Raw genomic sequence first — 226255 nt, 5'->3', positions numbered from 1 at the left:
CAGCAGACCGGTGACGAAGGTCGGGATGGAGATCACGATCAGCGTGAGGATCAGCACGGCGGTGTCGACGGGCCGGCCGCGGCGCAGCCCGGTGACGACGCCGAGGCTGATGCCGATGACGATCTCGAAGACGATCGCGACGAGGGTGAGGCGGATGGTGATGGGGAACGCGGTGCCCATCAGCTCGGTGACCTCCTGCCCGTTGAACGCGGTGCCGAAGTCGCCGGTGAAGACGTTGCCCATGTAGGTGAGGTATTGCTGCCACACCGGCTTGTCGAGGCCGAATTCCGTGCGGAGTTGGGCGGCGGTCGCCGGGTCGCACTGGCGGTCGCCGCAGAGACCCGCGATGGGGTCGCCCATCACGTTCACCATCAGGAAGATCAACAGCGTGGTGCCGAAGAAGACCGGGATCATCTGCAGCAGCCGCCGGATCACATAACGTCCCATGAAGGGCTCCGGGGGTCGCGGGGGGACGGAGGCTCAGGAGTCGGGGGACGGGGAAGCCGGGCGGCCGGTGCGTCACCGCACGGTCACCCGGCTCGGTCCCCTACTTGACCTTGATCTGCTCGTACACCGGGACGCTGAACTGGTTCAGCGAGACGTTGGTGACGTTCTCCGAGTAGCCGGCGCTGCCGTTCTGGTACCAGAGCGGGATGACGGGCATCTGCTGGACCATGACCTTCTCGGCGTCCTGGAACGTCGAGACGGCCTTGGCCTTGTCGGATTCGGCGTTGGCCTTGTCGACGAGGTCGTCGAACTGCTTGTTGCTCCACTTGCCGTCGTTGGACGAGGCGTTGGTGTAGTACACGGGCTGCAGGAAGTTCTGGATGAGCGGGTAGTCCATCTGCCAGCCCGCGCGCCAGGCGCCGTTCAGCTTCTGCTGGGAGACCTGGCTGCGGAAGTCGGCGAAGGTGCCGACGGGGGCGCCCACGCACGCCTTGTTGTTGCCCATGACCTTGTTGATGCTGTTGCAGACGGCGTCGACCCACTCCTTGTGCGAGCCGGTATCGCCGTTGTACGAGATCTTGAGCTGGCCGCCGGGGATGCCGCCGCCGTCCTCGATCATCTTCTTGGCCTCGGCGGCGTTGTACGTGCACTCCTTGCCGCAGAGGCCCTTCTTGAAGCCGCCGTCCGCGCCGAGGACCGGGGAGGTCCAGTCGGACGCGGGGGTGCGGGTCTTCTGGAAGATCTGGTCGGTGATCTGCTGCCGGTTGATCGCCATCGACAGGCCCTGGCGGACCTTGGCCCCGTCGGGGGTGTCCCACTTCTTGTCGTAGAAGGGGAAGGCGAGGGTCTGGATGATGCCGGCCGGGGTGTTGATGTAGCGGTCGCCGAGGTCCGACTTGACGTTCTTGAGCTGGGAGGCGGGCACGTCGTCGACGAGGTCGAGGTTGCCGGCCGTCAGGTCGGTGTAGGCGGTGTTGTTGTCGGTGTAGACCTTGAGGTCGATGCCGCCGTTCTGCGCCTTGTCGTCCCCGGGGTAGTCGTCCCACTTGCGCAGGCTCATCGAGGAGCCCTTGGTGTACTTGTCGATGGTGTACGGGCCGTTGCCGACGGGCTTGGAGAGCCAGCCGGCGTGGTCGGTGAAGAAGGCCTTGGGGAGCGGGGCGAAGGCCGGGTAGCCGAGGGTGTCGGGCCACAGCGAGAACTTCTGCGACAGCTTGACCGTGAACGTCTTGTCATTGACGGTCTTGAGGCCGGAGAGCGTGGTGGCGCTCGCCTTCCCGGACTCGGGGTGGACCTTGTCGTAGCCGTCGATGTAGCCGAAGAAGTAGGCGTTCTTCTGGTTGTTCTTGAGGAGGGCGCCGTAGTTCCAGGCGTCCACGAAGGACTTGGCGGTGATCTTCTCGCCGTTGCTGAAGGTCCAGCCGTCCTTCACCGTGACGGTGAAGTTCTGGTTGTCCTTGGTCTCGATCTTCTCGGCGAGCATGTTGGTGGCCTCGCCGGTCTTCGGGTCGTACCTCTTCAGGCCCCGGAAGATCATGTCGAGCACCTTGCCGCCCTGCACCTCGTTGGTGTTGGCGGGCTCCAGCGGGTTCTGCGGGTCACCCCAGGACGAGCTGACGATCCCGTCGGCGCCACCTCCGCCACCGCCGCTGCCGCCCCCGCCGCAGGCCGTCGCCGCCAGGGCGACGGCCGCCGCGCATGCGGCCCACTTGACGTGTGTGGCTCCGCGCATGGAGTGCCTCCTCATAGTGCCTCGGCTTACGTGAGGTCAAATATCACCTCATAACGGCACTCATGCATGCACACACCCGCCATCCGGGGCAATCGGGGCCGCACCACGCGTATGCCCGGCCCTGACGCGACGGACCCCTCGGGTGCCTGAGGCAGGCTCCCAAGGGGTCCGTCGTCGTGCGGGCGGCGGGCGGCTCCTACGAGGCCGCGTGCACCACGTCCTTCTCCTCCGCGAAGTGGCAGGCCGACTCGTGGGCGGCCGGCGTCTTCGAGGCCTTGAAGCGCTCGGGGACCGCGAGGAGCGGCACCTCGGTGGCGCACTTGTCCTGGGCCTTCCAGCAGCGGGTGCGGAAGCGGCAGCCCGACGGCGGGTTGGCCGGGGACGGGACGTCACCGGTGAGGATGATCCGCTCGCGGCCCTCGCGGGCCTCCGGGTCGGGGACCGGGACCGCCGACAGCAGCGCCTGGGTGTAGGGGTGCGTCGGGTGGTCGTAGATCTCCGTGTCCGTACCGATCTCGGCCATCTTGCCGAGGTACATGACGCCGACCCGGTCCGAGATGTGCCGGACGATCGACAGGTCGTGCGCGATGAAGAGGTAGGACAGGTTGAACTCGTCCTGGAGCTTCGCCATCAGGTTGACGACCTGCGCCTGCACCGACACGTCGAGCGCGGAGACCGGCTCGTCGCAGATGATGATCTCCGGGTTGAGCGCGAGGCCCCGGGCGATGCCGATGCGCTGGCGCTGACCGCCGGAGAACTGGTGCGGGTAGCGGTTGATGTACTCCGGGTTGAGGCCGACGACGTCCAGGAGCTCCTGGACCCGGCGCCGCCGGTCGCCCTTGGGGGCCACCTCGGGGTGGATCTCGTACGTCTCGCCGATGATGTCGCCCACCGTCATGCGGGGGTTCAGCGAGGTGTACGGGTCCTGGAACACCATCTGGATGTTGCGGCGCACGGCCTTCAGCGCGCGGCCGGACAGCTTGGTGATGTCCTGGCCCTTGTAGAAGACCTCGCCGGCGGTGGCCCGCTCCAGCGTCATCAGCAACTTGGCGACGGTGGACTTGCCGCAGCCGGACTCGCCCACGATGCCGAGCGTCTCGCCCGCGTACAGGTCGAACGAGATGCCGTCCACGGCCTTGACCGCGCCGACCTGCTTCTTGAACAGGATGCCCTGCGTCAGCGGGAAGTGCTTGACGAGGTTGCGCACCTGGAGGATCGGCTCCCCCTGCGACACGGGCGCGTCGATGGCGGCTACGGCCTCCGCCTCGCTCGCCGCGTCGACGGTCTCCACGTCGGAGACGTTGGGGGTGGCCTCCACGGTCTCCTTCGAGATGTCAGCCATGGATCGTCTCCTTCCAGAAGTGACAGGCGCTGCGACGGCCGGCCAGCTCGGTGCCGTCCTGCTCGGTCACCGCGTGGAGCGGCGGGATGTCCGAACGGCAGATGTCCTGCGCCATGGTGCAGCGCGGGTTGAAGGCGCAGCCCGACGGCACGTGGAGCAGGTTGGGCGGCAGACCCTTGATCGCGAAGAGCTCCTGGCCCTTCTGGTCCAGGCGCGGGATCGAGGCCAGCAGACCCTTGGTGTACGGGTGCGCGGGGCGCTTGTAGATCTCGTGCACCGGGGCGGTCTCGACGATCCGGCCCGCGTACATGACCGCGATCTTGTCGGCGACGTCCGCCACCACCCCGAGGTCGTGGGTGATGAGGATCAGGCCCATGTTGTACTCGCGCTGGAGCTCCGCGAGGAGGTCCATCACCTGGGCCTGGACGGTCACGTCGAGCGCGGTGGTCGGCTCGTCCGCGATGATCAGGTCCGGTTCCAGGGCGAGCGCCATCGCGATCATGATGCGCTGGCGCATACCGCCGGAGAACTGGTGCGGGTAGTCCGAGACCCGGGCCGCGGCGGCCGGGATCTTCACCTGGTCCATCAGCTCGATGGCCTTGGCGCGGGCTTCCTTCTTGGACAGGCCCTGGTGGACCCGGAACATCTCGCCGAGCTGGTAGCCGACGGTGAGGACCGGGTTCAGCGAGGACAGCGCGTCCTGGAAGATCATGGCGATCTTCTGGCCGCGGATCTGCCGGCGCTCCTCGTTGGACATCTTGAGCATGTCCTGGCCGCGGAAGAGGATCTCGCCCTTGGGGATCTTCCCGGGCGGCATGTCGAGGATGCCCATGATGGCCTGCGCCGTCACGGACTTGCCGGAGCCGGACTCACCGAGGACGGCGAGGGTCTCGCCGGCGTCCACGCTGTAGTTGACCCCGTTGACCGCCTTGGCCACACCGTCGCGGGTGTGGAACTCCACGTGCAGGTCACGGACTTCGAGCAGGGGACCGACGTGGTCGTCACCCCGGCGTGCGGACGGGACTTCGGCGGTCTTGTTGATGGTGGCCACGTTCGCCCTCCTATCGCGACTTCGGATCGAGGGCGTTGCGGACGGCTTCGCCGAGCATGATGAACGCCAGAACGGTGATGCTGAGCATGATCGACGGGTAGATCAGGATGTGCTGTGCCACCCGGATCTGGTTCGAACCGGTCGAGATGTCGATGCCCCACGAGATGGTCGGGCTGGCGAGACCGAGGCCCAGGTACGACAGGGTCGCCTCGGCCGAGATGTACACACCCAGCGAGATGGTGGCGACGACGATCACCGGCGCCATCACGTTCGGCAGGATGTGCCGGAACATGATCCGGGTGGTGCTCGCGCCGAGCGCCCGGGCCGCCTGTACGTAGTCGGCCTGCTTCGCGGTGATCACCGCACCACGCATGACACGGGCGATCTGCGTCCAGCCGAGGAACGCCAGGGCGAGGACGACGACCCACACCTTGCGCTCGCTGAAGGACTGGAGCACGACCATCGCGCCGAGCAGGAAGGGCAGTCCCAGGAAGATGTTGGTGAAGCCGGAGAGGACCGCGTCCACCCAGCCGCCGAAGAAGCCGGACAGCATGCCGATCAGCCCGCCGAAGAGGGTCACCAGCGCGGTGACGCAGACGCCGACGGTGATCGAGGCGCGGGTGCCGTAGATGACGCGGGCGTAGACGCTGCGGCCCTGCCCGTCGTAGCCGAGCCAGCCCTCGGAGCCGATCTTGCCCAGCTCGGGCTTCTTCAGGAAGTGCTTCCCGAGGTCCGCGTGGGTCGCCGAGGCCCCGGTGAACAGGCCGGGGAAGACGGCTATCACCAGGAGGATGACGATCAGGACGGACGACACCAGGAAGTACGGGTTGCGACGCAGGTCGGCCCAGGCGTCGCCCCACAGGCTGCGCGCCTTTGCGGCCTTCACGACGGAGGTCGGGTCCGTGACGGGGCCGTGGATGTCCTCGGGCGCGGGTGCGGTCTTGGTCACGTCAGGCATAACGGATCCTCGGGTCCAGGACCGCGTACAGCAGGTCGACGATCAGGGTCATGAACAGGTAGACGAGCACCAGGATGGTGACGAGGCCTACCAGGGTGGTGCCTTCACGCCGGGTGATCGACTCGACGATGGTGCCGCCGATGCCCTTGACGTTGAAGACGGACTCGGTGACGACCGCACCGCCCATCAGGGCGCCCAGGTCGGTGCCGAGGAAGGTGATGACGGGGATCATCGAGTTGCGCATGAGGTGCACACCGATGATGCGGCGCTTGGGAAGTCCCTTGGCGACGGCCGTACGCATGTAGTCGGACCGCAGGTTCTCCGCCATCGTCGTACGGGTCAGCCGGGCCACGTACGCGAGGGAGAGCGAACCGAGCACGATGGCCGGCGTCAGCAGTTCGCTCCAGGTCGCCGCGTTGGAGACGTTGGGCTCGATGATCCCCATCTGGTCGGCGAAGACCGACTTCACGATGTGCGCCAGCACGAAGACCGGGATCGAGATGATCAGCAGCGTCAGGATCAGGACCACGTTGTCGGCCAGCCGGCCGGCGCGCAGACCCGCGACCATGCCCAGGCCGATGCCGAGGATGATCTCGATGACGAACGCCATGCCCGCCAGACGCAGCGTCACCGGGAAGGCGTCGCCGAGCACGTCGGTGACGGGGCGCCCGCTGGCTATCTGGTCGCCGAAGTCGAAGTGAAGGATCATGCCCTTCATGTAGTCCCAGTACTGCACCAGAATCGGCTGGTCCAGTCCGAGCTTGTGCCGCATCGCTTCCAGCGTGGCCGGGTCGGCACCCTTGTCCCCGAAGAGCCCGCGCACGGGGTCGCCGGGCAGCGTGTAGACCATCAGGAAGATCAGCAGCGTTGTCCCGAGGAAGACCGGGATCATCTGGAGCAGTCGTCGTGCGACATAGCGCCCCATCATGCCTCCATGTAATAGGCGGCGGCAGCCGACGGGCCCTCCCCCGCTCCGACTGCCCCTGTGGGTGGGTCGGTTGCGTGGAAGGGCCCCCCGGCCACTGCGTGCGGCAGGCGCGGGACCGTCCTTCTGTTGCGGTCCCGCGCGTGCGCGCGGACTACGTCGGTGTGGTTACTTCTTGACTTCGATCTGCGTCAGGATCGGGTCGCCGTCCTGGGCGTAGTCGACGTTCTGGACCTTCTCCGAGTAGCCGGCGTTGACCTTGTAGTACCAGAGCGGGATGGAGGGCATGAAGTTCACCAGCTCCTTCTCGATCTTCTGGTACGCGGCGACGGACTCGTCGAGCGAAGCGGCGGAGTCGGCCTTCTTGATCTCCGCGTCCAGGCCCTTGTCCGAGAAGTCGCCCTGGTTGCCCGCGGCGCCGGTACGGAACAGGTCCGAGATGAAGTTGGCGTTCACCGGGTAGTCGAGCACCCAGCCGGAGCGGTACAGGGACTTGACCTGCTTGTCGTCACGCGCGTTGGTGTCGGCCTGGAAGTCGGCCTTCGAGTCACCGGTGCACTTGACGCCGGTCGACTGCGTGATGCTGTTGCAGACCGCCTCGACCCATTCCTTGTGGCCGCCGTCGGCGTTGAACTGGATCGAGATCTTGTTGCCCGGGACGCCGCCGCCGTCCTTGATGAGCTTCTTGGCCTTCGCCGGGTCGTACTTGGTGACGTCGCCCGAGGCGTTCGGCTGGTAGCCGAGCACGCCCTTGGCGACCCAGCCGGTGGCCGGCTCGCGGGTGCCCTGCAGCACGGTCTTGGTGATCGTGTCGCGGTCGATGCCCATCGACAGGCCCTGGAGGACCTTCGGGTCGATGTCCTTCCACTGGTCGGTGTAGAAGGCGACGGCGATCGTCTGGATGGCGGAGTACGCCTTGTCCACGGCGCGGTCACCGAGGTCGGACCGGTAGACCGGGAGGTCCTTCGGGCCGATCTGGCGCAGCACGTCGACGTTGCCGGACTTCAGGTCCTCGTAGGCGGTTTCGAGGGTGGTGTAGTTCTTGAAGATCACACCACCGTTCTTCGCCTTGTCGGCACCCTTGTAGTCGTCGTTGCGGACGACCTTGATCTGCTTCTTGTGGTCCCAGCTGACGAACTTGTACGCGCCGTTGCCGACCGGCTTCTCACCGGCGGCCTTCGGGTCGGCGTAGAAGGACTCGGGCAGCGGGGAGAAGACCGTGTAGCCGAGCTTGTACGAGAAGTACGGCAGCGGGGCGTTGAGCTCGATGGTGAACGTGTAGTCGTCCACCTTCTTCAGACCGGACATGACGTCCGACTTCGGCTTGGCCTTCGCGTCCTCCGGGTGGACGTCCGCGTAGCCCTTGATGTCGCCGAACCAGGACGCGTTGGTCTGGTCGTTCTTGATGTTGGCGGCCCAGTTCCAGGCCTTGATGTAGGACTCGGCCGTGACGGGGGTGCCGTCGTGGAACTTCCAGTCCTTCTTGAGCTTGACCGTCCAGAGCTTGGAGTCCTTGGTCTCCACGGACTCGGCGTTGATCATCTCAAGCTTGCCGGAGGCGTCGTAGTCGACCAGCTGCGAGAAGACCGCGTCGGTGACGATGCTGCCGTTCGACTCCATCGTGTTGGCCGGCTGCAGCGGGTTCTGCGGCTCACCGACCTCGACGGAGAAGATGCCGTCCGGGTTCACAGCACCCTTGGCGCTGTTCTTGCTGCCCTTGTCGGCATCGTCGTCGCCGCCGCCACAGGCAGTCGCAGCCAGGGCGATGATGGCCGCTCCCGCGACCCACTTGGCGCTCTTGGCACCACGCATGGGTTTCCTCCTCATGAGTCCACTTTTGACTACAAGAAGGGCACTGGGTTGATACACCGACACCCCTGACGGTGATCGTTTCAGTGCCCTTAGTGTGCTCGTGAGTCGGCGCACTCCCCACGGTGCGTGACCCATTGACCCGAGCTCAACGGAGCCAACTATTAAGTACGTCTGGGCCTTAAACCACACTTATAGGGTCTCGTTTTGACAACATCCGTCACTCGCGCGGACCAAAATCCGGACAAAGTGATCCCAGACAGACACTCCCGAAACGGACTGTTAACACATGTTTCGGAGAGCAACCTCCGATAACCGGACGTTTTCATCTCACATGCTGGACGAGCGGCCGGAAAAACGCTTGACCAAGGCCCAGGGCCCCCACAGTGTCTGTGAGGGCCCTGGGCTTCGGCAATGCCTGGGTACTGACGGATCGTCGGCCGAAAACGGCCTACCGGATACGGCTCAGCCGTGCTTGGCGCGCGAGGCGGAGCGGCCGCGCTCCTTCTGGTCCAGGACGACCTTGCGGATGCGGACGGTCTCCGGGGTGACCTCGATGCACTCGTCGTCGCGGCAGAACTCCAGGGACTGCTCCAGCGACAGCTTGCGGGCCGGCACCACGTTCTCCGTGGTGTCGGCGGAGGCCGCGCGCATGTTGGTGAGCTTCTTCTCCTTGGTGATGTTCACGTCCATGTCGTCGGCGCGCGAGTTCTCGCCGATGATCATGCCCTCGTAGACCTCGGTGCCGGCCTCGGTGAAGATGACACCGCGCTCCTGGAGGTTGACCATCGCGAACGGCGTCACGGTGCCCGCGCGGTCCGCGACCAGCGAGCCGTTGTGACGGGTGCGCAGCTCGCCGAACCACGGCTCGTGGCCCTCGAAGATCGAGTGCGCGATGCCCGTGCCGCGGGTCTGGGTCAGGAACTCCGTACGGAAGCCGATGAGGCCGCGGGACGGAACGATCCACTCCATGCGGACCCATCCCGAACCGTGGTTCGTCATCGTCTCCATGCGGCCCTTGCGGGTCGCCATGAGCTGCGTGATGGCGCCGAGGTGCTCCTCCGGCGAGTCGATCGTCATGCGCTCGATCGGCTCGTGCGTCTTGCCGTCGATCTGCTTGGTGACGACCTCCGGCTTGCCGACGGTCAGCTCGAAGCCCTCACGGCGCATCTGCTCGACGAGGATGGCGAGCGCGAGCTCACCACGGCCCTGGACCTCCCAGGCGTCCGGGCGCTCGGTGTCCAGGACGCGCAGCGAGACGTTACCGATCAGCTCGCGGTCGAGGCGGTCCTTGATCTGGCGCGCGGTGACCTTGTGGCCCTTACCGCCCTTGCCGACGAGCGGCGAGGTGTTGGCGCCGATGGTCATCGAGATGGCCGGCTCGTCGACCGTGATCAGCGGCAGCGCGATCGGGTTCTCGGTGTCGGCCAGGGTCTCGCCGATCATGATGTCCGGGATACCGGCGATGGCGCAGATGTCGCCCGGGCCCGCCTTCTCGGCCGGCTTGCGGGTGAGCGCCTCGGTCATCAGGAGCTCGGTGATCCGGACGTTGGACTGCGTGCCGTCACGCTTGATCCAGGTGACCGTCTGGCCCTTGCGCAGCTCGCCCTGCTCGACGCGGCAGAGCGCGATACGGCCGAGGAAGTTGTCGGCGTCCAGGTTGGTGACGTGCGCCTGGAGCGGGGCGTCGTCGTCGTACTCCGGGGCCGGGACCGTGGAGAGGATGGTGCTGAAGAACGGCTCGAGGCTGGAGCTGTCCTGCGGGACCGTGCCGTCCTCCGGCTTGGTCAGCGAGGCGACACCGTCACGGGCGCAGGCGTAGACGATCGGGAACTCGATCTGCTCCTCGTCGGCGTCCAGGTCCAGGAAGAGGTCGTACGTCTCGTCGATGACCTCGGCGATCCGGGAGTCCGGACGGTCCGTCTTGTTGATGCAGAGGATGACGGGCAGCTTCGCCGTCAGTGCTTTGCGGAGCACGAAGCGGGTCTGCGGCAGCGGGCCCTCGGAGGCGTCGACCAGCAGCACGACCGCGTCCACCATCGACAGGCCGCGCTCGACCTCACCACCGAAGTCGGCGTGGCCGGGGGTGTCGATGATGTTGATCGTGATGACGTCGCCGCCATCCTTGGGGTGGTACTTCACGGCCGTGTTCTTGGCCAGGATCGTGATGCCCTTCTCACGCTCCAGGTCGTTCGAGTCCATCATGCGTTCGTCGAGGGACTCGGCAGCGTGCGCGGCGAAGGAGCCGGCCTGCTTGAGCATGGCGTCGACCAGCGTGGTCTTGCCGTGGTCGACGTGGGCGACGATGGCTACGTTACGGATGTCGTGGCGCGTGGGCATGGGTGGCTTGCGCTTCTCTCGGATCGGGGATTCAGGCGTCTTAGTCGGTCTTGAGTCCTCGTACGCCCGCCGGGCGGACGCGCCACGGCTAGCCCCCATGGTACGGGCCGCCCGCGACTGCGGCTTCCCGGGCGGTTTCCAGCGGCCGCAGAGAGCTTGACGGCCTCGTGCTCGGCGGCGGGCTCGGGGCTGACTCCGAGGGCCGATGCCCGCTACCTCTTCGGGTGGGCCGGGGTGCCCGCCGCCTGCGGGGTCTTGTAGCCGATGTCCTGGTAGTGCGGGACGCCGAAGCCGAAGGCGCCGACGTTCACGAGGGTCCTGGCGGTGGCGACGAGCTGGGGGCGCTGGAAGAGGGGAATCGATCCTGCGGCGGCCCAGATACGGGCGTCCGCCTGCCGCATGAGGTCCTGGGCGGCCTTCTCGTCCAGCTCCGAGACCGCCTGGTCGAAGAGCTGGTCGATGTGGTCCGAGCCGACGCGGGTGTAGTTCTGCTCGACGAGCAGGGAGCCGTCGGTCGCCGGGACCGGCTTGGCGTAGATCGGGCGGTCGTCGGTGGCCGGGTAGGCGGAGGCGGGCCAGGAGTACAGGGCCATGTCGTAGTCGCCGGAGGCCACGTGGTCGCGGAAGTAGCTGTCGTCGGAGACCTTGGTGATCACCGTGCGGATGCCGATCGTGTCGAGCATCGCGGCGATCTTCTCGCCCACGCTGCGCAGGCCGGCCGAGCCGGGCCCGGACGGCAGGACGAAGCGCAGGCTCAGCGGCTTGCCGTTCTTGCCGAGCGGACCGCGGGCCGCGTCGGCGCCCTCGGCCGGGGCCGCGGTGCCGGCCGGGGCGTAGGCTCCGGCGGCTCCCCCTGGCTGCCGGTCCTGGGCCCGGACGTCCCGGGCGTCCTCGGAGACGCCCGTGGCGCCGAGGCGGCCGGCCTGGCGCAGCAGGGCGTCGCTCTGGGCCGCGGCGACGGGGGCGGGGGCGAGGACCCGGGTGGCGCCGTCACCGGGCTTGTCGTCGCCGACGACGTATAGGCCGTCGGCGGCGGAGGGCTCGCCGGCGGCGCGGTTCGCCTTGCCGTCGTCGCCCTCGGACTCCTTCCCGGCGCCCCCCTTCTTCTCCTCGGCCTTCGTGTCCGCGTCCTTCTTCTTCTCGCCCTCGCTGCCGGCCTTGGTGCCGTCGTTCCGCGCGAGGGCGCCCTCGCGCGTCCAGCCGGCGTCGGCCAGCAGTGCCTGGGCCTTCTCGGTGTCCTGCTTGCCGAGCGCCTCGCTGCTGTCCTTGTACGCGGGCTGCCCGGCGACGGCCAGGTGGCTGCCGAGCGGCTGCGCGGGCAGGCCGAGCGGCTTCAGTACGGTGTCGGCGAGCTCCTGGCGGTCCAGGGCGCGGGCGACGGCCCGGCGCACCCGGTCGTCGGCGAGCGGCCCGGTCTCGCCGTTCAGCGCGAGCTGGGTGTAGGCGGGTTCCAGCGCCTTGCGGACCGTGTAGGCGCGCAGCCCGCTCTGCTCGGTGGCGTACGCCTCGGCCGCCTCGGCCTTGTCGTCCCGGACCGCCTGCTCCTCCTCGGCCGCCTCCTCGTCGGTCCCGTGCGCCACCGCCCAGGAACGCAGGGCCTGGGCCGGGGTGAGCGCGGCGCCGGGGCCGTGGGCGCCGGGTGCGCCGGCGGCGCCCTCGCGGGCGGCCTGGGCGATGCGGTGGGCGGTGGTGGAGTCGACGTCGGCCACGTCGACCGTGCCCTCGGCCAGCGCGTCGGTGCGGTCCTCGGGCTTGACGGCCTTGAAGACCAGCGAGTCCAGCTTGGCGGGGCTGCCCCACCAGCGGGGGTTGCGGGTCAGCGTGACGGACCCGGTCTTCTTGTCCACCTCGCGCAGCCGGAACGGCCCGGCCGTCTCCTTGACGGTGGTGCGCGCGCCGTCGTTGAAGGCGTCCGGGGAGCCCGTCACCTGCTTCGGGTACAGCGGGGAGAACAGCGAGCGCCAGTCCGCGTACGGCTTGGCGAAGGTGACCTTGACCTCCAGGTCGTCGGAGCCGCGCTCGATCTTCTCGATGCGTTCGTAGCCGGCGTTGCGGGCGGTCCAGAACGCGGAGTCCTTGCCGCTCAGCGCCCGCCACTGGGCGACGAAGTCCGGGGCCCCGATCTCGCGGCCGTCGCTCCAGACGGCCTGCTGGTTGAGGCGGTAGACGACGACCTGGCGGGGCTCGGTCTCGGTGACCTTCGCGGATTCCAGGTAGTCCGGGTTGAGCTGCGGCCGGCCCTTGTCGTCCAGCGGGAAGAGCGTCGGCAGCAGAGCTCCGGTGATCCGGGTGGTGGCGCTGTCGGCGTCCGCCTGGAAGGCGTTGAGCGTGGCGGGCAGCGCGTCGATCGCCCAGGTGACCTTGCCGCCGTCGGCGACCTGGGCCCGCGCGGCACGCGCCACGTCCTGCGGCACGACGGCGACGGCCGCCGTCTCGTCCCCGTCCGAGCTGCATCCGGCCAGGGCGGGGAGGGTGAGGACGCCTGCGGTGAGGAGGGCGGGCAGGCGGCGCTTTCGGGCCGTCCCGCGCGGGACGCCGACGTGGGACATGGCTGAAACCTCCGGGGACGGCCCGGCCCGCACCGGAATGGGCCGGATTGCATGTGTTTTGGTGGAATTTGCAGTTGATCACACTGATTCCGCCCCACTACTGAAAACGCCCTCGCGCGGGAAGGCGGCGCCGACACGGCGCGGCGCCCCGGAAGCTCACCCACGTGGCGGAGCGCCGCAGCCCGGCGGGCTACGGCGCTCCTTGTCGTCGGGATCCGCTCAGCCCAGCAGCTTGACGATCTCGTCGGTCGTGCCGGTCTCGCCGAGGCGCGGGAAGATCCGCCGCACGCTGTTGTCGTGGGCCTCGCCGCTCATGTCGGTCATGGCGTCCGTGGCGAGGGTGACGTGGTAGCCGTGCTCGTGCGCCGAGCGGGCGGTGGATTCGACCCCGATGCTGGTCGCGATGCCGGCCACCACGACCTGGGTGACGCCCCGGCGGCGCAGCTGGAGGTCGAGGTCGGTGCCGTAGAAGGCGCCCCACTGCTGCTTGGTGACGACGATGTCGCCCTCGCGCGGGCCCATCTCGGACACGATCTCCGCCCAGTCGGCGGCGGGCTTCCCGGACCGGGCCGGACCCTCGTTGCGGCCGGGGGCGCCGCCGGTGACGCGGACGAGGACGACCGGGAGGCCCTTGGCCCGGAAGGCGTCGGCGAGGGTCGCGGCGTTCGCGATGACGTCGGCCGAGGGGTGGACGGTGGGCAGGGCGGTGATGCCCTTCTGGAGGTCGACGACGATCAGCGCGGTGTTCGGGTCGAGGACGGTGGCGGTCATGGTGGTGCTCTCCTTGGGGGGCGGTGCTTGGGGTACTGGGCGCTTGAGGCAATGGGTGGCGAGGTGGGCGCCGGCCCCCGGCGCGGGTGCGGCGCGAGCGGTCAGGAACCGACCAGGCGTTCGATGAGGGCGACGGCCTCGGCGACCGTGCGCCGCTCGTGACCGTCGAGTTCGGCGCCGACGGCCTCGGCGAGCCAGTTCCGCTTGGCGGCCCTGACCTCGGCGAGGGCGGTGCGCCCGGTGTCCGTGATCGACATGACGGACTTGCGCCCGTCGGCCGGGTCCGGTGCCCGCCCGACGAGCCCCTGCCCCTCCAGCGCGCCCAGGGTCAGCCGCATGGACTGGGGGCGTACGAACTCGGCGCGCGCCAGGTCCGCGGTGGTCGCGGCGCCCCCGTCGTCGAGCCGGGCGAGCACCGAGCGCTGGGTCGGGGTCAGCAGCGACTCCGACGAGGAGGAGCGCAGCCGCCGCAGCAGCCGGCCGACCACGGAGGCCAGCTGGTCCGCCACCTCCTCGGCCGTGGGGCCGGGGGCCGCCCCAGATACTTGCGTCATGCATTCACCGTACGAGAACGACAGGCGGACTTGCAAGGAAACCTGTCGTTCTCCGGCGGCCACCAAAGGCAGGGGCGGCCACCGCCGCGCAGCGCCTCGTGTCGCGGCCTCCCGAAGCGGGACATAGCCTCGCAAACGTGACGCCGCCCGTGAGTCGAACCCGGATCCTCATACCGGGCCGGGCCCTGCTCGCCGTGCTGTTGACGGCGTGCTGGCTGGCCCTGGCCCCCGCGCCCGCAGCCCGCGCCGACGACCCGGTCACGCTGTCCGGAGACGGGCAGATCACCGACAAGGTGGGCGCCCTCGGCGACCGCGGGCCCCAGGTGGTCGCGGCCCTCGACCGGCTCTACGACGAGCACCGGCTCCAGCTCTTCGTGGCGTACGTACGCGACTTCTCCGGGCGCTCCCCGCAGGACTGGGCCGACGAGACGGCCGACCGCAACGGTCTCGGGCGCGACGACGTCCTGCTGGCCGTCGCCACCCACGCCCGGCAGTACGCCTACTCCGTCGACCAGGACGCCCCGCTCACCGACGCCCAGCTCCGGGACGTGGCGAGCACCGCGATCGAACCGGCGCTGAAGGAGAACGACTGGGCGGGCGCGGCGATCGGTGCCGCCGACGGCTACACCGCCGTCCTGGCCGGCGAGCCCGTCCCCACCCCGGCGATCACCCCGGGCGCCTCCGACCCCGGCTCCGGCTCCGGCTCCGGCGGCACGAGCACCGGGGACCTCCTGCTGCCGCTCGTCCTGCTCTGCGCGGTGGCGGCCGTCGCCGCGTACGCGTTCCTGCGGCGCAAGCGGCGCGCCACCACCCGTACGACACCCGGCGCGACCGGCTGGGGCGGGGCAGCGCCGCCGCCCACCCCGCTGCCGGAGCTCGACGCCCGGGCCAAGGAGACGCTCGTCGCCACCGACGACGCGGTCCGCACCAGCGAGGAGGAACTGGGCTTCGCCACCGCCCAGTTCGGGGAGGAGGCCGCAGCGCCGTTCGCCGAGGCGGTGACGTACGCCAAGGGCGAGCTCACGGCCGCGTTCCGGCTGCGCCAGCAGCTCGACGACGCCTTCCCGGAGGACGACGCGACCCGCCGGCGGATGCTGGACGAGATCATCGGCCGCTGCGCGGACGCGGACGGCCGGCTCGACGCGGTCTCCGAGGACTTCGACCGGCTGCGCGAGCTGGAGCGCGAGGCGCCGCAGGCCCTGGCCGCCGCCGAGACCGCGTTCCGCGAGCTGACCGGCCGCGTCCCGGTCGCCGAGTCCGCGCTCGCCTCGATGCGCGAGCGGTACGCGGAGCAGGCGTCGGCCCCCGTCGCCGGTGACGCCGAACAGGCCAAGGACCGGCTGGTCTTCGCCACCTCCTCGCTCAACCGGGCCCGCCAGGCGGTGGACGGCGGCGACCACGCGGCGGCAGCCGTCTACGTGCGGGCCGCCGAGGGCGCGATCGGCCAGGCGGGCACCCTCGTCGACGGCGTGGAGCGGCGCGCCCGGGAACTCGACGAGGCGGCGGACCAGCTGCCGGCCGCGCTCACCGAGATGGAGACGGACCTCGCGGACGCGGGCGGGCTGCTCGAAGGCACCGCACAGGGCGCGTCCACCGCCGACCTGCGCGGCCGGATCGCCCGCGCCCGGTCGGTGGCCGGCGACGTGCGCGCGGAGCAGGGCGCCGGCCGGTACGACCCGATCGACGCGCTGCGCCGGGTGGAGGAGGCGGACGCGGCCCTCGACGAGGCGCTGGCCGGTGCGCGCGAGCGGGAACAGGGCGACGCACGGGCCCGCTCACTGCTCGACGGGGCGATGCTCACCGCGCGCTCGTCCGTCGCCGCCGCGGCCGACTTCGTCACCACGAACCGGGGCGCGGTGGGCAGCCAGGCCCGGACCCGGCTGGCCGAGGCGCAGCGCCGCCTGGAGCGGGCCGCCGCACTGGCGGGCACCGGCGACGCGCAGGCCGCGCTGACCGAGGCGCACCGGGCGGACGCCCTGGCCGGCGAGGCGCGCGCGCTGGCCGAGCAGGACGTGCGCGGGTACGGCTACGGGGGGCGGGGCGGCCCCGGCGGCATGGCGGGCGGGGGCGGCGGGGGCATGGGCGGCGCGGTCCTCGGCGGCATCATCCTCGGCGGCCTGCTGGGCGGGGGCGGCGGCCGGGGCGGCGGCGGGTTCGGGGGCGGCGGCTTCGGCGGGGGCGGCGGGCCCGGCAGCTTCGGCGGCGGAGGCACGCGGGGCCGCCGCGGCGGTGGCGGCCGGTTCTGACGTATCGCCCACAAACAGCACAACCCCATCCAGGAGAGGTGCCATGAGCAAGCAGACCGTTCTCGGACGCGTCACCCAGCTGGCGAAGGCCAACATCAACGCCCTGCTCGACCAGGCCGAGGACCCGCAGAAGATGCTGGACCAGCTGATCCGCGACTACACGGCCAACATTTCGGAGGCCGAGCAGGCGGTGGCCGCCACCATCGGCAATCTGCGTCTGATGGAGCAGGACCACGTGGAGGACGTGGGGGCGGCACGTGAGTGGGGCGGCAAGGCGCTCGCCGCCAGCCGCAAGGCCGATGAGCTGCGGGCGGGCGGTTCGGGCCCCGAGGCCGACAAGTTCGACAACCTGGCCAAGGTCGCGCTCGGCCGCCAGCTCCAGTCGGAGAAGGAGGCCAGGACCGCCGAGCCGGCCATCGCCGCGCAGACCGAGGTGGTCGACAAGCTCAAGGCGGGCCTGGACCAGATGAAGGCCAAGCTGTCGGAGCTGAAGGCCAAGCGGGACGAGCTGGTGGCGCGCGCCAAGTCGGCGCAGGCGCAGAACCAGATGATGGACTCGGTGAAGAGCATCGACGTCCTGGACCCGACCAGCGAGCTGAGCCGGTTCGAGGACAAGGTGCGGCGCGAGGAGGCGCGGGCCCTGGGCAAGCAGGAGCTGGCCGCCTCCTCGCTGGACGCGCAGTTCGAGCAGCTGGACGCGCTGGGCGACAGCGCCGAGGTGGAGGCCCGGCTCGCCGCGCTGAAGACGACGAAGTGAGCCGGGCCGCGGGGCGTGTCCGGCGGCTCAGAACATGCTGAGCAGTTCCTCCACCGAGCGCTCGGCGGCCGGCCGGCCGTCGGGCAGCGCCAGCTCGAACCAGACGGTCTTGCCGCGCGGCGTCCGCCTCGCCCCCCAGGCCGCACTGAGCAGCCCGACCAGCTGGAGGCCGCGGCCGCCCTCGTCCGTGTCCCGGGCGCGCCGGCGCCGCGGCTGGACGAGACCGGCGTCCCAGACCTCACAGACCAGGGTGCGGTCGCGCAGCAGCCTGAGCCGGATCTCGCCCTCGCCGTAGCGCAGGGCGTTGGTGACCAGCTCGCTGACCAGGAGTTCGGTGGTGTCCACCAGGTCGTCCAGGCCCCAGGCGGTCAGCTGGTCGCGGGCCAGTTCGCGGGCGCGGCCGACCGAGCGGGGCTCGCGGGGCAGCCGCCAGTCGCCGACCGCCTCGGTGGGCAGCCCCTGGATCCGGGCCATGAGCAGCGCGATGTCGTCCTCGCCGTGCCGGGTGTGGAGCGAGCCGAGGACCCGGTCGCAGACGTCCTCCAGCGGCCGGGCCGGTTCGACGAGGGCGTCGCGGAGCGCGGCCAGGCCCTCGTCCAGCGGGTGGTCGCGCGATTCGACGAGCCCGTCGGTGTAGAGGGCGAGGAGGGCGCCCTCCTTCAGCTCGACCTCGACCTCTTCGAAGGGCTCGCCGCCGACGCCGAGCGGCATGCCCGGCGGTACGTCGAGGAGCAGCGCGGCCTCGCCCGGCTCGACCACGACGGGCGGAAGATGGCCCGCGTTGGCGAAGGTGCAGCGCCGGGTGACCGGGTCGTAGACCGCGTAGACGCAGGTCGCGAGGTACACCTCGGAGAGGTCCGCCTCGCGGGACTTGCGCGCGGCGCGGGCGGGCCACTGGGCTCCCCCGCCGCCGGAAGCGGAGGCCGCGCCGGGGGTGCCGAGGCCGCGGGCGATCTCGTCGAGCGCGGAGAGCACCTCGGCGGGTTCCAGGTCGAGCAGGGCCAGCGTGCGCACGGCGGTGCGCAGTTCGCCCATGGCCACGGCGGCGCGCAGGCCGCGTCCCATCACGTCGCCGACGACGAGGGCGGTGCGGTGGCCGGGCAGCTCGATCACGTCGAACCAGTCGCCGCCGACCTCGTTGGCGGTGTTGCCCGGGAGGTAGCGGCAGGCGATGTCGAGCCCGGCGGCCTCCGGGTCGCCCGGGGGCAGCAGGCTGCGCTGGAGGATCAGGGCGCGTTCGTGCTCGCGGCGGTAGAGGCGGGCGTTGTCGATGCAGACGGCGGCGCGGGCGGCCAGCTCGGTGGCCAGCGCCCGGTCCCGGTCGTCGAACGGTTCGCTGCCCTTCGTACGGGAGAAGCGGACGAGACCGACCACGGTGTCGTGGGCGACCATCGGCACGGCCAGCGTGGACTGCACGAAGCCCCGGTCGTCGCCCGGCACGTCCTTCACATGGCCGGTGCGCAGCGCGACGGCGCTGGGCGAGCCGAAGGGGTAGCGGTGGACGGCGCCGAGCTCGGGGGGTGCGGCGGTCCCGCCCGGCGGGCCGGAGTCAGAGGCGCCGGGGGCGGGGCGGGGCGGGGCGTCGGACACGGCGCTGGCGAAGGCGACGCGGCGCAGTTCGGCGGAGCCGCCGCCGGCTTCCCGGGGCAGGGCGCTCCAGCTGCCGGGCGCCGCCTCCTCGCCGGTGAGCAGGGCCTGGTAGAGGTCGACGGACGCCAGGTCGCAGAAGACCGGGACGGCGACGTCGAGGAGTTCTCGGGCGGTGGTCTCCAGGTCCAGGGAGTTGCCGATGCGGGCGCTCGCCTCGTTGAGCAGGGCGAGGTTGCGGCGGGCGCTGGCGGCCTCGCGGGCGGCGGTGTGGCGTCGGGTCACGTCGGTGGCGAGGCCGGCGATGCCGATGGGGCGGCCCGATCCGCTGTGCACCCGGTAGAGGTTCATGGACCAGTGGCGCCGCTCGGTGTCGCCGGGGGCCGTGCCGACGAGCTGGAGGTCGGTGACGGAGCTGCCCGTCTCCAGTACCCGTTCGAGGGTGGCGGTCAGGCGGTCGGCCTCGGCGCCGGTGAGGTAGTCGTCGACGGTGCGGCCGCGGTGGTCGTCGGCCCGGCCGCCGAAGACGGTGGCGAAGCGCTCGTTGGCGCGGACGACGGTGAGGTCGGTGCCGAACAGGACGAAGCCGAAGGGAGATTGGCCGAATATCGCCTGTGAGGCGGCGAGATCCGTCTCGATGCGGCGCAGGGCGCGGACGTCCACGACGATGCAGACCGCGGCCCGCTCGCCGGTGGCCGTCTCACTGGGCATCACATAGATCTCGGCGAGCCCGTGCGTGCCGTCCTCGCCGGGTATCCGGAAGGGGACGAGGCCCGTCCACTCCTTGCCGTCGAGCACCTCGCCGACCCTGCGGTGGCCCTCGCGCCGGACCTCGCCGGGCAGGAACGCCTCGACCGGGTCCTTACCCACCGCCTCGTGCGCGGCCACGCCGAAGAGACCGGCGGCCCGGCGGCTCCACTGCTCGATCAGCCCGTCGGGCCCGATCGAGAAGGAGGCGACTCTGATGTAGTCGTAGATCGAGCCGGGCGGACTGCTCTGCCACACGACGTCGCCCGCTGTCCCAGGTATTTCGCTCACGCGACCGTCCCCTCCAGCTCACACACCGGACCGGTCATGCCCGCAGTATTCAGCACTACGGCCCCGTCCGGCACGGCGTTCACGATCACAGCACGGTCTCAGTCCCTTTCAGCCAGGTTCTTCCCGACCTCCGGTGATCGCTGTGCGTCCCACCTCACTCCTAACCAGGCAGAGCCAGCTCGAACCACACCGTCTTGCCGCTCTTTCCCCGCCTGGTCCCCCAGCGGCGGGCCGCACAGGCCACGAGCTGGAGTCCTCTGCCGCTCTCGTCGTCGGGTCCCGCCGTACGTTCGGTGGGCGCATCCGGAACCGGATCGGAGACCTCCACCAGCAGTCCGGGGCCGGCGCACGGGTGGTCGCCGTCGGAGTGGGAACGCAGCAGCCGCACCCCGATGGGGCCCGGTGTGTAGCGCATGGAGTTGGTGACCAGCTCGCTGACCAGCAGAACGGCCTCGTCGCCGACGGCCGAGTCGAGCCCCCAGTCGCGCAGCGCGTCGTGGACGGCGTGCCGGGCGGTGCGCACGGCACCGGGGACGGCCGGGAAGCTCCACTCGGCGCGGTCGCCTTCGGTATCGGTCACGCCGATCACTCCCAAGAGCCGGCAATGGTGACGTCCTGTGCGCGGGGACTAAACATCACATACCCGATATTCAGGTCAAAATACCGCCGGGCTCGACACGCGGGGCGTACGGGTGTACGGCCGTGCGCACGTACGGGTGCCCGGGAAGCGGGGGCGCACACACCGGGCGCCGCGCGCCGCACCACGATCACTCCGCCCCGAAGGCGTGCGCCTCACCACGACATGGCCGGGCGTCAGGCCAGGTCGCCCGACGCCTTGAGGTCGTCGAAGAGCAGCTGGTCGACGGGCGGCACCCGGTCCCGGTCGGCGTACGAGAACCACGCCACGTCCTCGATCTCGCTGCTGGCCCTCAGCTCACCGGTGAACTCGGCGGTGTAGCAGGCCATCCGGACCACCGCGCCGTCCGGGAGGCCGGGCCCGCCGGCCTCGTAGGTCCCCGCGTGGGCGACGGATTCCGGGTCGATGCGGACCGTCAGCTCCTCCTCGATCTCGCGCACAAGGGTTTCGAGGTCGCTCTCGGCGCCCTCCCGCTTGCCGCCCGGGATGTAGAAGACGTCCTTGCCACGCGGGCGCGCGCACAGAATGCGGCCGCCCTCAATGCGCACCCACGCCACCGTGTCGATCAGTACCGGCACCGTCCCGCCCTCCAGTTCGCCGATCGCCTCGGCCAGCCACTTCTTCTCCTCGGTGCCGGTGGCCCGGGCGACGCGCAGCATGCCCTGCCGGAAGAGTCCGGGCGCCTGCTCGGCCCGCACCGGCTCGCCCTCCCGGTAGAAGAAGCTCGCCGGGACGTCGAGGAAAGCCCGCCTCCGGCGCAGGACGGCCGCCTGCCCGGCGCGGTCCGGAAGGTGGTGGAGGAACGCGAGCAGCGTGAAGAAGCGCTGCGCGTCGGTGATTTCGGCCTCCTTGGGGTGCCCGAGCCGGGCGTACAGCTCGTCGCGCCCCGCCTCGGTGAGAGACAGGACCCGGCGGGGGGCCGCCCCTGTGCCGGGCTCGGTGCGCTGATCGACGAGGCCCGCCTTCACCAGCCGGGAAATGGCCGGATAGAGCGCCCCGTCGCTGACCGGGCGGATGTGGCCGCTGAGGGCCTGGATGCGGGCCTTCAGCTCGTATCCGTGCAGGGGCTCCTCGTGGAGGAATCCCAGAATCGACAGTTCCAGCACGCGCCGAGCTCCTTACCGCGTCCATCATCCTGCTTGCCCACCCGTCGCCCGCATGTTATCTCTTTCCGCTGTACCTCGATTCGAGGTACAGCGGAAAGAGGGGGCGCCCATGGAGACGGCGGAACACCGGCGCACGCTGGTGACACTCGCGTATCCGGTCTACTTCGAGCTGCTCGCGGGGGTCACGGCCGGGATCATCAACATGGTCTGGGTGGCGCGGCTCGGCGGAGCGGCGGTCGCCGCGGTGGCCGCCGCCACCAACGTCGAGAACCTGCTGCTCGGGGTGATCCTGGTGGCCGGCTCGGGTACGACGGTGCTCGTCGCGCGGGCCAGCGGCGCGGGCGATCCGGCGGCGCTGCGCTCGGCGGTACGCGGCGGCTGGGCGCTGTGGGCCGTGGTCACCCCCGTGGTGGCCGTGGGGGGTTACCTCTGCCGCGCCCCGCTGGCCCGGCTGGTCCTCGGGGCCGGCGACGGCGGCGCACACGCGCTGGCCACCGGCTACTTCGCGGTCGCGCTGCCGGGCATCGCGGTGTTCTTCGCGACCAACGTCGTCGACGGCATCCTGAAGGGCGCGGGCGACACCCGTACCCCGATGAAGCTCGCGGCCCTCGCGAACGGGCTGATCCTGGGTCTGGACCCGCTGCTCGTCCTGGGGTTCGGGCTCGGGGTGCGCGGCGCGGCGATCGCCACCGTGCTGGGCCGGACGGCCGCGCTCGTCTGCGGTCTCGTGGCGCTGCGCCGCAACGGCGTGCTGCGGCGGGCCGCCTCGGCGGAGCCCGGGCCCGGCCTGGCCGCCGACGCGCGGAGGACCGCCGCCACGGGCCTGCCGATGTCGGCCGATTTCGTCGCACGGATGGCGGGGGCACTCGCGCTCGTCGCGGTCGTCGCCCGCATCGGCGTCGACGAGGTCGCCGCCTACGGGATCGCGACGAAGGCGATGTACGTCGCGACGATGGCCTTCTACGCGGTGCGCCAGGCCGCTTCCATCCGCACCGCCCATCTGCTCGGCGCCGGGTGCGACGCACGGCGGGCCATCGGGCGGCAGGCCCTGCTGGTGGCCGCGGCGCTCGGTCTGACCGCCGCGGCAGCGCTGCTCACCGCAGCGCCCTGGATCATGCGGGCGTTCGGCAGCGAGGGGGCGGTGGCCGGGGCCGGGGCGCTCTATCTGCGCTGCGTGGGCCCGTATCTACTGCTGCTGGCCTGCTTCATCGCGCTGGGCGGCGTCTTCGAGGGCAGCGGTGGCAGCCCAATCCTCGCCCGCGTCACCGCCTGCGGGGTCGTCGTCCAACTCGCGCTCGCGTACGGCCTGTCGGGGTGGGGCCTGCCGGGCATCTGCCTGGCCATGGGGCTCTCGATGGCGCTGCAGTGCGCCGCCGTCGCCGCGCTGTACCGGCGCACGGCGCACCCGGGACACCCCCGGACCCCCGCCCCGGCGCCCGGCAAATCCCCACCCCCGAGCAACTCCGATGGCGCACCGGCGCACTAGCCCCGTGCGCCGCACCCCTCAAGGCCGGGCGGTCTGCTCGATACGCTCCACCCAGTACAGCTGCTTGTGTCCCCGGTCCTGCAATTTGTCGGCGGCCCGCTGGGCCTCGCCCTGCGTGGCGTACCTGCCCACGCGGTAGCGGTTGCCGTTGTCGTCCTGCCGTATCACCAGCCAGGAAAGCACCGCACCGCTGTCGCTGCTCATCGCGTTTCTCCCGAGCATCGCGCCCCTCCCCTGAACGACGTGCACGCTTCTAAGGAACTCCAGGAAACTCCAGTCCGCATATGCCCGAGCGTACGCCTGACCTTCACGCAACGGATACGCCTTTACACAAAGAGGTACCGATCCGGCCAGGAACGGACCAACGCCCTGGGGGCGCATTCATGTGAATGCGCCCCCAGGGCGTCGCAGGGGTTCCGTCACCGCCGGGACCGGAGCCCTGCCCCTCGGACGAGCGCCCGGCCGGCCCGGGTCACCTCACCGGAAGCCGGTAGCCGACCCGGTAGCGGTCGGCGGGCACCACCACGTCGGCGGTCTCGACGGGCCGCCCCGACGCGTAGAAGGTCCGCTCGATCACCATCACCACATGGCCCGGCACCCCGCCGAGCGCCAGGAGCTCCTCCGCCAGCCCCGGGCGCGCACCGACCTGCTCGGCCACGTTGTCCACGACCACGTCGATCGCGGCCATCCGCTCGACCACCCCGCAGCCGCCCAGCGGGCCCTCCTCCGGCAGCATCACCGGCGTGCGCCCCGTGACCGCGAGGGGCTCCCAGGAGGTGGAGAGCATCACCGGCTCGCCCGCCTCCCGGAACACGTAGTGCGTACGCATCACGCGGTCGCCCGGTTCGATCCCCAGCCGGGCGGCGATCTCCTCGCTCGAATCCTCCTGCTCGCTGCGCGACTCCCAGGTGCCGCGCACGCCGTCCGCCGCCTGCTCCTGGCGGAACGGGCCGGCACCCGCCTCGGGCCGGAAGCCGGAGCGCTCGATCATGCGGGGGACCGGCCGCTCGCGCACATACGTACCGGAGCCGGAGCGGCCCTCGACCAGGCCCTCGGCCATGAGGACCTTGCGCGCCTCCAGCGCGACGGTGTCCGAGACTCCGTACTCCTCGCGGATGCGCGCCTGCGAGGGCAGGCGCGTATGCGGCGGCAGCGAACCGTTGACGATCTTCTCTCTCAGATCGCTCGCCACGCGCAGATAGGCGGGCTGCTCACCGAAAGCCACAGGCCACTCCCCAAGAGGTTGACGGACTGCGACAGCGTCGCAACCGTGGGTTCCGTACCGCAAGCGCAGGCCACGGTTTCACTCGAAGTGATGACATTGAGCGGGCCTGCGCATAGTCCGCCCCGGGTCGGCCGGAACGCCTTTAAACCGCCTTTGCCAAAGCCTTGACCGCGTTTGGTCCAGACCAATACCTTCTGGCGTCATGCGTCGAAGAACACTGTCTTCACTCGCCATCGCCGCCTGCGCCTTCACGCTCGCGGCCTCCTTCTCCCCCGCCGCCAACGCCTCGGCCGGACACGGCAAGCACGGCGGCGGCCACGGCCACCACGGCTCCGCGCCCGACTACAAGCGCGTCGGCTACTTCACCCAATGGGGCGTCTACGGGCGCGACTTCCAGGTCAAGGACCTGGAGACGAGCGGCACCGCGGCCAAACTCACCCACGTCAACTACTCGTTCGGCAACGTGAGCGCGGACGGCAAGTGCTTCACGGGCAATGTCCCCGGCGAGGCCGACGCCTGGGCGGACTACGTCCGTCCGCTCGACGCCGCCGGTTCCGTGGACGGGGTCGCCGACACCGACGACCAGGCGCTCGCGGGCAACTTCAACCAGTTGCGGGAGCTCAAGGCCGAGCACCCGGGCCTCAAGGTGATGATCTCGCTCGGCGGCTGGAGCTGGTCCACCCACTTCTCCGACGCGGCCCGCACCGCCGCCTCCCGCAAGGCGCTCGTGGCTTCCTGCATCGACCTGTACATCAAGGGCAACCTGCCGGTGGACGGGACGCGCGGCGGCGAGGGTGCGGCGGCCGGTCTCTTCGACGGCATCGACATCGACTGGGAATGGCCGGGATCCGCCGGTGACACCGACACGGTGTACCGCCCGGAGGACAAGCGGAACTTCACCGCCCTGGTCCACGAGTTCCGCACCCAGCTCGACGCGTACGCGAAGCAGGCGGCCAAGGCCCAGAGGGGCCGGCACCACGGCGCGAAGCCCAAGCACTACGAACTCTCGGCGTTCGTCCCGGCGTCCCCCGAGAAGATCGACGCGGGCTTCGACGTGCCGCGCATCATGCGGGACTTCGACTTCGTCAACCTCCAGGGCTACGACTTCCACGTCTCCGGCGAGGCGAAGACCGCCCAGCAGTCCGCGCTGTACGCGAAGGGCGACTACAGCGTCGACCGGACCGTGCGGGACTGGCTGAAGCGGGGCGCCCCGGCGCGCAAGCTGGTGATGGGCATGCCCTTCTACGGCCAGGGCTGGACGGGTGTGACCGGCGGCGGCGACGGTCTGGGCCAGCCGGCGGCGGGCCCCGCCCCGGCGACCTGGGCGGCCGGCTACGAGGACTACAAGGCCCTGAAGCAGCTGGCCGAATCCGGTACGTACAAGGTCCACCGCAACACCCGCGACGGCAGCGCCTGGCTGTTCGACGGCACCACGCTGTGGACGTACGACGACCCCCAGGTGCTGCGCACCAAGACCGCGTACATCCGCGACCACCGGCTGGGCGGCGCGATGTTCTGGTCGCTGGACGGTGACACCGAGGACGGCGAGCTGATCACGGCCGTCGACCGCGGGCTCTCCCACCGGTAGGAACACCCCGAACACACCCCCCGGGGGCGGCTGCGTACCGGCAGCCGCCCCCAGGTCGTGCGTACGGTCACCAGTCGACGGTCTCCGTCCAGACGGACTGGATGTAGCCCGAGCCCCACGGGTTGGTGGCCACGGACGCCTGGCCGACCGGTGCCCAGTCGCCGAGGACGATCCGCTGCGGAAGGCGCGGGTCCAGGGCGTTGAGCACCGCGTGGACGCGGTGGTGGCCGGTGCCGCCCGTGCACAGGCTGGAGATCGTGCTGCCGGCACCGCCCCCGTAGGAGACCGTGCAGTTGGCCGGCGCCGCCTGGGCGGAGGGGGCCGCGGTCAGCATCGCGCCGACCGCGGTCATGGCAAGGGCCGCGGTACCAATCACACTGCGCTTCCCGAACATGTGACTCCTTGGGTCCAGTGAGTGGGTCCAGTGATGAGGAGCTCGCCGCGATCCGCCCAACTCCCCGCATGTGCAGGTTTCCTGACACACCAGGAGATCGCGTGAAGGATCCTGCACACATCCGGCCACGCTGACAAGAGCGTTGCCCATATTTGGTCCAGTCCAATCGGGGGCGCGGAGTCCGCATAGGGAAACCCCTCGGCATTCGCCCGGTGCCTGGCAGCCCCGACGGCCGGCTCCCCACACTCGTGCGTCGGCACCGCCCTCACCACCCCACGGGACGGTGGCCGGATTCCGCCTGTACGAGGTGAAAGGACACCCCCGTTCCTATGTACATACGAAGAGCCGCGAGGCTTCTGACGGCCACTCTGGCCTGTGCGTGTGCTTCGGCCATCGCACTCCCCTCCGCGTCGGCCTCCTCCCCCGCACCGCCCGCCCCCTCCCCCGCCGCCGGCCCCCATGCCTTCGCCCCGGCCCCGTACACGACGAACCCGTCGGCCGCCGTCCGCCGCGACGTCGAGGCCGACGCGAAGAAGGCCCTGTCGGCGCACGGGCGGGCCGCGCACCGCGGCGCCTCGGACGCCTTCACGGTCCGGAACCTGGTCGTCGACCGCGACGGCTCCGCGTCCGTGCGCTTCGACCGCACGTACAAGGGGCTGCCGGCGTACGGCGGCGATGTCGTCGTGCACCTGAAGAACGACGGCAGCTACGAGTCGCTGACCAGCGCCGCCGAGGCCGCGCCCGCGCTGTCCACCGACCCCGGGCTGACCGCGTCGCGCGCCGCGAAGCTCTCGGAGAAGGCGTTCACCGGCTCGGCCGACACGGTCTCGAAGCCGCACCTCGCCGTGCAGCTGGACGGCGACGGCTCCGCCCTGGTCTGGGAGACCGTGGTCAGCGGGGTCCGCGCGGACCAGACGCCGAGCCGGCTGCACGTCCTGGTGGACGCGCACTCCGGCAAGGTCCTGCGCACCAGGGACGAGGTGAGCACCTTCGCGCCGGCGGGCCCGGCCGGGCCCGCCCGTACCGCCACCGCGGCGAAGTCCGCCGCGCCCGCGCCGTCCGCGGCCGCCACCGCGGTCACCGGCCGCTCGATCTACAGCGGCCAGGTGTCGCTGGACGCCACCCGGTCCGGCAGCGGCTACTCCCTCCAGGACCCCTCGCACGGCAACGGCTACACGACCAACCTCAACCACGCGACCAGCGGCACCGGCTCCCTCTTCACCAGCTCCACCGGCACCTTCGGCACCGGCTCCCCCAGTGACCCCGCGTCGGCCGGAGTCGACGCCCACTACGGGGCGGCGAAGACGTACGACTACTTCAAGACGGCCCACGGCCGCAGCGGCATCTTCGGCGACGGCCGGGGCGTGCCCTCCCGGACCCACTACGGCAACGCGTACGTGAACGCCTTCTGGGACGGCAGTCAGATGACGTACGGGGACGGCCAGGGCAACCAGCGCCCGCTGGTCGAACTCGACGTCGCCGGGCACGAGATGGCGCACGGCGTGAGCGGTGCGCTCACCGGGTGGGACGAGACCGGCGAGACCGGCGGCATGAACGAGGGCACCAGCGACATCTTCGGCACGCTGGTCGAGTTCTACGCGAACAACCCCGTCGACCAGCCCGACTACACCATGGGCGAGCTGATCAACATCAGCGGCGACAACCAGCCGCTGCGCTGGATGAACCAGCCCTCGCTGGACGGCTCCTCGCCCGACTGCTGGAACAGCAACAACGGCAGCCTGGACCCGCACTACTCGATGGGCCCGCTCAACCACTGGTTCTTCCTCGCCGCCGTCGGCAGCGGCAACCACGGCTACGGGAACAGCCCGACCTGCAACAACTCCACGGTCACCGGCATCGGCAACGACAAGGTCGGCAAGATCTGGTACAAGGCGCTGGCCACGTACGCCAACAGCCGGGAGAACTACCACCAGGCGCGCATCGACTCGCTGAAGGCGGCGGCCGACCTCTACGGCGCCCACTGCACCGAGTACAACGCGATCGAGGCCGCCTGGGCGGCGGTCAGCGTCACCGGTGCGGACCCGGTCCCCGGGAACTGCGGCAGCCAGCCCGGCTCGCCCTCGGTGACCAACCCCGGCAACCAGACGACCGCCGTGGGCACCGCCGTCTCGCTCCAGATCCAGGCGAGCGACCCGGACGGCTCGACGCTCACCTACAGCGCGAGCGGCCTGCCCGCCGGCCTGTCGGTCAACTCCTCGACCGGCCGCATCACCGGCACCGCGACCACCGCGGGCACCTCGTCGGTGACCGTCACCGCGAAGAACACCGCCGGCGCGACGGGCACCGCCGCCTTCACCTGGACCGTCAACGGCGCCGGCAACCCGCCCGAGGGCTGCGGCGACCTGCCGGCCTGGAGCGCGACCACCCCGTACGCCCCGGGCGACCAGGTCTCGTACAACGGCCACACCTACACCTCGCAGTGGTACTCCACCGGTGCGGAGCCGGGCGCCCCGGGCTCCTGGGCGGTCTGGACGGACGGGGGCGCCTGCTAGTCGCTGAGCCCCTGATACGGGCGACCGGCCACGGCGCGGTGGGCCGTGACCGGTCGACGCCCCGGCCAGAAGGTCCCGTTGACCTCTCCCCCACCCGGTCCTACAGTCGGCTCGTCCTGGGCGGGGCCCGGCTGCGCGGGCAGCAGGGCGCACGGCTGCGCGCGAAGGGGCCCCGATGACCCGCTCAGGAACCGACCGTCCCGCCGCCCCCGGCCGGACCGCGCCGACCGACGCGGTCCGCGCCCACCTGGAGGGCGGCGGCGGCATCCTCCTCACCGGCCCGGAGGGCATCGGCAGGAGCACGGTGGCCGCGCGCCTCGCGGACGACTTCGCGGCGCGCGGCCACCGCGTCCTGCGCTGTTCGCCGTCGCCGTCCGACCGGGACAGCCCCTTCCTCGGGCTCATCGACCTGCTGGCCACGGCCGGCGACGAGGCCCTGGCCTGCCTGAACGCCCATGAACGCGCCGTGCTCGAAGGCGCGTTGCTGCGCCGCACCCCGCCCGCCGGCGCCGACCCCACCACCGGCCGCGACGCGCTGGTCCTGCGCCTCGCCGTACTCAAGGTGCTGGCCGCGCTCGACACCGGCCCCGTGCTGCTCGTCGTCGACGACGTGCAGTGGCTGGACGAGCCGACGGCCCGGGTGCTGGTGTTCCTCGCCCGGCGCGCCGGCCCCCGCCACACCGTGCTCGCCACACTGCGCACCTCGCCCCACGACGGCCGCCGGCCGGACGCCGCACCGGCCCGCGCGCTGTGCCCGCAGCCGGTGCGCACGCTGCCGCTGCCGCCGATGACCGCGCGCGAGATCGCGGACGTGCTCGACGCGCACGGCCTGCACGGCGGCCCGTCCTGGCCCCGGCAGCTGGTCGCCCGTCTGCACGAGGCCGCGTCCGGCAACCCCCGTACCGCCCTCGAACTCGCCGCCGGCCTCCACGAATCGGCCGCCGCCGGAGCACCGCTCCCCGACTCGTCGGAGCCGCTGCCGGTCCCCGAGTCCCTGAGCCGCCCCGTGCTCGACCGGCTGGAGGCCCTGCCGGCGCGGGCCCGGAAGCTGCTGCTCACGGCCGGCGCTGCGGTCCGCCCGACGGTGGAGCTGCTGCGCCGGGCGGGCTGCCGGCAGGCGGCGGCGGACGTCGACGTCTGCGTACGGCACGGGCTGCTGGCCCCGCCGGACCGGGGCGCGCTCCGGTTCGCCGACCCCCTCACGGCGATGGTGCTGGAGACGCGGGCCCCCTACGCCCTGCGGATGGACGCGCACCGCGCCCTGGCCGAGGCGGCCGACGACCCCGTGGAGCGCGCCCACCACCTCGCCCGGCTGGCGGCGGGCCCGGACCCGGTGGTCGCGAACCGGCTGGTGGAGGCGGCGTCGGCGGCCAGGCGCCGGGGCGCGCCGGGCACCGCGGCCCGGCTCGGGCGGCTGGCGGCGCGGCACACCCCGGCCGACGCCGCGCAGACCGGGACGGCCCGCCGGCTGACCGCCGCCGAGGACGGGCTGGACGCGGGCGACCTCGACTTCGCCCGGGAGCTGGCGTACGAGGTGCTGGGGGACGCGGACCGGCCCGCCGACCGGGTGCGCGCCTGGACGGTGGTCGTGGACGCGTCGGGCCAGGCGATGTCGGAGATCGCGGACGTCTTTCCCCGGGCGGTCCGGGACGCGGGCGACGCCCCCGGGCTGCTGGCCCCGCTCCACTACCGGATGAGCTGGCACGCGTGGATGGTGGGCGGCTCGGCGGAGCGGGCGCGCGACTACGCGGCGCGGGCCGCCGGTCTCGCCGCGCGGGCGGGCGACCGGCGCACCGAGGTGCTGGCGCTGACCCAGCAGGCGGCCCTCGAACTCTTCCTCGGGCGGCCCGCCGCGGAGTCCACGCTCGCCGCCGCCCTGGCCGCGCCGCACGACGCGTACGCGATGAGCCACCACAACGGGCCGATCTATCTGAAGCACCGCTTCCACCTGGTGCACGACCAGCTGGACGAGGCCAGGGCGGAGCTGCGGACGCTGGTGTACACGCTGCGGCAGCGGGGTTCGGCGGACTGCCTGAGCCAGTGCCTGATCGGCCTCGCCCAGCTGGAGATCCAGCGCGGCCGCTGCCGCCAGGCGCTGTCCATGGCCCGGCAGAGCCTGCGGATCGCGGAGCGGGCGGGGCTGAGTCAGGGGCCCGCCTGGTACGCGGTCGCGCTGGCCGAGACGGCGGGCGGCAGCCTGAGCCAGGCCCTGGCGGCGGCGGAGGCGGCCAGGCGCCACAGCGAGGACGACGACGACCGGCTGTTCCTGCCCAGGGCGCTGCACGCGGAGGGCCGGATCAGGCTGTTCAGCGGCCAGTACGCCCGAGCGGCCGGGCTGCTGCGGCGTACGGCGGAGCTGGAGAGCGCGCAGGGTCAGGGCGACCCGGCGACCCGCCGCTGGCACGCCGACCTCGCGGAGGCCCTGGCCCGCAGCGGGGCGGTGGACGAGGCGGAGTCGGTCCTCTACCGGGCCCGCGCCCAGGCCGTCCGGCTGGGCCGCGCCGGTGTCCTGGCCACCCTGGACCGGGCGGCGGCGACGGTCTGCGAGGAGCGCGGCGGGCTGGCGGCGGCGGCCCTGGGGTACGAGGACGCCGCGGTGCGCCTGCGGGCGGCGGGGTACGCCCTGGAGGAGGCCCGTACCCGGGTGGCGCTGGGCAGGGTCCGCCGCCGTCTGGGCGACGAGGACGGGTCGCACGCCGCGTTCGCCCGGGCGCTGCGCGTCTTCACGGCGGCGGGGGCGCGGGCCTGGGTCGCGGGGGTACGGGCGGAGCGGGACCGGGCCGGGAAGGCGACGCTGCCGCGGCCGGACGACGGTGCGTGGCCGGAGCGGCTGAGCTCGACCGAGCGGAGCGTGGTGACGCGGGTGGCCCAGGGCGCCACCAACCGGGAGATCGCGGTGGGCCTGGCGCTCAGCGTGAAGACCGTGGAGGCGGCCCTGACCCGCGCCTACCGCAAGCTGGGCGCGCGGTCGCGGGTGGAGATCACGCGGATCGTGATGACCCACCCGGCGATGTGATACGCCGTCAAGATCCTTGTGTGCAAGCCCTATTGACGAGTACACACCCATGAGTATGGTCTAGACCTAAGGTGAGCCGCGGTCGCCCTGAGCGTCCGACGGCGTGCGAGAGGACTGCGGGCGGCACCCCCTCGCCACCGGCCGTACCCCTGCCCCCACCGCGCCGGCACCCCCCTGACAAGGCCGCTGCCCGGTGCGGGCATGTCCGACCGCTGCCGTCACCCCGCGGCAGTCCTCAGCGAAGGAGTTGGCATGAACGCGAAGCGAAAACTGGCCCTCGTACTCGGTGCGGGAGTCGCCCCCCTGCTCGCGGTGGTCCTGCCGGCCACCACGGCCAGTGCGCACGGATACGTCTCCTCGCCGCCGAGCCGCCAGGCCCAGTGCGCGTCGGGCGTCGTCGACTGCGGCCAGATCAAGTACGAGCCGCAGAGCGTCGAGGGCCCCAAGGGCCTCAGGAGCTGCAGCGGCGGCAACGCGCAGTTCGCAGAGCTGGACAACGACAGCAAGGGCTGGAGGGCCACCCCGGTCGGCAGCTCCGCCGACTTCTCCTGGACGCTGACGGCCCGGCACGCGACGAGCACCTGGCAGTACTACATCGGCGGCTCGAAGATCGCGGAGTTCAACGACAACGGCGCCCAGCCCGGCGCCACCAAGACCCACCACGTGAACTTCGGCAGCTACTCCGGCCGCCAGAAGGTACTCGCCGTCTGGAACATCTCGGACACGGCCAACGCGTTCTACGCCTGCATCGACGTCCAGATCGGCGGGGGCGGCACCCCCGGCGGCGGCGACGGCGGCGACCCGGGCGACTGTGCCGCGTCGGCCTGGGAGGCCGGCCGCGTCTACAACGGCGGCGACACGGTCTCGTACAACGGCCACACCTGGCGCGCCAAGTGGTGGGTCCAGGGCGACCAGCCGGGGACGACCGGCGAGTGGGGCGTATGGGAGGACCTGGGCGCCTGCTGACGCGTAACGGACACGGCCTCTCCGCGGCGGCCCCGCGCCGCGGAGAGGCCGCCGTCCGGGTGGTACGCGCGGAAGGCATCGCCCGTACGTGACGCCGGGCCGGCGGGCGCACTCACGCCGCGGACCGCTCGGCGCGCGAGGCGTCCGCCGCACCCCCCGAGGAGGCCAGGACCTTACGGGTGACGCGCTCGGCGAAGGCCGCGACCAGGGCACGCGGCCGGCGCGGCGGCAGGTGCGCGGCCAGCGCGTTGCCGAACCCGGGCGTGACGTAGGCGCGGTCGCGGTCGAGCGCGGCCAGCGCGGCCCGCACCACCGGCTCCGGCGTGCTCATCGAACCGTTGACGGCCGCGTCGCGGGTCCCGATGGCCTCGAAGAACGGGGTGTCGACGGGTCCGGGGCACACGGTGAGCACGCGCACGCCCCGACCCCGGCACTCCTGCCGCAGGGAGAGCCCGAAGTTCAGCACGAAGGCCTTGGCCGAGCTGTAGACCGCGAAGTACGGGGCGGGCTGGAAGGCGGCGGTGGAGGCCACGTTCACGACCGCGCCCGCCCCGCGCTCCAGCATGCCGGGGAGCAACGCGTGGGTGAGGCCGACGAGCGCGACGACGTTGACCATCAGCTGGTCGTGGTCCCGGCCGGCGTCGATGTCCTCGAAGCGGCCGCAGGTGCCGAATCCGGCGTTGTTGACCAGCAGTCCGATCCGCAGGCCGAGCGCGTCCAGCCGGTCCGCCACCGCGCGCGCCGCGCCGGGTACGGCGAGGTCCTGGACCAGGACGTGGGCCCGCACGCCGTGCGCGGCCTCCAGACGCTCGGCGAGGGCGGTGAGCCGGTCCTCGGAGCGGGCCACCAGGACGAGGTCGTGCCCGCGGGCGGCGAGCTGGGCGGCGAACTCCGCGCCGAGCCCGGACGAGGCACCGGTGACGAGGGCGGTGGTGTGCATGGAAGGACCCTTCGCTGGGTTGGACTGACGAGCAACTGAGACATCACCGTACAGCTTCTTGGGTTATGTGCAACAGCATCATCTCACTTAGACCAGAGATGACGCACCCCTGTATCGTTTCGGAGTCAAGGGCCGACACGGGAGGCAGCATGGAAGAGACGGCGGCGAAGCCGTTGCGGGCGGACGCGGAGCGCAGCGTGCGCGTGATCCTGGAGGCGGCCGAGCGCCTGCTCTCCCAGGACCCCGGCGCCTCGATGGAGCAGATCGCGGCCGAGGCGGGGGTGTCCCGGACGACGATCCACCGCCGCTTCGCGCACCGCCGGGCCCTGACCGACGCGCTGGCCCTGTCGGCCGCCCGCCGGCTCGCCCAGGCCGTGGACGACGGCCGTCCCGCCACCGCCCCGCCCCTGGTGGCCCTGCACCGGATCACCGCCAACGTCCTGGAGGTCAAGGGCGCATGGACCTTCGCCCTGAGCCTCCCGGCCACCCCCGGCAGCGAGGCGGCCACCCTCCACGAGACCATGGCCCAGCACTGCGTCGCCGTCCTGGAACGCGCCCGCGCGGACCACCTCATCGACCCCTCGGCCGACCTCCACTGGCTCCAGCGCGTCTACTACGCCCTGCTCGGCGAGACCCTCCACGGCACCCCGGCCGACACCGGGACCGACCCGGACGCACTGGCGGCGCGGGTGGTGGACACCTTCCTGCACGGGGCGGGGCCACGGGCCTGAGCTTCCCGTCCGGAGCCGCGCGGACCGTCGTGCCCCGGCCCCTGCCGCCCCGACCCGGACGCTGGTAGCTTGGGCCGACACTGCAGGCGCGAACGGAGGTTCGAGGGAGCAGGTCCGGCCCCGGCCCGGTTCGGGAGCACCCCTGGCACCCTCAGATCGCAATGCTCCAACTACACACACTCGACCGCTACAAAGACGATCAAGGCAACGAGATCGTCTACGACGGCGAGGTACGACACGAGAACATCGACATCCGGTTCAAGGGGTCGAACAACACACTTGTCATCGACGCCCGGGCGGACATCAAGGACCTGGTCGTCAACTTCACCGGGAACAACGGCCGGGTCGAGATCGCGCCGACCTCGGAGAAGCGCGTGGGTCTCCGCTTCCAGATGCGCTGCGGGCACGAGTCCCTGATCAGGATCGGCGAGAACGTGGGCTGCGCCGGCCGCACCTTCATATCCGCCGTCGAGGGCGTGTCGGTGACGCTCGGTACCGACGTGATGCTCTCCAGGAACATCGAGATACGCGCCGACGACAGCCACCCCATCTACGACGTCCGCACCGAGAAGCGCCTGAACCCGTCCCGGTCCATCGTCGTGGGCGACCACGTCTGGATCGCCAAGCACGCGGTCCTGTTGGGCGGCGCCACCATCGGCGACGGCTCCGTGATCGGCTACCGCTCCATCGTCACGTCGTCCGTCCCCAACAACTGCGTCGCCGTGGGCTCACCGGCACGGGTGGTACGGCGGAACATCGCCTGGCAACGCCCCGTGCTCGCGCCGCGCCGCCCGGGCGAGCAGTACCCGCGCAAGGGCGAGAAGACCGAGCAGTACTGGAACCTCACGGTCGACGAAGACGTCGTTCCGGCGAGCCCGGTGGTACGGAAGAAGCCCGGGCCGGCACGGCGGTTGTTCCGACGGCTCCCGGCCCCGGTGCGGCGGCTGGCCAGGAAGCTCAGGTCCTCCTGAAGCGGGCACGGCTGTCCGGCGGACCCTGACGGGCCCGCCGGACAGCTCGCCTCTAGAGGCCCGGTTCCACCGACTCCAGGTGGGTCACCATGCGGTCGAGCCCAGCCGGCAGGCCGACCACCGGGCTCCAGCCGAGCGCGGCGAGGCGCGCGCTGTCCAGCCCCTGCTTCTTGGTCATGCTGTAAGCGCGCGCGTCGGCCTCGTTCGTGAACCGCAGCCGCAGCCCCCGCTCGGGGCGCACCTCGGTGAACAGCTCCGCCAGCCGCCGGATCGACACCAGACCGGCCGGGTCCGCGACGTTGTACGCCACCTGGTCACCACGGAGCAGTGCGTAGAACATCCCGGCGACCGCGTCGGCCACATAGGTGTAGGTCCGCACTCCGGAACCGTCGCTGTTGAGCACGATGTCCTTGCCGGTCACCACGTTCGCCGCGAAGTCGGCCTGCACACGCCCGTCGTCGAGCGCCATCCCCGGCCCGTAGACGTGCCCGAACCTGACGACCCGGCTGTCGATGCCGTACTGCGCCCGGTAGGTCGCGCAGATGGTCTCCGCGGCGCGCTTCCCCTCGGCGTAGCAGGCCCGCGGGTTGAGGATGTCGAAGCCGCCGTAGCTCTGCTCGTCGATGAGCTCGGTCTCCGGGGGCTGGGCGCCGTACACCTCCGCCGACGACATCAGGACGAAGCCGCGGGCGGCCTTCGCCACGCAGAGGTCGAGCAGGTGGAAGGTGCCCATCAGGTTCGCCCGGATCGTCGTGACCGGGTGGCTCCCGTGCAGGGCGGGCCGCGCGGCGCTCGCCCCGTGGATCACGTAGTCGAGCGGACCGGACAGTTCGAGCGGAGCCGACACGTCCTGGACCACCAGCCGGAAGTCCGGACGGTCGACCACGTCCGCGAGCAGCCGCCTGGCCTTCGCCTCGTCCCGCACCAGGCCGTGCACGGTGATGCCCGCGCCGTTCCGGTCGTTCAGGGCGAGCAGGGTGCGGACGGCGTACGACGGCAGCATGCCGCTCGCACCCGTGACCAGCACGGTGCGGCCGGAGAGCTCGCCCCAGGGCAGGTCACGGTCGAGGATCTCAGCGAGGTCGTGCGCGACGACGGGGCTGGAAACGATGGTCACTGGATCAGATACCTCCGATCTGCTTGTTCTCGAGGATCTCGAAGAACGTCCGGCACAGGTAGAAGTCCTCGGCCGTCGTGATCTTGATGTTCGAGCGGGGGCCGACCACCCGGTAGATCTTGCGGCCGTACCGGTGCATGAGCGAGCACGAGTCGATGCTGTCGTGCTCGCCCTCCTCGACGGCCTGGTCGTACAGCGAGAGGATCTCCCCGAGCCGGAAGCTCTGCGGGGCCTGGGCGGCGTAGATGTGGTCGCGGGGGATCACGTCGTCGATGTGCTCGTACTCGCTCGACACCACGGTCTCGTTGAACTTGGTGCAGGTGATGGCCGAGCCGTGCTCCAGGACCGTCTCGATGTTGGAGCTGATCAGCTGCGCGTCGATCAGCGGCCGCACACCGTCGTGGACCAGCACCACGGTGTCGGCGGGGCAGTCCTCGGCGACCGTGGTGAGGGCCTTGTGCCGCGACTCCTGGCCGGTCCGGCCGCCGTCGATGATCCACTTGACCTTCTGGATCTCGTACCGCTGGAGCAGCTTGCTCATGTGCTCGCGGTACTCGGGGAGTATCGCGACGGCGATGGCGTCTATCTCCGGGTGCGCCTCGAAGTGCTCAAGGGTGTGGATGATGATCGGCTTGCCGTGGATCTCCAGGAACTGCTTCGGGAGGGCACGGGAGTTCATCCTCGACCCGATACCGCCGGCGAACAGCAGGGCAACGTTCATGTCTCATTCCTCCGACTGGTCACTGAGCGGCTCGTCGACCGCTGTCGTGTTGTCCGGTACGGGAGCGAGCCACGGGCGCCCACCGCCCGTCTCCCTGTCACCGTGGTCCCCGACCACCAGCCAGTCGATGACGCGGTCGGTGGAGTTGGTGTCGACGTAGTCGAAGTTCTCCCGCCGGAACTCCGCGACCTTCGAGAGGTCGAAGTCCTCGTCCTGCAGCGCCTTCAGCAGGTCGTCGAAGGTCACGCAGATCTTGCCGGGGGCCACGGAGTCGTAGTCGCGGTGGAATCCGCGGATCACCGAGTACGTGTCCTTGTCGTACGCGTAGAACAGGATCGGCCTGTCGAGCAGCGTGTACTCGTAGATGATCGACGAATAGTCCGTGACGAGTACGTCGGTCACGTGCAGCAGGTCGTTGGTGTCGGGGAACGACGCGAAGTCGATCAGCCGGTCCGCGTACTCGGCGGGGATCGGCGGGGCCTCCGTGATGAAGTGGTGCATCCGGAAGAGCACGACGTACTTGTCGCCGCAGACCTCGTGGAGCTTCGCGAAGTCGATGCGGTCGTAGTCGTAGTGCGCGTCCCCGATGCTCTTCCCGCGGAAGGTCGGTGCGAACAGCACGATCTTCTTGCCCCGGAGCTGCGGGTGGGCCTCGAAGAAGTCGTCGTTGACCTTACGGGCGTGCTCCTCGTCGAGGAACGTGTCGATACGGGGCAGACCGGTCGGCACGACCGCCGACTCCTCGATGCCGAACGCCTCGGCGTACACCGGCACCAGGTGCTGGGACCCGGTGATGACGTAGGTGTACTTCCGGTGCGCGTTGGACAGCTTCGGCGAACCGTACTTCCCGAACCGGCTGTAGCCGACCGCCTTGAACCCGCTTCCGGCGTGCCAGAGCTGGATGATCTTCGTCTCCGGCGCGATGCTCAGGTTCCCGAGGAGCCCGAAGTAGTCGTCCATCAGGACGGTGTCCGACGTCGCGAGCAGGTAGATCAGCCGAAGCGTGCTCCACTTGTTCGCCGTCGCCGGGATCCGGAACGAGCGGCGGAACGTGTACTTCTCGTCGAGGCCCCGCTCGATCATCCGGTCGTGGACCCGGGCCAGGTTGCCGCCGAGCCCGGTACGCATCTCCGAGGCGAACAGGATCCTGTTGCCCCGCGGCGGGTTCAGACGGCGCGAGAGCCGGTAGAAGCGGTTGGCGAGCTTGCGGCGCCGGGGCCGCGGCAGCACCTTCAGCGCCAGGCGCTTGCCGAGCGGCTTCTTCGCCGCGTTCTTGGCCGGCCCCGTACCGCGGTTCAGCTGGTACGTCCGCATGAGGAACTCGGGGTTCTCGTCGTCGTCCGACAGCCCGAACGCGGTCACGTAGACGGAACGGTTGCGGTCGTAGAGAAAGACCCGGGAAGCATCCTCGAGCCGGTCAGTGGCCTTGAGGTCGAAGGTGGCGCCCGGCAGTCGCTCCTCGTCGAGAACGGGAACGATCCGCCACGTGCCGTTGGGTATCTGGCGCCGGTCCGTGAAATTCGTGACGTTGAATTCCAGGAGATACTGTTCGGCATCGATACGCTTGACGTTCACCGGGAAGTCACGCCCGCCGTCAACAATGATGAAGCGGAGATCGTCAGGGTCCCCGCTGAAGCCCGAGATCGTCACCACCAGGCTGAGATGAACGCGCTCCCAAGAAATCGTTGCTACTGAGCAACGCACCATCTTCGTCCTTCCGATCGTGAACCGTTGCGCCTCCTGCGAGGCATGCGCGACGGCCACGGAGCCTGCCAGCGCGAGGTGAGACGGTTGCGGGAGCATAGCCCATCAGGTTTCAAGCATCCCAAAGCGGGTAGAAGCGGCAGCGGAGAAGCGCGGCCGTGCACACCCGCTCGAACCCCCCCGTCATGGGCGTCACCGCACCCTGGAGACCCTCTCCCCGGCCGGGGAGAGGGTCTCCATAACCACACCGACCACTGAGTCGGCGGTTTGGTTGTACGACCCAGGGAAATCTCACATCCTGAGCCCGGCCGGTCCTTGATCCGCCCGGACGAACGCCGCACTTCGCATTCGCACAGTAGCGACTCGGACACTCTTCACAGTTCTTCCTCACTCTGCGTCCGGGGTCGAGTGGCGCATGGTGACCTGGAGAAGCTCGCTCCACCCTGCCGCGGCTGAGTCAGCACCAAGTCGGCACGGACATGCGGTAGGGCAGGGCTCACCCGAGTCCGACCCGTCTGACCAGCGATGTCGGCTTGCAGTAACCGACCTGCTACACGTTGAAGCGGAGCTCCACCACAGCCACGCTGACCGGCGGTTATATGGGCGCATCCCAGCACCATGCCGGCACGGGATTCACTGCAGGTTGCAAGAGATCCGGAAGCGCCAAGACGACGCGTCAAACCCCGCCCTGGGTCCAGGCCGCACAGCACTCCAGACGCTGTAATAGTTTCTGTACTAGGCTTGCAGTCATGAAGTCACCCCGCCCCGGAGGCACGGAGAACATCTCCGTCTCGATGCCCGCGGAACTCCTAGGTGCTCTGCGCACACGTACCGGCAAGCGCGGCGTGTCCGCGTACGTGACAGCGGCGGTCCGGCATCAGCTCGCCATGGACGGCCTCGCCGAGATCGTGGCCGCCTACGAAGCCGAGCACGAGCCGCTGAGCGAGGCCGAAGTCCAGGCCGCGCAGAGCGAACTGTTCGGTGACACACCGGCGGCCTACGCGTCGAACGACAGCGCCGCATGAAGGAGCCCGCGGCCAGGACCCTGGTCCTGGACTCCCAGGCACTGTCGCTGCTCCTGCGCAACGACCGTCAGATGGTGACCCGAATCGAGGCCGCTCGTCGCGTGGGCGTGCCCATCCTCGTGTCGGCCCTGACGGTGGTGGAGGCCGTCCACGGGAAGACGGACGCCGCCCGACTGCGCTGGCTTCTCTCCCGCCTTCAGGTCCAGGACGTCACCCAGGCGGACAGCCTCACGGCGGTGCAGCTGCTGAGCGACGCCGACGGCCTACACGGCCACAAGTACGCCATCGACGCCCTCGTCGCCGCGATGGCGCTCCGTTCCCCGGCACCCGTCCTTGTACTGACCTCAGACCGCGACGACTGGTCGAAACTGTGCGGTGACCGCGTGCAGATCAAGGAGGTCTGACCTCGGCATCCGCTCAGGTGTCGACCTACAGAATTTCGATATCGGACGTCGACATGACCACGGGGCGGTGCTGACGCAGCGCGGCCTCGGCGACGGCCGCATCGACCGCGTACTCATGTCCGTGCAAACCAGCATCCATCAGCAACTCCGAAGCCGCACGCGCCCACGTCGGGCCCGGCGGTTTCTCCTCCAGTTGTGTACACATGGCACACTTGGTACCTTTGAAGTATGACTCAGCCGCTACCCATAGAGTCCATCCGCGACGTACGCTCCCACCTGGCCGAAGTCGTCGAGCGGGCCGACCGCGACGACGTGCCCACGGTCATCACCCGTCGTGGCAAGCAGGTCGCCGCAGTGGTCTCGATCGAGGTGCTGCGCAAGTACCAGGAGTGGGAAGAGCGCGAGATCAACCGCATCATCGACGAGCGCATGGCGAGCCCGGCCGCCGGCGTCCCGATCGAGGACGTGATGAGGGAGACGCTGGCACGCAGTGAGTGACTATCGCACGGTGTTCCGGCCCGAGGCCCAGGCCGAGCTGCGCAAGATCCCGCGCGACATGGCGCTTCGTATCCTGGCCAAACTGACACAGCTTGAAAGCGACCCCTTCGGCTTCAACACCACCGCCCTCGTATCCCAGCCTGAGCGCCGCCGCCTACGGGTCGGCGACTACCGTGTCGTCTACACGATCGACAACGGAGAGCTGGTGGTGTGGGTCGTACACGTCGGACACCGCTCCACGGTCTACGACACGTAGCTGCTCCCGGTTCTGCGGACTGTTGCGGACAGCAGAAGGGCCTGGCCTGCATCCTCGCAGGTCAGGCCCTTCTGAATACGCGATCACACGTTGAAGCGGAACGTTTGGTGCAGAGCTCCCACCTGCGAAAACGTGGTTTCTGGGGTGGCCATCCCAGCACCATCCCAGCACGGAAGTCCTATCCCAGCACCGTGCAGCTCAGTCGCCTCACCGGCAGCCCTTCGACCCTTCACCTGCGTGCTAACACCGGATCCGGTCAGCATCTCAGCCGGGCCCGCCTCGATGAGGGGTGCCGGCCGCATCGCGTTCTGCAGGACCGTACGACAGCGGCCCCAGGCGCTCGGCAGCAGATGCCCGTAGATGTCGATCGTGGTCTTGACCGACCGGTGGCCCAGCCAGCGTGAGACCTCGTGGATCGGGACTCCGTGGGCCAAGGCGGTCGAGGCGAAGAAGTGCCGCAGGCTGCCAGGTGTGTAGGTCGCCTTGCCGTCCGGGCCGACCAGGCCCGCCGACTGGCACGCTTTCTTGAAGTGGTAGCCGTAGGTGGACGCGGTGGGCATCGTGCTCTTGCCGTGGGAACGCGGGGAGAAGAAGGCTTCAAGCCTGCGCCGCTTGCCCCTCTGCCCAGTGAAGATCACGGGCACCGGCTTCCATGTCGACAGATGAGCGTCCATCTCCTGATCAACAAAGGGGGCAGTAGGGACGTCGCGATATTCACCCTCCGTCCGATTCTTAAGCGGCACGAAGACCGTGCGGCAGTCCGCACGGTGGGCCATGGCGCTGACCTGCCAACGGATCCTGACGAATCCGGACCGTCGACATTCGGTGGAGAAGGCGAGGGCCTCGCTTGGACGCTGGCCAGTACACGCCTGCAGGTAGACCGCGAGCCGGTATTGCGGCGATATATGCGCCGCAATGAGGTCGACCTCGGTCGGCGTCGGGATCTCGTCTTCATCCGCTGCTGCCGGCCTCGCTCGGGATATCCGAACCCCTCGTGCGGGGTTGTCCGGGATCTGTTTGTCGACTACGGCTGCCTCCAGCATGGCGGCCACCACGAGCATGCGATCGTTGACCGTGGAAGCCGCCAGGCCCGCACCCGATCCGTGCAGGCTCTTGGCGAACTGTTCGAAGTCGCGTCGCGCCAGACTGGCCAGAGTCCTATGTCCCAGGCGCGGCACGAGGTGGTTGCGAATGAAGCCCTCGTAGTTGCGGCGAGTCGTGTCACCGATGGCTCGCCTCTCGACCCAGTCCTGTGCCCAGATCTGCAGGCGCACGGTTCCCCGAGCTAGGTCCAGGAAGGTGCCCGACTTCTTGTCGTTCTCGACGTGGACGACAAAGGCGTCCGCACCATCCGGGCCCACCCTCCGAGAGAACGACTTCTCCCGTTGCCGACCCCGCCTGCCGCCCGGCTCCCTATATCGCACCGTCCACCTGTGGCCACATCTTGGACGCTCGCAGGGATAGCTCGGGTCCCGGACATCCCGCTTGCACTTCTGGAAAACGCTGGCCACCCACGCCTCCTCTGCTCGTGCCGAGAGCGAGGCAGGCCGCTGCATCGCCCCCCTGCGGCGCACCAGCCCACAGCCATCCGCGTCAGCGACCCGTCCTGCTCAAAGCGTGCTCCGCTCAAGGACCTCACCACTGCGGCCACCGCCCGCCGAGCGCAGTCATCCCTGATTCACCCAGCACCCGAAACCGTGCTCCCTCTCCTCAAGACAAGCAAGGAGCAATTGACCAAACCACTCCTTGCGGTGAACATGCAGTCCCACTCGTGCACACCCCGGGGCCAAGGGGAAAGATCGGCGTGCCCTTCACCCAGCCTTGGAGGGGCCAACCACCTCCCGCCCCACCTGACGGGCAGCGGCGGGTGGCAAAGCGCCCCGGCCGGGCGGAACGGGATCTTCGTAGCGAGCGCTCGCTTCTCGCTACGAAGATCCTCGATCCGGAAGCAGACTGCGGGACTGAAGGGACGCGGGTCCTGAGAGGGGCGTCGAGCGCGCAGGTTTCCTGCGCTCGGCCCTCGATCGGCATGCATGATTCGGACATCACCGGCAGACGGCCCTGCCGCGGCCTGGGTGAGAGACAGGTCCCAGGCCAGCAGGCCATACCGGGTTCTCGCGCTGCGATCCACTCATTCGGACATCCGGGCCAGTGGTGGATCCGGGCAGCAGCCTGGAGCCCAGGGCCGTACGATGCAGGCGCAGGGGCCCGCTGATTTGGGTATACCTCTTCTTACAGGCAGTCCACATCGGAGGGTGACAGGCGTATGGCGGCGAACGCCGATCACCTGAAAGCTCTTGTGCGGGCGCACTCAGAAGCCAACGACGATCTCTTTTACAGCGTCGCTCTGCAAGTTGCAGCGAAGTCCGCCCGCCAGGGGCAGGGAAAGTTCGCCGTAGAGCTGCGCGAGCTGGTCGAGGCCGCCCAACAGAGGCAGGGAAAGCCAGACACCCAGCGTGCCGCTACCCCGGTGGTACAGCCCCGTGGTGAGCTGACCAGTCTCCTGACTGCAGGCTATCCGGACACTCAGCTCGACGACATGACTCTGGACGCCGGACTGCGTGCCTCACTGGATCGCGTGCTGCACGAACAGCGACAGCGTGCGCGGCTGGAGCGTTTCGGCTTTACCTCGGTGCACCGCATTCTGCTGTCCGGGCCTCCTGGGACGGGCAAGAGCATGACGGCAGCGGCCCTGGCCGGAGAGCTGAAACTGCCCCTGTTCACCATTCGCCTGGACGGTCTGATCAGCCGGTTCATGGGCGAGACCGCCGCCAAACTGCGTCTGGTCTTCGACGCCGTGGCTCAGACCCGTGCGGTCTACCTGTTTGACGAGTTCGACGCTCTGGGAGCCGAACGGGCGGCCGGCAACGACGTCGGCGAAGCCCGCAGGATCCTCAACTCATTCCTGCTGTTTCTTGATGAGGCGCCCTCCGAGAGCCTCGTGGTGGCCGGCACCAACCACCACCAGCTTCTGGACCAGGCTCTGTTCCGCCGCTTCGACATGATCGCCACCTACGGCCCTCCCACCGGGAAGGAAGCTGTACAGGTGCTACAGCGACGTCTAGCCGGAATGGACACAAGCACACTACGGTGGGGCCTCGTGACAGAACGTGCATCGGGCCTGAGTCACGCCGAGCTGGTCAAAGCGGCGGAAGCAGCAGCCAAACGAGCCATCCTGGCCGACCGGGACGTGGTGGACGAGCAGCTGCTGCTGGAAGCCCTGAGCGAGCGGCACGCCTCCCACCATGCCTGAGCCCGACTCTTCCGCACGGCTCAGTCCGCACCTGATCGTGCCCTGGGAGGCCGCCACCCTCACGCCGCGCTCCGAGCCTGCGGGCGGAAACGGCCCCGCCCTGGTCCAGCACACAGACCGGCAGGGGCACGCCGATGCTTTGGTGGGTGGGCTGGAGAAGGCCCGCCGTGAGGCAACCCAGTCCATGCAACAGGTTCCCGAGGACCGTCAGCCTGACGGTTTCGCGGTGCGTATCGAGGCGGCTCGCGACCATCCGCTGAGCCTGGAGCGCCTGGACGCATCCGGCCTGACGCTCATGAGCAGCCACCCGCAGACCGAGGACAGTCAGCAGGACGCACTGGTCTGGATCCCGTTCGACAAAGTCGCCTCGTTCACCCAGCGGATCGCCGACTTCACGGATGACACCCCCGGCGGCAACCCCAAGCAGGCCGTGCTGGTGGCCAATATGGAACAGGTCCAGCGGGCTCTGCTGGAGCACCTCTGGCAGGAGCGGCAGGATCTGCCGCCGCTGGATGAGGAGCGGTGGTGGGAGTTGTGGTTCGATCCGCGGATCTCGCCGACGGCGGTTGCCATCTTGCGTTCCCTGGCCGAAGAGCGTCGCTGGCGGGTCAGTGAACGGGCGATCCATGTCGGAGAACGCCTGGTGGCACACGTCGCGACGACCGGTAACGAGCTGGCGTTCCTGTTGGCCACGAACGCCTGCCCTGCTGAGATCCGCAGCCCTACCTTCGCCGAGGGCCTCTACGCCGTCGACCGCGAGTTCCGCGTGGACCTCGTCAAGGATCTCGCCGCGCGCATCGAGCCAGCCGCACCGGAGTCCCCGGCGGTATGCATCCTGGACACAGGGATAGCCCAGGAGCACGCCCTGCTGAAGCCCGCGTTGCACGAGCGCGCCTACAGTGTGCTCCCCGGCGGCACGCCGGCCGACCGGATCGGGCACGGCACGCAGATGGCCGGGCTCGCCCTCTTCGGGGACTTCGCCGCAGCCCTTGAATCGCAAGGTCCCGTCGTCCTCGGTCACGGCCTTGAGTCCGTGAAGATCCTCAACGACGCTCACACACCCGACGTGTCCCCGCGGACCTGTGCGGAGACCACTGCGAACGCGGTCGCGACCGCTGAGATCGGCAACGGAGGCCCCGCACCCTCGGGACGGGTCTTCTCGATGGCTGTCACCCGGGAGTCCGGGGAAGGGGAGAACGGCGTAGACGGCACAGCGACCCTGTGGTCGGCCACGCTGGACGCCCTGGCGGCAGGCACGGACGTCGCCGTCCGGGACGACCGGATCGAACTGGTCGGAGCGCCCGATCCTGAAGCCTCACGTCTGATCATCGTCAGTGCTGGCAACATCCGCGGTGCTGTCCCCCACCAGATGCGTCGCGACGACGGCACGCTCGATCCGCTGCTCCTCTCCGACCTGTCGCGCATCGAGGAACCCGCCCAGGCACACAACGTACTCACCGTCGGGGCGTGCACGCATATGGACGCCGTCCCCGACTCCGCCCTGTTCAGCGGATTCCGTCCGCTGGCGGCTCCCGGTGCCCTGTCCCCCTTCAGCCGGACATCGGTAGCGCTGACCAACGGCTCCATCACCAAGCCCGACATCGTTCTGGAGGGCGGCAACATGCTCGTCGCCCCTGACGACAGCATCCTGGACACCCACGAACTGGTGAGCGTGGCGACTACCCACCACGACCCGGCGCGCCAGCTGACCTGGACGAACGCCACGAGCGCAGCTACAGCTCAGGCGGCTGCACTTGCTGCCACGGCGATGAGTACCTACCCCGGACTGCGACCGGAGACTGTCCGCGCCCTTCTCGTGCACGAAGCCCAGTGGACCCCGGCCATGGTCGAGCAGGGCCTGTTCAAGAAGACCGGCGCTCCCAAACTCGCCAAGGGCGACGTGATGCGACAGGTGATCCGCCGGTACGGGTGGGGCATGCCCACCGCCGGCCGTATCCGCAGCAGCGCCTCGAACGCCGTCACCATGATCATCCAGAACACCCTGGTGCCGTACAAGGTCAAGGGCGGGCAGGTTCGCCTGGCCGAACTCAAGCTGCACGAGCTGCCCTGGCCCCTGGAACAACTGCGCGACCTGGCCGAGACCACCGTCGACCTGCGCGTAACGCTCGCCTACATGATCGAGCCCAATCCCGGCCGACGCGGCATGCTCGGCCGCTACAGCTACGCCTCACACGGCCTTCGCTTCGCCATCAAAGGCCCCACCGAATCCAGCGACTCCTTCCAGAGACGACTGGCCGAACAAGCCGAACACGAGAGCGACGGCCTCGGCAACCCCAAGGCATTCGAGTCCAACAACAAGTGGCTGGTCGGCCCCCGGGCCCGCAACCTCGGCTCCCTGCACGCCGACATCTGGCGCGGATCGGCGACCGAACTCGCCGACTGCGGCACACTTGCCGTCTACCCCGTCGGAGGCTGGTGGAAAGCGAACAGGCGCAACGACCGCATCGGCCTGCCCGTCAGCTACGCCCTCCTGATCTCCCTGCGCACACCAGAGGTCTCCACCGACCTGTACACGCCAATCGCCACCCAGCTCGGTGTGTCGATCGGAGTGGCCCCACACGCCCAGTCCGGAATCGTGGACGGCATCCCCATTCAGATGGAATTCGGCTGGTAGCTTGCCGGGCGAGTTCGGTCGAGGCCGAGCTTGATCCGACCGCGCCTACGTGGGGCTCCCCTGTCGGCAGCCAAGCGCACGCCCAGGCCGGGTGAGATCGCAGCGCAGGAAGCCCACGAACGCTGCTGAGCCGCGTCTCTACCGTCGCGCGAGCCTCGCAAGAAATGTGTCTACGAACTTCTCGACTTCAGCTTTCGAGTGCACATCACGAACGTCGAGGCGGCTGACCCACTCAACCCCAGCGTTGATCATTAGGCTGTCCCGGCTGCTATCACTTGACGCTCTGCCTGGCTTTCCGTGATGGGGGCCATCCACCTCGATGACCCCCGCACGCCCTCTATAAGTGACCAAGAAGTCTGGCTCTCGTGTAGACCCGAGCAGCCGCATCCTGCCCAGGGGCATGATGCCGATCGTCTCGCTGTCCGCCAGAGTGGCTTGCCGTTCCTTCAGCACTTGGTAGACCCTGTGCTCCCACTCGTTGGTGAAGTGCAGGTCATCCTCGATCGGGTGCTGATCCTCGGGCTCAAGGCGGACCTTCCGAGCCTGGTTCGTCGGCATGGGCCCGTTAGCCGTGCGAAGTTGCTTCCGCCAGTCCGCGCTAGGAACCGGGACAACCGGGCTGACCTCGATCGAATCGATGCGCATGCTGGCCCGCCTGGGCACGACGGCGTGCATGCCACCTTCGATGCGGCCCAGCACCGCTTCCGTGAACTGATTAACCAGGTTCGGTTCCACCGTGAAGTACACCATGTACTCGTCCGGTTCGTACTCGTTTGAGTTCCAGAGAGTCAAATCGACCGCAAGCACGTCGGTGGCGGCAATCGCAGCCTCAGTATCACCCTGCTGATAGAGCAGAGTGGCAGCAGCGGCCAACCACTGCTCCCCCACTTGGTCGATCGGGTTCTTCTCCATGATGTCGGCCAGCGACAGCGCTTCACCCATACAGAGCATTCTGACAGCCAGCACTGACAACGCCGTTGCTCTCCGGGCGCGTTGGAACGGCCGACCGGATCAGCCCGGAGGCGCCAGCTACACTCTGTCGCGACTCAAACACGGGGACAGGGGGCACAATGCTGGTCGAGCTGCTGGCAGGGGCTGCGTTCGGGTTTCTCGGCGGGCTGATGACAGCCTGGCGCATCGCAGCCAAGGGGGCTGTACTGGCATGGCTGGAGGATCTTCGCGACGTCGTCAAGGTACGCAAGACTGACCGTCGCAAGAAGCAGGCAATCCGCCACGCGAAGCTTGACCAGCAGGTTGCGGCAGACGCTACAGCCAAGGAGGCGGAACGAAAGAGGGTCCGCCGCGCACACGCCGAGCTCAAAAAGGCGCTACCAATCGCGAATGAGGCCGTACGGACCCACACGAGTCAGAGCTTCCTCGACACACTGGCATACGCAAGCCGGACATTCCCCACGCTGACACACCAATCCGAAGTCGACATCGAGCGTGCGAAACTCGTCCGCTACCTAGCAGCCATCGACCAGCTGAGCAGCCAGGTCGAAACACTCTCGGGGTTGGGAGTCGATATCACGCGACGCTTCAGCGACTGGAGCGAAGTGAGCTATGTCGACCTTGAAGTACTAGCTGCCAAGATCGACAAGGCCACCAAGGAGTACGCTCTCAAGCTGTGATTGCCCCCCAGGTTGTTCCCATCAGTGAGGGCCACCCGCAGGGCCCCATCTCCCTGCGCCTCCGCACGGCGGCCGGTCAGCGCCGGACGTCCGGTGCGGGTCGGCGGCCTCCGTCATGCTCGCCGGACTCGGCGGCGGCTCGAAGGCGCACAACGACGCCGCCGACTTTGGCCGCAACCCGCACGGCGCCGAGTACGGCCGCTGCCAGGTCCGGTTCGGCAAGGCCAAGAAGGGCTCGCCGCCCAAACGCCGTGGGGTGCTGACCGTCTTCGACTGGACCCCGGACGTTCTGGACGAGCGGTTCACCGAGGTCCGCCCGCTGTTCGGCACCCACAACAAACCAACGGCCGGCCTTCTGAACGCGACCTGCGCATCGACTGCCAGCGGCTCAACTCACGCTTCATCGACCACCGCGAGGTCCTGGGCCTAGACGACGGGATCGACTTCCACTCGTTCCGCATGTCCTACGCTACCCACTTGGTCGAGAACGGCTGGGACCCGCGCTTCGTCCAAGGGCAAGTCGGCCACGAACACGCCAGCACCACTCGCTCTACACCTGCGTGTCCTCAGACTTCCGCACCCGAACCCTGCGGCGACACCTGGACACCACCATCGCCGCCGCTCTCTAGACCCAGCCCGGCAGGCAAGCATGAAACGTAAGGTCGGCTACACCTGACGACTGCGCGAGGTCATGGCCCAGCACCAGATCTTCACGGCCACCGAACTGGTGCCGCTCCTACGCAAACGCGGCATCGATCTCTCCGCCTCGCAGGCCCACCGCCCGGTCTCCGGCACCTCCGAACGCCTGTCGTTGCAGGGCATGGCCGCGTTCTGCGACATCCTGTCGTGCACCCCAGCCGCCCTGGTGACCACAACATGACCACCAGCCGCCTCCTCTACGAGACCGGCGGGACTTGAAGCCGATACGCCGCTGGCAATCACACTCGGTCACCAACCGGCTGGGCTCCTCGGGGAACCCCCGACAGTTGAATACGCGAGCCCCCAGTATTGCCCCCCCCTTCCCTCGAAAAGCCTCAACGCGAAGTTCCGGTGGGTGCGATGCTGCGCCTATGCACAGCCTCTTCCACATGCCGGCCGACCAGATCACCTTCGCGATGGTTCAGGACTTCGTGGGCCTCCGGATCCCCGAGAACCTGCGCATCGAGTACAAGACCAGCGGTGACAAGAGCCTGGAAGGCATTGCTGCCATGGCCAACACCAACGGCGGGATCTTGTTCTACGGTGTCTCCGAGGGGAAGACCGGTGTCCCTGAGAAGATCGTCGGTGCTCCTCACGGGACACGAGAGGCGCTGGTCAATAAGATGGCCACGATCTTCGACCCGCCGTGGACTCCCGAAGTGATCGAGATCCCGATAGACGGCTCCAGTGACAAGGTTGTGTTGCTCGTCCGGATCGATCCTGTTCAGGTGCCAAGGCCGCTGCTGCACCAAGGGACGGTCTACGTTCGGTTGGAGGGCCGCAACGAGAGGGCAACTCGTCTCCTCCTGCTGGCGATGCTGACCGAGCCGGCCAAGTTCGAGAATCCGCTGCCGCAACTCGTCCTGCACCTGCCGCGGCAGTACGAGGTTCCGCCGCAAGGAGACTTGGTGCTGCGGGCGGTGGCAAACATCAACCTGCACATGCTTAGGGGGCGGCACCGTCTGCCTCGGGGTACCTCCCGGACCGTTGTTGAGGCACTTGAGCAGTCACCGATCAATGAAGCGGTGTATCAATTGATGTTCGGCAGGACCGACGTGGAGCCAGCTACCTCTCCGTGGGTTCCGATTCAGGCCACAGCGACACGTGTGCGCTTGGCCAAGGAGTATTACCCCACAAGTCCGGATGATGTGAACGTTGATGAACGAATCAACGTATACTGCACGGTGAAGCTGCATGGTGCGCAGCCCCTGCTCGAAGTCGTTCTGGATGTCGTGGCCGATCTTGCACAGGGAGACACGGCTGTGTTCAGCGATATTGAGAAGGCCCTGCCGAGCGTTGCTCGTAGCGCTGCAGCGTACGTGCTTCCACGTATTGCACAGGCAGCGACTGGTCTGAGCGGAGGCCCGGATCCCACGACATCCGTATTCGTCTCCGGCCCACCGGCTGATCTTGCGAGCGAGCACCAGAAGACGCGATATCAGAGAAGTAGCCTCCTTCACAGGAACGCGCGCGACCTGGCCCTGTACGTCGATTTCACAAGTCTGGGCGAAAGGGTCGGTCGAGACAGCATTTCGCATGGGGCCGCCGAGGTGCTGCCGTATGAGATCAACGAACTCGGCTGGGGCGGCGCAGTCCGCGAGGCTCTGATCACCATGGCGATGGACTGGGGGTTCACCGAGCCCCGACTGCTGCAGCACGCAAAGCCCTGAGCTCAGGAATCCTGGCATAGAGGGTGGGCCGGGAGATGTGGCAGGCGGCCGCGACAGCGTTGGAGGCCATGCCCTGGGCAAGGAGGTGCCGGGCGTACGCGATCAGTTCGTCAGGGATCTCGACGGGCGCCCCCGGCGCGGCGTCGGCCGGTCCTCGGCGGGCTGTTGGGCGGCCTGGAGGTCGAGGCGGGCGGTGCGGGCGAGGCGCTCCATGGAGGTGGGCCAGGGCTCCCAGCCGGGTTGGCCGGCCACCACGAAGTTCAGCTCCGCGGTGCCCTTGGCGTAGGAGCGCTGGATGCCGCGGGCCTGGAGGCGCGCATCGGCGATCGGCACGCCGGGCAAGAGATTGAGGGACAGCCACATTGCCTTCTTCTCCCCCTGATCGCCGCGAGTTCGGCGCGGTAGGGGAACCATCGGCGCAGGCTCGCTGCGGTGCCGTCGCGCAGGAGCCGCATCACCGGTTCGTTCGGGTCGGTGTCCTCGCGCTCCTGCGCGAGATCGACATCCCGCTCGCAGCGGCCCACGGCGCCGCCATCCGACAACAACTCATCGAACTGCCCGCCCCCGTCATCTCGAACGCCCTCGGCTACCACAACATGACCACCAGCCGCCTCCTCCACGAGACCGGCGGGACTTGGAGCCGATACGCCGCTGGCAATCACACCCGGTCATCAGCCGGCTGGGCTCCTCGGGGAACCCTCGACAGTTGAATACGCGAGCCCCCAGTACGCTGGGTAGCTATTCGCTCACTACAAGAGTCGGTCCGTACGGGAGCTATCGGCAGGTTACCCGCTCCGGGTGTCGCCAGCGGCTGGAGTTTCCGTTGTAGCGTCATACGCCGTTTCGGCAGCGGCAGCGGCGCGGCGTTTACTCCACTTGTCGTAGGCAACGGTCCCCGCGATGGAGGCGCTGGTGATGGCGCCGCCGATGATGATGCCCCGCCCGGTGTAGAAGGCGCGCAGCGCGGTGGGACCGCCGCGCTTGGCTGCTTCCTTGGCCAGTTCCGCGTAGGCCCACGCCATGGTGCTCCTCGATTCGTGTCGCTCACTCAAGATGACTCAATGATCGCAGGGCGACACGTCGTGGGTGGGGCGTTCACGGACGTACGTCATAAGGTGCGGGAGCCTCCGCCGCCGATGGTGCGGCCGTGGCAAGGCACTGCGGGCAACCTGTCCGCTGCTCGACGGTCCTGGCAGTGGTCGGTGAAGGAGACTAACCGGCCTCAAACCGGACGCCGTTCGCGATCACGCATCCTCACGAGCCGGTTGGAGTCCCCGGCGAACTCGCGACAGTTGCATACGAGAGCCCGCCAGCACAAGGCCGTTGTAAGAAGCGGGACGGCCGAGGCACGGGGAAGGGAAATCTTCACCCTCGCATTCGAGGCCCTCGTCAAGGACCGCGGGGACACCTGATGGGGCCGGGACGAGTTCGTCCCGGCCCCATCAGGCACTTGTACTTTCGAACTGAACTCCCCCACGTCAGCGACGTGGCGGAGTTCACAAACTGAAGCGGAACTCCACCACGTCGCCGTCCTGCATCACGTAGTCCTTGCCCTCCATGCGGGCCTTGCCGGCCGCGCGGGCTTCGGCCACCGAGCCGGTTTCGACCAGGTCGTCGAAGGAGATGATCTCCGCCTTGATGAAGCCCTTCTGGAAGTCGGTGTGGATGACACCGGCCGCCTCGGGGGCCGTGGCGCCCTTCTTGATGGTCCAGGCGCGGGTTTCCTTCGGGCCGGCCGTGAGGTACGTCTGGAGGCCCAGGGTGTCGAAGCCGACGCGGCCCAGGGTGGCGAGGCCGGGTTCTTCCTGGCCCATGGACTGGAGGAGTTCCAGGGCCTCGTCGTCGTCCAGCTCGATCAGCTCGGACTCGATCTTGGCGTTCAGGAAGATCGCCTCGGCGGGGGCGACCAGGGCGCGCTGTTCGTTCTTGAAGTCCTCGTCGACCAGCTCGTCCTCGTCGACGTTGAACACGTAGATGAAGGGCTTGGTGGTGAGGAGGTGGAGTTCGTGGAGGAGGCGGCCCTTCTCCGTGGAGGCCGTGATGCCCGCGTGGAAGAGGGTGTCGCCGGCTTCGAGGATCTTCTGGGCCTCCTCGACCGCGGCCAGCACCGCGACCTTCTCCTTCTGGAGGCGGGACTCCTTCTGGAGGCGCGGGACCGCCTTCTCGACGGACTGGAGGTCCGCGAGGATCAGCTCCGTGTTGATCGTCTCGATGTCGTCCTTCGGCGAGACCTTGCCGTCGACGTGGACGACGTTCTCGTCCTTGAACGCGCGGATGACCTGGCAGATCGCGTCCGACTCGCGGATGTTCGCGAGGAACTTGTTGCCGAGGCCCTCGCCCTCGCTCGCGCCGCGCACGATCCCCGCGATGTCGACGAAGTCCACCGTCGCGGGCAAGAGCTTCTGCGAGCCGAAGATCTTCGCCAGGACGTCCAGACGGCGGTCCGGGACGCCGACCACGCCGACGTTCGGCTCGATCGTGGCGAACGGGTAGTTGGCCGCCAGCACGTCGTTCTTGGTCAGGGCGTTGAACAGGGTCGACTTGCCGACATTCGGCAGACCGACGATTCCGATACTAGTACTCATGCCACAAACGTCCGCTCAGGATCAAGAAGGGTGGGGTCGGCCGCGACGGCAGCCCAGGCGCGCCGTCGTCCACGTGCGCGTATCACGGTACAGGGACCAGGGCGAGCAGATCTCCTTCGTACTCCCGATCGACTCCCCCGGCCCCTGACGCCGACCCGGCCGGACGCGGTCAGAACCAGTGCAGGCAGTGCGGGGAGAGGTCGCTCCCGAACAGCGCGTCCGCGCGGGCAGCGGCGGACGGGTCGTGCGCGCGGATGTGTCCCGCCCGTACGAGCGTGCTCGGGCGGTTGCCGCCGAGGTAGACCGACCCGAGGTCCCGTACGTCCAGGGACAGGTCGGGCCGCCGGTCCGTGGGCACGCACTCCGCCCTGCCGTCGCGGACGGTCAGCAGGTAGCGGCCGTGCTCGCCCAGGAACGGGTCGTCCACGTCCAGCACCAGCTCCCCGTCCGTGAACCAGCCGCGCGCCGTCAGCGCACGCGGTACGTCGAGCAGGCGCACCCAGAGCCAGTCGGTGTGGCCGCCGACCTCGCCGGCCCGAGGGTCCTCGAGCTGCCAGCGCAGCGGGTGCTCGGGCGGGAGGTGCCGGAACACGACCTGGGAGACCAGGTCGTGCCCGAGGGCGTACCGGGCCAGGGCGGTGAAGGCCGCGTCGCCGAGCGCGATGGTCTCGTCCACCGTCAGGGTGCCGGACTCGGTCGAGTAGCTGGCGTACCCGTCCGGCGTGCCGTCGGCGTCCCGGTGGACGGCGACATAACGAGGTGCCCGGGAGACCGGCGGCTGGCCCGCGCCCAGGTCCCACCAGCGGTGCGGCCGGGACAGCGCGCCGGGCTGCGCGCGGCGGTACCGGTCGTAGACCGCTTCGAGGATCTCGCCGCACCCGGCCCGTCGCAGCACCTCGACGGAACCGGCGCCGCCCTCGACGCCGGCCCCCCGGGCCGCGGCCCACCCCGCCCTGTGCCGCGGCACCGTCAGCCGTGCCGTGGACGTCGCCGGTCCGTACCCGAACCGGCCGTAGATCCGCGCCTCCGAGGCCAGCAGCACCGACAGGAACTCGCCCCGCTCCCGTACCTCGGCGAGCTGGTGGCGCATCATCGCGCTGAGCACGCCGCGTCGCCGGTGCGAGGGCAGGACGCCGACGGCGGTCACTCCGGCGGCCGGGACAAGCTTCCCGCCGGGCAGCGTGAGCTCGAAGGAGTGCGCGGCCGCGGTGCCCACGGGCTTGCCGTCCGGTGCAACGGCGAGCAGGCCGCGGTCCATCTCCAGCGCCGACCACCAGCGTCCGCCGTCCGCGATCGGGGTCTCCGGAAACTGCCCGAAGGCCGTGTGGACGGTCTCGACGAAGACCTCCAGGTCCTCATCGGTGGTGGGACGGATCTCCATCACTGCCGCTTTCTCATCGGGACTCGGGGTCCGGGGTCCGGGGTTCGGAACGGGGGCACAGCGTACGGGGAGTGGAGCACACGGTCACGGCCCCGCGGAAGCCCCCCGGCTCCATCGTCGACATCGCGTCGAGCGACGCGTCCGGCACCGGCAGCAGATGGGCGTCGACCCAGGTGTCTCCGGTCGCCGCGTTGGCCCAGGGGTCGTCGATCACCACGGCGCCGGGCACGACGCCGTGGCAGAGCACCCAGTGCGGCACCTCGAACCCCTGCATCGCGGCGAGCGAGAGCAGCAGGAGTACGTGCTCCTGCCGGCCGATCGCGTCCCGGACCGCGCTCAGGGGGAGGTGGCCCGGGTCGACCTGGACGCCGATGCGCTCGGCCTCCGTACGGGAGGCGCTCTGCAGCAGCGCACGCCACTCCTGGTCGCCCGGGGCGAGGTGGTCGAGCATGACGGGCCGGTCGGTGTCGAGGTGGACCGTGACCTCGGACGACGGCCGGGACCGGCGCAGGGCGACGCCCAGGCCGACCGGCTCGCAGGCCATGAAGTTGGTCGCGTCCCGCCACAGCGTCAGCTCCGCCCGGCGGTCGAGCGCCTCCCGGGGCAGGACGCCCGCGTGCACCTGCGCGACGAGGGCGGTGACGGCGCCGCAGGTGAAGTGGGTGGTCTGCCCGTAGTACGGGGGCGCGGTCACCGCGTCGCCGTCCAGCCAGCGGACGTAACCGGCGGCGGGTCCGGCCGCGCCCTCCGACTGCGAGAGCGGCGGGTCCAGGGCGGTGAAGCCCGCGGCGGCGGCCTCCTCCGGGGTGACCGTCCACCCTTCCCACTTCAGCTGGACGAGCCCCCGTTCCCGCGCGTGGGCGACGACGGCCTCGACGACGGCCGGTACGTCGCCGACGGCGTCGACGATCTTCAGGTACGCCGTGTCCGGGCGGGCGGTCACGAGCGCGGCGCCCGTCCACTCCTCGCCGTCACCGGGAACGGCGACGATGTGCGGGGCGTGGGCGGTGCGGTCCACCGCGCCCCAGCGCTCAACCACCCCGGAGCGCCCGAGCCGGGCCGACGCGGTGCCGGGTTCGTACGGCACGACGATGCTGTTCACGGGCGTTTGTCGCTGGGACGGCATTGCGGCTGCTCCTGACGGGGCGCGATGGGATACGGGACGGAGAAGGTCACGCGCGGGACCGCCGGAGCACCCACACGAAGTACGGGGCGCCGACCAGCGCGATCATCAGCCCCGCCGGCACCTGGGCGGGGGCGACGACGGTGCGGCCCAGCGCGTCCGCCACGCACACCAGCAGCCCGCCGAGCAGCATCGCGACCGGGATGGCGCGGGCCTGCCGGGCGCCCACCAGGGAACGGGCGAGGTGCGGGGCGACGAGCCCCACGAAGCCGACGACGCCGACGGCGATCACGCTGAGCGCGGCGAGCACCGCGGCGATCGCCAGGGCGGCGAAGCGGGTGCGCTCCACCCTGACGCCGACGATGCGCGGGGTGTCCTCGTCGACGGCGAGCAGGTCGAGCCGCTCGCGCATGGACAGCAGTACGGGCAGCGCGAGCGCCAGGGCCACGGCGACCGGGACGACGTCGGAGAACGTACGGCCGTACGTGGTGCCGGAGAGCCAGGTGAAGATGCGGGGCGTGTTGTACGGGTCGGCGCGCAGCAGGAGGAAGGTGGTCACGGCGCTGAGGCCGTACCCCATGCCGATGCCGATCAGGACGAACCGGTCGGGCAGGAAGCCCCCGCGCCAGGCCAGCAGGGCGATCACCGCGAAGGTGGCGAGCCCGGCCGCGACGGCGACCGCGACGAGCACCGTCTGTCCGCCGCCGAGCCCCGAGGTGACGACGCCCGCGGCGCCCAGCCCGGCGCCCGCCGTGATGCCGAGGATGCCCGGCTCCGCGAGCGGGTTGCGTACGGTGCTCTGCACCACGCATCCGGCGAGTCCGAGCGCCATGCCGGCGAGGACCGCGGCGGTGACCCGGGGCACCCGGTCGTCGAGGGCCGCCCCGATCAGGTCGGGGGCGGTGCCCTGGATCCAGAGGGCGATGTCCCCGGTCTTCAGCCAGAGGCTCCCCGCCAGGGTGCCGACGACGGCCGCCGCGACCAGCAGGGCCGCCGCGCCGGTCACGACGATGAGGTAGGCGCGCCGGGACCGTGCGGCGACCCGTGTCCGCGGGGGCTGCTGGAGCCGGCCCGTGTCGCGCAGCCGCAGCGCGAGGACCACGATCACGACGGAGCCGAGCAGGGTGGTCGGTACGCCGGTGGGGATGGAGGCCGCCCCGTCCGCCCCCTGCACCGCGCGCAGGACCGCGTCCGCGAGCAGGATGAGCAGCGCGCCGAGCAGGCCGGCCGCGGGGATCAGGAGCAGGTGGCGGCGCAGCGCGCGGACCCGGCCCGCGATCAGGCGGGCGAGGACGGGGGCGCCGAGTCCGACGAAGGCCATCGGGCCCGCGAGGGTCACCGAGGTACTGGTCAGGATGACCGCGCAGACCACGGCGAACACCCGGGTGCTCCGGATCGGCACGCCGAGGGTGGCCGCGGTGTCGTCGCCCAGGTTCATCACGTCCAGCCGCCGCGACAGCGCCAGGGCGGCGCAGAGCACGAGGACGACGAGGGGGATGGCCCGCAGCGACGCGTCGATGTTCAGCTGCGAGAGCGAGCCGCTCCCCCAGGCGTAGAGGCCGGTCGTGTTCTGCTTGAACAGGATGAGGAGCATGCCGGTCGCGGAGTCCAGGGCCATCGCCATCGCCGATCCGGCGAGGATGAGGCGGGTGCCCGAGGTGCCCGCCGCCCGGCCCGCGAGGAGCAGCACGAGCGCCGCCGCGGCCAGGCCGCCGGCGAAGGCGACGACGCCCGAGGCCCACAGCGGTACGGCGAGGCCGAGGGCGGCGACGAGCGAGACGGCGAAGTAGGACCCGGCCGAGACCGAGAGGGTGTCGGGCGAGGCCAGCGCGTTGTGCGTGACGGACTGGAGCAGGGTGCCGGCGCAGCCGAGGGCGAAGCCCACCGCCACTCCCGCGAAGAGGCGTGGCAGGCGGGAGCCGGTGAGGATCTCGCCGACCGGCGCGCCGTCGGCGCTGTCGCGTTCCCCGGCGAGGTGGCGCACCAGGTCGCCGACGCCGACGCCCGATGTGCCCTGGGTCAGGTGCCACAGGCCCACCAGGGCGGTCGCGACGAGGAGGACCGCCAGGACGGCCGCCCCGGCGGGGCCGCCGCCGCGTTCCTTGACCGGACGCGGCGGCGCTCCCGCTGTGCGTACGGCGCTCACCTTGATTTTCCCAGGATGCCCCGTCCTTCAGGGCAAGGAGGAATGGGTCCTTGGGGCGGAGCCGCGAAGCGGCGGAGTGCGCTGCGCATTGGTTGTGACCTGCGCTCTCTTCCGTTGTCAGTGGGGGCTGTTAGGTTGCGGATCATGGCGGCGACAGCAGCGGTTGAGCAGGGTTCCGGGCTTGCCCGGTACTCCTATCGGCTGCGTGTGTCGTCGGCCGCGCGTGCGGGTCTTGAGGCGGAGTGGGCGCGGTGTCGGTGGGTGTGGAACGAGTGCGTGGCGATGTCCCGCAAGGTCCATGGCCTGAACCGCGATGCCGTTGAGAAGAAGACATGTGGTCCGGCGCAGCTCGACAAGTTGCTGACCGAGGCCCGGGCGTCGATGTCGTGGCTGCGGGAGGGGGCGAGCGTTCCGCAGCAGCAGACCATCCGTGACTTCGCCACGTCCCGTGCCAAGGCGGTCAAGGACATCAAGGCGAGGGTGCCGGTGCGGCGGCGGGCCGGGGTGCCCCGGATGAAGCGCAAGCGGGGGGGGCGCTGCCCACGCTGAACTACACCCGGCGCGGATTCCGCCTGAAGGACGGCCGCCTGCACCTCGCGGGCGGCATCGTCCTGACGGTCATCTGGTCCCGCGAGCTGCCGTCCGCGCCTTCCTCGGTGCGGGTGTACCGGGACAGTCTGGGGCACTGGTACGCGTCGTTCGTCGTGGCCACCGAACCCCAGCCGCTGCCCGCCACGGGGCGTGTGCTGGGGGTGGACTGGGGCGTCAGGGAGACCGCCACCACCACGTCCGACGCCCACGACCTGCCCCACCCCGGCCATGGGAAGAGCGCGGCGCGGAAGCTGGGGCGTTATCAGCGGATGGTGGCCCGCCGTCGCCCCGCTCAGGGCAAGGCCGCGTCCAAGGGCTACCGCACAGCCCGACGGCAGGCGGCGAAGCTGCACAAGAAGGTGGCGCGGCAGCGGCAGGACACGGCCCGCAAGTGGGCCATGGCGGTGGTCCGCGACCACGATGCGATCGCGGTTGAGGACTTCCGCCCGAAGTTCCTGGCGAAGACCAGCATGGCTCGCAAGGCCGCCGACGCCGCGATCGGCGCCACCAAGACCGCCCTCATCGAAATGGGGCGCAAGCACGCACGGGACATCCGTCCCGTGCATCCCGCGCACACCACCATGGACTGCGCGTCGTGCGGAGCGAGAACCAAGCACGCACTTCCCCTTTTGGAACGTACCTACACCTGCACCGCGTGCGGAGCCGTGTCCCCCAGGGACAAGAACTCCGCCCGCGTGATGCTGGTCCGGGCTGGTCTCAACCCGGCTGGTGCCGATCGTGTAAGAGCCGACGGACCGCAGGTCCCCGGCCAACGTGAGCCAGGAATCCCCGCCCTTCTGTAGGGCGGGGAGGATGTCAATTCTTGTCGAGTACGTCGACGTAGGCGTCGATCGCCTGCTCGTTGGAGCGCGGGCCGCCGGCGCCCCATACCCGCGCGGGGAACGCGTGGGCGCGGTCTTCCTTGACGGCCGGGAGCGTCTTCCAGATCGGGTTCTTCTGGAGCGCCGTGACGTAGCCGCCGGCGCCCTCGTCGTTGGCGTAGAAGAGGTTGGCGTCGCCCACCGCGACGAGTCCTTCGACGTCCGTCTGCGCGAGGCCGTAGGCGGGGTCGACTCCGCCGTCACCGTGCTCCTTGTTGACGCTGCTGGTCCACGCGGGCTTCAGGCCGAGCTCCTTGCCCAGCTCGGTGAAGAGGGCGCCGTCGCTGTAGGGGCGGACGGTGAGGTTGCTGCCCTCCAGCCACCCGTCGAAGAACACGAAGTCCTTCGTCGGCAGGTCGGCGTCCGTGACCTGCTGCTTCGCCTTCGCGAGGTGGTCGTCGAACTCCTTGAGCACCTGGTCGGCGCGCTCGGTGCGTCCCGTGGCCTGGCCGATCATGCTGAAGACCTGGCGCATGTTCCCGATCGGGTCCTTCGGGTTCGCGCCGCGCGTGGCCAGGACGGGGACGCCGCGCTTCTCCAGCTTCTTGATCATCTCGTCCTTGGCGTCGAACGCCTCCACGACGATGAGGTCCGGCTCGGCCGCGTAGAGGGTGTCGAGGTCGGGCTCCTCACGGGTGCCGATGTCCGTCACACCGCTGGGCAGCTTCTCCGCGCTGACCCAGGTGCTGTACCCCTTCGCGTCGGAGACGGCGGCGGGGGTGACGCACAGGGTCAGGGCGTCCTCGACCTGCTGCCATTCCAGGACGGCGATGCGCTTGGCGGGCTTGTCGAGCTTCACCTGCCGGCCGACGCCGTCCGTGAGGGAGACCGGCTTCGTCGACGTGGTCGTGGTGTCGTCGGCGCAGCTCTTGGAGGCGGGGGCGGCCTTGGCGCTGCTCTTGGACGTGACGTCGTCGGCGTCGGTCGTGCCGCAGGCGGCGAGGGCGAACAGGGCGAGCCCGGTCGAGGCTGCGGCCGTCAGGCGGCTGGCGCGGTTCATGAAGGGTCCTCTTCCTCAGATTCTCGAACGATGCGTCGGAGCGCCGCACGGCTGCTCCGGAAGGAGTGGCGTCCTCGTCAGGAGAGGTGGCGCCCGAGTGGGTCGATGCGCAGCCGGCCCGTACGCGGGTCGAGGGCGACGTCGACGCGGATGTCGTAGACCCGGCCGATGTTCTCGGCGGTGAGCACGTCGGTGGGGGCGCCCGCCGCGTGGATACGGCCGGCGTGCATGAGGACCAGCGTGTCCGCGACCCGGGACGCCTGGTCGAGGTCGTGCAGCACGATCCCGACGGCGAGGCCGTGCCGCTCCACCAGGTCCCGCACCAGGTCGAGCGTCTCGAACTGGTAGCGGAGGTCGAGGTGGTTGGTCGGTTCGTCCAGCAGCACGACGCCGGTGTCCTGGGCGAGGCAGGCCGCGAGCCAGACGCGCTGCATCTCCCCGCCGGAGAGCTCCCCGACCTGCCGGTCCGCCATGCCTCGTACGCCGGTGACGCCCATGGCGCGGTCGACGGCGGCACCGTCCTCGGGGGTGGGGCCGGCGAAGCCGCGCCGGTAGGGGTGGCGCCCGAAGCCCACGACCTCCGCGACCGTCAGCCCCTGGGGCGCGGGCCGCGACTGCGAGAACAGCGTGACTTCGCGGGCGAACGTGCGGGGGCTGAGCAGGGCCGCGTCCCGCTCGTCCGCTCCGTCGGGGGCGCCGAGGGTCACCCGGCCGCCGTCCACCTGGTGCAGCCGGGACAGCGCGCGCAGCAGCGTGGACTTCCCGCTGCCGTTCGGCCCCACGAGGGCGGTCGCGCGGCCGGGTTCCAGGGTGACCGAGACCCCGTGGACGACCGGCTCGCCGCCGTAGCGCAGCACCAGGTCTCGCCCGTGGAGCGCGGCCGCCGGTGCGGCGGGGCCGTCCGGGAGTCTTCCGGCACGGCGGAAGGGGCTTGTGAACATGAGGAGGTCCGGGTGATCGGAGGGGCGCGGAGTGGGGCACCCCCCGCCCGGCCTTCACGGGCCGGGCCGCACGCTCTCCCGCACGCGGGCAGCATCGCGCACGGCGAGCAACAACTAAGGGTTACCTAACTCGAAGAACACTATATTCCGCTTGTCAGGCAGACAATCCGGCGTTCTCGCCACCCGATACGGAATTCCGGACATCCCCGGAGGCCGCCACCGCCCCGAAGAACGCGCCGGGCGTGGTTCCCATGACGCGCCGGAAGGCGACGATGAAGGAGCTGGGCTGCGCGTAGCCGAGGTGCTCGGAGACGGACATCACATCGAAGCCGTCGGAAAGGAGCATCAGCGCCCGGTGCACCCGCAGCATCTGCCGCCACTGCGCGAAGGAGAGCCCGGTCGACCGGCGGAACGCGCGGGTGATCGTGCGGTCGCTGATCCCCAGCACCTGCGCCCACTCCTCCAGTGAACGGCCGTCGGCGGGATCGTCCAGCAGGGCTTCGGCGATCGCGTCGATCCGCGGGTCGCCGGGCAGCCGCAGCGCCAGCTGGTGCTCCGAGGGCTCGATCACGTCGAACACGACGGCCTCCGCCCGCAGCCGGGCCGCCTCGTCGAGGTCCGTGCGCGACAGGTGGGTCAGCAGCGATACGAGCAGCGGGGTCATCGCGATCGCCTTCGGCTCCCCGAACGCGAACGGCGTGCGGTCGGGCGCGAAGAACGTGCTGTGGAAGCGCGCGCCCTGCGTGGCCCGGCCCGCGTGGACCACCCCGGCGGGCATCCACAGCCCGTGCCCCTCGAACACGGTGAAGACGCGGTCCCCCACCCGGGAGGTCAGCGTCCCGCCGCGCACCCAGACGAGCTCGTGCAGCCGGTGCGCGTGCTGCGCCCACTCCGTGGGAGCGGGGACGATCCGGAACTCCGCGACGACGGCACCGGAGGCCGACGCCCGCTCCGGGAGCGCCCCGGCCCGGCGCAGCACCGTGCCCGCCTCGCGCCGCCACAGCCCCGGGCTCAGCTCACCACGGGACGACCGGACCATGCGGCCGAGTCTAAGCGGCCGTCCCGATCCGGTTCCCGTTGCGCCGTGTGGCATCGAACTCATCGCCAAGGTCGGCCAAAGCGCGTGTCCCGCACCTGATTCCGCCCTTCCGGCGACCTACGTTGTCCCGGTGGAGCAGCACAGGACACGTCCCCCGCAGCGCAGGCAGACCCGGCAGACCCCGTTGTCCCCGCTCGGGGCGGCCGAGGGAGCCAGGAAGGCCGACGGGGCCCTCGGTTACCGGGTGATGAGCGCGCCCTCCGGGCGGCCGGCGTCGCCCGCCCTGCTCGCCCTGCGCCGACTGCCCAACCCCCGGCTCACCGGGATCGGCGCCGGGCTCTTCGCGGCGGCCGCGATGTTCCTGATCGGGTGCGCGGACTGGCTGCTGTTCGACGAGTCCCCGGTCGTGTTCGGCCTGCTGTTCCTGCCGGTCAGCGCGCTGACCGCGCTCTGGGTGCGGCCGGCGGACCTGGTGACGGCGCCGATCGGCGTACCGATCGCCTTCGCCGTCGGCATCGCGCCCATCTCCGGCGGCACCGGCGGCCTCGGCGGCCGGACCATGGCCGTCGTCACCGCACTCGCCGTCCACGCCGGCTGGCTGTACGGCGGCACCCTCGTCGCCGGCGTCATCGCCTCCGTACGCAAGGTGCGGCTGATGCGGGCCCGGCAGCGGCGGCTGATGCAGGCCGCGCACACCGCCCGGCCGGTCGCCGCCGCGCCGGCGCCAGCGGGCCGCACGGCGGAGCGGGCACCCCGCCGCCCCTCCCAGCGCTGAGCCGGCCCTCCCAGCCCTGAGCCGGGCCCCCGGCGCCGAGCCGGACCTCCTCGCGCGTCAGTCCGAGGCGGCCGCCTTCGCGGCCATCGCCGCCCCCACGATCCCCGCGTTGTTCTGCAGCTCCGCCGGGACCATCTCCGCCCGTACGTGCTCGATCAGCGGCAGGAACTTGTCGGCCTTACGGCTGATTCCGCCGCCGATGATGAACAGCTCGGGCGAGAACAGCATCTCCACGTGCGCCAGGTACTTCTGCACCCGGCGGGCCCAGTGGTGCCAGCCGAGGTCCTCGTCCTCCTTGGCCTTCGTGGAGGCGTGCTTCTCGGCGTCGTGGCCGTTCAGCTCCAGGTGGCCGAGCTCCGTGTTCGGTACGAGCCTGCCGTCGACGAAGAGCGCGCTGCCGATCCCCGTACCGAAGGTCAGCATGATCACCGTGCCCTTGCGGCCCCGGCCCGCGCCGAACGTCATCTCGGCGATGCCCGCCGCGTCCGCGTCGTTGAGCACGGTGACCGGGAGGCCCAGCCTGCCGCCGAGCAGGGCGCGGGCATCCTGGTCGATCCAGCCCTTGTCGACGTTGGCCGCGGTGCGGGTGAGGCCGTCCGTGACGACGCCCGGGAAGGTGATCCCCACCGGGCCCTTCCAGTCGAAGTGGCCGACGACCTCGGCCACGCACCCGGCCACGTCCTCGGGCGTCGCCGGGTGCGGTGTCAGTACCTTGTGGCGCTCCTGCGCCAGGTCTCCGCGGTCCAGGTCCACGGGAGCACCCTTGATCCCGGATCCGCCGATGTCCACGCCGAAGATCTCCATGTGATCCACCGTACGGGCAGCCGCGCCCGATCACTCCCGGAACGGCACCCGAAAGCGCCGGTTACTCGCCCTTCAGGGCCGCCGCCTCCGCGCGCAGGTCGCGGCGCAGCTCCTTGGGGAGCGAGAAGACGATCGACTCCTCGGCCGCCTTCACGATCTCGACGTCCTCGAAACCCCGCTCGGCCAGCCATGCCAGCACGCCGTCGACCAGCACCTCGGGCACGGACGCGCCGGAGGTGACGCCGACCGTGGAGACGCCGTCGAGCCAGGCCTCGTCGATCTCGTCGGCGCCGTCGACCAGGTGGGAGGCACCGGCGCCCGCGCCGAGGGCGACCTCGACCAGGCGGACGGAGTTGGAGGAGTTCTTCGAGCCGACGACGATCACCAGGTCCGCGTCGGCGCCCATCTGCTTCACGGCGATCTGGCGGTTCTGCGTGGCGTAGCAGATGTCGTCGCTCGGCGGCGAGATGAGCAGCGGGAACTTCTCCTTGAGGGCGCCGACCGTCTCCATGGTCTCGTCGACCGAGAGCGTGGTCTGGGAGAGCCAGACGACCTTGGACGGGTCGCGCACCTCGACGTTCCCGACGTCGTCGGGGCCGTCGACCAGGGTGATGTGGTCAGGGGCCTCGCCGGAGGTGCCGATGACCTCCTCGTGGCCCTCGTGACCGATCAGGAGGATGTCGAAGTCGTCCTGCGCGAAGCGGACGGCCTCCTTGTGGACCTTGGTGACCAGCGGGCAGGTCGCGTCGATCGTGGCGAGCTTCCGCTCGGCCGCCTCCTGGTGCACGGTCGGGGCGACGCCGTGCGCGGAGAACATGACGATCGAGCCCTCGGGGACCTCCGCCGTCTCCTCGACGAAGATCGCGCCCTTCTTCTCCAGGGTCTGTACGACGTACTTGTTGTGGACGATCTCGTGGCGCACGTAGACCGGGGAGCCGTACTGCTCCAGGGCCTTCTCCACGGCGATCACGGCACGGTCCACGCCCGCGCAGTAGCCACGGGGAGCGGCGAGGAGGACGCGTCGGGGGGTCGTAGCAGTCATGCGTCCCATCGTAACGGCCTCCCCTGCGGCAGGGGGCGGACAGCGAGCGGCGTCCTGCGGCTTCGGTTGCAAGGCGGAGGAGGGAATCGACGCAGTGGGGTCTCCCCTGTTCGAGCGCAGCCGAGAGCTCGGGGAAGTCGTTGACTGACGACAACGCCGCAAGCGGAGTCGCAGGACGTCGGGAGCCCGCCCCCTGCCGCAGGGGAGGCCGTTAGGCCGTACCGGACGGGCGGGGGGAGCGGCAGGTCGGGAGACTGGGGGGGCGACGCCGACTACGGAGGGCTCATGACCGACAGCGGTACGGATTCCGGCTCCACGGAGAGGGCGCGGCTGCGGCGGACGCTCGGGTTCCGGGACCTGGTGGTCTACGGGCTGCTGTTCATCGCCCCGATGGCGCCCGTCGGTGTGTTCGGGACGCTCGACGCGAAGTCGGACGGGGCGGTGGCGCTGGTGTACGTCGCCGCGACCGTCGTGATGGCGTTCACCGCGTTCAGTTACGCCCAGATGGTGCGGGTCGCCCCGATGGCCGGTTCGGTGTTCGCGTACGCCCGCAAGGGGCTCGGCGAGGGGCCGGGGTTCATCGCCGGGTGGATGGCGATGCTGGACTACCTGCTGATCCCGGCCGTGGCGTACCTCTTCTCCGGGATCGCGATGAACTCGCTGGTGCCCGGGGTCTCGCGGTGGGTGTGGACGGCGCTCGCGGTGGTGCTGACGACGCTGCTCAACCTGTGGGGTGTGCGCGCCGCCGCCCGGGTCGGCTTCGCGGTGCTGGCGATGGAGATCGTGGTGCTGCTGGTGTTCGTGGTGTCGGCCGTGGTGGTGCTCGTACGGGACGGGGCGCAGCGCGGCTGGCTGACGCCGCTCACCGGGGATTCCGGGTTCTCCACGACGGCGGTGCTGGGTGCGGTGTCCGTGGCGGTGCTCTCGTACCTGGGGTTCGACGCCATCGCCTCGTTCGCGGAGGAGGTGACGGGGGGTTCGGCGCAGGTGGCGCGGGCGGTGCTGTTCTGCCTGGTGCTCGCGGGGACGCTGTTCGTGGCGCAGGCGTATCTCGCCGCCCTGCTGGAGCCGATGACGTCGGCGGAGCTGACCGCGGATCCGGGGGCGCAGGGCTCGGCGTTCTACGACACGGTGGACGCCGCGGTGGGGGCCTGGCTGCACGATCTGGTGGCCGTGAGCAAGGCGATCGGGGCGGCGTTCGCCGCGCTGGCGGGGCAGGCGGCGGCGGGGCGGCTGCTGTTCGCGATGGCCCGTGAGCGGCGGCTGCCCGGGCTGCTGTCCCGGGTCGACGCACGCTCCGGGGTGCCGCGGACGGCGATCCTGATCGCCGCCGTGGTGACGCTGGTGGCGGCGGTGTGGGCGGCGCGGCGCGACGACGGGCTCGACCATCTGGTGTCGGTCGTGGACATCGGGGCGCTGACGGCGTTCGTGCTGCTGCACGCGTCGGTGGTCGGCTGGTTCGTGGTGCGGCGGATGGAGGGCGAGCCGGGCTGGTGGCGTCATCTGGTAGTGCCGGTGGTCGGTGCCGGGGTGCTGGTGGCGGTGATCGTGGAGGCGTCGGGGAGCGCCCAGGTGGTGGGTGCCTGCTGGCTGGTGGTGGGGCTCGTGGTGGTGCTGGTGCAGCGGGGGCGGCGGGGCGTGGCCCGCTGAACGGGGAAGGGCCTGTTGTCCGTCCCGGCCGTTACGCTCGCTCGCATGGCTCTGAACACTTCTCCGGAAGCCCCGCTGCCCGTCGGTGACGTGTCGCGGCTCATCGGCGGCTGGATCGACCGGCTCGGTGCGGTCTGGGTCGAGGGCCAGATCACCCAGCTGTCCCGGCGGCCGGGCGCCGGTGTGGTGTTCCTGACGCTGCGCGACCCGTCGCACGACATCTCGGTGAGCGTGACGTGCTTCCGGCAGGTCTTCGACCGGATCGCCGATGTCGTCTCGGAGGGCGCGCGGGTCGTCGTGCTGGCCAAGCCGGAGTGGTACGCGCCCCGGGGGCAGCTCTCGCTGCGGGCGACGGAGATACGGCCGGTCGGCATCGGCGAGCTGCTGGTGCGGCTGGAGCAGCTGAAGAAGTCCCTGGCGTCCGAGGGCCTCTTCGCCCTCGACCGGAAGAAGCCGCTGCCCTTCCTGCCCCAGCTGATCGGCCTGGTCTGCGGCCGGGCGTCGGCGGCCGAGCGCGATGTGCTGGAGAACGCCCGCCGCCGCTGGCCGGCCGTCCGCTTCGAGGTCCGCAACGCCGCCGTGCAGGGGGTGCACGCGGTGAACCAGGTCGTGCGGGCGGTCAAGGAGCTGGACGGCATCCCGGACGTCGACGTGATCGTCGTGGCGCGCGGCGGCGGCAGCGTCGAGGACCTGCTGCCGTTCTCGGACGAGGAGCTGATCCGTACGGTCGCGGCCTGCCGTACGCCGGTGGTCTCGGCGATCGGGCACGAGCCGGACTCCCCCTTGCTCGACCTGGTCGCGGATGTACGGGCGTCCACGCCGACGGACGCGGCGAAGAAGGTCGTGCCGGACGTGGGCGAGGAGCTGGACCGGGTCCGGCAGCTGCGGGACCGGTCCCTGCGGACGGTACGGGGGCTGCTCGACCGGGAGGAGCGGGGCCTGGCCCATGCGCTGGGGCGGCCCTGCATGGAGCACCCGCAGCGGATGGTCGACGAGCGCGAGGCGGACGTCGACGCGCTGGCCGGGCGCGCCCGCCGGGTGCTGGGCCATCTGCTGGACCGGGCGGACTCGGAGCTGGCCCACACCCGGGCCCGGGTCCTCGCGCTGTCCCCGGCCGCGACCCTGGAGCGCGGGTACGCGGTGCTCCAGCGCGCCGACGGGCACGTGGTCCGGGACCCCGGGGACGCGGGCGGCGCCGGGGAGACGCTGCGGGCCCGGGTGTCGGGGGGCGAGTTCGCGGTGCGGGTCGCGGAGTAGGGGCACACGCCCGGACCGGGGCGGCGGTAGGGGCCGGCGCGCAACGGCGTGCAGGCCGAACACTTACGGAAACCTAGGGTGGAGCACATGACGGACGACGGGACGGCGGCCTCCGCCGCGACGGGCACACTCGGCTACGAGCAGGCGCGCGACGAGCTGATCGAGGTCGTACGCCGGCTGGAGGCGGGCGGGACCTCGCTGGAGGACTCCCTCGCGCTCTGGGAGCGCGGCGAGGAGCTGGGGAAGGTGTGCCGGCACTGGCTGGAGGGCGCCCGGGCCCGCCTGGACGCCGCGCTGGCGGACCCGGCGCAGGACGAGGCGTGACGGCTTATTCCGGGTCTCCGGCGTGAGTCTCCCCACTCCAGATTTAGTTGAACGTTAACGCACTTCCGCCGTACGGTGATCGTCGTGGCCCGATCCCCCGTGTTCGCGGCCCGCTCCCCCCGTGTACGTCCGGAAGGTAATACGCCCGATGTCCCTCGTTCTTGACCCCGCCGCCCAGGACCTGCTTTTCCGCGAGGCCCGTACCGCCAACACGTTCACCGACGAGCCGGTGACCGACGAGCAGGTCCAGGCCATCTACGACCTGGTCAAGTTCGGCCCGACCGCCTTCAACCAGTCGCCGCTGCGCGTCGTCCTGGTGCGTTCGGAGGACGCTCGCGCGCGCCTCGTCAAGCACATGGCCGAGGGCAACCAGCCGAAGACCTCGACCGCCCCGCTGGTCGCGATCCTGGCCGCGGACAACGAGTTCCACGAGGAGCTCCCGGCCCTGCTGCCGCACTTCCCGCAGGCCAAGGACATGTTCTTCTCGGAGCGCCCGGTCCGTGAGTCGGCCGCCTCGCTGAACGCCGCCCTGCAGGCCGCGTACTTCATCATCGGCGTCCGCGCCGCCGGCCTGGCCGCCGGCCCGATGACCGGCTACGACGCCGCGGGCATCGAGAAGGAGTTCCTGGACGGCGACCACAGCGTCCTGATGGTCGTCAACATCGGCAAGCCCGGCGAGGACGCCTGGTTCCCGCGCTCGCCGCGCCTCGCCTTCGACGAGGTCATCAAGACCGTCTGAGCCACCGCCTTCTGAACGGCGGACACGGGAAAGGCCCCGGAGCACTCGCTCCGGGGCCTTTCCCGTGTCCGTACGCGAAGTCGGTACGCGGCCGTCAGGACGTCTTGAGCGCCGCCGCCATCTCCGCCAGCCGCTCCGCCGGGGCCGAGCCGGTCACGACCGTCGTCGCGCCCTTCTCCTCGCGCACCAGCGCGTCGTACTTCGGGCCCTCCCAGCGCTGCCAGGTCTGCCCGCCGACCTCCTGCGTGCGCCCGGTGTTCTCGGCCTGCTGGCTCACCTGGCCGATGTAGAGCTTCGCCGGGGCCGTGGACTGCTCCACCGCGACGTACCTGCCGTCCGGGTCGAGGAAGCCCAGGTGCCAGCTGTTGCCCTTGTCCCGGTCGTACGTGACCGAGGTGGGCTTCCAGCCCGCGGGCAGGCCGTCGGGGGCCGCCACCGGGTACGGGGCGGCGCGCCGCGCGGTCAGGAGTTCGACGCGGTAGTCGACCGCCTTGACCGGATCGGCCTTGTCGTCGTGCGGGATGAAGATGTAGACGACACCCGCCACGGCGGCGATCGCCAACAACGACAGGATCATGTCCCGGACGGTCTGCTTGCCTCGCTTGCTTGCCACGGGTCCATCGTCGCATCAGTCCCTGAGCGACCGGATCGGGGGCCGCCCCGCTCAAACGTGACCCGGTCTGCTCATTTTATCGACCTGGCGATAGAGTCAGATCACCCTCATCCGGTCGTCGCCGTACAGAAAGGTGCGCTCCGATGTCCGAGCATCATCTGCCGTCCCAGCTGGAGGTCTCCCCGGAGGCCCCCGACCGCAACCTCGCCCTGGAGCTGGTCCGGGTCACCGAGGCCGCCGCCATGGCCGCCGGGCGCTGGGTCGGCCGCGGGGACAAGATCGGGGCCGACGGTGCCGCCGTGAACGCCATGCGGACCCTCGTCTCGACCGTCTCCATGAACGGCGTCGTCGTCATCGGTGAGGGCGAGAAGGACGAGGCGCCCATGCTGTTCAACGGCGAGCACGTGGGCGACGGGACCGGGCCCGAGGTCGACATCGCCGTCGACCCGATCGACGGCACGACCCTCAACGCCAAGGGCATGCCGAACGCGATCGCCGTCCTGGCCGCCGCCGACCGGGGCGCGATGTTCGACCCGTCCGCGGTTTTCTACATGGACAAGCTGGTCACCGGCCCGGAGGCGGCCGACTTCGTGGACATCAACGCCCCCGTCTCGGCGAACATCCGCCGCGTCGCCCGGGCGAAGAACTCCGCGCCCGAGGACGTCACCGTCGTCGTCCTGGACCGCCCCCGCCACGAGGGCATCGTCAAGGAGATCCGGGAGACCGGCGCCCGCATCAAGTTCATCTCCGACGGCGACGTGGCCGGGTCGATCATGGCCGCCCGCGAGGGCACCGGCGTGGACCTGCTCATGGGCATCGGCGGCACGCCGGAGGGCATCATCTCGGCCTGCGCCATAAAGTGCCTCGGCGGTGTCATCCAGGGCAAGCTCTGGCCGAAGGACGAGGCCGAGCGGCGGCGCGCCCTGGACGCCGGGCACGACCTGGACCGGGTGCTGTCCACGGACGACCTGGTCAGCGGGGACAACGTGTTCTTCGTGGCGACCGGGATCACCGACGGCGAGCTGATGCGCGGGGTGCGCTACCGCTCGGAGACGGCGACCACCGAGTCCATCGTCATGCGGTCCAAGTCCGGCACGATCCGGACGATCAGCTCCACCCACCGGCTGTCGAAGCTGCGCGCCTACAGCGCCGTCGACTTCGACCGGGCGAAGTAGCACCCGGACCCCACCCCCACGGCCCGCGTCCGCGCGTCCGCCCGAAGAGGCGCCCCCCATGTGCGGTGGGGGCGCCTCTTCGTACGTACGGGTACGGGACCGGGTCAGCCCGCGGCCTTCAGCTCGACGTCGCGCCGTCTGCGCCGGGCGAGCGCGACACGGCGCTCGGCAGCCGTGAGGCCGCCCCACACCCCGTACGGCTCGGGCTGCATCAGGGCGTGCTCGCGGCACTCCACCATCACGGGACAGCGCGCGCAGACCCGTTTCGCGGACTCCTCGCGCGAGAGGCGGGCGGCAGTCGGCTCCTTCGACGGGGCGAAGAACAGCCCGGCTTCGTCCCGGCGGCACACCGCCTCCGAGTGCCAGGGGCCGGCCTGGTCCTCCCGAGCGGGGACCCGCTGCGGGGGAACGGCGGCGACCTGCAGGGGCTGATGCGGCAGTTGCAGCACGGTCCACTCCTGACGACGGCTTCGCGAGCGAGAGGCGATGCAGCAGTCCCTACCCGCTGTGCGCGCGCCTATGCACTGAGTGGTACTCAGGTCCGTTCCACGCAATTGCGGTCGAGTGCCTTTTCGGCCGGAAAGAATCCCCGCCGAAGCGCGCCGCCGGACGCTCTCAGCGGTCGAGGTGCTTGTCGAGGTGCTTGCGCAGCCGGTCCTGCAGATCGGTGATGAACTTGCCGCGCTTCGGCTTCGCCTCGACGCTGCCGAACACCGAATATCCGTTGACGACGACCACGGGCGCCTCGGGATCGGCGGATTCCAGGGTGCGCACTTCGAAACTGCCGAAGACACCCGTGCCGCTGCCGCGCAGCGAGATGTTCTCGGGCACCCGGATCTCCACGCTGCCGAAGACGGAGGTCGCGTTGATCACGGTGAGACGCTGTCCGAAAAGCGCCTCCGTCAGGTCGATTTCCACACTGCCGAACAGTGAGAAGGCGTTCGTACGGGCGCCCACCCGCCAACGGCCCTTGCGGGTCGAGCTGCTGAAGATCGCCACCAGGTTCTCGGCGGGGCCCGCGGCCTGGTCGGGGCCATAGGCGTACGGCGCTCCGGTGGCCGCCCCGGGCTCGCCGCCCGGCGTCGGCAGGTCCCGTACGAGCGGTTCGAGCTCGCCGACGGTCTTGGCGCGGTAGACGGAGTCGATCCGCTCCGCGTGCTCGTCGGCGGTCAGCCGGCCCTCGGCCAGCGCTTCCCGCAGGATGTCCGCGATCCGGTCGCGGTCCGCGTCGGAGGCGCGGATGACGTCGGTGTCCGCCGGTGCGGTGGGCTGCTGGGGCTGCTTCTCGAGGTCCACCGCCCCAGCGTACCGAAACGCGATAGATCGCGACAGGGGCCGGGCGGTGCGCCGCACGGCGGATCGCGGACCCGAGAGGGCCGCCCTTGGTGAGCCCTACCTCACAAGCCCGGTGCTCCCGGCGCGTCCTACCCTGGTGGGTGCGCTGTCCAAGGGTGGCCAGCCGCTGTCTGCCGAGTGAGGAATGGCCGTAATGCCAGAGTTTGCGTACTCCGATCTGCTCCCCCTGGGAGAGGACACCACGCCGTACCGTCTGGTCACCGCCGAGGGTGTGTCCACCTTCGAGGCCGACGGACGTACGTTCCTCAAGGTCGAGCCGGATGCGCTGCGCACCCTGGCCGCCGAGGCCATGCACGACATCTCGCACTACCTGCGGCCCGCGCACCTGGCGCAGCTGAGGCGGATCGTGGACGACCCGGAGGCCTCGTCCAACGACAAGTTCGTCGCGCTGGACCTGCTGAAGAACGCGAACATCGCGGCCGCGGGTGTCCTGCCGATGTGCCAGGACACCGGCACGGCGATCGTCATGGGCAAGCGCGGGCAGAACGTGCTGACCGAGGGCGGTGACGAGGAGGCCCTGTCGCACGGCATCTTCGACGCGTACACCAAGCTCAACCTGCGTTACTCGCAGATGGCCCCGCTGAACATGTGGGAGGAGAAGAACACCGGCTCGAACCTCCCGGCCCAGATCGAGCTGTACGCCACCGACGGCGGCGCGTACAAGTTCCTCTTCATGGCCAAGGGCGGCGGCTCGGCCAACAAGTCGTTCCTCTTCCAGGAGACCAAGGCGGTCCTCAACGAGGCCTCCATGATGAAGTTCCTGGAGGAGAAGATCCGTTCACTGGGCACCGCGGCCTGCCCGCCGTACCACCTGGCGATCGTCGTCGGCGGTACGTCCGCCGAGTTCGCGCTGAAGACCGCGAAGTACGCCTCCGCGCACTACCTGGACGAGCTGCCCGCCGAGGGCTCCCCGACCGGTCACGGCTTCCGCGACAAGGAGCTGGAGGAGAAGGTCTTCGAGCTGACGCAGAAGATCGGCATCGGCGCGCAGTTCGGCGGCAAGTACTTCTGCCACGACGTGCGCGTGGTGCGCCTGCCCCGGCACGGCGCCTCGCTGCCCGTCGCCATCGCCGTGTCCTGCTCGGCGGACCGCCAGGCCACCGCGAAGATCACCGCCGAGGGCGTCTTCCTGGAGCAGCTGGAGAAGGACCCGGCCCGCTTCCTGCCGGACACCACCGACGAGCACCTCGACACCGAGGGCGACGTCGTCCGGATCGACCTGAACCGGCCCATGGACGAGATCCTCGCGGAGCTGACCAGGTACCCGGTCAAGACCCGGCTCTCGCTGACCGGTCCGCTGGTCGTGGCGCGCGACATCGCGCACGCCAAGATCAAGGAACGCCTCGACGCGGGCGAGGAGATGCCGCAGTACCTGAAGGACCACCCGGTGTACTACGCGGGCCCGGCGAAGACCCCGGAGGGGTACGCCTCCGGCTCCTTCGGCCCGACGACGGCCGGCCGGATGGACAGCTACGTCGCGCAGTTCCAGGCGGCGGGCGGCTCCAAGGTGATGCTGGCGAAGGGCAACCGCTCCAAGCAGGTCACCGACGCGTGCGGCGAGCACGGCGGCTTCTACCTCGGCTCGATCGGCGGCCCGGCGGCCCGCCTCGCGCAGGACTGCATCAAGAAGGTCGAGGTCGTCGAGTACGAGGAGCTCGGCATGGAGGCGGTCTGGAGGATCGAGGTGGAGGACTTCCCGGCGTTCGTCGTGGTCGACGACAAGGGCAACGACTTCTTCACCGAGCCCGCCCCGGCGCCCACGTTCACCAGCATCCCGGTGCGCGGGCCGGGCCTGGGCTGAGTCCGGGCCGCGCGTCCTACGGCGGTTTCCAGCCAATCTCTCGCGTGCGCCGCGGCGGCCGTCCCGCCGCGCCGGCCGGGTCCGGGGCCACCCGGAGGGGACCGGGGCGGGCCGCGGGCCCCCGTCCGGGCTCCGGCGCCGCCCGCAGCGCACCGCCGCTTTCGCGCACCGGGCCGTCCGCCGGGCTTGCGGGGGGCCGTTGGTGTGCGGTGGGTTGTCCGGCGTTGCCGGAAAACTCCGCACCGCCGGGCGAACCTGTGCGGCCGCCCCACCCTCACCGTCCCGTTTCCGGAAAGGCGGACACCGCATGACGCCGGTCCCCCACCGCAGCCACGCCGACGACCTGCTCTCGTTCATCGCCGCGAGCCCCTCGCCGTACCACGCCGTGGCGAGCGCCGCCCAGCGGCTGGAGAAGGCGGGCTTTCGTGAACTGCGCGGCACCGACGACTGGACGGGCACCACGGGCGGCGGCTTCGTCGCCCGAGGGGGCGCCCTGATCGCCTGGTACGTTCCCGAGTCGCTGCCCGCCCACACCCCCTTCCGGATCATCGGCACGCACACCGACTCGCCGAACCTGCGGGTCAAGCCCACCCCGGACACGGCTTCGGCGGGGTGGCGGCAGGTCGCGGTGGAGATCTACGGCGGGGTGCCGCTCAACACCTGGCTCGACCGCGACCTGGGCGTCTCCGGGCGGCTCGCGCTGCGCGGCCCCGGCGGCGGGACCGAGTCCCGGCTCGTGCAGATCGACGAGCCCCTGCTGCGGGTGCCGCAGCTGGCGATCCACCTGGACCGCACCGTCAACGACGGCCTCGCCCTGGACCGGCAGCGCCACATCGCCCCCGTCTGGTCGCTCGGCGCGGCCGACGAGGGCGCGCTGCTGCGCCGGGTCGCGGCGGCGGCCGAGACGGAGCCGGGCGACGTGCTGGGCTGGGACCTGATGCTGCACGACGTGCAGCCGCCCGGATACCTGGGCGCGGAGCGGGAGTTCCTGGTGTCCTCGCGGCTGGACAACCTGGTGTCGGTGCACGCCGGGGTCACCGCGCTGACGGCCGCGGCGACGGCCGCCGAGCCGCCGGCGTACATCCCGGTGCTGGCGGCCTTCGACCACGAGGAGGTCGGCAGCGGCTCGGACACGGGGGCGCAGAGCCCGATGCTGGAGCGGGTGCTGAGCCGCTCGGTGACGGCCCGGGGCGGCAGCGCGGAGGACTGGTCGCGGGCGCTGGCCGGGGCGTACTGCGTATCGGCCGACATGGCGCACGCGGTGCACCCGAACTACGCGGAGCGCCACGACCCGGGCCACCAGCCGCTGCCCAACTGCGGCCCGACGGTCAAGGTCAACGTCAACCAGCGGTACGCGACCGACTCGACCGGGATCGCGGTGTTCGCTTCGGCCTGCGAGCGGGCGGGCGCGCCGTGGCAGCCGTTCGTCTCCAACAACGCGATGCCGTGCGGCACGTCGATCGGCCCGCTCACAGCGGCCCGGCTGGGCGTGCCGACGGTCGACGTGGGGGTCCCCGGGCTCTCGATGCACTCGGCCCGCGAGCTGTGCGGGGCGCGTGACCCGGGCCATCTGGCGGGCATCCTGACGGCGTTCGTGACGTCCGGATGAGGGGCGCGGGTACGGGGAAGGGGCGGTGCGGCCCTTCCCCGTACCCGCGTCCGCGGCGAGTTATGCGAAGCGCTGCTTCGCGGTGCCGTCGCAGGGCTGGAGCCTCAGCGGGTCGTGGGCGCCCGCGAGGGTCGCGCACAGGCCCGTCGACGCGGCCGGGCGCAGGGTGCCCGACTGGCGGACGAAGCGCTGGTTGGCGGCGCCGGAGCAGTTGTAGAGGATCAGCGAGGCGCCGGCCTCGTAGTCGGCGCCGGGGACGTCCAGGCAGCGGTCGTGGCTCAGTTCGGTGCGCAGGGTCTGCGTGCCGGAGTCGTACCACCAGCCCTGGTTGCGCCCGCCGTGGCACTCCCAGCCGGTGACCCCGGTGTTGTTGCGGGTGACGGAGGCGGGGGCGTCCAGGCAGGTGGCCGTGGCCTCGCCGCGCAGCGGCTCGAAGACATCGTCCCAGGCGACCGGCTGGAGGACGGGCTGCCCGGTGCTCGCCGGGTCGGCGCAGCTCGCCTCGCGCAGGCCGGAGTTGTAGATCTGGGTCAGGCAGGAGGCGAAGGCGCCGTGCCCGGCGGCGTTCGGGTGGAAGGACTGGCGCACCGAGTTGGAGTCCGGCGGGAAGTGCGACAGGTCGATGTAGAGGCCGCGCGCCCAGGTGGACTCGCTGCACACCTCGTGGCCGTGGAAGAGCCGGGAGTTGTCCAGGTAGACGGCCCCCGTGTCGGCCGCGGCCCTGCGCATGCCGCGTTCGAAGGCGGGTACGGCGGCGTTGCGCCCCCAGGCGGCGTCGGAGTCGTATCCGGCGCAGCCACCGGGAAGCTTGCCGGGGAACTTCGGGTTGTCGTAGAAGTCCGGGCCGATGGGGCTCGGGTAGCCCATGACGACGAGCTTGTAGTCGCTGTCCGCGTAACCGGCGCCGGTCATCACGGTCCGCAGGTCGCGCACGGTCTTCTCGACCTTGGGGACGAGCCCGTCCACGCGGGCCTGCCAGCCGCCCTCGTACTTCGACCGGCACGACCCCTGGATGAGGATCCAGCGCTCGACGCAGTCCGTCATGACGGGCCCGAACTGGAGGTCGTCGTTGGCGCCCGCGACCAGCACGATCATCTTGATGCGGGTGTTGCGCGCCTTGACGGCCAGGTTGTCGCTCTGCACCAGCTCGTCGGCGTACTGCTTGGAGCCGCCGATGACGATGTTTCCGGTGTACGCGCCGGAGCACGAGACGTTGTACGTGACGTCGGCGGCGATCCCCGTGCGGTGGATGGCGGAGTCGGGCGAGCGGTGGCACCAGTTGTCGGGGCCGTTGGTGCCGGCCTCGTACGTGCCGACGCCCTCGCCGGAGATCTCGCTGTCGCCGAGCGAGATGAGCCCGGTCCTGCGCTGGTCGAGGGGGCGCTCGGCCGGGTCGCCGTACAGCTGGGTGGCCTCGGCGGCGCGGATGGCCTCCAGTTCCGGTGACAGGGGGGTGGATGCGGTACTGCTGGTACCGGACGCGGCGGCGGCCGTGCCCGTCGCCGCGGTCATCCCGCCGAACGCCGCCGCGATGGCCGCGGCGGCCGCGACGGTACAGCGGATTCTGTGCCTGGTGCGCCTCATTGCGTCTCCCCGGGTTGTGGTTACCCCCGGTATTTACTGGTCGGTAGGCATCTTGGGAATACATGGAACAAGACAAGTGCTCATCTTTTTGGGTGACTTCAGAGAGGTTGGACGATGACGGATCAGGGAATGGACGAGGGCTACCGCGTCGAGCACGACTCGATGGGCGAGGTCAGGGTCCCCTCGGACGCGAAGTGGCGGGCCCAGACGCAGCGGGCCGTGGAGAACTTCCCGGTCTCCGGACAGCGTCTGGAGCGGGCCCACATCGAGGCCCTGGCCCGCATCAAGGCCGCCGCCGCCAAGGTCAACGCCGAGCTGAAGGTCCTCGACCCCGACATCGCCCGGGCCGTCCAGGAGGCGGCCGACGAGGTCGCCGAGGGGCGCTGGGACGCGCACTTCCCGGTCGACGTCTTCCAGACGGGCTCGGGTACCTCCTCGAACATGAACACCAACGAGGTCGTGGCCACCCTCGCCACCGAGCGCCTCGGCCGCGAGGTCCACCCCAACGACCACGTCAACGCCTCGCAGTCCTCCAACGACGTCTTCCCGTCCTCCATCCACATCGCCGCCACGGCCGCGGTCACCGCCGGCCTGATCCCCGCCCTGGACCACCTCGCCGCCGCCCTGGAGCGCAAGGCGGCGGAGTTCGCGACGGTCGTGAAGTCCGGGCGCACCCACCTCATGGACGCCACGCCCGTCACCCTCGGCCAGGAGTTCGGGGGGTACGCCGCCCAGATCCGCCACGGCGTCGAGCGGCTGCGCGCCTCGCTCCCCCGGCTCGCCGAACTCCCCCTCGGCGGCACGGCCGTGGGCACCGGTATCAACACCCCGCCCGGCTTCTCCGCCGCCGTCATCGCGGAGGTGGCCCGTGTCACCGGGCTGCCGCTCACCGAGGCCCGGGACCACTTCGAGGCGCAGGGCGCGCGGGACGGCCTGGTGGAGACCTCGGGCCAGCTGCGCACCATCGGCGTCTCGCTCACCAAGATCTGCAACGACCTGCGCTGGATGGCGTCCGGCCCGCGCACCGGGCTCGCCGAGATCTCGCTGCCCGACCTGCAGCCCGGCTCCTCGATCATGCCGGGCAAGGTCAACCCGGTCATCCCCGAGGCGGTGCTGATGGTCGCCGCGCAGGTGACGGGGAACGACGCCACGGTCGCCGCGGCGGGCGCCGCCGGGAACTTCGAGCTGAACGTGATGCTCCCGGTCATCGCGAAGAACCTGCTGGAGTCCGTACGGCTGCTCACCAACGCCTCCCGGCTGCTCGCGGACCGCACGGTCGACGGGATCACCGCCCACGCCGAGCGGGCCAGGGAGTACGCCGAGTCCTCGCCGTCCGTCGTCACCCCGCTGAACAAGTACATCGGCTACGAGGAGGCGGCCAAGGTCGCCAAGAAGTCGCTCGCGGAACGCCGGACGATCCGTGAAGTGGTCCTCGCGTCGGGCTACGTGGAGCGCGGAGATCTGACCGAGGAGCAGCTCGACGAGGCCCTGGACGTGCTGCGCATGACCCGCCCGTGACGGGCGCCACCGCGCGGGGGCGGCACGCTCCGTAGGATCTCTCCATGACAGGTACCGGAGGGACCGAGCGCTGGGCGCCGGGTGACCAGATCCTGTGGCGCTACCGCGGCAACGGCCCCCGGCGGCCGGATTCCGCCGCTCACACGTTCCACATCTGCCGCCCGGTCACGGTCGTGCAGGACACCGACGACCTGCTCGCGGTGTGGGTGGCGCCCGGCACCGAGTGCGTCAAGCCGGTGCTGGCCGACGGCACCGACGTACACGCAGAACCGCTCGCCACCCGGTACACCGCCCCGCGCACGACGGCCCGTTCGCTCTGGCTGGGCAACGGCGTGCTGAAGCTGGCCAGACCCGGCGAGCCCTGGTCGGTCTGGCTGTTCTGGGAGCGCGGCTGGCAGTTCCGCAGCTGGTACGTGAACCTGGAGGAACCGCGCACCCGGTGGGCCGGCGGTACCGACTCCGAGGACCACTTCCTCGACATCTCCGTCTACCCGGACCGCAGCTGGCTCTGGCGCGACGAGGACGAGTTCGAGCAGGCCCAGCGGGTGGGCCTGGTCACGCCGGACGCGGCGCGCCGGGTGCGGGCGGCGGGGCGCGCGGCGGTCGGGCTGATCCGTGACTGGGGGACGCCGTTCCGGGACGGCTGGGAGGACTGGCGGCCCGACCCGGCGTGGCGGGTGCCCGAACTGCCGGACGACTGGGACCGCCGGCCGGACGGTTCGGACCGTACGGCTTCCGCCATGCCGTCGTGAGACCCTTGATGCACCCCAGGGGGGCAAACGTAGGATCGTCCCGACGAGAGCGGCTCGGCCCCAACCGGCAGGCGGGGCGCAGAACCTGACCGTAGGTCATCGGCTCGTCGCGCAAACCGCAGCCTCATGGACCGCATCGGCGTCACAAGTCGCACGAGTTGCCCGCATCGCATGAGCCACTACGAGGGGGTGGAGACGTGTCCACTGTCCGCTGCCGTCCCCTCGAAAACGTTGTCACCGACACCCTGACCCAACATCGCGTTTCGGCCCTCTGTGGCGGGGAAGGCGATGTCAGCCGTTGTTATTGCCGCTCCTGCCGGGGCACAGTAGCGCCCCACATGGTGATTGCCTCATACAACCGGCCCGGACGGACGGAATCCCACGCGTGACGGAGCATCCCACCTCCCACGAAGGCCGGCAGCCTCTCGCCGCCCGGCCGCAGGAACGCACCCGGCCACGGCAGCGGGACGCCGCCGTGGCGGCCGCCGCTGCCGCCACGGCGATCCCGGCCCCCGCCATGGGCTCCGCCCCGGCGGCCCCCGATCCACAGGCGGCGACGCGGCGCGAGGGCGACCGGCTGCGCTTCGTGGGCGCCGCGACCCGGCGGATCGCCCGGGGCATAGACCTGGACGAGATCGTGCTGGGGCTGTGCCGGGCCAGCGTGCCGACGTTCTCCGACGCCATACTCGTCTACCTGCGCGACCCGCTGCCCGTCGGCGACGAGCGGCCGGTCAACCCCTTCGTGCTGCGGCTGCGCCGTTCGGACCGGCTGCGGCTGACCGACGAGGAGACCGAGAGCCTGTCGGAGACGGAGCGGCTGCGGCTGCCCGCCGTCGACCCGCACGCCGATCTGATGCCCGCGGCCGAGCTGTGCGAGGTGCAGGCCGGGAGCGCGCTCGCCGAGGTGCTGCGCGGGGTGCGGCCGGTCTTCGGCGACTCCGCTGCGGCCCGCGTCGCGCTGCCGGAACTGATGGGCGCGGACCGCACGGTGCCGTCCGGGCACCGGGTGATCCTCGCCCCGCTGCGCGGCCGGCGGCGGGTGATCGGGGCGGCGGTCTTCCTGCGCGGCGCCGAGCGCCCCGCGTTCGAGGCCAACGACCTCCTGGTCGCCGCCCAGCTGGCCACGCACACCGCCCTCGGCATCGACAAGGCCGTGCTCTACGGGCGCGAGGCGTACATCGCGGACGAGCTCCAGCGCACGATGCTGCCCGACTCGCTGCCCCAGCCGACCGGCGTGAAGCTCGCCTCGCGCTACCTGCCGGCCGCCGAGACGGCCCGGGTCGGCGGCGACTGGTACGACGCGATCCCGCTGCCCGGCAGCCGGGTCGCCCTGGTCGTCGGTGACGTCATGGGCCACTCCATGACGTCCGCCGCGATCATGGGCCAGCTCCGGACCACCGCGCAGACCCTGGCCGGGCTCGACCTCCCCCCGCAGGAGGTCCTGCACCACCTCGACGAGCAGGCCCAGCGGCTCGGCAGCGACCGCATGGCCACCTGCCTCTACGCGGTGTACGACCCGGTCGCGCACCGCATCACCGTCGCCAACGCCGGCCACCCGCCGCCCGTCCTGCTCCACCTGGGCGGCCGTGCCGAGGTGCTGCGGGTGCCCCCGGGCGCCCCGATCGGCGTCGGAGGCGTGGACTTCGAGGCCGTCGAGCTGGACGCACCGGCCGGAGCGACGCTGCTGCTGTACACCGACGGCCTGGTCGAGTCACGGCTGCGGGACGTCTGGACGGGCATCGAGCAGCTGCGCGAGCGGCTGGCCACGACCGCCCGGCTGACCGGCCCGGACCACTCGCCGCCGCTGGAGGCCCTCTGCGACGACGTGCTGGACATGCTCGGCCCGGGTGACCGCGACGACGACATCGCGCTGCTGGCCGCCCGCTTCGACGGGATCGCGCCGAGCGACGTAGCGTACTGGTTCCTGGAGCCGGACGAGTCCGCCCCCGGCCGGGCCCGCCGGCTGGCCCGCAGGGCGCTCGGCCGGTGGGGCCTGGACGACCTCTCGGACTCGGTGGAGCTCCTGATCAGCGAGGTGGTCACCAACGCCGTGCGGTATGCGGAGCGCCCGGTGACCCTGCGTCTGCTGCGCACCGACACCCTGCGCTGCGAGGTCGGCGACGACTCCCCGCAGCTGCCCCGGCAGCGCCGCGCCAAGGACATGGACGAGAACGGCCGCGGCCTGTTCCTGGTCAACCGGCTGGCCCGGCGGTGGGGTGCGACCCGCCTGTCGACCGGCAAGGTGGTGTGGTTCGAGATGCCGGTGCGCGGGTAGCGCCGCACGGGACACGCGAACGGGCGGTGTACGAGGCTGGATCCTCGTACACCGCCCGTTGTCGCTGTCAGGCTCGGCGGATCAGCGCGTCACCTCTCGTCTTCGTTGTCGCCCGGCCGCTTGTCCCCGGAGATGTCCGGCAGGCCCACGGAGGTCGAGGGGTCCGGGCCCGGCTCGGTCGAGGGGTCGGTGGGCGGCTTCTCCGAGGTGTCACCGGAGGGTGAGGCGGGCGGGGAGCTCTGCGGGGACTCGCTGGCCGGCGGGGGCTCGGAGGTCGCCGAGCTGGACGGCGACTTGGAGGGCTTGGGCTTCTCGGAGGGCGAGGTGCTGGGGCTCGGCGAGTGGGACACGGGCGGCGGGGTGACCGCGGCGCCCATGTCGGTGTCGAGGTCGAACTCACGGGACTTGCCGACGGAGTGGCCCATGTAGTCGGCCCAGATCTCGGCGGGGAACCCGCCACCGTTGACGCGTCCGCCGCCGCCGGCGCCCTGGAGGGTCACCTGCGCGTTCTTCTTCACCTTCTTGCCGTCGTCGGTGGTGCGGTCGAAGGCCGCCTCGCCGAACAGCCCGACCGAGGTGACCAGGTTGGAGGTGTAGCCGGTGAACCAGGCCGACTTGTTGTCGTCGGAGGTACCGGTCTTGCCGGCGATGTCCTTGTCGGAGAGCCCCTCCGCGTTGCGGACCGACCCGCGGGCCGTACCGTCGTCCACCACGCCGGTCAGCACGGAGGTCACGGAGTCCGCGGCCTGGCGGGAGATCACCTGGTCGCCGATGGCGTCGGGCAGGTCCAGTGGGGCGTCGCCCTGGTGCACCGCCGACTTCACGATCTGCGGGGTGACCTGCTTGCCGTGGTTGTCGAGCGTGGCATAGACCCCGGCCATCGCCAGCGGGCTCGCGCCCATGGAACCGAGGGTCATCGCGGGTGCGGCTTCCAGCTTCTCCACGTCCATGCCGAGCTTGCCGGCGGTCGCCATGACCTTGTCCATGCCGACGTCCACGCCCATCTGCGCGAAGACGGAGTTGACGGACTGGTTCATCGCGGTCTGGACGGTGATCTGCCCGTAGTTGTGGTCGTCCTCGTTCTCCGGTGCGAAGAACCGGTCGCCGCCGACGACGGGGCGCTTGCTGGTGCCGTCGTAGCGGGTGTTCGCGGTGATCCGCTCGCCGTCCTGCGTCTTCGACTCCTGGTCGAGGGCGGCGGCGAGGATGACCGGCTTGAAGGTGGATGCGGGCTGGAAGTCGGTGCGGGCGGCGTTGGATATCCAGTGCTCGTTCTGGCCGCGTCCGCCGTACAGCGCGACCACCGCGCCGGTCTTCGGGTCGACCGAGGCGGCGCCCGCCTGGATGTCCTTGTCGAGCTTGCGCTTCTTGGTGTCCAGCTTGTCGAGCAGCTTGGCCTCGACCGACTTCTCCAGCTGCTTCTGCTTCTTCTTGTCGATGTTGACGGTGATCGTCCAGCCGCCGAGGTCGAACTGGTTCTCGCTGATGCCCATCTGCTTGATCACGGCCTTGCGGGCCGCGTCCACGATGTAGCCCTTCTGGCCGGCCGTCCCGTTCAGCGGCTTCGGGTCGCGCGGCACCGGGAACTTCAGCCCCTGCCGCTTGCCGGAGTCGAGCCAGCCCTCCTCGACCATGTTGTCCAGCGTGTACGCCCAGCGCGCCTTGACGAGCCGCTTGCCGTTCGGCCCGGCGACGGCCCAGTCGTACTGGCTCGGTGCCTGGAGCAGCGCGGCGAGGTAGGCGCCCTGGGAGACGTTCAGGTCCTTGGCGTCCACGCCGTAGTACGCCTGCGCCGCGGCCTGGATGCCCCAGGCGCCGCGGCCGAAGTAGCTGGTGTTGATGTAGCCGGCGAGGATTTCCTTCTTGGTCTTCTTCTGGTCCAGCTTCAGCGAGATGACCAGCTCTTTGAGCTTCCGGCTGACCGTCTGGTCCTGGTCGAGGTAGTAGTTCTTGACGTACTGCTGGGTGATGGTCGAGCCACCCTGCTTGCCCTTGCCGGAGAGCGTGTTGAGCAGGCCGCGGGCGGTGCCCTTGAAGTCGACGCCGTGGTCGTCGTAGAAGGACTTGTTCTCGGCGGCGACGAAGGTGTCCTGGACCTCCTTGGGCACCTCCGCGAGGCTCACGATCTCGCGGTTGACCTCGCCGGTCCTGGCGAGCAGGCTGCCGTCGGCGTACTTGTAGACGTTCGCCTGCAACTCCATCTTGGGGTTGCCCTCGGGCACGTCCACAATCATGTAGAGCACAGCGAAGGCGCCCATGCCCAGCAGGATCACCCCGAGGGCGGTGCCCAGTAGTTTGCGCCAGGTGAAGAGCCTGCGTATGCCGCTCTTCTCAGCCCGCCGCTGGGCTCGTCGCGCTTCCGCTCGACCCATCGCTTGGTCGCTCCCGTTTCTCTGCTCGGCCGGATCAGCTCGGACCTGCCAGCTAACACCGTTGGCAAGGCCGAAAAGCAGGAGATCCGACGTTTTACGGACGTGAGAATCAGCACCCGTCTCCGATGGAACCGACTCCTGAGAGGTGCGCATGGTTGCGAGATCCGTTAATGTGTAATCACATTGCTAGCGACCGGCTAGCTCGCCATCACGGGGGAAACCATGACCGATCCGCACGACCGGAACACCGCCGCCCAGCCGTCCGCCGGACTGGCCCCGGACGCCCCGGAGATGCCCGAACCGCAGGTCCGCGAGACGAAGGCGCACAGCATCGCCGGCGGCCTCGGGCTGCTGCTGACCGTGATCGGCGTGATCGCCGGCATCGCCCTCGCCATCGTCGGGGGCGTCATCGGCTCGAACGGGAACAACGCCGTGGGCATCCCGCTCTGCGTCCTGGGCGTCCTGCTCGCCATCGCCTCGTTCTTCTGCATGGGCGGTGTGAAGATGGTCGCACCGGGCGAGGCGCGGGTCATCCAGCTGTTCGGCCGGTACGTGGGCACCATCCGCACCGACGGCCTGCGCTGGGTCAACCCGCTGACCTCCAGCCGGAAGATCTCCACCCGCGTCCGCAACCACGAGACCGCCGTCCTCAAGGTCAACGACGCCTACGGCAACCCCATCGAGCTCGCCGCGATCGTCGTGTGGAAGGTCGAGGACACCGCGCAGGCGCTCTTCGAGGTCGACGACTTCCTGGAGTTCGTGGCCACCCAGACCGAGTCCGCCGTCCGGCACATCGCCATCGAGTACCCGTACGACGCCCACGAGGAGGGCGGCCTCTCGCTGCGGGGCAACGCCGAGGAGATCACCGAGAAGCTCGCCGTGGAGCTGACCGCCCGGGTGCAGGCGGCCGGCGTCCGCATCATCGAGTCGCGTTTCAGCCACCTCGCGTACGCCCCCGAGATCGCCTCCGCGATGCTCCAGCGCCAGCAGGCCGGCGCGGTCGTCGCGGCCCGGCAGCAGATCGTCGAGGGCGCGGTCGGCATGGTCGAGATGGCGCTGACCCGGATCGCCGAGCAGGACATCGTCGAGCTGGACGCGGAGCGCAAGGCCTCCATGGTGAGCAACCTGATGGTGGTCCTGTGCGGTGACCGTGCCGCCCAGCCGGTCCTCAACACGGGCACGCTCTACCAGTGACCGAGGAGAGCCCGGGGGAAGCGCCCCGCGCCCGGCCGCGACAGCGCAAGCAGATGCTGCTGCGGCTGGACCCCGTCGTGCACGACGCGCTGGCCCGCTGGGCGTCGGACGAACTGCGCAGCGCGAACGCGCAGATCGAGTTCCTGCTGCGGCGCGCGCTCGCCGAGGCGGGCCGGCTGCCTGGCGGGGCGGCGCCGATCCCCCGCCGGGGACGCCCGCCCGGGGAAGCCCGGGAGCTGCCGGGCGACGAGTGACACACCTACGGCCCGTCCCGCGAGGGGCGGGCCGTTGACATGCGCCGTTCGGGTGTACCCCCTGCGTATACACGGCGGGTATACACACCATGTAGAGTGCCGGTCATGTCTATCGGCCACACGCTGCTCGGGCTCCTGGAGTCCGGCCCCCGCCACGGTTACGACCTCAAGCGGACGTTCGACGAGAAGTTCGGGCACGACCGCCCCCTGCACTACGGGCAGGTCTACTCGACGATGTCCCGGCTCCTGAAGAACGGCCTCGTCGAGGTCGACGGCGTGGAGAGCGGCGGTGGCCCCGAACGCAAGCGGTACGCGATCACCGACGCCGGCATCACCGATGTCGCCACCTGGCTCGCGCAGCCCGAGAAGCCGGAGCCGTACCTCCAGTCGACCCTGTACACCAAGGTCGTCCTCGCCATGCTCACCGGCCGCAACGCCGGGGACGTGCTGGACGCCCAGCGCTCCGAGCACCTGCGCCTGATGCGCATCCTCACCGACCGGAAGCGGCACGGCGACCTCGCGGACCAGCTGATCTGCGACCACGCCCTGTTCCACCTCGAAGCCGATCTGCGCTGGCTGGAACTGACCGCCGCCCGCCTCGGCCAGCTCCAGAAAGTGGTGACCGCGTGATGACCCCCGCCGGCTCCCTGCTCGCCGCGCACGACCTGCGCAAGACCTACGGATCGACCCCCGCCCTCGACGGCGCCTCGTTCTCCGTCCACCCCGGCGAGGTCGTCGCGGTCATGGGCCCCTCCGGCTCCGGCAAGTCCACGCTGCTGCACTGCCTCGCCGGGATCATCACCCCGGACTCCGGCACCATCACCTACGACGGCCGCGAGCTGTCCGCCATGTCCGACGCGGAGCGCAGCGCCCTGCGCCGCAGCGACTTCGGCTTCGTCTTCCAGTTCGGCCAGCTCGTCCCCGAGCTCACCTGCGTGGAGAACGTCGCCCTGCCGCTCCGCCTGAACGGCACCCGCCGCAAGGACGCCGAGCGCACCGCCCGCGCCTGGATGGAGCGCCTGGAGGTCGAGGACATCGGCGCCAAGCGCCCCGGCGAGGTCTCCGGCGGCCAGGGCCAGCGCGTCGCCGTGGCCCGCGCGCTCGCCGGCTCCCCGAAGGTGATCTTCGCCGACGAGCCGACCGGCGCGCTGGACTCCCTCAACGGCGAGCGCGTCATGCAGCTGCTCACCGAGGCCGCCCGCTCCGCCAACGTCGCCGTGGTCCTGGTGACCCACGAGGCCCGCGTCGCCGCCTACTCCGACCGCGACGTCACCGTGCGCGACGGCCGGGCCCGCGACCTGGAGCACGCCGCATGACGCTCCTCGACGAGAAGCGGACCCCGGCCCCCGCGCCCGCGCCGCCGCCGGCCCGCCCCTCCCGTACCGCACCCTGGCTGCGCGACCTCGCCCTCGGCATCCGGTTCGCCGCCGCCGGCGGGCGCGAGGGCTGGACCCGCACCCTGCTCACCGCCGTCGGCGTTGGCCTCGGCGTGACGCTCCTGTTCCTCGCCGCCTCCGTGCCGCACGCGCTCGACGCGCGCAACGCCCGCGACACGGCCCGCAGCGAGACCAAGACCTCCGAGAACCCGGACGCGCACGGCAAGAAGTCCGACACCTCGGTCCTGCGGATCGCGGCGGACACCGAATACCACGACCGCAGCATCACCGGCTATCTGATGCGCGCCGAGGGCGCCCACCCGGTGCTCCCGCCCGGCATCGACGCCATGCCCGCCGCCGGCGAGATGGTCGTCTCCCCCGCCCTGAAGGACCTGCTGAACGACCCGGACAACGCCCTGCTCAAGGAGCGTTACCCGTACAAGATCACCGGCACCATCGCGGACGACGGACTGCGCTCACCCAACGAGCTGTGGTTCTACGCCGGCAGCGACACCCTGACCCCGGCCGCGGGCGGCCACCGCGTCACCGGATACGGCGAGCCCGAGCCGACCCCGCCGCTCGCCCCGCTGCTCGTGGTGCTGGTGATCATGGTCTGCGTGGTGCTGCTCGCGCCCGTCGCCATCTTCATCGCCACCGCCGTGCGCTTCGGCGGCGACCGCCGCGACCGCCGGCTGGCCGCGCTGCGCCTGGTCGGTACGGACATCAGGTCGACCCGCCGGATCGCCGCGGGCGAGGCCCTGTTCGGCTCGGTGCTCGGTGTGCTCATCGGCCTCGTCCTCTTCCTGGCCGGGCGGCAGTTCGTGAGCTACATCGAGGTCTGGGACGTCAGCGCCTTCCCCGCCGACCTCGCCCCCGACCTTCGGCTGTGCCTGCTCATCGCGGTCGCCGTCCCGCTGACCGCGGTCCTGGTCACGCTGTCCGCGATGCGCTCCGTGGTCATCGAACCCCTCGGGGTCGTACGCAACAGCCGGGCCCGCAAGCGCCGTCTGTGGTGGCGGCTGCTGCTGCCGCTGGTGGGGCTCGGCGTGTTCAAGGCCACCGGACAGGCCGGCGAGTACGAGGTCGGCAACCCGTACGCCATCGCCACCGGCGCGGTCCTGGTCCTCGTCGGGCTCGCCCTGCTGCTGCCGTGGCTGGTCGAGGCGTCCGTCAACCGGCTGCGCGGCGGCCCGGTGCCCTGGCAGCTCGCCACCCGCAGGCTCCAGCTGAGCAGCGGGACCGCCTCCCGGGCCGTCAGCGGCGTCACCGTGGCGGTGGCCGGCGCGGTGGCCGTACAGATGCTGTTCGCCTCGATGAACGCCGACTTCAACAAGGCCACCGGGCAGGACCCCACCCGCGCCCAGTTCTACGCCGTGTCGGAGCACGTCAGCGGAAACGCCGCCGTGGACACCATCAAGGAGTTCCGCGCCACCAAGGGCGTCACCCAGGTCATCGGCATGGTCGAGGCGTACGTCAGCAAGCCCGGGAAGTACGCCGAGGACGACATCCCGCCCACCACCTCCTTCAACGTCGGCGACTGCGCCACGCTGCGCGAGGTCGCCCGCATCGATTCCTGCGAGGACGGCGACAGCTTCGTCGTGCACCCCAGGAACGACAAGGACATGACCGGCTGGATGGACAAGACCGCCCGCAAGGGCAAGGAGGTCGAGTTCGAGTCGGGCAGCGGCAAGAAGCTGCGCTGGACGCTCCCCGCCGACGCGAAGACCGTCGTCAGCCGCAAGGACCCGGTCGGCGAGGACCACTGGGGGATCATGGTGACCCCCGGTGCGGTCGACGCGACCACCCTGCCGGGCGCGATCACCACCTCGCAGATCCGCATCGACGAGAGCGTCCCGGACGCCGCCGAGTACGTACGCAACACGGCGGCCCGCATCGACCCCGGCATGCGCCTGGTCACCCTCACGTCCGTCTCACGCGACCGCCAGTACGCCAGCATCCAGACCGGCCTCCAGGTCGGCGCCACGGTCACGCTGCTGCTGATCGCGGCCTCCATGCTGGTCTCCCAGCTGGAGCAGCTGCGTGAGCGCAAGCGGCTGCTCTCGGTCCTGGTCGCCTTCGGCACCCGGCGGGTCACACTCGCCTGGTCGGTGCTGTGGCAGACCGCCCTCCCAGTGGTCATCGGGCTCGTAGTGGCGGTGGCCGGCGGCCTCGCACTGGGCGCCACGCTGTGCTGGATGGTCCGCAAGGAGGTGTCCGACTGGCTGGTGTTCCTGCCCCTGGCGGGCGCGGGCGGGGCCCTCATCCTCCTGGTCACCCTGCTCTCCCTGCCGCCGCTGTGGCGCATGATGCGCCCGGACGGGCTGCGCAGCGAGTGACAACCCCGGCGGGCGGCCGGACGCCTCTACGTCCGGCCGCCCGCCGTCACGCGTACCGGCAGAGCCCGCATCGCCTCGCGCAGGGCCGCCGCGAACTCCTCGAACTCCTCCTGCCGGGCCGCCCCGGTCCGCATCGCCAGCGCCACCCGTCGCGTCGGTGCCGGGTCCGCGAAGTACCCCGTGGTCAGCGCCTCGTTGCGGGCGGTCTCGACGGTGACCGCGGTGCGCGGCAGCAGCGTCACCCCGAGCCCGCCGGCCACCAGCTGCACCAGGGTGGAGAGCCCGGCCGCGGTCGTGGTGACCGGCGCGCCCTCCGTACGGCCGGCCTCGCGGCAGATGTCGAGCGCCTGGTCCCGCAGGCAGTGCCCCTCGTCGAGCAGCAGCAGCGGCAGCTCGCGGAGCGCGTCGCGGGGGATGTCGGCCCGTCCGCCGAGCCGGTGGCCGCGGTCCATGACCAGCACGAAGTCCTCGTCGAACAGCGGCAGCTCGCTGACCCCGGGGACCCCGAGCGGCACGGCGAGCAGCAGCAGGTCGAGCCGTCCGGCGCCGAGCCCCTCGACCAGCGAGGAGGTCTGCTCCTCGTGCACCTGGAGGTCGAGGTCCGGGTAGCGCTCATGGACCAGCCGCAGCACGGCCGGCAGCAGATACGGGGCGACGGTCGGGATCACGCCGAGCCTGAGCACCCCGGTGAACGGTGCCCGGACCGCCTCGGCCTCCTCCATCAGCTCGCCGACGGCTTCGAGCACGACGCGCGCCCGCACCGCGAGCCGTTCCCCGGCGGGCGAGAGCAGCACCTTGCGCGTCGTACGCTCGATGAGCTGGACACCCAGTGCCTCCTCCAGCGCGGACACGGCCCCCGAGAGCGCCGGCTGACTCATCCCGATTGCGGCCGCCGCGTCCCGGAAGTGCAGATATTCGGCGACGGCGGCGAAGGCGCGCAGCTGCGAGAGGCTGGGCTGTTTGTGCCGGTTACCCGGATTGCTCTGCACCACTGATAGGTACCTCCGATCATCACGACCGAGTGTAGCTATTTCCGCGATCAATGCACTCTGTGCCATGGTGGTGATCGTCCAACCCCCAGGAACTCCCTCAAAAGGGGAGAACCTACGCTGCAAGGAGAGCGCGTGCTCACTGTCGGTGACAAGTTCCCCGAGTTCGACCTGACCGCCTGCGTGTCGCTGGAGAGCGGCAAGGAGTTCGAGCAGATCAACCACAAGACCTACGAAGGTCAGTGGAAGGTCGTCTTCGCGTGGCCGAAGGACTTCACCTTCGTGTGCCCCACCGAGATCGCCGCCTTCGGGAAGCTGAACGACGAGTTCGCCGACCGTGACGCCCAGATCCTCGGCTTCTCCGGCGACTCCGAGTTCGTGCACCACGCCTGGCGCAAGGACCACCCGGACCTGACCGACCTGCCCTTCCCGATGATGGCCGACTCGAAGCACGAGCTCATGCGTGACCTCGGCATCGAGGGCGAGGACGGCTTCGCGCAGCGCGCCGTCTTCATCGTCGACCAGAACAACGAGATCCAGTTCACGATGGTGACCGCCGGTTCCGTGGGCCGTAACCCCAAGGAGGTCCTGCGGGTCCTCGACGCCCTGCAGACCGACGAGCTGTGCCCGTGCAACTGGACCAAGGGCGAGAACACCCTGGACCCGGTCGCGCTCCTCTCGGGCGAGTGAGCTGATACCACCATGGCACTCGACGAACTGAAGTCCGCCGTACCGGACTTCGCCAAGGACCTGAAGCTGAACCTCGGTTCGGTCATCGGCAACAGCGAGCTCCCGCAGCAGCAGCTCTGGGGCACCGTCCTGGCCTGCGCGATCGCCTCGCGCTCGCCGAGGGTGCTGCGCGAGCTGGAGCCGGAGGCGAAGGCCAACCTCTCCGCGGAGGCGTACACCGCCGCGAAGTCGGCCGCCGCCATCATGGCGATGAACAACGTCTTCTACCGGACCCGCCACCTGCTCTCGGACCCCGAGTACGGGAACCTGCGCGCGGGTCTGCGGATGAACGTCATCGGCAAGCCGGGCGTGGAGAAGGTCGACTTCGAGCTGTGGTCGCTCGCCGTCTCCGCGATCAACGGCTGCGGCCAGTGCCTCGACTCGCACGAGCAGGTGCTCCGCAAGGCCGGCGTGGACCGCGAGACCATCCAGGAAGCCGTCAAGATCGCCTCGGTGATCCAGGCGGTGGGTGTGACCCTCGACGCCGAGGCCGTACTCGCCCAGTAGGCGCCGTACCCTGGATACGAGAAGGGCCCCGAGGACGACCGACCGTCCGAGGGGCCCTTCTTCCGTGCGTACGCGTTACGAGGCGTCCGGGGACGGCTCGCCGTCGCCCTTCTCCTGCGTGGGGCCGGGGGCGGCCGTCGGCGCCGCGTCCAGCGCGGTCGCCCCGTGCGGGGGCGGCGAGTGGCGGCGCGACTCCTCCTGGCCGTACGACCGCAGATAGCCGACCACCGTGTTGGTCACCGCGACCAGCGGCACCGCCACGACCGCACCGCCGATCCCGGCGATCATGCCGCCCGCGGCGACCGAGAGCACCACGGCCAGCGGGTGCACCCGCACCGCCCGGCCCAGGATGAACGGCTGCAGGATGTGGCCCTCGATCTGCTGGACCGCGAGGACCACCGCCAGCACCATCAGCGCGGTGAACACGCCGTCGGTGACCAGTGCGACGACCACCGCCAGCGCCCCGGAGACCACCGCGCCGACGAGCGGGATGAACGCGAACAGGAAGATGAAGACGGCCAGCGGTACGGCCATCGGCACATCGAGGAAGTAGATCCCGAGCCCGATGAAGATCGCGTCGATCAGGGCGACGATGACCGTGCCGCGTACGTAGGCGGTCAGCGTCCGCCAGGCGCGCGGCCCGGCTCCGGCGACCCCGGGCCTCGCCTGGGCGGGCACCAGCTTGAGCACCCACTGCCAGATGCGCGCGCCGTCGTAGAGCAGGAAGAGCGTCGAGAACATCGCGAGCAGCGCGCCCGTCATGAACTCCACGACGACGGTGACGCCCTGGAGCCCGGCGGAGGTGATCGCCTCGGTGTTGGTGCCGACGGTGTCGCTCAGGTTCTTGGCGATGTCGTTGATCTGTTTGTCGGTCACATGGAACGGGCTGGCCAGGAGCCAGTTCTTGAGGTCGTCGATCCCCTTCGTCACCTTGTCGGACAGGGTGTCGATGTTGTCCATGACCTGCCACACCACGAACCAGCCGACCAGGCCCATGATGATGAAGCCGGAGACCGCGGTGACGGCGGTGGCCAGTCCCCTCGGCAGCCCGTGGCGCCGCAGCCGGGCGACGGTCGGCTGGAGCAGCGCGGTGACGAGCAGCGCGGCGACGAAGGCCAGCACCACCAGCTGCACGGCGCTGATGACCCGCATCAGTACCCACAGGGTCCCCGCGAGCACCAGGAGCCGCCAGCCGGCCTCGGCGGCGACCCGCATTCCCCAGGGGATGGTCGCGACGGGATCGGGCCGCGCGGCGACGGAGGGCGCGTACGTGGGCGGTGCGGGCACCTGGTCGACGGCCTCGTCCTTGCCCGACCCGTCCGGAACCGGTCCCCCGAGCACAGGATCGTCGGCCTCCGACTCGGCGCGCCGCTCGTCGAGGCGCTCGCTCAGCCTGCTCAGTTCAGCACCCAGTTGTCCGAGCCACCCCGGCAGTTTCGACATAACGGTTCCTCTACCCCCGTCCGCTCTCCCCACCGCTCCCCCGGGAACGGTTCCGCATGACCGTACACGCGCGAAGCCCCTCACCGTAGGACGGCGAGGGGCTTCGCGAGGTTGAGACGTGAACCTCGGAAGGTTCTAGTACGAGTGGTGTTGCTGCCAGAAGGACCAGGCACCGCACGGGCTGCCGTAGCGGCCGTTCATGTAACTGAGGCCCCACTTGATCTGGGTGGCCGGGTTCGTCTGCCAGTCGGCTCCGGCGGACGCCATCTTCGAGCCGGGATAGGCCTGGACGAGGCCGTAGGCGCCGGAAGACGGGTTGGTCGCCCGGTAGTTCCAGGTCGACTCGTGGTTCACGATGTTGCTGAAGCACTGGAACTGGTCGGCCGGCACGATCTGCCGCGCGATGGCCTGGATCTCGGCCACCGTGTAAGAGCCCTGGGTGGCGAACGAGGCGGTGGAGCGGACCTCGGAGCGGCTGGCGCGCTCGGCCGCGTCCTTCTTCTCCTGGCGCTCGCGCTCCAGCCTGTCCTCGGCCGCCTGCTTCTTGGACTTGGCGTCCTTGGCGGCCTGGATACGGGCCGATTCCTCCGCGGACTTCTTCGCGGCCGAGTCGGCCGCGGACGCCTGCGCGTCGGCCTGCTGCGTCAGCGAAGCGGTCTGGACCTGGGCCTGCTGGCCCGCGGGGATATCTGCGAGCAGCGTGGTGTCGGCTGCGGTCGCCTCGAAGTTGTTGTCGTCGGCAGCAGGGGTGCTGCCCGATGCAACGCCTACGACGGCGCCTACGGTGGTGACCGCGGTGGCGGATGCCACTGCGAACCCCCGGACCGAGATCCGGCTCACACGGTGTCCTTCCAGCATCGCCCGCTTAGGTGACCTCGCGGGCGCAATCGTGCCCCTGGCACTGGCCTCCCTACTGCTTGGGTCACGGGAGGCACGGGCCCGGTGGGCGACTCCCCGGGGGGGAGCGCCGCGTGGTACTCGCGGGCGGCATACGGACGGCGGTTGTTGAGTTGTGTGGTGCGTGGCGCCTCTGGAGGTGCCTGTGTGCCGTATGCGGGGCCTGACGGAACCAAGACTCTGCCGGAACGGGGCCGCGGGAAGCAATTCTCCGTTGAGTGTGAAAGGTCACACCCCGTTTGGAGCACCTGAATTACGGAAAAGGCGCCGCAACACGACGCCGCCCGGCTAGGCTCCTTGGCCCGCCGGGCGGCGTCGGTCCCCCAATCCGTGTCAGATCTGGCCTTCCTCCAGCATTTCGGTCACCAGGGCGGCGATGCGGGAGCGCTCGGAGCGGGTGAGCGTGACGTGCGCGAAGAGCGGATGCCCCTTCAGTTTCTCGACGACGGCGACCACTCCGTCGTACCGGCCGACCCTGAGGTTGTCCCGCTGGGCCACGTCATGGGTGAGGACGACACGGGAATTCGTGCCGATCCTGGACAGGACGGTCAGCAGGACGTTCCGTTCGAGCGACTGGGCCTCGTCGACGATCACGAAGGCGTCGTGCAGGGAACGCCCCCGGATGTGGGTGAGCGGCAGGATCTCCAGCATGCCGCGCCCCAGCACCTCCTCGATGACCTCGCGCCCGGAGACGGCCGAGAGGGTGTCGAAGACGGCCTGCGCCCAGGGGCTCATCTTCTCGGCCTCGCTGCCGGGGAGATAGCCGAGCTCCTGGCCGCCCACCGCGTACAGCGGGCGGAAGACCATGACCTTCTTGTGCTGCCCGCGCTCCAGCACCGCTTCCAGGCCCGCGCAGAGCGCCAGCGCCGACTTGCCGGTGCCGGCCCGGCCGCCCAGCGAGACGATGCCGACCTCCTGGTCGAGCAGGAGGTCCAGGGCGATGCGCTGTTCGGCGCTGCGGCCGTGGATGCCGAAGGCCTCCCGGTCGCCGCGCACGAGCCGCACACTGCCGTCGGGCGTCACCCGGCCGAGCGCCTTGCCGCGTTCGGACTGGAGGACCAGGCCGGTGTGCACGGGCAGGTCGGCGGCCTCGGGGACGTACAGCCGCTCCTCGGCGAAGAGCAGGTCCACCTGGTCGGCGGCGAGGGGCAGTTCGGCCATGCCCGTCCAGCCGGAGGTGGTGATCGCCAGCTCCGCGCGGTACTCCTCGGCGAGGAGGCCCACCGATGAGGCCTTGATGCGCAGCGGGAGGTCCTTGGAGACGACCGTGACGTCGTACCCCTCGGCCTGGAGGTTGCGCGCGACCGCGAGGATCCGTGAGTCGTTGTCCCCCAACCGGTAGCCGGCGGGCAGGACGCCGGGATCGGAGTGGTTGAGCTCGACGCGGAGCGTCCCGCCGAGGTCCCCGAGGGGGATCGGCGCGTCCAGCCGGCCGTAGCGGACCCGGAAGTCGTCCAGCAGGCGCAGGGCCTGGCGGGCGAAGTAACCGAGCTCCGGATGGTGCCGTTTGGCCTCCAGTTCCGTGACCACGACGACCGGGAGCACGACTTCGTGCTCGTCGAAGCGGGCCATGGCGTTCGGATCGGCCAGCAGGACGCTGGTGTCGAGAACGTAGGTGCGCCTGTCGGGCATGCGGCGCTTAGTGCTGGTCACCACGGAAGGACGTACCCCCTCGGAAGAGGTTGGGGTGCGACGGCGTCGCGGAGCATCCCAATGGGAGAGGACGGACCGGGCTCCGGCCACCTTGCGCGGGCCGCGCGCCGGCCCTCCGCGTCAGCCGCACGGTGTGTACGGACCTTCGTGTGCAAAGGGCCTCCCGGGCGAGCGGACTCGACGCCGCTCACTTGGACACGGCGTCCGCCTGGTTGGTGACCGGACGCCGACCTGTCAGGGATATGCCCTCTTACCCGGCCGGCCATGCCGACCGGCCCACTTCCGGGGGGGGCGGGGCGCGGAAACACGCGCCCCGGACGCCTCAGCCCCCGTAGCGGCGGTGGCGGGCGGCGTAGTCGCGCAGCGCCCGCAGGAAGTCCACCCGGCGGAAGGCCGGCCAGAAGACCTCGCAGAAGTAGTACTCGGAGTGGGCGCTCTGCCAGAGCATGAAGCCGGACAGCCGCTGCTCGCCGCTGGTGCGGATGACGAGGTCGGGGTCGGGCTGGCCGCGGGTGTAGAGGTGCTCGGAGATCAGGTCGGTGGAGACGATCTCGGCGAGGTCCTCGAAGGAGGTGCCCTTGGCGGAGTGGTCGAGGAGCAGGGAACGCACCGCGTCGGCGATCTCCTGCCGGCCGCCGTAGCCGACGGCGACGTTGACGATTATCCCGTCGACCCCGAACGTGGCCTGCTCGGCCTCCTTGAGGACGGTCTGGGTGTGGGCGGGCAGCAGGTCGAGGGTGCCGACGTGGTGGACGCGCCAGCGGCCGTCCGCGGCGAGGCCGCGGACGGTGTTCTCGATGATGCCGAGGAGCGGGGTCAGCTCGGACTCGGGCCGGTCGAAGTTGTCGGTGGACAGCAGCCAGAGCGTGACGACCTCGACGTCGGTCTCGCTGCACCAGCCGAGGAGCTCCTTGATCTTGTCGGCCCCGGCCTGGTGCCCTTCGGCGGCCGTGCCGCCGGACGCCTTGGCCCAGCGGCGGTTGCCGTCGAGGATGACGCCGATGTGCTTGGGCACCTGGGAGTGGTCGAGACGCGCCTCCACCCGGCGTGCGTAGAGCCCGTACACCAGGTCGCGCAAGTTCACTGAGTCCACCTCTCGGTTCCGTGCGGGCCCGCCGGCCCCTTCACCCGGGGTCCGGGGTCGCCCCCTGGGGATCGGATCGCCGCACTGGAAGGGGGCGGATCGCCCCGCCGTGTCATGGCAGTCCCGTCAGGCCACATTACTGCGCGGGCCCCGCACCCACCCAACCCGGCCTGTCACAAGTCCGTGATAAGGAGGGAATCGTGACTGATTCCTCCTCCCCCTACCTGGCCGCCGGATCGCGCTACGACTCCATGGAGTACCGGCGCAGCGGCCGCAGCGGCCTCAAGCTCCCGGCCGTCTCGCTCGGCCTCTGGCACAACTTCGGCGACGACCGGTCGCTCGGTTCCCAGCGGGCCATCCTGCGCCGCGCCTTCGACCTCGGCGTGACCCATTTCGACCTGGCCAACAACTACGGCCCGCCGCCCGGCTCGGCCGAGCTGAACTTCGGCAAGCTGTTCCGGCAGGACTTCGCCCCGTACCGGGACGAACTGCTGATCTCGACCAAGGCGGGGTACGAGATGCACCCCGGCCCGTACGGGGAGTGGGGGTCGCGCAAGTACCTCCTGTCGTCGCTGGACGCCTCGCTGAAGCGGACGGGCCTGGACTACGTCGACATCTTCTACTCGCACCGCTTCGACCCGGAGACTCCGCTGGAGGAGACGATGGGGGCGCTGGCCTCCGCCGTGCACCGGGGCAAGGCGCTGTACGTGGGGGTGTCCTCGTACAACTCGGCGCAGACCGCCGAGGCGGCGCGGCTGTTGCGCGAGATGGGGGTGCCGGCCCTGATCCACCAGCCGTCCTACTCGATGATCAACCGCTGGACCGAGGAGGACGGGCTCCTCGACACGCTGGAGGCGGCCGGGATGGGCTGCATCTCCTTCGTGCCGCTGGCCCAGGGGCTGCTGACCGGGAAGTACCTGAACGGCATCCCGGAGGGGTCGCGGGCCACGCAGGGCAAGTCGCTCGACCCGGACCTGCTGTCGCAGGAGGTGGTGCGGCGGCTGAACGGGCTGAACGACATCGCGCGCCGCCGGGGCCAGTCGCTCGCCCAGCTGGCCCTCACGTGGGTGCTGCGCGACAGCCGTATGACGTCGGCGCTGATCGGTGCGTCGAGCGTGGGGCAGCTGGAGGAGAACGTCGCGGCGCTGGCGGGTCCCGAGCTGTCGGCCGATGAGCTGACGGAGATCGACGCCTTCGCCGTCGACACCGAGGGCACCAACATCTGGGCCGGACGGGGCTGAGGCCTCGGGGCACAAAAAACGGGCCGGTCCGTGGGGGGGGTTACGGACCGGCCCGAGGGGGGGTTTCCACCATAACCCTTCGTAAGTGATGTTGGGTGCCGCGGCGCGAAATAATTACTCTCCGAGAGTGAGAGGCTTCGCTCCGGTCATCGACCGGCCCCCGCCGCACGCCTTTGACCTGCGGGAACACCGCCCGGCCCGGGACGGGCACCGGAAACACGCCCGAGACGTCCACAGGATGTCCACATTCCGCTCGTCAGTGGCCGCCCCGGGGCTTCACACAGCCCGTTCCCTCCATGTAGCGACCGTGCGCCTCCGCATTGACGAGTCCGTTGACCATGCCGTCCAGCGAGCCGTCCACGCAGAGGGTCCCGAGAGACACGGTGAACGAGGTGCGGTTCGTTCCGAAGGTGCTCGTGGTGACCGATCCGTCCGGGTATCCGAGGGCGTGGAGCGCCTGGGAGACCGTCTCCTCGGTGGACTCGCCCCTTTCCGCGAGCGCGGCGAGCTCCTGCTTCACCCTCTTCACCTCCGCCTCGCCCCGGGCGCGGTCCGCCTCGGACAGGTCCAGGGTGGACTGAAAGGCATGGTTCTCGGCGTAGTGCGGGTTGGCGTCACCGCCCTGGGCGGCGCCCTGCCGGGCGCTCGGCGCGACACCCTGCCCGGCGCTCGGCGCGACACCCTGCCCGGCGCTCGGCGCGGCGCCCTGCCCGGCGTTCGGGTTCGCGGGGACGGAGACGGCGGAGGCCGGGGGCGGCGCCGCGTCGCCGGAGGTGGCCAGGACGTGGCCGCAGCCGGTGAGCGCGGAGGCGGTCAGGAGCACGGCGACGCCGGTGCGGAGCGGGGCCGTACGTATCGCGGAGGTCATGGGTACGAGTATGGAACGGGAACCCGGCGTGTGGCGGCGGTAGTTGGGCCCCGGCGCCATGCCGTCAGGTCGCGGCCGCCGCGCCGCGGTGGCCGCGGGTGAATCGGACGCCCACGGTGTCCCCGCCGACGACCACGAACCGGCCGCCCTCGCAGCGGATCACCGCCTCGTGGACCTCGCCCCGCTCGTCCCTGCGCTCGTCGGTGCTGAGCACCGTCCAGCCGCCCTCGGGGGGCTGCGGCAGACCGGCCAGGGCGGCGAACTCCCACTGGGCGGCGGGCACGCACCAGTCGGGCAGCTGCGGCCAGGTGCCGGCGCCGACGTGCAGGGTGCCGTCGGAGGTGCAGGTCAGGCGGACGGACTGGCCGTCGTCCAGCACGAAGGACACGGCCTCCGGCTCGCCCATGCGGCCCTCGGGCCGGTAGAAGATGCCGAGGACGCCGACGATCCTGGCCCCCTTGAGCCACTCGGCGCCACCCCGGCGCGGGCCGTGCGTGGCGTCCCCGTCGGTGCCGCGGTCCATGGCCTGCCCCTTCCCCTAGACACCCCCGAGCGCTCAGCGACCAGAGTGCCATCCTTCGGGCCCGGAGGGGGCGTTGCTCTCACGCGGGTTTGCGGGCCTCGATCAGGAAGCGGGTGGTGTGCGCGACGAACGGGCCCTCGGTCTCCAGCCGGTGGTGGAGCTCGGCCAGTCGGGGCCGGTACTGCTCGACGGTGAAGCCGGGCACCATCCAGATGACCTTGCGCAGGAAGTAGACGACGGCGCCGATGTCGAAGAACTCGGTGCGCAGCCGCTCGAACCGCAGGTCGGCGACGTCGAGTCCGGCCGCCTCCGCGTCGGCCCGGGCCCGCTCCGGGTCGCGTGCGCCGCGCGCCTCGGGGGGCTGTGGTCCCAGGAAGTACTCGACGAGCTCGAAGACGCTGCCCGGGCCGACCTGCTGGGAGAAGTACGTGCCGCCCGGGGCCAGCACCCGGGCGATCTCGTCCCACCATGTGGTCACCGGGTGCCGGCTGACCACCAGGTCGAACGCCGCGTCGGCGAAGGGCAGCGGCGGCTCGTCCTCGTCCGCGACGACGACAACCCCGCGCGGGTGCAGCAGCGCGGTGGCGCGGGCGATGTTCGGCGGCCAGGACTCCGTGGCGGCGGCCAGCGGCGGCAGCTTCGGCACGGAGGCCAGCACCTCGCCACCGCCCGTCTGGATGTCGAGCGCGGCCCGCGCCCGGCCCATCCGCTCCCCCATGGCCCGCGCGTACCCCCAGGAGGGGCGCTGTTCGGTGGCCCGGCCGTCGAGCCAGGAGAAGTCCCAGCCGTCGACGGACACCGAGCCGGCCTCGGTGACCAGGGCGTCGAACCGGGCGGCTTCGCCGGGGGCGGGTGCGTGGTCGTGGGACGGGGCGGGCATGGGGGCCATGCTCCCAGGGGCGGCCGTCGGACGCGACAGGATTACGTCGGGGCGGTCAGGCCGGAGGGGGTCACGGCGGTCACGCCGCCAGGCCGCCGAACAGCAGGCCCAGGAACGCTCCCGCGATCATGAACGGGCCGAACGGGATGCCCGTCTTCCGTCCCGCCCTCCGCAGGGCGACGAGCGCGAGCCCGTACAGCGCGCCGAACAGGAAGCCGGCGAAGCCCCCGGCGAAGACGACCGCCCAGCCGTACCAGCCGAGGACCGTGCCCAGGGAGAGGGCGAGCTTGACGTCGCCGAGGCCCATGCCGTTCGGGTTGATGAGGAAGAGCAGGAAGTAGAACCCGCCGAGGACGAGCCCGCCGAGCAGGGCGGAGAGCCAGGAGCCCGCGTGTTCCGGCAGGAGCGCCGCCAGGCCCAGGAGTACGACGGCGGCCCCGGCGGCCGGCAGGGTCAGCCCGTCCGGGAGCCGGTGGACGCGGTGGTCGATGCTCGCGAGGAGCACGGCGACCGGGGCGAGCACCAGCCAGACCGCCAGCTCGGGCCGCGTCCCGGTGGCCCATGCGAGGGCGGCACAGGCGAGCGCGGTGAGGAGGGGGGCGAGGCGGTGGGGTGCCGCGCCCAGGCCCGACGCCCGCCCCGGCGCCCGCCCCGACGCCCGCCCCGGCGCCCGCGCGATCGTAAGCACCCCCGTGTCCGCCCCCGTGTCCGGCCCCTGCGCACACGCGCCGCAGCGCGCCGCGCCGAACCAGGCGCGGGCGGGGCCGGTGAGGGGGTGGCCGGCCGGGCAGGCGGTGCGCCAGGGTTCGCCGGGCGGGACGGCGAACCGGTAGGCGGCGCGCGGGACCAGCAGCCCGGTCGCGGCGCCCCAGAGTGCGGCGATCCCCATCAGCATGGCGTACACCCCGGCGATCCTAACCGGGCTGCCCCGAGCGGGGATTGGGCCTGTGGATTCGGGCCCATGGGCGGGCCCGGCGCCGCTACCGTCGGGCCATGGCTCGATGGCGCGATGGCACGGGAACGCTCACGATCACGGACCGGGACGGGGTGACGGAGACCCGGGTGCCGCTGCGGATCGCGGCCTCCTACCGGCACCGGGCGCGCGGGCTGCTCGGCCGGGACGGGGTCGACGGGGCGCTGATGATCACGCCGTGCGGGAGTGTGCACTCCTTCGGGATGCGGTTCACGATCGATGTGGCGTACCTGGACCGGAGGTTCAACGTGCTGGCCGTCCACACGATGCGACCGGGCCGGCTGGGGCTGCCGCGGCTGCGCGGCCGCCATGTGATCGAGGCGGAGGCGGGCGCCATGGCGGCGTGGGGGCTGCGGCCGGGCATGCAGGTGCGGATCACCCCGGCTCCCTGACCGGCCCCGCTCAGCGGTTGGGCACGTCGCTGCCGTAGACGGTCCACGGGGACTGCGTGAAGGAGTTCACGCCGGACAACTGCGGCTGGGCGGCGGCCACTTCGGGGAGCACGGCGAGGGTGTCGGGCCAGCAGTCGAAGTACACCGACCCCTTGACGATGAAGCCGGGCCAGTCGGTGGCCGCCGACGCGCCCTCGCGGTCGAGCACGAAGCCGACGCAGAGCAGTGAGGCCCGTCCGATCGCCTCGCGTATCGCGCGCACCAGGCGTTCCTCGTCGGCGCGGGCCGGCGGGCCGAGAGCGAAGCGCAGCTCGACCGCCCCGTCGTCGCACCGGCCGATCCGGACGTGGACCGCGTCACCGCCGGGGAGCCAGAGCAGGAAGTCGACCCGGTCGAGGCGTTGCAGCCCGGCCAGCAGCACCAACTGGTCCCGGGTCACGAAGGACTGCGTACCGGCCGGGCCGGCGCCGGGGCTGATCAGGGTGATCCGCCGGGTGACCGGGTGGTCCGCCCGCACCCCGGCCGCCTCCAGGTCGCCGAGCAGGGACTCGGCGTCGGGCCGGCTCCAGGACAGGTGGTACGAGCAGAAGAATCCGTCGCTCATCGGCACGTCACCTCGGGACACGTGAAGGCTGCCCTCCTCGCCCACGACACCGCGCGGGGCGGCGGCGTGGGGGGGGGCCGGCGGGTGGTCGGTCTCCGAGCGTACGGGCAACCCCTGGTCCTGACCCGGGTACAGGGGCCTTCGCCTCGGGGCATAAGCGGTGGACAACCCCGTCCCGCGCCGGGAAGCTGTGCGGCGATGACACGCACCGATTCGCCTCCCGCATGGGACGAGCGCACCCAGCTGACCACCTTCCTCGACTACACCCGTGCCACCGCCGTGGCCAAGTGCGAGGGGGTCTCGCAGGAGAACGCCGTCCGCGCGCCCCTGCCCGGCTCCCCGCTGATGACGCTCGCGGGGGTCGTCAACCATCTGCGCTGGGTCGAGTACTACTGGTTCGAGGTCGTCTTCCTCGGCGGTGAGGACGAGGGCCCGTGGACGGACGAGGACCCGGACCGCGAGATGCGGATCGCCGTCGACATGCCGCTCGCCGACGTGCTGAGGGAGTACGAGGAGCAGAGCGCCCGCTACCGGGAGCTCGTCGCGGCCCATGGCCTGGACGCCTCGGCCCAGCGGGTGCGCGTGAGCGGCCGCCGCCCCGACCTGCGCTGGATCCTGCTGCACCTCATCGAGGAGACGGCCCGGCACAACGGCCACATCGACATCATCCGCGAGATCGTGGACGGGACGACCGGAGACTAGTCGCGCCGGGCCCGGTCCAGCTCGACGTTGAACTGGGCCCCGGTCAGCAGTGCCAGGTTGGCGAACCACACCCAGATCAGGAACACCACGAGCCCGGCGAGTGAGCCGTACAGCCGGCTGTAGGAGCCGATGTACGTGGCGTACAGCGCGAATCCCGCCGACGCGGCCAGCCACAGCAGCGCCGCGAGCATCCCGCCGGGCAGTGCCTGACGGGCCCGGCGGGCCGGCTCCGGGCCGGTCCGGAAGAGGACCGTGATGAGTCCGGCGACCAGGCAGAGCAGCAGCGGCCACTTGAGCACCGCCCACACCGCGTCCCCCACATGCGTGATGCCCAGCCGGTGCCCGGCCCAGCGCGCCAGCGGCCCGGTGAGCACGAGGGCGAACGCGCTGGCCATCATCAGCAGGAGCAGCCCGACCGCCCACGCCACGATGATGTGCGCCTGGCGCAGGGCGGGCCGGGTGTCCCGTACGCCGTGCATGGCGTGCAGCGCGCGCCGGAACACCGCCAGGTAGCTGGAGGCGGACCAGAGCGCGCTGACGGTCCCGGTCGCGACGAGCAGCCAGACGGCGGTGCGCTGCTGGGTGGCGGCCTCCAGCGGCTCGCGCAGCGCGGCGGCGGCCTCGGCGGGGGCGAAGGCGGTGATGTCGGCGATCAGCGCGCCGGTGGCGCCGGGGCTGGCGAGGCCGATGACGGAGACGGTCACCAGGAGCGCGGGCAGCAGGGCGAGGATCGCGTAGTACGTGAGGGCCGCGGCCCAGTCGGATATGTCGTCGTTCCACAGCGAGACGGGGGTGCGGCGCAGGGCGAGCGGCCAGCGCCGGGGACTTCCGGAGGCGGTCTGCTGGGTTCTGCGCGGGTGGGGCGGGGCCCCGGCGGCGGCGCCGCTGGACTGACTGGACACGGTTGCGGCTCCGGGGGCGTGAGCGGTGCGAAGGGGCGGCGTCGGGGTACGGGGCCGGGCCCGCTCCCCGCCTCTCGTCTTCTGCTCACGTTCCCGTCCGGTACACCCGTTCCCTCACGGGTGCGGGCTCCCGGACCGCGTTGTCACACCCCGCCCGTACGCTCCCCTCATGAGCGTCTCCCTCTACTACACCGCGCGCCGCGCGACCCCGCTGAGCGGGCCGGAGCCGGCTGCCGTCACCCGTGTCGTCACCGCGCGCCAGGCGTCGTTCCCGTACGAGGACGAGGAGAGCCTGTACGTGTACGAGCCGCAGGCGGCGGAGCCCGAGACCGTCCTCTCCGGCTCCACCAAGATGCCGTTCGACCCCGGTCGCCTGCTGCCGGTGGTCGCCCATGTGCTGGACTCCGTCACGGAGTTGCGCCGGGCGCTGCCGGACGCCGAGTGGCACGTGCACATGGACGACCTGGACATCGAGTGGGACGAGGCCAAGGGGTACGAGCTGCCGGGGATGCGGGACGCGGACCTCGCGGCGTCGCTCGCGGAGGCGGACCGGGAGGGCGCGTAGGGCGCGTCGGACGGCCGTGCCACGCTGGGGCCGTGACGACACCCGCGCCCGTGACGCCCGATGCCCCCGGCATCCTGCGCCGCCCGCTCCTCACCCAGCAGTGGCTCGACCTCTGCTTCGTCCACTGGGCCGTGGAGCCGGAGGCGGTGGCGGGGCTGCTGCCCGCGGGGACGGTGCCCGACACGTTCGACGGGGCCACCTACGTCGGGCTGATCGCCTTCCGGATGCACCGGGTGGGGTGGCTGGGGCTGCCCGGTGTGCCGTACCTCGGGTCGTTCCCCGAGACGAACGTGCGCCTGTACTCGGTCGACGCGCAGGGGCGGCGCGGGGTCGTCTTCCGCTCGCTGGACGCGTCCCGGCTGCTCCCCGCGGCGATGGGCCGGCTGGGCTTCCGCCTGCCGTACGTGTGGTCCCGGATGCGGGTGGAGGCCGCCGGGGACACGATCGGCTACACCAGCTCGCGCCGCGTACCCGGCCCTCGCGGCGCGTACAGCCGCATCACCGTGCGCCCCGGCGAACGCATCGGCCGTCCCACGGAGTTGGAACACTTCCTCACCGCGCGCTGGGGCCTGCACCACTCCCTGTTCGGCCGCACCTCCTACCTGCGCAACGACCACCCCCGCTGGCCCCTGCACCGCGCGGACCTGCTCCTCTGCGAGGAGAACCTGATCGAGGCGGCAGGCCTGCCGGCCCCGAGCGAGGCCCCGGTCAGCGTGCTGTACTCCCCGGGCGTCCCGGTCCGCCTGGGCGGCGCACGCGACCGAAAGTGATCACGGACCGACCGAAATCCGTTTGCAGGTGTCCGGTCCCCTGCCTACCTTGGTCCGCATGGGTTCTCTGTGATATTCCCCCTGCGCCTGCGTTGAGCTCCGCTCCGCAGCGCGTTCTCCCGCGCATCCGCACTCTCACGCCTTTGCAGCTCCGTGACGCCTTCCTGCCTTCCGGCACGCGTCCTCGGTGTGCTGCCGGCGTGCGCGGACGCGCCCCGACCACCGCGCGCCGATCGGCCCGGGCCGAGAACAGGGGGCTTTCCCATGCACACCGGACAACTCACTCTTCAGAACGTCACCCGCCGCTACGACGACCACGTCGTGCTGGACGACGTCACCTTCAGCATCAGGCCGGACGAGAAGGCCGGCATCATCGGCGACAACGGCGCCGGCAAGTCCACGCTGCTCCGGCTGATCGCCGGGCGGGACCGGGCGGACAACGGTGAACTGACCGTGGTCGCGCCCGGTGGTACGGGCTACCTCGCCCAGTCGCTCGCCCTGCCCGCCGGGGCCACCGTGCAGGACGCGGTGGACGCGGCGCTCGCCGGGCTGCGGGAGCTGGAGGCCCGGATGCGCCGGGCCGAGGCCGGGCTGAAGGGCCTGGCCGGGGCGGAGCTGGCCGCCGCGCTGGCGGAGTACGCCGGGCTGGTCGCCCGGTTCGAGGCGCGGGCCGGTTACGAGGCCGACGCGCGGGTGGACATCGCCCTGCACGGGCTCGGCCTGCCCGGCCTCGACCGGGACCGGCCGCTGTCCACCCTGTCGGGCGGCGAGCGGTCCCGGCTGGCGCTGGCGGCGACACTGGCGTCCCGGCCGGAGCTGCTGCTGCTCGACGAGCCGACGAACCACCTCTCCCCGTCCCTGGTGGAGGAGTTGGAGGGCGCGCTGGCCGGGTTCCGGGGGGCGGTGGTCGTGGTGACGCACGACCGGCGGCTGCGGGACCGGTTCGACGGGAGGCGGCTGGAATTGGATGGTGGACAAGTGGTGAAACGTAAGGAGGCGGCCTGAACACCCGATAATGCCCTGGTACGACGCCGGGCACATGAACACCGGCCGAGAGAACCCACAGGAGAGTCACCGTGCTCGAGAACCTGGGCCGGTACGACGGCGCGCACAGCGACTACTGCAAGGCACACCTGTGCTGCCGCTGCCAGCAACGCCCCTGGACGACCCGCCGGCACGACGAACGCCTGTGCGGTCTGTGCGCGTCGTGCTGTACCGACTGCGGCCGGGCACCCGCAGCCCATCTCGAAGGGCTGACCAACGGCATCTGCGCGCAATGCCAGGGCAGATGCCCCCGCTGCGGGAACCGGCTTCCGGAGACGGAAGCCTGCCCGTGCCGTACCTGGAAACGGGGACCGGGGAACGACCCCGTCGCCTTCATCACGCAGGGCTTCCCCCAGCCGCTGCTCCAGGCCCTCGGCCACCGCCTCCCGCACAGCCTCCGCGAGATCCTCTCCGCCGAACTCGCGCAGCGCACCCCCGCGCAGCTCCTCGCCCGCGTAGAACGGCGGTGGCACACACGCTGGTCACACGCGATCCACGAGCGCGACGAGGACAACCGGCGGCGCTGGTCCCCCCAGGAGATCGTCGAGCACCTCGTCCGGCGCGGCTCCTGCCGTAATCCGGACTGCGAAGACGGCTACCTCATCCACGACGACCCCAGCCGCGACGACACCCCGTGCGGCTACTGCCAGCAACCGGAGCACCGCTTCGTTCCCGGCACCGCGTCAGTCACCTCGACCAGCGATCACGCACGCAGAACCGCCGCTCAGATCCGCCAGGCCCTCCTCGAGAACCGCACCGACCGCAAGAAGCGGCCCGGTCTCCGCGGGGGCGGCTCCTCTCCGCCAGTAGTCTGATGCGATGGTCGACGTGGGGGTGGGGGAGCTGCGGCGGAGCCGCGCGCGGCTCGAGAAGCAGGGACTGGCCGCCGAGCAAACGGGGGACGGGGCGAGCAGCGGGTTGTTGCTCTTCTACGCGGCGGAGTGCGGGTTGAAGGCGGAGGTACTGCGCTGGATTCTGCAACGGGAGGACACCTCCGCCCTGCCCAGTGACCTGCGATCACACGATCTGCGCCGCTTGGCCAAGGCGCTGAACCTTCAGGATCCCGTCCCCGGGCACGACCCCTTGCGCTGTCGTCGGCACAAGGACAGCAGCTGGATCGAGAGCCACCAGTTGCATGAGGCCTGGCGTTATGGTGCGGAACTGCGCGCAGCTGATCAGAAGGCCGCGCTGGAAGCCTTGAAATCACTGGTGAAGAACGCCAGGAAAGGAACTTGAGCGTTATGGCCGGCAAGCTCTTCACCTGGGTGGACATCGACTCCCGACTGGCGGAGGCCGCTGTAGACGGCCTGTGGCCGCAGTGGCTGCTGGAGGTCGACGCCTGGTGGGACGCGCTGGAACTGACCGTCCGGCCCGGTACGGGGAATGAGGCCGTCCGCGAGTGGCTGGACGACCAGTTCGGTCTCGGATCGACAGCCGAGAGCGAGCGGGAACTGACGCTCGCTCTCGATCGCCCCGCAGCTCAGCACCCTCTCTCGCTGCCCGTGCGCCTGGTCGAAGCGAACGACTCGGGCGCGGCCCCACGCCGTCCGAGGCTCAGCGAGCGGCGCGTCACCTCGGCACTGGGCGAGCCCCTGCCACGCCCGGGGAGCGCTCAGTTCACCGACGACAAGCAGCTCATCGCCTTCCACTCCTTCAAGGGTGGCGTCGGACGCACCCTGCACGCCGTCGCACTGGCCGACTTGCTGGCCTCCCGAGGCCGGCATGTCCTCCTCGTGGACGCGGACCTGGAGGCACCCGGCATCAGCTGGATGTACGAGGCGCAGGGCGGGCGTTGCGATATCGCTTACGAGGATGTCCTCGCCCTCCTCCACGGGTCCCAGCACGGCGATCCCACGCGAGCCGTGGAGATCGCCGCCGCGTACCTCCCCAACCAGCGGGTCTCGCGCTACCCGGGGCAGGGCAGTGTCACCGTGCTTCCCGCGAGCCGGCGCACTCAGCTCGGGCCGCCTCGTATCGGCCCCACCGACCTGCTGACCGAGGACCGCTCGCCGTACTTTCTCAGCGAGTCCTTCGCCGCTCTCGCCGTCGCGGCCGGCGCCGACACCGTCGTACTGGACCTGCGGGCCGGAGCGTCCGAACTCGCGGCGCCCATCCTGATGGACCCGCGTGTGAGCAGGATCTTCGTCACCACGATCAGCAGCCAGTCCCTTCGGGGAACCCACCTCATGATCCGCCAACTCGGCTCGGCGTCCCCAGCGGTGGCGGGAACGGACCCGACTCCCGGCGCGATCGTGACGCAGTTCCGGCGGGACCTCCACGACGCCCACGCGCAGCAGGCGTGTGGGCAGTTGTCCGCCGAGTTGTCGTCCGCCCTTGCTCCACCGGGCGACGACGAGTGCGCCGAGGAGGATCTCGCCGTCGACAAGCAGGTCCTGACCGAACCCGTGCGCAGCCCCTTCCGGGAGGAGCTGCTCGCGCTCCCGGAGAACTGGGACGCGGTGGTGGAGGTCGTACGGCGCTGCGGACTGCCCGATTTGCTCAGCGGTTTCGCCCCCAGCTCCCCGCAAGCGGCCCCACCACTGACCGGGGGGCCGTCGACACTGGAGGAGCGCCGCCGCGCGTTGGAACGGGAAGCGAGCCGCCTCGTCTTCGCCGAGCGCCGGGGCATGGACGCGGGTCTCGGGTTCCTCACCACCGAGCCGGTGCGCCGCCTAGTCGCGGATCACATCACCGACCTTCCGGTGGCGGTGGTCGTCGGCGCGAAGGGCGCGGGCAAGACGTTCACCTTCGCCAGGATGTGCACGGCCGGCACCTGGGAAGGTTTCGCGAAGGAGAACGGGCTGCGGGTCGAACGGACGGCCGCGGTCGTCCCGGTGCTCGACCCGGCCAACATCTCGGAACCGACCGGTGGAGGACACTCCCCGCAGACCCTCCGCGACCGCGCCGCCGGTGGGCAGGGCATTACGGCCGACGAGCTCCGCGGTCACCTGAACGCCGGCCTCAACGACGACCGGGCCACCGACCCGGGATTCTGGCGGCAGCGCTGGCTGGAGTGCATGGCCTGGTCGGCCGGCGCGGACCGCGACGAACCGGCCGATGAGTTCCTCATCCGACGGGCCCTCGAACCGGGGCAGGGCTGCCTCTTCGTGATCGACGGACTGGAGGACTGGCTGGAGTCCCTGGAGGACGAACCACGGCGCATCGCCCTGCGGACGCTGCTGCACGACGTCCCCGAGTGGCTCCGCCGCCTCCGCAACCGCTCGCTCGGCCTGGTGGTGTTCGTACGTCAGGACCTGGTCCGCGGCGCGATCAAGCAGAACCTGGGGCAGTTCCTCGACCGCTACTCCCCGTACGAGCTGCGCTGGGGCACCGACGACGCGCTCCGGCTCTCGCTGTGGATCGCGTCGAACGCCGGCGCCGTCGCAGAGCCGGAGGTTCCCATCGCGGACATGTCCCCCGATGAGGTCGGGCGCGGCCTCCTCCCGCTGTGGGGCTCGAAGCTCGGTGCCGAGAACTCGCGGGAGGCGTGGACGGAGCGGTGGGTTCCGGCGGCGCTCGCGGACTTCAACAAGCAGATCCAGGCGCGCGATGTCGTCCGGTTCCTGCGTGAGGCCGCGGCCGCCTCCATCGGCGACGACCGCTGGCCCGACCGGGTGCTGGCCCCAGCCGCCATGCGCGACGCGCTGAGTAGGTGCAGTCGCGCGAAGGTGGACGAGATCAGCCAGGAGAACCCTCGCCTGGGGAAGCTCCTGCGCCACATGGCGGCCTTCTCCGACTCGGTCAAGATGCCCTTCGACGCGGGCGACCTGAAGCTGTCCCCTGACGACGTCGAAGCACTGGAGCAGTGGGGCGCGATGGCCAGAGACGCCGACGGACGTTACCGGATGCCCGAGATCTACCGGCATGCGCTCGGCTTCCGTACGCAGGGAAGGGCTCGCGTGGTGCGGGGGCGATAGATCGCCGTGCGGCCGAAGCCCTCTCGCGGGCGCGTCCGGCACCATCGGCGACAGTGGCGGCGGCACGGATGCCGCCGCTGCTGCGGGACGGGCCTTCCGGCTCACGCCACGGTGTACTCGGTGTCGCCGAAGTCGGCGACGACCTTGAGCCTGCCGCCCAGCGCTTCCACGTAGGACCGGAGGGTCGCGACCTCGGTACGGTCGACCTCGCCGTGCTCGATCGCGGACACGCGCGGCGCAGAGACTCCCATGACCCCAGCGACGTCACGCTGTGTGAGCGCCTGGTCCCGTCGCACCTCGGCCAGCTGATACGCCCGCACCTCAGCGGCCAGCCGGGCCATGGCCGCCTGCTTCTCCTCGGCCGTACGCACGGGCAGGCCCGCCGCGATGCGCCGCTCCCGCACCTTGCGCTTGGTCTCCTCCCAGCTTCCCGGCGCCTCGGGAACGAGGCTGATCTCGTGATCCCTCTCCCGGTGATAGACGACCGTGATGGCCGCTTGCAACCCGCGGGCGAGCTTCTCCAGCAGGGCAGGGGTCGGGTGAGCACCCGAGCCTTCGATGATCGACACTCTGGCCTGCGTGATGCCGCAGCGGGAGGCGGCCTCCGCCTGCGTGTATCCCAGCTGCATGCGCCGGTCGTAGAAGAGCTGAGCAAGGTCGCCCTGAAGCTTGAACGCCCTCTGGGCCCTGAGCTGCTCGGCGACCTCCGCTTCCTGCTCCCGCAGCCGGCGATCCCGCAGGGCCTTGTACTTCATATGTCCGGCCATCCCACGCCCCGATTCCGCTCGTGATCCTCGTGCGCCGGTCCATGCCGCGCCTCACAGACCGTATATATCGGAGACGACACAGACCCGAAGCCGGCCTTCGATCACCCCATCGGGCGTGGGGTCAACGCGGCAGCGTGACCCAGGACTTGGAGCCGCGCATGGGTTGCGGGGCCTCGCACACGCCCCACTCCCCTCCCCAGTCGTCGACGACCGCCGCGAGCAGCCAGAGCGCCCGTCGGCGCCGAACCTCGCAGAGCGCGGCCGTGTCCGCTTCGACGTGGTGCGGGTGCTGGTCCCAGACGAGGAGGCGGACCGCGTCCTCGTCGTGGCGGAGCGATACGTACAGCTCACGCCCAGGGGACAGTCGCGCGGTGACGGACACGAGTTCGTTCACCGCGTGCGACACCGGCCAGACGTACGCGGTGAGCCCGTGGGCCTCCAGCGCGACAGCCGTCGCCGTACGGGCGATGGACGCGCTGCGGACGCCACCGGGGAGCGTGAAACTCAGCCCGAGCCCGCTGCCGGACCGCCTCTTGGGGTGCAGGCGGGGCGGCGGGGCGTACGAGGTTCCGGCGACGGCCGGGCAGAGTGCGGTGAGCGGTGAAACGCGCATGGGTGACTCCCTGACGAGGCGGTGCGGTACGCGGACGAGCTGTGGCCTGTCTCCCTGACGCGGGACCGCCCCTCCCAGGGAAGGAGGCTGCGGGCAGGACCGCGCGATGCACTTCGGCTCGGCTTTGCGTGAGCAGTGCGCTACTGAATGTAGCGCGACTTGGCACACGTGTCGCCACATTGGAGGCAATTGCCCCCTACTCTCCTGGACTGCGCACTCTCGGCCGCGACAGACTGTCCCCATCGTCGGCGGAAGAAGGGCTCAATGCCGAGCAGTTCCACTCCCACAGAGCGCCAGAAGCGGCTGGGCGCCGAGTTGCGAAAGATGCGAGTCGCGGCAGAGGCGACCACAACGTACGCCGCAGGATTGCTGGGCATCGACCGTACGAAGATCTCCAACATGGAGGCCGGCGTCCGCCCGATCACCCCCGCCCGAATCCGCACTCTCGCCTGCAACTACGCCTGTGCGGACGGAGAATACGTCGATGCCCTGGTGCGGATGGCGGAACCGGCCGGGCCCGGGTGGTGGGAGAAGTACCGCGGCCAGCTTCCTTCGGGCCTTCTCGACATCGCCGAGCTCGAATGGCACGCCACTGGCATCCGCACGGCGCAGACCGTTCACCTGCCCGGCCTCCTACACACGGACGACTACGCCCGCGCGGTCTTCGGTGCCGTGCTTCCCAAGCTTTCCCCGCTGGAGGTCGAACTGCGAGTTGCCCACAGGATCGACCGGCAACGGGTGCTCGACAGCCAACCGCCCGTACCGTACGCGGGCTACGTACACGAAGCCGCTCTGCGCATGGAGTTCGGTGGCCCGCAGGCTACGAAGGCACAGCTCCGGCACCTCTGTGAGATGTCCGAGCGCGAGCACATCGACATCCGCGTCATCCCGGTCAGCTGCGGCGCGTTCCCCGGTGCCGGGCACGCCCTTCTCTACGCCCATGGCGCCGTGCCTCAACTGGACACCGTTCAGCTCGACTCCGCGCACGGCCCGGAATTCATGCATGCTGACGGACAGTTGACGAAATACCGGGCCCACTTGGACTGGCTGGAGGCCGCGTCTCTGGACTCGGCCGACTCGCGGGACTTCATTCACGCCGTCTCGAACCGACTGTGAGGACGTACGACATGACAGCGATCGACTGGGAAGACGCCTTCTGTGGGGAAGGAAACAACTGTTTCCGCCTGGGTACGGACTCCGAGGGAAACGGCTACATCGCCGTCGCCGGTGACGAGGCGCACGCCCTCACCGACAGCCGCGAGGCCCTCGCGCAGATGATCCGGGACATCAAGGCCGGCAAGGCGGACCACCTGCTCTGACGTCCGCTTCCGGGCGCGACGTTCGCTTCGGCTTTCCGACCCTGCAAGCCTCACGTCGCAGAGCGACCGGGCGACGTTGCCAGGACCCTGGGGCCGTTCCGCCTCGCGGGGCGGCCACGCCGGGAGCGGGGATCGGGCACCTCCTCCAGGAAGAACCGCAAGACGGACACGCCGTCCCTGCAGGGAGCGAACCCGGCTTGGCCAACACGACAGGGACTGGGAAGACGAGACAGCGGACACGGGAACTTGGGCGAGCCCTGGCACGTGGCAGGGCTCGCCCGCTCAAGCGCAGAGCCGTTTGAAGGCGCTCGCACCCGGCCGGGCGCGGAAGGGGACCTCATGGCCGGCATCGTCGGTGAAGACGGCCTCACTGTCGGACTTCAAGGTCATCGTGCCGCGCTGGGTGGGATTTCCCCATCCAGCGGGCGGGTTGCCCGAACCATCGGAGAGCGGGCTTTCCGCCTCGAAGTACGTTGAGCCGATGCGGGCTTCGTCGATCCCGCAATGTGTGTAGAGGTCCAAGGGCACGGTCCGACTGGACGGTGCCGACCGGACAGGCTCCTTGTCGTCACCGCTGGCCGTGCCGCAGCCTGTCAGTACCCCGGCAGCCAGCACAACAGCGCCGACGGCCTTCCCGATTCGTTCAGCCACGGCCTTCTGACGCACAGGCCGGGTAGGCGGTTCCACGGCTTCTCCCACTCGCGCGCGGTCGTCGGGGCGTTCAGCGGGCTCTCAGTTGGGCGCGGAGGTGTTGTACGTGGGCCTGGATGTCGCGGCCGGGGTTGGGGGGCTCCTCGGGGGTCGGGATGGCGGGGCCGTGGGTACTGCGGAGGCAGGGGCCGCAGAGGCCGTCGCGGAATACCTCGGGCGGGCCGGGTGTGCGGCAGTCGGCGCACTCGATCATCAGGTGGCGGACGGGTGCGGCCTGCGGGACGGGGGCGGGGAGGTTCGGCGGGAGCTTGTTGACGAGTCGGCGGCGGACGAAGCCGACGGGTGAGTCGACGGCTTCGGGGAGTCCGGCGGCGAGGGCGTGGGTGAGGTAGTTCGCGTCCGCGCCGCGTGCGAACCACTGGGCGGCCAGCTCTTCCAGTGCCGCGCAGTCGGCGGCGGACAGGGCCAGGCGGGGATCGGTACGGCCCAGTTCCGCCAGGGCGAGGTACGCGGGCGAGGGGGCCTGCGGCGCCTGGGCGCGCTGTTGCGGCAGGGCCGGGGCGGCGGGTGCCGGGGGCTCCGGCGCGTCCGGCGCTTCCGTGGCGGCGGGTTCGGCCGGGCCCCAGGGCGGCGGCGGGCCCACGGGCGGCTGTGGGGCGCAGTGGGTCTCCTCGGCGGCGAGGAAGGTGGTCCACCACTCGTTGTCGCGGGCTGTGCGCGACCAGAAGGTGCGGGTGACCCAGCGGATGCCCTCGCCGTCACCGACCGCGCACCGGACCTGGCGCAGGTGGCCGGCCACGGCCAGGGCCCGCAGTGCGCTGCCTACTGCCATCTGCCCGTACAGGGGCTGGCACTTGGCCAGGGACTTGATGTGCATCGCCGCACCGTCGGGAAGCGTGTCGACGTACCCGGCGATGTACCGCTCCCGCTCCGGGAGGAACGCGAAGTCGTCGGCGCGGGGTTGGCGTTGGTTCGGGATGGCTCGCTTGCCGTAGCCGGGACTGGCCTTCGGATACGGGGCCGAGCGAGCGGACGTCGGCAGGGCGGGGCTAAGGTTTTGGGTAGCCACGAGATCGTCTTTCTTGGTTTGCGATCTTGGGGTCAGACCCCGGCCGGTGGTGAACACACCGCGTCGGGGTCGTTTCGTCTGGCGGCACCGTAAGCAGCCGCGACGCCGCGTTGCAAGTCAGTCACGGATAGTCATACTTGCTCGCCGTGACGGGGTAGGGAGGGAGGGAGGTTTTCCCCCACCCCCCTTCTTCTACCTACCGGTTGTACAACAGCGCTCGACTCTCGAAGCCCGGGTCTCGACGCCCGACTCCCGGGTCCCAAGACTCGGGCGGAGTGCCCTCTCCGTACACACGAAAGAGGGAACGGAACCGCCCCGAGGCTCGCACCCCGAGACCCGGGATCCGAGACCCGAACTGCTGGAGTGGCCGGCGGTGAGCGTCAGCTCTGCGAGCCGGATTCGCCGCGCTGGAAGGAGACCTCCACGCGGCGGTTCTTCCGGCGGCCCTCCTCGTCGTCGTTGCTCGCGATCGGGTAGTCCTCGCCGTAGCCCCGGATCTCGAACGTGATCCCGGTGCCGCCGAGCGCCTCGTCCAGCACGTTGTGGACGGACTCGGCGCGCTTCTTGGACAGCACGTCGCCGTGCTCGGACGAGCCGAGGTCGTCGGTGAACCCGAAGACGCGGACCTTTTGGGCGTCCTGCTTCTTGATCTCCTCGGCGATGGCGTTGATCCGCCCCTCGGCCTCGCCGCTCAGCTTGGCGCTGTCCTTGCCGAAGAGCACTTCCGCCTGGAGCGCGAACTTGATGTTCGCGTTGGTGTCCTCCCGACGCTCCTCGCCGCCGAGGTCCTCGATGACGGACTTGATGTCGAGGACCTTGGGCGGGGCGAGGGTGGCCCCCTCGGGGAGCTTGAGGTCGGAGTCGGTCGGGTCGACCTCGACGGGGGGCTCGGCGGAGGCGGAGGGGTAGGGGCTGTCGTCGGCGAATGCCTGCGGGGCCCCGAGGACTCCCAGTGCGACCACCCCGGCGAGGACGGTTGTCGCCATGCTGCGGGGGGTCATCCGGAGATCTCGATCGTCGCCGAACTGAAACCCGGAAACTGAACGCTCACCTCGGTGGTCGTCGGAGCCGGTGCCGGAAACTGTGCGAAGAAGGGAAGGCTCGCGCCCGCGTCGATTCCTGAGTCGTAGTTCGTCGTGGTCAGCGGACGGTTGTCAGTGTCCCGGAGCACGTAGTAGCGCTTCTTCGCCTGGGAATCGACCAGTGTCATCGCGGCCAGAGAGGGGCCCGTCCCGACGACCGCTTCCTCTTTGCCGCTCCACTCGACCGGCGTGACCACGCGACTGCCGGAGGTGTTCTTCAGCTCGCCCGTCAGCGTGAGGAAGCCGCCCTTGTCACGTCCGGCGGTGTGGATCACCATGTCGATGCCCATTCCGCCCTTGACAGTCGCAAGGATCTTGCTGCTGTCCGGTCCCGATTCGCCCTCTCCGGTCGCCGTCTTGTCACCGGCCTTGGACGCTGCGGACGAGCTCGAAGGAGCCTTGTTCCCAGCGTTGTCCTTGTCGTCGCCGCCGCAAGCGGCCACGGACAGGGTCAACGTCCCGATCAGCAATGCTGCGGCACCGGTTCGGCGCATGCTTCTCACGTACCGAATACTCATTGCTCCAGATCCTTTGCGTTCACTCGCGATCGGTCAGTTTTCGGCCAGATGGACGGAAAAGAGATCAGCCATGTCAGGCATGGATTCCGTTCCTTCGGGATCGATCCCCCATTCCAAGCCGTCGTCACAGCGAACCCTGCCGATCGGCGTATCCGGCGTGTCCGGGGTCGGGTCCGGGCCTTCGTCCGGGTCACTGTCCGGGGCCGGAATGAACGTGCAGCGTGGTTCGACAACAGCCACGGCCACGGCCTTCGCCTTCTTTCCCGCGGTGCCCGGAATGACGTTCGTGCTCATGCCCTTGTCGGACGTCAGGCTGACCTCGTAGCCCCACCTGCCGTCGGTCAGTGGTCGGCATCGAACACCGCTTGCCTTGTTCAGGGCGGCGAACTCGGATGCCTTCCCACACGCTGCGCCGGGCACTCCGGCGAAGGCGGCGTTGAACACGGAGTCAAGGTAGTCGGGGTCTGCGAGGTGGGCCTCCAGATCTGGTGCGAGCAGGCTGCGCGATTCTTTGGCCGCCGCCAACGCCGCGGCGTCGGCCGCGCCCTGCGCACCATTGCGCTGAATGTCGGCTTCGCCGAACGTCAAGAAGATCAACGCAACGAAGAGCAGGCCCGTCACCGCTGCGATGTACAGCGGTGTGGCCTGCCCCGACTCGCACTTCACCCCTTCGATCCCCCGCCCGGTCCCCCGCCCGATCCCCCGTTGAGAACAGAGTCGATCTTCGCCTTGAACTTCGTGGCGATCGTCGTACCGAGGTTCGTGCTCATCAGCGCGATCACGATCGCAACCACGAGGATGGTGATGCCGACATACTCGATCGCGCCCTGCCCCTTGTCGCTGCGGCGCTTGACCGCATCCATGACGGTGTTCTTCCAACCGTTGACGTACGTCCGCGTGGTGACAACAGCCTGCAGCATCATGTCCGTCATGGTGCCCCCTCCCATTTCGACCGACCGGGAATCGGTCGTTGGTCGATGCCGATGAAACAAACGGCGGTGATCCACTGATGGGATATGCCCGACACGATCAGATCCATCACCTTCACCTCCCGCCCGCTCAGCTCCGAATGTCCCACAAGTGGCCCCGGGGCGCGGCATTTCGGGACGACCGATCCGCTGTCCCCGGCTCAGTTGCCGAAGATTCCGTTGATGCTGACGTTCGCCGCGTAGTAGAAGCCCACCGCGATCAGGATGATCGTGCCCGGGAGCATGAAGCTCGTGACGATCAACGTGGCCTTCGGGATGGCCTTGGCCGCCTTGCGGCGGGCGTTCTGGGCGTCCGTGCGGCGCATGTCGTTGGCGATCTGGATCAGGGTGTCGACGATGGGGGCGCCCAGTTCCTCGCCCTGTTGGAGGGCGGAGACGAACATGGAGACCTGTTCGGACTCGTTGCGGCGGCGGAGCTGGTCGAAGGCCTCACGCCTGCTGACGCCCATGTCCATCTGGCGCAGGGTGATCCGCAGTTCGTCGGACCACGGCCCGGTGTACTTCTCGGAGACCCGCTCCAGGGCCTGCCGGAAGCCGAGTCCGGCGGAGACGACGACCGCGAGGACGTCGAGGAAGTCGGGCAGGGTGCGCTCGATGTCGTCCTTGCGGCGGCTGATCGCGGCCCGGATGATCACGTCCGTCCAGAACAGCCCGTAGACGAGCAGGACGATCGCGAGGACCACCTGCCCGTTCATCAGCATGGACAGGGCCGCCAGGATGCCGAGGCCGCCGTAGACCGCGCGCCGGGCGGCGTAGCGGTCGACGGTCAGGCCGCGCGGGTTGCCGGCCATGTCGAGCTTGCGGCGGATCCGGTCGACGCGCCTGGGGCCCATCATGGACAGGACCCGGGGGGCGTACCGCATTCCGATCCGGTCGATCGCCGAGCCGGCGGCGGTGGTGCGGGTGGCGCCGATCTCCAGGGCGACGGCCAGGTCGCCGGGGAGCTTGGCCTCGGCGCGGTACATGCGGACGCCCTGGAAGGCGCCGAGTACGGCTAGTGCGATGACGGCCGCGAGCAGGATCTCCATGTGCGTTTCCCCTTTCCGGCCGTCAGATGCGGACGCGGGTGAGGCGGTTGATGAGGAAGAAGCCGAGGCCGTAGAGGCCGGCGGCCACGACGACGGCGATGCGGCCGGGCGTGGCCGCGGCCATGTCGTCGAGTGCGCCGCCCCGCATGCCGTTGATGATGAGCAGGAAGGCGAGTCCGAGCACGGGGACGGCGACTGCTGTGACCTTGACCTGGGAGAGCAGGGTGGTGACCTCGCGCCGGGTCTCCTTGCGCTCCTCCAGGGTGTTGGTCAGGTTGCGCAGCGAGGAGACGATGGTGCCGCCCGCCCGGTTGGAGAGGATGAGGGTGGAGACGAGGACGGTCAGCTCGCGGGAGGGCAGCCGTTCCACGAGTTCGTTGAGGGCGTCGTCGAGGGAGTGGCCGATGGCCAGGCGGTCGGCGACCCGGCGCAGTTCCTCGTGGGCGGGGTCGTCCAGTTCCTCGACGGCCATGGAGATGGCGGTGCGCAGGGCGAGGCCGGCCTGGGTGGCGTTGGCGAGGACCCGGGTGAGTTCGGGGAGCTGGCCGATGAACGCCTCGGTGCGTTTGGCGCGCTGCCAGTTGAGGAAGGCGTTGCCGCCCCAGGCGCCGATGAGGACGGCGAGGAGGCCGAAGAAGGACGCGAAGACGGCCGCCGTGACGAAGTAGAGCGCGAGCAGGGCCGCGACGACGTAGACGGCGTACTCCCCCGGCGTGAGGTCGAGGCCGGTGACGGCGAGCTTGCGTTCGATGCGCTTGCCGAGCCGGGTCCTGCGCAGCCGCCGGTCGATGGACCGGAAGCGGCGGGCGCGGCCCGTGGCGGACGGTGGCCCGGTCAGGGACAGTCGGTCGATCAGCGCCCGTTGCTGTTCCCTGCCCGAGGCGAGGACATGCAGGCCGACGACGGCGAGCACGCAGGCGAGCAGGGTCACGCCGACCGTCAGGAGCGGGAGGTTGTCCATGTCGGGAGGGCCTTCTGAGTGAGCGGAGGGGGCAGGGGTCAGGCGGTGGAGGTGCGGATGAGGAGGTGTTCGTCGGTGTCGGCGACTCCGAAGGCGGCCGGGACCGTCTCGTTCGCCATGTAGAAGCGTTCGGCGACCCGGCGCGGCACCGGGAAGTACGCGAAGCGCCCGTACACGCGTCCGTCGGCGGCCATCGGGAGGGCGTCGAAGCGGCAGACGGAGACGATGCGGTAGTCCTCGCGGCCGTACGAGTCGACGACGGCGATCTCGGTGACGCGGCGGGAGCCGTCGCCGTGCCGGGTCAGCTGGATGATGACGTCGACGGCGCTGTTGATCTGGTCGTGGATCGCGGCGAACGGGATCTCGACCTCGGACATGGAGCTGAGGGTCTGCAGCCGCATCAGCGCGTCCTCCGCGCTGTTGGCATGGACGGTGGCGAGCGAGCCGTCGTGGCCGGTGGACATGGCCTGGAGCATGTCCAGGGTCTCGCCGCCGCGGACCTCGCCGACGATGATGCGGTCGGGCCGCATGCGCAGCGAGTTGCGGACGAGGTCGCGGATGGTGACCCGGCCCTTGCCCTCCACGTTGGGCGGGCGGCTCTCGAGCGTGATGACGTGGGTCTGCTGGAGCTGGAGTTCGGCGGAGTCCTCGATGGTGACGATGCGTTCGCCGCCGGGGATCAGCCCGGAGAGCGCGTTGAGCAGGGTGGTCTTGCCGGTGCCGGTGGCGCCGGAGACGATCACGTTGAACTTGGCGCGGACGAAGCCGGCGAGCAGGACCAGCATGTGTTCGTCCAGCGAGCCGAGGGTGATCATCTCCTGGAGCGTGAAGGCGCGGGGGAAGCGCCGGATGGTGAGGATCGGACCTGACAGGGAGAGCGGCGGGATGATCACGTTGACGCGCTCGCCCGAGGGGAGCCGGGCGTCGACCATCGGGTTGGACTCGTCCACGCGGCGGTTGACCGTTGAGACGATGCGTTCGATGGTCTGCATCAGCTGCTCGTTGGACGAGAAGCGCATCGGGAGGAGTTCGAGGCGGCCGCCTCGCTCCACGTAGACCTGGTCGGGGCCGTTGACCATGATCTCGCTGATGGATGCGTCCTCCAGGAGCGGTTCGAGGATGCCGAGCCCGAGTGCCTCGTCGACGACGCGCCGGATGAGCTGCGAGCGCTCCACGGAGGACAGGACGGGGCCCTCGCGGCTGATGATGTGGCCGAGGACGCGTTCGAGCCGTGCCCGGCGTTCGGCCGCCGCGAGGGCGGACATCTCGGCGAGGTCGATCTCCTCCAGGAGCTTGGCGCGGTAGACGCCGACGAGCCGGCTCTCCTCGCTCGTCCCGTTCGCCGGTTCGGGACTGGTGATGCGCGCCCGCAGGCTCATGTGATCGACTCCCTCGTTTCCCGTGGCCGCATGGTCAGTCTGTTCCGGGTCAGTCGCTCGGCATGGTGGCGCTCTTCTCGACGGAGCCGAAGGAGAACATCGGCAGCAGAGCGGGGACGGAAACCCGCACGGTCACGGTGACCGATTCCGCGCCGGCCCCGGTGCTGACCGTCGCCCCGTCCGCGAGCCAGCCGCTCATGGACTCCCGGGCCACCGCGCCCGCCCGGCCCGTCTGGTGGTCGGTCGAGGCGACCCGGGCCGCCGCCCGCGCGGCCGTACCCGCCTGCTGGGCCGCGTACACGGCGAGGCCGAGCTGGACCACGGCCAGCGCGACGACGAGGAGCAGGGTGAGCACGCCGACGTACTCGATGGCGGCCTGCCCGCCCTGCCGGGTGCCCGTGGTGCGCCGCCCCCCGCGCTGCCGCGTGCCCGTGGGGCGTCGTCTCACCATGCGTCACGCCCCTCGTTCCTGGCCTTGGCCTCGCCCGTGGCGTGCATGGGCAGGCTGAACGCCCCGGGGATCAGCAGGGGTACGTCGATGCGCACGGTCGCGGTGACCAGCTCGCCGGACCCGCCGCACTCCACCTGCGTCGACCAGGCGCTCGGGACGTCCTCGCGCACCGCCCGCGCGCAGGCCGCGCCCTTGTCGCCCTCCGCTACGGCGGCGGCCCTGACGGCCTTGTCGGCGGCGTTCCCCGCCAGGATGTACGTGTAGCAGACCATCGCGGCCTGCCAGAGCAGCGCGAGGGTGAGGAGGATCAGGGGCAGGGTGCCGACGAACTCGATGGCGGTCTGGCCCCGGTCGGCGCGGGGGCGGTGCGTGGCGCGTCCTCGTCGCCGGTCCGCTCGCAAGAGGGTCACTTCGCACGCCTCCCCCGGCCGCCCGACGCGGCCCGCTCCCCCTTCGTCCTGCCCGCCCGGGTGGCCCCGTCCGCGTTCTTGACCAGACCGAGGTCTCCGGCCAGCCCCCAGAGTGCCTGCTTCACCGTGGACTTGGCGTCCAGGTCGTGGAGCCGCCCGGCGTCCACCACGGCCTGGAGCTCCTTGAAGTTGGCCGGGACCGCGATCCGCGCGACCCTGGTGGCCGTGATCCGCTCGACCAGCGAGGGCTGGATCTCCGTGTGGCGGGTGTGGCGGTTGACGACGGTGACGGTCTCCTCGGCCTTGCGGACCTGGAGCCGGTCCCAGAGCCGGACCATGCGCTTGGCGGCCCGGACGGTGATCACGTCCGGGGTGGTGACCAGCAGGGTCAGGTCCGCCATCTCGACCGCCGCCGCGTTGGCCGAGTTCATGTACGTACCGCAGTCGACGACGACGATCTCGTAGCGGTGGCGCAGGGCGCTGAGCGTCTGGCGTACGACGCGGTCGGTGACGTCCTCGCCGCGCTCGCCCTCGGCCGGCGCGAGGAGCAGGGCGAGGCCGGACTCGTGGTTGTACAGGGCGTCCTGGAGGACCCGGGGCGAGATGTCCTGGATGGTGGCGAGGTCGACGACGGACCGGCGGAACTGCACGTCGAGGTAGGAGGCGACGTCCCCGGACTGGAGGTCGAGGTCGGCGAGGGCGACGGTGTGCCCGGACGCGGCGGCGGCCAGGGCCAGCTGGACGGCGGTGACGGTGGTGCCGACGCCGCCCTTGGCACCGCTGACCGTGACGAGCGTGCCGCCGGGTCCTGTGAGGGCCTCGGCGCCGGCCCCGAGGTGGCGGCGGACGCCGACGGACCAGCCGGAGGCGGCCTGGACGCGCTGGGCGAGTTCCTCGTACGAGAGGGGCAGGCCGACCAGGCCGCGTGCGCCGGAGTCCATGGCGGCCGAGTAGAGCCCGGGGCTGGTGTCGGCGGTGATGAGGACGACGCCGACGGCCGGGAAGCGCAGGGCCACTTCCCGGATCAGCTCCAGGGCCGGGACGGGGCCGATCCGTTCGTGCACGAGGACGACCTCGGGCAGCTCGTCCAGGGATTCGGCGGCGAGGCGGGCGAGGGTGTCGAGCAGTGAGGTGGAGTCGCCGAGCGGCGCGGCGGGCTCCGCGTCGGGGAGCTGGCCGAGCAGCGTGGTGACGGCTCGGGCGGCGTCGGCCTCGCCCACGGCCGGGAGGATGCGTGTGCTCATCCGGTCCTCACTTGTTCTTGTCTTCGTCGAGGTTGTAGCTGCCCTCGCCCGGGCGCAGGGTGGTCGGGCTGCCGGCGGGGAGCAGGGCGAGGCGTACGTGCTCGGCGAAGGACTCCGCGTAGGCGACCCGCTGGGCGTCGTCGGTCGTCAGGGCGAAGGTGATCGGGACGGCCTCGGTGGGGCCGTCGCCGCGGTCCTCCGGCTTGGGTTCGAGCGAGGTGAGCGTGCCGACGTCGATGACCTTGGCGTTGGCCACGATGACCCGGGAGGTGGGTGCGTCCTTCTCGGTGCGGCCGGCGAACGTGGCGTAGATGTTGACGAGGTTGCCGGGCCGGATCTTGCCCGCGACTCCGGTCGCCGCGTCGATCATGATGGCGATCTCCTGCTGCCCCTTCTCCAGCTGGGGGCGGTCGACCAGCATGTCGTCCTGGAGCAGGGAGCCCTTGTGCAGTTCGGTGACGGCGATCTTGCCGCGGAGGGCGGAGAGGTCGGTGACGGCGTTCTTGGAGAGCCAGCGCTTCGGCATCGAGATCTTCTCGAACTGGCCGGCCTCCAGGGGCCGGTAGGGCGTGATGGTGGTCTTCACCCGGTACGCGGTCACCTCGGGGCCGACCTTCGAGTTCACGTCACCTATCACGAAGATCACACCGGCGAAGGCCGCGAAGGCGCACAGGACCGACAGGAGGAGCAGGATGACGCCGCGGCGTTGCCGTGAGTTCATGGGCGGGGCAACCTCGTTGGGGTATGTGGGCCGACGGGCGGAACGGAGCGGTGCTGCCGGGGTGGCTCAGGGGTTCAGGGCGGCGGGTCCGCGCGTGCGGTGCCCGGGCGGATTCAGCGGGGCGTTGCACAGGCCGCAGCGGTCGCCGATGAGTTCGTTTCCGCACCAGGTACAGACCTCTCTGCGCACCGAGGAGACCAGTTGGTAGATCAGCGAGATGTCGGGCAGGTAGGCGGCGAACTCGATCATCTTCGGGGTGCCCCACCAGCCGGGCGACTCGTCGGGCAGCACGGCCTCGTGCACCGCCGTCGCCTGCCAGGCCGGGGCCAGCGTCCCGGTGACCCACTCGGACTGCGACTGCCCGCGGGCGACGAGGAGGTGCGTGGCGTACTGGGGGCCCGTGAGCTCGCCCGTACCGATCCTGACCAGCTGGGGTGCCGGGTGGGCCAGTACCCCGAACTGGGCGCCGGGCACCCAGGACTTGGCGTGCGACTTGAGGCCGACCGGCACCCGGTCCAGCCTGGTCACGGAGTGGAGCAGCGCCCCGGCGTGCACGTAGTGGGAGAGCAGCCTCGCGGCGGAGGCGATCACGCCGGCGCTGAAGTCGCAGACGGACAACTGGCGTAACTGGCGTACCAGTACGGCCACTCCGAGCGGCGGCAGGTCGGATTTGAGCAGGGCGATCCGGTCGCTCTCCAGCACCGCGCGGACGGTGTGCAGGCGGCGCTCGTGCGCGGGCGCGATGCCGGACGGGTAGACGGCGATGACGTGTCCGTGCTGCTCCAGGAGGAGTTGCATGTCGGCGAGCGCCTGGTCGAGGGACTGTTCACCGGGGGCGCGCAGGACGACCGCCGGGGGTGTCTGCTGGTCCTGCGGGGGCAGCACGAGGCCGGGACCGGTCACTGCTATTGCTGTCGGCACGCCGCTCCCCGTTCCTCGGGCCGCCGCGTACCGCCGGCCGTAATCGCTCCTGCCGGGTGCTTCCGCTCGGATGCTCCCGCCTGAGCACTTTATCCACGTACGGCAGGACAGAGAACACCTTCAAGAAGGCTGCGGAGCATGGGGGATGGCGTCTCGCCGCAGCTCCGGCGGGACCGGACGCTGCCAGAGGTCTTGACAACTTGATTGGTCTGGACCAGTTTATCGGCCAGCGGTGGCCACCGTTCCTCGATTCCACACCCCGGCACCCCCGTGTCGTCCCCCCGCCATCCCCGACTCCCCCCGGAGGCAGCAAGTGGATCGTTCCCCCGCACCGAGCCGCAGAAGACGCCGTACCCGCCCGGTCCTCGGCTCCGCCATGGCCGTCGTCGCGGCCGGCGCCCTGACGCTCACCGGGCTCGTCACCAGCGCCGAGGCCGCCGACGTCAACGTCGCCAAGAACGCCGGCTTCGAATCGGGCCTCGCCAACTGGACCTGTACCGGCAACTCCGGCACCACCGTCTCCTCCCCCGTGCACGGCGGCACCTCCGCCCTGAAGGCCACCCCGGCCGGCCAGGACAACGCCAAGTGCTCGCAGACCGTGGCCGTCAAGCCCAACTCCACGTACGCGCTCAGCTCCTGGGTCCAGGGCGGTTACACGTACCTGGGCGCCAGCGGCACCGGAACCACCGACGTCTCCACATGGACGCCCGGCTCCTCCGGCTGGACGCAGCTGAAGACCAGCTTCACGACCGGCGCGAACACCACGTCCGTCACGGTGTACACGCACGGCTGGTACGGCCAGGCGGCCTACCTCGCCGACGACGTCCAGGTCACCGGCCCCGACGGCGGCGGCGGCACCGACCCCGGCCCGTCGATCCCCGGTGCCCCCGCCGGGCTCGCGGTCGGCTCGACCACGTCGTCCTCGATCGACCTGTCCTGGAACACGGTGTCCGGCGCGACCGGCTACACCGTCTACAAGGACGGCGTGAAGGCGGCCACCTCCACCGGCACTTCGGCGACCGTCACCGGGCTCTCCGCCGACACGGCGTACCAGTTCGCGGTGTCCGCCACCAACGCGGCCGGTGAGTCCGTGAAGTCCGCGACCGTCAGCGGCCGCACCGCCAAGTCCGGTTCCACCAACCCGAACCCGGGCACCTCCGTGCCGAAGCACGCGGTCACCGGCTACTGGCAGAACTTCAACAACGGCGCGACCGTCCAGAAGCTCAGCGACGTGCCCGCGAACTACGACATCATCGCGGTCTCCTTCGCCGACGCGACGACCACGCCGGGTGCGGTCACCTTCAACCTGGACTCGGCGGGCCTGAACGGCTACACCGTCGACCAGTTCAAGGCCGACATCAGGGCGAAGCAGGCGGCCGGCAAGAACGTCATCATCTCGGTCGGCGGCGAGAAGGGCTCGGTCGCGGTCAACAGCGACGCGTCCGCGGCCAACTTCGCCAACTCGCTCTACTCGCTCATCCAGGAGTACGGCTTCAACGGCGTCGACATCGACCTGGAGAACGGCCTCAACTCCACGTACATGACGAAGGCGCTGCGTTCGCTGTCGTAGAAGGCGGGCTCCGGCCTCGTCATCACGATGGCCCCGCAGACCATCGACATGCAGTCCACGGCGGGCGAGTACTTCAAGACGGCGCTCAACATCAAGGACATCCTGACCGTCGTCAACATGCAGTACTACAACAGCGGCGCGATGCTGGGCTGCGACGGCAAGGTCTACTCGCAGGGCTCGGTGGACTTCCTCACCGCGCTCGCCTGCATCCAGCTGGAGGGCGGTCTCGACCCGTCGCAGGTCGGTCTCGGCGTCCCCGCCTCCACCCGGGGCGCGGGCAGCGGCTACGTCGCCCCGTCGGTCGTGAACGCGGCGCTGGACTGCCTGGCCAAGGGCACCAGCTGCGGCAACTTCAAGCCGTCGAAGACGTACCCCGGGGTGCGCGGCGCGATGACCTGGTCGACCAACTGGGACGCGACGGCCGGCAACGCCTGGTCGAACGCGGTCGCCCCGCACGTCCACGGCCTCCCGTAAACCACCGCTCGCCGGCCTCCCCGCCGACGGCTCCGACCAGCAGCGCCGCCGCTCCCCCGGCGGCGCTGCTGCGTGTGGGTGCCGGGTTTCGGTAGCGGTAACGCAGCAGTCGTGTACGGGAGTTGGCTCATCGCGTAGCTGTCGGCGCCGGTACGTGGCACCGTTGTGGGGCGCGGTGCCGGGGCGACGGGGGGAGCGACATGGCCGGTGCACGGATCGATGCGCTGGGCGGGGACGATCCGGTGACGCTCGGACCGTACCGGCTGCTCGGGCGGCTGGCGTCCGGCGGCATGGGGCGGATCCATCTGGCCCGGGCCGGCGGCCGGGGGCTCGTCGCCGTGAAGACGCTGCTCGCGTAGGGCCGGGTCGGCGACACCGACCGGCGGCGCTTCGCCCGTGAGGTGGCGTTCGCCCAGCGGGTGGACAGCGCCTTCACCGCGCGCGTACGGGACGCCGATCCGGACGCCGAGCGCCCCTGGATGGCCATCGACTACACTCTTCCTGCTCGCCACCGGCCGGACGCCCTACCGCGCGGACGGCGACACGCTGCGACTGCTGGCCCGGGTGCAGCGCGGCGAACTCGACCTGACCGGCCTGCCCAAGGAGCTGGTCGCGACGATCCGGCCGTGCCTGGCCGCACAGCACGCGTACGCGAAGCAGGGCCTGGAATGGGCGGGCGGCCGCGCCCCGGACGGCCCGTCGCACGCCCCGACGGTCACCCGGCGCACGCGGGCCGTCCCGAAGCCGCCGCGGAGGCGGCCCGCCGTGAGGCGGCCCGGCAGGAAGCGGCCCGTACCCGTACGCGTACGGCTAGATGACCAGGCTGAGCAGCGCGGCGACGACGAAGCCGGCGACCGACAGGACGGTTTCCAGCACGGTCCAGGACTTCAGGGTGTCGCGTTCGGAGATGCCGAAGTACTTCGACACCATCCAGAAGCCGCCGTCGTTGACGTGCGAGGCGATGATCGAGCCGGCCGAGATGGCCATGATGATCAGCGCGAGGTGCGGCTGAGAGAAGCCCTGGTTCTCGACGAGCGGGACCACGATGCCGGCGGTCGTGACGATGGCGACCGTCGCCGAGCCCTGGGCGACGCGCAGCACGGCCGAGATCAGCCAGGCGAGCAGGATGACGGGCAGACCGACGTCGTTGAAGGTGTCGGCGAGCGCGTCCGCGATGCCGCTGCCCTTGAGGACTGCGCCGAAGATGCCGCCCGCGCCGACGACGAGCAGGATGTTCCCGACCGGCTTCAGCGAGGAAGTGGACACCGATTCCAGGGACTTGCGGGACCAGCCGCGCCGGATGCCGAGCAGGTAGTACGCGAGCAGCAGCGCGATCGTCAGGGCGACGAAGGGGTTCCCGAAGAACTCGATGACCGAGCGGGCCGTCGAGGGGTCCATCGCGATCGAGGAGAACGTGGCGGCGAGGATCAGCACCAGCGGGGTGCCGATGATGGCGAGCACGGTGGAGAGCGCGACCGGGGCCTCGTGCGGGGTGACCCCGGCGGCCCGCTGCTCGGCGACGACGGCGGCCTTCGCCTCCTCGGCGGCCTCCACCATGTCCTGCGGGACGTCCACGAAGATCCGCTTGCCGATCCAGGCGGCGTAACCCCAGGCGGCGAGCACGGACGGGATGCCGACGAGGGCGCCCATCAGGATGACCCAGCCGAGCGAGACGTGGAACAGCCCTGCGGCGGCGACCGGGCCGGGGTGCGGCGGCAGGAACGCGTGGGTCATGGAGAGCCCGGCGAGGAGCGGCATCGAGTAGAGCAGGATCGATTTTCCGGACCGCTTGGCGGCGGCGTAGACGATCGGTGCGAGGACGAAGATGCCGACGTCGAAGAAGACCGGGATGCCGAAGATCAGTCCGGTCAGGCCCATCGCGAGCGGGGCGCGCTTCTCGCCGAAGAGCCGCAGCAGCCGGGCGCTGAGCACCTCTGCGCCGCCGGAGACCTCCAGGATCGCGCCGAGCATCGTGCCGAGGCCGATGATGATCGCGACGTGGCCGAGGATGCCGCCCATGCCGGATTCGATGACGGAGACGGCGGCGGACTTCTGCACGGTGCCGAAGAGTTCGGTGACCGAGAGCCCCGCGCCCAGGCCGACGGCTATGGAGACCGCGAGCAGCGCGACGAACGGCTGGAGCCTGACCTTGATGATCAGGAAGAGGAGGAGCGCGATGCCGAGGGCGGCGACGGTCAGCAGACCGGGCGTGCCGTCGATCAGGAGGAGGAATCCACCGGTGTGGGGTGGCGCCTCGGCGGGGGTGGGGCCTGCGGCGAGCTGCATGGGTAACTCCGTTGTTGGTCCATGTTCTGGGCAGGGGGGACCGCGGCACGGCGCCTGTGTCTTGTGCGGCGCCGTGCCGGGCGGGGTGTGGATTACGGGGATGGCTCAGCCCAGGACGGCGAGGGCGTCGATCTCGATGAGGAGGCCCTTGGGGAGGCCGACGTAGACCGTGGTGCGCGCGGCCGGGGCCTCCTTGAGGTTCTGCTCGGCGAAGTACGCGTTGTAGATCTCGTTCATCTCGGCGAAGTGGTCCACGTCCGTGAGGTAGACGCGCATCATCATCACGTCGTCCCAGCTCGCGCCGCCCTCCTCCAGGATCGCCTTGACGTTGGCGAAGGTCTGGAGGGTCTGCTCGCGCAGGGTGGGGCCGGCCGGGGTGGGCGCCTGGCCCTCGACGGCGGGCAGGAAACCGACCTGGCCGGCGACCTGGAGGATGTTGCCCTTGCGCACGCCGTGCGAGAACTTCGCCGGCGGGGTGGTGTGGGTGCTGGGGGTGAGCGCGGTCTTGTCGGTCATGGCGGATCAGGCTTTCTTGGGTCGGTTGCTGCCGGAGTACTCCCGGCTGATGGTGTCGGCGGTGCGACGGACCAGGGGGAGCAGGGTGAGGAGTTCCTCGGCCGTGACGACCACGTTCGGCGCGGAGACCGACATCGCGGCGACGACGCGCCCGTCGGCGCCGCGAATGGGGGCGCCGACGCAGTTGATGGACTCCTCGTGGCCGCCGAGGTCGGTGGCCCAGCCCTGTTCGCGTACGGCGGCGAGCTCCTTGAGGAACGCGGCGGCGCCGGGCGTCGAACGGGACGTGTACATGGGGTAGTCGAGCTTGTCGGCGACGGCCCGCCGCTCGGCCTCGCTCAGGTCGGCGAGCAGCAGCTTGGCCACGGCGGCGACGGTGATCGCGACGGGCTTGCCGATCCGCGAGTACATGCGGACCGGGTAGCGGCTCTCCACCTTGTCGATGTAGAGGACCTCGTTCTCCTCGTACACGGCGAGGTGGACGGTGTGCCCGCAGTGCTCGTTCAGCTCGACGAGGTGGGGGTGGGCGATCTCGCGTACGTCGAGGTTCTCGACGGCCTCCTGCGCCAGCGCGAACAGCCGGGTGCCGAGGCGGTAGCGCTGGTCCTGCTGCCGGTAGACGAGCCCGTGTTCGTGGAGCGTACGGAGCAGGCGCAGCGCGGTGGACTTGTGGACGCCGAGCCGCTCGGCGACCTGTCCGAGGTCGGCGGGCCCCTGTGCGAGGAGCGGCAGGATACTGAGCGCCCGGTCGACGGTCTGACTCATGTCGTACGTACCTCCGTGTCGTCCCCCGTCCACCCGGGGCCGAGACGCAGTCTCCCCCACGCGTCGTCGTCCAGTGCGGCGAGCCGGTCGGCGTGCTCGCGGGCGGGGGGCTCGGTGAGGTCGCCGGGGACGGTGAGGACTGCGGCGGCCATGAGGTGGCCGTGCCTGCCGCGCTCCCGCGCGGAGAGCCCCCGCAGCGTGCCCGAGAGGAACCCGGCGGCGAAGGCGTCGCCTGCGCCGACGGGGGCGACGACGTCGACGTGGAGGGCGGGGACGTGGGTGACGGTGTCGGGGCCGCTGCGCGGGGCCTCTCCCCACCCCGCCCCTTCCCGGACCGGCTGAACATCAGCCCCGCCGGCGTTTGAGGCGCGGGGTCCGGGGCGGAGCCCCGGTTCGGGAAGGGGCGGGGTGGGGTGAGAGAACACCGTCACACCGTCGGCGCCGCGCTTCACGACCACCACCCCCGGCTCCGGCAGCGCCTCACGGATCGCGGCGGCCCCGACAACCCCCCACGCCTCCTCCGCCTCGTCCTCCCCCACGAACACCACATCCGCCCGCCGCGCCAGATCGAGCAGCACCGCGGGGGACTCCTGCCGCCACAGCCCGGGCCGGAAGTTCACGTCGAACGAGATCAGCGGCCGCCCCGCCCGCGGAGCGGTCAGCTCGTGGAGGAGGGCCAGGCAGTCCGCCGACAGCGCGGCCGTGATGCCGGACAGGTGCAGGATGCGCCCGGCGGGCAGGCCGTCACACGGCACGGTGGACGGCGACATCGCGGAGGCCGCGGACCCGGCCCGGTAGTAGGCCACCTCGTGGACGTCCGTGGCCCGGTCGGTGGCCGTGCGGAAGTAGATCCCGGTCGGCCGCGACGGATCGCGCCGGACGAAGGAGGTGTCCACGCCGTACGCGGCGACCGCCTCGACCAGGTGGTCGCCGAAGCCGTCCGCGCCGACCCGGCTCACCCAGGCCGCGCGGTGCCCGGCCGCCGCGAGGGCGCAGGCGACGTTGGACTCGGCGCCGCCGATCCCGCGGGCGAAGGACGGCACGTCGGCGAGGCGCCCGGGCCGCGAGGGCAGGAACGTCACCATGGACTCACCGAGGCACACGACGTCGGCGGGCGTGGTTCCGGACACGCGGGGCTCCTCAGCAGTCGGGCGCGGCACCGGCACTCACCATTGACCGGGCGTCGGCTCGGATGTTAGACAGCCCTGAGCGATATACGCAATGGGTGTTGCACATGTTGCAATCACTCACTGACCGGATCCGGACCGAGGAGACCCCATGGCCGCCGCGCACCACGTGACCGCTCTCGCCGACGAACCGGTCGACCACCGGTTCAAGGGCCTCCCGCCCGACGCCGAGGGCCTGACCGTCGGCGCCCTGGCCGCCGAGCGCCGCAACCTGTTCGGCGGCGGGTTCACCACACCCGTCCTCGCCCTGTCCGCCGAGTCCGTCGAGCACAACCTCGCGCTCCTGGAGACGTACGCCGAACGCCACGGCCTCGCGTTCGCCCCGCACGGCAAGACCTCGATGTCCCCGCAGCTGTTCGCCCGCCAGCTGGAGCACGGCGCCTGGGGCATCACGGCCGCCGTTCCCCACCAGGCCCGCGTCTACCGGGCCTACGGGATCGGCCGGATCTTCCTCGCCAACGAGCTGGTCGACGCCGCCGCGCTGCGCTGGCTCGCGGGCGAACTGGACGCCGACCCGGACTTCGCCTTCGTCTGCTACGTCGACTCCGTACGCGGGGTCGAGCTGATGGACGAGGCCCTGCGCGCGGCGGGCGCCTCCCGCCCGGTCGACGTGGTGGTGGAGCTGGGCGCGGGCGAGGGCGCGCGCACCGGCGCCAGGACCGAGGCGGACTGCGCCGCCGTGGCCGACGCGGTGGCCGGGGCGACGACCCTGCGCCTGGTCGGCGTGGCGGGGTACGAGGGCGAGGTGCCGGAGGCGTCCGGCGACCGGGTCCGGGACTGGCTGCGCCGGCTCGTCGCGCTGGCCGCGGACTTCGACGCGGCGGGCCGCTTCGGCGCGCTGGGGGCCGGCGAGCGCATCGTGATCAGCGCGGGCGGCAGCGCGTGGTTCGACGCGGTGGCGGACGTGTTCGCCGAGATCCCGGAGCTCTCCGCCCCCGTGCTCAAGCTGCTGCGCTCGGGGGCGTACGTCTCGCACGACGACGGGCACTACCGTCACCTCACCCCGTTCAACCGGGTGCCCGAGGAGGGGGCGCTGCAGCCCGCGTTCCGGCTGTGGGCGCAGGTGGTGTCGCGCCCGTCCGCCGGGCAGGCGTTCCTCAACGCGGGCAAGCGGGACGCGGCGTACGACCTGGACCTGCCCGAGGCGCAGGTGGTCCGCTCGGGCCGGGACGGCTCGGTGCTTTCGGCCGAGGGGATCACCGTCACGGGTCTGTCGGACCAGCACGCCTGGGTGCGCACGGACGAGGGCGCCCGGCTGGAGGTCGGGGACTGGGTGGGCATGGGTCTGTCCCACCCGTGCACCAGCTTCGACAAGTGGCAGCTGATCCCGCTCGTGGAGGCGGACGGCACGGTCACCGACTTCATCCGCACGTTCTTCTGAGCAGCATTTCAAGCCCCTCCGGCTTCTGATCACTTCAAGCCCCTCCGGCGATTGAGGAGCGGGGGTCCGGGGGCGGAGCCCCCGCCCCCGGACCGCGAAAGGCATCCATGGACCTCGTCATCCGCGACGCCCGCGTCATCGACGGCACCGCCACCCCCTCCTACCGCGCCGACGTGGCCGTCACCGACGGCCGCATCGCGGAGATCCACCGCGAGGACTCCCCCGGCCCCCGCCCCACCGCCACCCGAACCCTGGACGCCGACGGCCTCGCCCTGTCCCCCGGCTTCATCGACATGCACGCCCACAGCGACCTGGCGCTGCTGCGGGACCCGGACCACAGCGCGAAGGCCGCCCAGGGCGTCACGCTGGAGGTCCTCGGCCAGGACGGCCTGTCGTACGCGCCCGTCGACGACCGCACGCTCGCCCAGGTCCGCCGCTCCATCTCCGGGTGGAACGGTGACGGCGAGGACATCGACTTCGACTGGCGCACCGTCGGCGGCTACCTCGACCGCCTCGACCGCCAGGGCATCGCCGTCAACGCCGCCTATCTCATCCCGCAGGGCACGGTCCGGATGTACGCGGTCGGCTGGGACGACCGGCCCGCGACCGGCGCCGAGCTGGACCGGATGCGCCAGCTCGTCGACCAGGGCATGCGCGAGGGCGCGGTCGGCATGTCCTCGGGCCTCACCTACACGCCCGGCATGTACGCGGACGACGCCGAACTCACCGAGCTCTGCCGGGTGGTGGCCGTCCACGGCGGCTACTACTGCCCGCACCACCGGTCGTACGGCGCCGGCGCGCTGGAGGCGTACGAGGAGATGGTGCGGCTCACCCGCAGCGCGGGCTGTTCCCTGCACCTGGCCCACGCGACCATGAACTTCGGGGTCAACGAGGGCCGCGCCCCCGACCTGCTCGCCCTCCTGGACGACGCGCTGGACGCGGGCGCCGACATCTCCCTCGACACCTACCCGTACACCCCCGGCTGCACGACCCTCGTCGCGATGCTGCCCAGCTGGGCGGGCGAGGGCGGCCCCGAGGCGGTCCTGGCCCGGCTGGCCGACGCGGACACGGCTGCCCGCATCCGCCACGACCTGGAGATCACCGGGTCGGACGGCTGCCACGGGGTGCCGATCGAGTGGGACACCATCGAGATCTCCGGCACCGGCGAGCCCGCACTCGCCGGGTACGTCGGGCGTACGGTGGCCGAGTCGGCGGCCCTGCGGGGCGAGGAGCCCTGGGTGACGGCGCGGCGGCTGCTGGTGGAGGACCGGCTCGGGACGACGATCCTGCAGCACGTGGGCCATGAGGAGAACGTCCGGCAGATCATGCGCCACCGCGTGCACACGGGCGGCAGTGACGGCATCCTCCAGGGCGACAAGCCGCACCCCCGCGCGTACGGCACCTTTCCCCACTACCTGGGCCGTTACGCACGCGAGCTGGGCATCCTCTCCCTGGAGGAGTGCGTCGCCCACCTCACCTCCCGCCCGGCGGCCCGGCTCCGCCTCCCCGACCGGGGGCTCGTACGCGAGGGCTACCGCGCCGACCTGGTCCTCTTCGACCCGGCGACGGTCGCGGCGGGCTCGACGTTCGAGGAGCCGCGCGTCCTGCCGTACGGCATCCCGCACGTGCTGATCGACGGCCGCTTCGTCATCGAGGACGGCAGGCGCACGCAGGTGCTGGCGGGGCGTTCGGTGCGCTCGGCGGGGGGCGCAGTGTAGTTTCTCCGGCCGCCGCCAGGGCAACCGGGTGTCATGAATATCTCTGCGACAGCCTCGAAGGGCCAGGGAAAGGCCCGGCAGGCGGGAAACAGCACAGCCGTGGAGGCGGCCGGCCGTGCGGGGTTCGTGGCACGCGGGGTCATCTACTTCCTGGTCGGCTTCCTCGCCCTGCGCATCGCGTTCAACGGCGGCGACAGCGACGGCAAGGGCGGCGGCGGGAAGCAGGCGGACCGGGGCGGGGCACTCGCGGAGATCGCGCAGAAGCCCTTCGGCCAGGTCATGCTCTGGGTCCTGGGCATCGCGCTCGTGGGCATGGCCCTGTGGCGGCTGTCGGAAGCGGCCTTCGGCGCGGCGGGCCCGGACGGGCACAAGGCCGCCAAGCGGCTGGCCTCCGGCGGACGGGCCGTCTTCTACGGCTTCGTCGCCTACTCGGTCCTGTCGTTCGCGGCCGGTGACAAGGGCAGCGGCAGCGGCAAGGGCGACGCCCGCTCGCAGGACGTCACGGCCCGGGTGCTGGACATGCCGGGCGGGCGCTGGCTGGTGGGCGCGGCCGGTGTGGGCATCGCCTGTGCGGGCCTGTGGATCGCGGGCCGCGCGGCGCTGCGCAAGTTCCACAAGCACCTGCGGATGGACGACATGTCGCCGGCCGTGCGGCGGGCCGTGGACGTCACCGGGATCTTCGGCGGTGTCAGCCGGGGCCTGGTCTTCGCGGTCGCCGGAGGTTTCGCGGTGTCGGCGGCGGTGAAGGCACGGTCCGGGGAGGCCAAGGGCATGGACGACACCCTGCGGTCCTTCAGCGCGACCCCGGCCGGTCCGTGGCTGCTGGCCCTCATAGCCGTCGGCCTGATCGCCTTCGGCCTCTTCTCCCTAGCCAACGCCCGGTGGCGCAAGATCTGAACCGCGTGACACGCGACGAAGGGGCGGGGCCGCGGAGGCCCCGCCCCTTCTCACGTACGACGGGTCACGGCTTGGGCAGCGTGCACCCCGCACGGTTCAGGTCGAAGACGTTGCCGGTGCCGATGCACGCGGCGATGCCGTAGGTCTCCTGGGCGTAGTTGATGCCCTGGCGGACCGTCACCTGCCCGTTCTCGTCGACCTCGCACGGGTTGTTGTCCGTGCAGCGCTGACCGTCCTCGTTGCCGGTGTTGTTGACGGCGACGACCTTGCCGGTGGCGTTGTCGATCACGGGCGAGCCGGAGGTGCCGCCGATGGTCTGGCAGGCGGAGGTGTAGCGGACCGAGTCCTTCCAGGTCCAGTCGCCCTCCTTGAGGCGGTAGACGAACCCGTCGACGTTGCAGCTGTAAGTGCGCTTCCAGTACCCGGACGCGACGGTGATCGCGGTACCCGCGACGGGGTGCGAGGTGCTGAGCTCCAGCGCCTTGATGCCGTAGCGGCTCTCGATCTGGGCGTACGTGGAGGTGAGCCGGTACACCGAGATGTCGGTGTCCGTCATCGTCCCGTACGCGATCTTGCTCGCCCGGACCGTGCCGACACCGCTGCCCGAGGCGTTGAGCAGGGTGAAGCTGCGGCTGGACGAGCGGTTGAACACGACCTGGCCGGGAGCCGGGAAGCCGGTCTCCAGGCAGTGCCCGTTGGACAGCACCAGGGCGGGGTCGCCCGGCTGCGAGGCGGGCGTGCGGACGACCGAGCCGGAGCAGTTACTGAGCGCCACGGTCCCGGCGAAGCCGATGGCCTTGGGCCGGACCTGCTTCTCCGCCTTGACCGCGGTGTGACCGGACGGGGCCGCGGCCCCGACCGTGCCAGCCGGTGCCGCGCCGTGGCTCGTGGCCGCGGTCGCGGGGGCGATGCCCGCTCCGAGGAGCAGCACCGCGAAGAGTGCACCGACGAGAGGCTTTTTCATGTGGGGGTCCCCTCTTGCGACTGAACAGAGCGCGACTGGCCTCTGCGACCGAAGTTCCTTCGGTTTGACATGCGCATGTTGGCGCATGGGGAGGGGGCGCACAAGGGGCGGATTCCGGCCGTTCGTTCAGGTCACCAGGCCCTGGCGGTAGGCGTAGACGACGGCTTGGACGCGGTCGCGGAGCCCGAGCTTGGCGAGGATGCGCGAGACGAACGTCTTCACGGTCTCCTGGCTGATCACGAGCGCGGCCGCGATCTCGCTGTTGGAGAAGCCGTCCGCGATGAGGCGCAGGACCTCCAGCTCGCGCGGGGTCAGCGGGATGCCGGACGAGGCGTCCCCGGTGGGGCGGATGCGGGCGGCGTACCGGCCGACCAGCCGGCGCGTGACCTCCGGGTCGATCAGCGCCTGGCCCGTGTGCACGGTCCGGATGCCGTGCAGCAGCTGGGCGGGCGGGGTGTCCTTGAGCAGGAACCCGCTCGCCCCGGCGCGCAGCGCCTCGTACACGTACTCGTCCAGGTTGAAGGTGGTCACCACGAGCACCTTGGCGGGCCGCTCCACACCCGCCCCGGCCAGCAGGCGGGTCGCCTCGATGCCGTCGAGCTCCGGCATGCGGATGTCCATCACCACGACGTCCGGGTGCAGCCGTCCGGCCATCTCGACGGCGGTCCGCCCGTCCCCGCACTCGCCCGCCACCTCCAGGTCGGGCTGGGCGTCGATGATCGTGGCGAGGCCGGTGCGGACGAGCACCTGGTCGTCGCAGACGAGGACCCGGACCGGTGCGGTCACTGCGTGCCCCCCGAGGGTATGCGGGCCCGCACGACGAAGCCGCCGCCCGGCCCGGGCTCCGCGCTGAACTCGCCGCCGAGGACGCCGACCCGCTCACGCAGCCCGGTCAGCCCCCGCCCGCTGCCGGCGGGCACCTCGGCGCGCCTGCCGGAACCGTCCGTGCCGATCTCCACGGTGATCTCTCTTCCGCTGTGCCGCACGAGCACGGAAGTCCGGCTGCCGCGGGCGTACTTGAGGGCGTTCGTCAGCGCCTCCTGCACCACACGGTAGGCCACCAGGTCGGCGCTCCCGGTGGACTCGGCGGGTGCGCCCTGCTCGGTGAAGTCCACGCTCTGCCCGGCCCCCCGGGCCTGCTCGACCAGGACGCGGATGCGGCCGACGGACGGCGTCCTGACCTCGGCGCCGTGGCCCGGGTCGAGCAGGTCGAGCAGGTGGCGCAGGTCGTTGATGGCCCGCCGCCCGGTCTCGGCGACGGTGCCCAGCGTGTGGTCGAGCCGGTCGGGCGCTGCGGTCAGGCAGCGGGCCGCCTCGGTCTGGACGACCATCGCCGTCACGTGGTGGGTCACCACGTCGTGCAACTCGCGTGCGATGCGGGCGCGTTCGGCGGCGCGGGTGTCCTCGGCGACGCGGCGGCGGCGTTCGGCCTCGGTGGCCCGTGCGGCGCGCAGCCAGGCCCCGGCGCCCCAGGCGAACGCCAGCACCAGGTAGAACGTCAGGTACTCGTCCACCGGTTCGGTGCCGTACCGGTACAGGGCGAGCGCCAGCGACACGTACGCGGCGGTCAGGGCGAGCGCGGCGACGCGCCGGTGGCGGTCCAGATGTGCGCCCGCGCTCATCAGGGCGACGGGCAGCGCGGTGCCGGCGACCAGGCGGTAGCCGCCGAACTGGTCGACGGCGAAGCCCAGCGGGACCAGGACCAGGCAGACCGCCGGCCACCTGCGCCGCAGGGCGAGTGGCAGGCACTCCAGCACGGCGGCCAGCGCGGCCAACGCGTCGAACGGGCGCTCCGGCACGCCCCCGAGCTGCGTCCCGTGCCGGTGAAAGGCGGGGATGAGCGACATGGCGAACAGCAGCAGCGCGAACGGCAGGTCGCGGGCGGTGACATCGAGCCGCTGCCACCGCGCCGGCCGGCGGACGGCGGTGCCCAACCGCCGCCACCGGGCCGGCATTTCGCGAAGACTGATCACCGGGGCACTGTAATGGCGGCCGGGGCCGGGGTGGCGCGCCGTCCACCACGCGGCACCAGGTTGCCGCGCCGGCGGGCCAGCCACAGGAACGCGAGCGTCATGAGCGCTCCGAAGACCACGGAGTACACACTCGCCTCCGGCCCGAAGTCGCCGCCGGTGACCAGCTCGGAGCCGGTGGCCGTCGAGTCCAGGAGGCCCTGCGAGGCGCCGTTGCCCGAGACCTCCGAGCTGAAGATCCCCGCCGCGGCGAAGTTCCAGGCGAAGTGCAGGCCGATGGGCAGCCACAGGCTGCGGGTGGCGGCGTACGCGGCGCCGAGCATGCCGCCCGCCTCGATCGCGATGGCGAGCGCGCCCCACAGGTTCGCGTCCGGGTTGGCCAGGTGCATCAGCCCGAACAGCAGCCCGGTCGACGTCAGCGCGATCAAGGTCCCGGCGCGCTCCTCGACGAGCCGGAACAGCACGCCCCGGAACACCACTTCCTCCGTGACGGCGGCAGCGGCCATGAAGCCGACGAACCCGACCGCCCCCGTGACCGACCCCAGACCGTCCACCTCGTAGTCCCCGAGGAAGGCGATGTTCGCGATGACGGCCACGAACAGCCCCAGCCCGATCAGCGCGCCGCGCCCGAGGGCCGGCACCGCACCTTCCCGGGCGAGCTCGGTGACCTGGCGGTGCTCGGTGCGCCCCACCACCCACCGGTAGACCAGGACGGCGAGCACCGCCGTCACGAGGCCGATCACGAGCGTGAGCCACGGATTCCCGTCCACCGCGCTGACGCACTGACCGCCGACCGCCCAGACCGCCACGACGGCGAGAAGCTGCCAGACCACTCTCATGAGACCCCCTTCGACGCGCCGCGGCGGGTCGCCGCGGCTGCCCCTGAACGCTATGGAGGTCCGGCGCCGAAAGCGTCACCGCTGGGTGGACACCTGCGCGTAGCTCGCACGGGGGACAACGCGGGCCGGATCAGGGCTTCGCCACCACCGCCGCCGCCTCCCGCGACAGCTGTACGGCCTGCCGCAGGCTCAGCCCCGGCTCGGCCTCCCGCAGCGCCTTGACCGCCGCCACCGCGTCGAGGGGTCCGTCGTATCCGCCCGCCGTGATCCGCCGCGCGGCCCAGCGCCCGCGCAGGTCCGCGTCCGGGGCCCCCGTCTGCGCCCCGGCCAGCGCGAGGGCCCGCTCCAGGCCGGGGCGGTCCGCGTCCGTCGCCCGCTCCAGCTCCTCGCGGAGCGCGGCGACGACGGCGTCCGCGTCGCGCACCACGATCACGGCCATGTCCTTCTTCCCGCTTCCGATCATGTACCGACTCTGCCCCGAAGCCCGGTGCCGGTCACGCTTGTCGAGCTACTTCAGAGGTACGCCCGCCTCCCCGCGTGAGCCCCGGCGCACCCCACTCCGTGGCGTATCTCACCCGTCCCGGTCCGTCACACCCCCGCGCCACCCCATTCCAAGCCGCGCGCCGCCCGCGACCGGCGTTCCCGCGGTTCGCGGGAGGCGGGCGCATGGCGATGAAAGCCCGCACGGACGTGCGCCCCTACCCGGGCGGGCCAACCTGCGGGCGAAGCCCGGGCGGCCCGTGAAACACAGTCGTATCCTCGCTGACATGCAGGTCATCCAGTCCACCAAGCTCGCCAACGTCTGCTACGAGATCCGCGGCCCCGTGCTGGAGGAGGCGATGCGGCTGGAGGCGGCCGGACATCGCATCCTCAAGCTGAACACCGGCAACCCGGCCGCGTTCGGCTTCGAGTGCCCGCCCGAGATCCTCGAGGACATCCTGCGCAACCTCTCCGGGGCGCACGGCTACGGCGACGCGAAGGGGCTGCTGTCCGCGCGCCGCGCGGTGATGCAGCACTACCAGACCAAGGGCATCGACCTGGACGTCGAGGACGTCTACCTCGGCAACGGCGTCTCCGAGCTGATCCAGATGTCGATGCAGGCGCTGCTCGACGACGGCGACGAGGTGCTGGTCCCGGCCCCGGACTACCCGCTGTGGACGGCGTCCGTCGCGCTGGCGGGCGGCACGGCAGTGCACTACCGCTGCGACGAGCAGTCCGACTGGATGCCCGACCTCGCCGACATCGAGCGGAAGATCACCGACCGCACCAAGGCGATGGTGATCATCAACCCGAACAACCCGACGGGCGCCGTCTACGACGACGAGATGCTGCGCGGACTGACGGAGATCGCCCGCCGGCACAACCTGGTCGTCTGCTCCGACGAGATCTACGACCGCATCCTGTACGACGGTGCCACGCACACCCCGACCGCGACGATCGCCCCGGACCTGATGGTGCTCACCTTCAACGGGCTGTCGAAGAACTACCGGGTCGCCGGATACCGCTCGGGCTGGATGGCCGTCTGCGGCCCCAAGGCGCACGCCACCTCGTACATCGAGGGGCTGACGATCCTGGCCAACATGCGGCTGTGCGCCAACATGCCCTCGCAGCACGCCGTCGCCACCGCGCTCGGCGGCCGGCAGTCGATCAACGACCTGGTGCTGCCCGGCGGCCGCATCCTGGAGCAGCGCGATGTGGCGTACGACCTGCTGACGCGGATCCCGGGCGTGACCTGCGTGAAGCCGAAGGGGGCGCTGTACCTCTTCCCGCGGCTCGACCCCAAGGTGTACAAGATCAAGGACGACCGGCAGATGGTCCTGGACCTGCTGCGGGCCGAGAAGATCATGGTGGTGCAGGGCACGGGGTTCAACTGGCCGGAGCCCGACCACTTCCGCGTGGTGACGCTGCCCTCGGCCGAGGACCTGACGGACGCGATCGGCCGGATCGCCCACTTCCTGGACGGTTACAGCCAGGTGTAGCCGTACGGCCCTTCAGCCTTTTCTCGAAGATGGATAACTTTAGACTCAATCCAAGCTAGGATGGTTCCCACAGCAGCACCAGGAGGCCATCCATGTACGAACCGATCCGCACCAAATCGGTCCACACACCGGCCGACCACGCCGGCGACTTCCCGCACCGCACCCGCGAGGAGGAGCTGGACATCCAGCTCGCCGGACACCTGGCCGCCCTGCTCGCGGTCACCGACGAGCTGGGTCTCGGCGAGGCGGGCGACCGCATCGCCGGGCAGGTGGCCAGGCTGCGCGGCGCCCCGCCCGTCCGGCACGCCGGACTGAGCGACGCGCCCGCGACCGCCCTCCACCGCCGCGCCCACGCCCTCGCGGGCCGGGCCCTGGTGGTGGCGGCCTCCCGCGCCGACACGGCGGTCGCGATCCTGTCGGCCGAGCGGATGGACGCCCACACCGAGGCGCTCACGGCCGACGCGCGGACGCCGGTCGGCGCCCACTGACGGCCCCGGTCCACGCACCGCAGAGGTACGTGGACCGGGCGCCACCCAGACCCTTACGGACCGGGCGAGGCCTCTTGCCGGGCCGTGCGCGTGGACTCGAAGGTCACGTCCCCGAGCTCGCACCTCGCGCCGCCCCACACCGGAACCGGACCGGTGACCCGCCGGGACGCCGTGGCACCCACCGCCAGGCCGGCCACGGTCGCACGGCCCTCCCCCGCGTCCACCCCACGCCCCTTGCCGCTCCGCAGGTCCCGGAACACCACGTGCACGGTGTACGTCCCGGGCCGCGCCGCCCCGCTCGCGACCCGTACGCCCGCCACCGGGCGGCCCGTCACCTCGTCCCGGCCGCAAAAGGTGACGGTGACGTCCTCGCCCGGGAACCGCATGTTCTCGTGGACCTTGCCGGACGCCCAGATGTACGCGACCAGGGTGCCGAACAGACCCAACAGCACCACGCCGACCAGCGCGCCGACGGTGATCATGGCCACCGTCCAGCCGCCCATCCGATACCCGGGGAAGAGCGGCGGGCCGCCCTCCGACGTGTTCGGGTACGGCGGATAGTGCATGCCGACCGGCCCCCTCCGCCTCCGCGCACCGGCTGCGCGACTGGGCCAACCGTACGGCCGCGCTCATCACCCCCGTAGCTCCGCAGGGTCACAACAAGACTACGAACAGCGCGCGTTGGGCAGGCCGACGGCCCCCGAGGCCACCTCAGGGGCCGTCGTGCGGTCGGACCTCAGCCCAGGCGCTCCACCAGCGCGCGGTACTCGTCCCACAGCTCCTTCGGGGTGTGGTCGCCGAAGGTGTTGAGGTGTTCGGGGACCAGCGCCGCCTCCTCGCGCCAGACCTCCTTGTCGACCTTGAGCAGGAAGTCGAGGTCGGACTCGGACAGGTCCAGGCCCTCGGTGTCGATCGAGCCCTTCGCGGGAAGGATGCCGATCGGCGTCTCGACGCCCTCCGCCTTCCCCTCCAGGCGCTCGACGATCCACTTCAGGACACGGCTGTTCTCGCCGAAGCCGGGCCACACGAACTTGCCCGCGTCGTTCTTGCGGAACCAGTTCACGTAGTAGATCTTCGGCAGCTTCGACTGGTCCGGCTTGTCCGCGCCGACCTTGAGCCAGTGGTTCATGTAGTCGCCCATGTTGTAGCCGCAGAACGGCAGCATGGCGAACGGGTCGCGGCGCAGCTCGCCGACCTTGCCCTCGGCGGCGGCGGTCTTCTCGGACGCGACGTTGGCCCCGAGGAAGACACCGTGCTGCCAGTTGAAGGACTCGGTGACCAGCGGGACGGCCGAGGCGCGGCGGCCGCCGAAGAGGATGGCCGAGATCGGCACGCCCTTGGGGTCCTCCCACTCGGGCGCGATGATCGGGCACTGCCCGGCCGGGACGGTGAAGCGGGCGTTGGGGTGGGCGGCGGGCGTCTCGGAGGCGGGCGTCCAGTCGTTGCCCTTCCAGTCCGTGAGGTGCGCGGGCGGCTCCTCCGTCATGCCCTCCCACCAGACGTCGCCGTCGTCGGTGAGCGCCACGTTGGTGAAGACGGAGTTGCCCCACATCGTCTTCATGGCGTTGGCGTTGGTGTGCTCGCCGGTGCCGGGCGCGACGCCGAAGAAGCCGGCCTCCGGATTGATCGCGTACAGCTGGCCGTCCTCGCCGAACCGCATCCACGCGATGTCGTCGCCGATGGTCTCGACGGTCCAGCCGGAGATCGTGGGCTCCAGCATGGCGAGGTTCGTCTTGCCGCAGGCGCTCGGGAAGGCCGCGGCCACGTACTTGGACTCACCGCGCGGCGGGGTCAGCTTCAGGATGAGCATGTGCTCGGCGAGCCAGCCCTCGTCGCGCGCCATGACGGAGGCGATGCGCAGCGCGTAGCACTTCTTGCCGAGCAGCGCGTTGCCGCCGTAGCCGGAGCCGTACGACCAGATCTCGCGGTCCTCCGGGAAGTGCGAGATGTACTTGGTCTCGTTGCAGGGCCAGGGGACGTCCTCCTGGCCCTCCGCCAGGGGCGCGCCGAGCGTGTGGACGGCCTTCACGAAGAAGCCGTCGGTGCCGAGCTCGTCGAGCACGGGCTGCCCCATGCGCGTCATGGTGCGCATCGAGACGGCGACGTACGCGGAGTCGGTGATCTCGACGCCGATCGCGGAGAGCGGCGACCCGAGGGGGCCCATGCAGAAGGGCACCACGTACATGGTCCGGCCCCGCATGGAGCCGCGGAAGACGCCCTGCTCCCCCACGAAGATCTCCCGCATCTCGGCGGGGTCCTTCCAGTGGTTCGTCGGGCCGGCGTCCTTCTCCTTCTCGGAGCAGATGAACGTACGGGTCTCGACGCGGGCGACGTCGCTGGGGTCGGAGGCCGCGTAGTAGGAGTTCGGGCGCTTGATCTCGTCGAGCTTGGTGAAGGTGCCCTTGGCGACGAGCTCCTCGCACAGGCGCTCGTACTCGGCCTCGGAACCGTCGCACCAGACCACCCGGTCCGGTTCGGTGAGTGCCGCGATCTCGTCCACCCAGGAGATCAGCTCCTGGTGGTTGGTGGGAACAGTGAGGGGAGCCGCGATGTCGCGCGCCACGATCGCTCCTTGATGAGGGTGTATTCGGTTGGTGCTCCTGCTGCCCCGTGGGGGCTGCGACCCGGATGCGTGTACCCCTTCGGATTCCCCTGGCGCTCATCCGGTGCCGACCGCACTCATTTGATCATCCGGCCCTCGCGCCCATATGTCCAGAGGGCCGCCCATGTGAGCATCCACACTCGGCTCCGGCCCATATCCGGTACCTACGGGCCCGTAGGTACGATGCGGGAATGACTGCTGCCGCCGCGCCCGACAACGCCGGCCCCCGTCCGGCCACGCCTGCCGACGCCCCGTTGAAACCACGGATGCGCGGCTGGCTGCACGCCGGGATGTTCCCGGCCGTGGTCATCGCGGGCATCGTGCTCATCGCTCTCTCGGACAGCACCCGGGGCCGGATCGCCTGCGCGGTCTACATCGTGTCGGCATGCCTGCTCTTCGGCGTGAGCGCGGTCTACCACCGCGGTACGTGGGGGCCGCGCGGCGAAGCCGTCCTGCGCAGGCTCGACCACGCCAACATCTTCCTGATCATCGCGGGCACGTACACGCCGCTCACCCTGCTCCTGCTCCCCGAGTCCACGGGCACCCCGCTCCTGTGGGCGGTGTGGGCGGCGGCCCTCGCGGGCATAGCCTTCCGGGTCTTCTGGGTCGGCGCCCCCCGCTGGCTGTACACCCCGTGCTACATCGCGATGGGCTGGGCGGCGGTCTTCTTCCTGCCGGACTTCATGCGGACCGGCGGGATCGCGGTGCTGGTGCTGGTCGTCGTCGGCGGCGTGCTCTACAGCGCGGGCGGCGTCATCTACGGCATCAAGCGGCCGAACCCGTCACCGCGCTGGTTCGGCTTCCACGAGGTCTTCCACTCGCTGACCCTGGCCGCCTTCATCGTGCACTACGTCGGCATCTCGCTGGTGGCGTACAACCACAGCTGACGCGGTCGCCGGGGCTTTCGCGGGGACGCCCCGGCGGCTCCCCCGCCCCCCGGTCAGACGGCTCCGCCCAGCGCCCGGGCCAGCGCCTCCGGGTCCGTCGTCGGCGCCTCGCAGACGAAGTGGCGGCACACGTACGCCGTCGGCGCGCCGTCCGTCATCGGCCGGTCGGCCAGCAGCGGGAACTCCGCCCCGCCCGGCTCCCCCGCCGCGACCACCGCGCCGGGGGCCCGCCCCAGCAGCGCCGTACGGTGCAGCTCGCCGCCGACCGGACCGGCGACGGCCACCTCGCGGGGGCCGTCGAGCAGCGCCTCGGCCACGGCGAGCCCCCAGCCGATGAAGCGCGGCGCGCGGGGGCCCAGCGCCTTCACGACGCCCAGGGCCTCCTCGGCGGCGGTGCGGTGGGGCTCGGAGCCGGTGTGCGCGGCGTACGAGAGGAGCGCACCGGCGGCGGCCGTCCAGCCGGCCGGGGTCGCGCTGTCGGTGGGGTCCTGGGGGCGCCGGATCAGCTGCTCGGCGTCGTCCGCGGTGTCGTACAGCTGACCGCCCTCGCCCCGGAAGTGCTGGAGCACGATGTCGAGCAGGAACCCGGCGAACTCCAGCCAGGCGCCCTCGCCGGTGACCCCGGCCAGCGCGAGGAAGCCCTCGGCGACGTCCCCGTAGTCCTCCAGCACCCCGTCGTGCTCCCCGGCGCGCCCGTCCTTGGACGTACGGACCAGCCGGGCGACGGGGCCCATGTGCACCCGCACCAGCAGGTCGGCGGCCTCGGTGGCCCGCTCGACCAGGTCCGGCCGGTCGAAGAAGGCGCCGGTCTCCGCGAGCGCGGCGATGGCGAGCCCGTTCCAGGCGGCGACGATCTTGTCGTCGCGCCCGGGGCGCGGGCGCGCCTCCCGGGCGGCGAGCAGCCGCTCGCGTACGCCGGCGGCGCGGGGGTCATCGGGGTCACCGAGGCCGCCGTGCTCGCCGGGGAGCTGGAGCACCGAGGAGCCCTCCTCGAAGGTGCCCTCGTCGGTCACCCCGAAGTGCTCGGCGGCGAACGCGGCGTCCTCCTCGCCCAGCACCTCGCGCAGCTGCGCCGGCGTCCACACGTAGTACGCGCCCTCGACGTGCTTGCCGTGGGCGTCCTCGCTGTCGGCGTCGAGCGCGGAGGCGAACCCGCCCTCGGGCGTCCGCAGCTCGCGCACCATGAAGTCGGCGGTCTCCAGGGCCACCCGCCGGGCGAGCTCGGACCCGGTGGCCCGCCAGAGGTGGGCGTACACGCGGCAGAGCAGCGCGTTGTCGTACAGCATCTTCTCGAAGTGCGGCACGACCCAGTCGCGGTCGACGGAGTACCGGGCGAACCCGCCGCCGAGCTGGTCGTAGATCCCGCCCCGGGCCATCGCCTCGCAGGTGTCGGCGGCCATCTGGAGCGCCCCGTCCGCCCCGGTGCGGGCGTGGTGCCGCAGCAGGAACTCCAGCGCCATGGACGGCGGGAACTTCGGCGCCCCGCCGAACCCGCCCCGCTTCTCGTCGTACTCCCGGGTGAGCCCCAGCAACGCCTGCGCGAGCTCCGCCTCCCCGGGCGGCCCGTCCCCGCCGTGGGCGAGGCTGCGCTCGGACAGGTCCCGTACGATCCGCCCGGCCACCTCGCCGACCTCGTCGCGCCGGTCGGTCCAGGCGGCGGTGACCCCTTCGAGCACCTGCCGGAACGACGGCATGCCGTGCCGGGACTCGGGCGGGAAGTAGGTCCCGAAGTAGAATGGCTCGGCATCGGCGGTGAGAAACACGGTCATCGGCCACCCGCCCTGCCCGGTCGCCGCCTGCACCGCCTCCATGTACACGGCGTCCACATCGGGCCGCTCCTCGCGGTCCACCTTCACGGACACGAAGTGCTCGTTCATGTACGCGGCGGTCGCCTCGTCCTCGAACGACTCGTGCGCCATGACGTGACACCAGTGATCGTCAGGCTAAGTGGCACGACGAATAGCCCACCGAGAGAAGGATGGGTACGTCGCGCCGCTTGGCCTCTTGCATCGCCTCCTCTCCCCATGGCCACCAGTCCACTGGATTGGAGGCGTGCTGGAGGAGATAGGGCGACTGGGAGGTTGCCAGTCGGTTCATACCCGCATCGTTGCATGATCCGAACCGCTCCGCGAAGGTTTCGGGCCTCGGGTCAGAAAATTGGAAGGCGTGCCACGCCTGTCGTCAGCGAGTTGATTCGCTACCGCCGCAATGCCTCAACGGGTTGGACTCTGCTTGCTCTCCAAGCCGGGTATACGCCGGCCACCAGACCGGTCGCCAAGCCGAGAGCCGGCGCACAGGCCACAACGGCAGGGTCCAGCACTGGAGTCCACTCCTTTGTCACTGCGACGGATACGACGGCGAGCACCCCGAGGGACGTGCCGGCCAGGCCGCCAAGTGTCCCCAGGAAGCCGGACTCCGCGAGGAATTGTCCTGTGATGTGTCGACCTCGGGCACCCAGAGCGCGGCGCAGGCCGATCTCACTTGTGCGCTCCATGACCGCCACCAAGGTGGTATTGGCGATTCCGACGGATCCGATGACGAGGCACACCGTCGCCAAGAGCAGGAGAAGCTGGTCCAGGTCCGAGCTGACATTGCTTCGCAGCGTCTTGGGATCGGGTGGGGGGATGACCTTGAATCGCTCCGGGTGAGCGGGATCAAGGGCCAGGGCGGTCTCGCTCGCAATCTGGCTCGCTGCTCCGATGCGGGTGGAGATCAGCATCTTCGCGCGGTCCGAATCTCGTCCGGGCAGGCCCCATAGGTCCTGGGCCGCTGTCTGCGGGACAACCACCGACATCAGAAGATCGGACTTGCGCTCCACGTCGCTGATCAGTCCGATGACGGTGAACGACTCGTCGCCGATGAACAGGGCCGGTTGAGTGTCCACAGTCGTGATTCCCAAGCGAGCTGCCAGGTGTGAACCGAGTACAGCAACACGTTCATGACGGTCGCTATGAAAGGAATCGTACACACGTCCGGTCTTGAGGCTCGGTTGCGCTGCCTGCAGGACTCCAGAGGATGCAGCGAGGACCTGGGCGCGCTCACCTCCCGCCGATTGCGCGACCGGGGAGGACCTGACCCGTTGTTCGCCGGGCAGCCGCACCGGCCAGTAAACTCCTGCTGCTTCAACGCCGTTGAGTGCCTCTATGCGCTCGTCTGCGTCATCGGGGAATGAAAGGGAGACGGCCTCGGCGTCAGGCCCGCCGGTGTCCTCGACCGTCACTTCGGTGGCGGACAGGACGCTGAAGCGGGCATCGATCTGCGACGAAGCGGTGGCAGTGAGGCCAAGGACCGCGACGAAAGTGCCCACCCCCAGCACCGTTCCCAGGGCAGTCAGAACCGCACGGGCCGGACGTTGCAGCATTCCGGCAAGGGCCTCGGCGAACAGGTCCCTACGGGCAAAGGCGGATGGCGCGATCCCCACTGCTTTCGGGGACGCTCGTCTGAGGTTCAGGCGGCTCATGCGGTGATTACCTCGTGACTGGGATCTTCCAGCATTCCGTCGCGGATGACCACGGTTCGCCGCCCTCGTGCGGAAACGGCAGGGTCGTGGGTGATCAAGAGGATGGTCATTCCCTGGGAGTGCAGAGTGTCGAGCAGTGCAAGGACGGTGTCGGCCGTGGCGGAATCCAGGTTCCCCGTCGGCTCGTCACAGAGCAGCAACGACGGGCGAGCGACGAGCGCTCGGGCGATGGCCACCCGCTGACGCTCCCCTCCGGACAGGCGGGTGGGCACGGCATGCAGGCGATGCCCCAGCCCGACGGTGCGCAGCGCGTTTTCGGCACGAACCCTGCGCTCGTGGCGCGGCAGGTCCTTGCGATAGAGCGTGGCGAGGAGGACGTTCTCCAAAGCGCTGCGATGCGGCAGCAGATGGAACGCTTGGAACACGAACCCGATCCGCTGACCGCGCAGGGCGGTGCGTCCGGCATCGCTGAGCGAGGCGGTGTCGATGCCATCCATGCGATAGGTACCGGTGGTGGGATTGTCCAGGAGTCCAGCGATGTTGAGGAATGTGGACTTGCCCGACCCCGACGGTCCCACGACGGTGATGTATTCGCCGCGTCGTACGACGAGGTCGCATGGGTGCAGTGCGGCTACCGGGGGTGGGCCTGGGTATGTCAGCCCGACCTCTCGGAACTCGATGACGATGTCGCTCTGAGCAGCTTCGTCCGAGCTCGGGCTACGGCGGCGCGGAGTGAACCTCACTTGCGGTCCCTCCGGTCTCCCCCAGAGGTGTCCTGGCTGCCGACGATGACCTTGTCACCCTCGAGGAGTTCCCCAGCGACCGGCTTGACCTCTACACATCCGTCTCCCCCGGCTCCGACCTGAACCTCTACACGCCGACGCGCGTCGCGATGTCCTGGAGTGGTGACCGTGACCGTGGTTCGTCCGTCGCTACCCGCCGAGATCGCCGACACAGGTACGACCAGAACCTTCTGCCCTGACGTCGCCGCCTCAACGGTCAGCCGAACTTCTTGTCCCACGTACGTCGAGGAGAGGCCATCCTGAGGCTTTACGGTCATGGTGAAACCCGCCGCGGAGCCCGCGGCCATGCCTGGATCTTCCGGCGCCTGCCCCTTGGCGGCCCGCGCCAGGGTGTCGGACACCGAGCGAACTGTTCCCTGCGCAGTCATGCCGGTCAGCTCAGACAAAATGCGCACCTTCTGACCGGGACGCACCAGACCGCGATCGGTCGGTGTCAGAGAGCTCCTGATCATCAGAGCACCCGCCGACAGGGTCATCAGCTTGCCAGAGGCGTCTGAACCAAGCTGCACGCCGACGGAATCGACTCTGGCCGGAAAACCCTGGAGAACGACAACTTCAGACGCCGGTAGCATAGGTCCGTTCGCCTCACGAGCGCGGTGCAGCCGGGTGCGCGCATCCGCCAAGTCCTGTTGCGCCCCCTCGATGTCGCCACTCGTCGGGGCCGATCCCTCTACGGCTTCCGCGGCGTCTTCCTCGGTCTCATCCTGAGTGCCCAGGTCCTGCTCGCCCGCATCGGGGGTTCCTCGGCCGCCGGACTGACTGGCATCCTGATTGGCTACGGGGTTGCGCATGGTGGCCAAGGCCCGTTCAGCGTCCCTGACTTCACGCTCAGCTTTCGCAACCATCCTCGCCGCCTTCCTGCGCGGGCAATGGGTCATAGCCCAGCGAGCGATAGAACGACGACACCGCAGCCTTGGTACCGGCACCGAATTTGCCTGCCGCATCCCCCTTCACCGGATACCCAACCGTCTTCAATGCCTCTTGCAATTGCTGGACATCATGCCCACTACTGCCAGGCCGCAGGTCACGATATACGGGCACCTTACCGGGAAGGGCAAACAAAGGGCGGCCCGATATCTCGGCCAGAACCTGCCCGGCCTTGAGTGAATCCCCAACCTTCACGGGGAGTTTTGTAACCACCGTCTTCACGGTGTCCTTGCCACCTGTCCCTGCCACAGTGACATCGAGCGACTGGGCAGCGGCCACCTGCCCGCGCGTGACGACAGTGTCGACGAGGACGCGCCGCTCCACTGCCGCGGTAAGCACGTCAGCAGCCGGAGGCCCCGTTTCAGTTGCGGCTTCAGCCGGAGAGCGGACGACTCCCGTGAGCGCGACACCTCCCACGGACATCACCACACAGACCCCCACCAACGTCACCACAGCCCACAGCCTGCGTCTGGCCGGCCGATACTCAACCGAGGTTTCGTCATCGGACTGGTCGTAAGTGCCCGGCATCAAGACACACCCCTCCGTAGATAGCCAGAAAACCAAAAAGGGACGTTCTTGGGCAGTCACGAAGAAATCAATTTCTTCACGAGGGCCTCACGTTAAGACTCTTACCCCTCGCCCCATACCGTGACACACGCGGTCGACGACAATACGGCCATTTCGGTATATGCAAGATCGTTTAATATCTACGTTGCGTAAAGTCTCTGTCGAGATGACGTGGTCACGCTGTACGTTCGACTCCACAGGATCGCCACGTCAATATTCAGCGCCACACATCGCGCCGACGCGACTTCCGGGCGTTTCTGCACTATTCAGCCATCGAGTGTGAGGTAAATCTGTGGGCATCACTAGAATCGCACGCTGAATCGCCAGCATCGGCTGCGCCGCTATATCCGTCGTCGGATTTTCCATGGTAAACACCCCTGCTGCCCAGGCTGCGACTGGGTACTACAACGATGCTTGCGGTTATTCAAGCCCCTTCAGTTGCTTCTCACTGCACTACAACACCATTGCCCATGATGGCGGCCTGTCCCCTTGCTTTATCTCGAATGACAGCATCTCTGACTATTGGGGGTACAGCCCGAATGGCGTCGCCGTCGTTCGATACATGTTCGGCTACTACAGCACTAGCGATGGCGCGCAAATGTGCCCCTACGGAAGCTCGAGCGCCGGCGTGGGAGATTCAGTGAAGAACAATGCCGGGTCCGCCAACAACGGAGACAGTGCCGCATATCGCATCTACTTCAACTCCGGGTACGCGGGACACTCTCAATACTTCGGCGCGCGTACGACTCTGAAGGACCTTGACTCGACGTTGCACAACGACAACGCATCGCAGAAGCGACTCTAGGTAGACCCGAAAGGCCGTTTCTCATGGATTTCCACTTCCGTGGCAGAGCGCGATGCGCTATAGCACTACCGCTGCTCGTGGCGTGCGGCTTGACGTTGGCTTCATGTAGCGGACAGGAGGAAGCGAGTAAGAGTTCCGGGCAGGCTACGCCCTCCAGCGAAAAGCATTCCACCCCGAGTGATCGAAGTGGCCTCACTGCCTCTCTAGCGCTGCCCCTTGAGGGCTATCTGGCAGCTTTCGAGGATCAGGCTGCGGTTCAGCGCGCTCAGCAGGACCATGAGCGAACGTGCATGAAAAAGCTGGGGTTTGAGTACGACCCACCGCCCCCTGTCTCCGACCCCGGCCCCGGCGTAAATGCCGCCAACATGGGGCGGCGCTACGGAATTTCAGATGTGAAGCTTGCCCAAACACACGGATATCACCTCGCCGAGCCGCTAGAAGAGTCAGAGCACTACGAAGTAGGCCCCGAGGCCATGTATGCCCTCATGGGTGAGGACGCGATGATGCCCTCCCCGCCGGCGGGGATAGACAAGGCATCGATTCCCAAGGGCGGGTGCGTTGGTGAAGTACGACGCAAGATTCCTCTGCTGAACGAAGATCTCGCAAGCCGCCTCGATGCCGAGAGCTTGGACAAGTCACGAAATGACGCACGCGTAGTCAAAGCACTCAGCGCCTGGTCCACTTGCATGTCCAAGCGAGGGTATGACGTAGCTACCCCTCTCAATGTCCCGGAGCTGTCCAATGCAGGAAAGGACGGCGGTGCATCAGAAAGTGAAATTTCTACCGCAGTCGCCGACGTCGAATGCAAGGAATCAACCGACCTGATCAAGACTTGGTTCTCCGTCGAAACGGAAATCCAGAAACAGCAGATCGAGAAGAACCAGCTGGCCTTGGATCAGGCGCGGAAGAAGAATCAGGAAACCCTGAAGAAGATCGCTTCTTGACGGATAGCTCTCACAGTTCCGTCCACCAAGGTATTAAACGTCAGGCCAATGGCCCGCAGCATGGAACATAAAGAGTTTCCCATCAATTCGACTCCAGCAACACTGCCAGGCTCCGGATTTACTAGAACTCCAACCTGGGTGTTAACTACGGAACATCGGTTGCTGCGCATACGAATTCGGCTGCTGCAGTAAAGGGCCGCGGTAAAGGTCGAGTGCGTGTTGCGCGCCGACGCGGTGTTGTTCCTTACGTGCTGTCCCGAGCCGGCACTCCTACAGTCCGCAGCACTTCAGCGGACTGTAGGAGGTTCCGTCCGCGACCGAGTCCCCTCGCTCGACACCGCCACGGTCCTCGGCGCCGCCCCGTCCTGGGGCTCGCCACGGGGCTGCTCGCAAATCTCCACCCTCCTGGCGCGCCAGCCCGTCAAGGCGCTGCGGCCCTGCACCCCGCAGGTGAACCGTGCTCCCCGGGCTAGTACGACGCCCCGGGCCGCGGATCCACGACTCCCACGAGCCTCACAGACGACGCGAACAGAAATGAGACGCCATGGCCGACGAGAAGGTCCTCGAAGCACAGCAGTGGGTCAACGCCACCTACAAGGGCGTGGCCGGATACCAGGCATGTCCGGAGGACGGTCACACCGGCTGGTCCACCATGTACAGCCTCACCATGGGCCTCCAGCATGAACTGGGGATCAGCCCCGTTGTCGCCAACTTCGGGGCAGGCACCCTCAGCCGCCTCGCGGCGCTCGGTGACTTCGTCATCGGGTGGAACGCCAACGCCAACATCCTCCGCATCCTGCGCCATGGCCTGTTCTGCAAGGGCTACTGGGGGGGGGCGACTATTCAGTTGGGTACTACGACCAGTACGCCGCTGGAGCGGTCAACAAGATGAAGGCCGACATGGGCCTGGAACAGGACGGCCGCGTCCAGGCGAAGGTGTTCAAGGCCGCGCTCAACATGGACGCCTACGTCCTGCTGGCGGGCGGATCAGACGAGGTGCGGTCCATCCAGCAGTGGCTCAACGAACGTTACTGGACCAAGAGCACATGCAGTATCGGTCCTGCGGACGGGCACTTCTCCCGCGACGTGCAGCAGGGCCTGATGAAGGCCATCCAGCTGGAGGTCGGCATCGCCGAGGACTCGGCCACGGGCACCTTCGGCCCCGGCACCCAGGCCGGACTGAAGGCCCACCCGGTAGCGCAGGGCAACAGCGGTATCTTCGTGCAGCTCTTCTCCGCCGCGTGCGTCTTCAACCAGCCCGTCATCGACAAGGAGGGCACGACCTGGAACACGTCCTTCAAGAAGGAATTCGACGACAAGCTGGTCCAGTTCGTCAAGGCATTTCAGAAGTTCTCCGCCCTTTTCATCAGCGGCTCCGACGGCTCCCCGTCCGTCAGCGGCTACGGCGACTACGCGACCTGGGCGCAGCTCCTCATCTCCACCGGGGACCCTGACCGCAAGGTCGATGCCTCCGACACCGCCTACACGATCACCGCGTCCCGAGGCGCCCGGCTGTTCTCGGACGGCTACCGCTACGTCGGCCGGTACATCAACGAAACATCAACAGGGGGTGGTTCGAAGATCCTCGAAGAGGGCGAACTGGGTGACATCTTCGGCGCGGGCCTCCGGGTGTTCCCCATCTTCCAGGACAACGCCCGCGACTACGGCAACTTCAACTGGAGCAACGGCTACGACCACGGCCAGCTCGCCCACGACCAGGGTGTGCACTTCGGCTTCGACCGCAGCACCGTCATCTACTTCGCCTGTGACTACGATGCCACGGACGATCAGATGGGCAAGATCATCGAGTACTACCAAGGTGTCCAGTCCGGCCTCTCCAGCAGGGGAAAGCGCTATGTCATGGGCGTCTACGGGTCGCGGAACGTCTGCGGCCAGGTCACCAACGCCACCGACGCCCGCTACTCGTTCGTATCCGGCATGTCGACCGGCTTCTCCGGCAACCTCGGCTTCCCGCTGCCGCAGAACTGGGCCTTCAACCAGGTCAAGGAGTACCTGGTGGCCAACGGCTCCGACTCCTTCGGTCTGGACGCCGACGCCCACCGCCCACACACCGACGAGGGGCAGAACGCCGTCAACACCCCCGCCGACCCGGCCACCGGCTTCGTCGCCGCCATCGACCAGCTCTACGAACTCGCCCAGCGCTACGGGAAGGGCAACCCGAGCCAGCTCGTGACGGAGTACGTGCGCCATGTGGGGTACACAGACACGAAATGGAAGGCGCTCATAGGCGACGTCGACTGGGACTTCGTGCAGTACGCCGACGACCACGGAGCCGGCATCCCGAAGGACTTCGACGACCCCTTCAGCGGTCACCGCCTGGACGTTCAGCACCTCATGGCGTCCGTCAACGGGCACTACCTCAAGCCGGTCGGGGACATCAGCCTGCCCAACGCCGGTGACGTTTCGGGGTGGGCCGGAGACCTGTACACCTTCTACGGGGAATGGCGCCGGGACAGCGACAGCTACTCCTCCGGCTACACCTACTGCCAGGACCGCCTGGCCAAGATCGGCGTCGCTTCGAGCTTCGGCTTCAGCGACATGGTCGTCGACGCGGATGCCTACCTCATCGCCGAGCGTGTCCGGGCCGGTGTGCCGCTCACCTCCGCGGTGCGCGAGCACTATCTGGGGGACGGCGGCAAGTCCCGCTTCACCCACTATCTCGACAAGCGTTTCGGCGGGACCCGCGACAGCGCCACCGACATCGCCCGCACCGCACTCGTGATGGACTACGACCCCACCATCGACGCGGGCCGGCTCGTGCTCATCAAGAGCACCTCGGGCACCGTGTTCTTCATGCCGCCCGGCACCCTTCCGAGCGATAAAATCACCGAGTTCTGCCACGGTTTCGCGGACGTGCTCGTCTCACGGGCGGCACTGGAGAGCGCGTAGTGGCACGGCAGGGAGATATCACGCTGAACTTCATCGCCGCCGTGATCCTGGTGGCCCTCATCGCACCGTTCGTGCTCGTCGGACGGGCAGTTGGCCTCTGGCGCCGAGGAAGCCGCTGGGCCGCCGGCCTCCTGATCTCCGCAGCGGGCTCGATCCTCGTCTACGCGGCCGGACTCCTCTTCGTCGGCTCCGCCGACTTCGCCAAGAGCTGCGGCCACGAAGCCGTCCGCCCGCCCCGGAACGCCGACTGGTTCGAGGAGGGCTCCTTCCCGCTGACCGCCACCTGCCACTGGGACGGGGGACGTACCTACAGCCTCGTCCCGGCGTTCGTGAACCCACTGATCTACGCGTGCATCGCCTTCACCCTCCTCTGCGCCGTCATGGCCATCCGAGAACACCACAGGAACGGACACACATCGTGAACGAGGCGTCGATACTCCGCCCGACCCGCAGGCAGGCCCTCCTGCTGGGCGCAGGCCTGACCGCCGGGACGGTGCTCTCAGGCACCGGCACCGCAGCCGCCGCTGGCCCCCCGCGGTGAGGACTTGGAACAGGCCCACCTCCGCCAACGGCTGGCCCGTCGTCGGCCAGGCCACCCGCCAGCGCGTGGAGGGCACCGTGAAAGTGGAGGTATCCCTCCTGGCGGGCGAGGTGTCGACCGTGCTGCTGTATGTCGCGCGGCGCTTCGCCTACGAGATCGACATACTGCACCCGGGCGACCTTCTCGGGCACACCACCGACCGCGCCGTGGGTGCCACCTTCGAGAGCAACCACCTCTCGGGTACGGCGCTGGCCGTCCGACCGCTCTTCTACCCGCTCGGCGCGCAGCCCGGCACCGGGATGACCGAGCGGGAGCGGACCGTGGTCGAGGACATCCTTGCGGACTGTGCGGGCGTGGTCGCCTGGGGCGGTGAGCTGAGCCCCGTCAAGGAGTCCCACTTCCACATCGACGTGCGTCCGGGAGACGCGCGCCTGGAGCGACTGGCCCGTTCCATCACCGGCTGGCACGCCACGCCAGGGAAGGGCGCGGGGGCCATCGACGCCTTCGCTCCCGACCGCCTCCGCAGGGCGCGCAAAGCCCGATCCGAGCGGTGAATCCCGGGGCCCGCACCGCATGGCGGTTTCCAGTGTTCTGCCGGACAAGCCACATATCCCGTGTCCAGGGCTCAGGGTCAAGGACCCACCCCACGGCGGCCCTACGACACCGCCTGACAAAGCCCTACTAGTTCGCCCAGCCTTTCCTGGCTCCACCTGACGGCGACTACGGGCCCGGCGTCACCTGCTGCGGAGGTGACGCCGGGCAGGGAGACCGGCCCGCCCCCACCCGACACCCTCGTGGGCCGCAGTGTCCGGCACCGCGCCGCCTACTCCTCGACGGGAACAGCAGGTGCGCTGTCCTCCAAGCGCCGGCGGATGACGGCGTACCTCTCGGGCCCCCACTCGGGCGACGCGGCCAATTCGACCTCCACCCAAGCATCGATACTCGTGTTCAGTTCGTCCTCGTACGCACTCACGCGACTACCCTTTGACAACACCCCAGGTCAGGACTACCTGGTTGTGTAAGTGCACTGGCACCAGTGGCACGAGGAGTACCCGACGCTGAGCAACACGGGCACGTCCCGCCGCCGGGCCTCCTCGAACGCCTCCGGCGACCAGGGCCACCAGTCGACCGGATTGTCCGCGTGCTGAAGCAGATAGGGGGACGTCGCCTGCGCAAGTCGGTTCGGCATGCCCCCATACTTGCGCACCTTCCCACCACACCGTCCATGCGCCACAGGGCGCCCGCAGGATTGTGCAGGGGGTCGGGCAGGAACCTGCGGTCGTTCGGACTGGTTGGTTCGGGCCTCGGGTGGAACCGTCGTTCTCAGGTCATTCACGTTCCGAGAGGAGCCCGGCGGTGCCTGCTGAAACTATGGGTCTCATCCATCCTTCCCCTCGGGAAGGGCAAGTGATCTACTGCGTGGCCACCGGCCTGACGTACGGGCAGACGGCCTCCCGGATGGGCATCTCGATCCACACGGTGCACACCTACATCCGGCGGATCTTCGAGAAGTACCAGATCAGCGGGAAGACGGAGATCACTCATCTGGCCATCCAGCTGGGGCTGCTCCGGCTCGGAGTGTGAGGCTCCGCCCGCCCGACTACGCGTCGTACCGCGCGAGGGCCTCGGCGATCAGTGCTTGCCGCCCCAGGCCGAGGCCGGCGCGGTTCCAGTGGAAGACCGTCCAGCGGGCCGCCGCCCGGCGCGGACCGACCGAGGACTCTCCGGTGAGGAAGCTCGTACGGTTCCACTCGGCAACGATGTCCTCCGTCTGTTCCCGGAAGCGGCGCGACGGTCCGGCGGTCCTGCCCTCCTGTGGCGTCCCGTCGTCGTGGCCGGTCCCGGTCCAGGCGCGGTCCCAGGTCTCCCGCAGGCGGGCCGCGGCCTGCCGCACGTCGGGGCGGGCCCACATCGCCGGAGTCAGCTGTCTTCCGGTCTCGCGTGCGATCAGGTCCCAGATCTCGCGGTCCTCCCAGCCCTGAACACCCAGTCCTCTGAAGAGGGTTGCCAGGACGGGCAGGGACAGGCGCGCAGGGTCTCCCGGGGTGTCCTCGGAATGCCATTCCAGCCACATCCGGGAGTCCGCGCTCCACAGGGCGTGGACGAACTCCATGGACCGCCGGCCTCCGAACAGTGCCTGTTGCGGCTCGTACCAGGCACGGCTCACCGCCAGGTCGCCGAGCCCCGGCCGTACGACAAGGTCTCGCGCCTGCCCGGCGAGAACGGCGGCGGGCGGGCTGAGGGAGCCGACGTTCGGAATGTCCTCGGCGGTACCCGCCGGCACGCGCAGGCGCCATCTGATGCCCGGGGGCTTGTGGAGGAAGAAGGACTGGTCCGCGCTGCCTCCGTCCACGAGCCGGCGCGTCGCCGTCGCGAGCGTGCGGTAGACGGCGGCGGCAGGCGGCCGCTTCAGCGCCAGGGAGAGCTGGATCCAGGACGGGCCGTCCCGCCACTGGGCGAGAGCGGCCCGGCCTCCCGCGACGAAGACCGCCTCCTCCGCCGCCGTGCGCGCGAACGGCGGGAGGCCTGAGCGGCTGGGGTCCGGGAAGTGCGGTTCCGTCAGCATGGGCGGTTCCTCGTCGCCCGTAGCCACGACAGGCGGGCGTACTCGGCCGCCGCCGCCGTGGCCAGGAGCCGGGGTGCCGCCGCCGGGCCGACGGAACGCGTCGCGTGAACGCGCATCAGCAGCTGTGCCCCAGAGCGGCGTTGGGGCTCCGGCACGCGTTCCAGATAGCGGATGGCCGCCCGGTCACGGTCCCGCCATCGTTCCACCACGGCGGCCCGCCCCTCCTGGACGAGTGCCTGCCAGTCCGGCAAGCCGACGAGGTACGGCCACATCGCGCGGCGTCGGGCGGCGAAGGCACGGCGGTCCGGGGCCGGCATCCAGGCGAGGTGACCGTCGTCGGAGCGGTCGGCCTTCGGCAGCGCGGCGTCCAGGTGCCAGGTCAGGTCCACGGCGGACAGCACGGTCAGATCGTCACGGGCCACGGGCGCCCCGGCGGCGGCCCTGACCGCGAGGGCCGCCGAGCTGTCGGCCTCCGCCCATGCCTCGGCCTCCTCGGGAAACAGCACGGCGCCGCCGAAGCCGGCGTCGCGGCGGTATTCGTGGACGGACACCGTCGGGGCGGGCCCTTCGGTCCGGTGGTGCGCGATCTCCTCGTACACGCGCCTCAGCGCCCGCTCCCGGCCGGCCGCGTCTGCCGCGCCCAGGACCAGGTCGAGGCCGGAACCGTCGGGCGTGTGGGTGTGGAAGCAGCGGATGCCGCCGGGCAGGTCGGACAGCGGGCCGCGGGCGAGGCCGTCGAGGACGGCGCCGAGGCCGGCGGGCGGGCCGGTCAGCGTCAGACGCAGATGGCGGCCGCCGATCGGCTCGGCGGCGCACGCGGGCTCCCGCAGGGAGTACGACGGCCGGTGGGGGGCCTGCGCCGTGCGGACCATGGGGAAGACGCACTCCGCCAGATGCGGGCCCTGCTCGGTCGTGAGCCATCCCGCCGCGTCCGGGTCGATCTCCTGGAGCAGTACCGAGCCGCCAGGACGGCTGTGCAGCCACAGCCGGTCGAGCGGGTCGTCCAGGTCCAGGGGGACGCCGCGGTCGCTGTCCGCAAGCATGACGTGCCGGGGCACCCCGTGCTCACCGCGCCACCGGGCGAACCGCCGCTCCCGTTCTCGGTCGTCGGACTTGGCGGCGTCGCGCGGGAGGGGCAGCCGCCAGCTCTGCGGGACGTAGACGGTACGGCCACGGCGCAGCCGGGGAAGCCGGCCGGCGTCCCGGAGCGGGCCCCAGTCGAAGGGCCCGGGGGCGCGGCGGCCGGCCGCGGCCATGGCCAGGACGCGGGCGGCCGGCGGTGCGGTGAAGTGCGGGGACAGCGCCGAAGCCGGGAGCGGCACCACCTCGCGGTCGAGGTCGTCGGCCCACACCACGACGCGTTCCGGTGTCGCGTGGAGGCTGATCCGCGCGGGGTCGATCAGCGTGTACGCACCGTCCCCGTCAACGGTGTTGACGGCGATCCGGTGGGCACGGGTCGGCGTCACCCGTGCGACGTTCAGCGCGTCCGCCGGGAGGGGCTGGAACACCAGATCGGCCGTGACGGCCCCGGGCTCGGCGCCGGCGAGGACCCTCTCGTCCACGGCCTGCTTGACGCCGGCGAGCGCGGAACGGCCTCGCGGTCCCATGGCGTCGGCGAAGCGGGCCAGCGCGTTGCCCGCTCCGGCCGCCGCCGGAACGCCGCGCAGGACGAGCCGGAAGTCACCGGTGTCGAGGCACGACGTGTCGGGGGCGCAGATCAGCGCGTAGAGGTCGAAGTCCTGCGGGTGGAGTCCGTCGTCGGCGGGTGCGACCGCGTCGAGCAGGTCGTCGGTGAGTTCCACCTCGGGGCTTCCGGACCGCAGCGCGGCGGCATAGGCGTCCACGAGCGCGGCGTCGCGCGCACGGTTCTCCGCGGGCGGCGGGTCCGCCCGCAGGTGGTCGAGCGCGTCCTCGAGTTCGCGCAACGGCACCGACCGGCCGGTTCCGTAGCGCCGGACGAGATAGGTGTGCAGGGCCCGTCCGGGGCTCGGGCCGGCGAGCCGGGCGAGGACCAGAGCGGCCTGTTCGGCCTCCTGACGGACGAGCGGGCCGACGTCCACGCGGGCGTCGAGAAGCGTGTCGACGTGCGGCGGAGGTTCCGGGGCGGTGGCGGCCGCTCCGGGGCGGGCCCGGCGGCCACGCGCGCCCAAGGGCTCGGACGCGTACCGGCGCAAACGGCCCGCGAGCGCGCGCAAGGGTTCCGCCTCCGACGCGCCCAGGGCTTCCAGCCGTGCGGTCAGGTCGCCCAGCGGATCGCCTAGGTGGGTGGGCTGGAGGCCGCTCAGCAGGAAACGTGCCTTGACGAGCGAGGTGAGCAACCGGGCGGCCGCGTGCTCGGTTGCTCCGGCCCGTACGGCCGCGCGGACGGCTTCCGTGCCCGTCGTCCCGGCGCGGGCGGCGTCGAGGACGGCCCGGACCGGCGGGGTGAGGCGGACCGCGGCTTCCCTCGGCGCGCGGCCGGTCTCGGTAGCGAGGTCGCCGGGGGCGGTGATGGCCGCCCGGCCGGCCCTGAGGCGGACGAGCGGGTTCGTCGTGAGGCCGACGGCCGGTTGCAGTCCGGCGCGGCAGCTCAGCTCCGTCGCCCTGCGCGCGAGCCACCCGGCGTCGGGGCGGACGTGTTTGCGGTGCGCGCCCAGCGGCCCGAGCTCGGCGCGGGCGGGGCCGGTGTACGACGCCTGGGCCACCCCGGCGAAGACGCCGTACGGGGTGGCGCGGCCGCTGAGCCGTGCCGCGTACGCGTTCATAGCGAGGACCGTGGAGCGCAGCGCCTTGGGGCTCAGGGCCTGCGGGTCGGCGACCACGCTGTCCGCGAGAGCGGGGTTCGCCAGCTCGACCGCTTCCATGAGCAGGGGGTCGTCGGTGAGGCTCTTCAGCCGGACGAGGAGTTCGGCGGGGGTGGTCCCCGTGCTCGTGGACGGGTGGGGGAAGCTGCGCAGCGGTATGCGCAGCAGAGCCGGGCCGGCGGTCCGGTAGCCGGGTTCGGTGGTGGGCGTCACGGGTCCCTCCTCGCGGGGCCGGAGCTGCTGCGTGCGGTGCGGTGCGGCGCGCGGTCACGCGGTCACAGAGGCGTCCTCCGGCGCGGGGACGGGCGCGGCGGCGGGTGCCTTGCGGTCGATAACGACGGCGGCCACGACGGTCACCAGGGCGAGCCCGGCCAGCGGCAGCGCCAGGATCCAGCTCCCGGTCGAGGTGCCGAAGGCGGCGACGAGGCCGCCGATCGCCGCGCCGCCGAAGGCCATTGCGGCCGTGGTGGTGGACTCCACCAGGCCGAAGAAGGCGCCGGAGGACTCCTTGGGCACCCGGTTCTGGAACGAGGTCCAGTAGAGGCTCTCGGGCAGGCCCGCCGACAGCCCCATGGCGACGGCGCTCGCAAGGGCCATGACCGCGTTCGTACTCGTACCGAAGACGCCGAGGAGGAGGCTGAGGACGACGGCGCAAGCGGCGCCGGGGACAAGACGGTTGCGCTTGGCGAGGGGCCCGCCGAGGACCATGCCCAGGACCGAGCCGACGCCGATGGCGGTGGTGATCCAGCCGAGCAGGGCCGTCGCGTCCCCCGCGCGGTCCGCGACGGCGACCTGGAGCACGAGGCTGGCGCTGGCGACGGCGCAGGCGATGGTCTGGCAGGCGAGGCAGAGCGCGACGAAGCGGTCGTTGCGCAGCACGACCGCGACCTCCCGAAGGACGCCCTGGCGCGGCTTGCCGCCTTCCGCGGACTCCTCCTCGCGGCCGGGCTCCTCCACGTCGACGAGGAGGCTGCTGTCGAGGAGGACGACCAGTGCAGCCGAGACGAGGAAGCTCGCCGCGTTGACCGCGAGCAGCCACGGAATGCCGAGGGTGGCCGCGAGTCCGCCTGCCAGGGCGGGTGCCAGCACGATGACGGTGGTGCCGGTGGTGCCGATGGTGGAGTTGAGGGCGGCCCGCTCCTCCGGACGGACGAGATCACGGTGCATGCGGCGTTCGGCCGGGGCGAACACTGTGGTGAACACCGCCGCCACGACGGCCACCGCCATCAGAACGGTCACGTGCGCGCCGAGCGCTGCCGCCGCCGCGCCGACGCCGACGACGAGGGCCCGGGCGATGTCACAACCGATCATGATGGTGCGGGGTGGCCGGCTGTTGCCCCAGCGGCCGGCGAGGGGCCCGATGCTCAGGGGGATGCCGATGCGCAGGACGCTGAAGATGCCGAGAGCGCCCGCACCGCCACCGCGGTAGACGAGCAGGCTCATGGCGACGTACATGAACCAGTCGCCGGCCTTCGACAGCGCGTCGGCGCCCAGCACGAGGCGTGCGTTGCGGGAGGAGAGTACAGACCGGTATTGGGCGAGTGTCTCTTTCATGCGGTCCTTCGGTTCTCTAGCGGTGGCGTGCGGGGGGCGGGTCCGGGCACGTTCTGGTCGTTGTCGTGGACCGACCAAGCTATTGCGCCACGGGCGGCTGCGCGCAAGAGGTCGGCGAGATCCAGGAAGCCCCTGGCCCGCAGTCGGGGAAGGAGTTCGCAGGACGGAGACGTCGTCCGCCAGGAGGCGAAGAGCCGCAGCAGAGCGGTGCGCAGCTGTGGATCGCCGGTCTCGTAGGCCCGTTCCGGACCGCTGGGCAGCCGCCCGAGCCGGGCCAGGCGCTCGACCGTCGGGGACTGCCAGTCGTACTGAGGATCGGCCCGCCACAGCCTGGTCGCGAGGGTCACCTGCGCCTCCGGGGCGGGGAGTTCGCGTTCGTGCGGGCACAGCAGGCTCCGGCCGGGGCCTTCGCGCACCTGGGTGGCGAGGTCGTGCAGGCCGAGCCGGGGCAGCGCGGGGTGCAGCGCCGCGACGAGGCCGGGCCAGGACAGCAGCCCGGTGCCGGCGTCGGTGAGGCCCGTGCTCTCCGCGATGGCCCCGCGTGCTTCCGGCAGGGCCGTGTCCGCGGGGAGTCCGAGGCTCTCCAGCAGGAGGCACTCGGCCGCGATCGCGCGGAAGGTGTCCGGGAAGCCGGCGGACGCGGTCGCCGCCCATGCCGCGATGTCGTGCGCGTTCCAGTGACGGCCCGTCGGGTCCTCGTACACCGGCCGCCAGGCGTGCAGGTACGAGGTGGTGTGGAACGGCTCGGTGCGCCGGGTCGCCGGTTCCGCGGCCGGGGCGCTTCGCGAGGTGCGCAGCGAGGCAATGCGGCGGGCGACCAGGAGGGCGCGGCGGGCGTCGTGGTGCTTGGCCCAGCGCGGCTGCCGCCGGCACATGAGCCGGAAGTCCCTGAGCCGGTCCGGGTCGGCCCCCAGCTCACGGGCCTTCGCGAGGACCGCGTCGTGGCGGCGCGCGGTGAAGGGCATCGAGGCCGCGCCCTCGACGAGGTGGCGCTCCTCGTCCGGGGTGATGACGCCGCGCTCCGCCGCCGCCCGCGCTGCGGCGCGCAGGTCGACGAGGGCCCAGCCGAGCGCCCGGTGGTCGCCGTCCTCGTCCGCGTGGAGCAGGGTGACCTCGTCGTCGGCCTGGATGAGGCCGCGGTGGTACGCGCGGTACACCGAACCGACGCCGAGCATGCCGTGGGCGGCCAGTTCCGCGGCGCGCAGGGCTCCCATGCTGGAGGCGCCGATGACGGTGGCCCCGGCGTCCAGGAGGGCCATCAGCTCCTTGTGGCGTACGGCGCGGGACTGCAGGAAGTAGCCGTCGATGACCACGAGGACGTCCCCCGGGCCCAGCCCCCATTCCAGGACCTGGCCGGCGGCGACGGGGGGCCTGACGTCGGCCTGCGGCAGGAGCTCCAGGACCTCGTCGTGGGAGATCGTGGGCCCGGCGGTGACGACCAGCCTGGGCCGGGGTGCGTCAGCCATGACCGTGCCTTTCCGCGAAGTCGAGTCCGGGGGCCGCCACCCGTACGACCGGGATGCCGTACCGGGGAAGGGTCAGGTCCGCCCGGACGACGGGCGTGCCGTCGGCGGCGCACCGCTCCAGCAGGGTGTCCAGCGCCCCGGAAATGCCGCGCCCCGGTGAGAGGCGGCCGTCGTGGTCCGTGACGAGGTCGTCGGTGCGGCACACGGGGGCCGGCTGCAGGTCCGGGGCCGCCCGGGCGAAGTCGTAGCGGGCGGCGGCGATGTCGTCCCGGGCTCCGGCGATCGCGGTCACCCGCGACTGCACGGCCTCGGTCAGGGCCCGGGAGAGCGCCACCTCCGCGTCGAGGTGGCTGCCGGAGCCGGAGAACCAGCGCGGCAGCGACGGCGACCACACGCGCGCGACGAACGTGGGGACGCCGAGCGCGGGCGAGGTCACGTCCAGGCACTGCAGCACCGCACCAGCGTCCAGGATGCGCCCGCAGACCTCCGCCGCCGGGCCCGCCGAGCCGGGGAGGGGGCTCCGGGCCTCGTGCCAGGGAAGGCCCACCGCCCGCGCCCGGGCCAGCGAGTGACGCTCGATCAGTTCGAGGAGGGCATGGAGGGTGGCCTCGTCCAGGGTGTTGCCGCCGGCCACACCGTTGCTGTTGACGCGGACCAGGGGCGGCCGCCAGCGGTTCAGGACCTCGTAGTTGACGGTGACCGCGTCCTTCGGCCACCACATCCGCCGCCCGCCCACCAGGTCGTCCACCTCGCACCAGTCCGTGACCAGGGCCGGGGTCAGCGCGTGGTGGGCGAGCAGCGGCAGGCCCGCCGCGCCGCCCGCCGCCTCGGCCATCTCGGCGAACGACGCCCTGCGCGTGGGCAGGACGGTGTCCTCGGCGCAGTGGAGCTCGAAGGACTCCATCACGGCCGACACCTTGGCGAGCACCGGCGAGACGCCCTTGCCCTGGGAGACGGTGATGTTGCGGGAGTTGGGCCGTACCGCCTGCCAGACGGGAACCCCGATGTCGTCGAGGCCGGTCACGTCGGCGACGCGGGTGATGCCCGCCCGCGCCAGGTGGGGCCGGACGCGTTCCCACGTCCGCTCGGGGGACACGGCGCGGAACGTCCCGCCGAAGTAGCCCCCGTCGTGGACGGCCGGGGCGGGCTCCAGGGCGACGGGGGCCGTCATCGCGCCGGCCCGGCCGGATCGGCGGCGCAGGTGCAGTCCGGGCGGGTGTCCAGCGCCTCGCGGGTCGTTGCGGGGTACTGGATCTTCAGGAGCCCGCCGATGGTCGACGGCCTGGCCCCGCCGCTGAGGTGCAGCAGGATCTCGGTGGCCATCAGCTGGGCGACCGAGACCGCGCCGGAGACGAAGGCCGGGTAGCGCCAGGACGTCTTCCTGCTGAGCGCCTCGACGATGAGGTCGTGGCGCTCCCCGAGGTTGTCGCGCATCCGGTGTTCGAAGCAGCGGAAGCATCCCGGCTCGCCGGGCACGTACATCGGACCCACCATGCCGACGAACGAGCCGAGGTAGGGCGTGCCGGACTCCTTGCAGGCGTCGTCGATCCAGCGGTTGATCAGGATGCGGGGCGCGTCCGCGCACAGGGCGACGAAGTCGGTGCCGACCGCGGCCCCACTCAGGTCCTCGGGCGTGCTGAGGTAGCGGTTGACCACCTCCACCGTGGTGTGCGGGCTGAAGCGGCGCAGCTGCCCGGCCAGCGCGTCCGCCTTGGTCACCGCCGCGGACTGGTCCGGGAAGTAGAGGATCTGCCGGACCAGGTTGGGCGTCTCGACGACGTCGCCGTCGACGATGCGGAGCCTGCCGACACCGGCGGCGGCGAGCATGAGGGCGAGGAGGCTGCCGGCTCCCCCTAGCCCCAGGACGGTGACGGTGGATTCACGCAGCCGCCGGAACGACTCCCAGTGCCGGCCGTCGTGGCCACTGAGCGAGAAGTGCCAGTCGAGCTGGGTGGCGAACCGGGTGACCAGGTCCTCGTCCGCCCAGGCCGGGGCGGATTCGCCCAGGGCGGGGACCAGGATCCCGGCCCGGACCAGGGGCTGGCAAGCGCGCGCGATCCGGTCCGCACCGGCGGTGCCGTCGGCCAGTTCGCTGAAGGACGACGGGGCGCGCTCGATCTGCTCCAGGAGCCGGACGAGCGTGGCGGACGGAGCTTCGACGGTCCGGTGGGATCCGTACATGTTGTTGAAGAACAGGGAGCCGTCCGCGAGCCGGAGCATCTCCCAGTTGGTGTTGAACCGCCATCTGTCGGTGAGGGACAGGTTCTGGCCGAGCCGGGGTGCGGTCGGCCGCGCGGCGATCCCAACACCGCGGTGGGCCGCGGGCGGTGCGGTGGTCACGCCGCCACCTCGTGCTCCGCCACCTCGTGAGCAGCCGTCTCCTGCTCGGCCGTCTCCTGCTCGGCCAGGACGGCGAGGAGGCTGGCGTGCAGGGCTTCGCCGTCCTCGGTCCACCGGGCGGCCTGCCCCATCCCCTCCATCACACTGGCGAGCATGGCGCGGTTGGCGTCGAGCCGTACCACGACCTCGTCGCGGTCCAGCGGCCCGGACGCGGGACGGGCGTTCAGGTAGCGGGCCAGACCCCGGCAGATACGGGCCAGCACGAACGCCGCGTGCAACGTCCCCCGCAGCGGCCTGGGGTCCTTGCGCAGCGGGTGGCTGCTGAGGGTTTCGGCGTTGTGGAGGAACGTCGTGAACCTCTCGCGCAGGGCCAGGGAGTGGTGCCCGGTCTCGTGCAGCAGGACCTCGAAGAGCCTGAGGGGGTCCTCGGCCTCGTCGATCGAGACGTACACGGCGCCGAAGGTGCTCTGGTTGGTGGCCGAGCGCAGCGGGCCGCCGGCGAAGACCATGCAGTCGACCAGGGTGTTGTGCTCCCGCCAGGCGGCGTCCCACGACGCGGCGAGCGCGGCCCGCGCCTTCAGCAGCGATTCGAGGATCACCGTGGACGGATCCGCGACGACCTCGATCGCGCCGTGGTCGTCGACGGCCAGGGCGCGGGTCGCGCGGACCGCGCCCTCCTGCGCCCAGGAACCGTCGTCGTACGTCAGTACGCCGGCCGGTGCCGGGGGCTGCGCGGCCGCTTCCAGGCCGGACAGCAGGCCGGGCACCTCGGCGTCCGAAAGCGGTGTGGCGGGCAGGCTGTAGGCGCGCCGGACCAGGGCCGGGGGCAGCCGGCGCACCCGGCGGCCGAGGTCGCCGCCTGCCGGGTGACCGGCGGCGGCGAGGGCGTCGGTGAGCAGTCGTGCGACGCTGCGGTGGTAGATCGCGGCGAGGCGGGCGGTGTCACGCTCGTGAATGTCGACGGTGCGCAGCTGGTCGCGCAGCTCGGTGGGAAGACCGCTCACGGACGGCTCCTTTCTGCAAGCAGCGGCCGGGGCCGCCGGCCGGGTTCGTGTCGGGGTGATCCGCAGGACCGGAGTGGGCCCGGACAATGCCCCGTCGGGGCCCACTCCCGGTCAACTGCCGTACCGGACGGCTCAGAAGACGCGCGCCTCGCTGTACGAGAAGCTGCTCTCGGCGACCTCAAGGGTGATCTCGACGTCCAGGTCCTGCTCCAGGGCCTGGAGCTCGGCGGCCTGGGCGGTGGTGTCGGTGGCCTTCTCCGCGGCGTTGTCGATCATGGTTCCTCCGTTGGTCGGCCCGGGGTGTCCCGGGCTTCTCGCCGCACCGGTCGGTGCGATGGCTCAACACTGGCTTCCGGGCGGAGGTACGGGCAGTCGTCAGTTCTGGGGACATGACAGGGCGTGCGGGGCCGGAGAGCCTGGCATGTCGGCGCCGCGTCGCGCCGCCGCCACCCGGGCCCGGCTCGCCCCCTCGCCCCGGCGCCCACGACACGAGGAGCCAGGATGTCCGGTCCGTCGTCCCCCAGCATGGTCTTCCACCCGCGCCCGGTGCCCGGCCGCGCCCGCCCGTGGGAGTTCCCCGTCCCCGTACGGGAGACCCTGGCCGAGGGCGTCCAGGTCCTGCGGTGCCACCGGCCCGGCCGCAGCCTGATCACGGTGGAGATCTTCATCGCCCTCCCGCTCCACCTGGAGCAGGAGTACCTGGACGGGCTGGCCACCGTACTGACGCGCTCCCTGGTCGAGGGGGCGGACGGCCTGGACGCCCAGGCCTTCGCCGACCGCCTGGAGCGGTGCGGCGCGTCGTTCGAGGCGTACGCCGACAGTCCGGGCATCCGGGCCGTGCTCTCCGTCCCGGCCCGGCACCTGGTGGGCCTGCTCCCCCTGATCGGCCGCGCGCTGCTCGAACCGGCCCTCTCCGACGAGGGGATCCAGCGAGTCGTCCGGCTGCGGCTCGACGAGATCCGTTACGAGAACGCCAGCCCCGCCCGCCGCGCCGGCATGGCCCTCTACCGGAACCTGTTCGCGGCGGAGGACCGCATCTCGCGTCCTCGTCAGGGCACCCACGAGAGTGTCGGCGCGATCGGCCCCGCGCTGGTGCGCGACTTCCACCGCCAGGTCATGACCCGGGCCGCGATGACAGTGATCCTGGTCGGCGACCTTCCGCGGGAGCACCTCGACCGAAGCCTCCGGGAAGCCTTCGGGGACTGGCCGGGGAGCGCCGGTACCGCCGCTCTCCCGGCGGTCACGGCCCCCGGGCGCGGCCGCATCGTCCTCCTCGACCGCCCCGGTGCCCCGCAGACGTACGTCATGGCGGGGGCGATCGCGGCAGGGCGCCGGGATACCTCCTGGGCCGCTCAGGAGATCGGGATCTACTGCCTCGGCGGCACGCTCACCTCGCGCCTGAACCTCGTCCTGCGGGAGCGGAAGGGCGTCAGCTACGGAATGCGCGCGGTCGCGCAGCCGCTGGTCAACCCGGTCAACGGGGCGTACGGATCGCTGGCCGCGATCAGCGGCGCGGTCGCCACCGACGCCACGGCCGAGACGCTGAGCGACATCCGGACGATCCTGGACGGCGTGGCCGCCCGGGGCCTCGCCCCGGACGAGCGGGACTTCGCCGTCCGCGTCGCCACGGAGACGGCGCCGATCACCCTCCAGACCTCCGCCGCGGTGGCCACCACCTTCGTCGAGCAGGTCGAGCAGGGGCTCCCCGACGATGCCCAGGCGCACCTCTACCAGGAGCTGGCCCGCGTGACGACGGCCGAGGCGTCGGCCGCCGCCGTCCGCGCCTATCCGGCGGACGGTCTGGTGACCGTCCTCGTCGGAGACGCGTCAAGGATCCATTCCGGCGTGAGCAGCCTCGGCCAGGGGGACGTGACCGTCGTACCCGCTCCTCGGCGTCCGGCAGCCCGGCGTACGCCAACGCCGCCCGCTGTCAACGCGGTTCGGGCGCCCAGGGACAACGGCTTCCTGCCGCACGCCACCGTTCCGCAGGCCGCCGGCTGATCGTCGCGCTTGCAGGAAAGTGAACAGCGCGGCGCCGGTTCCTGCAGCCTCCGGAGGCTCTCACGAGGCCCGATCCGGCGCAGGATCCTTCTGCAGGCCAAAGCCCCCTCGCAGAGGAGTAGTCACCTTGCTGAAGCTCATCGCCGCAGGCCGTCGCAGCTCCCGGATCGCCGCCGTTCTCCTGCTCTCGGGCTGTCTCACCGTGATCGGGGCGAGCAGCCAGGCCGCGTTCGCCGACACCGCCCCCGCACCCCGCACGACCGACACGGCCGCCGCCAGCGATGTGAACGCCTGGGAGTGACCTCACATCCAGCCGCGTTCCTTCGCGATCAGCGCGGCCTGGAAGCGGCTGGTGGCGTCCAACTTGGCCATCAGGGCCGCCACATACCCCCGATAGGTGCGCACCGCGACACCCATCCGGCGTGCGCCGAGTTCGTCCTTGTCGACCGTGGCCAGGGTGGAGAGAACCTCGCGTTCCAGCGGTGTGATCGAGGTAACGTCCCTGGTCTCGCTGCGTACCGCGAGATCGTCGGCTGCGTCCCAGACCCTGACGAACAGTCCGTGGATCTGTGACAGCAGGCCCTGCTCCCGGATGACCAGCGCCCCTCGAGACGTGTCGTTGGGATCGCTCGGCACCACCGCGACCTTACGGTCGTAGATCAGGACGCGCTCCAACGTCTCGGTGGACACCCTGATCTCCGCGCCGAGACTGGAGATCTCCTTCAAGTAGGCCAGGGTGTGCGGGCTGGAAAGCGCGGATTCGTGAAAGATGGACCGCATACGGGTCCCGCGCCGAAGACAGCGCACGTCCAGGGGTTTCGCCGCCTCAAGCGTCTCTGCTCGCAGACCGGAGCCAGGATGAATCGCCAGCACTTCCTGATAGGAAAAGAACGACAATTCGTCGAGACGGTTCCTGACGTCCTGGGTATTCTCGATCCGCTCGATCCCGACAAACCCCTGACCCGAAAGCCCTTGACCGGAAAAGCCCTGTCTCCAACGCCCTTCGAAGTAGGCGATTTCGGCACGGGTGTCGGTCACCCGCCGGAGTTCGGCATTGAGTTCACCGATACGCTCCTCGATCAGCCGCTCAATGGCCGGCGCTGGGTCGACAACCGCCACGCTCCCTTCCAGGGAGATACGGATCATCCCCTGGGATTCGAGACGGGACAGCAGGCCACTCAACTCCTCCGCAGGCATGCCCAGCGCGTCTGCGGCGTCCGCCAGACCGGTCCACTCGCCTTCCAGCAAATGGACGTACAACGCCTCTTCCGACGGATTTACCCCCAGCGCCAAAAGCTTCAAATCCGCTCCCCCAAGCAGGCAGATGAGAAGAATCTTCCACTGTGCCGAAAGCGGAAAACCCCCACCCAAAGAACGCGTCAGATTCCCTCGCTGAACTTGGGTACCCTATCAGATGCTGCCAAAAAAGCACCGGGTGTACGGAGATGCACCGAACCCCTGTACGCATTTAATTCCGCACCCTTCGCCCGCACGGAAGTCATTCACACAAAAGGGCATGGACCAGACAAGATCGGATGGACCACGTAAAATGATCCTCTACGTCACGGTCGCCACATCGGTGCGGAGCGCGATGCGTAACGCGCCGGCCCACGCGGCCAGGATCGCCTCATTACTGCCCGGGGAGTGGACGGCCCGGGTCGTCTCGTCGGACGGCGACATCACGCTGGCCATGCGCGAGGAAGCCGTCCGCCCCGAAGAGGCACGCGAGGTGGTCACCGCCGCTCTGGAGGACCCGGCCCTGGAGGGCTGGAGCGTGAGAGACGTGCGACGGGTCACCGACTGACCGTGGTGATCCGGGGCCCGAGTCCTGCGGGGCCGGGCCTCGCGCACGCGCCCCCCACCAAGGACACTGGTACCTCGCGGCGGCCCGGGGAACGCGGGCCGGCGTCGTGGACCGGAGCCGGAGGGGGACGACAGATGCGGATGCGGGACGACCACCGGGCGGACGCCGAGAGGCTGTTGGCGCGGGCCGTGGAGGAAGAGGCACGGCGCACCGGCGGCCGGACGGACTCGGCCGTCCTGCTGACCCGTGCGCGGGCCGCGCTCGACGGCATCGCGGACGGCGCGGCGGAGGAGTACGCGGCGTACGTCCAGGCGCTCGACGCCGCGGCGGGCGGGCAGCGCTTCAGCCGGGAGAGCCTGTCGACGCCGTTACTGGTCACCGGAGTCGCCGCGGCCGCGGCCTTCGGCGCCGACGTGGCGCTCGGCACGGCGTCCGGGCTGGCGCTCGGCGCGGGGGCGGTCGTCGCCGTCGCGGGGGCCACCGCCACCGTCGCCAAGGCCACCACCTCGCACCGGCCGTCCGTCCAACCGGCGGGCCGCGCCGAGGAGTTGCGGCTCCAGTGGCTGTCGGCGTTGGAGGTGCGGGGCATACGGCCGTTCCTGGACCAGCAGCGCATGCTCGCCGCCACCACCCGCGCCCCGGCGAAGAAGGCCGCCGCCAAGGCACGCACCCCGCTGCGCGGCGGGGACCGCAGCGCAGCCGCCCGGATGCGCTCGCTCCTTGAGCAGTCGTTCGGGCATCTCCCGTCCGCCGACGGCCTGTTCGCGGGGCGGCGGGCCGAACTGGCCCGCATCGGGCAGTGGGTGCACGCCGCCCGCGCCTCGACGGAGACCAAGCCGACCGTCGTCGTGCTGCACGGGCCGCCGGGCGCCGGGCGCACCACCCTCGCCGTGCGGGCGGCGCACGAGCTGAAGGACCAGTTCAGGGGCGCGTGCGTGGTGGACCTGCGGGGCGGCGCGGAGGGCGAGCCCCCGCTGTCGACCCGGGACGCCCTGCTGCACCTGCTGAACCGGCTCGGCGCCCCCCGCGAGCAGCTGCTGTTCCGGGACAGCACCTCCGCCGAGCAGCAGGTGCGCCGGCTCGGCGAGCTGTACCACCAGCATCTGACCGGGACTGCCGTGACGATCGTCCTCGACGACGCCCGCGACGCGGAGCAGGTCGCCACGCTGATCCCGGAGCGCTCCGAGAGCCTGGTCCTGGTCACCGCCCGGGAGCCGCTCGACCTGCCCGGCACGCTGCCGGCCTGGGTGCACCGGCTGGAGGTCGGGGCGCTCGGCGCGGGCGGCGCGGAGGAGCTGCTGCGCGAGGTGTCGCGGGAGGCCGAGCCGGGGCCGTACGACTATCCGTCGAGCGAGGCGATCACCGAGCTGTGCGGCGGGCTGCCGCTGGCGCTGCGGATCGCCGGCTCCTCGCTCGGAGCGCGTACGGCGGACGTGCTGGCCGCCGACCTCGCCGCGTACGGTCCGGTCCCGCCCGTCGAGCGTGCCCTGTGGCTGCGCTACACCGACCAGTCCGAGCAGGCCAGGCGGCTGCTGCGGCGCCTCGCGCTGGCCGGGCGGGCGAGCCTGGGCGCCGCGGCGGCGGCGGCCCTCCTCTCCGCCGACGAACAGGAGGCCGGCCGGCTGCTGACCGCCCTGTCCGAAGCCGGTCTGATCGACCACGTCCGCGGCTCCCGCTACCGGCTGCACGACCTCGTACGCGGCTTCGCCCTGGCCCGGCTGCTCGACGAGGAGGAGCCGGCCGACCGCGCGGCCGCGCAGGAACGGCTCATCGCGAACTACGCGGAGCTCGCCGGCTCGGTGATCCGGATGGTGGACGGCAAGATGTCGACCCGCGCCGGACAGTTCGGCTCGCACGGCTTCGGCTCGCTGGACGCGGCCCTGCGCTGGCTGGACGACGAGTCGAGCTTCATCACCTCCGCCCTGCGGCACGCCGAGGGCGTCGGCCAGGCCGCGGTGCTCGCCCTGCTCGGCGCGCTGTGCGACTACTGCCTGCTGCGCGGCGACCTCTACCGGCTGGGCGAGATAAGCGAGCTGACCCAGGCCGTCGACCAGGGTCTCCTTGAACGGTCGGTGCGGTGGCGTACGGGCATCGCCGCCCGGCAGCTCGGCGAGCTGGACAAGGCCCGTACGACGTTGTCCTCCGTCGTCGGGCTCTACCGCGAGGCGCAGAACGACTCCGGCACGGCGCTGGCGCTGTGCTCGCTGGGGATCACCCTGCACCACCAGGGCAACCTGACCGAGGCGGCGGCGCGGCTGCGCGAGGCGATGGAGCTGCAGTCCGCCGCGGGGCAGGACGAGGACCGGGCCTGGTCGATGCACGCGCTGGCCGCCGTGGAGCGCGACCGGGGCAACCTGGCCGAGGCGGTGGCCCTCCTGGACACCGCGCTCACCCTGCACCGCGAGGGCGAGTCGCTGCACGGCGAGGCATGGACCCGGTTCCAGTCGGGCCAGGTCCGGCTGCGCCTGGGCGAGGTGGAGCAGGCCGAGGCCGCCCTGCGCGCCGCCCTCGACCTGTACGGGCGGACCCGGGACGAGCGCGGCGTGGCGTGGGCGACGACCCAGCTGGCCCGGGCCCGGCTGCTGGCCGGCGACGCGGGCCCGGCGGCCGAGCAGCTGACCGTGGCCCTGGCCCGCCACCGCGACAACGAGGACGCGCGGGGCGAGGCCTGGACGCTGTACTACCTGGGCCAGGCGCTGGAGGAGTCCGGCGACACCGTCGAGGCCGTCCGGCAGCTGGAGCGGGCGCGCACGATGTTCTCGAGGATGCGTGACGTCTACGGCCTGGCGTGCGCCCGGCACCACTCGGGGCGCGTCACCCGCGACCAGCGCGCCGCGCAGACGGGGAACCTGCGCAATTCCGGGTTCGCCCGCCAGCTGCTGGCCGACGCGCGGGCGGACTTCCGCCGCATCGGGGTCGCCCACGGCGAGGCGTGGGCCTGCCTGGACCTCGCGCTGATCGACGCGGGCAACCAGCGGGCGCCCCAGGCCCTGGAGCTGTGCGGCGAGGCGGCCCGGCTGTTCGAGTCGTACGGGGACGCGCGCGGTGCGGACTGGGCGCGCTTCCTGCGCTGCACGCTCCTGCCGTACGCCTCACCCGGCGGCATCGAGGTGGGCACGGTGGTCGCCCAGCAGGAACTGGCCGATCTCCGCGCCGCCGCCCACCCGTCGCGGGACCCCAAGGTGAACGAGTGCACGGACACGTACCGCGTGATCCTGGACCGGGGCACGGACCTGGAAACGGGCTGGCAGGCGTGGTCCCTGCACCTGATCCCGTCCCGCCGGACCCGGGAGATCATGGGCGTAGGCGTCCCATCGAGCCCGCCCGGCGATTGAGGGCATCTCTTCAGCCGAACGACGGCGGCGGCGGGGGCAACGTCCGTATGCTCCCCGCCCCGCCGTGCTACTTCCGCTCGGCGGACGCCGGCTCGGCCTCAGACGCCGACTCCTCCGACGCCGACTCCTCCGACGCCGGCTCCGCCGGCCCCGGCCCCTCCTCGAAGTTCACCCGCCCCATGTGCCGGTTCATCGACTTCATCAGCGCCCACACGCCCACGGCGAGCGCCGCGAAGACGATGAAGCCGAGGACCCCGGGGGTCACCTTGTTCTTGTCGAGTTCGTCGGCGGCGAGCGGGACGAGGTGCGTCAGTGCCTGAGTCGCGTACATATCAGGCATTGTCGCGGATGCCCGCGAAGAGGTCGCTCTCGGGGAGGGAGGTATCGACGAGAGACTTCGCCAGCTCGTACTCCTCCGTCGGCCAGACCTCGCGCTGGATGTCCATCGGAACGCGGAACCAGCCGCCGTCCGGATCGATCTGCGTGGCGTGCGCGATCAGCGCCTTGTCGCGGATCTCGAAGAAGTCCGCGCACGGAACGTGCGTGGTCAGCGTGCGCTCGGCGCGCTCGAACTCCTTCCAGCGCTCCAGCCAGTCCCCGTACGGCGACTCCAGGCCGCGGGCGAGCAGCGCCTCGTGCAGGGCGAGGGTGCGCGGCCGGTTGAAGCCCTGGTTGTAGTAGAGCTTCTGCGGCGCCCACGCGGGGCCGAACTCCGCCTCGGGGAACTTCTCGGTGTCCGCCGCGCCCTCGAAGGCGATCATCGAGATGGTGTGGGTCATGATGTGGTCGGGGTGCGGGTAGCCCCCGTTCTCGTCGTACGTGGTGATGACCTGCGGCCGGAACGCGCGGATCTTGGCGACGAGGCGGCCCGCGGCCACGGTCTCGTCCTCCAGCGCGAAGCAGCCGTCGGGCAGCGGCGGCAGCGGGTCGCCCTCGGGCAGGCCGGAGTCGACGAAGCCGAGCCACTCCTGCTTGACGCCCAGGATCTCCCGGGCCTCGTCCATCTCCTTCCGGCGCACCTCGTGGATGTTCTCCTCGATGTACGCGTCACCCTGGAGTTTCGGGTTGAGGATGGAGCCGCGCTCGCCTCCCGTGCAGGTCACGACCAGCACGTCCACCCCCTCGGACACATACTTGGCCATGGTGGCCGCGCCCTTGCTCGACTCGTCGTCGGGGTGAGCGTGTACGGCCATCAGTCGAAGCTGCTCAGTCAAGACTCGATCCTCAGTGATTGGTCGCGAAGTGCAACTTCTATAGTGACCGAACCGGGGGGTGGAAAATTCCTCGATCCCCGGCACGGGAGGAACGATCATGACGGCGGTGCGCGAGGCGCTTCCCGAGAACCGCTACGGCCGCTCCGCGGACCAGCGGGCGGACCGCAAGCTCAAGATCATCGGCGCGGTGCTCGGAGCGCTCCTGCTGGGCGTGGTCGGCTGGATCGGGTACGACTACGTGGGCGGGAAGGGCCTCAGCGCCGAGATGATCAAGTTCAAGGTCACCTCGGACGACCGCGTCGAGGTGCACCTTGAGGTCCGCAAGGGCCGGGACGACAAGGGCTACTGCACGCTCCGCTCGCTGAGCGAGAACGGCACCGAGGTCGCCCGCAAGGACTTCCGTTTCGACGGTGACACCGGCCGGATCGACGAGATCCTGACCCTGCGCACGACCTCCCGGGCGACCGCTGTCGAGCTGCTGGGCTGCACGGACGACGGCGGGGCGTCGAGTTGACCGTCCCACGCCCGTCGTAACCCCATTTAACCCGCTCCGACCTGCGTTTTCGTCGGTCGGGGCTTTTGCCTTCTCCCCCTTTTCCCGGTGAATTGTTAGGCTCGTGGTTTCGCCCACCCGTAGGAGCGCATGCTCACGGGTAGGGCGTTGCTTTGTATTCCCAGTACCGACGAGGAGCACCCTGTGACTCAGACCAGCGAAAACGTCACCTGGCTCACGCAGGAGGCGTACAACCAGCTCAAGGCCGAGCTGGAGTACCTGTCTGGTCCCGCGCGCACGGAGATCGCCGTCAAGATCGCGGCGGCCCGTGAGGAGGGGGACCTGCGCGAGAACGGCGGGTACCACGCGGCCAAGGAGGAGCAGGGCAAGATGGAGCTCCGGGTGCGCCAGCTGACCCAGCTCCTCGAGCACGCGAAGGTCGGCGAGGCGCCGGCCGACGACGGCGTGGTCGAGCCCGGCATGGTCGTGACGATCGCCTTCGACGGCGACGTGGACGACACCATGACCTTCCTCCTGGCGTCCCGCGAGTACGCGAGCGCGGACATCGAGACGTACTCGCCGCAGTCGCCGCTAGGCGTGGGCGTGAACGGCAAGAAGATGGGCGAGGACGCCGACTACGAGCTGCCGAACGGCAAGACCGCCACGGTGAGGATCCTGTCGGCGAAGCCGTACACCGGCTGACCGCCCGCACCGGACAGCAGGGAGCCCCGGCCGCACCGGCAGCCGGGGCTCCTCCGTGTCCTGGGCCCGCCCTCAGTGGGAGACCGAGCGGTACTTGCGTACGGCCAGCGTCCGGAAGACCAGGATGATCAGTACGGACCAGATCAGCGAGGCCCAGACGGGGTGCTCCATCGGCCAGGCGCCCGTCACGGACTTCGGGACACCGGCGATCGTGTTGCCGAACAGTTCGCGGGCCGCCGCCACCGTGGCACTGAACGGGTTCCACTCGGCGACGTACTGCAGGAAGGCCGGCATGCCGTTGACCGGTACGAACGCGTTCGAGATGAACGTCAGCGGGAACAGCCAGATCAGACCGCCCGAGGTTGCCGCCTCCGGGGTGCGCACGGACAGGCCGATCAGCGCGCCGATCCAGGTGAACGCGTACCCAAGCAGGAGCAGCAGGCCGAACCCGCCGAGTACCTCCCCGATGTTCGTGTGCGTACGCCAGCCGACGAGTAGGGCCACCACCGCGAGCACGGCCAGCGTCACAGCCGTCTGCACCAGATCCGCGAGGGTTCGACCGGTCAGGACGGCGCCACGCGCCATCGGCAGTGACCGGAAGCGGTCGATGAGGCCCTTGTGCATGTCGTCGGCGATGCCCGCGCCGGCGCCGGCGGTGGCGAAGGTGACGGTCTGCGCGAAGATGCCCGCCATCAGGAATTCCTTGTAGGCGGAGGCGCTGACGCCTGCACCCGGGATGGCGATGGATCCGCCGAAGACGTAGGTGAAGAGCACCACGAACATGACTGGCTGGATGACGCCGAACAGCAACATCTCGGGAATCCGGGTCATGCGAATCAAGTTGCGCTTGCCGATGACCAGCGAGTCGCGGACCGACTGGCCGATGCCGCCGCCGGGGCGCGGGACGCTCGTGCGGGCGGTTTCGCTGAGGGCGCTCATTTCTCCGTCTCCGATCCGGGGGTCCCGGCGTCGTTCTTCTCCTGTTCGGCGGCGTGGCCGGTGAGGGAGATGAACACGTCGTCGAGGGTGGGGCGGCGCAGGCCGATGTCGTCGATCTCCACGCCCTGGGCGTCGAGGTCGCGGATGACCTCGGCCAGGAGCTTGGCGCCGCCGTCGACCGGGACGGTCAGCTTGCGCATGTGCGGCAGGACCGCGGCCTCGCCCTTGCCGAGGCGGGTCAGGACGGCGCGGGCCGCTTCGATCCGGTCCGGGTCGTGCACGACGACCTCGACGCGCTCGCCGCCGGTACGGGCCTTGAGCTGGTCGGAGGTGCCGCGGGCGATGACCCGGCCGTGGTCGATCACGCAGATGTCGTGGGCGAGGTGGTCGGCCTCCTCCAGGTACTGCGTGGTGAGCAGCAGCGTCGTACCGCCGGCGACCAGCTCCTCGATGACCTCCCAGAGCTGCTGGCGGTTGCGCGGGTCGAGGCCGGTCGTCGGCTCGTCCATGAACATGACCGGCGGGGAGACGACGAGCGCCGCCGCCAGGTCGAGGCGGCGGCGCATGCCTCCGGAGTACGTCTTGGCGGGGCGGTCCGCCGCGTCGGCCAGGTTGAACCGGTCAAGCAGTTCGCCTGCCCGGACCTTCGCCGCGCGCCCGCTCATCTGGTAGAGCTGGCCGACCATGCGGAGGTTCTCGCGGCCGGTCAGGTATTCGTCGACGGCGGCGAACTGGCCGGAGAGCCCGATCGAGCGCCGTACCTCGTTGGGATTCTTCAGGACGTCGATCCCCGCCACGAAGGCCCTGCCGCTGTCGGGCCTGAGCAGCGTGGTCAGAACGCGGACGGCGGTCGTCTTGCCGGCCCCGTTGGGTCCGAGGAGGCCGAGGACGGTGCCTTCCGGCACGTCGAGGTCCACACCGCCTAGTGCAGTCACGTCCCCGAAGGCCTTCACGAGCCCTTCCGCGTAGATGGCGCCTGGCATATGGGATTCCCCCAGTGCGTTCGGGTGGCTACCTCTCAGACCCCAGATCCTAGGTTTGCCGGGGGCGCCGTGCCCGATGAACACACAAGCCGGGGCATGCCTGTCAGCCCATCACCAGATACCCCGCGTCGCGCAGCGCCGACCTCACGTCGTCGCAGTGCTCGGGGCCCTTGGTCTCCAGCTGCAGTTCGACCTCCGCCTCGGTGAGGCCGAGCCTGGGGTCGGTACGGGCATGGCTGATGTCCAGGACGTTGGCGTCGGCCACCGACAGCACGCCCAGCATCGTGGCCAGCGCGCCGGGCCGGTCCGTGAGGCGCAGCTTGAGGCTGAGGTAGCGGCCGGCCGCCGCCATGCCGTGGGTGAGGATGCGCTGCATCAGCAGCGGGTCCACGTTGCCGCCGGAGAGCAGGGCGACCACGGGGCCGTGGAACGACTTGGGGTCGCTGAGCAGGGCGGCGACCGGGCTCGCCCCGGCGGGTTCGACGACCATCTTGGCGCGTTCCAGGCAGAGCAGCAGGGCGCTGGACAGCTCGTCCTCGGAGACCGTACGCACCTCGTCGACCAGGTCCCTGACCAGGCCGAACGGCACGTCGCCGGGGCGGCCGACCTTGATGCCGTCCGCCATGGTCTGGAGGGTGCCGATGGAGACGGGGCGGTCGGCCGCCAGGGACGGCGGGTAGCAGGCGGCTCCGGCCGCCTGGACGCCGATGATCCGCACGTCGGGGCGGACGGCCTTGACCGCGACGGCGACGCCGGCCGCGAGTCCGCCGCCGCCGACCCCGAGGACGATGGTGCGGACCTCGGGGCACTGCTCCAGGATCTCCAGGCCGACCGTGCCCTGTCCGGCGATGACGTCGGCGTGGTCGAAGGGGTGGATGAAGACCGCGCCTGTCTCGCGGGCGTACTCCTGCGCGGCGGCCAGGGTCTCGTCGACGACGGTGCCGTGCAGCCGGACCCGGGCCCCGTACTCGCGGGTGGCGGCGACCTTCGGCAGCGGCGCCCCGACCGGCATGAAGACCGTGGAGCGTACGCCGAGGAGCGCAGACGCGAGGGCGACACCCTGCGCATGGTTTCCGGCACTCGCGGCCACGACGCCGGCGGCGCGTTCGACCGGGGTGAGTCCGGAGATGCGTACGTAGGCGCCCCGCAGTTTGAACGAGCCGGTCCGCTGGAGGTTCTCGCACTTGAACAGGACGGGCGCGCCCACCAGGCCGGAGAGGTGGCGGCTGCCCTCGAGCGGGGTGATCCTGGCGACCCCGGAGAGCATCTTCTGCGCCCCCCGTACGTCGTCGAGGATCACGGGGGGAAAGCCGCCGGGCGACAGGAAGTTCATACCGCAAGTCTTGCAGCTCGCGGGGGTCCCGGCCGTCGCATGCCGGGCCGTCCTGCGTCGATGTCCGCAGGTTTGTGCAGCACTGGTACGCGTTGCCCCGGGGCCGCGTACTCTGTCCCCCACCCATCCGACACCGCACGAAGAGAGCCCCCGGCCATGCCCCCTCAGGACATGACGACTGCCTCGTCTCCTTCCGGGGGCGCAGCCCCGGAAATCCCGGGTCCCGACCACCTTCTCGACAGCCTCCAGCACCAGGTGGCCGTCTTCGCCCGCCGGGCCGAGCAGACCCGCCTCGGCGGGGTGGGCCAGGTGCGCAACTCGATGGACCGGGCGGCGTATCTGCTGCTGAACCGGCTGGACCGGGAAGGGCCGATGGGCGTCAAGGCGCTGGCCGCCGGGATGGGGATCGACTCCTCCACGGTGACGCGGCAGGTCGCGCCGCTGGTGGACACCGGCCTGGTCAAGCGCACCTCGCACCCGGAGGACGGGCGTGCGGTCGTGCTCCAGCTCTCGCCGCGCGGCCAGGCCCGGCTGGACGAGGTCCGGGGCTCGCGGCGGGAGTTGATGTCGCAGGTGACGGACGGGTGGAGCGAGGAGGAGCGGGACACGTTCTGCGCGCTGCTCACCCGGTTCAATGCGGCGCTGGCGGCCCGGCAGGCCGCGCACCAGACGACCCCGGCGGGCTGAACACCCTGCGCGTACCGAGGGGTTGACCTCAGGGCGGCGGCGCGCTCCGATTGAGGTGTGCGAGAGCGCCACGCGGGCCGGGAGCGGTGCCGCGCCCAGGACTTCGAGTCCTTCGTCGCGGGCGCGGCGGGCCGCCTGCTGCACACGGCCACGCTGCTGACCGCCGAACCGGCGGACGCGCCGGGCGCCAACCCGCTGGCGCTGCGGCTCCTGACGGCATCGCTGGCCCGGACGTTCGCCGGCTGGGACCGGCTGCGCGGCGAGGACCCGTACGACCGGACCCGGCAGGATCTGGCGGCCCGGTTCGCCGGCGAGGCGTGGCGCCACCACCGCCCGCGCGGCGGGCTGCTGGACCGGCTGACCCCGCAGGAACGGCTCGTCCTGGTGCTGCGGCTGTACGAGGGTGTCTCCGAGGAGCAGACCGCGGCCCTGCTGGGGCTGTCCCGGGACCGGGTGCGCGCGGTCTGCAACCGGTCGGTGGCCACGATGCGCGGCACCCGGAGTCCGACGGTGCGCCGGGGGCCCGCCCGGCTCCTCGGGGCGGCGCCGTGAGCGGCACCGGGCGCCGCGAGGACCAGGTGCGGCGGATGCTGGAGGGCCCGCATCCGCAGGTGCCCGCCGGTCTGGCGGCGCGGGCGGCGGAGCGGGGCGGCCGGCTGCTGCGGCGCCGGCGGGCGCTGCGCCGGCTCTGGGTGCTGGCGCTGGTCGCCGCGGTGGCGGTGTTCGCGGTGTGGGCGCTGGTGGCCCGGCCCTGGGAGGCACCGCCCGCGGGGATCACGCCGCCGCTGGAGGGCTGGTAGACGCGGCGCTCCGGACCACCCCGGAAAGGAGAGCCGCGTGAACCGGCCGCCTCCTGAGCCGGCCGCGTACGCGGGCGGGACCGGCGAACCGGCCCCGCCCCCTTTCGCGTCTCAGCCCAGCGCCTGCGTCAGGTCCGCGAGCAGGTCGTCCGCGTTCTCGATACCGACGGAGAGGCGGACCAGGTCGCCCGGGACCTCCAGCGGGGAGCCGGCCGCCGAGGCGTGCGTCATGCGGCCCGGGTGCTCAAGGAGCGATTCGACGCCGCCCAGGGACTCGCCCAGGGTGAACAGCTTCGCCCGGTTGCAGACCTCGACCGCCGCCTCCTCGCCGCCCGCGACGCGGAAGGACACCATGCCGCCGAAGGCCCGCATCTGCTTGGCGGCGACCTCGTGGCCCGGGTGCTCGGGCAGGCCCGGGTAGAGGACCTGGGCGACCTTGGGGTGCCGGGTCAGCAGGTCGGCGATCTTGGTGGCGTTCTCGCTGTGGCGGTCCATGCGCACGGCGAGCGTCTTGATGCCGCGCAGCACCAGCCAGGCGTCGAACGGGCCGGCCACGCCGCCCATCGCGTTCTGGTGGAAGACCAACTCGTCGGCGAGGTCGGGGTCGTTGACGATCAGCGCGCCGCCGACGACGTCCGAGTGGCCGCCCATGTACTTGGTGGTGGAGTGCACCACGACGTCCGCGCCGAGCGCCAGCGGCTGCTGGAGGTAGGAGCTCGCGAAGGTGTTGTCGACGACGAGGCGCGCCCCGGCGGTGCGGGCGACCTGGGCGACGGCGGCGATGTCGGTGATGCCGAGCAGCGGGTTGGACGGGGTCTCCACCCAGACCGCCTTGGTGCGCGGGGTGATCGCGGCCCGGACCGCCGCCACGTCCGAGGTGTCGGCGACGGAGAACTCCACGCCCCAGCGCGAGGCGACCTTCGCGAACAGCCGGAACGTGCCGCCGTAGGCGTCGTTCGGGATGACCACGTGGTCGCCGGGGGTCAGCAGCGTACGGAGCAGGCAGTCCTCGGCGGCGAGGCCGGAGGCGAAGGCGAGTCCGCGCCGGCCGCCCTCCAGGGCCGCGAGGTTCTCCTCCAGGGCGGTGCGGGTCGGGTTGGCGCTGCGGCTGTACTCGTAACCGCCGCGCAGCCCGCCCACGCCGTCCTGCTTGTACGTGGACACCTGGTAGATGGGCGGGACCACGGCGCCGGTGAGGGGGTCGGCGGTGTTCCCCGCGTGGATCGCACGGGTTTCGAAGCTGTGCTGGTCGCTCATGGGGCCGAGCGTAGTGCGTGACGAGGTCCCTCACGGGTCACATGGCCGTCCGGTGACAATGGGGGCATGGAGATTCTGTGGTTCCTGCTCGCGCTGTGCCTGCTGACCGCCGCCATCGGCCCGTACGTGCTGCGCCGGCGCGGCGGCGGCATCCGGCTGGCCGCCCCCGGTTCCCCCGACGCCGCCGACCCGCAGGACTACGGCTTCGTGCGCCAGGAGGAGCTGGACGTCCGGACGCCGGGGGCGGACCAGGACCTGCTGGACGTGCTGGAGGTCGTGCAGCACACGCAGGAGTGGCGGGCCGCGTCCCAGCTGCTGGCCGGGACGCCGAAGGAGGGTGAGCTGCGCTGGCAGCGGGTACAGGCGTTCGCCGGGGCGGCCTCGCTCGAGCTGCTGCGACAGCCGGGCGTCGGCGGTTCGTGGCTGCGCAAGTGGCGCGCGGAGGCGCCGAAGGACGCGGGCGCGGCGGCGGTGCACGCGGAGTTCCTGGTGCAGCAGGCGTGGCGCTCGTCCACGGCGGGCACGGACGACTTCCGGATCATCCTGGAGGAGGCCCGCACGGTGATCGGCGAGGCCGCCCTGCTGGCCCCGGGTGACCCGGTCCCGTACGTCGTGGAGCTGGCGGTCGCGCGCGGACTGGGTTATTCGGGCGAGGAGTTCGACCGGCTGTGGGCGAAGATCATCGACCGGGCGCCGGCGCACATGGGCGCGCACATCGCGGCGCTGCACTTCTGGAGCGAGCGGTGGCACGGCTCGCGCGAGGAGGCCGACCGCTTCGCGACGGCCGCCGCGGCCCGTGCCCCGCAGGGCTCGCTGCTGGCCGGGCTGCCGCTGTTCGCGGTGTACGAGCACCTGCCCGAGGTCAATCTGGTGCGCGGCTTCTACGAGAGCCAGGTCGTGACCAGGGCCGTCGAGGGCGCGATGTACGCGGTGCACGCGGCGCGCGCCGACGACCCGATGCTGCCGCACGTGCGCCATCTGCTCGTGCTGTTCCTGGTCCGGATGGAGCGCTGGTCGGAGGCGGTGCACCAGTTGGTCCGCATCGACGGATACGTGGGCGCGCTGCCGTGGACGGCGAGCGAGGACCCGGCCGCCGAGTACGCGGTGTACCGGGCGCTGGCGGTCGCGGGCTACGAGGCGAACGGCGGCAGCCCGGCGTCGCTGCCGCACTAGGGCGGATCCGCCGGACACGCCCTAGGAATCCGCGGGGCTCTTCGCGCGTTGTACGGACAGCACGCCCGATCCAGGAGGAGCCCCCGCATGTTCCTGCACCGCCGCACACCCCAGCTCCCCACCCCGGAGGAGGCCCTGCGCGGCCGTCCGGTCCCCGAGTTCACCGTCCCGTCCCGCCACACGGTCCTGGGCAACCCGCTGCTGGGCCCGTACCCGGAGGGTCTGGCGGTCGCGGACTTCGGACTGGGCTGTTTCTGGGGCGCCGAGCGCAAGTTCTGGCAGACGGACGGCGTCTGGACGACGCTCGTCGGCTACCAGGGCGGCTACACGGAGAACCCCGCGTACGAGGAGGTCTGCTCGGGCCTCACCGGCCACACGGAGGCCGTTCGCGTCGTGTACGACCCCTCCGTGGTCACGTATCCCGAGCTGCTGAAGCTGTTCTGGGAGTCCCACGACCCGACCCAGGGCTTCCGCCAGGGCAACGACGTGGGTACGCAGTACCGCTCGGCCGCCTACACCCACACGCCCGACCAGGCGGCGGCCGCCGCGGCCTCCCGCGAGGCGTACCAGAAGGTCCTGACGGCCTCCGGCCACGGCGAGATCACCACGGAGATCCTCCCGGCCGACGGCCGCCCCTTCTACCCCGCCGAACCGGCCCACCAGCAGTACCTGGACAAGAACCCGGCCGGCTACTGCGGCATCGGCGGCACGGGCGTCTCCTGCCCGGTGGGCGTGGCCCCGGCGGAGAGCTGAGACACACCCGAATGGAACGGGCCCCGGGGAAGCGTCCCGGGGCCCGTTCCACGCGTCGCGGCCGGGGTCAGATCAGCCCCTGCGCCAGCATCGCGTCCGCGACCAGTTCGAAGCCGGCGATGTTGGCGCCGACCACGTAGTTGCCGGGGCTGCCGTAGCGCTCGGCGGTGGTGTAGCAGGAGTCGTGGATGTGGCGCATGATCTCCGCGAGGCGCTGCTCCGTGTGGGCGAAGGTCCAGGAGTCGCGCGAGGCGTTCTGCTGCATCTCCAGGGCGCTGGTGGCCACGCCGCCCGCGTTGGCCGCCTTGCCGGGGGCGAAGGCCACGCCGGCGTCCTGGAAGACGCGGACGGCCTCGGGGGTGGTGGGCATGTTGGCGCCCTCGGCGACCGCCTTGACGCCGTTGCGGACGAGGGTGAGCGCGTCGGCCTCGTGCAGCTCGTTCTGGGTGGCGCAGGGCAGGGCCACGTCGACGGGGACGTTCCAGACGCCGGTGCCCTCGACGTACTTCACGTGCGCGCCGCGCCGCTCGGCGTACTCGGAGATGCGGCCGCGGCCGCGCTCCTTGATCTCCTTGAGGAGGTCGAGGTCGATGCCCTTGTCGTCGACGACGTAGCCGCCGGAGTCGGAGGCGGTGACGACGGTCGCGCCGAGCTGCTGGGCCTTCTCGATGGCGTAGATCGCGACGTTGCCGGAGCCGGAGACGGAGATGCGCTGGCCGTCCAGGGACTCGCCGCGGCTGCGCAGCATCTCGGCGGTGAACATGACGCAGCCGTAGCCGGTGGCCTCGGTGCGGACGAGGGCGCCGCCCCAGCCGAGGCCCTTGCCGGTGAGGACGCCGGACTCGTGGCGGTTGGTGATCCGCTTGTACTGGCCGAAGAGGTAGCCGATCTCGCGGCCGCCGACCCCGATGTCACCGGCGGGCACGTCGGTGTACTCGCCCACGTGGCGGTGGAGCTCGGTCATGAAGGACTGGCAGAACCGCATGATCTCGGCGTCCGAGCGGCCCTTCGGGTCGAAGTCCGCGCCGCCCTTGCCGCCGCCGATGGGCATGCCGGTGAGGGCGTTCTTGAAGATCTGCTCGAAGCCGAGGAACTTCACGATGCCGAGGTTGACCGAGGGGTGGAAGCGCAGCCCGCCCTTGTACGGGCCGAGCAGGCTGGAGAACTCGACCCGGAAGCCGCGGTTGACGTGGATGTCGCCCGAGTCGTCCGACCACGGCACCCGGAAGATCAGCTGGCGCTCCGGCTCGCATATGCGCTCGATGACCCGGGCGTCCACGAACTCCGGCCGCTGGGCCAGCACGGGACCGAGGGTCTCCAGGACCTCCCGGACCGCCTGGTGGAATTCCTTCTCGCCCTGGTTGCGGCGGAGGACCTCGGCGTACAACGGCTCGATGACGCGGTTCTCGGCGGCGTGCGAGGTTGCGGAGTCAGGGGTGACCGGCATCTGATCAAGACCTTCCATGGGTCGGCTCATACGCGGGAGCGCCCCCGTCCCGAGGGGCGCCAGGTCCCCCTCCCCATTGAGGGCGTCGCCGGAACATCGCGCGTACCGTGCTCGCGACTGCGGCGTACAGGACCGTCGTGGCGTACCGATTCTCCCAGTGGACCGGCTCCCCGGCCCGTGGCATCCACATGGTGATCGGGCGTCCGGGCTCTCCGGACCTGGCCAACGGCCTTGCGCGAGGCCGGTTCCGGGTGTGAATGGCCGGGTTGGGGCCGCGTCGGCCGGGCCGCCGAAGTGGTGAAGCTCACAGTCGCCCGGGGTCGACGGTGAGCTTCCGGAAATCCAGCCGTTACGCCATCGGGGTGGCGTCCGCCGCCGCCCGCAGCGTCGCGGCCGTCGCCGACGCGTCGTAGTCCGGCGCCACGCCCTCGACGAGCACCACGTCACCGGCCATGTTCCGGGCCCGCAGCGGCACCAGCTCCTGGTAGGCCGGGGAGGCGTACCAGGCGCGCGCCTCCTCGATGCCGGGGAAGCCGACGACGACCACCGCGCCGGGCCACGCGCCCTCGGCCACCTCGACCGGCGCGTTGTGGACGAGGAAGCGGCCGCCGTACGGGTCCATGGTCGACTGGATGCGCTCGATGTAGTCGACGACCTCCTCGTTGGGGCGTCCTTCGGGGTACAGGTGCGCGATGGCGTAGGCGGTCATGGCGTGCCCTCCGGTTCGTACGGCCGCCCGTCGGCCGATGGCCTCCATGCTGCCGGGGGCGCCGGGAGGCGTCGATTACCCGCGGGGTAATGCGGAGCGCCCCCGGGACGGAATGACGGTCCCTCAGACATGATTCGGTCATGACATCCTTACGGGGGAACCACAGAGATCCCAGTCCTCGTGGGCCCGCCGGGGCCGGGCTGCCCGCCCTGCCCGGGCACAGCGGGCACGCCGGGTCCTCACGGCCCGGACCGCGCACACCCCCGCGCGCCGGTGAGACGCGCCGCTGCCTCGCCGTGGGCCTGGACTGCTATCTGTGCGTGCTCACGGCCGGGCTGCTGGTCAGGCCGTACGTGGACGCCGCGCCGCTGCCCGAGGCCGCGGCTCTGCTGGCCGTGCCGGTGCTCGTGCTGTCGTTCGTCAACCAGGTCGTGCTCACCGCGTTCCTCGGCGCGGGCGCGGGCAAGCTGATCATGGGCATACGGGTGGTGAGCCTGCCGGACGTCCGGCGCCCCGGCCCCGGCCCGCTGGTGCGGCGCTGGCTCTACGGACTGGCCTGGCTGCCCCTGCGCCCCTGGTACGGGCTGCGCACGAGCGGGCAGCGGGACGAGACCGGCTGCCCGCTGGTGCGGACGTGCGAGGAGGGCGTCTCGTACGCGGACCCGCTCGGGCTGCGCCAGGTGCGCCGGGGCGACCTCGTGGCGTACCGCAGGGCCGTCGCGAGCCGGGCGGTCTGAGCGAGCGCTGTGCACCGCCGCCGGGGGCGCGGGCCCGCCGGGGGCGGTCGGGGACAGGGTGCGGGCCGGATCAGGCCGGGGCGTTCTCCGTGATGGTGACCTTGCCCTTGCGGATGGTGGCCAGACGCGGGGCGCGGCGGGCGATCGAGCTGTCGTGGGTGACCATGATGAAGGTGAGCCCGTGCTCCTTCCACAGGGTCTCCAGGACCTCCATGATCTCGTCGCGCATGGACTCGTCGAGGTTGCCGGTGGGTTCGTCGGCGAGGAGCACCTTGGGCTGCTTGACCAGGGCCCGGGCGATGGCGACGCGCTGCTGCTGGCCGCCGGACATCTCGCCGGGCACATGGCCGAGCCGCTCGCCGAGCCCGACGGAGTCCAGCGCCTCGGCGGCTCTTCTGCGCCGCTCGGCCGCCTTGACGCCGAGGGGGACGAGCGCGGTCTCGACGTTCTCCTGGGCGGTGAGCGTCGGAATCAGGTTGAAGCTCTGGAAGACGAAGCCGATGTTCTGGGCGCGCACCTTGGTGAGCTTGGCCTCGCTGAGCTTGGCGAGGTCCATCCCGTCGAGCTCGACGCTGCCGGCCGTGGGGCGGTCCAGGCCGCCGAGCATCTGGAGCAGGGTGGACTTGCCGCCGCCGGTGGGGCCCTGGATGACCAGGCGGCCGCCGTCCTCGATGGTGAGGTCGACGCCGGCGAGGGCGTGCACGGTGGACTTGCCGCGCTTGTACTGCTTGGTGACGCCTTGAAGCGTGTACATGGGTGTCTCCTGACGGGGTGTGGGGTGCGGGCTGCTACTCGACGCGGCGCAGCGCGTCCGCCGGGCGCAGCCGCGAGGCACGCCAGCCGCCGAAGGCGCCCGCGATCAGCCCGCCCGCCACGGCCAGGGCGACGGCGGTCAGGATGACGGAGAGGGAGACGGGCGCGGTGAGCGCGATGTCCAGGGCCTTGGACGCGCTCTGCCGGCCGGGGCCGCCGCCGCCCATCATTCCGCCGCGCATCCCGCCACCACCGCCGGAGGAGCCGAGCTCCGCGGTGAGGGTGGGGCTGACGGCGGTGACCGCGTAGGCGCCGGCCAGGCCGATCGCGATGCCGAGCACGCCGCCGATCAGGCCGTTGACCAGGGCCTCGCCGATGACCTGGCGGGTGACCCGGCCGCTCTTCCAGCCGAGGGCCTTGAGCGTGCCGAACTCGCGCACCCGACGGCTGACGGCGGAGGAGGTGAGGAGCCCGGCGACGAGGAACGCGGCGACCAGGACGGCGATGGAGAGCCATTTGCCGACGCCGGCGGCCAGGTCGGACGCGGTGGACAGGGAGCCGGAGACGGTGTCCGCGAGGTCGGCGGAGGTAGTGACCGTGGTGCCCGGGATGTTCTTCTGGATGACCGACTTGACGCTGTCGATCTCCTGCGAGTCCGCGGCCTTCACGTAGACCGTGGTGACCTTGTCCTTCGAGTCGGAGAGGGTCTGCGCCTGCTGGAGCGGGACGTAGAGGTTGGCGGCCGCGTCCCCGCTGTCGGCCGTCGAGACGCCGATGATCGTGAACTCGGTGCCGTGGATGGTCACCGTCTTGCCGGTGGAGAGGGTCTTCTCCTTGGCGTAGGCGGAGTCGACCACGGCCACCTCGGCGTTGGTCTCGGTCGTCTTGAACGTACGGCCCGAGGTGATCTTCGACGAGGTGAGCGGGCCGAGGTCCTGCTGGGTGACGTCGGTGCCGTACACCGTGTAGGAGTTGACGTCGAAGGAGGCGCCGCCGCCCTTGACCTCGCCCTGCGGCTGGCCGCTGCCGCCGCCGGGTCCGCGTCCGCCGCCCTGGCTCGTGCCGCCCTCCTGCTTGAACTCGCCGCGCTTGAACTGGCCGTCCACCTTCATCACGGACAGGCTCAGTCCGCCGACCGCACCGGCGACGCCGTCCTGCTCGCCGACCTTGCCGACGGCGGAGGAGGCCAGGGTCTGGAAGCCCTGGACCATGACCCGGTCGGTGCTCTGGGTCGCGTCGTCGTCGCTGTCCTTGGCGTCGAACTCGAACTTGGGGCGGCCGGTGGAACCGGACTCGGGCGCCGTGGCCGCCTTGGTGACGGTCATGTCCGTGCCGAGCCCGTACAGCGATTCCAGGACCTTGTCCTGGGCCTTGCTCATGCCCGAGGAGACCGAGCTGACGATGATGACCAGCGCAATACCGAGGGCGAGCCCGGAGGCGACGACGAGCGCCGCCTTTCTGCGGCGGCGCAGCTCGCGCCGGAGGTAGGTGAAGAACATGGCGCGAGACTAGGAACCGCTCGTGATGGTGGGTTAAGGCCACCATGAGAGCCGGATGAGAACAGTGTGTACGCCGAAGGCGGCGGCACCGGACCCTGTACGGGTCGTGGTGCCGCCGCCTTCGGCGTACGGGGTGGGGATGCGGCCGGGGAGGGGCCGGTCAGGCGGTCGTGCCCGCCGTCCACTCGGACCAGCTCATGTTCCAGCCGTTGAGGCCGTTGGAGGGCTGGATGGTCTTGTCCGGGGAGTTCTTGACGATGACGACGTCACCGATCATGGAGTTGTTGTAGAACCACGCGGCGGGCTGGTTGGCGTCACCGGCGCCCTTGACGTCCGCGAGGCCGACACAGCCGTGGCTGGTGTTGACGCTGCCGAAGATGCCCTTGCCCCAGTAGTTGCCGTGGATGAAGGTGCCCGACGTGGACAGCCGCATGGCGTGCGGCACGTCCTTGATGTCGTACTCGCCCTTGCCGTCGTCGTCCGTGAAGCCGACCGTCGAACCGTCCATCCGGGTCTCCTTGTACTTCTCGGAGATCACCATCTGGCCGTTGTACGTCGGGTTGTCGGGCGAACCGGCGGAGATCGGGATGGTCTTGACCGTCTTGCCGTCCCGGGTGACGGTCATCATGTGCGTCTTGGCGTCCACGGTCGAGACCTGGTTGCGGCCGACCTTGAAGGTGACCGTCTTCTGCTGCACGCCGTAGACACCGTCCGCACCCTCGACGCCGTCCAGGGACAGCTTCAGGGTGACCGTGGAACCGGCCTGCCAGTAGTCCTCGGGGCGCAGGTCGAGGCGCTGGTTGTTGAACCAGTGGCCGACGACTTCCTGGCCGCTGCTGGACGTCACCTTGATGCCGTCCTGGACTGCCTTGGTGTCGGTGATCGGCTTGTTGAAGTTGATCGAGACGGGCATGCCGACGCCGACGGTGGAGCCGTCCTCGGGGGTGAAGTTCCCGATGAAGCTGTTGTCGGGCGAGACGGTGGTGAAGGAGGAGTTCTCGTGGGCCTCGCGGCCCTTGGAGTCCTGCGCCGTCGCGCTGACCTTGTAGGTGGTCGAGCGCTCCAGCTGGGCGTCCGGCTTCCAGCTCGTGCCGTCGGCGGAGAGGGTGCCCTTGACGCTCTTGCCGTCCGCGCTGGTCATCGTGACGGCGGTCAGCTTGCCCTTGGTGACGGTGACCTTCGCGGCGTTGTTGATGCTCGCGTTGGTCGCGCCGTTCTTGGGCGAGATCGCTATCTGGGCCTCGGACGCCTCCTGGGCCGCCGCCTTGTCGACGTCGGCCGCCTGGGACTTCGAGCTCTCGGGGCTGGGACCGCCCTTGTCGCCGCCGTCGTCACAGGCGGAAAGCACCAGTACGCCGCCGAGCAGTGCGGACGCGGCCATCAGGCCCTTGCGCCGCTTGCTGTCCGTCATCACACGCTTCTCCATCGTTGCCGAATTCCCCGAAAACCCCGAGCAAGGCCGCCCACCGGCGAAACCCCGTCAATGTTCCAAGAACCCCTTCTACGGGATTCCCGTTCCACGTCCGTCGAATGTGTGGGGAACACCACTCATCGACGCCGTGCCGGGGGCGGTGGTTCCCGCTTCCGCGGCACGGGACGGCCCCGGTCCGCCACGAGCGGGCCGGGGCCGTGTTCCCACAGGTCAGGCCCGCCGCTCCGTGCCGCCGTTGCCGTCGGCCTCCCTCCCATTGTGCGGGACGCCCGGGGCGCCACCACCGATCACGTCCTGCCCGAAGCCCTCCTCGTACCCCTCGTCGCCGTCCTCGTCCTCGCTCTCGTCGAGGTCCCATCCGTCCGGGTCGTCGGGGTCGTAGTCGATGCTCTCGCTGCTCCATGAGGCCTGGGCCAGCTCGACCCCGGGGACCTCCCCCACCAGGTCGAACGGGTCGATCAGCGAGGCGAGGGCCTCCGCTCCGTCTTCCCGTACCGCCGCCTCGGCATGCACGCGTTCCTCGGCGCCCTCGCCGCCGGGCTCGCCGTACTCGGCCGCGAGGCTTTCCAGGGCCGTTCCGCTGAGGGCGTCGGGGTCGGTGATCTCCACCACCATGTCCACCTTGAGGCGGACGAAACGCGATGATCCGGTTGTCTCGGAAGTGCTCATGGGGCGGAGCGTAAATCCCGGCCGTCATGCCTTCCCCGCGACCCGCTGCGTTCACTAGCATCGGGGGCGAGCCGGACTCCCGGACGTCGCAAAGGGGGACCCGTTTCCGTGACCATCACCCGTCGCCCGCTCCTGACCGCCGCCGCCGCGGGGACGCTGCTGTGCGCCCTGTGGTTCGTCCCGTCGGCCAACGCCACGGACGATACGGGCACCGCGCCCGTCAGCAGCACGACGACGGCCGGCGAGGACGCGGGCGCGGCGACGCTCGCCGAGACCGGCACAGTCACCACGCCGTAACTGCTCGGCGGGGTGACCTGCCGTTTCCCCGCATCCAGCCGTACGAATCCCGCGGAGGGGCGCTGATCAGGCCAGCGGTCCGGTGACCGGCTCCACGGCCGAGACCAGTCCGCCCGCCCGTACGAAGGTGTCGGCGGCGGCCAGGTCCGGCGACAGGAAGCGGTCCGGTCCCGGGCCCTCGACGCCGGCCGCCCGCAGCGCCTCGATGACGGCGAGCGTGGCCGGGGCCGGGGTCAGCCCCTGCTGGGCACGCAGCTCGACCGCACGGGTCGCCGCGTACAGCTCGACGGCGACGATCCGGGCGAGGTTGCCGACGGCGGTACGCAGCTTGCGCGCGGCCGACCAGCCCATCGACACGTGGTCCTCCTGCATCGCGGAGGACGGGATGGAGTCGGCGGAGGCAGGGACGGCGAGCCGCTTCATCTCGCTGACCAGGGCGGCCTGGGTGTACTGGGCGATCATCAGGCCCGAGTCGACGCCCGCGTCGTCCGCCAGGAACGGCGGCAGCCCGTGCGAACGGTTCTTGTCGAGCAGCCGGTCGGTCCGGCGCTCGGTGATCGAGCCGAGGTCCGCGGCGGCGATGGCCAGGAAGTCCAGCACATAGGCGACGGGCGCCCCGTGGAAGTTGCCGTTCGACTCCACCCGGCCATCCGGCAGCACGACCGGATTGTCCACCGAGGAGGCCAGCTCGCGGTCGGCGACGGTCGCGGCGTACGCGAGGGTGTCCCGGCCGGCCCCGTTGACCTGCGGCGCGCACCGCACCGAGTAGGCGTCCTGGACGCGCGGCGCGTCGTCCTGATGGTGGCCGGTGAGGCCCGAGCCGGCCAGCACCCGCAGCATGTTGTCGGCGCTGGCGCCCTGGCCGGGGTGCGGGCGGATGGCGTGCAGCTCGGGGGCGAGGACCTTGTCCGTGCCGAGCAGGGCCTCCAGGGAGAGGGCCGCGGTGATGTCGGCCGAGGTGTAGAGCGTCCGCAGGTCGGCAAGGGCCATGACCAGCATGCCGAGCATGCCGTCGGTGCCGTTGAGGAGGGCCAGGCCCTCCTTCTCGCGCAGCTCCACCGGGGTGATGCCGTGCGCGGCGAGCAGCTCACCGGCCGGGCGGACGGTGCCGTCGGGGCCCTCCGCGTCACCCTCGCCCATCAGGGCCAGCGCGCAGTGCGACAGGGGCGCCAGGTCGCCGGAGCAGCCGAGCGAACCGTACTCGTGGACGACGGGCGTGATCCCGGCGTTCAGCACGTCGGCCATGGTCTGCGCGACCTCGGGGCGTACGCCGGTGTGGCCGGAGGCGACCGTCTTCAGCCGCAGGAACATCAGCGCCCGGACGACCTCGCGCTCGACGCGCGGGCCCATGCCGGCGGCGTGCGAGCGGACGATGTTGCGCTGGAGCTGTGCGCGCAGCTCCGGGCTGATGTGCCGGCTGGCCAGGGCGCCGAAGCCGGTCGAGACGCCGTAGACCGGCTCGGGCTTGGCGGCGAGCGCGTCCACGATCTCGCGCGCGGCGGCCAGCGCGGCCACCGCGGCGGCGGAGAGCTCGACACGGGCGTTGCCGCGGGCCACGGCGATGACGTCCTGAGCAGTGGTACCGGACGTCCCCACCACGACTGTATGCATATCCATATTCAGCAGCGTACGGATTGAAACCCTTCATGTCACCAGTGGAAGGGGGGTTGACCCCTTACGACCCGGAGCGGGTGTACGGGTCACCAGTCGGGGCGGTTGCCGCGCAGCCGGCGGCGGTCGTGCGGGGACTTCGGCGGGGAGTCGGCCAGCCGGATGACCTCGCCGTCGCGCCCCGCCACCACCGGGCGCCCGGAGCGGGCGGCCTTCGCCCGGTACTGCGCCGCGTCCGCCAGCCGGAACAGCCGCCGGGCCGAGACCTCGGGCCCGATGGGGTCGCCGGTGGACGCGATCCCGCAGGCGACCCCGTTGCCGAGTTCGAGCCCGGCCGCGCGCTCGCACAGCTCGGTGGCGACGGCGACCACCTCGTCCGCCTCGGGGCCCACCGCCAGCAGGCAGAACTCATCACCGCCGAGCCGGGCCACCAGTGCGCCGGGCAGTATGGCCGCGCACCGCGAGAGCACCGAGCCGAAACGTTCCAGCAGCCGGTCGCCGACCGCGTGGCCATGGGTGTCGTTGACCCACTTGAGCCCGTTCAGGTCGCAGACCACCAGGCTGACCACCGCCCCGTCCGCCCGGTGCCGCTCCACCGCCTCGTCCAGCCGCATGTCGACGGCCCTGCGGTTGGCGAGGCCGGTCAGCGGGTCCGTGAAGGCGAGCTTGCGGACCTCCTCCAGGCGCTCGGTCTGGGCGAGCCCGGCGGCCACCACGGCGGCCAGCACGGTGGCGAAGTCGGCGTCCGCCCGCCCGAACACCGGCGCCCCCGTCGGCCGCGCCACGTACAGCTCGCCCCAGGCCCGCCCGTGCAGCACGATCGGCGCGACCACGCAGCAGCCCCGCCCGCGCCGGCGCAGGGCCGCCACGCGCTGGTGGCAGTAGCCGGGCCCGTACCCGTGCGCCCCGGCCGCGCCGGGCTCGGGCTCGCCCTCCACCGGACCCTCGGCGGTCTCCACCCAGGCGTCCGGCTCGCCGCCCCCGGCCCACCGCTCGTGCAGGAACTCGGTGATCTCCGGGAACCGGTGGACGGGATAGACCTCCTCCTCGGGGAACTCCTCCTCGCCCTCGGCCCGCGCGCCCGCGTTGACCAGGACCCGCAGCCGCCCCCGGTCGCGCTCCCAGACCGAGAGCGCGGCGAAGCTGCCGCCCAGCGCCTCGCAGGCCCCCCGGGCCGCCGCTCGCCAGCACCCCCGGGGGTTGTGCGCCGCGGCCATCGTCTGCGCCAGCGAAACCACGGCCCGCAGCCGTGCGTCGTCACCACCCATTGCGCCAGTTTAGGGCGATATGGCCCGCGCGATCACTCGACAACTCCGGAGCGTGACCGATCGGCCCGGAAACGGATACCCAGGGTCACTCACCGGGCCAGTTCGGCTTCCGCTTCTCGTTGAACGCGGCCACGCCCTCCGCCCGGTCCCCGGAGAAGGCCACCGACCGCCACGCGGAGTCCTCGACCTCCAGACCGGCCCGCAGGTCGAGCCCGTGCCCGAGCCGCAGCGCCCGCTTGGCCGCGCGCAGCCCGACCGGCGAGTTCGCGGCGATCCGGCCGGCCAGGGACAGCGCCTCGGCCCGGTCCTCGCCCTCCGCCACCAGCTCGTCGACCAGGCCCAGCTCGCGCGCCTCGGCGCCCGGCACCCGGCGGGCGCTGAAGATCAGTTCGGCGGCGCGCGCGGCCCCGACCCGGCGGGGCAGCAGCTGGGTGCCGCCGCCGCCCGGGATGACGCCGACGGAGACCTCGGGCAGGCCCACCACGGCGGTCGGGTCGGCGACGATCAGGTCGCAGGACAGCGCCAGCTCGAAGCCGCCGCCCAGCGCGAAGCCGTGCACCGCGGCGATCGTCGGCATGGGCAGCTCCAGCACGCCCGTGTAGGCGGCGCGCGCGGTGGGCCGCTGGCGGACCAGCTCGGCGTCGGTCAAGGAGTTCCGTTCCTTGAGGTCCGCGCCCACGCAGAAGGCCCGGTCGTGGCTGGAGGTGAGGACGGTGACCCGTACGTCCCGGTCGGCGGCGAGCGCGTCACAGGCGGCGCCGATGGAGCGGGCCATGTCCGTGGACACCGCGTTCATGGCCTTCGGCCGGTCGAGAACCAGCTCGGCGACGTGCTCCAGGCCCTCGTGGACCCGTACGGCGACGAACTCCCCGAACCGCTGCTCGGACGTGACGGTCATGCTGCACCCCTGTCGGTTAACGAGCGTTACCGAAGGGATCCTAGAGCTCTCCCCCGAAAGGGTGTGCGGAACGGGTCAGGACGTGCCGCGGCGGGCCAGCAGCCAGGGTTCGACCACGCCGAGGCCGCGCACCGGGCGCTGCCACATCGGCTGGAGCCCGTAGCGGTACTTGGGTACGGGGACCACGTCGGCGTCCGGGCCCTCCTTCTCGGCCCGCTCGGCCGCCGCCGCGGCCTCCTCCGCCGCCCGCGCCTCCGAGACCGGGGCCTCGCCCGTACGCGTCAGCTCCTCGGCGAACGCGCCGTCGACCAGCACCGCGTCCTTCGGCGCTATCGAGGTCAGCCGGCTGGCGAGGTTCACGGTCGTGCCGAAGACATCGCCCATCCGGGTGGTGACCGTGCCGAAGGCGATGCCGACCCGCAGCGCCGGCATGGTCTCGTCCACGGCCATCGCCTCGACGAGCCGCAGCGCGATCTCGGCGGCGGTGCCCGCGTCGTCGGCGGCGAAGAGGACCTCGTCGCCGAGGGTCTTGATGAGCCGGCCGCCGTGCGCCGCGACCAGGTCGGCGCAGGTGGTCTCGAAGGACTCGACGAGCTCGCCGAGCTCCTCCTCCTCCAGGCGGCGGGTCAGCCGGGTGAATCCGACGAGGTCCGCGAAGCCGACGGCCAGGCGCCGGTCGACCATCTCCTCGTCGTCGGCCGCCTGCACGACCCGGCCGGTGGCGGCGGCGAGCTGGCGCCGCCACACGTACACCAGGAACTCCTCCAGCTCGGGCAGCAGCAGTTCGACCAGGGGGTACGTGACCTCGGTGCGGGTCATGCCCGGCTCGGGGGGCTCGGTCAGGCCCTCCAGGAAGGAGTCGATCTGCCATTCGGCCAGCCGGGCGGTGGTCTGCCCGGTCGACCGGGCCACCTGGATCGCCATCGGCTCGCTGAGCAGCCCGGCCTCGACGAGACCGGAGAGCCGCCGCAGGGCCAGCACGTCCGCCTCGGTGAGCGCCTTGGCCTGGCCGATGTCCGCGAAGCCCATGGCCCGCCAGAAGCGGGAGGCCAGGTCCATCGAGACGCCGGCGGTGCGGGCCGCCTGGAACGGGGTGTACCGCCGGTCGGCGCCCAGGATCAGCTGTTCCAGCCGGATCGCGAGGGGATCGTCGGTCGGTTCGGCCGTGTGGTCGACTTCGTGGTGCGGTGCGGCGTGCACCGAGGGTTCCGACGACTGCTGCGCGCCATCGCCGGAGGTCGTGTCGTCGACGGTCACCAGCCGCCTCCTGCCCGTTCCCTGCGCACTGCCCTGCCGATCTGTCCGTCGGTGGATCACCTCAACGATACGGCAGGTGTGCCCTACCTCACGTCCTCAGGGCACGCGGGCGGCGCCTCGGCGGTTCAGGTCAGGCCGCCCTCCGCGCCGCGCAGGTGCACGATGTCGCCCGCCGAGACCGGTTCGCGCAGCCCGTCGCCGGTGGACAGGACCAGCCGGCCGTCCCCGTCGATCGCCACGGCCTCGCCGGTGAGCGTGCGGTCGCCCGGCAGCTGGGCCCGTACCGCCTTGCCGAGGGTCGCGCAGCCCGCCGCGTACGCCTCCTGGAGCCCGCTCGCCGCCGCGTCGCCGTCCGCGTCGCGCCAGAGCCCGTACCAGTGCTCCAGGGATCGCAGGACGCCCCGCAGCAGCGTCTCGCGGTCGGTGGAGACCGCGCCGGCCAGGGCGAGGGAGGCGGCGGTGGGGGCGGGGAGCTCGTCGGCGCGCAGCGAGACGTTGAGGCCGATGCCGATGACGACACCGTCGCCGGCCCGCTCCGCCAGGATGCCGCCGGTCTTGCGCTCCTGGCCCCCCACAGTGACCAGCAGGTCGTTGGGCCACTTCAGGGCCATGTCCACGCCCGCCGCGCGCGCCAGTCCGGTGGCCGCGGCGACGCCGGTGAGCAGCGGCAGCCAGCCCCAGCGCTCGGCGGGCACGTTGCCCGGGGTCAGGTAGACGGAGAAGAAGAGGCCGGAGCGGGCCGGGGCCGTCCAGGTGCGCTCCAGGCGGCCCCGGCCGGCGGTCTGCTCCTCGGCGACGAGAACCGTGCCCTCGGTGAGGTCCGCCGCGCGCGCGGCGAGGTCGGTGTTGGTGGAACCGGTGGACCCGACGACGTCGAGGGCGGTCCACAGCGCGCCCGGCCGCAGCAGTCCGCGGCGCAGCGCGGGGACGTTGAGGGGCGGCCGGTCCAGGTCCGACCAACGGCTCTGTGGCGCATCCGGAGGTGTCATGCAAGCCACCCTAGGTGTGTCAAAGGACGCACTGCCGAACGGTATCCGCGCCGATACGCTACGGCTCAGTAGCTGTTCACCCGCTGATCAGCAGCCAAGTCGTCCCCGTGACCAGGCAGGGAGCCGCCACCCGATGTCCGAGCCGGAAGAGACCGACATCCACACGACCGCGGGCAAGCTCGCGGACCTGCAGCGCCGTATCGACGAGGCGACCCACGCGGGGTCGGCGCGCGCGGTGGAGAAGCAGCACGCGAAGGGCAAGCTGACGGCGCGCGAGCGCGTCGGCCTCCTGCTCGACGAGGGTTCCTTCGTGGAGCTCGACGAGTTCGCCCGGCACCGGTCGACGAACTTCGGCATCGAGAAGAACCGGCCGTACGGGGACGGTGTCGTCACCGGCTACGGCACGGTCGACGGCCGTCCCGTCTGCGTGTACTCGCAGGACTTCACCATCTTCGGCGGCTCGCTGGGCGAGGTCTACGGTGAGAAGATCGTCAAGGTGATGGACTTCGCGCTGAAGACCGGCTGCCCGGTCATCGGCATCAACGACGGCGGCGGCGCCCGCATCCAGGAGGGCGTGGCGGCGCTGGGTCTCTTCGCGGAGATCTTCCGGCGCAATGTGCACGCCTCGGGTGTGGTCCCGCAGATCTCGCTGATCGTCGGCCCGTGCGCGGGCGGCGCGGTGTACTCCCCCGCGATCACCGACTTCACGGTGATGGTCGACCAGACCTCGCACATGTTCATCACCGGCCCCGACGTCATCAAGACGGTCACGGGTGAGGACGTCGCCTTCGAGGAGCTGGGCGGCGCCCGTACGCACAACACCACCTCCGGGGTGGCGCACCACATGGCGGGCGACGAGAAGGACGCCATCGAGTACGTCAAGTCGCTGCTGTCCTACCTCCCGTCGAACAACCTCTCGGAGGCCCCGGCCTTCCCGGAGGAGGCGGACCTGGCGGTCAGCGACGAGGACCGCGAGCTGGACGCGCTCATCCCGGACTCGGCGAACCAGCCGTACGACATGCACACCGCGATCGAGCACGTGCTGGACGACGGCGAGTTCCTGGAGACCCAGGCCCTGTTCGCGCCGAACATCGTCACCGGCTTCGGCCGCGTCGAGGGCTACCCCGTCGGCATCGTCGCCAACCAGCCGATGCAGTTCGCCGGCTGTCTGGACATCAACGCCAGCGAGAAGGCGGCCCGTTTCGTCCGCACCTGCGACGCGTTCAACGTGCCGGTGCTGACCTTCGTGGACGTGCCGGGCTTCCTGCCGGGCGTCGACCAGGAGTACGGCGGCATCATCCGGCGCGGCGCCAAGCTGATCTACGCGTACGCGGAGGCGACCGTCCCGCTGATCACGGTGATCACGCGCAAGGCGTTCGGCGGCGCGTACGACGTCATGGGCTCCAAGCACCTGGGCGCCGACATCAACCTCGCCTGGCCGACCGCCCAGATCGCCGTCATGGGCGCCCAGGGCGCGGTCAACATCCTGCACCGCCGTACGATCGCCGCCGCCGAGGACCAGGAGGCCACGCGCGCCGGACTGATCGCGGACTACGAGGACGCGCTCCTCAACCCGTACGTGGCGGCCGAGCGCGGGTACGTGGACGCGGTGATCATGCCGTCCGACACCCGGGCACACGTGGTCAAGGGCCTGCGCCAGCTGCGCACCAAGCGCGAGTCCCTGCCGCCCAAGAAGCACGGCAACATCCCCCTCTAGAAAGGGCCCTGGCCATGATCAAGGTCGTACGGGGCAACCCGACCCCGGAGGAGCTGGCCGCCGCGCTCGCGGTGGTCCGGGCCCGTGCCGCCGCGGCGTCCGCCGTGTCGTCCGGCACCCCGCAACCGCCCGCCGGCTGGTCCCACCCGAGCCGCCTGGCCCGGAGCGGCCGCCACCTGCCGGGCCCGCGCGCCTGGGCCCGTACGTACTGGCCCGCATAAGCCCTGGTGACGCGGCAGGGGCGGCGGTTGAGTACGCGTACTCAGGCGCCGCCCAAGGCCCGCCCAGCAGGATCAAGTCATGCTCTGGTCCGACCCCGAGAACAAGCCCCCCAAGGAACTCCGCGACGCGGAGACGATGATGCGCCGCGCGGGCCTGATCCTGGCCCTGGCGATGGTCGTCGCGATGTTCGTGCTCGGCACGCGATAGCCGCCTTCACGGCGGCGCAGGCGCGTGCGCTCCCCCTGCCGGCCACTTCACGCCCCTCGGGCGGGCATTTCAAGCCCCTCCGGCGATTGAGGAGCGGGGGTCCGGGGGCAGCGCCCCCGCGACGAACCCGCACGGACCCGGCGTCCGTACCATGGCGGTCATGACCGCCCAGCGCCTCGTACTCGCCTCCGCCTCCCCCGCCCGACTGGGCCTCCTGCGCCAAGCCGGCCTCGCCCCGGAGGTCATCGTCAGCGGCGTCGACGAGGACGCCCTCACCGCCCCCACCCCCGCCGAACTCGCCCTCGTCCTCGCCCAGGCCAAGGCGGCCGTCGTCGCCGCGCTCCCCGAGGCCGCCGGCGCCCTGGTCATCGGCTGCGACTCCGTGCTGGAGCTCGACGGCGAGGCGCTCGGCAAGCCGGCCGACGCGGAGGAGGCCACCGCCCGCTGGAAGTCGATGCGCGGCCGGACCGGAATCCTGCAGACCGGGCACAGCCTGACGGACACCGCGACCGGCCGGACGGTCTCGCGGACGGCGTCCACGACGGTCCGCTTCGGCGAGCCCTCGGACGCCGAGATCGCCGCCTACGTGGCCTCGGGCGAACCGCTGCACGTGGCGGGGGCCTTCACCCTCGACGGGCGGTCGGCGCCGTTCGTGGACTCCATCGAGGGCGACCCGGGCAACGTCATCGGCCTGTCGCTGCCGCTGCTGCGCCGCCTGCTGGGCGAGCTGGGGATCTCGGTCACCGACCTCTGGGCCTGAGCGGCGGTCACGCGGGGGCGGGCGCGGCCGGCTGCTCGGTCTCGGGCTCGGGACCGTACGCCACCAGGGCGAGCACGATGAGGCCGAGAACCACCATCATCCAGGCGAACGCCGCCCAGCCGACGAGTCCGACCGTCAGCGCGCCGAGCACCCCGTGGACGACCGCGCAGCAGATCAGCACGATCCGCGCCACGCGCCCCGGCGCCCGGTCGCGGGCGCCCGCCAGCACGAGGATCACGGCACACAGGAGCAGGAACAGCCCGGAGACGCCGCCGAGCACCCAGGCGCCCTTGGACATCACGTCGGGGTCCGTACCGGCCAGGGACATGTCCTGGTTCTTCACGACCGTGCCCATGACCACGTTGACGATCACGATGCCCACGGCTTCCACGGCCAGCACGAGCGCGGCTATGAAAGCCACCAGCCTGCGCACCACGACGTTCACCCCCTGTTACCAGCAGTACGTGCGATAGCGCGGACCTTACTAACGGGTAATGGCCACGACAAGGGCCCGGGAGAACCCCGGCGCACCCCTAGCTGTCCGGGCATTCGTGCGCCGGGCAAAGAATTGCCCACCCCTTAGTGGGAACTCCACAAAGAATCACGGTAAGTCGCTGCCCGTGCCGATAGAGACCTGGAGCACACCTGGTCGCTACTGTGCGGATTCAGAACCCGGCGTACCGTGGTGGCACAAGGGATTTCGCGACTCGAGCACGCCTCGAATCACACTCCGTGTGGGCAAGCTCACCATTGGGGACGGGTCGTAGGACCGTGTCGGTTGTCCCTAAACTCAGCTTGTTTCAAGGAGGGAGCCATCGTGCGCAAGGTGCTCATCGCCAACCGTGGCGAAATTGCTGTCCGTGTTGCTCGGGCCTGCCGGGACGCGGGGATCGGGAGCGTGGCCGTCTACGCCGACCCGGACCGCGACGCTCTGCACGTCCGTGCGGCCGACGAGGCATTCGCTCTGGGCGGTGACACCCCGGCGGCCAGTTACCTGGACATCGCCAAGGTGCTCCAGGCTGCCAAGGACTCCGGGGCGGACGCGATCCACCCGGGTTACGGCTTCCTCTCGGAGAACGCCGAGTTCGCCCAGGCCGTTCTGGACGCCGGTCTGACCTGGATCGGCCCGCCGCCGCACGCGATCCGGGACCTCGGTGACAAGGTCGCCGCCCGCCACATCGCGCAGCGCGCCGGTGCCCCGCTCGTCGCGGGCACCCCGGACCCGGTCTCGGGCTCCGAGGAGGTCGTCGCCTTCGCCGAGGAGCACGGCCTGCCGATCGCGATCAAGGCCGCCTTCGGCGGCGGCGGCCGCGGCCTGAAGGTCGCCCGCACGCTGGAGGAGATCCCGGAGCTGTACGACTCCGCGGTCCGCGAGGCCGTCGCCGCATTCGGGCGCGGGGAGTGCTTCGTCGAGCGCTACCTCGACAAGCCGCGCCACGTGGAGACCCAGTGCCTGGCCGACACGCACGGCAACGTGATCGTCGTCTCGACCCGTGACTGCTCGCTCCAGCGCCGCCACCAGAAGCTCGTGGAGGAGGCCCCGGCCCCCTTCCTGTCCGACGCGCAGAACGCCGAGCTGTACGCGGCGTCCAAGGCGATCCTGAAGGAGGCCGGCTACGTCGGCGCCGGCACGGTCGAGTTCCTGGTCGGCCTGGACGGCACGATCTCCTTCCTGGAGGTCAACACGCGCCTCCAGGTGGAGCACCCGGTGACCGAGGAGGTCTCCGGCATCGACCTCGTCCGCGAGATGTTCCGCATCGCCGACGGCGAGGAGCTCGGTTACGACGACCCCGCCTCGCGCGGTCACTCCTTCGAGTTCCGGATCAACGGCGAGGACCCGGGCCGAGGCTTCCTGCCGGCCCCCGGCACGGTGACGAGGTTCGAGGCGCCGAGCGGCCCGGGCGTCCGCCTGGACGCGGGCGTGGAGTCCGGCTCGGTCATCGGCCCCGCCTGGGACTCGCTGCTGGCGAAGCTGATCGTGACCGGTGCGACGCGTGAGCAGGCGCTCCAGCGTGCCGCCCGCGCCCTGGCGGAGTTCCACGTCGAGGGCATGGCCACCGCCATCCCGTTCCACCGTGCGGTCGTGACGGACCCGGCGTTCACCGCCGACCCGTTCCGCATCCACACCCGCTGGATCGAGACGGAGTTCGTCAACGAGATCAAGCCGTTCGCCGCTCCCGCCGATGCGGACGCGGACGACGAGGCCGGCCGCGAGACGGTGGTCGTCGAGGTCGGCGGCAAGCGCCTGGAGGTCTCGCTGCCCTCCTCGCTCGGCATGAGCCTGGCCCGTACCGGCCTCGCGGCGGGCGCCAAGCCCAAGCGCCGCGCGGCGAAGAAGTCCGGCTCGGCCGTCTCCGGCGACACCCTCGCCTCCCCGATGCAGGGCACGATCGTGAAGATCGCCGTGGAGGAGGGCCAGGAGGTCAAGGAGGGCGACCTGATCGTCGTCCTGGAGGCCATGAAGATGGAGCAGCCGCTGAACGCGCACCGCTCCGGCACGGTCAAGGGCCTGGCCGCCGAGGTCGGCAGCTCGATCTCCTCCGGTGCGGTCATCTGCGAGATCAAGGACTGACGCTCTTCCCCGCCGGTGCCCCGGTCATGTCCTCGGACGTGACCGGGGCACCGGCGCATTCGGGGACCGGCCGCCGCCCGCGCGATGGCATCCTGGAGACCGGGGAGACAGGAGGGACCGCACCATGGCGATGAGCACGGCAGGGACGTCGGCCCGGCCCATGCGTGCCGACGCGCGCCGCAACCACGGCCGGCTGCTGGCGGCGGCCCGTACCGCCTTCGCGGAACACGGCACCGACGCGTCCCTGGAGGACGTCGCACGCCGCGCGGGGGTGGGCATCGGCACGCTGTACCGCCACTTCCCGACCCGGCACGCACTGATGAGCGCGGTCTTCCAGGAGGCGGTGACCTCCCTGATCATCCGCTCCCGTGAACTGGCCGAGGCGGAGCGCCCGTGCGACGCCCTGGTGGAGTGGCTGGGCGCGATCGTCACTCATGCGGGTGAGTACCGCGGCCTGGCCCAGGCGCTCATGTCGACGTGCCGCGACGAGAGTTCGGCCCTGGCCCGGTGCAACACCCCGCTGCGCGAGGCGGGTTCGGCACTCCTGGGCCGCGCCCAGTCGGCCGGCTCGGTCCGCCCGGACGTCTCGATCGACGACCTGATGCAACTGACGAACGCGATCGCCCTGGCAGCGGAACAATCCCCGGACGACCCGCAACTGGCGACCCGCCTACTGACGCTGACGCTGCGGGGCCTCAAATCAAGCCCCTCCGGCGATTGAGGAGCGGGGGCCCGGGGGCAGAGCCCCCGTGCTACCGCCGCCGCAGATCCGCCACCCGGGCCCGGTCCCGCTCCCGCTCCACCGCCGCCTCCCCGAGCGCCCGCAACGGCTGCCCCTGCGTACGCCGCTGCCCCGGCAACGGCATCTCCCGCCGCCCGGACCGCGCACCCGCACCCGAGTCCGCCGCGGCCGACGCAGCACTCCCACCCGCGACAGCGATCCGCACGCCCTGGTCCGCCAGCGCCTGCAGCTCCGCCGCCGCCCGGTCGTCGTGCGCGGCGGGTTCGTCCGTCACCAGATGGGTGATGAGATCCGTCGGCACCGTCTGGAACATCGTGTCGGAGCCGAGCTTCGTGTGGTCAGCGAGGACGACCACCTCGGCCGCGGCCTGCACCAGCGCCCGGTCCACGCTCGCGGAGAGCATGTTGGACGTGGAGAGCCCGCGCTCGGCGGTGAGCCCGCTCCCGGACAGGAAGGCGCGCGAGACCCGCAGCCCCTGGAGGGACTGCTCGGCTCCGCTGCCCACGAGGGCGTAGTTGGAGCCGCGCAGGGTGCCCCCGGTCATCACCACTTCCACCCGGTTGGCATGGGCCAGCGCCTGGGCGACGAGCAGCGAGTTGGTGACGACGGTCAGGCCGGGGACGCGCGCGAGCCGGCGGGCCAGCTCCTGCGTGGTCGTACCGGCACCGACGACGATGGCCTCGCCCTCTTCGACGAGGCCGGCGGCCAGGTCGGCGATGGCCGTCTTCTCCGCGGTCGCTAGATGGGATTTCTGCGGAAAGCCGGACTCCCGCGTAAAACCGCCCGGCAAGACCGCACCGCCGTGCCGGCGGTCGAGGAGTCCTTCTGCCTCCAGCGCCCGCACGTCCCGCCGTACGGTCACTTCGGAGGTCTGGACGACGCGGGCGAGCTCACGGAGCGATACCGCCCCGTTGGCGCGCACCATTTCGAGGATCAACTGACGACGTTCTGCAGCGAACACGAAACTGACAGTAACGTGACCGCGCGAGAGTTTTCAGCAGTTTGCGCCGAATAGCGGAAGTTGTACATACAGGTGGTCGCCAAGTGGTATAGGCGGCCGTCTTGTTGTCGTCTCCTGATCGGACGGCGTTCACGGAACCGCCCGACTTGGCGGGAGTTGCCGGGGAATGCCGGGCCCGCAACCGCTCCGGGACCGGCCTCCCCGGGCCGTTACGCCTCGCCCGTGCGCTTACGGCTGTGCAACTGGCGGGCCACTTCGGCGATCGATCCCGACAGGGACGGGTACACAGTGAAGGCCTTTGCGATCTGCTCGACCGTCAGATTGTTGTCGACCGCGATCGAGATGGGGTGGATCAGCTCGCTCGCCCTGGGGGCGACGACACAGCCGCCGACCACGATGCCGGTGCCGGGGCGGCAGAAGATCTTGACGAAGCCGTCCCGGATGCCCTGCATCTTGGCGCGCGGGTTGCGCAGCAGCGGCAGCTTGACGACCAGGGCCTCGATCTTGCCCGCGTCGACGTCCGCCTGGCTGTAGCCGACGGTGGCGATCTCCGGGTCGGTGAAGACGTTCGAGGAGACCGTCTTCAGGTTCAGCGGGGCCACCGCGTCGCCCAGGAAGTGGTACATCGCGATCCGGCCCTGCATGGCGGCGACCGAGGCGAGCGCGAAGATTCCGGTGACGTCACCTGCCGCGTAGACGCCGGGCGCGCTGGTGCGGGAGACCTTGTCGGTCCGGATGTGCCCGGAGTCCTTGAGGTGGACGCCGGCCTCCTCCAGGCCCATCCCGGCGGTGTTCGGGATGGCGCCGACGGCCATCAGGCAGTGCGTGCCGGAGATGACCCGGCCGTCGGCGAGGGTCACCTCGACCCGGTCGCCGACGCGCTTGGCGGACTGCGCGCGGGAGCGGGCCATGACGTTCATGCCGCGCCGCCGGAAGACGTCCTCCAGGACCGCGGCGGCGTCGGGGTCCTCACCGGGCAGCACCCGGTCGCGGGACGAGACGAGGGTGACGTGCGAGCCGAGGGCCTGGTAGGCGCCGGCGAACTCGGCACCGGTGACACCCGAGCCGACGACGATGAGCTCCTGCGGCAGCTCGTCGAGGTCGTAGACCTGGGTCCAGTTCAGGATGCGCTCGCCGTCGGGCTGCGCGTCGGGGATCTCCCGGGGGTGGCCGCCGGTCGCGATGAGCACGGCGTCCGCGGTGAGCGTCTCCTCCGTGCCGTCGGCGGCCGTGACGACGACCTGGCGGGAGCCGTCGGCGGCCTGGAGGCCCTCCAGACGGCCGCGGCCGCGCATCACACGGGCGCCGGCGCGGGTGACGGAGGCGGTGATGTCGTGGGACTGGGCGAGCGCCAGGCGCTTCACCCGGCGGTTGACCTTCCCCAGATCGACGCCGACCACACGCGCGGCCTGCTCTATGTGCGGGGTGTCGTCCGCGACGATGATGCCCAGCTCCTCGTACGAGGAGTCGAAGGTGGTCATCACCTCGGCCGTCGCGATCAGGGTCTTCGAGGGCACGCAGTCGGTGAGGACGGACGCGCCGCCGAGGCCGTCACAGTCGACGACGGTCACCTCCGCGCCGAGCTGGGCGCCCACCAGGGCCGCCTCGTACCCGCCGGGTCCGCCGCCGATGATCACGATCCGGGTCACGAAAAGTCCGCCTCGCGTTTCTCGTCCCGCGGCCGTCTGCTGTCCCGGCCGGGGGTCCGGGGGATCGCCCCGGGGGAATGCAGTACGTACTTCATTGTCCCGCACGCTTCAAGGTGCTTCTCCCCGGGGCCCTCCATCCGTGCGCCGGGGTGCGCGGCGCACGGATGCGGCCGGTGAATCCGCCCCTGTGCCCCACCCCCTGAATCCCCCTTCTCGCGGGGGCCTTCCGCCCAGGAACCGGCGCTCCCGCCGCCACCTCCCGTACCCTCGATCACATGTCGCTCTACGCCGCGTACGCCGGCAACCTCGACGCGCGGCTGATGACGCGCCGCGCCCCGCACTCACCGCTGCGCGGCACCGGCTGGCTGAACGGCTGGCGGCTGACCTTCGGCGGGGAGCAGATGGGCTGGGAGGGAGCGCTGGCCACGGTGGTGGAGGCGCCCCGCTCGCAGGTGTTCGTGGCCCTGTACGACCTGGCCCCCATGGACGAGGACTCCATGGACCGCTGGGAGGGCGTCGGCCTCGACATCTACCGCCGCATGCGGATCCGGGTGCACACCCTGGACGGCGAGGAGCCGGCCTGGATCTATGTGCTGAACGGTTACGAGGGCGGCCTGCCGTCCGCCCGGTACCTCGGCGAGATCGCGGACGCGGCGGATTCGGCGGGCGCGCCGCACGATTACGTGATGGAACTCCGCAAGCGCCCCTGCTGACCGGAGCGGCCCCGGACCGCCGCGGAAACGGCGACGACCTGCCCCTTTTGCCTCCGGCCCGGGATCCGATTGTCGGAACGCACGAACGAAAGCCGCAAGACTCTGTACAGGGGCATCTACGCGCGTAGGGATTCAGCGGTTACCCTCGTCCGCGTGAACGCATCTGTTATTCCGGACCACATCCAGGGCGACCCGTACGCCGCCGCCGCCGACGCCGCCGCCCGCCTGCGCGAGCTGACCGGTGCCGAGACTCACGACGTCGCCCTCGTGATGGGCTCCGGCTGGGCGCCCGCCGCCGCGGCGCTCGGCGTTCCGGCGGCCGAGTTCCCGGTGACCGCCCTGCCCGGCTTCCCGGCGCCCGCCGTCGAGGGCCACGGCGGCACGGTCCGCTCGCACGTGATCGGCGACAAGCGGGCCCTGGTGTTCCTGGGCCGCACCCACTTCTACGAGGGCCGCGGCGTCGCCGCCGTCGCGCACGGGGTGCGTACCGCGGTGGCCGCGGGCGTCCGGACCGTGGTCCTGACGAACGGCTGCGGCGGCCTGCGCGAGGGCATGCGCCCCGGGCAGCCGGTCCTGATCAGCGACCACATCAACCTCACGGCGTCGTCCCCGATCGTCGGCGCCAACTTCGTCGACCTGACGGACCTGTACTCGCCCCGGCTGCGCGCCCTGTGCAAGGAGATCGACGAGACGCTCGAAGAGGGCGTGTACGTGCAGTTCCCCGGCCCGCACTACGAGACGCCGGCCGAGATCGGCATGGTCCGCGTGATGGGCGGCGACCTGGTCGGCATGTCCACGGTCCTCGAAGCGATTGCCGCCCGGGAGGCGGGGGCCGAGGTGCTCGGCCTGTCCCTGGTGACGAACCTGGCGGCGGGATTGAGCGGGGAGCCGCTGAACCATGAGGAGGTTCTGCAGGCCGGCCGCGATTCCGCTGCGCGGATGGGGTCGTTGCTGGCGCGGGTGCTGGACCGCATCTGAGGCTGTCCTGGGGGCGCTGCCCCCGGACCCCCGCTCCTCAATCGCCGGAGGGGCTTGTTTTTGCCGCTGCCGTCGCAGACCCGCGGCAAAGGACTCGGGCCCGCCGCAGGCGCCCCGCGCCGCCCACCGCACACGAAAGGCAGACCGTGACCACGACCCCGGACCTCCTCGCTCGCGCCGGCGCCTGGCTCGCCGAGGACCCCGACCCCGACACCCGCGAGGAGCTCGCCGGGCTCATCGACGCCGGGGCCACCGACGAGCTCGCCGCCCGCTTCGCCGGAACGCTCCAGTTCGGCACCGCCGGGCTGCGGGGCGAGCTCGGCGCCGGCCCCATGCGCATGAACCGCGCCGTGGTCATCCGGGCGGCCGCCGGCCTCGCCGCGTACCTCAAGGACCAGGGGCAGGCGGGCGGTCTCGTCGTCGTCGGCTACGACGCCCGCTACAAGTCGGCCGACTTCGCGCGGGACACCGCCGCCGTGATGACCGGCGCCGGCCTGCGGGCGGCGGTGCTCCCCCGCCCGCTGCCCACCCCCGTGCTCGCGTACGCCATAAGGCACCTGGGCGCCGTCGCCGGCGTCGAGGTGACCGCCAGCCACAACCCGCCCCGCGACAACGGCTACAAGGTCTACCTCGGCGACGGCTCGCAGATCGTGCCGCCGGCCGACGGCGAGATCGCCGCCGCCATCGCAGCGGTCGGCCCGCTGGACACCGTCCCGCGTCCCGCCGACGGCTGGGAGACCCTGGGCGACGAGGTCCTGGACGCGTACCTGGCGCGCACGGACGCCGTGCTCGACGCCGAGTCGCCGCGTACCGCCCGCGTCGTCTACACGGCGATGCACGGCGTCGGCGCCTCCGTGCTCACCGCCGCGTTCGACCGGGCCGGCTTCCCCGCCCCGGTGCTCGTCGCGGAGCAGGCCGAGCCGGACCCCGCGTTCCCCACCGTGGCCTTCCCCAATCCGGAGGAGCCCGGTGCGATGGACCTCGCGTTCACCACCGCGCGCCGCGTGAACCCGGACATCGTCATCGCCAACGACCCGGACGCGGACCGCTGTGCCGTCGCCGTGCCGGACCCGGCGGCCGAGGGCGGCTGGCGGATGCTGCGGGGCGACGAGGTCGGCGCGCTGCTCGCCGCCCACCTGGTGCGCCGGGGCGCCACCGGTGTGTTCGCGGAGTCGATCGTCTCGTCCTCGCTGCTGGGCCGCATCGCCGAGAAGGCGGGCCTGGGGTACGAGGAGACCCTGACGGGCTTCAAGTGGATCGCCCGTGTGGAGGGGCTGCGCTACGGGTACGAGGAGGCGCTCGGCTACTGCGTGGACCCGGAGGGCGTCCGCGACAAGGACGGCATCACGGCCGCGCTGCTCGTCGCCGAGCTCGCCTCCGTACTGAAGGAGCGGGGCCGTACGCTCCTCGACCTGCTGGACGATCTCGCCGTGGAGCACGGGCTGCACGCGACGGACCAGCTGTCGGTGCGGGTGGAGGACCTGTCGGTCATCGCGGACGCCATGCGCCGCCTGCGCGAACAGCCCCCTGCGGCCCTCGCGGGGCTCAAGGTCGCCACGGCCGAGGACCTGTCGCGGGGCACGGACCGGCTGCCGCCCACCGACGGACTGCGCTACCACCTCGACGGCGCCCGGGTGATCGTCCGCCCGAGCGGCACCGAGCCGAAGCTGAAGTGCTACCTGGAGGTCGTGGTGCCGGCCGGCTCCGCCGGTGAGCTGCCGGCGGCCCGCGCCCGGGCGGCGGAGCTGCTCAACGGCATCAAGCGCGACCTGGCGGCCGCGGCAGGGATCTGAGGGAAGCGCTGGGGCGGGCCGGCCGGTCCGCCCCTCAGCCGATCGCGCCGAGGACCACGAGCAGCACCAGGCCGACGACGGCCGGCGCGATGACCTCGTACGCCCAGCGCACCGACGCCTTGGGCGCCTCGGCCACGGGCTTGTCGCCCGCACGCTCGGACAGCTCGCGCAGGTCCGCCACGGCCTGGTCGGCGACCGCCGTGCGGGTCTTGGCGTCGCGTACGTCGGCACTCGTGGACGTACGGCGGTAGGGGTCGTCCATGGCCTGCCGGGACTGCTGGCGGGCGGCCTTCTTGCGCTGCCGCAGCGACACGGGCACGGACCAGAGCTGGAACTTCTTGCCGTCCTGGGTGAACAGCTCGCTCGAATACCCGGCGCGCACGTCGGCGACGTCGCTCCACGGCAGCGTGATCGTGCGGAACGGGTTGCGGATGCGGATGCGCAGGTCGTTGGCGGCCACCACCGGGCGCAGTGTGAAGGCGACGACCAGCGGCACGGCGAGCAGCATCCCGGCGAGCGCCATCCACGGCGTCCGGCCGTCGCCCCGCACGACGGCGTCGCCGCCGATCAGGCAGACGAGCAGGAGCAGCAGGGCTCCCCCGGCCAGCCCGGCGGGCGACCGGAACGTCCGGTCGGCGTAGGTGGGCTCGTCGGCAGGCGTGGGGCTCGTCATGAGCCCGATTGTGCCTGACGCGCCCCGCCGGCGCGGTGGCGGCTTCTCCCGCGGTGGCGGCGGGGGGCGGGAACCCCCGATGACCTGGCCCCCTGTACAGGTCGCTACGCGCGTAGATATGCTCATGTGGTGACCATGCCCACCACCCTCCCCGCATTCGCCGACGCGACCGCGTCCGACAGTGCGCTGCGCCGCTTCCTGCACGGGCTGCCCGGTGTCGACGCGGTCGGCCTCGAAGCGCGTGCCACCGCCCTCGGAACCAGGTCGATCAAGACGACGGCCAAGGCGTACGCCATCGACCTCGCGATCTCGATGATCGACCTGACGACGCTGGAAGGCGCGGACACCCCCGGCAAGGTCCGGGCGCTCGCCGCCAAGGCCGTCCACCCCGACCCCACCGACCGCACGACCCCGCGCACCGCGGCCGTCTGCGTCTACCCCGACATGGCGGCCACCGCGGCCGCCGCCCTGGCCGGCTCCGGTGTGAAGGTGGCGTCCGTCGCGACGGCCTTCCCCGCCGGGCGCGCCGCGCTCGACGTGAAGCTCGCGGACGTCCGGGACGCCGTGGCGGCCGGGGCCGACGAGATCGACATGGTGATCGACCGGGGCGCGTTCCTGGCCGGCCGGTATCTGAAGGTGTACGAGGAGATCCTCGCCGTGAAGGCGGAGTGCGGCTCCGCCCGGCTCAAGGTGATCTTCGAGACCGGCGAGCTGTCCACGTACGACAACATCCGGCGGGCCTCCTGGCTCGGGATGCTGGCCGGCGCGGACTTCATCAAGACCTCGACCGGCAAGGTCGCGACGAACGCCACGCCCGCGAACACCCTGCTGATGCTGGAGGCGGTGCGCGACTTCCGCGCGCAGACCGGCGTCCAGATCGGCGTGAAGCCGGCCGGTGGCATCCGCACCTCGAAGGACGCGATCAAGTTCCTCGTGCTGGTCAACGAGACGGCGGGCGAGGACTGGCTGGACAACCACTGGTTCCGCTTCGGCGCCTCCAGCCTGCTGAACGACCTGCTGATGCAGCGCCAGAAGCTCAGCACCGGCCGTTACTCCGGCCCCGATTACGTGACGGTGGACTGATACCCATGGCATCCGCATTCGAGTACGCACCGGCGCCGGAGTCCCGCTCCGTCGTCGACATCGCCCCTTCGTACGGCCTGTTCATCGACGGTGAGTTCACCGACGCGGCCGACGGCAAAGTCTTCAAGACGGTCTCGCCGAGCAGCGAGGAGGTGCTGTCCGAGGTCGCGCGGGCCGGCGCCGATGACGTGGACCGGGCCGTGAAGGCGGCCCGCCGCGCGTTCGAGAAGTGGTCGGCGCTGCCCGGCTCCGAGCGCGCCAAGTACCTGTTCCGGATCGCCCGGATCATCCAGGAGCGCAGCCGTGAGCTGGCCGTCCTGGAGACCCTGGACAACGGCAAGCCGATCAAGGAGACCCGCGACGCGGACCTCCCGCTGGTCGCCGCGCACTTCTTCTACTACGCGGGCTGGGCCGACAAGCTGGACCACGCCGGCTATGGGCCGAACCCGCGCCCGCTGGGCGTGGCCGGCCAGGTCATCCCGTGGAACTTCCCGCTGCTGATGCTCGCGTGGAAGATCGCCCCGGCGCTCGCCACGGGCAACACGGTGGTCCTGAAGCCCGCCGAGACGACGCCGCTGTCCGCGCTGTTCTTCGCGGACATCTGCCGCCAGGCGGGCCTGCCCAAGGGTGTCGTCAACATCCTGACGGGGTACGGCGACGCGGGCCAGGCGCTCGTGGAGCACACGGACGTGAACAAGGTCGCCTTCACCGGCTCGACCGCCGTCGGCAAGGCCATCGCCCGCCAGGTCGCGGGGACGGACAAGAAGGTCACGCTGGAGCTGGGCGGCAAGGGCGCCAACATCGTCTTCGACGACGCCCCGATCGACCAGGCCGTCGAGGGCATCGTCACCGGCATCTTCTTCAACCAGGGCCAGGTCTGCTGCGCGGGCTCCCGACTCCTGGTCCAGGAGTCGGTCCAGGACGAGCTGCTGGACGCCCTGAAGCGCCGTCTCTCGACGCTGCGCCTCGGCGACCCGCTGGACAAGAACACCGACATCGGCGCCATCAACTCCTCGGAGCAGCTGGCCCGGATCACCGCGCTCGTGGAGACCGGCGAGGCGGAGGGCGCGGAGCGCTGGAGCGCCCCGTGCGAACTGCCCTCGGCGGGTTACTGGTTCGCCCCGACACTGTTCACCAACGTCACCCAGGCGCACACCATCGCCCGCGACGAGATCTTCGGCCCGGTGCTCTCGGTGCTGTCGTTCCGCACCCCGGACGAGGCGGTCGCCAAGGCCAACAACAGCCAGTACGGCCTGTCGGCCGGCATCTGGACGGAGAAGGGCTCGCGCATCCTCGCGGTGGCGAACAAGCTCCGGGCGGGCGTCGTCTGGGCCAACACGTTCAACAAGTTCGACCCGACCTCGCCGTTCGGCGGTTACAAGGAGTCGGGCTACGGCCGCGAAGGCGGCCGTCACGGCCTGGAGGCGTACCTCGATGTCCGATAACCGTCTGAGCGTCTTCAAGACCTACAAGCTGTACGTCGGGGGCAAGTTCCCCCGCTCCGAGAGCGGCCGGGTGTACGAGGTGACGGACTCGAAGGGCAAGTGGCTGGCGAACGCGCCCCAGTCGTCCCGCAAGGACGCGCGCGACGCGGTCGTGGCCGCCCGCAAGGCGTTCGGCGGCTGGTCGGGCGCGACCGCGTACAACCGCGGCCAGGTCCTCTACCGCGTCGCGGAGATGCTGGAGGGCCGCCGCGAGCAGTTCGTACGCGAGGTGGCCGAGGCCGAGGGGCTGTCGAAGTCCAAGGCGGCGGCCGTCGTGGACGCGGCGGTGGACCGCTGGGTCTGGTACGCGGGCTGGACGGACAAGGTCGCCCAGGTCGTGGGCGGGGCGAACCCGGTGGCGGGTCCGTTCTTCAACCTGTCGACGCCCGAGCCGACCGGTGTGGTCACGGTCCTCGCGCCGCAGGAGTCGTCGTTCCTGGGCCTGGTCTCGGTGGTGGCCCCGGTGATCGCGGCCGGCAACACGGTGGTCGTCGTGGCCTCCGCCAAGTCGCCGCTGCCCGCGCTGTCCCTGGGTGAGGTGCTGGCCACCTCGGACCTGCCGGGCGGTGTGGTCAACATCCTGTCGGGGAAGACCGCGGAGATCGCGGCCCCGCTCGCCGCCCACCAGGACGTGAACGGCATCGACCTCACGGGCGCGGACGCGGAGCTGGGGAAGGAGCTGGAGATCGCGGCGGCCGACAACCTGAAGCGCGTATCCCGCCCGCCCGTCTCCCGCCACCACCCCGAGAAGGAAGCGCACGGCGCTGCTCATCGACAGGCTGTGGACGGCGAGGGCGACTGGACGGCCGACCCGGGCACGCACCGCCTCACGGCGTTCCTGGAGACGAAGACCGTCTGGCACCCGACGGGCGCGCTCGGCGCCTCGGGCTCCTCGTACTGACGGCGTAGGCGACGGGCACGGCCCGTTCCCCGGAGGCGTCTCCGGGGAACGGGCCGTCGCGTCGTCAGCCGAGCAGGCCGTCCACGAACCCGTCGACGACCGGGCCCGCCAGGGGCAGGTCCTTGATGGCGCCGCCGCTCGTCAGCGGGTCGGTGACCAGCGCGGTGGAGAGCGGCTTGAAGTCGGCGACCTGGGTGCCCACCGCGTTGTCCAGCGGGTCCGTACCGGTACCGGCCAGCGGGTCGAGCCGCAGCTGGGTCACGGGCGCGATGCCGTTCCCCAGGGCCTGCCCGAGCGCCCCGGTGACGGCGCCGCCGGTCGCCCCCGTGGCCTCGCCGAGGACCGCGTCGGTGCCGGTCTCCTGAACGACGGGCAGCGGGGCCGCCTGGGCCGCCGCACCCCCCGCGCCGAGCGCGGCACCCACCGCGGTGACGGTCAGGCCTGCGCGCAGCAGGGTGCGGCGCCGGGACTTGGAAAGTGCGTGACGTGCCATGGATTTCCCACCTGATCGGGACGATCGGACCATCGGCCGGGTAATCAACCGAATGCACAGAGTAGTTGAGGTGTGATGCGCGATACCAACAGGACCTCCGGGGGGTCCCTTGTTCGGGTCAATGCCTCACACTCGTGTCCTGTGAGTTCCCAAGCGCTTTCGACCCGTGTCGTCCTGTTGACGGGCCCCTCCGGCTCCGGCAAGTCGTCCCTCGCCGCCCGCACCGGCCTTCCGGTCCTGCGGCTCGACGACTTCTACAAGGAGGCCGGCGACCCCACCCTGCCGCTCGTCGAGGGCAGTACGGACATCGACTGGGACTCCCCGGACTCCTGGGACGCGGACGCCGCGGTCACCGCGATCACGGAGCTCTGCCGGACCGGCCGCACCGACGTCCCGGTGTACGACATCTCCACCAGCTCCCGCACCGGCCACGAGGACCTGCACATCGGGCGGACCCCGCTCTTCGTGGCCGAGGGCATCTTCGCGGCCGACATCATCGACCGCTGCCAGTCCCTGGACGTGCTGGCCGACGCCCTCTGCCTGCGCGGCCACCCCTCGACGACCTTCCGCCGCCGCCTCCTGCGGGACCTGCGCGAGGGCCGCAAGTCGGTGCCGTTCCTGCTGCGGCGCGGGTGGCGTCTGATGCGTACGGAACGCCGCATCGTGGCCCGCCACGTCGCGCTGGGCGCGCACGCGTGCGCGAAGCAGGAAGCGCTGGGCCGCCTGGCGGCGGCGGCTGCGGGTCGTTACCGTACGCCGGCGGTTTCAAGCCCCTCCGGCGATTGAGGAGCGGGGGCCCGGGGGGCAGAGCCCCCGCAACGCACCGCAGGGCCGGACAGGCCCCCCCGGCCCGTCCGACCCCACAGCTTCCCCGTATCCCCGTGCCCCCCGTAACAACACCACCGCGTCCCCCGACACGGCAGCGCCCCCGTTCCCCCAGCCTTCAGGCCACCAGCTCGCCGAAGGACTCCTCCTCGTCACGGCCGAAGCTGAGGACCTCGTCCTCGCGCAGCCGGCGGAGCGACCGCCAGATGCTCGACTTCACCGTGCCGACACTGATGTCGAGAATGGACGCGATCTCGGGGTCCGTACGGCCCTCGTAGTAGCGCAGGACGAGCATCGTGCGCTGCGTCTCCGGGAGGCGCGCCAGCGCCTGCCAGAGCACGGCGCGCAGCTCCGTACCGCGCATCGCGTCCGTGTCGCCCGCCGTCTCCGGCAGCTCCTCGGTCGGGTATTCGTTCAGCTTGCGCCTGCGCCAGGCGCTGATGTGCAGGTTGGTCATCGTGCGGCGCAGGTAGCCGCCGACGGCGGCCTTGTCGCTGATGCGGTCCCAGGCCCGGTACGTCGAGAAGAGGGCGCTCTGCAGGAGGTCCTCGGCCTCGAACCGGTCACCGGTCAGGTGGTAGGCGGTGGCGTACAGGGAGGCGCGGCGCTCCCGGACGTAGGCCGTGAACGCCGCTTCGGCGTCCTCGGACCTCTCCGGTGCCTTCCGCTCCCCCGAGACCTCCCCGTACGAGCTTCCCCCGCTACCCGCGTCAACCACCGTCATGAATGACGTGTGCTGACGCCCGGCGCCACGAACGCACCCCCGTCCGTTCACTGCGGCGCCGGACTTCTCGGTGCTCCGCCCGACGTCGTGGAGACGCGTGACAACTGCGCTTGCGTTGATGCTGTGAGTTGCGTTCATCTCGCGCCCCCCATCGGTGGAGTCCGTCCGTTCCTTGTGTCAACGAGCTTGCCGGGGCAGTTTCATGGCGCTGTCCGCCGACTGTCACAGGCCTGTCACAGGGCCCGGCGGTGGCACGAACCCGTGCTTCCTGATGCATGAGGGACGTATGGGGCACGTATCAGGGGGGTGCGACTGTCGAACTGGGGCGCCCCATGGGTCAGAATGACCAAGTGCCTTTCCTGTTGCTGATCGAGGACGACGACGCCATCCGCACGGCCCTCGAACTCTCGCTGTCACGCCAGGGCCACCGTGTGGCCACCGCGGCGACGGGAGAGGACGGCCTCAACCTGCTGCGCGAGCAGCGCCCCGACCTGGTCGTGCTGGATGTGATGCTGCCCGGGATCGACGGTTTCGAGGTGTGCCGCCGCATCCGCCGCACCGACCAGCTGCCGATCATCCTGCTGACCGCCCGCAGCGACGACATCGACGTCGTGGTGGGACTCGAGTCCGGCGCCGACGACTACGTGGTCAAGCCCGTGCAGGGGCGGGTGCTCGACGCCCGTATCCGCGCGGTGCTGCGCCGCGGCGAACGGGAGTCGACCGACTCCGCGACATTCGGCAACGTGGTGATCGACCGGTCCGCCATGACCGTCACCAAGAACGGCGAGGACCTCCAGCTCACGCCGACCGAGCTGCGGCTCCTGCTCGAACTGAGCCGCCGGCCCGGCCAGGCCCTGTCCCGGCAGCAACTGCTCCGCCTGGTCTGGGAGCACGACTACCTCGGCGACTCCCGGCTGGTGGACGCCTGCGTCCAGCGGCTGCGCGCCAAGGTCGAGGACGTGCCGTCGTCGCCGACCCTGATCCGTACCGTACGGGGCGTGGGATACCGGCTGGACTCGCCGCAGTGAGCACGGCTGTACGGCGGGGCCTGCTCGCCGGGCTCCGCTGGACCAGCCTGCGGCTGCGGCTCGTCGTCGTGTTCGGCCTGGTCGCGCTGACCGCCGCGGTGTCCGCCTCCGGCATCGCGTACTGGCTGAACCGCGAAGCGGTGCTGACGCGCACGCAGGACGCGGCGCTCGGGGACTTCCGGCAGGAGATGCAGTCCCGGGCGGCCTCGCTGCCGCTGCGCCCCACCAAGGAGGACCTGCAGGCGGCCGCAGTTCAGATGGCGAGCAGCAGCCCCGGCTACAGCGTGCTCCTGATCGACGAGCGCGACCCCGGCAAGCCCATCGTCGGCAACTCCGACCTGGACACCTTCACGCGCAGCAACGTACCCCGGTCGCTGCAGGAGCAGGTGGACCGCAAGCAGCCGGTCAAGGCGGGCAACAAGTACGAGTACCACCTGTTCTGGCAGCGCACCTCGATCCGCGGCACGCCGTACCTCGTCGCCGGTACGAAGATCATCGGCGGCGGGCCGACGGGTTTCATGCTGAAGTCGCTCGACCAGGAGCGCCAGGACCTCAGCTCGCTCGCCTGGTCGCTCGGGATCGCCACGGCGCTCGCGCTGGTCGGCTCCGCACTGCTCGCGCAGGCGGCGGCGACGACCGTGCTGCGGCCGGTGCGGCGGCTCGGGGACGCCGCCCGCAAGCTCGGCGAGGGCAAGCTCGACACCCGGCTCGTGGTGTCCGGCACCGACGAACTGGCCGACCTCTCGCGGACGTTCAACAGGACGGCCGGCTCGCTGGAGAAGAAGGTCGCGGACATGAGCGCGCGCGAGGAGGCCAGCCGCCGCTTCGTCGCCGACATGTCGCACGAGCTGCGCACCCCGCTGACGGCGCTCACCGCGGTCACGGAGGTGCTGGAGGACGAGGTCGACAGCCTCGACCCGATGATCGCGCCCGCGGTGAACCTGGTGGTCAGCGAGACCCGCCGGCTGAACAACCTCGTGGAGAACCTGATGGAGGTGACCCGCTTCGACGCGGGCACCGCCCGCCTCGTCCTCGACAACGTCGACGTCGCGGACCAGGTGACCGCCTGCATCGACGCCCGGGCGTGGCTGGACGCGGTGGAGCTGGACGCCGAGCGCGGCATGATGGTCAGCCTCGATCCGCGCCGGCTCGACGTGATCCTGGCCAACCTGATCGGCAACGCGCTCAAGCACGGCGGTTCGCCGGTACGGGTCTCGGTGCGCATCGAGGGCGAGGAGCTGGTCATCGAGGTCCGCGACCACGGTCCCGGCATCCCCGAGGACGTACTGCCGCACGTCTTCGACCGGTTCTACAAGGCGAGCGCCTCCAGGCCGCGTTCGGACGGCAGCGGGCTCGGGCTCTCCATCGCCATGGAGAACGCGCACATCCACAACGGCGGCATCACCGCACGCAATTCGCCCGACGGCGACGGCGCGGTCTTCGTGCTGCGCCTGCCGCGGGACGCCGAGGCCCTGAGCGGTACCGGCGGGGATCACGACGCACCGATACCGGATCACCAGGAGGACGACGCGACGTGAGGCGCAGCGAACGCCGGGGGCACCGAACCGCCGCCGCCCTGGCAGGTGCCGCACTCTGTGCCGTACTGGCGGCGGGCTGCGGCATCCGTACGACCTCGGTGCCGGTGGACGCCGGTGCCGCGCCGTCCCGGGTGCCGTGCTCGATGCCCGCCGAGGACGCCGCGTCGCAGGCCGCGCGGGGCATCCCCGTACAGATCTACCTGGTCTGCGCCTCGCAGCTGGTGACGGTGGACCGGGCGGTGCAGGTGCAGGAGGCGAAGGCGGACCGGCTGCGGGTCGCCACCGAGCTGCTGAACGAGCTGCGCAGGCGGCCCACGGCCGACGAGCGGCAGGCGGGCTTCTCCACCGACGTCCCCAAGTCGCTGCGGGTCTCCGGTCCCCGCGCGGGCGACGCGGAGGGCGCGTTGCGGCTCAGCCTGCAGCCGGAGGACCTGTCGGCCGAGGCCCTGGCCCAGATCGTCTGCACGTTCGCGGACAGCGAGTCGCTGGCTTCCGGTGAGACGGTGACCCTGGGCGGCCCGGGCGACTACCCGGCCCGCGGCTACCTCTGTACGGCGGAGACGAAGGCCAGCCCCAAGGCGGTACCGAGTTCGATCGGGGTGCCGTAGGGGGCCTGGGAGGTGTACGGGCCGACGGGACGGGGAACGGAGCCGGGCCCGCAACCGTGAGCCAGGTCTCCCCGGTCCCTGCGGAACCGATCCTGCCGCTGCCCGCGTCTAGGGCTTCGTGCGTCAAGGTACGGACGGCCAGGCCGTCATCCGCTTCCGCGCGGCAGGGGTGTCGCTGCTCCTCGCGCATCTGCTGCTCGTCGGGTGGCTCACTCTGCGCCCGCTGGACGTGCCGTGGATGACCGCCGCCAACCTCTCACCCTTCGCCGGTATCAGGGCCGACCTGTCTCTCGGCCCCGCCGCCGCGTTCCGGCAGATCGGCGGCGGTCTCCTGCTGCTGGCGCCGCTGGGCGTGCTGCTCCCGATGGCGGGCGGCCGGCTGTACGTGTCCCCGTGGCTGTCGCTGGCCCGTACGGTCGCGGCCGGTTCGCTGATCTCGCTGGCGATCGAGCTGGGGCAGACCGGGGTGCCGGGGCAGGTGGTCGACGTCGACTCGCTGTTCCTGAACACGGCGGGCGTGGCGCTCGCCCACGTCCTGGTCGTCCCGGCGGGCCGGGCGCGCCTGCGGCGGCGCGGCGGACCGGAGCCGCGGATGGTGTCGCCGAGCGGCCATGAAGCGGTTCAGGGTTCGACCCCGACAATTTCCAGGGTCGGGATGGCCCCGTAGAGCGATGCTTTGCCCCTGTTGTCGCGCGACCATGGTTGTACCGGGAGCACAACGGACTGCTCCCCGCAACGGTTCGTGAAGGAGCCCACCATGGCCGCACTTGCCCGCCCCCGTGACGGACGCATGATCGGCGGAGTGTGCGCAGCGCTGGCGCGGCGCTTCGGCACGTCGGCGACGACCATGCGCGTCATCTTCGTCGTCTCGTGCCTGCTGCCGGGCCCGCAGTTCCTGCTCTACCTGGCGCTGTGGCTGCTGCTGCCCCAGGAGCGCCCGTCGTCCTCGACGGCCGCCTGGTAGACCTCCCGCACATGGCTGTGGGCGGACACCCGGTCGGGGTGTCCGCCCACAGGCGCGTACCGGCGTCGGCTCAGTGGCCGAGCGGCAGAGGCAGACCGTTGGCGGTGAGGCCGTTGGCGGAGACGCCACCGGCCGGCATGCCGCCGAGGAGGCCCTTGACGGGTGCGGTGGCGTCGCCCAGGACCTGCGTCTGGCTGGTGCCGAGGAGCTTGTCGGCGGTGTCCTGGACGGGCAGCGTCGAGGTGGCGTCGGCCGCCGCGCCGGCGACGGGCAGGACGCTGGTCGCGGCGTCCAGCGGCAGCGCGGTGGCCGAGGCGGTGCCGGCGGCGGCAGCGGCGAAAGCGGCACCGAGGGCGGCGACGCCGAGAGTCCTGGCAGCAGACTGCTTCATATGACATTCATCCTTGGGGAAGGGGATGTGAGCGGCTTCGCAACGTAGTCAGCCGCCACCCCGCTCCGCAAACATCCGCAACCACGGAAAACGGCCGGGAAAACCTTTCCCCGGCCGTTTTGTGCACCCGTCCGTCAGCCGGCCGGCGAGGAAGACACGCTGGTCGCAGCGGTCTGCTCGAAAAGCCATTCGGACTTCAGCTCGGCGTATCCGGGCTTGATGACGTCACTGATCATCGCCAGACGTTCATCGAAAGGAATGAATGCTGATTTCATCGCATTGACGGTGAACCACTGCATGTCGTCGAGCGTGTATCCGAAGGTCTCGGTCAGCTTCTCGAATTCCCGGCTCATGCTCGTGCCGCTCATCAGCCGGTTGTCCGTGTTCACGGTCGCCCGGAAGTGCAGCTTGCGCAGCAGCCCGATGGGGTGGTCGGCGTACGAGGAAGCGGCCCCGGTCTGAAGGTTGGACGTCGGGCACATCTCCAGCGGGATGCGCTTGTCCCGTACGTAGGAGGCGAGGCGGCCCAGCTTCACGGAGCCGTCCTCCGCGACCTCGATGTCGTCGATGATGCGGACGCCGTGGCCGAGCCGGTCGGCGCCGCACCACTGGATCGCCTGCCAGATCGACGGCAGGCCGAACGCCTCGCCCGCGTGGATCGTGAAGTGGTTGTTCTCGCGCTTGAGGTACTCGAACGCGTCCAGGTGCCGGGTGGGAGGGAACCCGGCCTCGGCGCCCGCGATGTCGAAGCCGGCGACGCCCTGGTCGCGGTAGCGGTTGGCCAGCTCCGCGATCTCCAGCGACCGCGCGGCGTGCCGCATCGCGGTGAGCAGGGCGCCGACGCGGATGCGGTTCCCGTCCCGGCGGGCCCGCCGCTCGCCCTCGCGAAAGCCCTCGTTGACGGCCTCGACGACCTCTTCGAGGGTGAGCCCGGCCTCCAGGTGCTGCTCGGGGGCGTACCGCACCTCGGCGTAGACGACACCATCGGCGGCCAGGTCCTCCGCGCACTCGGCGGCGACCCGGACGAGCGCGTCACGGGTCTGCATGACGGCGCAGGTGTGGGCGAACGTCTCCAGATACCGCTCCAGCGAACCGGAGTCGGCGGCCTCCCGGAACCAGATACCGAGTTTGTCCGGCTCGGTCTCGGGAAGGGCGTCGTAACCGCTCGCGGCGGCGAGTTCCACGATCGTGCCGGGCCGCAGCCCGCCGTCGAGGTGGTCGTGCAGAAGGACCTTGGGCGCACGCCGGATCTGGTCCGGGCCGGGCACATTGAGGGTGGGGCTCATCATCCACGCACTCTAACGCCTACGCGCGTAGAGCGCGCTTGTCGATACATAACGGAACGGCTTGTTCTTCTCGCACGGCACGAGCGACGGCAGCACGTAACAGACACCGCGAACAGGGGTGGCGTACACGTATGTGTCTGACACTGTTACCGCATGGCACAGCGCGCACTCCCCCAGCCCGCGGCAAGGCTGGGACGGGCCGTCGGAGCGGCGGCCGGAGCAACAACGGTCGGCGGCGTGGTCCTGCTGCTCCCGGACGGCGAGCCCTACTCGCATCGCCGCCCCTCCTCCCTCTCCCACGCCCGCCTGCTCCCGCTGGCCCGCGCCCTGACGCACGCGGCCCGCACCGACGGCCTGGCCGCCCATGTGGTGCGGTACCGCTGCCGCGGCTGGAACGAGGACGACGCCCACCCCGCGGCGGACGCGGAGTGGGCGGTGGACGAGGCGGTACGCCGCTACGGCGACGTCCCCGTCTGCCTGGCCGGCCACGGCATGGGCGCCCGCGCGGCCCTGCGCGCGGGCGGCCACCCCTCGGTAACCGCGGTCCTCGCCCTGGCCCCCTGGCTCCCGGCCGACCCGTCGGCCGACCCCGAACCGGTCAAGCACCTGGTCGGCCGCCCGGTCCTGCTGGCCCACGGCACCAACGACACGCGCTGCGACCCGGCGCTCTCCCTCCGCCTGGCCGAACGCGCGAAGAAGGCCAACCGCGACACGTGCCGCTTCGAGGTCCACTCGGACGGCCACGCGCTACGCCAACACCGCTCGGAGGTCACGGCACTGGCCGCCGACTTCGTACGCGGAGCCCTGTTCGGCCACGCATACGCCCGCCCCCTCACGGACGCCCTGGCGGCTCCCCCGCCGCTGGGTCTGCGGATGCCGTTGGCGGTGGGGTTCGGGGAGTCGTTGGGGGTGGGGTGACGTCAGGGCGCACGCCGGGCCCGCAGCGCGACGAACCGCTCATCCCCTCCCGAACCGGCGCCTCTTCGCCGCTCTGCTCCAGCCCGGCTTGGGCCCCTCGGAGGGCTTCGGGAGCTTCCGCACTGCCTCGCTCGGGCGGCGGATCAGGGTCAGGCCCTCGTGGTCGGTGGGGTGCCACTTGTGGTCGTGGGTGCGGAAGGTGAAGCCCTGTTCGGTGTCGGCGGTGTGGGCCAGCAGGGCGCGGCCCTGGTCCGCGTACTCCTGGACCTCCGCCCAGAGCACGTCGCGGATCCTCGCCGAGGGGTTACCGATGAAGACGCCCGCCGAGATCTCCAGGAGCCAGCGCGTGAGGAAGCCCCGGAGGCCGGCCGGGCAGTTGGTGAGCACGATCACCGTCACCAGAGAAGCTCCTCGGCCTCGTAGGCGTCCGTACCGCCGTGGTTCCGGCCGGCGGCGACCAGCTCCCCGGAGTCGCTCTGGAGCGTGACCACGTCGCGGTCGGCGGGGGCCGTGGCCGCGCCGAGCAGGCCCTTGATGTCGTCCACGCACCGGTCCAGCAGCGAGGTCTCGTTGATGCGGTCGCGCAGGGCCCTGCGGGTCCGGGATGCCACGTCCTCCTCGCTCTCCGCGGCCACGTCGAAGGCGAGCGGGATGCCGATCTCCGTCTTGTACAGGTCGGCTATGTCGAGGACGAAGGAGAGTTCGTGGCCGGAGTGGACGAAGCCCAGCGCCGGGCTGCACCCGAGGGACGACACGACCGCGTGGGCCACTCCGTACATGCATTGGGCAGCAGCGGTGATCGCCTGGTTGACCGCGTCGCCGGCCGAGAAGTCGCCGGGGACGTACTTCCGGCCCCGCCAGCGGATGCCCGTCCGAGCCGCCTCGGCCCGGTAGCAGTCCTTCACCCGACGGCCCTCGCGGCCCAGAAGCCCCTTGCGGGTGAGCCCTTCGGGGTCCTCGTCGGGGAAGCGCAGCCGGTACATCGCGCGGGCCACGGACAGTCGGCTGCGAGGGTTGGCCCATTGGACCGCCTGCGCCTCGGCGAGCGCGGACGAGCGGGTCAGCGCGCGCCCGCCCGCGTAATACCGCACGCCCTGCTCACCGACCCAGGCCACGGCGGCACCGGTCTCGCCCAGGACACTCATCGCCTGGTGGGTGATCCGGGTGCCGGGCCCCAGGAGCAGGGTGCCGATCGTCGCGGAGGGGATGTGGGTCGTGCCCTCAGCGTCCTCGGCCGTGATCGCGTTGGCGTCCCGGTGCACCACGCAGCGCTCCAGGTAGATGAAGGACAGCCGTTCACCGGTACGGGGCAGGTGGCGGGGCGTGAGGGCGTTGCGCTGGGAGACCGTGGCCATCGGCTCAGTCCGTTCCGTCGAGCGGCGCCAGCGTCAGCAGGCCGCAGCCGTACGCCTTCGCCTTGCCGATTCCCTGGGTGAGTGCCCGCCGGAACACGGCCGGGTCCCTCACCTCCAGATGGCCGTCGAACGTCACGGCCACGATGCTGACGCGGCCGGGCCGCTTGCCGTCGCCTCGCCCCTTGTCGAAGGCGAGTCCACGACGGTCGCCGACCGTCAGCCGGTACCGGTCGCCGTGGTGCTCGTGACCGCGGTGAGTGGTTCCGGTGGGCAGCAGGCGTTCGCTCTGCGGCTTCTCGATGACATGGAAACCGCAGCGCTCCTGGCGGTCGAGGAGCCACCCCATCTGGTGCACAGGGGTGAGGTGAGCGGTGCGCTTACGGGGCTCGTCCGGCTTACGCCGTATGTCGTGGACCGGATTGGCGGTCAACCGGAACGCCCACTTCTGTCCCTCGGCCAGGCGGTCGAGGAACGGAGCGTACGGCCGGGTCTGCCAGCCCGGGGACTGTGCGTCGGCGACCGCTGGCCAGCCAGCCTGCTCCACCAGGTGGGTCAGATCGGGCTTGTCGGGGCTGACCACGTACAGCAGTACCTCGGCCCGCGCGTTCTGGTCGAGGCGCCACAGCACCCGGGGGCCGTCGGTGGCCGCAGCGGGCTCTGTCGGCAGGAGTCCGGGGAACGACGCCATGACGGCGGCGTGCAGCACCTGCGGGGAGGACAGCAGTCGGCGTGCGCCCGTGCGCGCGGTGTTCATGCGGAAGCGGGTCAGGAACATCAGACGCTCTCCTCCAGGGCGTCGAACGGCTCGTGCCGGGGCCGTACGGCCTGTCGGGGCGCGGCGTCCGG

The 226255-nt window shown here is 70.9% G+C and carries 211 protein-coding genes and 9 pseudogenes (2 of these 220 only partly in view); 96 read left to right on the top strand and 124 right to left on the bottom strand.

Translation table 11 applies throughout. The annotated features are described in order from the left end of the window. The 11 genes from OG242_RS21550 to OG242_RS21500 form a co-directional block, all read right to left on the bottom strand. Window positions 1-447 carry the beginning of an ABC transporter permease gene (locus OG242_RS21550; RefSeq protein WP_405899718.1) on the bottom strand. The gene continues 477 nt to the left of window position 1, outside the view, so 447 of the gene's 924 nt are visible here — the first part of the coding sequence; its start codon is at window positions 445-447; its stop codon lies beyond the left edge, outside the window. 100 nt (window positions 448-547) lie between these two features. After that, window positions 548-2179: an ABC transporter substrate-binding protein gene (locus OG242_RS21545; protein WP_405899717.1), complete on the bottom strand. Its 1632-nt coding sequence runs from the start codon at window positions 2177-2179 to the stop codon at window positions 548-550. A gap of 196 nt (window positions 2180-2375) precedes the next feature. After that, on the bottom strand, window positions 2376-3521 hold the full coding sequence (locus OG242_RS21540; protein WP_405899716.1) for an ABC transporter ATP-binding protein: 1146 nt from the start codon (window positions 3519-3521) through the stop codon (window positions 2376-2378). Next, the gene (locus OG242_RS21535) at window positions 3514-4572 is read right to left on the bottom strand and encodes an ABC transporter ATP-binding protein (protein WP_405899715.1); all 1059 of its coding nucleotides are present in this window, start codon (window positions 4570-4572) and stop codon (window positions 3514-3516) included. Before OG242_RS21535 ends, OG242_RS21540 begins: the two co-directional genes overlap by 8 nt. A 10-nt stretch (window positions 4573-4582) precedes the next feature. Further along, on the bottom strand, window positions 4583-5530 hold the full coding sequence (locus OG242_RS21530) for an ABC transporter permease (protein WP_405899714.1): 948 nt from the start codon (window positions 5528-5530) through the stop codon (window positions 4583-4585). Next, complete coding sequence (locus tag OG242_RS21525; RefSeq protein WP_405901687.1) at window positions 5523-6455, bottom strand: ABC transporter permease; 933 nt, start codon at window positions 6453-6455, stop codon at window positions 5523-5525. Before OG242_RS21525 ends, OG242_RS21530 begins: the two co-directional genes overlap by 8 nt. A 168-nt stretch (window positions 6456-6623) precedes the next feature. Then, a complete protein-coding gene (locus OG242_RS21520; RefSeq protein WP_405899713.1) occupies window positions 6624-8267 on the bottom strand; it encodes an ABC transporter substrate-binding protein in 1644 nt (547 codons plus the stop codon). Window positions 8268-8729: 462 nt separating this feature from the next. After that, window positions 8730-10604 carry a translational GTPase TypA gene (gene typA, locus OG242_RS21515; RefSeq protein ID WP_405899712.1) on the bottom strand — a complete coding sequence of 625 codons (1875 nt, stop codon included), beginning with the start codon at window positions 10602-10604 and terminating at the stop codon, window positions 8730-8732. A 212-nt stretch (window positions 10605-10816) separates the two neighbouring features. Then, window positions 10817-13153 carry an ABC transporter family substrate-binding protein gene (locus OG242_RS21510; RefSeq protein WP_405899711.1) on the bottom strand — a complete coding sequence of 779 codons (2337 nt, stop codon included), beginning with the start codon at window positions 13151-13153 and terminating at the stop codon, window positions 10817-10819. Window positions 13154-13372: 219 nt separating this feature from the next. Then, entirely contained in the window at window positions 13373-13924 is a 552-nt protein-coding gene (locus OG242_RS21505; protein ID WP_405899710.1) for an isochorismatase family protein, read from the bottom strand. Window positions 13925-14025: 101 nt separating this feature from the next. Next, window positions 14026-14478 (bottom strand): MarR family winged helix-turn-helix transcriptional regulator, encoded by a 453-nt coding sequence (locus OG242_RS21500; RefSeq protein ID WP_405899709.1) that lies wholly within the window; start codon window positions 14476-14478, stop codon window positions 14026-14028. A gap of 149 nt (window positions 14479-14627) precedes the next feature. Here OG242_RS21500 and OG242_RS21495 point away from each other — a divergent pair, with 149 nt between their 5' ends. Together OG242_RS21495 and OG242_RS21490 are read left to right on the top strand one after the other, a co-directional pair. Further along, on the top strand, window positions 14628-16724 hold the full coding sequence (locus OG242_RS21495; RefSeq protein ID WP_405899708.1) for a TPM domain-containing protein: 2097 nt from the start codon (window positions 14628-14630) through the stop codon (window positions 16722-16724). Between the two features lie 43 nt (window positions 16725-16767). Then, window positions 16768-17481 (top strand): PspA/IM30 family protein, encoded by a 714-nt coding sequence (locus OG242_RS21490; RefSeq protein ID WP_405899707.1) that lies wholly within the window; start codon window positions 16768-16770, stop codon window positions 17479-17481. Between the two features lie 27 nt (window positions 17482-17508). On the opposite strand, the gene OG242_RS21485 is transcribed toward OG242_RS21490, so the two are convergent. From OG242_RS21485 to OG242_RS21470, 4 genes and pseudogenes are all read right to left on the bottom strand, one after another. Next, entirely contained in the window at window positions 17509-20073 is a 2565-nt protein-coding gene (locus tag OG242_RS21485; protein ID WP_405901686.1) for a SpoIIE family protein phosphatase, read from the bottom strand. Window positions 20074-20266: 193 nt separating this feature from the next. Beyond that, entirely contained in the window at window positions 20267-20695 is a 429-nt protein-coding gene (locus tag OG242_RS21480; protein ID WP_405901685.1) for an ATP-binding protein, read from the bottom strand. A gap of 224 nt (window positions 20696-20919) precedes the next feature. Next, window positions 20920-21321: an NUDIX domain-containing protein gene (locus tag OG242_RS21475; RefSeq protein ID WP_405901684.1), complete on the bottom strand. Its 402-nt coding sequence runs from the start codon at window positions 21319-21321 to the stop codon at window positions 20920-20922. Window positions 21322-21327: 6 nt separating this feature from the next. Beyond that, window positions 21328-21849: pseudogene (locus tag OG242_RS21470) on the bottom strand (PadR family transcriptional regulator); the annotation flags it as partial. A gap of 109 nt (window positions 21850-21958) precedes the next feature. On the opposite strand from OG242_RS21470, the gene OG242_RS21465 reads away from it, so the two are divergent. Further along, window positions 21959-23335 (top strand): MATE family efflux transporter, encoded by a 1377-nt coding sequence (locus tag OG242_RS21465; protein ID WP_405899706.1) that lies wholly within the window; start codon window positions 21959-21961, stop codon window positions 23333-23335. 18 nt (window positions 23336-23353) lie between these two features. Here OG242_RS21465 and OG242_RS21460 read toward each other — a convergent pair whose 3' ends face one another. Then, window positions 23354-23539 carry an SPOR domain-containing protein gene (locus OG242_RS21460; protein WP_018518989.1) on the bottom strand — a complete coding sequence of 62 codons (186 nt, stop codon included), beginning with the start codon at window positions 23537-23539 and terminating at the stop codon, window positions 23354-23356. Between the two features lie 268 nt (window positions 23540-23807). Beyond that, window positions 23808-24560 carry a GntR family transcriptional regulator gene (locus OG242_RS21455; RefSeq protein WP_405899705.1) on the bottom strand — a complete coding sequence of 251 codons (753 nt, stop codon included), beginning with the start codon at window positions 24558-24560 and terminating at the stop codon, window positions 23808-23810. A gap of 202 nt (window positions 24561-24762) precedes the next feature. Here OG242_RS21455 and OG242_RS21450 point away from each other — a divergent pair, with 202 nt between their 5' ends. Continuing rightward, window positions 24763-26148: a glycoside hydrolase family 18 protein gene (locus tag OG242_RS21450; protein ID WP_405899704.1), complete on the top strand. Its 1386-nt coding sequence runs from the start codon at window positions 24763-24765 to the stop codon at window positions 26146-26148. A 67-nt stretch (window positions 26149-26215) separates the two neighbouring features. On the opposite strand, the gene OG242_RS21445 is transcribed toward OG242_RS21450, so the two are convergent. Then, window positions 26216-26524, bottom strand: a complete 309-nt coding sequence (locus OG242_RS21445; protein WP_405899703.1) for a hypothetical protein — start codon at window positions 26522-26524, stop codon at window positions 26216-26218. A 347-nt stretch (window positions 26525-26871) separates the two neighbouring features. Here OG242_RS21445 and OG242_RS21440 point away from each other — a divergent pair, with 347 nt between their 5' ends. The 3 genes from OG242_RS21440 (at window position 26872) to OG242_RS21430 (ending at window position 33037) form a co-directional block, all read left to right on the top strand. Then, window positions 26872-29055 carry a M4 family metallopeptidase gene (locus OG242_RS21440; protein ID WP_405899702.1) on the top strand — a complete coding sequence of 728 codons (2184 nt, stop codon included), beginning with the start codon at window positions 26872-26874 and terminating at the stop codon, window positions 29053-29055. A gap of 175 nt (window positions 29056-29230) precedes the next feature. Continuing rightward, complete coding sequence (locus OG242_RS21435; protein WP_405899701.1) at window positions 29231-32071, top strand: AAA family ATPase; 2841 nt, start codon at window positions 29231-29233, stop codon at window positions 32069-32071. Window positions 32072-32323: 252 nt separating this feature from the next. Next, window positions 32324-33037 carry a lytic polysaccharide monooxygenase gene (locus tag OG242_RS21430; RefSeq protein WP_405899700.1) on the top strand — a complete coding sequence of 238 codons (714 nt, stop codon included), beginning with the start codon at window positions 32324-32326 and terminating at the stop codon, window positions 33035-33037. Window positions 33038-33149: 112 nt separating this feature from the next. On the opposite strand, the gene OG242_RS21425 is transcribed toward OG242_RS21430, so the two are convergent. Next, a complete protein-coding gene (locus tag OG242_RS21425; protein ID WP_405899699.1) occupies window positions 33150-33977 on the bottom strand; it encodes an SDR family NAD(P)-dependent oxidoreductase in 828 nt (275 codons plus the stop codon). A gap of 149 nt (window positions 33978-34126) precedes the next feature. Here OG242_RS21425 and OG242_RS21420 point away from each other — a divergent pair, with 149 nt between their 5' ends. Both OG242_RS21420 and OG242_RS21415 read left to right on the top strand, forming a co-directional pair. After that, the gene (locus tag OG242_RS21420) at window positions 34127-34708 is read left to right on the top strand and encodes a TetR/AcrR family transcriptional regulator (protein WP_405899698.1); all 582 of its coding nucleotides are present in this window, start codon (window positions 34127-34129) and stop codon (window positions 34706-34708) included. A gap of 161 nt (window positions 34709-34869) precedes the next feature. Beyond that, the gene (locus tag OG242_RS21415; RefSeq protein WP_405899697.1) at window positions 34870-35679 is read left to right on the top strand and encodes an acyltransferase; all 810 of its coding nucleotides are present in this window, start codon (window positions 34870-34872) and stop codon (window positions 35677-35679) included. 52 nt (window positions 35680-35731) lie between these two features. Here the strand turns inward: OG242_RS21415 and OG242_RS21410 are convergent, their stop codons facing one another. The 3 genes from OG242_RS21410 to OG242_RS21400 are packed head-to-tail and all read right to left on the bottom strand — an operon-like array spanning window position 35732 to window position 39170. Further along, entirely contained in the window at window positions 35732-36796 is a 1065-nt protein-coding gene (locus tag OG242_RS21410) for an NAD-dependent epimerase/dehydratase family protein (RefSeq protein WP_405899696.1), read from the bottom strand. Window positions 36797-36800: 4 nt separating this feature from the next. After that, window positions 36801-37517 carry a 2-C-methyl-D-erythritol 4-phosphate cytidylyltransferase gene (locus OG242_RS21405; protein ID WP_405899695.1) on the bottom strand — a complete coding sequence of 239 codons (717 nt, stop codon included), beginning with the start codon at window positions 37515-37517 and terminating at the stop codon, window positions 36801-36803. Between the two features lie 3 nt (window positions 37518-37520). Next, on the bottom strand, window positions 37521-39170 hold the full coding sequence (locus OG242_RS21400) for a CDP-glycerol glycerophosphotransferase family protein (protein WP_405899694.1): 1650 nt from the start codon (window positions 39168-39170) through the stop codon (window positions 37521-37523). 800 nt (window positions 39171-39970) lie between these two features. Between OG242_RS21400 and OG242_RS21395 the strand changes: the two genes are divergently transcribed. Together OG242_RS21395 and OG242_RS21390 are read left to right on the top strand one after the other, a co-directional pair. Further along, window positions 39971-40246 (top strand): hypothetical protein, encoded by a 276-nt coding sequence (locus OG242_RS21395; protein WP_405899693.1) that lies wholly within the window; start codon window positions 39971-39973, stop codon window positions 40244-40246. Next, entirely contained in the window at window positions 40243-40650 is a 408-nt protein-coding gene (locus tag OG242_RS21390; protein ID WP_405899692.1) for a PIN domain-containing protein, read from the top strand. The genes OG242_RS21395 and OG242_RS21390 overlap by 4 nt, the downstream gene beginning before the upstream one ends. A 25-nt stretch (window positions 40651-40675) precedes the next feature. Here the strand turns inward: OG242_RS21390 and OG242_RS21385 are convergent. Then, window positions 40676-40831, bottom strand: a pseudogene (locus OG242_RS21385) (DNA-binding protein); the annotation flags it as partial. Between the two features lie 47 nt (window positions 40832-40878). Here OG242_RS21385 and OG242_RS21380 point away from each other — a divergent pair. Together OG242_RS21380 and OG242_RS21375 are read left to right on the top strand one after the other, a co-directional pair. Continuing rightward, a complete protein-coding gene (locus tag OG242_RS21380; RefSeq protein ID WP_279560027.1) occupies window positions 40879-41148 on the top strand; it encodes a type II toxin-antitoxin system Phd/YefM family antitoxin in 270 nt (89 codons plus the stop codon). Then, window positions 41141-41404 carry a type II toxin-antitoxin system RelE/ParE family toxin gene (locus OG242_RS21375; protein WP_326658236.1) on the top strand — a complete coding sequence of 88 codons (264 nt, stop codon included), beginning with the start codon at window positions 41141-41143 and terminating at the stop codon, window positions 41402-41404. Before OG242_RS21380 ends, OG242_RS21375 begins: the two co-directional genes overlap by 8 nt. Before the next feature lie 83 nt (window positions 41405-41487). On the opposite strand, the gene OG242_RS21370 is transcribed toward OG242_RS21375, so the two are convergent. Beyond that, window positions 41488-42765 (bottom strand): tyrosine-type recombinase/integrase, encoded by a 1278-nt coding sequence (locus OG242_RS21370; RefSeq protein WP_405899691.1) that lies wholly within the window; start codon window positions 42763-42765, stop codon window positions 41488-41490. Between the two features lie 905 nt (window positions 42766-43670). On the opposite strand from OG242_RS21370, the gene OG242_RS21365 reads away from it, so the two are divergent. Further along, window positions 43671-44657 carry an AAA family ATPase gene (locus OG242_RS21365; RefSeq protein ID WP_405899690.1) on the top strand — a complete coding sequence of 329 codons (987 nt, stop codon included), beginning with the start codon at window positions 43671-43673 and terminating at the stop codon, window positions 44655-44657. Next, window positions 44650-47292, top strand: coding sequence for a S8 family peptidase (locus tag OG242_RS21360; protein WP_405899689.1), 2643 nt, complete (start codon window positions 44650-44652; stop codon window positions 47290-47292). The genes OG242_RS21365 and OG242_RS21360 overlap by 8 nt, the downstream gene beginning before the upstream one ends. Window positions 47293-47430: 138 nt before the next feature. Here the strand turns inward: OG242_RS21360 and OG242_RS21355 are convergent, their stop codons facing one another. After that, window positions 47431-48234 (bottom strand): hypothetical protein, encoded by an 804-nt coding sequence (locus tag OG242_RS21355; protein WP_405899688.1) that lies wholly within the window; start codon window positions 48232-48234, stop codon window positions 47431-47433. Between the two features lie 128 nt (window positions 48235-48362). Between OG242_RS21355 and OG242_RS21350 the strand changes: the two genes are divergently transcribed. The 5 genes from OG242_RS21350 (at window position 48363) to OG242_RS21330 (ending at window position 51292) form a co-directional block, all read left to right on the top strand. Continuing rightward, window positions 48363-48923: a hypothetical protein gene (locus OG242_RS21350; protein WP_405899687.1), complete on the top strand. Its 561-nt coding sequence runs from the start codon at window positions 48363-48365 to the stop codon at window positions 48921-48923. A 115-nt stretch (window positions 48924-49038) separates the two neighbouring features. Next, window positions 49039-49353, top strand: a complete 315-nt coding sequence (locus tag OG242_RS21345) for a hypothetical protein (RefSeq protein ID WP_405901785.1) — start codon at window positions 49039-49041, stop codon at window positions 49351-49353. Next, window positions 49290-49583, top strand: a complete 294-nt coding sequence (locus OG242_RS21340) for a tyrosine-type recombinase/integrase (protein WP_405901683.1) — start codon at window positions 49290-49292, stop codon at window positions 49581-49583. The genes OG242_RS21345 and OG242_RS21340 overlap by 64 nt, the downstream gene beginning before the upstream one ends. A gap of 19 nt (window positions 49584-49602) precedes the next feature. Further along, window positions 49603-49803, top strand: a complete 201-nt coding sequence (locus OG242_RS21335; RefSeq protein ID WP_405901682.1) for a helix-turn-helix domain-containing protein — start codon at window positions 49603-49605, stop codon at window positions 49801-49803. A 190-nt stretch (window positions 49804-49993) separates the two neighbouring features. Further along, window positions 49994-51292, top strand: a complete 1299-nt coding sequence (locus tag OG242_RS21330; protein WP_405899686.1) for an ATP-binding protein — start codon at window positions 49994-49996, stop codon at window positions 51290-51292. A gap of 102 nt (window positions 51293-51394) precedes the next feature. Here the strand turns inward: OG242_RS21330 and OG242_RS21325 are convergent, their stop codons facing one another. From OG242_RS21325 to OG242_RS21300, 6 genes are all read right to left on the bottom strand, one after another. Beyond that, window positions 51395-51625 (bottom strand): hypothetical protein, encoded by a 231-nt coding sequence (locus OG242_RS21325; RefSeq protein ID WP_405899685.1) that lies wholly within the window; start codon window positions 51623-51625, stop codon window positions 51395-51397. 452 nt (window positions 51626-52077) lie between these two features. Further along, window positions 52078-52314: a hypothetical protein gene (locus OG242_RS21320; RefSeq protein ID WP_405899684.1), complete on the bottom strand. Its 237-nt coding sequence runs from the start codon at window positions 52312-52314 to the stop codon at window positions 52078-52080. A 474-nt stretch (window positions 52315-52788) separates the two neighbouring features. Further along, window positions 52789-53877, bottom strand: coding sequence for a redox-regulated ATPase YchF (gene ychF, locus OG242_RS21315; protein WP_405899683.1), 1089 nt, complete (start codon window positions 53875-53877; stop codon window positions 52789-52791). A gap of 169 nt (window positions 53878-54046) precedes the next feature. Continuing rightward, the gene (locus tag OG242_RS21310; RefSeq protein WP_405901681.1) at window positions 54047-55258 is read right to left on the bottom strand and encodes a GNAT family N-acetyltransferase; all 1212 of its coding nucleotides are present in this window, start codon (window positions 55256-55258) and stop codon (window positions 54047-54049) included. 13 nt (window positions 55259-55271) lie between these two features. After that, window positions 55272-56384: a peptidase C39 family protein gene (locus OG242_RS21305; RefSeq protein WP_405899682.1), complete on the bottom strand. Its 1113-nt coding sequence runs from the start codon at window positions 56382-56384 to the stop codon at window positions 55272-55274. A 46-nt stretch (window positions 56385-56430) separates the two neighbouring features. Then, window positions 56431-58527: an iron ABC transporter permease gene (locus OG242_RS21300; RefSeq protein ID WP_405899681.1), complete on the bottom strand. Its 2097-nt coding sequence runs from the start codon at window positions 58525-58527 to the stop codon at window positions 56431-56433. A 144-nt stretch (window positions 58528-58671) separates the two neighbouring features. Between OG242_RS21300 and OG242_RS21295 the strand changes: the two are divergent. Then, a pseudogene (locus tag OG242_RS21295) lies at window positions 58672-59921 on the top strand (RNA-guided endonuclease InsQ/TnpB family protein). 13 nt (window positions 59922-59934) lie between these two features. On the opposite strand, the gene OG242_RS21290 reads toward OG242_RS21295, so the two are convergent. The 3 genes from OG242_RS21290 to OG242_RS21280 all read right to left on the bottom strand — a co-directional run bounded on the left by OG242_RS21290 (window position 59935) and on the right by OG242_RS21280 (window position 62979). Further along, complete coding sequence (locus OG242_RS21290) at window positions 59935-60999, bottom strand: ABC transporter substrate-binding protein (RefSeq protein ID WP_405899680.1); 1065 nt, start codon at window positions 60997-60999, stop codon at window positions 59935-59937. A 77-nt stretch (window positions 61000-61076) separates the two neighbouring features. Continuing rightward, window positions 61077-61940: an ABC transporter ATP-binding protein gene (locus tag OG242_RS21285; protein WP_405899679.1), complete on the bottom strand. Its 864-nt coding sequence runs from the start codon at window positions 61938-61940 to the stop codon at window positions 61077-61079. A 154-nt stretch (window positions 61941-62094) separates the two neighbouring features. Continuing rightward, window positions 62095-62979, bottom strand: a complete 885-nt coding sequence (locus tag OG242_RS21280) for a helix-turn-helix domain-containing protein (RefSeq protein ID WP_405899678.1) — start codon at window positions 62977-62979, stop codon at window positions 62095-62097. 247 nt (window positions 62980-63226) lie between these two features. Here OG242_RS21280 and OG242_RS21275 point away from each other — a divergent pair, with 247 nt between their 5' ends. Continuing rightward, on the top strand, window positions 63227-63754 hold the full coding sequence (locus OG242_RS21275) for a DUF6542 domain-containing protein (protein WP_405901680.1): 528 nt from the start codon (window positions 63227-63229) through the stop codon (window positions 63752-63754). A 57-nt stretch (window positions 63755-63811) separates the two neighbouring features. Here the strand turns inward: OG242_RS21275 and ppgK are convergent, their stop codons facing one another. Further along, window positions 63812-64558: a polyphosphate--glucose phosphotransferase gene (gene ppgK / locus OG242_RS21270; protein WP_405899677.1), complete on the bottom strand. Its 747-nt coding sequence runs from the start codon at window positions 64556-64558 to the stop codon at window positions 63812-63814. 61 nt (window positions 64559-64619) lie between these two features. Further along, window positions 64620-65609 carry a 4-hydroxy-3-methylbut-2-enyl diphosphate reductase gene (locus OG242_RS21265; protein ID WP_405899676.1) on the bottom strand — a complete coding sequence of 330 codons (990 nt, stop codon included), beginning with the start codon at window positions 65607-65609 and terminating at the stop codon, window positions 64620-64622. Window positions 65610-65885: 276 nt separating this feature from the next. Between OG242_RS21265 and OG242_RS21260 the strand changes: the two genes are divergently transcribed. The 4 genes from OG242_RS21260 (at window position 65886) to OG242_RS21245 (ending at window position 69570) form a co-directional block, all read left to right on the top strand. Next, window positions 65886-67250 (top strand): APC family permease, encoded by a 1365-nt coding sequence (locus OG242_RS21260; RefSeq protein WP_405899675.1) that lies wholly within the window; start codon window positions 65886-65888, stop codon window positions 67248-67250. 45 nt (window positions 67251-67295) lie between these two features. Continuing rightward, window positions 67296-68507: an exodeoxyribonuclease VII large subunit gene (gene xseA, locus OG242_RS21255; protein WP_405899674.1), complete on the top strand. Its 1212-nt coding sequence runs from the start codon at window positions 67296-67298 to the stop codon at window positions 68505-68507. A gap of 87 nt (window positions 68508-68594) precedes the next feature. After that, window positions 68595-68831, top strand: coding sequence for an exodeoxyribonuclease VII small subunit (locus OG242_RS21250; RefSeq protein ID WP_405899673.1), 237 nt, complete (start codon window positions 68595-68597; stop codon window positions 68829-68831). Between the two features lie 148 nt (window positions 68832-68979). Continuing rightward, complete coding sequence (locus OG242_RS21245) at window positions 68980-69570, top strand: malonic semialdehyde reductase (RefSeq protein ID WP_405899672.1); 591 nt, start codon at window positions 68980-68982, stop codon at window positions 69568-69570. A gap of 94 nt (window positions 69571-69664) precedes the next feature. Here the strand turns inward: OG242_RS21245 and OG242_RS21240 are convergent, their stop codons facing one another. Continuing rightward, complete coding sequence (locus tag OG242_RS21240) at window positions 69665-70183, bottom strand: DUF4245 domain-containing protein (protein WP_405899671.1); 519 nt, start codon at window positions 70181-70183, stop codon at window positions 69665-69667. Between the two features lie 143 nt (window positions 70184-70326). Here OG242_RS21240 and glpX point away from each other — a divergent pair, with 143 nt between their 5' ends. Further along, window positions 70327-71358: a class II fructose-bisphosphatase gene (glpX, locus tag OG242_RS21235; protein ID WP_405899670.1), complete on the top strand. Its 1032-nt coding sequence runs from the start codon at window positions 70327-70329 to the stop codon at window positions 71356-71358. A gap of 104 nt (window positions 71359-71462) precedes the next feature. Here glpX and OG242_RS21230 read toward each other — a convergent pair whose 3' ends face one another. Continuing rightward, complete coding sequence (locus tag OG242_RS21230; protein WP_018519019.1) at window positions 71463-71807, bottom strand: WhiB family transcriptional regulator; 345 nt, start codon at window positions 71805-71807, stop codon at window positions 71463-71465. Window positions 71808-71973: 166 nt separating this feature from the next. Then, window positions 71974-72654 carry a DUF1707 domain-containing protein gene (locus OG242_RS21225; RefSeq protein WP_405899669.1) on the bottom strand — a complete coding sequence of 227 codons (681 nt, stop codon included), beginning with the start codon at window positions 72652-72654 and terminating at the stop codon, window positions 71974-71976. Window positions 72655-72838: 184 nt separating this feature from the next. Here OG242_RS21225 and OG242_RS21220 point away from each other — a divergent pair, with 184 nt between their 5' ends. Beyond that, window positions 72839-74515 (top strand): fumarate hydratase, encoded by a 1677-nt coding sequence (locus OG242_RS21220; RefSeq protein WP_405899668.1) that lies wholly within the window; start codon window positions 72839-72841, stop codon window positions 74513-74515. Between the two features lie 307 nt (window positions 74516-74822). Further along, complete coding sequence (locus OG242_RS21215) at window positions 74823-76124, top strand: M18 family aminopeptidase (RefSeq protein ID WP_405899667.1); 1302 nt, start codon at window positions 74823-74825, stop codon at window positions 76122-76124. Between the two features lie 60 nt (window positions 76125-76184). Here OG242_RS21215 and OG242_RS21210 read toward each other — a convergent pair whose 3' ends face one another. After that, window positions 76185-77708 carry a ricin-type beta-trefoil lectin domain protein gene (locus OG242_RS21210; RefSeq protein WP_405899666.1) on the bottom strand — a complete coding sequence of 508 codons (1524 nt, stop codon included), beginning with the start codon at window positions 77706-77708 and terminating at the stop codon, window positions 76185-76187. 114 nt (window positions 77709-77822) lie between these two features. On the opposite strand from OG242_RS21210, the gene OG242_RS21205 reads away from it, so the two are divergent. From OG242_RS21205 to OG242_RS21195, 3 genes are all read left to right on the top strand, one after another. Further along, complete coding sequence (locus OG242_RS21205; RefSeq protein ID WP_405899665.1) at window positions 77823-79226, top strand: class II fumarate hydratase; 1404 nt, start codon at window positions 77823-77825, stop codon at window positions 79224-79226. Between the two features lie 44 nt (window positions 79227-79270). Then, a complete protein-coding gene (locus tag OG242_RS21200; protein ID WP_405899664.1) occupies window positions 79271-79978 on the top strand; it encodes a DUF402 domain-containing protein in 708 nt (235 codons plus the stop codon). 385 nt (window positions 79979-80363) lie between these two features. Beyond that, complete coding sequence (locus tag OG242_RS21195; protein WP_405899663.1) at window positions 80364-82253, top strand: SpoIIE family protein phosphatase; 1890 nt, start codon at window positions 80364-80366, stop codon at window positions 82251-82253. Window positions 82254-82342: 89 nt separating this feature from the next. Here the strand turns inward: OG242_RS21195 and OG242_RS21190 are convergent, their stop codons facing one another. Further along, on the bottom strand, window positions 82343-84625 hold the full coding sequence (locus OG242_RS21190) for a transglycosylase domain-containing protein (RefSeq protein WP_405899662.1): 2283 nt from the start codon (window positions 84623-84625) through the stop codon (window positions 82343-82345). Window positions 84626-84847: 222 nt separating this feature from the next. Between OG242_RS21190 and OG242_RS21185 the strand changes: the two genes are divergently transcribed. The 5 genes from OG242_RS21185 (at window position 84848) to OG242_RS21165 (ending at window position 89785) form a co-directional block, all read left to right on the top strand. Continuing rightward, a complete protein-coding gene (locus tag OG242_RS21185) occupies window positions 84848-85819 on the top strand; it encodes an SPFH domain-containing protein (RefSeq protein ID WP_405899661.1) in 972 nt (323 codons plus the stop codon). Then, on the top strand, window positions 85816-86073 hold the full coding sequence (locus OG242_RS21180) for a hypothetical protein (RefSeq protein WP_405899660.1): 258 nt from the start codon (window positions 85816-85818) through the stop codon (window positions 86071-86073). The genes OG242_RS21185 and OG242_RS21180 overlap by 4 nt, the downstream gene beginning before the upstream one ends. A gap of 105 nt (window positions 86074-86178) precedes the next feature. Further along, window positions 86179-86703, top strand: a complete 525-nt coding sequence (locus tag OG242_RS21175; protein ID WP_405899659.1) for a PadR family transcriptional regulator — start codon at window positions 86179-86181, stop codon at window positions 86701-86703. Beyond that, window positions 86703-87389, top strand: a complete 687-nt coding sequence (locus OG242_RS21170; RefSeq protein WP_405901679.1) for an ABC transporter ATP-binding protein — start codon at window positions 86703-86705, stop codon at window positions 87387-87389. Before OG242_RS21175 ends, OG242_RS21170 begins: the two co-directional genes overlap by 1 nt. After that, a complete protein-coding gene (locus OG242_RS21165) occupies window positions 87386-89785 on the top strand; it encodes an ABC transporter permease (RefSeq protein ID WP_405899658.1) in 2400 nt (799 codons plus the stop codon). Before OG242_RS21170 ends, OG242_RS21165 begins: the two co-directional genes overlap by 4 nt. 26 nt (window positions 89786-89811) lie before the next feature. Here OG242_RS21165 and OG242_RS21160 read toward each other — a convergent pair whose 3' ends face one another. Further along, entirely contained in the window at window positions 89812-90777 is a 966-nt protein-coding gene (locus OG242_RS21160) for a hydrogen peroxide-inducible genes activator (protein WP_405899657.1), read from the bottom strand. Window positions 90778-90909: 132 nt separating this feature from the next. Here OG242_RS21160 and OG242_RS21155 point away from each other — a divergent pair, with 132 nt between their 5' ends. Then, entirely contained in the window at window positions 90910-91464 is a 555-nt protein-coding gene (locus OG242_RS21155; protein ID WP_299532842.1) for a peroxiredoxin, read from the top strand. 12 nt (window positions 91465-91476) lie between these two features. Beyond that, on the top strand, window positions 91477-92010 hold the full coding sequence (locus tag OG242_RS21150; protein WP_405899656.1) for an alkyl hydroperoxide reductase: 534 nt from the start codon (window positions 91477-91479) through the stop codon (window positions 92008-92010). A gap of 75 nt (window positions 92011-92085) precedes the next feature. Here OG242_RS21150 and OG242_RS21145 read toward each other — a convergent pair whose 3' ends face one another. The 4 genes from OG242_RS21145 to OG242_RS21130 all read right to left on the bottom strand — a co-directional run bounded on the left by OG242_RS21145 (window position 92086) and on the right by OG242_RS21130 (window position 97087). Next, complete coding sequence (locus OG242_RS21145; protein ID WP_405899655.1) at window positions 92086-93453, bottom strand: AI-2E family transporter; 1368 nt, start codon at window positions 93451-93453, stop codon at window positions 92086-92088. A gap of 135 nt (window positions 93454-93588) precedes the next feature. Beyond that, window positions 93589-94293, bottom strand: coding sequence for a transglycosylase SLT domain-containing protein (locus OG242_RS21140; protein ID WP_405899654.1), 705 nt, complete (start codon window positions 94291-94293; stop codon window positions 93589-93591). 390 nt (window positions 94294-94683) lie between these two features. Continuing rightward, window positions 94684-96006 carry a PhoH family protein gene (locus tag OG242_RS21135; RefSeq protein ID WP_405899653.1) on the bottom strand — a complete coding sequence of 441 codons (1323 nt, stop codon included), beginning with the start codon at window positions 96004-96006 and terminating at the stop codon, window positions 94684-94686. Between the two features lie 319 nt (window positions 96007-96325). Beyond that, window positions 96326-97087, bottom strand: coding sequence for an isoprenyl transferase (locus tag OG242_RS21130; RefSeq protein WP_405899652.1), 762 nt, complete (start codon window positions 97085-97087; stop codon window positions 96326-96328). Window positions 97088-97287: 200 nt separating this feature from the next. Between OG242_RS21130 and mgrA the strand changes: the two genes are divergently transcribed. Further along, window positions 97288-98328 (top strand): L-glyceraldehyde 3-phosphate reductase, encoded by a 1041-nt coding sequence (gene mgrA / locus OG242_RS21125; protein WP_405899651.1) that lies wholly within the window; start codon window positions 97288-97290, stop codon window positions 98326-98328. 256 nt (window positions 98329-98584) lie between these two features. Here mgrA and OG242_RS21120 read toward each other — a convergent pair whose 3' ends face one another. The 4 genes from OG242_RS21120 to OG242_RS21105 all read right to left on the bottom strand — a co-directional run bounded on the left by OG242_RS21120 (window position 98585) and on the right by OG242_RS21105 (window position 101503). Continuing rightward, window positions 98585-99196 (bottom strand): hypothetical protein, encoded by a 612-nt coding sequence (locus OG242_RS21120; protein WP_405899650.1) that lies wholly within the window; start codon window positions 99194-99196, stop codon window positions 98585-98587. Between the two features lie 64 nt (window positions 99197-99260). Then, window positions 99261-99719 (bottom strand): hypothetical protein, encoded by a 459-nt coding sequence (locus OG242_RS21115; protein ID WP_405899649.1) that lies wholly within the window; start codon window positions 99717-99719, stop codon window positions 99261-99263. Between the two features lie 79 nt (window positions 99720-99798). Beyond that, entirely contained in the window at window positions 99799-100599 is an 801-nt protein-coding gene (locus OG242_RS21110; RefSeq protein ID WP_405899648.1) for a class I SAM-dependent methyltransferase, read from the bottom strand. 79 nt (window positions 100600-100678) lie between these two features. Further along, entirely contained in the window at window positions 100679-101503 is an 825-nt protein-coding gene (locus tag OG242_RS21105) for a prepilin peptidase (RefSeq protein WP_405899647.1), read from the bottom strand. Window positions 101504-101592: 89 nt separating this feature from the next. Between OG242_RS21105 and OG242_RS21100 the strand changes: the two genes are divergently transcribed. After that, complete coding sequence (locus OG242_RS21100) at window positions 101593-101964, top strand: DUF192 domain-containing protein (protein WP_405899646.1); 372 nt, start codon at window positions 101593-101595, stop codon at window positions 101962-101964. 10 nt (window positions 101965-101974) lie between these two features. Here OG242_RS21100 and OG242_RS21095 read toward each other — a convergent pair whose 3' ends face one another. Next, the gene (locus tag OG242_RS21095; protein ID WP_405899645.1) at window positions 101975-102568 is read right to left on the bottom strand and encodes a hypothetical protein; all 594 of its coding nucleotides are present in this window, start codon (window positions 102566-102568) and stop codon (window positions 101975-101977) included. Between the two features lie 198 nt (window positions 102569-102766). Between OG242_RS21095 and OG242_RS21090 the strand changes: the two genes are divergently transcribed. After that, window positions 102767-103270 carry a DinB family protein gene (locus OG242_RS21090; protein WP_405899644.1) on the top strand — a complete coding sequence of 168 codons (504 nt, stop codon included), beginning with the start codon at window positions 102767-102769 and terminating at the stop codon, window positions 103268-103270. On the opposite strand, the gene OG242_RS21085 is transcribed toward OG242_RS21090, so the two are convergent. Beyond that, window positions 103267-104172: a YihY/virulence factor BrkB family protein gene (locus tag OG242_RS21085; protein WP_405899643.1), complete on the bottom strand. Its 906-nt coding sequence runs from the start codon at window positions 104170-104172 to the stop codon at window positions 103267-103269. The genes OG242_RS21090 and OG242_RS21085 overlap by 4 nt on opposite strands. Window positions 104173-104341: 169 nt before the next feature. On the opposite strand from OG242_RS21085, the gene OG242_RS21080 reads away from it, so the two are divergent. The 6 genes and pseudogenes from OG242_RS21080 to OG242_RS21055 all read left to right on the top strand — a co-directional run bounded on the left by OG242_RS21080 (window position 104342) and on the right by OG242_RS21055 (window position 110468). Continuing rightward, window positions 104342-104737: a hypothetical protein gene (locus tag OG242_RS21080; RefSeq protein ID WP_405899642.1), complete on the top strand. Its 396-nt coding sequence runs from the start codon at window positions 104342-104344 to the stop codon at window positions 104735-104737. Window positions 104738-104769: 32 nt separating this feature from the next. Then, complete coding sequence (locus tag OG242_RS21075) at window positions 104770-105507, top strand: YqjF family protein (RefSeq protein ID WP_405899641.1); 738 nt, start codon at window positions 104770-104772, stop codon at window positions 105505-105507. Window positions 105508-105771: 264 nt separating this feature from the next. Further along, window positions 105772-106494: pseudogene (locus tag OG242_RS21070) on the top strand (ATP-binding cassette domain-containing protein); the annotation flags it as partial. Window positions 106495-106583: 89 nt separating this feature from the next. Further along, a complete protein-coding gene (locus OG242_RS21065) occupies window positions 106584-107366 on the top strand; it encodes a hypothetical protein (RefSeq protein WP_405899640.1) in 783 nt (260 codons plus the stop codon). A 4-nt stretch (window positions 107367-107370) separates the two neighbouring features. Beyond that, a complete protein-coding gene (locus OG242_RS21060; protein ID WP_405899639.1) occupies window positions 107371-107787 on the top strand; it encodes a hypothetical protein in 417 nt (138 codons plus the stop codon). A gap of 5 nt (window positions 107788-107792) precedes the next feature. Then, window positions 107793-110468 carry a KGGVGR-motif variant AAA ATPase gene (locus OG242_RS21055; protein ID WP_405899638.1) on the top strand — a complete coding sequence of 892 codons (2676 nt, stop codon included), beginning with the start codon at window positions 107793-107795 and terminating at the stop codon, window positions 110466-110468. Window positions 110469-110569: 101 nt separating this feature from the next. Here the strand turns inward: OG242_RS21055 and OG242_RS21050 are convergent, their stop codons facing one another. The 3 genes and pseudogenes from OG242_RS21050 to OG242_RS21040 form a co-directional block, all read right to left on the bottom strand. Beyond that, window positions 110570-110857 (bottom strand): XRE family transcriptional regulator, encoded by a 288-nt coding sequence (locus tag OG242_RS21050; protein WP_405901678.1) that lies wholly within the window; start codon window positions 110855-110857, stop codon window positions 110570-110572. 117 nt (window positions 110858-110974) lie between these two features. Then, a pseudogene (locus tag OG242_RS21045) lies at window positions 110975-111223 on the bottom strand (helix-turn-helix domain-containing protein); the annotation flags it as partial. Window positions 111224-111356: 133 nt separating this feature from the next. Continuing rightward, window positions 111357-111848 carry an ATP-binding protein gene (locus OG242_RS21040; RefSeq protein ID WP_405899637.1) on the bottom strand — a complete coding sequence of 164 codons (492 nt, stop codon included), beginning with the start codon at window positions 111846-111848 and terminating at the stop codon, window positions 111357-111359. 264 nt (window positions 111849-112112) lie between these two features. Between OG242_RS21040 and OG242_RS21035 the strand changes: the two genes are divergently transcribed. Further along, window positions 112113-112964, top strand: coding sequence for a DUF5753 domain-containing protein (locus tag OG242_RS21035; RefSeq protein WP_405899636.1), 852 nt, complete (start codon window positions 112113-112115; stop codon window positions 112962-112964). A gap of 11 nt (window positions 112965-112975) precedes the next feature. Further along, window positions 112976-113167, top strand: a complete 192-nt coding sequence (locus tag OG242_RS21030; RefSeq protein ID WP_405899635.1) for a hypothetical protein — start codon at window positions 112976-112978, stop codon at window positions 113165-113167. Between the two features lie 282 nt (window positions 113168-113449). Here the strand turns inward: OG242_RS21030 and OG242_RS21025 are convergent, their stop codons facing one another. The 14 genes from OG242_RS21025 to OG242_RS20960 all read right to left on the bottom strand — a co-directional run bounded on the left by OG242_RS21025 (window position 113450) and on the right by OG242_RS20960 (window position 124573). Then, window positions 113450-113818, bottom strand: coding sequence for a hypothetical protein (locus OG242_RS21025; RefSeq protein WP_405899634.1), 369 nt, complete (start codon window positions 113816-113818; stop codon window positions 113450-113452). 70 nt (window positions 113819-113888) lie between these two features. Beyond that, the gene (locus tag OG242_RS21020; protein WP_405899633.1) at window positions 113889-114887 is read right to left on the bottom strand and encodes a MarR family transcriptional regulator; all 999 of its coding nucleotides are present in this window, start codon (window positions 114885-114887) and stop codon (window positions 113889-113891) included. 380 nt (window positions 114888-115267) lie between these two features. Next, complete coding sequence (locus OG242_RS21015; RefSeq protein ID WP_405899632.1) at window positions 115268-115873, bottom strand: OmpA family protein; 606 nt, start codon at window positions 115871-115873, stop codon at window positions 115268-115270. An 11-nt stretch (window positions 115874-115884) separates the two neighbouring features. Then, entirely contained in the window at window positions 115885-116487 is a 603-nt protein-coding gene (locus OG242_RS21010) for a hypothetical protein (protein WP_405899631.1), read from the bottom strand. Window positions 116488-116520: 33 nt separating this feature from the next. After that, complete coding sequence (locus OG242_RS21005; protein ID WP_405899630.1) at window positions 116521-117153, bottom strand: pilus assembly protein TadG-related protein; 633 nt, start codon at window positions 117151-117153, stop codon at window positions 116521-116523. After that, entirely contained in the window at window positions 117150-117419 is a 270-nt protein-coding gene (locus OG242_RS21000; protein ID WP_405899629.1) for a hypothetical protein, read from the bottom strand. The genes OG242_RS21005 and OG242_RS21000 overlap by 4 nt, the downstream gene beginning before the upstream one ends. 197 nt (window positions 117420-117616) lie before the next feature. Then, entirely contained in the window at window positions 117617-118504 is an 888-nt protein-coding gene (locus OG242_RS20995; protein ID WP_405899628.1) for a DUF5936 domain-containing protein, read from the bottom strand. Between the two features lie 22 nt (window positions 118505-118526). Next, complete coding sequence (locus tag OG242_RS20990) at window positions 118527-119465, bottom strand: type II secretion system F family protein (RefSeq protein WP_405899627.1); 939 nt, start codon at window positions 119463-119465, stop codon at window positions 118527-118529. A 38-nt stretch (window positions 119466-119503) separates the two neighbouring features. Next, complete coding sequence (locus OG242_RS20985) at window positions 119504-120844, bottom strand: CpaF family protein (RefSeq protein ID WP_405899626.1); 1341 nt, start codon at window positions 120842-120844, stop codon at window positions 119504-119506. 49 nt (window positions 120845-120893) lie between these two features. Then, window positions 120894-121295 carry a TadE/TadG family type IV pilus assembly protein gene (locus OG242_RS20980; RefSeq protein ID WP_405899625.1) on the bottom strand — a complete coding sequence of 134 codons (402 nt, stop codon included), beginning with the start codon at window positions 121293-121295 and terminating at the stop codon, window positions 120894-120896. Next, a complete protein-coding gene (locus OG242_RS20975) occupies window positions 121289-121705 on the bottom strand; it encodes a TadE/TadG family type IV pilus assembly protein (protein ID WP_405899624.1) in 417 nt (138 codons plus the stop codon). Before OG242_RS20975 ends, OG242_RS20980 begins: the two co-directional genes overlap by 7 nt. Then, entirely contained in the window at window positions 121702-122949 is a 1248-nt protein-coding gene (locus tag OG242_RS20970; protein WP_405899623.1) for a CpaE family protein, read from the bottom strand. Before OG242_RS20970 ends, OG242_RS20975 begins: the two co-directional genes overlap by 4 nt. 7 nt (window positions 122950-122956) lie before the next feature. Then, entirely contained in the window at window positions 122957-123670 is a 714-nt protein-coding gene (gene cpaB, locus OG242_RS20965) for a Flp pilus assembly protein CpaB (protein ID WP_405899622.1), read from the bottom strand. A 66-nt stretch (window positions 123671-123736) separates the two neighbouring features. Then, window positions 123737-124573, bottom strand: coding sequence for a hypothetical protein (locus OG242_RS20960; RefSeq protein WP_405901677.1), 837 nt, complete (start codon window positions 124571-124573; stop codon window positions 123737-123739). Window positions 124574-124967: 394 nt separating this feature from the next. On the opposite strand from OG242_RS20960, the pseudogene OG242_RS20955 reads away from it, so the two are divergent. Beyond that, window positions 124968-126635, top strand: a pseudogene (locus tag OG242_RS20955) (chitinase). Window positions 126636-126835: 200 nt separating this feature from the next. Next, window positions 126836-126994, top strand: coding sequence for a hypothetical protein (locus OG242_RS20950; protein ID WP_405899621.1), 159 nt, complete (start codon window positions 126836-126838; stop codon window positions 126992-126994). Between the two features lie 451 nt (window positions 126995-127445). Here OG242_RS20950 and OG242_RS20945 read toward each other — a convergent pair whose 3' ends face one another. The 4 genes from OG242_RS20945 to OG242_RS20930 form a co-directional block, all read right to left on the bottom strand. Continuing rightward, window positions 127446-128921 carry a GntP family permease gene (locus OG242_RS20945; protein WP_405899620.1) on the bottom strand — a complete coding sequence of 492 codons (1476 nt, stop codon included), beginning with the start codon at window positions 128919-128921 and terminating at the stop codon, window positions 127446-127448. A gap of 105 nt (window positions 128922-129026) precedes the next feature. Then, window positions 129027-129437, bottom strand: a complete 411-nt coding sequence (locus OG242_RS20940) for a RidA family protein (protein ID WP_018100981.1) — start codon at window positions 129435-129437, stop codon at window positions 129027-129029. Window positions 129438-129443: 6 nt separating this feature from the next. Next, window positions 129444-130202, bottom strand: coding sequence for an IclR family transcriptional regulator (locus OG242_RS20935; RefSeq protein ID WP_405899619.1), 759 nt, complete (start codon window positions 130200-130202; stop codon window positions 129444-129446). Further along, window positions 130199-131332, bottom strand: a complete 1134-nt coding sequence (locus tag OG242_RS20930; RefSeq protein ID WP_405899618.1) for a sugar kinase — start codon at window positions 131330-131332, stop codon at window positions 130199-130201. Before OG242_RS20930 ends, OG242_RS20935 begins: the two co-directional genes overlap by 4 nt. A gap of 148 nt (window positions 131333-131480) precedes the next feature. On the opposite strand from OG242_RS20930, the gene OG242_RS20925 reads away from it, so the two are divergent. The 3 genes from OG242_RS20925 (at window position 131481) to OG242_RS20915 (ending at window position 135385) form a co-directional block, all read left to right on the top strand. Continuing rightward, on the top strand, window positions 131481-132770 hold the full coding sequence (locus OG242_RS20925; RefSeq protein ID WP_405899617.1) for an alanine racemase: 1290 nt from the start codon (window positions 131481-131483) through the stop codon (window positions 132768-132770). Window positions 132771-132877: 107 nt separating this feature from the next. Beyond that, complete coding sequence (locus OG242_RS20920) at window positions 132878-134488, top strand: amidohydrolase family protein (RefSeq protein ID WP_405899616.1); 1611 nt, start codon at window positions 132878-132880, stop codon at window positions 134486-134488. A gap of 33 nt (window positions 134489-134521) precedes the next feature. Next, window positions 134522-135385 (top strand): DUF1206 domain-containing protein, encoded by an 864-nt coding sequence (locus OG242_RS20915; RefSeq protein ID WP_405899615.1) that lies wholly within the window; start codon window positions 134522-134524, stop codon window positions 135383-135385. Between the two features lie 64 nt (window positions 135386-135449). Here OG242_RS20915 and OG242_RS20910 read toward each other — a convergent pair whose 3' ends face one another. The 5 genes from OG242_RS20910 to OG242_RS20890 all read right to left on the bottom strand — a co-directional run bounded on the left by OG242_RS20910 (window position 135450) and on the right by OG242_RS20890 (window position 139621). Then, complete coding sequence (locus tag OG242_RS20910; RefSeq protein WP_405899614.1) at window positions 135450-136349, bottom strand: serine protease; 900 nt, start codon at window positions 136347-136349, stop codon at window positions 135450-135452. 126 nt (window positions 136350-136475) lie between these two features. Then, a complete protein-coding gene (locus OG242_RS20905) occupies window positions 136476-137135 on the bottom strand; it encodes a response regulator (protein WP_405899613.1) in 660 nt (219 codons plus the stop codon). Beyond that, on the bottom strand, window positions 137132-138304 hold the full coding sequence (locus tag OG242_RS20900) for a sensor histidine kinase (protein WP_405901676.1): 1173 nt from the start codon (window positions 138302-138304) through the stop codon (window positions 137132-137134). The genes OG242_RS20905 and OG242_RS20900 overlap by 4 nt, the downstream gene beginning before the upstream one ends. A 14-nt stretch (window positions 138305-138318) precedes the next feature. After that, window positions 138319-139158 carry a CPBP family intramembrane glutamic endopeptidase gene (locus OG242_RS20895; RefSeq protein WP_405899612.1) on the bottom strand — a complete coding sequence of 280 codons (840 nt, stop codon included), beginning with the start codon at window positions 139156-139158 and terminating at the stop codon, window positions 138319-138321. Between the two features lie 130 nt (window positions 139159-139288). After that, window positions 139289-139621: a hypothetical protein gene (locus tag OG242_RS20890; protein WP_405899611.1), complete on the bottom strand. Its 333-nt coding sequence runs from the start codon at window positions 139619-139621 to the stop codon at window positions 139289-139291. 304 nt (window positions 139622-139925) lie between these two features. Here OG242_RS20890 and OG242_RS20885 point away from each other — a divergent pair, with 304 nt between their 5' ends. Both OG242_RS20885 and OG242_RS20880 read left to right on the top strand, forming a co-directional pair. Beyond that, window positions 139926-141137 (top strand): pyridoxal phosphate-dependent aminotransferase, encoded by a 1212-nt coding sequence (locus OG242_RS20885; RefSeq protein WP_405899610.1) that lies wholly within the window; start codon window positions 139926-139928, stop codon window positions 141135-141137. Between the two features lie 92 nt (window positions 141138-141229). Then, window positions 141230-141625 (top strand): hypothetical protein, encoded by a 396-nt coding sequence (locus tag OG242_RS20880; protein ID WP_405899609.1) that lies wholly within the window; start codon window positions 141230-141232, stop codon window positions 141623-141625. Window positions 141626-141678: 53 nt separating this feature from the next. On the opposite strand, the gene OG242_RS20875 is transcribed toward OG242_RS20880, so the two are convergent. Both OG242_RS20875 and OG242_RS20870 read right to left on the bottom strand, forming a co-directional pair. Beyond that, the gene (locus tag OG242_RS20875; RefSeq protein WP_405899608.1) at window positions 141679-142191 is read right to left on the bottom strand and encodes a hypothetical protein; all 513 of its coding nucleotides are present in this window, start codon (window positions 142189-142191) and stop codon (window positions 141679-141681) included. 170 nt (window positions 142192-142361) lie between these two features. Next, the gene (locus OG242_RS20870) at window positions 142362-144188 is read right to left on the bottom strand and encodes a phosphoenolpyruvate carboxykinase (GTP) (protein ID WP_405899607.1); all 1827 of its coding nucleotides are present in this window, start codon (window positions 144186-144188) and stop codon (window positions 142362-142364) included. Window positions 144189-144418: 230 nt separating this feature from the next. Here OG242_RS20870 and OG242_RS20865 point away from each other — a divergent pair, with 230 nt between their 5' ends. Further along, window positions 144419-145114 carry a hemolysin III family protein gene (locus OG242_RS20865; protein ID WP_405899606.1) on the top strand — a complete coding sequence of 232 codons (696 nt, stop codon included), beginning with the start codon at window positions 144419-144421 and terminating at the stop codon, window positions 145112-145114. A gap of 53 nt (window positions 145115-145167) precedes the next feature. On the opposite strand, the pseudogene OG242_RS20860 reads toward OG242_RS20865, so the two are convergent. From OG242_RS20860 to OG242_RS20840, 5 genes and pseudogenes are all read right to left on the bottom strand, one after another. After that, window positions 145168-147211 (bottom strand): annotated as a pseudogene (locus OG242_RS20860) (thioredoxin domain-containing protein). 100 nt (window positions 147212-147311) lie between these two features. Then, on the bottom strand, window positions 147312-148574 hold the full coding sequence (locus tag OG242_RS20855; protein WP_405899605.1) for an ABC transporter permease: 1263 nt from the start codon (window positions 148572-148574) through the stop codon (window positions 147312-147314). After that, a complete protein-coding gene (locus tag OG242_RS20850) occupies window positions 148571-149317 on the bottom strand; it encodes an ABC transporter ATP-binding protein (protein ID WP_405899604.1) in 747 nt (248 codons plus the stop codon). Before OG242_RS20850 ends, OG242_RS20855 begins: the two co-directional genes overlap by 4 nt. Beyond that, window positions 149314-150222 (bottom strand): hypothetical protein, encoded by a 909-nt coding sequence (locus OG242_RS20845; RefSeq protein ID WP_405899603.1) that lies wholly within the window; start codon window positions 150220-150222, stop codon window positions 149314-149316. Before OG242_RS20845 ends, OG242_RS20850 begins: the two co-directional genes overlap by 4 nt. Then, a complete protein-coding gene (locus OG242_RS20840) occupies window positions 150206-150892 on the bottom strand; it encodes a peptidoglycan-binding protein (protein WP_405899602.1) in 687 nt (228 codons plus the stop codon). Before OG242_RS20840 ends, OG242_RS20845 begins: the two co-directional genes overlap by 17 nt. A 1074-nt stretch (window positions 150893-151966) precedes the next feature. On the opposite strand from OG242_RS20840, the gene OG242_RS20835 reads away from it, so the two are divergent. From OG242_RS20835 to OG242_RS20815, 5 genes are all read left to right on the top strand, one after another. Further along, window positions 151967-152620, top strand: a complete 654-nt coding sequence (locus OG242_RS20835; RefSeq protein ID WP_405899601.1) for a hypothetical protein — start codon at window positions 151967-151969, stop codon at window positions 152618-152620. A gap of 544 nt (window positions 152621-153164) precedes the next feature. Then, window positions 153165-153512 carry a hypothetical protein gene (locus OG242_RS20830; protein WP_405899600.1) on the top strand — a complete coding sequence of 116 codons (348 nt, stop codon included), beginning with the start codon at window positions 153165-153167 and terminating at the stop codon, window positions 153510-153512. Then, window positions 153509-155530: a glycoside hydrolase domain-containing protein gene (locus OG242_RS20825; protein ID WP_405899599.1), complete on the top strand. Its 2022-nt coding sequence runs from the start codon at window positions 153509-153511 to the stop codon at window positions 155528-155530. The genes OG242_RS20830 and OG242_RS20825 overlap by 4 nt, the downstream gene beginning before the upstream one ends. After that, complete coding sequence (locus OG242_RS20820; RefSeq protein WP_405899598.1) at window positions 155530-155952, top strand: hypothetical protein; 423 nt, start codon at window positions 155530-155532, stop codon at window positions 155950-155952. The genes OG242_RS20825 and OG242_RS20820 overlap by 1 nt, the downstream gene beginning before the upstream one ends. A gap of 115 nt (window positions 155953-156067) precedes the next feature. Next, complete coding sequence (locus tag OG242_RS20815) at window positions 156068-156625, top strand: hypothetical protein (RefSeq protein WP_405899597.1); 558 nt, start codon at window positions 156068-156070, stop codon at window positions 156623-156625. A 476-nt stretch (window positions 156626-157101) separates the two neighbouring features. Here the strand turns inward: OG242_RS20815 and OG242_RS20810 are convergent. Further along, a pseudogene (locus OG242_RS20810) lies at window positions 157102-157260 on the bottom strand (DUF255 domain-containing protein); the annotation flags it as partial. A gap of 182 nt (window positions 157261-157442) precedes the next feature. On the opposite strand from OG242_RS20810, the gene OG242_RS20805 reads away from it, so the two are divergent. After that, window positions 157443-157655 (top strand): response regulator transcription factor, encoded by a 213-nt coding sequence (locus OG242_RS20805; RefSeq protein ID WP_405901675.1) that lies wholly within the window; start codon window positions 157443-157445, stop codon window positions 157653-157655. 16 nt (window positions 157656-157671) lie between these two features. On the opposite strand, the gene OG242_RS20800 is transcribed toward OG242_RS20805, so the two are convergent. The 8 genes from OG242_RS20800 to OG242_RS20765 all read right to left on the bottom strand — a co-directional run bounded on the left by OG242_RS20800 (window position 157672) and on the right by OG242_RS20765 (window position 168060). Then, entirely contained in the window at window positions 157672-158637 is a 966-nt protein-coding gene (locus tag OG242_RS20800; RefSeq protein ID WP_405899596.1) for a thiopeptide-type bacteriocin biosynthesis protein, read from the bottom strand. Beyond that, window positions 158631-161633, bottom strand: a complete 3003-nt coding sequence (locus OG242_RS20795; protein WP_405899595.1) for a lantibiotic dehydratase family protein — start codon at window positions 161631-161633, stop codon at window positions 158631-158633. The genes OG242_RS20800 and OG242_RS20795 overlap by 7 nt, the downstream gene beginning before the upstream one ends. Before the next feature lie 54 nt (window positions 161634-161687). After that, a complete protein-coding gene (locus OG242_RS20790) occupies window positions 161688-162974 on the bottom strand; it encodes an MFS transporter (RefSeq protein ID WP_405899594.1) in 1287 nt (428 codons plus the stop codon). After that, window positions 162971-164440 carry a TfuA-like protein gene (locus tag OG242_RS20785; protein WP_405899593.1) on the bottom strand — a complete coding sequence of 490 codons (1470 nt, stop codon included), beginning with the start codon at window positions 164438-164440 and terminating at the stop codon, window positions 162971-162973. The genes OG242_RS20790 and OG242_RS20785 overlap by 4 nt, the downstream gene beginning before the upstream one ends. Next, on the bottom strand, window positions 164433-165611 hold the full coding sequence (locus tag OG242_RS20780; protein WP_405899592.1) for a YcaO-like family protein: 1179 nt from the start codon (window positions 165609-165611) through the stop codon (window positions 164433-164435). Before OG242_RS20780 ends, OG242_RS20785 begins: the two co-directional genes overlap by 8 nt. Continuing rightward, a complete protein-coding gene (locus tag OG242_RS20775; RefSeq protein WP_405899591.1) occupies window positions 165608-166780 on the bottom strand; it encodes a ThiF family adenylyltransferase in 1173 nt (390 codons plus the stop codon). The genes OG242_RS20780 and OG242_RS20775 overlap by 4 nt, the downstream gene beginning before the upstream one ends. Next, window positions 166777-167784, bottom strand: coding sequence for an aKG-HExxH-type peptide beta-hydroxylase (locus OG242_RS20770; protein WP_405899590.1), 1008 nt, complete (start codon window positions 167782-167784; stop codon window positions 166777-166779). Before OG242_RS20770 ends, OG242_RS20775 begins: the two co-directional genes overlap by 4 nt. Before the next feature lie 132 nt (window positions 167785-167916). After that, window positions 167917-168060: a hypothetical protein gene (locus OG242_RS20765; protein ID WP_405899589.1), complete on the bottom strand. Its 144-nt coding sequence runs from the start codon at window positions 168058-168060 to the stop codon at window positions 167917-167919. 225 nt (window positions 168061-168285) lie between these two features. Here OG242_RS20765 and OG242_RS20760 point away from each other — a divergent pair, with 225 nt between their 5' ends. Further along, a complete protein-coding gene (locus OG242_RS20760) occupies window positions 168286-169785 on the top strand; it encodes a M16 family metallopeptidase (RefSeq protein ID WP_405899588.1) in 1500 nt (499 codons plus the stop codon). A 127-nt stretch (window positions 169786-169912) separates the two neighbouring features. Further along, complete coding sequence (locus tag OG242_RS20755) at window positions 169913-170086, top strand: hypothetical protein (RefSeq protein WP_405899587.1); 174 nt, start codon at window positions 169913-169915, stop codon at window positions 170084-170086. A gap of 2 nt (window positions 170087-170088) precedes the next feature. Here OG242_RS20755 and OG242_RS20750 read toward each other — a convergent pair whose 3' ends face one another. Next, window positions 170089-171087 carry a helix-turn-helix transcriptional regulator gene (locus OG242_RS20750; protein WP_405899586.1) on the bottom strand — a complete coding sequence of 333 codons (999 nt, stop codon included), beginning with the start codon at window positions 171085-171087 and terminating at the stop codon, window positions 170089-170091. 247 nt (window positions 171088-171334) lie between these two features. On the opposite strand from OG242_RS20750, the gene OG242_RS20745 reads away from it, so the two are divergent. Together OG242_RS20745 and OG242_RS20740 are read left to right on the top strand one after the other, a co-directional pair. After that, on the top strand, window positions 171335-171589 hold the full coding sequence (locus OG242_RS20745; RefSeq protein ID WP_405899585.1) for a hypothetical protein: 255 nt from the start codon (window positions 171335-171337) through the stop codon (window positions 171587-171589). Window positions 171590-171723: 134 nt separating this feature from the next. Beyond that, complete coding sequence (locus OG242_RS20740; RefSeq protein WP_405899584.1) at window positions 171724-174924, top strand: tetratricopeptide repeat protein; 3201 nt, start codon at window positions 171724-171726, stop codon at window positions 174922-174924. 67 nt (window positions 174925-174991) lie between these two features. On the opposite strand, the gene OG242_RS20735 is transcribed toward OG242_RS20740, so the two are convergent. Both OG242_RS20735 and mca read right to left on the bottom strand, forming a co-directional pair. Continuing rightward, window positions 174992-175255 (bottom strand): hypothetical protein, encoded by a 264-nt coding sequence (locus OG242_RS20735; RefSeq protein WP_405899583.1) that lies wholly within the window; start codon window positions 175253-175255, stop codon window positions 174992-174994. Between the two features lies 1 nt (window position 175256). Further along, a complete protein-coding gene (gene mca / locus OG242_RS20730) occupies window positions 175257-176138 on the bottom strand; it encodes a mycothiol conjugate amidase Mca (RefSeq protein WP_405899582.1) in 882 nt (293 codons plus the stop codon). A 97-nt stretch (window positions 176139-176235) separates the two neighbouring features. Between mca and OG242_RS20725 the strand changes: the two genes are divergently transcribed. Continuing rightward, on the top strand, window positions 176236-176652 hold the full coding sequence (locus OG242_RS20725) for a DUF4307 domain-containing protein (protein WP_405899581.1): 417 nt from the start codon (window positions 176236-176238) through the stop codon (window positions 176650-176652). A 183-nt stretch (window positions 176653-176835) separates the two neighbouring features. Further along, entirely contained in the window at window positions 176836-177333 is a 498-nt protein-coding gene (gene greA / locus OG242_RS20720) for a transcription elongation factor GreA (protein ID WP_405899580.1), read from the top strand. 72 nt (window positions 177334-177405) lie between these two features. Here greA and OG242_RS20715 read toward each other — a convergent pair whose 3' ends face one another. The 3 genes from OG242_RS20715 to ilvA form a co-directional block, all read right to left on the bottom strand. After that, window positions 177406-178272 carry an ABC transporter permease gene (locus OG242_RS20715; RefSeq protein WP_405899579.1) on the bottom strand — a complete coding sequence of 289 codons (867 nt, stop codon included), beginning with the start codon at window positions 178270-178272 and terminating at the stop codon, window positions 177406-177408. Beyond that, window positions 178269-179255: an ATP-binding cassette domain-containing protein gene (locus OG242_RS20710; RefSeq protein ID WP_405899578.1), complete on the bottom strand. Its 987-nt coding sequence runs from the start codon at window positions 179253-179255 to the stop codon at window positions 178269-178271. The genes OG242_RS20715 and OG242_RS20710 overlap by 4 nt, the downstream gene beginning before the upstream one ends. A gap of 103 nt (window positions 179256-179358) precedes the next feature. Continuing rightward, window positions 179359-180588 carry a threonine ammonia-lyase gene (gene ilvA / locus OG242_RS20705; RefSeq protein WP_405899577.1) on the bottom strand — a complete coding sequence of 410 codons (1230 nt, stop codon included), beginning with the start codon at window positions 180586-180588 and terminating at the stop codon, window positions 179359-179361. 156 nt (window positions 180589-180744) lie between these two features. Between ilvA and OG242_RS20700 the strand changes: the two genes are divergently transcribed. The 3 genes from OG242_RS20700 to OG242_RS20690 are packed head-to-tail and all read left to right on the top strand — an operon-like array spanning window position 180745 to window position 182075. After that, window positions 180745-181275, top strand: a complete 531-nt coding sequence (locus OG242_RS20700; protein WP_405899576.1) for a MarR family winged helix-turn-helix transcriptional regulator — start codon at window positions 180745-180747, stop codon at window positions 181273-181275. Window positions 181276-181332: 57 nt separating this feature from the next. Then, window positions 181333-181827: a sigma factor-like helix-turn-helix DNA-binding protein gene (locus tag OG242_RS20695; RefSeq protein ID WP_405899575.1), complete on the top strand. Its 495-nt coding sequence runs from the start codon at window positions 181333-181335 to the stop codon at window positions 181825-181827. Next, window positions 181824-182075: a hypothetical protein gene (locus OG242_RS20690; protein WP_405899574.1), complete on the top strand. Its 252-nt coding sequence runs from the start codon at window positions 181824-181826 to the stop codon at window positions 182073-182075. The genes OG242_RS20695 and OG242_RS20690 overlap by 4 nt, the downstream gene beginning before the upstream one ends. Window positions 182076-182186: 111 nt before the next feature. On the opposite strand, the gene OG242_RS20685 is transcribed toward OG242_RS20690, so the two are convergent. Continuing rightward, complete coding sequence (locus OG242_RS20685) at window positions 182187-183332, bottom strand: cystathionine gamma-synthase (protein WP_405899573.1); 1146 nt, start codon at window positions 183330-183332, stop codon at window positions 182187-182189. A gap of 66 nt (window positions 183333-183398) precedes the next feature. On the opposite strand from OG242_RS20685, the gene OG242_RS20680 reads away from it, so the two are divergent. Together OG242_RS20680 and msrA are read left to right on the top strand one after the other, a co-directional pair. After that, the gene (locus OG242_RS20680; protein WP_405899572.1) at window positions 183399-184505 is read left to right on the top strand and encodes a hypothetical protein; all 1107 of its coding nucleotides are present in this window, start codon (window positions 183399-183401) and stop codon (window positions 184503-184505) included. An 87-nt stretch (window positions 184506-184592) separates the two neighbouring features. Then, window positions 184593-185258 carry a peptide-methionine (S)-S-oxide reductase MsrA gene (gene msrA / locus OG242_RS20675; RefSeq protein WP_405899571.1) on the top strand — a complete coding sequence of 222 codons (666 nt, stop codon included), beginning with the start codon at window positions 184593-184595 and terminating at the stop codon, window positions 185256-185258. A 67-nt stretch (window positions 185259-185325) separates the two neighbouring features. On the opposite strand, the gene gdhA is transcribed toward msrA, so the two are convergent. Both gdhA and OG242_RS20665 read right to left on the bottom strand, forming a co-directional pair. Then, entirely contained in the window at window positions 185326-186705 is a 1380-nt protein-coding gene (gene gdhA / locus OG242_RS20670; protein WP_405899570.1) for an NADP-specific glutamate dehydrogenase, read from the bottom strand. Window positions 186706-187054: 349 nt separating this feature from the next. Beyond that, window positions 187055-187414: a DUF1330 domain-containing protein gene (locus OG242_RS20665; RefSeq protein ID WP_405899569.1), complete on the bottom strand. Its 360-nt coding sequence runs from the start codon at window positions 187412-187414 to the stop codon at window positions 187055-187057. 209 nt (window positions 187415-187623) lie between these two features. On the opposite strand from OG242_RS20665, the gene OG242_RS20660 reads away from it, so the two are divergent. Then, a complete protein-coding gene (locus OG242_RS20660) occupies window positions 187624-188151 on the top strand; it encodes an RDD family protein (RefSeq protein WP_405901674.1) in 528 nt (175 codons plus the stop codon). A gap of 70 nt (window positions 188152-188221) precedes the next feature. Here OG242_RS20660 and OG242_RS20655 read toward each other — a convergent pair whose 3' ends face one another. The 4 genes from OG242_RS20655 to OG242_RS20640 form a co-directional block, all read right to left on the bottom strand. After that, window positions 188222-188905 (bottom strand): ABC transporter ATP-binding protein, encoded by a 684-nt coding sequence (locus OG242_RS20655; RefSeq protein WP_405899568.1) that lies wholly within the window; start codon window positions 188903-188905, stop codon window positions 188222-188224. Window positions 188906-188939: 34 nt separating this feature from the next. Beyond that, complete coding sequence (locus OG242_RS20650) at window positions 188940-190403, bottom strand: ABC transporter permease (RefSeq protein WP_405899567.1); 1464 nt, start codon at window positions 190401-190403, stop codon at window positions 188940-188942. Between the two features lie 160 nt (window positions 190404-190563). Continuing rightward, the gene (locus tag OG242_RS20645; RefSeq protein ID WP_405899566.1) at window positions 190564-191829 is read right to left on the bottom strand and encodes an Ig-like domain-containing protein; all 1266 of its coding nucleotides are present in this window, start codon (window positions 191827-191829) and stop codon (window positions 190564-190566) included. 216 nt (window positions 191830-192045) lie between these two features. Next, a complete protein-coding gene (locus tag OG242_RS20640) occupies window positions 192046-192450 on the bottom strand; it encodes a hypothetical protein (RefSeq protein ID WP_405901673.1) in 405 nt (134 codons plus the stop codon). A 162-nt stretch (window positions 192451-192612) separates the two neighbouring features. On the opposite strand from OG242_RS20640, the pseudogene OG242_RS20635 reads away from it, so the two are divergent. After that, window positions 192613-192795, top strand: a pseudogene (locus tag OG242_RS20635) (hypothetical protein); the annotation flags it as partial. Between the two features lie 72 nt (window positions 192796-192867). Here the strand turns inward: OG242_RS20635 and hutH are convergent. From hutH to OG242_RS20610, 5 genes are all read right to left on the bottom strand, one after another. Then, the gene (hutH, locus tag OG242_RS20630; RefSeq protein ID WP_405901672.1) at window positions 192868-194412 is read right to left on the bottom strand and encodes a histidine ammonia-lyase; all 1545 of its coding nucleotides are present in this window, start codon (window positions 194410-194412) and stop codon (window positions 192868-192870) included. 89 nt (window positions 194413-194501) lie between these two features. Beyond that, window positions 194502-195680, bottom strand: a complete 1179-nt coding sequence (locus tag OG242_RS20625; protein ID WP_405899565.1) for a diguanylate cyclase domain-containing protein — start codon at window positions 195678-195680, stop codon at window positions 194502-194504. Between the two features lie 85 nt (window positions 195681-195765). Next, a complete protein-coding gene (locus OG242_RS20620; RefSeq protein WP_405899564.1) occupies window positions 195766-196578 on the bottom strand; it encodes an enoyl-CoA hydratase/isomerase family protein in 813 nt (270 codons plus the stop codon). A gap of 75 nt (window positions 196579-196653) precedes the next feature. Beyond that, a complete protein-coding gene (locus OG242_RS20615; protein WP_405899563.1) occupies window positions 196654-197835 on the bottom strand; it encodes an adenylate/guanylate cyclase domain-containing protein in 1182 nt (393 codons plus the stop codon). A 125-nt stretch (window positions 197836-197960) separates the two neighbouring features. Next, window positions 197961-198824 carry a biotin--[acetyl-CoA-carboxylase] ligase gene (locus OG242_RS20610; RefSeq protein WP_405899562.1) on the bottom strand — a complete coding sequence of 288 codons (864 nt, stop codon included), beginning with the start codon at window positions 198822-198824 and terminating at the stop codon, window positions 197961-197963. Between the two features lie 133 nt (window positions 198825-198957). On the opposite strand from OG242_RS20610, the gene OG242_RS20605 reads away from it, so the two are divergent. The 4 genes from OG242_RS20605 to OG242_RS20590 all read left to right on the top strand — a co-directional run bounded on the left by OG242_RS20605 (window position 198958) and on the right by OG242_RS20590 (window position 201730). Then, the gene (locus OG242_RS20605) at window positions 198958-200541 is read left to right on the top strand and encodes an acyl-CoA carboxylase subunit beta (protein WP_405899561.1); all 1584 of its coding nucleotides are present in this window, start codon (window positions 198958-198960) and stop codon (window positions 200539-200541) included. Between the two features lie 14 nt (window positions 200542-200555). Beyond that, window positions 200556-200762 (top strand): acyl-CoA carboxylase epsilon subunit, encoded by a 207-nt coding sequence (locus OG242_RS20600; protein WP_405899560.1) that lies wholly within the window; start codon window positions 200556-200558, stop codon window positions 200760-200762. Between the two features lie 79 nt (window positions 200763-200841). Beyond that, entirely contained in the window at window positions 200842-200970 is a 129-nt protein-coding gene (mmpB, locus tag OG242_RS20595) for a morphogenic membrane protein MmpB (protein WP_018101029.1), read from the top strand. A 151-nt stretch (window positions 200971-201121) separates the two neighbouring features. After that, a complete protein-coding gene (locus OG242_RS20590) occupies window positions 201122-201730 on the top strand; it encodes a Maf family protein (RefSeq protein WP_405899559.1) in 609 nt (202 codons plus the stop codon). Between the two features lie 7 nt (window positions 201731-201737). On the opposite strand, the gene OG242_RS20585 is transcribed toward OG242_RS20590, so the two are convergent. Next, the gene (locus tag OG242_RS20585; RefSeq protein ID WP_405899558.1) at window positions 201738-202175 is read right to left on the bottom strand and encodes a hypothetical protein; all 438 of its coding nucleotides are present in this window, start codon (window positions 202173-202175) and stop codon (window positions 201738-201740) included. Window positions 202176-202547: 372 nt separating this feature from the next. Between OG242_RS20585 and OG242_RS20580 the strand changes: the two genes are divergently transcribed. Beyond that, the gene (locus OG242_RS20580; RefSeq protein ID WP_405899557.1) at window positions 202548-204302 is read left to right on the top strand and encodes an acetyl/propionyl/methylcrotonyl-CoA carboxylase subunit alpha; all 1755 of its coding nucleotides are present in this window, start codon (window positions 202548-202550) and stop codon (window positions 204300-204302) included. 124 nt (window positions 204303-204426) lie between these two features. Further along, window positions 204427-205023: a TetR/AcrR family transcriptional regulator gene (locus OG242_RS20575; RefSeq protein ID WP_405899556.1), complete on the top strand. Its 597-nt coding sequence runs from the start codon at window positions 204427-204429 to the stop codon at window positions 205021-205023. 31 nt (window positions 205024-205054) lie between these two features. On the opposite strand, the gene OG242_RS20570 is transcribed toward OG242_RS20575, so the two are convergent. Both OG242_RS20570 and OG242_RS20565 read right to left on the bottom strand, forming a co-directional pair. Further along, complete coding sequence (locus tag OG242_RS20570; RefSeq protein ID WP_405899555.1) at window positions 205055-206005, bottom strand: DeoR/GlpR family DNA-binding transcription regulator; 951 nt, start codon at window positions 206003-206005, stop codon at window positions 205055-205057. 209 nt (window positions 206006-206214) lie between these two features. After that, complete coding sequence (locus OG242_RS20565) at window positions 206215-207654, bottom strand: NAD(P)H-quinone dehydrogenase (RefSeq protein WP_405899554.1); 1440 nt, start codon at window positions 207652-207654, stop codon at window positions 206215-206217. Window positions 207655-207929: 275 nt separating this feature from the next. Between OG242_RS20565 and OG242_RS20560 the strand changes: the two genes are divergently transcribed. The 3 genes from OG242_RS20560 to OG242_RS20550 all read left to right on the top strand — a co-directional run bounded on the left by OG242_RS20560 (window position 207930) and on the right by OG242_RS20550 (window position 211138). After that, the gene (locus tag OG242_RS20560) at window positions 207930-208367 is read left to right on the top strand and encodes a gamma-glutamylcyclotransferase (RefSeq protein WP_018519118.1); all 438 of its coding nucleotides are present in this window, start codon (window positions 207930-207932) and stop codon (window positions 208365-208367) included. 153 nt (window positions 208368-208520) lie between these two features. Continuing rightward, window positions 208521-209345, top strand: a complete 825-nt coding sequence (locus OG242_RS20555) for a purine-nucleoside phosphorylase (protein ID WP_405899553.1) — start codon at window positions 208521-208523, stop codon at window positions 209343-209345. 146 nt (window positions 209346-209491) lie between these two features. Then, the gene (locus OG242_RS20550; protein ID WP_405899552.1) at window positions 209492-211138 is read left to right on the top strand and encodes a phospho-sugar mutase; all 1647 of its coding nucleotides are present in this window, start codon (window positions 209492-209494) and stop codon (window positions 211136-211138) included. Window positions 211139-211172: 34 nt separating this feature from the next. Here the strand turns inward: OG242_RS20550 and OG242_RS20545 are convergent, their stop codons facing one another. Further along, window positions 211173-211811: a PH domain-containing protein gene (locus OG242_RS20545; RefSeq protein WP_405899551.1), complete on the bottom strand. Its 639-nt coding sequence runs from the start codon at window positions 211809-211811 to the stop codon at window positions 211173-211175. 135 nt (window positions 211812-211946) lie between these two features. Here OG242_RS20545 and deoC point away from each other — a divergent pair, with 135 nt between their 5' ends. Genes deoC through OG242_RS20530 form a run of 3 tightly spaced genes read left to right on the top strand, consistent with a single transcriptional unit; the run spans window position 211947 to window position 215279 of the window. Further along, a complete protein-coding gene (deoC, locus tag OG242_RS20540) occupies window positions 211947-212894 on the top strand; it encodes a deoxyribose-phosphate aldolase (RefSeq protein ID WP_405901671.1) in 948 nt (315 codons plus the stop codon). 5 nt (window positions 212895-212899) lie between these two features. After that, window positions 212900-214339 (top strand): aldehyde dehydrogenase family protein, encoded by a 1440-nt coding sequence (locus OG242_RS20535; RefSeq protein ID WP_405899550.1) that lies wholly within the window; start codon window positions 212900-212902, stop codon window positions 214337-214339. Beyond that, window positions 214329-215279, top strand: a complete 951-nt coding sequence (locus OG242_RS20530) for an aldehyde dehydrogenase family protein (RefSeq protein ID WP_405899549.1) — start codon at window positions 214329-214331, stop codon at window positions 215277-215279. Before OG242_RS20535 ends, OG242_RS20530 begins: the two co-directional genes overlap by 11 nt. A gap of 64 nt (window positions 215280-215343) precedes the next feature. Here the strand turns inward: OG242_RS20530 and OG242_RS20525 are convergent, their stop codons facing one another. Next, a complete protein-coding gene (locus tag OG242_RS20525) occupies window positions 215344-215772 on the bottom strand; it encodes a hypothetical protein (RefSeq protein ID WP_405899548.1) in 429 nt (142 codons plus the stop codon). Window positions 215773-215949: 177 nt separating this feature from the next. Here OG242_RS20525 and OG242_RS20520 point away from each other — a divergent pair, with 177 nt between their 5' ends. After that, entirely contained in the window at window positions 215950-216558 is a 609-nt protein-coding gene (locus OG242_RS20520) for a uridine kinase (RefSeq protein ID WP_405901670.1), read from the top strand. A gap of 157 nt (window positions 216559-216715) precedes the next feature. Here OG242_RS20520 and OG242_RS20515 read toward each other — a convergent pair whose 3' ends face one another. Further along, the gene (locus tag OG242_RS20515; RefSeq protein WP_405899547.1) at window positions 216716-217459 is read right to left on the bottom strand and encodes a SigE family RNA polymerase sigma factor; all 744 of its coding nucleotides are present in this window, start codon (window positions 217457-217459) and stop codon (window positions 216716-216718) included. Window positions 217460-217671: 212 nt separating this feature from the next. On the opposite strand from OG242_RS20515, the gene afsQ1 reads away from it, so the two are divergent. From afsQ1 to OG242_RS20490, 5 genes are all read left to right on the top strand, one after another. After that, entirely contained in the window at window positions 217672-218349 is a 678-nt protein-coding gene (gene afsQ1 / locus OG242_RS20510; protein WP_026171255.1) for a two-component system response regulator AfsQ1, read from the top strand. Beyond that, a complete protein-coding gene (locus OG242_RS20505; RefSeq protein WP_405899546.1) occupies window positions 218346-219887 on the top strand; it encodes an ATP-binding protein in 1542 nt (513 codons plus the stop codon). Before afsQ1 ends, OG242_RS20505 begins: the two co-directional genes overlap by 4 nt. Next, window positions 219884-220495, top strand: coding sequence for a hypothetical protein (locus tag OG242_RS20500; RefSeq protein ID WP_405899545.1), 612 nt, complete (start codon window positions 219884-219886; stop codon window positions 220493-220495). The genes OG242_RS20505 and OG242_RS20500 overlap by 4 nt, the downstream gene beginning before the upstream one ends. Before the next feature lie 118 nt (window positions 220496-220613). Then, window positions 220614-221162, top strand: a complete 549-nt coding sequence (locus OG242_RS20495; RefSeq protein WP_405899544.1) for a VanZ family protein — start codon at window positions 220614-220616, stop codon at window positions 221160-221162. A 90-nt stretch (window positions 221163-221252) separates the two neighbouring features. Then, the gene (locus OG242_RS20490) at window positions 221253-221459 is read left to right on the top strand and encodes a PspC domain-containing protein (RefSeq protein ID WP_405899543.1); all 207 of its coding nucleotides are present in this window, start codon (window positions 221253-221255) and stop codon (window positions 221457-221459) included. 70 nt (window positions 221460-221529) lie between these two features. Here OG242_RS20490 and OG242_RS20485 read toward each other — a convergent pair whose 3' ends face one another. Further along, window positions 221530-221850: a hypothetical protein gene (locus OG242_RS20485; RefSeq protein WP_405899542.1), complete on the bottom strand. Its 321-nt coding sequence runs from the start codon at window positions 221848-221850 to the stop codon at window positions 221530-221532. Between the two features lie 134 nt (window positions 221851-221984). Continuing rightward, window positions 221985-223139 (bottom strand): adenosine deaminase, encoded by a 1155-nt coding sequence (locus OG242_RS20480; protein WP_405899541.1) that lies wholly within the window; start codon window positions 223137-223139, stop codon window positions 221985-221987. A gap of 150 nt (window positions 223140-223289) precedes the next feature. Here OG242_RS20480 and OG242_RS20475 point away from each other — a divergent pair, with 150 nt between their 5' ends. After that, window positions 223290-224054 (top strand): alpha/beta hydrolase, encoded by a 765-nt coding sequence (locus tag OG242_RS20475; protein WP_405899540.1) that lies wholly within the window; start codon window positions 223290-223292, stop codon window positions 224052-224054. Window positions 224055-224093: 39 nt separating this feature from the next. Here OG242_RS20475 and cas2e read toward each other — a convergent pair whose 3' ends face one another. The 4 genes in view from cas2e to cas5e are tightly spaced (at most 4 nt apart) and all read right to left on the bottom strand, a layout consistent with a single transcriptional unit that may run on beyond the window. Continuing rightward, window positions 224094-224453, bottom strand: coding sequence for a type I-E CRISPR-associated endoribonuclease Cas2e (cas2e, locus tag OG242_RS20470; RefSeq protein WP_405899539.1), 360 nt, complete (start codon window positions 224451-224453; stop codon window positions 224094-224096). After that, window positions 224450-225409, bottom strand: coding sequence for a type I-E CRISPR-associated endonuclease Cas1e (gene cas1e / locus OG242_RS20465; protein ID WP_405899538.1), 960 nt, complete (start codon window positions 225407-225409; stop codon window positions 224450-224452). The genes cas2e and cas1e overlap by 4 nt, the downstream gene beginning before the upstream one ends. 4 nt (window positions 225410-225413) lie before the next feature. Next, the gene (cas6e, locus tag OG242_RS20460) at window positions 225414-226184 is read right to left on the bottom strand and encodes a type I-E CRISPR-associated protein Cas6/Cse3/CasE (RefSeq protein WP_405899537.1); all 771 of its coding nucleotides are present in this window, start codon (window positions 226182-226184) and stop codon (window positions 225414-225416) included. Further along, window positions 226184-226255, bottom strand: partial view of a type I-E CRISPR-associated protein Cas5/CasD gene (cas5e, locus tag OG242_RS20455; RefSeq protein WP_405899536.1) — the 3' end only. It continues 657 nt past the right edge of the window; 72 of the gene's 729 nt are visible here — the last part of the coding sequence; its start codon lies off the right edge, out of view; its stop codon occupies window positions 226184-226186. The genes cas6e and cas5e overlap by 1 nt, the downstream gene beginning before the upstream one ends.

Source organism: Streptomyces sp. NBC_00727, assembly GCF_045161745.1.
GTDB lineage: Bacteria > Actinomycetota > Actinomycetes > Streptomycetales > Streptomycetaceae > Streptomyces.
Note: the sequence above shows the minus strand (reverse complement) of the source record. Positions and strands in the feature narration are given on the sequence as shown.

Bases quoted from the DNA above. Each gene is read 5' to 3' on its own strand.
- OG242_RS21545 (WP_405899717.1), bottom strand. From the start codon at position 2,179: ATGCGCGGAGCCACACACGTCAAGTGGGCCGCATGCGCGGCGGCCGTC.
- OG242_RS21540 (WP_405899716.1), bottom strand. From the start codon at position 3,521: ATGGCTGACATCTCGAAGGAGACCGTGGAGGCCACCCCCAACGTCTCC.
- OG242_RS21530 (WP_405899714.1), bottom strand. From the start codon at position 5,530: ATGCCTGACGTGACCAAGACCGCACCCGCGCCCGAGGACATCCACGGC.
- OG242_RS21525 (WP_405901687.1), bottom strand. From the start codon at position 6,455: ATGGGGCGCTATGTCGCACGACGACTGCTCCAGATGATCCCGGTCTTC.
- OG242_RS21520 (WP_405899713.1), bottom strand. From the start codon at position 8,267: ATGCGTGGTGCCAAGAGCGCCAAGTGGGTCGCGGGAGCGGCCATCATC.
- typA (WP_405899712.1), bottom strand. From the start codon at position 10,604: ATGCCCACGCGCCACGACATCCGTAACGTAGCCATCGTCGCCCACGTC.
- OG242_RS21510 (WP_405899711.1), bottom strand. From the start codon at position 13,153: ATGTCCCACGTCGGCGTCCCGCGCGGGACGGCCCGAAAGCGCCGCCTG.
- OG242_RS21505 (WP_405899710.1), bottom strand. From the start codon at position 13,924: ATGACCGCCACCGTCCTCGACCCGAACACCGCGCTGATCGTCGTCGAC.
- OG242_RS21500 (WP_405899709.1), bottom strand. From the start codon at position 14,478: ATGACGCAAGTATCTGGGGCGGCCCCCGGCCCCACGGCCGAGGAGGTG.
- OG242_RS21490 (WP_405899707.1), top strand. From the start codon at position 16,768: ATGAGCAAGCAGACCGTTCTCGGACGCGTCACCCAGCTGGCGAAGGCC.
- OG242_RS21465 (WP_405899706.1), top strand. From the start codon at position 21,959: ATGGAGACGGCGGAACACCGGCGCACGCTGGTGACACTCGCGTATCCG.
- OG242_RS21460 (WP_018518989.1), bottom strand. From the start codon at position 23,539: ATGAGCAGCGACAGCGGTGCGGTGCTTTCCTGGCTGGTGATACGGCAG.
- OG242_RS21450 (WP_405899704.1), top strand. From the start codon at position 24,763: ATGCGTCGAAGAACACTGTCTTCACTCGCCATCGCCGCCTGCGCCTTC.
- OG242_RS21440 (WP_405899702.1), top strand. From the start codon at position 26,872: ATGTACATACGAAGAGCCGCGAGGCTTCTGACGGCCACTCTGGCCTGT.
- OG242_RS21435 (WP_405899701.1), top strand. From the start codon at position 29,231: ATGACCCGCTCAGGAACCGACCGTCCCGCCGCCCCCGGCCGGACCGCG.
- OG242_RS21430 (WP_405899700.1), top strand. From the start codon at position 32,324: ATGAACGCGAAGCGAAAACTGGCCCTCGTACTCGGTGCGGGAGTCGCC.
- OG242_RS21425 (WP_405899699.1), bottom strand. From the start codon at position 33,977: ATGCACACCACCGCCCTCGTCACCGGTGCCTCGTCCGGGCTCGGCGCG.
- OG242_RS21420 (WP_405899698.1), top strand. From the start codon at position 34,127: ATGGAAGAGACGGCGGCGAAGCCGTTGCGGGCGGACGCGGAGCGCAGC.
- OG242_RS21415 (WP_405899697.1), top strand. From the start codon at position 34,870: ATGCTCCAACTACACACACTCGACCGCTACAAAGACGATCAAGGCAAC.
- OG242_RS21405 (WP_405899695.1), bottom strand. From the start codon at position 37,517: ATGAACGTTGCCCTGCTGTTCGCCGGCGGTATCGGGTCGAGGATGAAC.
- OG242_RS21395 (WP_405899693.1), top strand. From the start codon at position 39,971: ATGAAGTCACCCCGCCCCGGAGGCACGGAGAACATCTCCGTCTCGATG.
- OG242_RS21390 (WP_405899692.1), top strand. From the start codon at position 40,243: ATGAAGGAGCCCGCGGCCAGGACCCTGGTCCTGGACTCCCAGGCACTG.
- OG242_RS21380 (WP_279560027.1), top strand. From the start codon at position 40,879: ATGACTCAGCCGCTACCCATAGAGTCCATCCGCGACGTACGCTCCCAC.
- OG242_RS21365 (WP_405899690.1), top strand. From the start codon at position 43,671: ATGGCGGCGAACGCCGATCACCTGAAAGCTCTTGTGCGGGCGCACTCA.
- OG242_RS21360 (WP_405899689.1), top strand. From the start codon at position 44,650: ATGCCTGAGCCCGACTCTTCCGCACGGCTCAGTCCGCACCTGATCGTG.
- OG242_RS21355 (WP_405899688.1), bottom strand. From the start codon at position 48,234: ATGGGTGAAGCGCTGTCGCTGGCCGACATCATGGAGAAGAACCCGATC.
- OG242_RS21350 (WP_405899687.1), top strand. From the start codon at position 48,363: ATGCTGGTCGAGCTGCTGGCAGGGGCTGCGTTCGGGTTTCTCGGCGGG.
- OG242_RS21345 (WP_405901785.1), top strand. From the start codon at position 49,039: ATGCTCGCCGGACTCGGCGGCGGCTCGAAGGCGCACAACGACGCCGCC.
- OG242_RS21330 (WP_405899686.1), top strand. From the start codon at position 49,994: ATGCACAGCCTCTTCCACATGCCGGCCGACCAGATCACCTTCGCGATG.
- OG242_RS21320 (WP_405899684.1), bottom strand. From the start codon at position 52,314: ATGGCGTGGGCCTACGCGGAACTGGCCAAGGAAGCAGCCAAGCGCGGC.
- ychF (WP_405899683.1), bottom strand. From the start codon at position 53,877: ATGAGTACTAGTATCGGAATCGTCGGTCTGCCGAATGTCGGCAAGTCG.
- OG242_RS21310 (WP_405901681.1), bottom strand. From the start codon at position 55,258: ATGGAGATCCGTCCCACCACCGATGAGGACCTGGAGGTCTTCGTCGAG.
- OG242_RS21305 (WP_405899682.1), bottom strand. From the start codon at position 56,384: ATGCCGTCCCAGCGACAAACGCCCGTGAACAGCATCGTCGTGCCGTAC.
- OG242_RS21290 (WP_405899680.1), bottom strand. From the start codon at position 60,999: ATGAACCGCGCCAGCCGCCTGACGGCCGCAGCCTCGACCGGGCTCGCC.
- OG242_RS21285 (WP_405899679.1), bottom strand. From the start codon at position 61,940: ATGTTCACAAGCCCCTTCCGCCGTGCCGGAAGACTCCCGGACGGCCCC.
- OG242_RS21280 (WP_405899678.1), bottom strand. From the start codon at position 62,979: ATGGTCCGGTCGTCCCGTGGTGAGCTGAGCCCGGGGCTGTGGCGGCGC.
- OG242_RS21275 (WP_405901680.1), top strand. From the start codon at position 63,227: ATGAGCGCGCCCTCCGGGCGGCCGGCGTCGCCCGCCCTGCTCGCCCTG.
- ppgK (WP_405899677.1), bottom strand. From the start codon at position 64,558: ATGGAGATCTTCGGCGTGGACATCGGCGGATCCGGGATCAAGGGTGCT.
- OG242_RS21265 (WP_405899676.1), bottom strand. From the start codon at position 65,609: ATGGGACGCATGACTGCTACGACCCCCCGACGCGTCCTCCTCGCCGCT.
- OG242_RS21260 (WP_405899675.1), top strand. From the start codon at position 65,886: ATGACCGACAGCGGTACGGATTCCGGCTCCACGGAGAGGGCGCGGCTG.
- xseA (WP_405899674.1), top strand. From the start codon at position 67,296: ATGGCTCTGAACACTTCTCCGGAAGCCCCGCTGCCCGTCGGTGACGTG.
- OG242_RS21250 (WP_405899673.1), top strand. From the start codon at position 68,595: ATGACGGACGACGGGACGGCGGCCTCCGCCGCGACGGGCACACTCGGC.
- OG242_RS21245 (WP_405899672.1), top strand. From the start codon at position 68,980: ATGTCCCTCGTTCTTGACCCCGCCGCCCAGGACCTGCTTTTCCGCGAG.
- glpX (WP_405899670.1), top strand. From the start codon at position 70,327: ATGTCCGAGCATCATCTGCCGTCCCAGCTGGAGGTCTCCCCGGAGGCC.
- OG242_RS21220 (WP_405899668.1), top strand. From the start codon at position 72,839: ATGGCCGTAATGCCAGAGTTTGCGTACTCCGATCTGCTCCCCCTGGGA.
- OG242_RS21215 (WP_405899667.1), top strand. From the start codon at position 74,823: ATGACGCCGGTCCCCCACCGCAGCCACGCCGACGACCTGCTCTCGTTC.
- OG242_RS21210 (WP_405899666.1), bottom strand. From the start codon at position 77,708: ATGAGGCGCACCAGGCACAGAATCCGCTGTACCGTCGCGGCCGCCGCG.
- OG242_RS21205 (WP_405899665.1), top strand. From the start codon at position 77,823: ATGACGGATCAGGGAATGGACGAGGGCTACCGCGTCGAGCACGACTCG.
- OG242_RS21200 (WP_405899664.1), top strand. From the start codon at position 79,271: ATGACAGGTACCGGAGGGACCGAGCGCTGGGCGCCGGGTGACCAGATC.
- OG242_RS21190 (WP_405899662.1), bottom strand. From the start codon at position 84,625: ATGGGTCGAGCGGAAGCGCGACGAGCCCAGCGGCGGGCTGAGAAGAGC.
- OG242_RS21185 (WP_405899661.1), top strand. From the start codon at position 84,848: ATGACCGATCCGCACGACCGGAACACCGCCGCCCAGCCGTCCGCCGGA.
- OG242_RS21175 (WP_405899659.1), top strand. From the start codon at position 86,179: ATGTCTATCGGCCACACGCTGCTCGGGCTCCTGGAGTCCGGCCCCCGC.
- OG242_RS21170 (WP_405901679.1), top strand. From the start codon at position 86,703: ATGACCCCCGCCGGCTCCCTGCTCGCCGCGCACGACCTGCGCAAGACC.
- OG242_RS21165 (WP_405899658.1), top strand. From the start codon at position 87,386: ATGACGCTCCTCGACGAGAAGCGGACCCCGGCCCCCGCGCCCGCGCCG.
- OG242_RS21150 (WP_405899656.1), top strand. From the start codon at position 91,477: ATGGCACTCGACGAACTGAAGTCCGCCGTACCGGACTTCGCCAAGGAC.
- OG242_RS21145 (WP_405899655.1), bottom strand. From the start codon at position 93,453: ATGTCGAAACTGCCGGGGTGGCTCGGACAACTGGGTGCTGAACTGAGC.
- OG242_RS21120 (WP_405899650.1), bottom strand. From the start codon at position 99,196: ATGACCTCCGCGATACGTACGGCCCCGCTCCGCACCGGCGTCGCCGTG.
- OG242_RS21115 (WP_405899649.1), bottom strand. From the start codon at position 99,719: ATGGACCGCGGCACCGACGGGGACGCCACGCACGGCCCGCGCCGGGGT.
- OG242_RS21110 (WP_405899648.1), bottom strand. From the start codon at position 100,599: ATGCCCGCCCCGTCCCACGACCACGCACCCGCCCCCGGCGAAGCCGCC.
- OG242_RS21100 (WP_405899646.1), top strand. From the start codon at position 101,593: ATGGCTCGATGGCGCGATGGCACGGGAACGCTCACGATCACGGACCGG.
- OG242_RS21095 (WP_405899645.1), bottom strand. From the start codon at position 102,568: ATGAGCGACGGATTCTTCTGCTCGTACCACCTGTCCTGGAGCCGGCCC.
- OG242_RS21090 (WP_405899644.1), top strand. From the start codon at position 102,767: ATGACACGCACCGATTCGCCTCCCGCATGGGACGAGCGCACCCAGCTG.
- OG242_RS21080 (WP_405899642.1), top strand. From the start codon at position 104,342: ATGAGCGTCTCCCTCTACTACACCGCGCGCCGCGCGACCCCGCTGAGC.
- OG242_RS21060 (WP_405899639.1), top strand. From the start codon at position 107,371: ATGGTCGACGTGGGGGTGGGGGAGCTGCGGCGGAGCCGCGCGCGGCTC.
- OG242_RS21055 (WP_405899638.1), top strand. From the start codon at position 107,793: ATGGCCGGCAAGCTCTTCACCTGGGTGGACATCGACTCCCGACTGGCG.
- OG242_RS21040 (WP_405899637.1), bottom strand. From the start codon at position 111,848: ATGCGCGTTTCACCGCTCACCGCACTCTGCCCGGCCGTCGCCGGAACC.
- OG242_RS21035 (WP_405899636.1), top strand. From the start codon at position 112,113: ATGCCGAGCAGTTCCACTCCCACAGAGCGCCAGAAGCGGCTGGGCGCC.
- OG242_RS21030 (WP_405899635.1), top strand. From the start codon at position 112,976: ATGACAGCGATCGACTGGGAAGACGCCTTCTGTGGGGAAGGAAACAAC.
- OG242_RS21015 (WP_405899632.1), bottom strand. From the start codon at position 115,873: ATGGCGACAACCGTCCTCGCCGGGGTGGTCGCACTGGGAGTCCTCGGG.
- OG242_RS21010 (WP_405899631.1), bottom strand. From the start codon at position 116,487: ATGAGTATTCGGTACGTGAGAAGCATGCGCCGAACCGGTGCCGCAGCA.
- OG242_RS21000 (WP_405899629.1), bottom strand. From the start codon at position 117,419: ATGACGGACATGATGCTGCAGGCTGTTGTCACCACGCGGACGTACGTC.
- OG242_RS20995 (WP_405899628.1), bottom strand. From the start codon at position 118,504: ATGGAGATCCTGCTCGCGGCCGTCATCGCACTAGCCGTACTCGGCGCC.
- OG242_RS20990 (WP_405899627.1), bottom strand. From the start codon at position 119,465: ATGGACAACCTCCCGCTCCTGACGGTCGGCGTGACCCTGCTCGCCTGC.
- OG242_RS20985 (WP_405899626.1), bottom strand. From the start codon at position 120,844: ATGAGCCTGCGGGCGCGCATCACCAGTCCCGAACCGGCGAACGGGACG.
- OG242_RS20980 (WP_405899625.1), bottom strand. From the start codon at position 121,295: ATGGTGAGACGACGCCCCACGGGCACGCGGCAGCGCGGGGGGCGGCGC.
- OG242_RS20970 (WP_405899623.1), bottom strand. From the start codon at position 122,949: ATGAGCACACGCATCCTCCCGGCCGTGGGCGAGGCCGACGCCGCCCGA.
- cpaB (WP_405899622.1), bottom strand. From the start codon at position 123,670: ATGAACTCACGGCAACGCCGCGGCGTCATCCTGCTCCTCCTGTCGGTC.
- OG242_RS20950 (WP_405899621.1), top strand. From the start codon at position 126,836: ATGGCCGGTGCACGGATCGATGCGCTGGGCGGGGACGATCCGGTGACG.
- OG242_RS20945 (WP_405899620.1), bottom strand. From the start codon at position 128,921: ATGCAGCTCGCCGCAGGCCCCACCCCCGCCGAGGCGCCACCCCACACC.
- OG242_RS20940 (WP_018100981.1), bottom strand. From the start codon at position 129,437: ATGACCGACAAGACCGCGCTCACCCCCAGCACCCACACCACCCCGCCG.
- OG242_RS20935 (WP_405899619.1), bottom strand. From the start codon at position 130,202: ATGAGTCAGACCGTCGACCGGGCGCTCAGTATCCTGCCGCTCCTCGCA.
- OG242_RS20925 (WP_405899617.1), top strand. From the start codon at position 131,481: ATGGCCGCCGCGCACCACGTGACCGCTCTCGCCGACGAACCGGTCGAC.
- OG242_RS20920 (WP_405899616.1), top strand. From the start codon at position 132,878: ATGGACCTCGTCATCCGCGACGCCCGCGTCATCGACGGCACCGCCACC.
- OG242_RS20915 (WP_405899615.1), top strand. From the start codon at position 134,522: ATGAATATCTCTGCGACAGCCTCGAAGGGCCAGGGAAAGGCCCGGCAG.
- OG242_RS20910 (WP_405899614.1), bottom strand. From the start codon at position 136,349: ATGAAAAAGCCTCTCGTCGGTGCACTCTTCGCGGTGCTGCTCCTCGGA.
- OG242_RS20900 (WP_405901676.1), bottom strand. From the start codon at position 138,304: ATGCCGGCCCGGTGGCGGCGGTTGGGCACCGCCGTCCGCCGGCCGGCG.
- OG242_RS20895 (WP_405899612.1), bottom strand. From the start codon at position 139,158: ATGAGAGTGGTCTGGCAGCTTCTCGCCGTCGTGGCGGTCTGGGCGGTC.
- OG242_RS20890 (WP_405899611.1), bottom strand. From the start codon at position 139,621: ATGATCGGAAGCGGGAAGAAGGACATGGCCGTGATCGTGGTGCGCGAC.
- OG242_RS20885 (WP_405899610.1), top strand. From the start codon at position 139,926: ATGCAGGTCATCCAGTCCACCAAGCTCGCCAACGTCTGCTACGAGATC.
- OG242_RS20880 (WP_405899609.1), top strand. From the start codon at position 141,230: ATGTACGAACCGATCCGCACCAAATCGGTCCACACACCGGCCGACCAC.
- OG242_RS20875 (WP_405899608.1), bottom strand. From the start codon at position 142,191: ATGCACTATCCGCCGTACCCGAACACGTCGGAGGGCGGCCCGCCGCTC.
- OG242_RS20865 (WP_405899606.1), top strand. From the start codon at position 144,419: ATGACTGCTGCCGCCGCGCCCGACAACGCCGGCCCCCGTCCGGCCACG.
- OG242_RS20855 (WP_405899605.1), bottom strand. From the start codon at position 148,574: ATGAGCCGCCTGAACCTCAGACGAGCGTCCCCGAAAGCAGTGGGGATC.
- OG242_RS20845 (WP_405899603.1), bottom strand. From the start codon at position 150,222: ATGGTTGCGAAAGCTGAGCGTGAAGTCAGGGACGCTGAACGGGCCTTG.
- OG242_RS20835 (WP_405899601.1), top strand. From the start codon at position 151,967: ATGAAAAAGCTGGGGTTTGAGTACGACCCACCGCCCCCTGTCTCCGAC.
- OG242_RS20830 (WP_405899600.1), top strand. From the start codon at position 153,165: ATGGCCGACGAGAAGGTCCTCGAAGCACAGCAGTGGGTCAACGCCACC.
- OG242_RS20825 (WP_405899599.1), top strand. From the start codon at position 153,509: ATGAAGGCCGACATGGGCCTGGAACAGGACGGCCGCGTCCAGGCGAAG.
- OG242_RS20805 (WP_405901675.1), top strand. From the start codon at position 157,443: ATGGGTCTCATCCATCCTTCCCCTCGGGAAGGGCAAGTGATCTACTGC.
- OG242_RS20800 (WP_405899596.1), bottom strand. From the start codon at position 158,637: ATGCTGACGGAACCGCACTTCCCGGACCCCAGCCGCTCAGGCCTCCCG.
- OG242_RS20790 (WP_405899594.1), bottom strand. From the start codon at position 162,974: ATGAAAGAGACACTCGCCCAATACCGGTCTGTACTCTCCTCCCGCAAC.
- OG242_RS20785 (WP_405899593.1), bottom strand. From the start codon at position 164,440: ATGGCTGACGCACCCCGGCCCAGGCTGGTCGTCACCGCCGGGCCCACG.
- OG242_RS20780 (WP_405899592.1), bottom strand. From the start codon at position 165,611: ATGACGGCCCCCGTCGCCCTGGAGCCCGCCCCGGCCGTCCACGACGGG.
- OG242_RS20765 (WP_405899589.1), bottom strand. From the start codon at position 168,060: ATGATCGACAACGCCGCGGAGAAGGCCACCGACACCACCGCCCAGGCC.
- OG242_RS20760 (WP_405899588.1), top strand. From the start codon at position 168,286: ATGTCCGGTCCGTCGTCCCCCAGCATGGTCTTCCACCCGCGCCCGGTG.
- OG242_RS20745 (WP_405899585.1), top strand. From the start codon at position 171,335: ATGATCCTCTACGTCACGGTCGCCACATCGGTGCGGAGCGCGATGCGT.
- OG242_RS20740 (WP_405899584.1), top strand. From the start codon at position 171,724: ATGCGGATGCGGGACGACCACCGGGCGGACGCCGAGAGGCTGTTGGCG.
- OG242_RS20735 (WP_405899583.1), bottom strand. From the start codon at position 175,255: ATGTACGCGACTCAGGCACTGACGCACCTCGTCCCGCTCGCCGCCGAC.
- OG242_RS20725 (WP_405899581.1), top strand. From the start codon at position 176,236: ATGACGGCGGTGCGCGAGGCGCTTCCCGAGAACCGCTACGGCCGCTCC.
- OG242_RS20715 (WP_405899579.1), bottom strand. From the start codon at position 178,272: ATGAGCGCCCTCAGCGAAACCGCCCGCACGAGCGTCCCGCGCCCCGGC.
- OG242_RS20710 (WP_405899578.1), bottom strand. From the start codon at position 179,255: ATGCCAGGCGCCATCTACGCGGAAGGGCTCGTGAAGGCCTTCGGGGAC.
- ilvA (WP_405899577.1), bottom strand. From the start codon at position 180,588: ATGAACTTCCTGTCGCCCGGCGGCTTTCCCCCCGTGATCCTCGACGAC.
- OG242_RS20700 (WP_405899576.1), top strand. From the start codon at position 180,745: ATGCCCCCTCAGGACATGACGACTGCCTCGTCTCCTTCCGGGGGCGCA.
- OG242_RS20685 (WP_405899573.1), bottom strand. From the start codon at position 183,332: ATGAGCGACCAGCACAGCTTCGAAACCCGTGCGATCCACGCGGGGAAC.
- OG242_RS20680 (WP_405899572.1), top strand. From the start codon at position 183,399: ATGGAGATTCTGTGGTTCCTGCTCGCGCTGTGCCTGCTGACCGCCGCC.
- msrA (WP_405899571.1), top strand. From the start codon at position 184,593: ATGTTCCTGCACCGCCGCACACCCCAGCTCCCCACCCCGGAGGAGGCC.
- gdhA (WP_405899570.1), bottom strand. From the start codon at position 186,705: ATGCCGGTCACCCCTGACTCCGCAACCTCGCACGCCGCCGAGAACCGC.
- OG242_RS20665 (WP_405899569.1), bottom strand. From the start codon at position 187,414: ATGACCGCCTACGCCATCGCGCACCTGTACCCCGAAGGACGCCCCAAC.
- OG242_RS20655 (WP_405899568.1), bottom strand. From the start codon at position 188,905: ATGTACACGCTTCAAGGCGTCACCAAGCAGTACAAGCGCGGCAAGTCC.
- OG242_RS20650 (WP_405899567.1), bottom strand. From the start codon at position 190,403: ATGTTCTTCACCTACCTCCGGCGCGAGCTGCGCCGCCGCAGAAAGGCG.
- OG242_RS20645 (WP_405899566.1), bottom strand. From the start codon at position 191,829: ATGGAGAAGCGTGTGATGACGGACAGCAAGCGGCGCAAGGGCCTGATG.
- OG242_RS20640 (WP_405901673.1), bottom strand. From the start codon at position 192,450: ATGGTGGTGGAGATCACCGACCCCGACGCCCTCAGCGGAACGGCCCTG.
- hutH (WP_405901672.1), bottom strand. From the start codon at position 194,412: ATGCATACAGTCGTGGTGGGGACGTCCGGTACCACTGCTCAGGACGTC.
- OG242_RS20625 (WP_405899565.1), bottom strand. From the start codon at position 195,680: ATGGGTGGTGACGACGCACGGCTGCGGGCCGTGGTTTCGCTGGCGCAG.
- OG242_RS20620 (WP_405899564.1), bottom strand. From the start codon at position 196,578: ATGACCGTCACGTCCGAGCAGCGGTTCGGGGAGTTCGTCGCCGTACGG.
- OG242_RS20610 (WP_405899562.1), bottom strand. From the start codon at position 198,824: ATGACACCTCCGGATGCGCCACAGAGCCGTTGGTCGGACCTGGACCGG.
- OG242_RS20605 (WP_405899561.1), top strand. From the start codon at position 198,958: ATGTCCGAGCCGGAAGAGACCGACATCCACACGACCGCGGGCAAGCTC.
- OG242_RS20600 (WP_405899560.1), top strand. From the start codon at position 200,556: ATGATCAAGGTCGTACGGGGCAACCCGACCCCGGAGGAGCTGGCCGCC.
- mmpB (WP_018101029.1), top strand. From the start codon at position 200,842: ATGCTCTGGTCCGACCCCGAGAACAAGCCCCCCAAGGAACTCCGCGAC.
- OG242_RS20590 (WP_405899559.1), top strand. From the start codon at position 201,122: ATGGCGGTCATGACCGCCCAGCGCCTCGTACTCGCCTCCGCCTCCCCC.
- OG242_RS20575 (WP_405899556.1), top strand. From the start codon at position 204,427: ATGGCGATGAGCACGGCAGGGACGTCGGCCCGGCCCATGCGTGCCGAC.
- OG242_RS20560 (WP_018519118.1), top strand. From the start codon at position 207,930: ATGTCGCTCTACGCCGCGTACGCCGGCAACCTCGACGCGCGGCTGATG.
- OG242_RS20545 (WP_405899551.1), bottom strand. From the start codon at position 211,811: ATGACGAGCCCCACGCCTGCCGACGAGCCCACCTACGCCGACCGGACG.
- deoC (WP_405901671.1), top strand. From the start codon at position 211,947: ATGCCCACCACCCTCCCCGCATTCGCCGACGCGACCGCGTCCGACAGT.
- OG242_RS20535 (WP_405899550.1), top strand. From the start codon at position 212,900: ATGGCATCCGCATTCGAGTACGCACCGGCGCCGGAGTCCCGCTCCGTC.
- OG242_RS20530 (WP_405899549.1), top strand. From the start codon at position 214,329: ATGTCCGATAACCGTCTGAGCGTCTTCAAGACCTACAAGCTGTACGTC.
- OG242_RS20525 (WP_405899548.1), bottom strand. From the start codon at position 215,772: ATGGCACGTCACGCACTTTCCAAGTCCCGGCGCCGCACCCTGCTGCGC.
- OG242_RS20515 (WP_405899547.1), bottom strand. From the start codon at position 217,459: ATGAACGCAACTCACAGCATCAACGCAAGCGCAGTTGTCACGCGTCTC.
- OG242_RS20490 (WP_405899543.1), top strand. From the start codon at position 221,253: ATGGCCGCACTTGCCCGCCCCCGTGACGGACGCATGATCGGCGGAGTG.
- OG242_RS20485 (WP_405899542.1), bottom strand. From the start codon at position 221,850: ATGAAGCAGTCTGCTGCCAGGACTCTCGGCGTCGCCGCCCTCGGTGCC.
- OG242_RS20480 (WP_405899541.1), bottom strand. From the start codon at position 223,139: ATGATGAGCCCCACCCTCAATGTGCCCGGCCCGGACCAGATCCGGCGT.
- OG242_RS20475 (WP_405899540.1), top strand. From the start codon at position 223,290: ATGGCACAGCGCGCACTCCCCCAGCCCGCGGCAAGGCTGGGACGGGCC.
- cas1e (WP_405899538.1), bottom strand. From the start codon at position 225,409: ATGGCCACGGTCTCCCAGCGCAACGCCCTCACGCCCCGCCACCTGCCC.
- cas6e (WP_405899537.1), bottom strand. From the start codon at position 226,184: ATGTTCCTGACCCGCTTCCGCATGAACACCGCGCGCACGGGCGCACGC.